Below are 228,603 nucleotides of genomic sequence, written 5' to 3'. Positions count from 1 at the left end.
GGTGGGCACGCCAACTGACGGTTACACGGACATCCGCGGCGACGCTGAGTATGTTCGGCAGGCCGTGGACCGGAGCCTGCAACGGCTGGGCACCGACGTCATCGACCTCTACTACATGCACCGCCGCGACGTCCGCGTCCCCATCGAGGAAACCGTGGGCGCCATGGCCGAGCTGGTCAAGCAGGGCAAGGTCAGGCATCTGGGCCTGTCCGAAGTGACGGCGCAGGAACTGCAGGACGCGGCAGCGGTCCACCCGATCGCGGCGGTCCAGAGCGAGTGGTCCATCTGGAGCCGGGACGTGGAACGCCATGTTGTTCCCGCCGCCGCAGCCCTGGGCGTGGGCTTTGTCCCCTACTCCCCGCTGGGCCGGGGCTTCCTCACCGGAACCGTTGACACCGCAAGCCTGGGCGAGAAGGACTTCCGGCGGAACATCCCCCGCTTTGCCCCGGACGCCGCAAGCGCCAACCAGGCGGTGGTGGACGCCGTCCGGTCCGTGGCGGACCAACTCGGCGCCACCCCCGCGCAGGTGGCCCTTGCCTGGCTGCCCGCCCAGGGAAAGCTGCTCGGCCTGCCGGTCGTTCCCATTCCCGGCACCCGCAAGGCCGAACGGATCGACGAAAACCTTGGCGCGCTTGCCTTGGACCTGACCCCGGCGCACCTGGAGGCGCTCGACGCAGCGTCCGACGCCGTCGTCGGCTCCCGTTCCGCGGACCCCAAATGGGTGTCCGAGGGCCGGGAATAACCGCCTTCTTTGAGAGCCCGCATACCCTGACCTGACCGCCACCCCAAGGAGCCCCATGCCTGCCATCGTCCATTTCGAAGTACAGATTGACCCCGCGCACCGCGACGACGCCGCCAAGTACCTGTCCGAGACCCTTGCGGCCACCCGCGCCTGGCCTGGCAACCAAGGCATTGAAGCGCTGGTGGATGACGCCGACCCCTGCCACATCCTGGTGGTGGAAACCTGGGCCACCGCCCAGGACCATGCCGACTACGCTGCCTGGCGGACCACGCCGGAAGGCAAGAGCACCCTGCACGAGATCCTGGCCGCGCCGCCGTCCAAGCAGGTCTACTCCACCACCCTGCCGCTGGAGCTGTAGCCCGTGCCTGACTCACTTCGGTACGACCTGCCGGCCCTGACCATCCGCAGCATCTCCGTCAGCGCAATGGACAACAATGTGTACCTCCTGACGGCCAAGGAGAGCGGTGCACAGCTGTTGATCGACGCCGCGGACGACCTGCCTGCCATCCGGCAGCTGCTGGCGGACGGGGCAGCGGACGCGTCGGCAGCGCCGCACGTGGCGCTGATCGCCACGACGCACCAGCACTGGGACCACGTCCGCGCGCTGAAGGAGCTGGTGGAAGCAACGGGGGCGCCGACAGCAGCCGGGGCGGACGACGCCGACGCGCTGCCGGTTGCGGTGGACCGGCGGCTTGGGCACGGGGACAAGGTGGCCGTGGACGGCTTTGAGGTCACGGCCATCCACCTGCGGGGGCACACTCCGGGCTCGATCGCGTTTGTCTACGAGGATCCGGACGGGCCTGCGCACATTTTCTCCGGTGACTCGCTGTTCCCGGGCGGGGTGGGCAACACGCAGAAGGACCCCGGAAGGTTCAACCAGCTCCTGTCCGACGTCACGGAGCGGCTCTTCGGCGCCTACCCGGACACTGCCGTCGTGCATCCCGGACATGGCAAGCCCACCACCCTGGGTGCCGAGCGGCCGCACCTGGAGGAGTGGCGCGCCCGCGGCTGGTAGGCGGTTAAACGCATCGAGTGCTCCGTAGTTGTCGTTATGATGCGTCTAAACGACAACTACGGAGCACTCGATGTTGGGGCCGTTGGGGGCCGGTGGGTGGGCCCACGCCGGCAGGGTTCCCTGGCCGAGCTTGCGAGGCGAGGGGGCCGGTGGGTGGGCCCACGCCGGCAGGGTTCCCTGGCCGAGCTTGCGAGGCGAGGGGGCCGGTGGGTGGGCCCACGCCGGCAGGGTTCCCTGGCCGAGCTTGCGAGGCGAGGGGGCCGGTGGGTGGGCCCACGCCGGCAGGGTTCCCTGGCCGAGCTTGCGAGGCGAGGGGGCCGGTGGGTGGGCCCACGCCGGCAGGGTTCCCTGGCCGAGCTTGCGAGGCGAGGGGGCCGGTGGGGATTAGCGGCTGCGGCGTTCGTTCGACGCCGGGGCGGACGCGCGGCGGGGGCCGCTGCGGGCGGGACGGCCCGAACCGCCGTTGCCGGAGGCGCCGCTGCCCGAACCGTAAGACCCACCGGAGGTTCCGCCGGTGTTGGAGGACCAGACGGCCTTGCTGCCGCCGGCTGCTCCTGCACCCGCAGAGCGCTGGCCCGATGCCCCTGCTGCTGCGCGCTGGCCGGTTGCGGGGCGTCCACTGCGCTGGCCGCCGCCGGAGGCCGGGCGTCCGCCGGAGGCGGGGCGGCCGGTGCCGCCGCGGGGGGCGGCACTGCGGGTGATCCGGGAATCACCGCGGCCCTCAGCTGCACGTCCGTCCGAACCGCGGCCGGCGGATGAGCGGCCACCTGCTGCGGGGACATCGTTGCGGTGGGTGCCGGCAGCGGTGCCGCGGCCGCGGGCGTTGCGGCGGGCAGCGGCTGCTGCCACGGCGCGGTCCTCGTTCTGCTCTGCATTGCGGTCGAAGGCTGCGCGGGCTTCCGTGCGTCCTTCGAAGGCGACAGCCCGGCGCTCGGCGCGGGGAACATCGGTGCGGGCAGGCTCGGCCGAAACCTTGCCGCGTCCACCACGTCCGCCGCGGCCACCGGCAGACGGTGCAGCCTGGCGGCGTGCACGCTTGCGCTCGGCGTTGGCACCCGTCGAGGTGCCGCCACCCTGCCTGGGGGCCTTGGCGGCCATCAGTGCGGCGCGGGTGCGGGGGTCCACCTTGTCGGCGATTTCGCCCACCAGGTCAGCCACGATCGGGGAGTTGGCGGAGACGCGCTCAAAGTTCACGTCAACGCCGGCAGCCTTCATGAGCTTCTTCACGTCGGCCTGCTGCTCGGGCAGCGTCAGGGTGACAACGGTGCCGTCCGATCCGGCACGCGCGGTGCGGCCGGAGCGGTGCAGGTATGCCTTGTGCTCGGTGGGCGGGTCCACGTGGATAACCAGTTCGACGTCGTCGACGTGCACACCTCGGGCGGCGACGTCGGTGGCCACCAGGACGCGGACGTCACCGTTGGAGAATTCGGCGAGGTTGCGGTCACGGGCGTTCTGCGACAGGTTGCCGTGCAGGTCCACGGCGGGGATCCCGGCATCGGTCAGGGTCTTGGCCAGCTTGCGGGCGTGGTGCTTGGTCCGCATGAACAGGACGCGCCGGCCGGCGCCGGAGGCGAGCTCCACGATCAGCTGCTTCTTGACGGTCTGGTCGTTGACCACCAGGACGTGGTGCTCCATGGTGGTCACCGCGGCCTGCGGATCGTCCACGGAGTGGGTGAGCGGGTTGGACAGGTAGCGCTGGACGATCTTGTCCACGCCGTTGTCCAGGGTGGCAGAGAAGAGCAGGCGCTGGCCCTGGCTGGGGGTCATGTCCATGAGCTTCTTGACCACGGGGAGGAAGCCGAGGTCGGCCATGTGGTCAGCCTCGTCCAGGACGGTGATCTCCACGGCCTCGAGGGTGAGGATGCGCTGGCGGATCAGGTCCTCCAGGCGGCCGGGGCAGGCGATGACGATGTCGACGCCGGCCCGCAGCGCCTTCTCCTGGCGCGCCTGGGAGATGCCGCCGTAAATCACGGTGGTGTTCAGGCCGGCGGCCTTGGCCAGCGGCTCGATGGTGGCGTTGATCTGGGTTGCCAGTTCACGGGTGGGTGCCAGGACCAGGCCCATGGGGCGGCCGGGCTTGCGGAAGTACTTGGCTTCCCGCTCAGCGAGTCGTGCTACAAGCGGGATGGCGAAAGCAATGGTCTTACCGGATCCTGTCCGGCCGCGGCCCAGGACGTCGCGACCGGACAGCGTGTCCGGAAGGGTCTTGACCTGGATGGGGAACGGTTCAACGATTCCCTGGGCGGAGAGGGTGTCTGCAAGGGCCTTGGGAGTACCGAGGGCAGCAAAAGTAGTCATGTAGTTTTTTACGGTCTTTCTGGCGGTATCCGGGCGGATATCGGCCCCCGATGCCGGTTGGACCAGGGGTTTCGCCGAAGAAAAGTCAGGTGATCAAACCGGGCGCTGTAAATAGGACAGCCGGCCGGGACCAAATGGAACGCGTTCATCGACGCAGGATGTGCCTCTCACATGAAGAAAGCCCACTCCCTGGAAAAGGATCTCCAGTCAGGAGCAGGCGGCATCACTGCACATCAAGTTCCTCCAGTCTAGCATCCCGCGGCCCATCCCCCGTCCCGGGCGTTGCCTTCGAGTCCATGGCGGGGCAGTGTTGAGGCATGAGCGAACAGCCGGGGCAGCGCCAGGACAGGCACCAGAGTGAGGCACGCCAACACCACGCGGACGACGGCGGCGGGGCGCCGGAGGGGGTTGGCGGCGGCATCGATCCCGCTGCGGTCTGGGACGAGCGGTACAGCAGCAGGGCACGGCTTTGGAGCGGGAAGCCGAACCCGCAGCTGGTCCGCGAGGCCGGCGGCCTGCGCCCGGGAAAGGCGCTGGAACTGGGATGCGGCGAAGGCGCGGACGCCATCTGGCTTGCCCAGCAAGGCTGGTCCGTGACCGCCGTCGACGTTTCCGCTGTTGCCCTGGAGCGGGCGCATTCCCACGAGCTGGCCGAACTGGCCCGGGAAAGCGTGCGCGCGTCCAACGGGGACATCGGCAGCCGGATCAGCTGGCAACTGGCGGACCTGACGCAGTGGCAACCGGGTACTTCCTATGACCTGGTGACCTCCCAGTTCCTGCACTCCCAGGAACTGGACTGGCGGGTCCCGCTGCGCACGGCCGCCGCAGCCGTCAAGCCCGGCGGAACCCTGCTGGTGGTGGGCCACCACCCGGACCGGCTGCCGCCCTGGGGCAACGACCACCACAACCACCGGGAGATGTTCTACACCGGTGACGACCTGGTCCGTGAACTGGGGCTAGACGGGTCCGGATGGCAGATCGAGGTCCTCACCAGCCGGGAGCGGCCGGCGACCGGGCCGGACGGGCAGGAAGCGACCATTGCGGACGTCGTCCTGCGCGCCACCCGCCTGCCCCTAGTCCGGTAACGTCCTCCTGGCGGTGACCCGCGGTGCTACCAGCGTCGCAGCGACGCCAATGGCGGCAGTGAAGGCGAAGACGCCTGCGAAGGACTGGACCGCCGTCGTAAAGGCCGCGAAGACAATCCCGGTGGTGGCCAGCGACAACGCCCCGCCGAGGGAGTCCGAGATGGACATGGCGGAGCTGTTGAAGCCTTCGTTCTCCTTGGTGGACAACGCCAGGGTCATCACGCTCAGGCGCGGGTAGAGCAGGCCCATGCCGCCGCCGGCCAGGACCCAGCCGGCGATGGCGACGGCGGCCGGCCAGTGCAGCGCGGTGGTGGCCAGGGCCAGGAGAACAGCTGCCAGAACCATGAGCGATCCCACCTGGACGGCGCGCAGGTCCGGCAGCCTGGCACCCAGCCGGCCCTGCACGGCGGCGGCACCGGCCCAGGCCAGCGCACCACCGGTGAGGGTCAGGCCGGCCAGGGTGGGCGGGAACGCGTACCGGTCGATCAGGAGGTACGGCAGGTAGACCTCCGCGCCGAAGAACGATGCCGACGCCAGCCCCCGCGCCAGGATCACGCTGGGCAGTCCGTGGCGGGCGGTGAGGGTCCCGGCGGGCACCAGCGGCCGGACCGCCACGAGGGCCAGGACGACGGCGGCGCACGCCAGGAGCGCCGCGGCGGCGGGAAAGGCGGGGATGCGGACGTCCGCGGAGAGGTTCAGGCCCAGCACGGCGAGCGCGGCCAGCGCCGCCCACGCCAGGCGGCCAAGGGCCCACGGCGGGACAGTTTCCTTCGGGCGGCCAGCCTTCTCCAACCCGTCCGCGGCGCCCGGTTCATCGGTTTCCCGCAGTACCGGCGCGATCATCGCCAGCGCGGGAATGACCAGGCCCACCACGCCCAGGAACACCCAGTGCCAGCTGAAGACCTGGGCCACGACGCCGGCTGCGAAGGGCCCCACCAGCGACGGGATCACCCAGGCGGCGGAGAACGCAGCGAAGATTTTGGGGTGCAGGGGCCCGGGAAAGAACCGCGCCACCAGCACGTACAGCGCCACGGTGAGGGCGCCGCCGCCGAGCCCCTGGACCAGACGGCCGGCCACCAGCATGGGCATGGAAACCGAGGTGCCGGCGATCAGGAGTCCGGCCACGAACAGTGCCACGGAGGCGTACAGCGGCATGGCCGGGCCGCGGCGGTCAGACCAGTTCCCGGCCCCCACCATCCCGATCACGCCGGTGGCCATTGGCCCCGCGAAGGCCAGGGCGTAGAGGCTTGCGCCGTTCAGCTCCCGGCTGACCAGGGGCATGATGGTGGTCACGGCCAGGGATTCGAACGCGGCCAGGAACACCAGGGCGCAGGTGCCCAGGGTTACCCAGAAATACGGGGGCCGGAAGATCCCGGTAGCGGGGTGGGCGGCCGGAAGGGTGGAGTCCCGCACAGCGTTTCCTAGCCCACGTACCGGTTCCGGCCGGACCGGTAGCCGAAGACCGCCGCGAGAAGGCCCACCACCATGAACAGGACTCCGGCGGGAACGAAGGACCCGGTGGCCTGGTGCAGCTGGCCCACCATCAGCGTCCCTGTGGAGCCCACCCCGTAGCCGACGCCCTGCATCATGCCGGAAAGGTGGGCGGCGGTGTGCCCGTCGCGGGTGCGGAGCATGATCAAGGTCAGCGCGCAGGCAGTGAGGCTGCCCTGCCCCAGCCCGAGCAGCCCGGCCCACACCCAGATCAGATCCAGCGGGCCCAGGATGCTCAGCACAAATCCGCCGCCGGTCATCAGGGCGACCACCGTGTTGATGGCGCGCTGGTCCCGGAAACGCGCCGCCAGGGCCGGCGCGAACAGGGAACCCAACATCTGCAGCACGATGCATACGGCAACGATGAGGCCCGCCGTCGCCCCGTCCACACCCCGTTCGCGAAGGATGGGTGCCAACCAGGCGAAACCGCTGAAGGACATCATGGCCTGCAGCACCATGAAGATGGTTACCTGCCAGGCAACGGAGGAGCGCCACACGTTCACCCCGTCCCGGACCGCCTGGTGCCGGACACTCCCCTGCCGGACAGCGACGGGAAGGAACAGGAGAAGGACGACGGCGGCAGGCAGCGCCCAGACCCACAGTGCCTTGGTCCACTCCCCCGTTGCCGTGTAGACCGGGTAGGTAAAGCCGGCACCGAGCGCGGCGGAGGCGCAGATGGCGGTGGTGTAGAGGCCGCCCATGAGTCCCAGCCGGTGCGGGAAGTCGCGCTTGACCAGGCCCGGCAGAAGCACGTTGCATAGCGCGATGGCGGCGCCGCAGGCTGCGGTGCCGACCAGGAGGGCAGGCAGGTGGCCGGCACCTGGGCCGGAACCGGTGCCCACCGGCCGCAGCAGCAGCCCCGCGGTCAACAGCGCCATGGCGCCCAGCAGCACCCGCTCCGCACCGAACCGGCGGGCCAGGACCGGGGCGAGCGGCGCGAACACACCCAGCAGCGTGACGGGCACTGTGGTGAGCACCACTATGGACCAGCCGGGCAGTGCTGCCTGGGAGGTCACCTCCGGGAGGACCGCGGAAAGGCTGGAAAAGACGCTGCGCAGGTTCAGGCCGATCAGGACAAGGCACACGCCGAGGTAGGCAAGGGCACGGCGGCTGCCCACCCGGGTTGGTTCCGCAGGCGGCAGTTCATCGATTTCGGCATCCACCAGGGTGCCGGGTTCCACCAGGCTGCTGCCGGTCCGGGACCGTCCCGGTCCGTCCCCGGAGGAGGGTCCCCGCCGCCGCTTCCCTGCTTCGGCATTCGTTGCGTCCGTCATGCGCCCATTCTTGCAGGAGTGGTCCGCCGGTCTGCGGGAGAGCGCGGCCGGGAAGTTTTCCACATACGGCGCAAAGCACCTTCCGGCGCCCTCTTGCAGCTTCGTACGTTGTAAGCAGCCGCGGCCCGGCAGAGGGCCGCACTAATCAACGGGAGCACCATGGAAACCACACCGCCACCGGAATCACGCCCCGCGCCGCCGCAAACCATTTCCAAGAGCGCATTTCCGGCCGGGACCAGCCCACCTCCTGTCCTTCAGGGGCACCCTGGCCACCCCCCGGGCGTGCCCGGCAACAACCCACCTGGCAACAACGTGCCCGGCAACGAAGGCCCCGGGAACAAAGGAACAAACAGCCTGGTCCTGGCGATCCTTGCCCCTGCAAGCATGATCCTCACCGCACCTGCTTCCGTGTTCGCCATGTTGATGACGTACTCGGATGACGGCTCCTCGAGCAGGCGATGGGTGACTCCCCTGGTGCTGTTCAGCCTGCCTGTCCTGTTTGCGTCGCTGGCGCTGAGGCTGGCACTGCCTGCCCTCAAGGGGTCTCCGCGGAAATCAGGCAACTGGACTGCGGCGGCCGTTGCCCTCTGTATCTGCGGCCTGGTCTTCGCCCTGGCGCTGGGTCCGGCGCTGGACAACCTGGGGCTGTTCTGACCCCTCCGGTCCCCGGCCCGTACCGCGGCGCTATTCTGGAAGGGATGAGCGAATCCCCTGAAAACCCCCAGCAGCCGCATGTTCCCAGGCCTGTCACACCCGGCACCCAGGCCTCCTTCGGCACTTACGGCGGCCGTCCTGTCAGCTTCGTGCGCCGCGGCACTCGGCTGCAGGGCCGGCGGCAGGCCGCCTGGGCCGAACACGCCGAACGGTGGGCCGTCAACGTGCCACGGCACGTGGCCAACACCTCGGTCCACCCCGACTACACCTTCGACGCCGCGGCGGAGTTCGGGCGTGAGGCCCCGCTCATCGTCGAGATCGGTTCGGGCCTTGGCGACGCCATCTGCCATGCGGCGGAACAGAATCCCGACACCAATTTCCTGGCCGTGGAGGTCTACACCCCGGGGCTGGCCAACACCATCATCAAGATCAACAGCCGCGGCCTGGACAATGTCCGCGTGGTGGAGGCCAATGCCCCGGAGGTACTGGCCACCATGCTGCCCGAAGGCTCGGTCAGCGAACTTTGGGTCTTCTTCCCCGATCCCTGGCACAAATCGCGGCACCACAAGCGCCGCCTCATCCAGCCCGAGTTTGCCGGGCTGGCAGCACGGGCGCTGAAGCCTGGCGGCCTGTTCCGGATCGCCACCGACTGGTCCAACTATGCGGTCCACGTCCGGGACGTCTTGGCGGGCTCACCGGACTTCGAAAACCTCCACACCGGCGAGCGCCGCGGACCCGAAAGCCCGTTGACCCAGGTGTGGCAGTCCGGCGTTGAATCGGTGGTGGGCGGCGCCCCCGTCCGTGAGGGACGTGCACCGGTGAGCACGGAGCACACCGGCCCCAACGAAGGCGTGGATGAAACGGGCGGCTGGGCACCCCGCTTCGAGGGCAGGATCCGGACCAGCTTCGAGGCGAAGGCCCACGAGGCGGGCCGGCTCATCTTCGATCTCTGCTACCGCCGCCGCTGAACCGTGCCTCTGACGCGTGCCGCTGACTGGCGCCGCGCGGCGGTCAGGCCACGCTGATCGAGGCAACAATCTCCTTCAGCATCCCCAGCCGGGGTTCCGCCTGCGGGTTCAGGTAGGGCCAGATGACCACCACACCAATGAACCGTCCGCTTTCCCACACACCCACTGTGGCTGCCACCTTGGGCGGGCCGTCGTCGTCGCCATATCCAACAACCACCGCATACGCGGCCTTGCCGGGCAGGTTCAGCTCACCCTCCGCCAGGAGGGTGCCGCCGCGTTCCTCGAGGTAGAAGCCTGACATCAGGTGGGCCCAGCCGTTGGCCTGCGGCGCATCCTGCACCGAAGTGTCGTCCTTGATCACGGTCACCAGGACCCCGCCCAGCAGGCCGTACTGCTCGCTGTTGGGCCCGGCCGTGGAGTCGTCCAGGACCTGGGTGTGCTCGGGGAAGTCTGCGGTGAAGCCCAGCGGGGATTCGATGTGCACTGACATTGGTTTCAGAGCCTCTCGAGCTTGGTGTCGTTGGGGACTTTATAGTACGTGGACACGTTGCTGGTGGCTTGGTTCTCGGTCTTGACCTCCACCTCGCCCACCTTGACGTCGAACCCTGCCTCGTTCGTTGCGGTCACCACGGAATTCACCTGCACGGTGGCCGAGCCGGCCTCGTACAGCCGGGCTGCGTCGCGGGCGGCGCCGGCCTCATTGCCCAGGGCGATGTTGCGCAAATAGCTGTCGATGACGGGCCGGTTTTCCGGTGAGTAGTCCACAGCAATCTTCACCGTGCCCTGGATTCCGGCCGTCACCGTGGAATCGAACTTCGCGGCCTCGGACTTCACCCCCGAGGTCACGCCCTGGGCCACGGTGCCGTCCATGGACACGGAGACGGAATCGATGTTGTTGCCCTTGTCCAGGTTGACCTGCAGCCCGCCCTTGCCGGAGGCTTCGAACACGCGGCCGTCCAGGTTGAGCTTGCCCTGCGCGGAGATCTCCCCGCTGGCAGTGGAGGTCCCGTCCGTCAGGTTCCGCTCGTAGGCAAGGTCAAGCTTGGCCCCGCCGGATGCTGTCCCGGACTCGGCCGAGGCATCGAGCGAGAACGTTCCCTTGGCTTTGTCCGTCTGCCCGGTGGAACCGTTGTCCTCCGCGGCATCGTTAATGGTGTCCAGGATGTATCCGGGCGGGTTGCCGGCCACGTCCTTGATCTCGCCGATGCTGTCCGGCGGAAGGTCTTGGTACATCTGTTTGCGGGCTGCCATGGCTTCCTCCACGCTGGCGAAGGTGTACTCGCGGGAGACCTCCCCCGTCAGCGTCGCTCCTGCGGTTCCAGTGGTGTCATTGACGCCCAGGCCCATGTTTCCGTACACCTTCATGGTGGCGGAGCCGTCAGCGTTCTCCACCACTTCGGTCCCCACCTCGGCGCCGCCATGAACCCAGGCGACCCGGGCCTCGATGGAGGCCTTGCCCGTCTCCGAGTAAACCGGGATGTCCGCCTTGGCCAGTTCCTGCAGGTGCTGCTTGGCCAGCTGCTGTGCGGCCGCGGGAATGCCGCCATCCATGCGCATCAGGTCCTCGGCGAACGGACCGTCGCTGCCTTCACCCTCAATCAGGTATTTCCGGTCGGCATCGGAGAGGCCGGCCCACCATTTTGCCTGCTCGTCCGGGCTGGCATCAACCATCCGGTCCAGCCCGGACTCCAGCTCCCGGCGGTGTTCAGCGGCTGCCCTGGCTGCCTCGGCCTTTTCCTTGAGCCACTCCCTGGCCTGGGCGGCCAGCGAGGCCAGCCGGTCCCAGCTGCTGCTGCCGGAACCGCCGGCGCCGGCGGTGGACGCTTTTTCCTGCTCATCGGCATGCTTCAGCAGGATTTTTGAGTTCTCCCGCAGGCTCGCCACCACTTTGTCCAGGCTGGGCCGGTGGCTGCTGCTCCACTCCTGGCGGAAGCGTTCCCCGTCCCGGCCCTTCCACGGCGCCGACTGGATCTGGCTGTGCAGCGAACCGGCCCGGCTGCTGAGCAGCGACGCTGCCTGGTCCGCCGCTTTGGCCAACGCCCGCAACTGGCTGACGTCTGCGCCGTAAAAAGTCATGGTTTCCCCCGGGAAAGAGTGCGATGGCTGTCAATCACTGGTGCTTATGGTTGCACAGCTGCCGGAACCCGGCGATGGGGATCCCTCCCCATCGCCGGCATCCGGTACCACCGTGGCTTTCGTGCCAGTTCCTCAAAGCACCGCCGGCCGGCTGTTCGGGATCCCTCCGACGTGCGACGATTGCGCTGTAAGAAGGGCACGCACAGCAGCGCACAACGCGCCTGTCCGAAGGAACAACAATTAAAGAAGAACTGAAACAGGCCGTGGACAAGGCCGAGGACGTCACCAATTCACGCGTCCTTGAGGTCTTTGCCCGGTCCGGATTCGCGGCCAGCGGCATCCTGCACCTGCTGGTGGGTGCCATTTCCATCCGCCTGGCCATGGGCGGCACGGGCCACGCCGATTTCAGTGGCGCGGTGGCGGAGCTGGCCACCATGCCCGTTGGGCCCTTCCTGCTGTGGGGCAGCTTCGCGGCGTGCGCGGCACTCTCGCTCTGGCAGGCGGGCGATGCCATCTTCGACTTCAACCACCAGGCCACAAAGAAGAAGATCAAAAACAAGGCCAAGGCCGCGCTGCAGGCGATCGTCTACGCCGTCCTGGCCCTGACCCTGTGGCATTTCGCCATGGGCACCGGCTCGGGTGACGACAACCGGAAGGCCGCCAGCGACTTCACCATCTCCATGATGGAGGCCCCGGGCGGGGTTGCGCTGCTCGTCCTGATCGGACTGGCAGTGGCAGTCACGGGCGTGGTGTACGGCATCCGCGGACCGAAGAAATCGTTCGAGAAGCAGTTGCGGATGCCTGCCCCCGGCCCGGCCAGGAAAGCGGTAACAGCCCTGGGAGTGGCGGGCTACCTGGCCAAGGGAACGGTGCTGCTGCTGGCCGGGCTGCTCATCGCCATCGCCACCCTCAAGGAGCACCCGGAGGATTCCACCGGCCTGGATGGCGGCCTGCGGGCGCTCCGTGACCAGCCGCTGGGACCCTGGCTCCTGGCTGCGGTGGGAGCCGGGCTGGTCTGCTACGGCGCGTACATGATCATGCGTGCGCGGCTGGCCAAAATGACCAGGTAGCCGCCGGCGGCGTGGTTAGGTTGAGCCATGCCCCAGGTACGTGCCGAACGTGTGATCCGCATCGACCCGGAGACGGCTTTTGCCTTCTCCCAGACCACCGGGGACTTCCGGCTCAAGTGGGACCCCTTCATTTCCGCCCAGGGCTTCCTTGACGGGGCGCAGGCGCCGGGAAAAGGCGTCCGCACCCGCACCAGGTCGCGGCTTGGCCTGCGCATGGTGAGCCAGTACGTCTCGTACGCGCCGCCACGCAACGTGGGCATGACCATGGTGTCCGGGCCATGGTTCTTCGCCAACTTTGGCGGTGGGTGGCGTTTCAGCCCGGACGACGCCGGCACCCGGGCAGTCTGGAAATACACCTTTGCATGCCGCCCGGCTGTGCTGCGGCCCGTCATGGAGCGGATCGGCAGCTGGCTGCTGGGCTACGAGATCGAACGGCGGATCGAGGCCTTCGCCCGCGCCTGTGAGGACGAGACCCTGGTGGCGGAGTTCAGGGCGCTCAACCCCTAAGGGACGGTGATGACCGCCACGGAGCGCTGGGTGCCGTCGCGCAGTTCCACGCTGGAGATGCTCCCCAGCTGGAGGGGCGTGGCCCCGGTGACCTTGACCTTTCCGCTGGGGGTGGCCGTCCAGGCGCAGGCCCGGTCCTCTCCGCCGGCACGGTCGCGCACCCACAGGGATAGGGTCCCTTCCGCGGGCAGGCTGCTGCCGCTCACCGCAAGCTCGGTTCCCCACGTCTTCCGGGCCATGTCGATGTTGACCTGCAGCCCTCCTCCTGAGGCCACCGAGTAGGTGGCGTCTGGCTGAGGCGGCCTGGCCAGCAGGGGGCCAGCCGCCAGTCCCACGGCCAGGCACGCAGCGGCAAGGGCCCCTGCCAGCGCCGCCCACCGCCGTCGCACTGTCCTGCGCCGGCGGGCCAGTTCGTCAAAAAGGCGCCCCGGGACACTGGCGTCCGGGGCGTCGCTGCCGCCGGGAACGGCGGTCAGCGCCACGGCGTCGGGCACGGGAAGGGAGTCCAGGAGCATGGGTACCTTTTCCAGCTCCGCCAGTTCCTTCCGGCAGGCACCGCAGTCCTGGAGATGCGCCTCGAAGAGGGTGAGGTCGGCGGGATCGAGACCGCCCAGGATGTAGGCCCCCAGCAGGTGGTGCGCGTTGGTGTTCACCGTTCCACCCCCATTTCATCCAGGATGGTGCGCAGTGCACGAAGCGCGTAGAACGCGCGGGACTTGACCGTTCCGCTGGGGATATTGAGCTGGACTGCTGCCTCATTGACCGTGAACCGGCGGTAATGCAGTGCCACCAGGACATCCCGGTGTTCCTTGCTCAGCCGCAGCAGTGCTTCCTCCATCAGGACCCGGTTGAGCATCCCGTCAACCCGGCCCATCACCTCTGCGGGATCGGTCAGGCTGTCCTCCAGCGCCTCGGGCGGGCGGCGCTGGCTCCGGCGGTAGTTGTCGATCATGATGTTCCTGGCCGTGCGGTACAGATAACTGCGGAAGCTGCCGTTGATGTCCGGGGCGTGCTGCCAGACGCGAAGCACGGTTTCCTGCACCACGTCCTCGGCCAGCTGCGGATCCCGCGTGGCGCTGAGCACGAACCGGCGCAGCGCACTCCCGTGTTCACGGTAGATGGCCTCCACCACGTCGTCATCGAGCGGCATGCCACTCCTCCCGTCCCCGGTCCTGCACACAGCGTGGAACGCCAACCGCATCCTGCGCTCCCGGCTGTTACGACGTCCGGAAGCAGGAAACGGTTCAATCGCGGAGTTCCACAGCGCACCTGTGAACCATTCTTTACCGGGAAGCGTCGTAGGGGTTAGCGTCCGGTGATTCGACGCCGGGTGCCTGCTCGAAGCATCAGCAATTACACCAACCGGGAAAGTCCAGCCAAGGAGCACACCATGAAACACCATGTCGGGCCAGGCCTTGCCATCCTGGCCCTGGCGGCGGCCCTCTCCGCCTGCGGCACCAGCACAGGCACCACCCCTGCGGGCACCAGCGCGGCGCCGGGTGCCGCCAGCACCGCCTCCGGCAGTGCGTCCGGCGCGGCTTCTTCGGCCAGCACCGCCTCAGCCCCCGCGTCATCAACGCAGCCAGGCGCCGCGGTCGACGTTAAAACGGCGTCCTCGTCCGCAGGCAACATTGTGGTGGATGCGAAGGGAATGAGCCTCTACTTCTTCACCAAGGACACCAAGGACTCCGGCACCAGCGCCTGCACCGGCTCCTGCCTGGTCCAATGGCCCCCGTTGACCACCACGTCGGGGTCACCCGCGGCCGATGGCGTGACCGGGAAGCTGGGGACCATCAACACCCCCGACGGGAAGAAGCAGGTGACACTGAACGGCATGCCCCTCTACTACTACGTCAAGGACACCAAGCCCGGGGACGTCCTGGGCCAGGGCGTCGGGGGCGTCTGGTACCTGTCGGACCCGTCCGGTGCGATGATCAAGCCGGCCGGCCAGGGCTACTAGGCCTGGCAGCCGCCCGCCCTACTTCAGGGGAACGTCCGGCACTTTGCCGGGGAGCGGGACTTCCGTGGGGACTGGAACGGGCAGTTTGGAGCCTTGTTCCAGGCCCTTCCTGACGTCCTCCGGAACATTGGCGGGCAGTGACGGTTCGGCGGGTGCCTCCGCCGGTTTCCGGGCGGCAGCATCATGGCTGGGAGTGTTGTCCGGCCGGGCAGGAGTGGCCGACGGCGCCGCTCCGGCGGGTGCCGAAGCCGGAGCCGGTGCCGGCGGGACGGCGTCCGGGCCGCCGGTTGCCGTCGGCTGCGGCACCGCGGGCCGGGGCGCAGGCACCTGCGGGGCGTCGGAGCGCGCCGGCGCCGCACTGGATCCAGTCACGAACGAGGTGACGGCGTGGTTCAGCTGGCTGAAGGATTCGCGGAATCCCTGGTCGGAGGCGGCGGCAACAGCGCCGCCGGCCGCGAGCGACGCGGCCACCGACAAGGTGGTGAGCGTGATGCGGCGCCTGGCCTTCCGGCGTGCGGCGAGTTCATCGGCCGGCCGGCCGGTGGGAAGCGCGGCGGTGGCAGCGGGTTCGACGGCGGGAAGCACTGCGGTGGACGTCCCTGCCATCAACGCCGCGACTTCGGCGGAAGGCTCAGGGGTCTCTGCTGCCAGGGCGCCCAGGTTGACCAGGGCGTGACGGAGCTGGCCGTCGTCGTCCATGCCTGCCTCGAGCAGGAGCTGGTCGATGGCCCCTTCGTTGCGGGATCCTGCGGTGTCACTCATGATTCGCCTGGTTTCTTTTGAGTGTTTGGGCCTTGAGGTTCTGCAGGGCGCGGCGCTGGAGCTGCTTGATGGCTCCGGCGCTCTTGCCCATGATGGCGGCCACCTGGTCGATGGACAGGTCCGCCACGACGCGCAGGGCCAGGACCTCCTGGTGTTCGTCGCTGAGGCCTTCGAGCATCGCGGCGGCGCCCCCGGTCAGTTCCACGGCATGGTCCTCCGCGGACGGGGAGGTGCGGCCGTCCTGCTGGGGGTCGTACGGTGTCAGCTGCGGCCTGCGCTCCAGCCGGCGGTAGTGGTCCACCATCCGGGCATGGGCGATGGAAAAGATGAGGGACTTCGCGCCCGCCAGGCCCCCGGTGAGGGTGCCGATCCTGGGATAGAAGGCCAGGAAGACATCCTGGGTGACGGCTTCGGGATCATCCAGTCCCCGTGCCCTGAGATAGCCCTGCACGGGGCCCGCGAAGGTTCGATAGGCAGCGGCGAACAACGCGGCCGGATCCGTTCCGGCTGCGTCGTCGAATATGTCGATCTCTTCTTGGGCCAAAGTGTCTAGCACCAGCGGCTCCTCCATCCCGGGATCCGGCCTGCGCCTTGTCCCGGTCTCCGGTGCGGACTGTCAGTCCCCGCGGTCTTCCAGCTGCCTCGTTGCATGCCTGGCAGGGGTGCGCCTCCACTGGTGTGCGCCCCCGGCCGGCTGCCTGGACTGCGGCCGCAGCCGGGGCGGCGGCCGCAGTCCAGACTAGCCAATATGCCTTAGCGGGTGGAAACCGACGGTGCGTGCACGGTGTTGCCGCCGGCGGCGGGAACGGCAGGAACGGCAGGAACGGTGGTTTCGCCGTCGACGCCCGGGACGGCCGGAACGGCAGGAACGGCGGGAACGGACGGAACCTCAGGCTTTTCAACCTCAACGGCAGCCGAACCCTTGGTTTCGGCGCCGGCCTTGGCAGCGGCATCGGCCTTGGCCAGAACGTCGGTGCAGTAGCTCTCGATGTTCGCGTCACCCTGGGCTGCGATGGACAGCGAGGAGAACGCCTTGGAGGAAGCGTTCACGCCGCCGTGGGTGTAGGCGGTGCAGAGGCCCAGGGCTGCCGGACCGGCGGCGTCAACAGCGGTGTTGGCTGCTGCGGAAGCCGTTGCGTCGGCGGTGACCTCTTCGTCGGAGGCGTCAGCGGCGGCGGAAGCGGAGCCGGAGGCCTTGGCGGCGGCATCGGCGGTCTCCAGGGCGCCGGCCACAGCTTCAGTGGCCGTGGGGGCGGGGGTGGCCTGCGCGTCAGCGGCTGCTTCGGCCGCCAGCTTGGGGGCAGGAGCGCCGAAGAGTTCGTGGGCGGTCTGCTGGGCCTGGGTGGGAAGGACGCCCGAGACGGCTGCGGCGCCGGTTCCTCCTACGGCCAGGGTTCCGGCGGCCAGGACTCCGGCGGCGACTTTGCTGGTGGCAAGAACGGTGAACACAGACATCTAACTTCTCCAAACCTAGACAACTCATCAGAGTGGGTCCGCCGTGCGGACCCATCACGGACTACATCGCCTGCCGTTGCGGAAAGGTTACGGGCGGCTGGAATTTTCCTTTTCCGCGCCCAAATCGCCGGAAACCCTTCGGGATCGCCGGTCCGTTCCGGCTATTTCGCAGCGCTCCGGCGTTCCCCGGAAGCAGCGGCTCCGGCAGCGGTGCCGGCGCGGGTTGAGGGCAGCTGGGAGGGCACCCGGCATGGGCCTGCCGCCGGGCGAACTAAGATGGATCAGATAACCACCCACCGGACCCGGCCCCGCCGTGACCTGCCGAAAGTAGCGCGTACATGCCATCCCAACCGGACGAAAGTGCGGAACTGGCAATACAGACACCCGCCATCAACGACCGCTCGCTGGCGGCGGGCTTGGCGTATGCCATGGCCAGCAGGGTCTCGGGCATATCGTTCGACGGCGGCACGGGGCTCATGCTGGGAAAGGTCCGGGGTGGCGCGGAGGTTCCTTATTCCACCACGGCCAAGCTGGTCCGGAAGGGCGGCGGCTGGAGCTGCACGGTGGGCGTGTGCAGCTGCCCGGTCCGCAAGGACTGCAAGCACGTGGCGGCCCTGCTCTTCGCGGCGGAGGACAACCCGGCCATCCGGGTGCAGCTGCTGTCGCCGTCCACCTCCACGCAGGTGTCCCGCGCCCCTTCGGCGGCGCTCTCCGACTGGGAGCAGGCCCTCAGCCCGCTGATCTCCCAGCCAGGTTCCGCCCCGTCCACCAGCGGGGTTCCCCTGGCCCTGCAGTTCGAGGTGGAGGAACCGCCGCCGCATTTCTCCTACACCGGCCGCCGGGACCCGGTGCGCGGCGTGCGGCAGCTCAAGGTGCGGCCCGTGATCATGGGGGCCAAGGGCAAGTGGATCCGCGGCGACGTTTCCTGGAATACCCTGAGCTACCTGAACTTCCGGCGCGAATCGAACCAGGCGCATGTGGAATGGCTGCAGGAGTTCCTTGCCGGCCACTCCTCCTCCGCCAGCCGGATGCACAACTCCGCGGGTTTGTGGCTGAGCCTGAACTCCTATGCGGGCAGGAACCTGTGGGGCCTGCTGTCCGATGCCACGAAGATCGGGCTTGCCCTGGTCCACTCGCGCGGCACCGAACCGGTCCGGATCGCCGAAGCCCCTGCCGCCGTCGGGCTTTCCCTGAGCCGGTACGGCACCCCGGTGGCCGACGCTGCGGATGCCGGCACCCCCGCCACAGCAGAGGCGTCCGACGGCGGCCTGGAGCTTTCGCCCACCATCACCGTGGAGGGGGCTGAGGTTGATCCGGCGTCCGTGGGCACCATCGGCCGGCCCGCGCACGGCCTGTTCTTTACCTCCGGCGAAGCAGCCCTGCCCGGCGTTCCCGACCCCAACGGCACCATCACCCTGGCACCCCTGGAAAACGGGCTGAGCGAAGAGCTGCTGGCGTTCGTCACCGCAGCCAGCACCCTGCACATTCCTGCCAGGGACGAGTCAAAGTTCCTCACCGGCTTCTACCCGAAGCTGAAGCAGACGGCCCGGGTCACGGCGCGCGACGAGTCCGTGGAACTGCCCGAACTGGCCGTCCCCACGCTGTCGCTGCTGGCCAACTACGGGGCGGACCACCGGGTGCGGCTGCACTGGGAGTGGCACTACAAGACCGGCAAGCTGGTCACCGCGCAGCCGTTGTGGCGGCACCCCGGCGATGCCGGCTACCGCGACGACACAGCGGAATCCCGCATCCTGGAGGGCATTGGCCGGCCGTGGGACGTGGTGCCGGCCCTGGGCGAATCCGCCACCGGCGGCTGGGGCACCCCCCGGCTGGCCGCCTCTGCCGAACTGAGCGGCCTGGACACGCTGGCGTTCACGGAGGAAGTGCTGCCCCGGCTGCGCGAAGCCCGGGACGTGGACGTGGAGACGGTGGGCGAGATCGCCGACTACCGCGAGGCCGAGGAGGCACCGGTGGTGTCCATCTCCACCAAGGCCACCGAACAGCGCGACTGGTTCGACCTGGGCATCCAGATTTCCCTGGAAGGCCAGCCCGTTTCCTTCGCCGCCGTGTTCTCCGCGCTCGCCGCCGGACAGACCAAGATGCTCCTGCCCAGCGGCGCCTACTTCTCCCTGGACCTGCCGGAGCTTCACCAGTTGCGGGCCCTGATCGAGGAAGCCAGGTCCCTTCAGGACAACAAGGACGCGCCGCTGCAGATCAGCCGGTTCCAGGCCGGGCTGTGGGACGAGCTGGCGCAGCTGGGGATCGTTGACGAACAGGCTGCGGCCTGGCGGTCCGCGGTGGGCGGCCTCCTGGAGGGCGGCACGGACGGGCTGCCGCTGCCGGCCTCCCTCAACGCAGAACTGCGCCCCTACCAGCTGGAGGGCTACAACTGGCTCAGCTTCCTGTACAAGCACGGGCTGGGCGGGATCCTGGCCGACGACATGGGCCTGGGCAAGACCGTGCAGGCACTGGCGCTCATGTGCGCGGCGAAGGAACTGGCTCTTGAAGCCGCGGCGGCACTGGAAAGGTCCGACGACGGTGCTGCCGCCACCAGTGTTGTGGACGGCGCAAACCAGCCCGCCGCCGTCGCGCCCTTCCTGGTGGTGGCGCCCACCAGCGTGGTGGGCAACTGGGCGGCCGAAGCCGCGCGCTTTGCTCCTGGCCTTACCGTCCGCACGGTTGGCGAGACCTTTGCCAAGAGCGGGCGGGAGGTAGCGGATTCGCTCGGCGGGGCCGACATCGTCATCACCTCCTATGCCCTGTTCCGCATCGATTACGAGTCCTATGCCTCCCGTACCTGGTCCGGGCTGGTGCTGGATGAGGCGCAGTTCGTGAAGAACCACCAGTCCAAGGCGTACCAGTGCGCGCGGAAGCTGCCGGCGGCGTTCAAGCTGGCCATCACCGGTACTCCGCTGGAAAACAACCTCATGGAATTCTGGGCGCTGACGTCCATCGTGGCTCCGGGCCTGTTTTCCAGCCCCAAGCGCTTCGCCGAGTACTACCAGAAGCCGGTGGAGAAGAACGGCGACAAGGGGCAGCTGCAGAAGCTCCGACGCCGGGTCCGGCCGCTGATGATACGGCGCACCAAGGACCAGGTGATCAAGGACCTGCCGCCCAAGCAGGAGCAGGTCCTCGAGGTGGTGCTGAACCCGCGGCACCAGAAGGTGTACCAGACGCACCTGCAGCGGGAGCGGCAGAAGATCCTGGGGCTGATCGAGGACGTCAACAAGAACCGGTTCACCATTTTCCAGTCGCTGACGCTGCTGCGGCAGCTGAGCCTGGACGTGTCCCTGGTGGATCCGGCACTGTCCGCCGTGCGGTCCAGCAAACTGGATGTTCTATTCGAGCAGCTCGAGGACCTGGTGGCCGAGGGGCACCGCGCCCTGATCTTCAGCCAGTTCACCGGGTTCCTGGGCAAGGTCCGGGAGCGGCTGGACGAGGAGGACATCGAGTACTGCTACCTCGACGGCAGCACCCGCAACCGCGCCGACGTGGTCAGCGAATTCAAGAACGGCAGCGCGCCGGTGTTCCTGATCTCGCTGAAGGCCGGCGGGTTCGGACTTAACCTCACGGAGGCCGACTACGTGTTCCTGCTTGATCCGTGGTGGAACCCGGCGTCCGAGGCGCAGGCCGTGGACCGCACGCACCGGATTGGGCAGGCCCGGAACGTCATGGTGTACCGGCTGGTGGCCAAGGACACCATCGAGGAAAAGGTCATGGCGCTGAAGACCCGGAAGTCCCAGCTGTTCGCGGACGTCATGGAAGGCGACGCCCTGGCCGGTGGCGCCATCACGGCCGAGGACCTGGCAGGGCTGTTCAAGGAGTAGGCCTCCCCCGGTTTGGACCTATGCTGGTCTCCAACACGAAACTACAACGTTGGAGAAGAGATGACGCAGCAGCACGCCGCCGGTGAGGTCCTTGCATCTTCAGCCCTGGCCTTGGCTCCCCTGCGCCCCGACGCCTTCACCGTCCCCTACCGCGATCCCGTATGGGACGGCCCCACCGACCCCATCCTCGTTGCCGACCACCTCAAGGGTGAGTGGGTCCTGTTCTACACCCAGCGCCGCGCCACCGCTCCGGGATTGACGGGGGTCGAATGGGTGCACGGAACCGGCATCGGCGTCGCCAGGTCTTCCGACGGCGGCGCCACCTGGCGCTACCAAGGCACCGCTGAGGGACTCATCCCGCCGGGAACGGAACTGCCCGCAACCCTCTGGGCGCCCGACGTCGTCCGCATTGGAGACCGTTGGATCATGTATCTCACGGTCCTGGGCGGCCGGCGGACGGACTGGACCGGCACGGCGGAAATCGTCCAGTTCGCCAGCCATGACCTGGAAACGTGGGAGTACCTTGGCCGCACCAACCTGGACTCAGCGCGGGTGATCGATGCCGCCGTTGCCCGCTGCGGGGACGGCCGCTACCGGCTCTGGTACAAGGACGAGTCCCGGGATTCGAACACGTACTGCGCGGTCAGTGACACCCCGGACGATCCATCGTCCTGGAAGCTGGAAGGCGTCGCCATCCCGGGGCGGCCGCACGAAGGGCCCAAGGTCTTCCGGCTCGGCGGCTGGTACTGGATGATCGTGGACGAGTGGCGCGGCCAGGCCGTTTACCGCTCCCCCGATGCAACCGGCAACTGGGTCCGGCAGGAGCACCTTGGCGGGCTGATCCTTACGGCGCCGGAGAGCGTGGACGGAAGGGCCGTCGTCGGGCGCCATGCTGACGTGGTGCCCCTTCCGGACAGGGGGCCCCGGTAAAATGTCCGACGGCGGTACGCAGCGTGCGCTGCTGGTGTACTTCACCCATCCTTACTGGGGCGGTGAGGACATCGACATGATGGCGCCGGACCCGCGCACCCGCCTCAGCCACGTGCGGGCCGCGGTACTGGAAGTGGTCGGTGGAAACCTGGTCTGCACGGAACAGTAGCCACTCCAATGACGGACACAACGAAGGGCCAAACCCCGGAACTATAAGCCGGCTGGTGCCGGCACCGGTCCGAGGTTTGGCCCTGATTCGTGAGCTGGGGCTAGACCCGCTGCGGCGAGCCCAGTTCCACCGGATCCTCGTCCGTCAGGTACGCCAGCTCGGAGTGGGCTGCGAGGTCGATGCCGCGCAGTTCGTCCTCGGGCTTGATGCGCAGGCCGATGGTCTTGTCCAGGATCTTTGCCAGGACCCAGGTGATGCCGAAGGAGTAGACCAGCACCGTGATGGTGGCCAGGGCCTGGACCCCCAGCAGTTCGAAACCGCCGCCGTAGAAGAGGCCGGTAATGGCGTTGGGTGCCGCGTCCGTGGCGAAGAGGCCGATCAGCAGGGTGCCCAGGATGCCGCCCACGAGGTGGACGCCGACGACGTCGAGGGAATCGTCGAAGCCGAGCCGGAACTTCAGTTCGATGGCCAGGGAGCAGACAGCCCCGGCGATGGCACCGATGGCCACAGCGCCCAGCGGGCTGACGGCACCACAGGCGGGCGTGATGGCCACGAGTGCGGAGATCAGGCCGGATGCGGCGCCCATGCTGGTGGCTGCGCCGTGGCGGACCCGCTCCACCAGGGCCCATGCGAGCAGGCCGGCGGACGCTGCTACTGCAGTGTTCAGGAAGACCACCGACGCCGACTGGCCGGCGGAGAGTGCGGAACCGGCGTTGAAGCCGAACCAGCCAACCCACAGCAGGCCTGCGCCCACCAGGACCAGCGGCCGGCTGTGCGGCTTGGCGTGTTCCACCTTGGGCCAGCCGGAGCTCTTGCCCAGGACCAGGGCAAGGGCAAGGGCGGCCGCGCCGGCATTCATGTGGACCGCGGTGCCGCCGGCGAAGTCAATGGCCTTGATGCCGTTGGCGATCCAGCCGCCCATGGCGCTGCCGTCCGCGGAATCGAATGCGAACACCCAGTGCGCAATGGGGAAGTAGACAACGGTGGCCCAGATGCCGGCGAACAGCATCCAGGCGCCGAACTTCATCCGCCCGGCCGCGGCACCGGCAACCAGGGCCGTGGTGACGCAGGCGAAGAACAGCTGGAACGCGGCGAACAGGATGACCGGGATGGATGCCGAATCATCGGCCGCCAGCAGCTGGCCCATGCCGGGAAACTCGGTGACGTCACCGATCAGCCCCAGCCCCCCAACAGAGTTGCCGAACGCCATCGAATACCCGAACAGGGCCCACAGGACGGCCACCAGACTGGCGCCGCCGAAGCACATCATCATCATGTTCAGAATCCGGCGCGACCCCACCATGCCCCCGTAAAACAGGGCCAGGGCGGGGATCATCATGCAAACCAGCGCCGAGCTGGCCAAAATCCAAGCGACATTTCCCGAATCCATGGGAAACCCCTTTCAAGATGCGAAGAGAGAACGGTAGGTTGCCGTCAGAGCCGCTCCGTGGGAGGGACGTGGACGGAGGGGCCACGTTCAGCGGAGGGGCGGCTGGTGCCGTCTGGTTCCAACTGTATGGCCGCTGTTTTGGGGTGGGTTTCCGGTGTGTTAAATGATCGTTTCGGTCATCCGCCACCGAGTTTCAGGCGTCCCACTGCACCAAGGTGCAGGAGTGCGTCACGCACGGCATGCTTTGAGGGAGCGGACGACGGCGGGAGGCCGGATTTTCGCGGCACCGGCACCAAAGGTGGGTCGAAAGCATGCGCTGCGTGACGCCGTCGACCGGCTGCTCCATATTGCCGGACGGAAGCGACGGCTAGGCTGAAAGCCATTGGGCGGAAGGTTGCTTCGACCGGTACCGGCCACTGTCAAAACCCGGCACGAAAGGAAGCACCCCTTTGAACAACCAGCAGCCCATCGACCGGCAGGCAGCCACACCCGGAGACGAACCGCGGGAACTGCGGGTTGGCGTGGTCGGCATAGGCTGGGCCGGCCAACAGCACCTGAAAGCCTATTCGGAGCTGGACGGGGTCCGCATCGTGTCGCTGGCGGGAATGGAACAGGAACTCCGCGACTCCCTGCAGGCCGAGTACGCCATTCCCAACGGCTTTCCCGGGTGGGAAGAGATGCTGGACCACGGCGGCCTCGACGCGATCAGCGTGGCAGTGCCCACCTTCCTGCACGCCCCCATCGCCGTCGCGGCCCTGGAACGGGGCATCCATGTGCTGAGCGAGAAGCCCATCGCGCGCAACGCCGTCGAGGGCAAGGCCATGGTGGACGCAGCCCGCAAGGCCGGACGCGTCCTGGACGTGGCCTTCAACCACCGCCGCCGCGGCGACATCCAGGCGCTCAAGGAAGTGATCGATGCCGGCGGGCTGGGCAGGCCCTATTACGCCAAGGCGTCCTGGCTGCGCCGCTCCGGCATCCCCACCCTGGGCAGCTGGTTCACGAATCCGGAGCTCGCCGGCGGCGGACCGCTGGCGGACATTGGCGTGCACGCGTTGGACTACGCCCTGCACCTCCTCGGCGAACCGAAGGTGGTGGCGGTCTCCGCCGCGACGCACTCGGAGCTGGGCCCCCAGGGCAGGGGCGGCGGAAGCCGGTATTCTGCCCAGGCCACCAGCCATGCGTTCGAGGTGGAGGACTTCGCGTCAGCGTTCCTCCGGCTTGAAGGCGGCGGGACGCTGCTCCTCGAGGCCGGCTGGGCCACCTACCGGGAAACGGACGACCTGCTCGACTTCACCGTCTACGGCACCGACGGCGGCGCAGAACTGAAGGTGAAGGGCGCACCGTTCCCGCCGGTAGGCCAGCTAAGGGTCTTCACGGACAAGGAGGGCGAATCCGCCGATTACGTGCCGACCGTGCTGCCGGGCCGGGCGCATGACGCAGTGGTGGAAGACTTCGTAACGGCGGTGCGCGGCGGCGAAGCAGTGTGGGCCGGGCACGACGGCTCCCTGGCCCTGTACCGTGCACAAATCATTGACGCGTGCTACCAGTCCGCGCTGGAGCAGAGGGAGGTTCGACTCTAATGAACGGCAAACTGAGGATCCGGGTGTGGAACGAGGGCGTCCACGAGGCCATCAACGAGCCCTCCCACATCGGGGAGATCTATCCTGACGGCATCCACGGCGCCATCGCCGCGGGCCTTCGCTCCTACCTTCCGGATGCAGACATCACGACGGCGGTCCTGGACACCGACGACGAACACGGCCTTGACGAGGAGGTGCTCGCTGAAACGGACGTCCTGCTGTGGTGGGGCCATATGGCCCATGCCGAGGTGAGCGAGGCCGTCGTCGAACGCGTCCACCGGCACGTGCTCGGCGGAATGGGCCTGATCGTGCTCCATTCCGGACACTTCGCGAAGATCTTCACCAAGCTCCTGGGCACCAGCTGCTCGCTGGCCTGGCGCAATGACGGCGAGCGCGAGCTGGTGTGGACCGTCAAGCCATCGCACCCCATCGCCGAGGGCGTGGACAGCCCCATCGTCATCCCCGAGCAGGAGATGTACGGGGAACTGTTCGACATCCCGGACCCGGACGACCTGATCTTCATCAGCTCGTTCGCGGGCGGGGAGGTGTTCCGCTCCGGCGTCACCTTCACCCGCGGCAAGGGCCGCATTTTCTACTTCAGCCCCGGCGACCAGGAGTACCCGGTGTACCACCACCCGCAGATCCAGCGGGTGCTGGCCAACGGCGTGAAGTGGGCCGCGCAGCCGGGGCTGCACCGTTCAGCCCCTGAAGTGACCAACCCTGCCCGGGAGTGGTTCGAGGAGTAAATGCGTCATTGACATCGGGTCCCGCCGGGAGCACATTGGGATCGTCGCGCACGCGGTTCGGCAGGTTCTGGACGGGCACACCCTCCCTGGCGGACCATCTCCCGGCGCCGCCCAGCCCGCCGGATGAATTAGCAACCACTCCTTACCGGGAGCCAGAAATGCCTGCAGTAACGGTCACGAACCTCGAAGCCAAATCCTTCAACGAACCTGACGAGAAGCGCCGCCCACCCAAGACCGAGGTTGATGTGGTCAACATTGGCGGCGCAACCCTGGGCCGGTTCACTTTCGAACCCGGCTGGCGCTGGTCTGAAACCGTCAAGACCGTTGTCAAGACGGACAGCTGCCAGAACAACCACCTGGGATTCTGCACCTCCGGCACCCTGACGGTGCAGCTCAACGACGGAACGCAGCAGACCATCCATGCCGGCGACGCCTATTCCATCCCGGCCGGGCACGACGCCTGGGTGGAAAACGACGAAACATTCGTCGGCTATGAGGTCATGAGTGCAGCCGAGTACGCCAAGCCCGCCTGATTACGTGGAAGACCAAGGCGAACCAGCAGGAAGGGAGGCCCGCCAGGACCTCCCTTTCCTGTGCCGGCAGCCCTACGGTTGAGGGGAATACAACGATCGGAGAGCAATGAAAGTCACCGTCATCGGCGGCAGCGGCCACATCGGTTCGTTCCTGGTCCCGCGGCTGGTCCGCGCCGGCCACGAGGTCACCACCATCAGCCGCGGCACCAGCAAGCCCTACATCGACTCGCCGGAATGGCGGCAGGTCCACCAGGTCACTGCAGACCGGCAGGCGGAAGACCGGGACGGCACATTCGGGGACCGGGTGGCCGGGCTGAAGCCGGACGCGGTGGTGGACCTGGTCTGCTTCACCCTCGAATCTGCGGCGTCACTGGTGCACCGCCTGCGCGGCGAGGTGGGGCACCTGCTGCACTGCGGCTCCATCTGGCGCTACGGGCAAAGCCTGAAGCTGCCCATCCGGGAAGGTTCTGATTCAGCGGCCGAGCCCTTTGGAGAGTACGGCGTCCAGAAGAACCGGATCGCGGTGATGCTGCAGGAGGAGACCGCCAGCGGCGGCCTGGCAACCACCTCGCTGCATCCCGGCCACATCGTCGGACCGGGATGGTACCCCATCGGCCCGCTCGGAAACCTGGACCCCGCCGTCTGGCAGGCACTCTCCGCCGGCCAGCCCCTTCGGATCCCCGGCACCGGCGCGGAACTGATGCACCACGTGCACGCCGATGACGTCGCCCAGGCTTTCGAAAAGGCCATTGAGCAGCGCGAGGCGGCCGCCGGCGAGGACTTCAACATCGTCGCTCCAACGGCGCTCACGGTCCGCGGCTATGCCGACATCGCGGCCGCCTGGTTCGGGCACGCCGCCGTCCTGGAGACGGTCAGCTGGGACCGTTTCCGCGAAAACACCTCCCGCGAGTACGCCGACTCCAGCTGGGGACACCTTTACCGCAGCCACTGCTTCAGCCTTGAGAAGGCCGCGTCCGTGCTGGGCTACGCGCCGCGGTACGAACCGGAGCAGGCCGTCTTCGAATCCATCCAGTGGCTGGTGGAGCAGGGCCGGCTGCACGTCGCCCGCCCCCTGGGAGTCCCCGCTGGTTGAGGCTGCCTAGGCATGCACCCGCCGGAGCCGTGACACCAGCGAGGCGGCCAGCAGGGCAGTAACCAGTTCCAGCGCGATCACCAGCAGCAGTTCCGAGGCGCCGTTTGCATGGGCAATGGACGACGGCGGCTGCGCACCATGCGCGTGTCCGGCACCGCCACCGCCAAGCAGCAGGAACCCGTGGAGGGCAGCCATGGCCACCGCGGCAACGGTGACCTGGTGCAGGGCGCCCAAGCGGCTGTACCGCCAGATGTGTACCGCGCAGGGTAGGCAGACGGCGGCAAGCGCCAGCATGAGCACGCTCAGCCAAACACCGTGGCGGCCGGCCGCGGCCAGCCACAGGTGCGCAGCGCAGCCTGCGGCGGTGACCACGGCGACCAGCCGGGAATGCAGGACCGGACCCTTGGCACCGGGCCGTCCTGCCGCCGTCGTACTCCGTGCCCCGGCGGCGACCAGACTAGTGGCAGGAGCCACCGCTGCCGCCCTCGGTGTGGCAGGCCGCGACCTGCTTGTTGGGATTGGCCGGAACATCCAGGACGGGGCTGCGGTCGAAGAAGCCCTCGGGGCGGAGCTTGAAGCCCACAGTGTCCACCGGCATGATGGGCCAGTCCTCCACCCGCGGGAAGTGGGTCAGGCCAAAGGTGTGCCACACCACGATGTCCTGGCCGTCGATGTCCCGGTCCTGCGCCACGTAGGCCGGCAGGCCCGCTCCCCCGGCATGCTGGTTCACGAAGTCGCCCGTGGGGTAGCGCTCGTCCTCGGCGTGGCGGGTCACCCAGAGGTCTTTCGTGGCGAACGCAGCGCGGCGCGCAATGGACGAGTCCGGGTCCGCGAGCAGCGTGGGCTGGTTGGAGGAATGCAGCTTGTAGCCCACGGGCTCGCCCAGCCGGTTGCGGGATTCGGGGTTGGAGATGATCCAGGTCCGGCCGGCCCGGGCGTCGGCTTCCCTGACGCCTTCCGATTCGCGGGAAAGCAGCGTGCGCTTGCGGGAGAAGGCGTTGCCGCGCTCATTGCCGGGACCCATCGCCTGGCGGACCACCTCCTCTTCCTCCACCCGGTTGGTGAACCCGTCGACGGCCATGTCCAGCCGGGCGCTGAAGAGGTGCTGGTGGAACGGGGCGCCCAAGCCGGGGGCCAGCTGCGAGATGTTCTCCGAGCCGCCCTCCGGAAAGGCTGATGTAAAGACGATTCCGGTGGCCTTGGCCTCGAATTCGATGGTGCCATCCAGGTAGAGGTACCAGTAGAAGCCGTAATCGTAGTTGCCGATGGTGGTGAAGAAGGAGATGACCAGGCGGCGGTTGCGGCGGGTGTAGGTAACGCCGCTCCACAGATCCGAGTGCTTGGACAGAATGCTCCAGTCCTCCTCGTGCATGCAGATCCCGTTGCGGATTTCCCGGGGGTTGCCGAACGCGTCGGAAATGACCGGGCTGAGGTACGTGATGTCGCCCAGGCAGTCGCAGCCCAGTTCCAGTGAGTTGGCGTACTGGCCCACCAGGTATTCGCCGGTGTCGAAGTAGTTCTGCCAGGACCGGATGGGTGACGGGTCACCGTAGGGGACCACCATTTCGGCGATCGAGGCGCGGTTGATGATGGGCCGCACCCGGTCCCCGTCGCGGAAGCCGAGGTTGTGCAGGACCACGCCTTCGCGGACATCGAAACCGACGTCCACGCTCCACTTTTCCCACTCCACATGGTTGCCGCCCGTCACGGTGAAGCTGGGCCCCTCCGGCTGGGTGATGCTGATGGGTTTCTGGGTGGTCCGCAGCGGCCCGGTCAGTTCCGGGTCCGTGTAGTTGCCGTGCTCGGCCGGGATGGGCATAACGCCCAGGTCGATCACCTGGGTGACCTCCTTGCTGACCACGTCCACGTAGGCCACCAATCCGTCCACGGGGTGCGCCCACGCGCTGTCTTCCGGGAACTCCTGCACGAACGCCAGCCCACGCAGGATCCGCCGGCCCTTCTCTTCTGCATATTCGAAGACACCGGCGGAGAGCGGGGCAACCCGGACCTTTTCGACGGCGAGTCCGCGGTCCGCGAGCGCCTTGAGCCAGCGGCCATCGGTGGCCAGGAGGGCTTCCACTACCTCGAATTCCTCCTCCAGCACCGGCAGTTCGCCCGTCACCGCTGTATCCAGTTCGACGGCGGAGTCCACCCTTCGGTGCGTGACGGAGACAAGGACATCGTGCGGGGCCGCGCCGGAGACGTCGTGGATGAACACCCGGAAACGGCGGTCCGCCGCCTCCGGATCCGAGCCGCGGGGCGGATCCTGCAGGCCCAGGTAGGCAATCCGGTGCTGCGGGCCCAGGCGCCCTGCCTCCTGCAGGATGGACCGCACCTGCAGGATTTCGGCTTCGGTTGCCAGCCCGAAGGCGGAGGCAGTTTCAGTTGGAGCAAGCGTCATGGGTGAACCTTTGTCCGGACCGTTTCCGGTCACTGGGATTTATTTTCTATAGTTGTAGAGAATAAACGTACGTAACATGGCTCACAAGAGTCAGGACCAAAATATTTTCCGGGGAGTGGCCGCGGTGCCAAAGATTGTTGACCATGACGAGCGGCGCCTGGAACTGGTGGATGCCACCTGGCGGATCATTGCGCGGCAGGGACTGGAAGGCGCCACCATGCGTGAGATCGCCATGGAAGCTGGCTTTGCCAACGGAGCCCTGAAGCCCTACTTCCCCACCAAGGACACGTTGCTGGAGTTCGCCTTCGGCCACGTCTTCAACCGCACCAATCAGCGCATCGCCGAGGTCACCAGGGGCAAGTCCGGCCTGGCAGCCCTGCGGGCCTTTTGCCTTGAAGTACTCCCCTTGGACGAGGAACGCATCAACGAGGCACGGATCGTCATCCCGTTCTGGCAGAGGGCGGTGAATGACGTCCAGAAGGCCGGGATCCACCAGCGTTCGATGGACGAATGGCTGGCCGCCATCCGCCGCTTCCTGCAGGAGGCGAGGGACAGCGGAGACGTGACAGCCGCCGTCGACAACCATGTCCTGGCCGGCCAACTGTTGAACATGTTGCTGGGTGCGCAGATAGAAGCGGCGCTTGCGCCGGAAGGCCGCACCGACTTCGGCCACGCGGCGCAGCTGGAGGGGTACCTGGCACTGCTGGGCAAAAATCCTGCCGGCAAATAAGCGCCCTACTCGAAAGTATGCTTACTATTGAGGGGTCAGGTTCTGGTTCACGCCGGAGCGAGCACGAACTGTTAGGAGCATCTCCATGGGTTTGGATGACAAGATCGGCAACGCAGCAGAGAAGCTCGGCGGCAAGGGCAAGGAAGCTGCCGGAAACGCCACGGGCGATGAGAGCCTGAAGGCCGAAGGCCAGACGGACCAGTCGAAGTCGGACCTCAAGCAGGCCGGCGAGCACGTCAAGGACGCCTTCAAGAAGGACTAGTCGACGCTCGCATAATGGGTGCAGCTCCAGCCGGAGTTGCACCCATTGTCGTATTCAGGGCCGCTGCTCCCCCGCGTTGCCGGCCTGCACATTGCCGTGCATGTCCCGCAGTTCCTGCAGCAACCTCAGTTGTTCGGCGTTGATGTTCATGAGCATCTCGATGTGCGCCGCGGCGCGAACGTCCGTTTCGTAGTCATGCTGCGCCATGGCCGAGGCGATGGCGTCCTGGCGCTTGGCCGCGATCAACAGGATAGCCCCCTGCAGCCCGGCCAGCATGGACAGGAAAAGGTTCAGGAGGATGTAGGGATAGGGATCCCACGCACTGGCGGCGAGGACGTAGCTGTTCAGCGCAGCCCACGCTGCCATGAACGCCAGGAAGATGCCCACGAAGGGCCAGCTGCCCATCCCGTTCCGGAGGGTGTCCGCGGCCCTCTCACCGGGAGTGAGGCCTTCCTGGTGCCGCCGGTGCCAGTTGCTTCTGATGTCCGTCATGGCCCCAGACTATGTCCTGGGTGAGGAGCCGCGCGGCTAGTGGATAAGCCCTGACACGAGGTTGATGGTGGTGGCCAGCACGATCGCGCCAAGAAGGTAGGACAGCAGGGCCTGCCGCAGCACGGTGGCACGGATGGCGTTGGTCTTGAGGTTGGTGTCGGATACCTGGAAGGTCATCCCCACGGTAAAGGCCAGGTAGGCAAAATCCGCGTACCTGGGAGGGCTCTCCTCGTTGAAGTCGATGCCGGCCCCATTCCGGTAGTAAATGGCGGCATACCTCAGGGTGAACAGGGTGTGGACCAGGAACCAGGACAGGGCAATGCTGCCCAGGGCCATGGCCACGGTTGCGTCCTTGCTGTAGCCCTGGGCATTGGAAGCATCCGCCAGGATCAGCCCCACGCCCGCAAAACTGGCCACCGTGGCCGTGAGGACCAGCGCGTCCGAAGAGACCCGGCCCGGATCCTCCCGCAATGCGTGCGCAGCGGTAGCCGCGGGGCCGAGACGCCCAATGACGAGCCAGACCCACAGCAGGTACGTAACCGACGCCGCGGCCCAGCCAAGTGCCGGCGCGTAGGCCCAGTTGCCCAGGAAACCCCACCAGCAGGGCGGCAGCCAGGCCGACGCCGGCCATCACCAGCAGGCGGAGCCGTGATTGGTGCGCGGGGGAATCGAAGTTCCGGCCGGGGCCCGAGGGGACGGCCTGCATGGGATTCATGGCCAGATCATGGCACGCCCGTCTTGGGCTTTGCTGGAAGAGAGGACTTCTTATTTTCGACAACCGTTGAAAAAAGACGGTCGGGGGACTAACCTGAACTCACTGTGTCCCATGACACATCGGGGGGATCGTCGAGTTGCATTCCGTTACGAGGAAAATCCATGCCAGCAACAGCTCCAACCCGGGCATCGTCCCGGCAGGCACCCCAGGACCTCACCTCCAGGGTGGCCGGTTCCTTCGACCACTGGAAGCACCTGGTGGCCGAATCCTTCGTGCCCCTCACGGCACGGACCAATGACGTGGAGGGCTTCCAGGGACGGATGCGTTCGCGCGTGCTGGACCGGATGTCCATCGTCGAAGTCACCGCCACTTCGCATGAGGTGCACCGCACGCCGGCCTTGATCGCCCAGGCCCACGAGCGCTACTTCAAGCTGAACCTGCAGCTGGAAGGAACCGGCCTGCTGGTCCAGGACAACAGGGAAGCCGTGCTCCAGCCCGGGGACCTGGCCATCTACGACACCAACCGGCCTTACACCCTGGCGTTTGAGGACCAGACCCGGATCATGGTGCTCATGTTCCCCTGCGACGCCCTGTCGCTGCCTGCGGATTATGTGGGCCAGCTTGCCGCGGTGCGGATGGGCAGCGGGGGCCTCAGCGGGATTGTGGGCCAGTTCATCCGGGAGCTGTCGGCAAACCTGGATGTCCTGAACGGCCCCAGCGGATCCAGGCTCGCCACCAACGCACTGGACCTGGTATCCACCATGCTGCATGCGGAAATGGACATTTCGCCGGACAGGATGAAGCCACAGGCACTCCTGGCTGTATCGATCCGCGAGTATATCGAGGCCAACCTGTCCGATCCGCTGCTGTCGCCGGCAGGCATCGCCGCCGCCCATTTCATCTCCACGCGGCACCTGCACAACGTCTTCCACGAGTCAGGCAGCACCGTTGCCGGCTTCATCCGGAGCCAGCGACTGGACGGTGCCCGCCGCGACCTGCGCGATCCGCTGCATGCCGGAAAGTCCGTAGGGGCCGTGGCCGCCGCCTGGGGATTCCTGGACGCCGCCCACTTCAGCCGGACGTTCCGCGACGCTTTTGGCGTCTCCCCCACCCAGTGGCGCCGCGCGGGCTAAATCAGGCCCTGCGCCAGCATGGCATCTGCCACCTTGACGAAACCGCCGATGTTGGCGCCGAGCACATAGTTGCCCGGCTCGCCGTATTCCTCGGCTGTTGCCGCGCACCGGTGGTGGATGCCCACCATGATGTCCGTCAGCCGCGCCTCGGTGTGTTCGAAGGTCCAGGAGTCCCGGCTGGCGTTTTGCTGCATCTCCAAGGCCGAGGTGGCCACCCCTCCCGCGTTCGCCGCCTTGCCGGGCCCGAACAGCACCCCCGCTTGCTGGAACACCGAGACGGCGTCGCGCGTGCAGGGCATGTTGGCACCTTCACCGACGGCCACCAGGCCGCCGCGGACCAGCCGGGCGGCAGCACCGCCGTCGAGCTCATTCTGCGTGGCACACGGCAGGGCCACGGAAGCATCCACGTCCCAGACCGAGCCGCCGTCCACGTACGCAACGCCGCCCCGCCGTTCGGCGTAGTCCTTCAAGCGCGCCCGCTGCACCTCTTTCACCTCGCGGAGCAGGGCAACGTCGATGCCCGCCTCGTCCACGACGTAGCCGGAGGAATCCGAGCAAGCCACCACGGTGGCGCCGAGTGCCTGCGCCTTGGCGATGGCGTTGATGGCCACATTCCCGGAGCCGGACACCACCACGCGCTGGCCGTCAAAAGACGTCCCCCGGGTCCGCAGCATCTGCTCGGTGAAGATCACGGTGCCGAATCCTGTCGCTTCGGGCCGCACCAGGGACCCGCCCCAGGAGATGCCCTTGCCTGTGAGGACCCCGGATTCGTATCGGTTGGTGATCCGCTTGTACTGGCCAAAGAGGTAGCCGATCTCGCGTCCGCCCACGCCGATGTCGCCGGCGGGGACGTCGGTGTATTCACCGATGTGGCGGTAAAGCTCGGTCATGAAGGACTGGCAGAACCGCATGACCTCCGCGTCACTGCGCCCGCGGGGATCGAAGTCCGCACCGCCCTTGCCGCCGCCGATGGGCATGCCGGTCAGGGCATTCTTGAAGATCTGCTCGAAACCGAGGAACTTGACGATGCCCAGGTACACGGACGGGTGGAAGCGGAGGCCGCCCTTGTAGGGCCCCAGGGCGGAGTTGAACTCCACCCGGAAGCCGCGGTTGATCCGCACCCGGCCGGAGTCGTCGGTCCATGGGACCCGGAAGATGATCTGGCGCTCCGGCTCGCAGAGCCGCTCCAGGATGGCGGCTTCAAGGAATTCGGGGTGGCGGTCATGCACGGGGCCGAGGCTTTCGAAGACCTCAACCACCGCCTGGTGGAATTCCACTTCGCCGGGGTTCCGCGCCAGGACGGTGTCCCTAATGGCTTCCAGCCGTGCATCCATAAATTCGTTCCTCACCGTGGAGCCGGGGTGGGAGCGGGCGCCAGGCAGGCAACGTCGCCCCCGTTAGGTTTACACTTCAACCTATCCGATTGCGACTGGGCGCCGTTAGCCCGCTGCTACCGCGTGCACTAATCTCCGTATTGTGACAGTTATTTTCCGCTTTGTGAGATTAACCCCGCCGGTACGTACAGTCGGGACGCCCTGATGCCGTACGCCTGCCTCCTCCTCTCCGGCGCCGCGCTGCTGGTCAACGGCCTCGCCACCCTTGGGCACCTTCCCCGCCGCGACGCCGCTGTGTTCAGCCTGGTGGTCGGAGGCACCCAGCTGGCGCTCGGCGTCGTCCATGTCTCCACAGCCGGGAACGCCCCGGCGGCGCTCCTGACGGCGGCGGGCATGTTCCTGTTCGGGGTGACGTACCTGTACTCAGGGCTGGACCTGCTGCTGGCACTCGGTGGCCGCGGCCTGGGCTGGTTCTGCGGGATGGTGGCCTTCTGCGGGGTGCTGCTGGCAGCCGCCTGGCTGGGCCCGGACCCGCTGCTGGCGGTTCTGTGGCTGTGCTGGTCGGTGCTGTGGGCGCTGTTGTTTGCCGGCATGGCCCTCGGCGCAGCGCGGCTCGAACCGTTCACGGGCTGGGCGTTGGTACTGACCAGCCAGGCGTCGGCCACGGTTCCGGCCGTTCTTGGCCTGGCCGGGCTCTGGCCCCATTCCCCCACCGCGGCGGCGCTGGCCGCCCTGTTCCTGGCCGCCCTATTCCTGGCCGCCCTGTTCATGGCGGCACGGACACTGGCCCGGCGCGGAGGCAATGTTCCGAGCCGGGCCCGTGCCCAAGGGACCCTGCCTGCTAGGTGAGCGCGTGGCCCAGGGTGGCAACGTGATGGCGGCGCTGGATTGCCGACTCCACCAGCACGCCGGCCAGGAAGACCACGGGGACTGCCACCAGGAGGGCCACGGCGGTCTCCGCGCTGCCGCCAATGAGGGCCGTGAAGTTGCTGACCACCAGGTAGAGGACCCAGGCCAGCAGGATCACAGCCAGGATGGGGGCCACCCGGGTTTGCCAGAGGAGCGCACCCGCACGTTCCCGCCGGAAGAATGCGACGACGGCCGCCGAGCACAGCATGTACAGCACCAGCAGCGCCGCCACGGCCAGGCCGCTGAACCAGGAGAACAGGGTCAGCACCGGATCCAGCGCCAGGATGGCGAAGGGCACCACCAGCACGACGGCGGTGGCGGACTGCACCCAGGCAGCCACCGCAGGTGCCCGGTGCCGGTTGGTCCGGGCGAGGACGGCGGGCATGGAACCGCGCAGCGCCAGGGAGTGCAGGTAGCGGTTGATGCCGTTGTGAAACGCGATGATCCCGGCGAGCAGCGAGGTGACCAGGAGGATCCCGGCCACGATGCCGGCCCAGGGGCCGAACAGTTCCACCAGCGGACCCATGACGAAGGAGGTGGCGTCCCCTGATTCCAGCGCGGCGCCGGCGGCACCCATCACCTGCGAGGGCCCGTAGTAGCTGACCAGCATCCAGGAGATGAAGGCGAAGAACACCGAGATCACGCCGACGGAGAGGTAGGTTGCCCGGGCCACGGTACGGTGCGGATCCTTGGCTTCGGCGGAGTAGATGGCCGTCGATTCGAACCCGAACATGGAGGCCACCGCGAACATGATGGCAACACCGGGAGCTCCTGCGCCGATGGCTTCCGGGGAGAAGGACGCGGCAACGCTGATGCCCTCCGGGCCGCCGCCGTGGAACAGCACGGTGAACCCGAACATCAGGAGGATGGCCACCTCGAGGCCCACCAGGACGGCCAGGACGCGGGCGCCGAGTTCGATGTTGAGGGAGCCCAGCACCTGGACCCCGGCCATGGTGGCCAGGGACAGCAGCCACCAGGGAAGCTCGAGTCCGGCAGAAGCCAGGAGCCCGGAGAAGGCTGCACCGTAGAGGCCGTACATGGCGGCCTGGACGGTGCTGTAGGCCAGCAGGGCCAGCCACGCCGCGCCGGCGCCGGTCCTCCTGCCGAACGCTGCCGTCACATAGGCATAAAAGGCGCCGTTGGCCTGGATCTTCCGGCTCATGGCCACAAAGCCCACGGCGAAGATCACGATGACGATGCCGACAATCAGGTAGGCGCCCGGGGCTCCGGCGCCGTTGCCCAGCGCTGCCGCGAGCGGTGCCGCGCCCACGATCCCTGTCAGGGGCGCCTGGGCGGACAGGACGAAGAACAGGATGCCCAGCACGCCGATGCTGCCGGCGCGGAGGGCCGTGGAATGCTCCTTGGCCGGAGCGTCAGTGGTCCGGGTCTCGGAATTCGAAATACTCATTGGATCCTTCTTAACGGTCATGAGCTCGGGAAAATTGCTGTGGGATCCAGCTTGGCAGCGGCCCGCGCTGCCGCTTTGTCCACCAGCGATCAGTTGTTGTGTGTCAGCGCAGTGCCGGTGCGGCCCGCAATATTCGACGCCGCCGCCGATGCGGCTTCCATGCCGCTCTCGATGGCGCCGTCAATGAAGCCGCCCCATCCATTGGCAATGTCCGAACCGGCAAAGAGCACGTTTCCGTGCCCCGCCTGGAGTGCTGCCAGGTGGTTGGCCAGGAAGCCTGTCCGGTGCATCGGCCATGTTTCCCCCGCCAATGGATCGGCCACCCAGTCATGTGTGGCCACGTCCCGCACCTCGGCGTCGGGCACCAGCCTTGCCAGCTGCGCCTGCACTGCCGCGGCATCCGCGGCGTCGATCTTCGAAGCGTCCGGGCCGAAGCCAACGACGATCGTGTCGCCGTCGAGCACGTATTCCGCTTGGAAGAAATTCAGCGGCCAGTCCGCGTTCCCCAAGGCTACGAAGGGTGCATGTTCTCCCCGGAGCCGGATCCACACCTTAACACCCCTGGATACCTGCCCGCCGTTTGCTCCTTCTGCCTGGGCCGGGGTCAGCGGTGGCTCGAAGTCGACGGCGCCCAGGACATGGAGCGGGACGGTGACGATTGCAGTCCTGGCGGTAATAGTCCGGCCGTCAGCGCTGCGGACGGTGACCGTGCCGCCGTCGTCGCTGATCCGTGACACCACGAAACCGAAGTCGACGGCGGTCCGCGCGTCCCGGAGGATGGCCTCGGCCAGTGCCGCGGTGCCGCCCTGGATCTTGTACGTGGCGCAGGCTTCAAAGTTGACCGCCCAGTCACCGTTGGTCAGGGCCACCCAGCGCAGGGCCTGGGTCAGTGCGGCGTCGTCCAGGGGCCCGTTGAAGTTCAGGGCCCAGAAGGACTCGAGGATGTCCCGTGCGGCACCGGCGGGGAACTGCTCCCGGATGCGGTCCTGGACGGATACGTGGTCGATGCCTTTGAAGTCATCGTTAGCCAAGGGGGTGAAGGGTTGGGGGAAGTAGCGGCGTGACTCCTTGACCAACTCGCTGTTGTAGCTGCCAATCAGGTCCAGAAGCTCGCCGGGGGCACCTTCCCGGCGGCCGCCGTCGGCCCACCAAAAGGCACACTGCGGCTCCGGGCTTGCTACAGTGCCGATGCCATACCGCTTCAGCTCAGCCCAGACGTACGGCTGGGTCCAGTGCACCCACGTTCCGCCGATCTCCAGGTCCCGGCCCAGCCGGTGGTCCAGCCAGGTCCTGCCGCCGATGCGGTCCCGGGCTTCCACAATGTGCGCCTTCAACCCCTGCCCGGTGAGCTCCCGGGCAGCGGTGAGGCCGGCAAATCCAGCACCCACCACCACGACGTCCAGGGTGGTGTTCGTTGACGTGCTGTGTTCCTGATCCATGGGCCGCACTTAGCTGTAGACGAAAAATTCGACGGTGGGTGCCAGCACGGCCCAACGGGTGCGGGCGCCTTTGTTGAAGGACGCCGCGCCCCCGGCCGTGAGTTCATACACGTCGCCGCCTTCCACCTCGATGCGGAGGTGGCCGTCGATGATGTGGATGGTTTCGTCGGCTTCGATGACCAGGTCGAAGGGCTCGGGGGCCTCCGTGGGATCGACGTGCCAGTAACCGCAGGCGAGGGCCGGCCGGCCGCCCTCGCCAAAGCGGCGGATCCATTGGACCTGGCCCAGCTCGAAGGGCTCGTTCTTGCCGGGGTCGAGGAACGACGACGTAGTGAAGGCGGGAGTTGTTGCCATGGTTTGCTCCAGGGGGAAGGGCCGGCGGCTGCCGGAAATCAGTGTTAGCGACGCTGATGCTGTGACTGGCATCACGGCGTGGAAGCAATCTAAGCAATTGCTTAGTTTTAAGTCAAGAGGCGGCGCTGGTTCTGTTGACGCTGGCTAGAATCGTCGTCATGACGCCTTCCGCCACCCGCAGTGCTTCCCCCTCCAAATACGGCACAGGCCGCGAAGCATTGCTCCGGGCCGTCGTGGACGTGGTGGCGCAGAAGGGCCTGCGCGGAATGACGTACCGTGCCGTCGCCGAGGCAGCGGGCGTGAACAACAGCCTGGTGGCTCATCATTTCGGGTCCAGGGATGCACTGATTGCCGCGGCACTGCAGTGGGCTTCCGAGCAGTCCATCGCCGCGTCCCGGCTGCGCGAAGCGGCGGAGCAGGAAGGCTCATTCACCGAGGCGCTGTTGGAACTCCTGCTTGAAGATCCGGGGCTGCAGGCGTTCCAATACGAGATGATCCTGGAAGCACGGCGGCGGCCCGAACTGGCCGGACCCGTGGCCCAGCTGTACGAGAGCTACGTCGACGCCTTGACCGAGGGGCTCCAGGCTTTTGGCGTCCAGGGCGAGGTGCGTGTGGTTGCCCGCTCGCTCTTCGCCGCCCTGGATGGACTTGTGCTGCAGTACCTGGCGGGTGTGGGACGGGACGAGATTGCTGCAGCCCTTGAGGAGGTGCACCAGGTGGTGCTCCTCCGGCGCGGAACCTAGCGCCACCCATTGGGCGGGCACAACAAAGCGCGGCCGGCCGCCCCGGACGGGGCAGCCAGCCGCGCTGGCAGTATTTAGTTGGATCCGCTTACCGAAGCACCACGGTACGGTTGCCCTGCAGGATGACCCGGCCCTCGCAGTGCCACTTGACGGCGTTGGAGAGGGCTTTGCATTCGGTGTCGCGGCCGGCGGCCACCAGGTCCTCCGGCCCGTACGTGTGGTCCACCTCCACCACCTGCTGGGCGATGATCGGCCCCTCGTCCAGCTCTGCGTTGACGTAGTGTGCCGTGGCGCCCACGGTCTTGACACCGCGCGCGTAGGCCTGGTGGTAGGGCTTGGCACCCTTGAAGCTGGGCAGGAACGAGTGGTGGATGTTGATGGCCCGTCCGTCCAGCTGCCGGGTCAGGTCGTCGCTGAGTACCTGCATGTAGCGGGCCAGCACCACCAGTTCCACGTCCAGCCCGTCCACCAGTTCCAGAAGTTTCGCCTCGGCCTCGGGCTTGGTGCCGGCCGTGACCGGAATGTGGTGGAACGGAATCCCGTGCCACTCCACCAGGGCCTGGTGGTCCCGGTGATTGGACACCACCGCCACCACGTCAATGGGCAGTTCGCCGATCCGGGCCCGGAACAGCAGGTCGTTGAGGCAGTGCCCGAATTTGGACACCATGATCAGCACCTTGCGCTTGGAGCCCTGGCGTTCCAGCTGCCACCGCATGCCGAACTTCCCGGCAACGGGGGCAAACGAGGACCGCAGGAGCTCCAGCGTGGATTCGTCCCCCTCGGAGACGAAGTGCACGCGCATGAAGAAGTGGCCCTCGGAGCGCTCGCCGAACTGCTTGTTGTCGATGATGTCGCAGCCGTGTTCCAACAGGAAGCCGGAGACGGCGTGCACGATGCCGGGCCCTTCCGGGCAGTCAAGGGTCAGGACGTGCTCCACGGTGGTGGGCGCTTTGGTTGCGGGGAGATGGGTTTCAGTAACAGTCATGGCTCAGCACTCGATTACATTCACGGCGAGGCCTCCTCGGGAGGTTTCCTTGTACTTGGTTTTCATGTCGGCTCCGGTGTCGCGCATGGTCTTGATGGCCTTGTCCAGCGAGACCTTGTGGCTGCCGTCCCCGTGCAGGGCCAGCCGGGCCGCGTTGATCGCCTTCACGCTGGCGATCGCGTTCCGTTCGATGCACGGGATCTGCACCAGGCCGCCCACGGGATCGCAGGTCAAGCCCAGGTTGTGCTCGATCCCCACCTCCGCGGCGTTCTCCACCTGCGCGGGCGTTCCGCCGAGCACTTCGCAGAGCCCGGCCGCCGCCATGGAACAGGCGGAGCCCACCTCACCCTGGCAGCCCACTTCGGCGCCGGAGATGGAGGCGTTCGTTTTGAAGAGGATTCCGACGGCGGCCGCCGCCAGCAGGAAGCGGACCACGCCGTCGTCGTCCGCTCCCGGAACAAACTTGATGTAGTAGTGCAGCACGGCCGGCACGATCCCGGCCGCCCCGTTGGTGGGCGCGGTGACGATCCGGCCGCCCGCGGCGTTTTCCTCGTTCACGGCGAGCGCGAACAGGTTGACCCATTCCATCGCCAGCAGCGGGTCCGCTGGAGCCTGGACGGGCGACGGCGCTGCTGCCGCGGCTTCGGCGCTTGCCGCCGAGGCCGTCAGGGTGCGGAACAGTGACGGCGCCCGTCGGGTGACGTTCAGGCCGCCCGGGAGGATGCCTTCGGCGTTGCAGCCGTTCTCCACGCATTCGCGCATGACCGCCCACAGGCCCAGCAGTTTCTCCCGCAGTTCCGCTTCGCTGTGCCAGGTGAGCTCGTTGGCCAGCATGACGTCGGAGATGGACATGCCCTCCCGGCCGCAGATCTGCAGCAGCTCGTCGGCGGTGGAGAACGGGTAGGGCAGGACAGTGTCGTCCGGCACCACCTTGTCAGCGCCCGCCGCGTCCCCGTCCACCACGAAGCCGCCCCCAATGGAATAGAAGCTCCGTTCGCTCACTACGGCTCCGGTGTGGTCAAGCGCGCGGAAGGTCATGCCGTTGGGGTGCGCGGGGAGGGACTTGCGCCGGTGGAGCACCACGTCCTCTTCCCAGTTGAAATCCACCCGGTGGGAGCCGGCGATATGCAGCTCGGCGTTCAGCGCGGCGGCCGCCACCTGGTCGTCCGCGGTGAAGGTGTTCACCGTTTCGGGTTCCAGGCCCTGCAGCCCCAGGACCACTGCCTTGTCCGAGCCGTGGCCGCGTCCGGTGGCGCCCAGGGAACCGAAAAGTTCCGACTGGACGCGCACCGTGGAGGCCAGCTGCCCGTCGCCTTTCAGCCCGTCCGCGAAGAGCTTTGCCGCCCGCATCGGGCCCACCGTGTGTGACGATGAGGGCCCGATGCCGACGGAAAACAGGTCCAGGACGCTCAGCGCCATCAGGGGACCTCGGGTGAGGCGTACTCCCGCATGGCGTCCAGCAGCCACCGGCCCAGGAACTCGGCGAAGGATGCCCGGGGGAAGATCCGGAAGGAATCCTCACCGGTCTTCCACAGGATGGCGGGGATGTTGGCGATCTCGGTGGAGAAGGCGGTGCCGGCCTTGAACACCCTGGGGTGCAGGTCCAGCGAGCAGCCTTTTTCCAGGACGCCGCGGGCCCGGGGGCCGCTCAGTTCGAACGTGGTCCGGTTGGCGGAAAGGTCCACCACCTGGCCCGCGTCGCCGCCCAGGGCGTCCCGGAGTGCGGGGATCAGGCCGCCGCCCAGGGACTCGTGCGCCTCGGTGGGTGCCACCACCAGGAATTCGCCCGGCCCCAGCCAGAGGACGGAGGTGTCACCGTTGCCGGCCACGGCACCGGATGAGGCGGGAAGGCCGCCGGTGACCGCGGCGAGGCGGTTAGCAGTGTCCGATCCAGCCGTGGCCCGGAGCCCCACCATGGTGAGGAAGGGCAGCTCGGAAAGCTCAACGGTGCCGGCAAGGGAGCCGGCTGCGAACGCTTCGGCGAGCTGTTTGGCAGGGCTGACTCGGGCTTCGAGGTTCTTGTCTGCGGCGGTCTTTGCGGCGGTGGGGGATGCTGCTGTTTCAGCCATCTTTACGGGTCCCTTCAGGGTCAAAAAGCACTGTTTCTGCAACAACCACGTCAACCAGCTGGTCGCCGGCGGCGGCCACCAGGGTTTCGCCGATGCGGTTGCGGCCGTTCTTGATCAGGGCCAGGCCGAAGGACCTGCCCAGGGCTGCACTGTGGTAGCTGGAGGTGACGAAGCCTTCCATCGGCACCGGCCCGTAGGCGGGGTTCGTGGAGCGGCCCTTTTCCACCAGCTGGGTGCCTTCGGGGAGCCGGAGCGTGCCGTCGACGGGCAGGACGCTGACCAGGTGCTTGCGGTCCTCGCGCTGGGCGTCGGCGCGGGCGTAGGAGCGCTTGCCGATGAAGTCCTTGGCCTTGGAGACGATCCACTCCATGCCCGCGTCCTGCGGGGTGACGGTGCCGTCCGTGTCCTGCCCGACGATCGGGTAGCCCTTTTCGGCGCGGAGCACGTGCATGGTTTCCGTGCCGTAGGGGGTGATGTTGAATTCGGCGCCGGCGGCAGCCACGGCTTCCCAGGTGTTCAGTCCGTACCAGGCCGGGATGTTGATTTCGTAGGCCAGCTCACCGGAGAACGAGATCCGGCAAATCCGGGCGCGGACGCCGGAGGCCAAGGTGGTTTCGCGGAAGGTCATGAACGGGAACGCCTCCGCATCCAGCCCGCCGTTGGCTGCCAGTTCCGGGGCAACCTTGGCGATGACCTCGCGGGACTTGGGCCCGACGACGGCAATGGTGCTCCACTGCTCCGTCACCGAGGTGCACTGCACGTCCAGCTCCGGCCACTCGGTCTGGAGCCATTCCTCCAGCCAGTCCAGGACCTTCGCGGCACCGCCGGTGGTGGTGGTCATGAAGTAGGTGTCGTCGTCCACGCGGAGGGTCACGCCGTCGTCGAAAATCATCCCGTCCGGCGTGCACATGACGCCGTAGCGCGCCGAACCCGGGGCGAGCTTCTTGAACGCGTTGGTGTAGACCCGGTTCAGGAACTCCCCCGCGTCCTTTCCGCGGATCTCGATCTTGCCGAGAGTGGTGGCGTCCATGAAACCCACGGACTCGCGGACGGCGGCGCATTCGCGCAGCACGGCAGCGTCCATGTCCTCCCCGTCCTGCGGGTAGAACCAGGGGCGCTTCCACTGTCCAACGTCCTCGAACAGGGCGCCCTTGGCCACGTGCCAGGGATGGATCGAGGTGATGCGGGCGGGGTCGAACAGCTCCCCGCGCTGGCGTCCGGCCAGCGCCGCGAAGGCCACCGGGGTGAACGGTGCACGGTAGGTGGTGGTGCCGATGTCCCCGATGCCGCGGGACGCCTCGCCGGCCGTGCGGAGTGCGGCCGCAATGACGCCGATCGCGTTGACGCCGGAGGTCTTGCCCTGGTCGTTGGCGGTGCTGATGGAGGTGTACCGCTTGATGTGCTCCACGGAGCGCATGCCGGCCCCGGTGGAACGCAGCACGTCGGCCACGGACTGGTCGCGCTGGAAGTCCACGAAGTGGTGGTGCCAGTCCTCCGGGGTACCGTTCTCCCCCGGCACCAGCCACAGCTGGCGGGTGGGGGCGGCTGCCTTCGGTGCGGCGAGCGGGGAAGGCTCGACGGCGGACGCGAAGCCCGCGGCGATGGCGGCTTTTGCGCCGGCGGAGATTCCCTCGGCAAGGCAGTCGGCGGTGGCGAAGGAGCCGCGGCCGGAGCCGATGGTCTGCTGGTTGGGAACTTCGGTGCTGGGCACGAAGGCCGCCAGTTCGTCGTCCCAGCGCAGCTTGCCCTGCCGCTGGGAGTGCAGGTGGACCAGCGGGCTCCAGCCGCCGGACACAGCCAGCAGGTCGCAGCCGATCTGCTCGACGCCCGAGGTGATTTCGCCGTCGTCGTTAATGCTGCGGACGGTGACACCGTCCAGCCGGCCTGCGGCATCGGCGGAGGTGTTGGCCACGGCGCTGCCGATCAGCACCCGGATCCCGGATTCGACGGCGGCAGTTGCCGCGGTGGTCAGCGCAGGACGGGCGTCCACCACGGCGGCAACCTTGACGCCTGCGGCAGCGAGGTCAGCTGCCACGGCGTAGGCGCTGTCGTTGGTGGTGCTGATGACCACGCGCTTTCCGGCGGCCACTGCGTAGCGGTTGAGGTACGTGCGGACGGCCGAGGCCAGCATGATCCCGGGGCGGTCGTTGTTCTCGAACACCAGGGGACGTTCGTGGGCGCCGGGGGCCAGGACCACCTGGTTGGCACGGATGTGCCAAATCCGCTGGCGGGACACGCCGGGGGCGGCGGGGGTGGTGAGGTGGTCGGTGCGGTTCTGGACGGCGATGACGTAGTTGGCGTCGTAGGCGCCGAAGGCGGTGGTGCGGTTCAGGACGGTTGATTCCGCGCCGGACACGAGTTCCGCTTCAACGTCAGCCACCCACTCCAGGGCCGGCTTGCCCTCGATGGTCTCGGCCAGGCCGGGAACGGTGGAGCCGGAGAGCAGGGAACCGCCGAGTTCGGGCTGGTCGTCCAGGAGCATGACCCGGGCACCGGTGCGGACGGCTTCGCGGGCCGCGGCAAGGCCGGCGGGGCCGCCGCCGATCACCAGGACGTCGGTGTGGACGTATTTCTTGTCGTACTCGGCGCGGTCATCCTCCGGGTCCAGCTTGCCCAGGCCGTTGAGCAGGGTGGCCTGCAGCCCGTCCACCAGTGAGACGGTGGTGGCGGGAAGCATGGATTCGGCCACGTGGCCGGGGAACCGGGCCTCCACGCGGACCAGGGCGTTGGCTTCCTCCACGCCGGCGGACATGATGCCGCGGGGCCGGTCCTCGTAGAGGGAGTTGCCGGCGGCGATGCGGCCGTTGGCCAGCAGGGCCGAGGCCAGGGTGTCACCGGGGTGGCCGGTGAACTCATCGCCGTCGAGAGTGAATCGCCAGGAGATGGTGCGGTCGATGCGGCCGCCGGTTGCCAGGCGGGCGTTCTGGGAAGTCACTTGGTCGCTCCTTCCGGGGCGGTGCGGGGGCTGAGGGGGGTGGTGCTCGCCGGGCCGGTGCTTGCGGTGCCGGTGTCGGCGGCCGCGGGAACTGGTGCGGCTGGCCGCGGCACTCCCATCGGGTAGACGGCCTGGATGTCATAGGTCACGGTGTCGCGGAGCATGTTGAACCACTGGCGGCAGCCGGTGCTGTGGACCCAGCGCTCGGCGAAGATGCCCTTGGGGTTCTCGCGGTAGAAGAGGTAGCGGGACCATTCGGTGTCGCTCAGCTCGTTCGGGTTCTCCGGGTACGGCACGTGGGCCTGGCCACCGTAGTGGAATTCGGTTTCGTCCCGCGGGCCGCAGTTGGGGCATGGGATCAGCAGCATATGCGTTAGTCCTTTTCTGGTGGCGGCGGCTAGTGGGCCACGGCGGCGGCGCCGTGTTCGTCGATCAGGGCGCCGGTCTCGAAGCGCTCCAGCGAGAACGGCTTGTTCAGCGCGTGCGGGGCGCCGGTGGCGATGGTGTGCGCGAAGGTCAGGCCGGCGGCAGGGGTGCCCTTGAACCCGCCGGTTCCCCAGCCGCAGTTCACGAACATGTTCTCCACCGGGGTCAGGCCCACGATCGGGGAGGCGTCCAGGGTGGTGTCCACGATCCCGCCCCAGGTCCGGAGCACGTGGGCCCGGGCGAAGATGGGGAAGAGCTCGACGGCGGCCGCCATCTGCTGCTCGATCACGTGGAAGGAGCCGCGCTGGCCGTAGCCGTTGTAGGAGTCGACGCCGGCGCCCATGACCAGTTCGCCCTTGTGGGCCTGGGAGACGTAGACGTGGACGTGGTTGGACATGACCACCGTGGGGTGGACGGGCTCATGCAGTTCGGACACCAGGGCCTGCAGCGGGTGGGACTGGATGGGGAGCTGGAAGCCGGCCATCTCGGCCAGGACTGAGCTGTGGCCCGCGGCGCAGAGGCCCACCTTTTCGGTGTTGATGGTGCCGCGGTTGGTCTTGACACCCACCACGCGGTCACCGTCCTTGAGGAAGCCGGTCACCTCGCAGTTCTGGATGATGTCCACGCCCATTTCGTCGCACTTGCGGGCGAAGGCCCAGGCCACGTGGTCGTGCTTCGCGATGCCGGCGCGCGGCTGGTAGGTGGCGCCCATGACGGGGTAGCGGATGTTGTCGCGGATGTTCAGGATGGGGCACAGTTCCTTGACCTGCTGCGGGTCCAGCCATTCCGCGTCCACGCCGTTGAGCTTGTTGGCGCCCACGCGGCGGATGCTTTCGCGGACGTCGCCCAGGGTGTGGGCCAGGTTCATCACGCCGCGCTGGCTGAACAGGAAGTCGTATTCGAGTTCCTCCGGCAGGATCTCCCAGAGCTTGAGGGCGTGCTCGTAGATGGCCGCGCTCTCGTCCCAGAGGTAGTTGGAGCGGATGATGGTGGTGTTGCGGGCCATGTTTCCACCGGCCAGCCAGCCCTTTTCGAGAACCGCGATGTTGGTCATTCCGTGGTTCTTGGCCAGGAAGTAGGCGGTGGCCAGGCCATGCCCGCCGCCGCCCACGATCACGGCGTCATAAGAGGACTTGGGTTCCGGGTTCCGCCAGAGGAAGTCCGGGTGCTCGGGGAGGAGATCTGCGCTCACTGGGCTGCTCCAATCAGGTCTGCTTCAGCTTCGGCCAGGCCGGCGTCGGCGGAGAGGTGCGGGTAAAGGGGGAACTGGCCGGCCAGGGCCGTCACGCGGTTGCGGAGTTCGACGGCGGTGTCCCCGGGCAGGGTGCCCGTGCCGGCTGAGGCGATCAGCGCCGTCGCGATAATGTCTGCAACCTCGGTGAACTCGGCGGCGCCGAAGCCGCGGGCGGCGAGGGCCGGAGTGCCGATCCGAAGGCCGGAGGAGACCATCGGCGGGCGGGGATCGAACGGTACGGCGTTGCGGTTGACGGTGATGCCGATCCGGTGGAGGGCATCCTCGCCCTGCTGGCCGTCGAGTTCGGAGTGGCGAAGGTCCACCAGGACCAGGTGGACGTCGGTGCCACCGTTCACCACGGAGATGCCGGCGGCCTGGACGTCTTCCTGGAGGAGTCGCTCAGCCAGCAGCTTGGCGCCCTGCAGGACGCGTTCCTGGCGTTCCTTGAATTCAGGGGCTGCGGCGAGCTTGAAGGCCACAGCCTTGGCCGCGATGACATGCTCCAGCGGACCGCCCTGCTGGCCGGGGAACACTGCGCTGTTGATCTTCTTGGCGTATTCCTCCTTGGCCAGGATGACGCCGCCGCGGGGTCCGCCCAGGGTCTTGTGGGTGGTGGTGGTGACCACGTCCGCGTACGGGACGGGGTTGGGGTGCAGGCCCGCGGCGACGAGGCCGGCGAAGTGGGCCATGTCCACCATGAGGTAGGCGCCCACGAGGTCGGCGATGCGGCGGAATTCGGCGAAGTCCAGCTGGCGGGAGTAGGCGGACCAGCCGGCCACGATCAGCTTGGGCTTGTGTTCCAGGGCCAGGGCTTCCACCTCGGCCATGTCCACGCGGAGGTCGGATTCGCGGACGTGGTACGGAACCACGTTGTAGAGCTTGCCGGAGAAGTTGATCTTCATGCCGTGGGTGAGGTGGCCGCCGTGGGCCAGCGAGAGGCCGAGGATGGTGTCGCCCGGGTTCAGCAGCGCGAACATGGCGGCGGCGTTGGCCTGCGCGCCGGAGTGCGGCTGCACGTTGGCGAACTCGGCGCCGAACAGCGCCTTCACGCGGTCAATGGCGAGCTGCTCGATCACATCGACGTGCTCGCAGCCGCCGTAGTAGCGCTTGCCCGGGTAGCCCTCGGCGTACTTATTGGTCAGCACCGAGCCCTGGGCTTCCATCACGGAGGACGGAGCGAAGTTCTCCGAGGCAATCATTTCCAGGGTGGACTGCTGGCGGTGCAGTTCCTGTGCCACAGCGGCGGCGACGTCGGCGTCGACAGTGGCGAGCGAGGCGTTCAGTACGTCCTGCATTGTTCTCCTTTTGGGCCCTTCGGAGTTACTGATCCATAACTGATCTGTAACTGATATATTAGAACTGACGCAATAGTATGTTGTAGATCACGTGGCAGTCAATAGCTACCTTGGGAGAGCCCGGATGAGCGTAATGACAGAAAACCAGCTGGCCGGAGAAGGCGAGCTTTCGCTGGCCGAGCAGGCCTACCGGCACCTACGGGACCGGCTGATCATGCTCGACATCCGGCCCGGCGAGGCGATCAACGACGGCAGGCTCGCCGCCGAACTCGGGATCGGCCGCACGCCGGTCCGTGAAGCGCTGAAGCGCCTGGAAGGCGACCACCTCGTGGTGTCGTACCCCCGCCGCGGAACGTTCGCCACCGTCGTCGACATCACTGAACTTGCGGACGTGTCGGAGCTGCGCGAGTCGCTGGAACCGTTGGCCGCGCGCCGGGCCGCCAAGCTGGCCACCCCTGCCCTCCGCAAGGAAATCAGGGACACCGCGGCGGCTATTGCGGACATGGGCGACGAGGACGATCCCTATGACCTCATGCGGTACGACATCAAGGTCCACCGACTGATCTACCGGGCCGCCGCCAACACGCACCTTGAGGACGTCCTGATCCGGTACGACAACCTGGCCACCCGCATCTGGTGCATGGTGCTGGAAAAGGTGCCGTCCGTGGCGGCGCACATCGCCGAGCACGTGGAACTGCTGGAAGCAGTGGCCGACGGCGATTCGGAGCGCGCGGGCAAGCTCGCCCTTGAGCACGTAACCAGCTTCGAACAGGCCATCCGCAGCGTGCTGTAGGCCCCAACCGGGCCGTGGGGTCAGGAAGGGACGGCACGCGGGATGAACGCCGAAGGCTCGCGCCTGATCCTAATCAATGCCGACTCGATGGCACCCTTGACTACAGCCTCCGCCCCGAGGGTGCTTGCCACGAGCTCTGGAAGCGGCAAACCGGAGTCCATGGGCAGCAGGCTGCGGGCATGCTCCAGGACAGGTTCGATGGCCCGTGAGATCGCGCCGGCGATGACGACGCGTTCAATATCGAGAAGACTGGAAAGCACTGCCGCGATCCGCGCCAGGCGCACGCCGAGCCGGGCAATGATTTCCTGGGCAAACGGGTCTCCTCCGCGGGCAGCCTGGAAGACATCCTCCGCATTGATGTCCCCCTCTGGTATTTGCCGCAGCGTCGTGGCGCCGTCGTAGGAATGGACGCCCGCACGCGCCCACTTCCGCGCAAGCGCTCCGAACCCGTCCCAGCCTCCCTCATCAGGCACGAACTTGCTGCCGAGCGCATCCAGGAACCGCATCTCGCCGGCACCGCCCTGCCGGCCGCGCAGCAGGCGCCCATCGACAATCAGGCCGGCACCAAACCGCTCTCCCGACAGCAATGTGGCCACGTTGGCTGACGGCTCGTTTGCCTGCTCGGCGACTGCGGCGAGATTGGCATCGTTCTCGATGATGACCTTGCCCCAAAGGTGCCCGCCGAATCCGGAATTCATCAACTGCCAGAATTCCCCCTCCTCTGGAGACTGGCCGTTCGCGTCGATCGGAGCCGGCACGCCGACGGCCGTCAGCAGGACATCATCCGGGGTGCGTGAAACATCCTCAAGCGTCAGGCGGATCAGTTCCCGTGCGCTCGCGACCCGGCCCGAGCGTCCCAGCATGTGCGAATCAATGCCCTGGCGGCGCTTGCCCAGCTCGCGTCCGCGCAAGTCGGCAACGATGGCTGTGTAGTAGCCCTCCCCGGCGTCCAGGCCCACCACCACACCGGCAGCTTCGCGCAACTGGTACCGCCGCGCAGGCCTGCCCTTGAGCCTGCCGGCGTCCGCGCTCCCGTCGTTGAATTCCTCCAGCCAGCCGGCGTCAACCAGGCCGTCACAAACCCCAAGCACTGTGGCACGCGTCAGCCCGGTTGCCGCCATGGCCGCCGCCGCCGTGAACACCTGTTCCTGCAGGGCAAAGCGCAACAGCGCCTCCGAGTTGATCTGGCGTAACAGTTGGGTCGAGCTCGCCGTAATTCCGTCCACCCCTTGACGATAGACCCTTCGTCCCCCATCCTCATTTAGGACCTAAATATAAGATCCATATAAATTCGCCGAGAGCCCATGAGGAGCCGATGTTGCCACCTTTGCCGCCCGCCGGGAGACGACTCTCCCGGCGTACTTTCCTTACTGCTGCCGGAGGTGCTCTCACCGCTTTCGGACTGGCCGGCTGCGCCCCGGCCGGAACTGCACCGACCATCACGTTCCACCAGTCAAAGCCGGAGGCAGTTCCGTACTTCCGGGATCTGGCCGTGAAGTTCACCGCCTCCCAGGACCGGGTCCGCGTCCTGCACGACATGGCCACGAATCTCTCTGCCAGCTTCGTCCGCAGCAGTCCCCCGGATCTCGGATGCCTCAACTACAACCTGGAGATGGCCCGGTTCATGGAGCGCGGGGCGCTCTCTGATCTTTCCGACCTCCCGGCAGCGGCTTCGATCCGGGAGGACGTCCTCGACCTCACCAACTGGTACCCAAGCTATCCGGGCCGCACGAGTGTGATCCCCTATTCGGTCATGGCGGCCTCCGTGATCTACAACCGCCGCATCTTCGAAGAGAATGGGCTGGCCGTCCCTGGAACCTGGGATGAACTGATCGAGGTATGCGAGCGGCTCAAGGCAGCCGGCATCACGCCGATCTACGGCACTTTCCGTGATCCCTGGACCGTGGCGCAGGGTTTGTTCGACTACACAGTGGGCGGAATGATCAACGTGCGTGACTTCTATAAGTCAATGCACGCCGCTGGCGCGAATGTGGGACCGGATTCGGAAGTGTCGTTCCAGAAGACGCTGCTTGAGCCGGTGAAGCGCATGGTCGAGCTGACCAAGTACGTCAATCCCGATGCCGCGAGCCGCGGTTACGGAGACGGCAATACCGCCATGGCGCAGGGCCAGGCCGCCATGTACTTCCAGGGACCGTGGGCCTTCGGGGAGATCGAGAAGGCCGGCAAGGACCTGGATCTCGGAACCTTCCCGCTGCCCATGACCGGTGACCCCGCCGATCTGAAGGTCCGGGTCAACATCGACCTCTCGCTCTGGGTACCTGAGGTGGCCAACGGGCAGCAGGGAGCCCGCGACTTTCTTCAATACCTCATGCAGCCGGAGATCCAGAACCCTTACAACGCCAAATTCCTGGGTTTCGGCACCACCAAAGATGCACCGCCGGTAACCGACCCCCGCATCGTTGAGATGCAGAAGTACTACGACGAAGGCCGCTTCTACATGGGTGCCTCGCAGTTCATTCCGAACTCCATCCCGGCTGCGAACTACATCCAGTCGATCATTGGCGGCGCCGACGCCGAGGGCACGCTGCGCAGGATGGACGCCGACTGGGCGCGCCTGGCGTTCCGGGCATAAGCAAACTTTTCGATTCACAGCATGAAACGAGGACCATCCATGTCATCAATGACGAGACCTTCCATCAGGGCGGAGGTGACGCCACCACCGGCAACCACAGCGGCAAGGGCAGGCAGGAGCCGCGTCGATCCGCTCTACTACCTCTTCCTGTTGCCCTCCCTGGTGATCTTCACGCTCGCCGTCACGCTGCCTGCCGTGCTCGGGTTCATCTACAGCTTCACGAACTCCGTGGGCTTCGGTGACTTCGAGTTCATCGGCGTCCGGAACTTCATCGCGGTGTTCCGCGATGAAGGCGTCCTGGGCGCTTACGGCTTCACACTCACCTTTTCGCTCGTCACGGTCACCGTCGTGAACGCCGTGGCCTTCCTCCTGGCCCTGGGCCTCACGTCCCGCGTACGGTTCCGCGCTGCGCTTCGCACTGTATTCGTCATCCCGATGGTGATCTCAGGCATCGTCATCGCCTTCGTTTTCCAGTACCTCTTCTCGAACTCGCTGCCCCTGTTCGGCCAAAGCACCGGCATAGAGCCGCTGGCCACCAGCCTCCTGGCCAACCCCAACCTCGCATGGCTTGCGATCGTCTTCGTCACGGCCTGGCAGTCCATTCCGAGTGCCATGCTGATCTACATCGCGGGGCTCCTCACGGTCCCTCCCGAGGTTTACGAGGCGAGTTCCATCGACGGGGCATCGCCCTGGCAGAACCTGCGGCACATCACCCTGCCGCTCATTGCCGGATATGCCGTGATCAATACGGTCCTCGGCTTCAAGAACTACCTCAACGCCTACGACATCATCATCGGCCTTACCGACGGCGGTCCAGGCGTCGCCACTCGAAGCGTCGCCATGTCGATCTTCCGCGGCTTCGAAGGCGGCGACTATGCCTACCAGATGGCCAATGCCGTGATCTTTTTCCTCATCAGCATCGTCATCGCACTCATCCAGCTTCGCTTCACCCGTGGCAAAGGAGGGATCGCAGCATGAGCAGCGCACCCAGCACCATTCCGGCAACATCGGTAACGGCCGGGAAGGGACAGCAGGTCCCTGCCGGCCCGGAACGTACCCAGTGGCCCGCCACCATCATCCTCATCGTTTGCACGCTCAGTGTGCTCGTCCCGCTGTATGTCACCATCAGCATGGCATTCAAAACCACTGGCCAAGCCGTGGACGGCAACGCCTTCTCACTGCCAAGCCCGCTGACCTTCGACAGCTTTGCGCAGGCGTGGACGCTCACGAACTTCCCCCGCGGCTTCGGGATTTCCGTGTTCGTGTCAGTAATCGCCGTTGCCGGCGAAATCATCGTTTCGGCCCTGGCGGCCTACGCCATCGTCCGCAACTGGGACCGGCGGCTCTTCCGCTGGTCCTTCTTCTACCTGCTGGCGGCGATGTTCATCCCGTTCCCGGTGGTGGCGCTGCCGCAGATCCAGCTCACCGGCCTCGTCGGCCTCGATAACCCACTGGGCGTGGCCATCCTGCACATCGTTTTTGCCCTGGCATTCAACACCATGCTGTTCACTGCTTTCCTGCGCTCGATCCCTTTGGAGTTGGAGGAAAGCATGCGAATGGACGGCGCCGGAACCTGGCAGGTGTTTTGGAAGCTCATCTTCCCCCTGATCGGACCCATGAGCGCAACTGTGGGCATCTTCGCCTTCATCGCCTCATGGAACGACTTCATGATGCCCTCACTCATCATTTCCGACCCGGAACTGCAGACCATCCCGGTGCTGCAAAAGATCTTCCAGACGCAGTTCAGCAACAGCTACAACGTTGCCTTCGCCTCTTATCTGATGGCCATGGCCCCGGCCATCATCGTCTACCTGTTTACCCAGCGCTGGGTGATGTCCGGCCTCACCCAGGGCGCAGTCAAGTGAGTCCGGCACCGGGACAGGCATTCACGGAACCGAAGGAACCAGCCATCCCCGCCATCGCCGAACCCTCGGCCGGACCGGATTGCCTGATCGGAATCGACATCGGCGGAACATGGATCAAAGGGGCCATCGTCAACCTGGGCAATGGCACCCCTGTCGGCAGGGTCCACCGCCTGAGGACACCTGCCGGCGGCAGGGTTGACGAGGTGGCAGAAACACTGGACCAGCTCGTCCACGAGCTCGAAGACGAAAGCCCGGGGCACGGGGACGGCCCTGTCGGCATCGCTGTTCCCTCGATAATCCAGCGCGGAGTTGCCAGGTCCGCAGCGAACATGGATGAAGGCTGGATCGGGCTCGATGTCCAGTCCTACCTTCGGTCACGGCTTGGCCGGCCTGTTTGCGTGGTGAACGACGCTGATGCCGCCGGCATGGCAGAGGTCCGTTACGGCGCGGGCAGGCGTAACCACGGCGTTGTCCTGGTCCTGACCCTGGGGACAGGCATCGGATCGGCGCTCATCGTCGACGGCAGGCTGGTGCCCAACGTCGAGCTGGGCCATCTGGAGGTGGGCGGCCGCAAGGCAGAATCCCGGGCATCGGCCGTGGTCCGCGAAACTGAAGGCCTCAGCTGGCCGGAGTATGCCGGCAGGCTGCAACGGTACCTGGCCCACGTGGAGTTCCTCTTCTCGCCCGACCTGATCATCATTGGCGGCGGAATTTCGGCCTGCAGCAATGAGTACATCCCGCCCCTCGCGCTGCGCACCCCGGTCCTTCCCGCCGGCTTGGAGAACTCCGCAGGCGTCGTGGGCGCCGCCCTGCAGGCCTACGCTTCGGCGGTGGACGTGGGCGGCGAAAGTGACGTGCGATACTTCGGTACAGATGCCGCCGGATGGGCCGGCAGCGGGCGGAAGGGGCTGTTGCATGCAGGAAACCGTTAATGAGGACGAAGAGGCGCGCCAGGCAGTGCTCGCAACACTGACACGGGAGCGGGACCTCGGCCTCAAGGCGGATCCGGATTTTGACCGGCGGCTTGAGGAGCACTTCCCCACGCTTCGTAGTCTGTTCCACTCGCTCTACGGGGCCCGGCAGGACTGGCTGGAGCAGCTGTCCGCGCTGGTGGTCCAGTGTGCACGGTCGTGGCAGGAGCGCTCCCCGGAGCTGAAGGCCCTGGACGCCGAACGCGAGGAGACACCGGACTGGTTCCAGTCCAACGGCATGCTGGGCGGCGTCTGCTACGTGGACCGCTACGCCGAAAGCCTGGAAGGAGTGCGCAGCCGCATTCCCTACTTCAAGGAACTGGGCCTCACCTACCTGCACCTGATGCCGCTGTTCCTGGCGCCCGAACCGCACTCGGACGGCGGCTACGCCGTGTCGAGCTACCGGGAGGTCAACCCGAAACTGGGCACCATGGAGCAGCTGCGCTCCCTCGCGGCGGAAATGCGCGCCAACGGGATCAGCCTGGTGGTGGACTTCATCTTCAACCACACCTCGGACGAACATGGGTGGGCGCGGAAGGCTGCGGCGGGCGATCCGGAGTACAGCGATTACTACTGGATCTTCCCTGACCGGACCATGCCGGACGCCTTCGAGGCGGACGTGCGCGAAATTTTCCCCGAGAACCACGCCGGATCCTTCATCCAGATGGACGACGGCCGGTGGGTCTGGGCCACGTTCCACACCTACCAGTGGGACCTGAACTACTCCAATCCGGAGGTCTTCCGGGCCATGGCGGCCGAGATGCTGTTCCTGGCCAACCAGGGCGTGGACATCCTGCGCATGGATGCGGTGGCCTTCATCTGGAAGCAGCTGGGCACCCCCTGCGAGAACCTTCCCCAGGCCCACACGCTGCTCCGCGCCTTCAACGCGGTCTGCCGGCTGGCAGCACCGTCACTGCTGTTCAAGTCCGAGGCCATCGTGCACCCGGACGAGGTGGCGCTGTACATCGACCCCGCAGAGTGCCAGCTTTCCTACAATCCCCTGCAGATGGCCCTGATCTGGGAGTCGCTGGCCACCCGGGACGTTTCCCTCTTGTCCCAGGCGTTGGAACGCCGGCACAACATCCCGGACGGCACGGCCTGGGTGAACTACGTCCGCAGCCATGACGATATCGGCTGGACCTTCGCCGATGAGGACGCGGCAGAACTGGGCATCAACGGCTTTGACCACCGCCGTTTCCTGAACTCCTTCTACGTCAACCGGTTCCCCGGCAGCTTCGCCCGCGGCGTCCCCTTCCAGGACAACCCCAAGACGGGTGACTGCCGGATTTCAGGCACGACGGCGTCCCTGTGCGGCATGGAGGTGGACCCGGCTGAGGCGGTGGAACGGATCCTCCTGGCCCATTCGGTGCCGTTCAGCACCGGCGGCATCCCGCTGCTGTACCTGGGCGACGAAGTGGGCCAGGTCAACGACTACTCCTACGCGTCCGAGCCTGGCCACGAGGAGGACAGCCGATGGGTGCACCGGCCGCACTTCCCCGCCGAACAGTACGCACGCCGCGACGATCCCACCACCCCGGAAGGCGCGGTCTACGCCGGACTGAAACGGATGATCGAGGTCCGGGCCGGCACCCCGGAACTGGCCGGAACCACGCTGGTGGATTTCCGCACGAACAACCGCTCGGTGCTCGCCTACCAGCGCCCGGGCGATATCGAAGGCGCCGGCACTGTCCTTGCCCTCGCCAACTTCGGCGACTCAGCCCAGACCCTCCCTGCGGAAACCTTCGCCGGTTTCGCTGCCGCCGCCGTCGACCTTCTCTCCGAAGCCACCCTGCAGCTGGACGACGGCGTCACCCTCCTCCCCCGGCAGTACCTCTGGCTGCGCGTCACCCCCGCCTAACCCGCGCCTCCCCAACTAGGTAGCAGCAGGTGTCGGTTTCGGGGCCCAAAACAGCATCTGCTGCTACTCAGTTGGGCGGGCGGGGGCGGGACATGAAACCATACGGATCATGGCCTCCAAGATTGCGTACCAGGGTGAGCCCGGCGCCAACTCCAATATCGCGTGTCAGCAGATGTTCCCGGACATGGAAAGCGTGCCGTGCGCCAGCTTCGAGGATGCCTTTGAGCTGGTCACTACCGGCGAAGCCGATCTGGCCATGATCCCCATCGAGAACTCCATCGCCGGCCGGGTGGCGGACATCCACATCCTGCTGCCGCAGTCCAACCTGCAGATCGTGGGCGAGTACTTCCTGCCCATCCACTTCGAGCTGCTGGGAATCCCGGGCAGCACCATCGAGGGCGCCACCGAGGTGCACAGCCACATCCATGCCCTGGGCCAGTGCCGGAAGCTGATCCGCGAACATGGCCTGAAGCCGGTCATCGCCGGCGACACCGCCGGATCGGCCCGGGAAGTGGCCGAGTGGAACGACCCCCGCAAGCTCTCCCTGGCTCCCCCGCTGGCCGCCCAGATCTATGGCCTTGACGTCCTGGCCTCACGCGTGGAGGACGACCCCTCCAACACCACCCGCTTCGTGGTCCTGGCCCGGGAAACAGCGCTGCCGGCCAGGGACGAACTTCCCGGGCCGGCGGTCACCAGCTTCGTTTTCCGCGTCCGCAACGTCCCCTCCGCCCTGTACAAAGCGCTGGGCGGGTTCGCCACGAACGGCGTGAACATGACCCGCCTGGAGAGCTACATGGTGGGCAACGAGTTTGCGGCCACCATGTTCATGGCCGACGTCGAAGGCCACCCCGAGGACCTGCCGCTGAGGCTGGCCCTCGAGGAACTGGACTTCTTCACCACCGAAGTGCGGATCCTCGGCGTGTACCCCGCGGCAGAGTACAGAACGGCTGACTACCGGGCGGCAGCCACCGCCTGACGCGGCTGCGCGGGTGCCGCCTTGGCGAGGGGCTTGAGCAGCGGCCCGAAGAACGCACCGAGCTCCGCCGTTGCCGTCAACGGCAGGACGTTGGCCACGTACTGGTCCGGCCGGACCACCACCACGGCGCCGGCACGGTCGATGCCGCGCAGCTCGAAGATGTCCGCAGTGGGATCCGTTGCATACACCTTTTCGTAGTCCGTGAGCTTGAACGGGCCCACCTGCGGCTTGAACACGGCAGGAACGGCGTTGATGTCGACGGCGGTGTGCGGCTGCTGGTAGATGACCTTCAGGTCGAACCACGCGTCCGGGTCGGCACCGGCAGGCGTGGCAGCCAGCGGAGATTCGGGTGCGTTAACAAACCATTCGGCAAGCTTGTCCGTGGTGGAGTCCGTGCCGGGCAGGGCCTGGTCCGCGAAGACGTAGATCCGCCACCGGCCGTCAGCCGTGGCGTGGTGGCCCAGGTGGATGGGGTTGGTGTCACCCACGCGGACGGCGGGTGCGGACTTGAACCGCTTGCCCACGGGGAAGCCGGTGGCAAGGCCCTGGTGGTCCGCCGATCCGATAATCAGGGACGGCGCGTACTGGGTCATGAAACCTGCGGGGAACTCGGCGGTCTGCACATAGAAGTCCTCGAGGTCGGAGGGGTGCTCGAACTCCTCCGGCTTCTTGGCCATCATGGTGGACCACTCCTTGTCGAAGTCGATCAGGTTCTTGGCCACCACCTGCCGCTCCTCCGAGTAGGTGGCCAGCAGGCTTTCCGGGCTCCGGCCCTCCAGCACGTGCCCCAGCTTCCACGCGATGTTGAACCCGTCCTGCATGGACACGTTCATCCCCTGCCCGGCCTTGGCGCTGTGGGTGTGGCAGGCGTCGCCGGTGATGAACACGCGCGGGGTGCGGGTGCCGCGCTCCGCCGGCAGGACGTCGTCGAACCTGTCCGTGAGGCGGTGGCCCACCTCGTACACGCTGTGCCATGCCACGTTCCGTACATCCAGGGTGTACGGGTGCAGGATCTCGTTGGCCTTGGTAATGATCTGCTCGATGCTGGTGTTGCGGACGTCGTGGTGGGTGGCAGGATCCACTTCGCCCAGGTCCACGTACATGCGGAACAGGTAGCCACCTTCCCGCGGAATCAGCAGGATGCTGCCCTTTTCGGCCTGGATGGCGCATTTGGTGCGGATGTCGGGGAAGTCGGTGACGGCCAGGACGTCCATGACGCCCCAGGCATGGTTGGCCTGGTCTCCCGCCAGCGTGCAGCCGATGGCCGTACGCACTTTGCTCCGGGCTCCGTCGGCCCCCACCACGTACTTTGCACGGACCGTGCGCTCCTGGCCCTCGTTGGGTCCGGCGGTGTGGAGCAGCGTCACGGTGACCGGGTAGTCGCCCTCGGTGCCGACCGTGAGGCCCTGGAAGTCATAGCCGTAGTCGGGCCTGAGGCGGGTGGGCGAGTTGGCGGCAAACTCGGCAAAGTAGTCCAGCACCCGCGCCTGGTTGACGATCAGGTGCGGGAACTCGCTGATCCCCGTCTCGTCATCCACGGCACGGGCGGCGCGGATGATGTTCGCGTGGTTTGCGGGGTCCGGCTTCCAAAACGCCATCTCCGTGATGCGGTAGGCCTCGGCGATGATCCGCTCAGCGAATCCGAAGGCCTGGAAGGTTTCGACGCTGCGCGCCTGGATCCCGTCAGCCTGGCCGATAGCGAGGCGGCCCGGACGGCGGTCAATGATCCGGGTGGAGACATTCGGGAACATGGACAGCTGCGCGGCGGCGAGCATCCCGGCGGGGCCGGTGCCGACGATGAGCACGTCCACTTCCTCCGGGAGCTCCTCGGGGCGGTTAAGGCCGACGCCGTCCGCCGGCTGGACGCGCGGGTCACCGGATACATATCCGTGGTGGTGGAACTGCACGGGCTTTCCTCACTTCTTCGTGGATGAGTCGCAAAGTATGTTCTATATCAGAACAAGAGATTCGATAATCGAAAACTATAAACTTGGTTTCCACTGTACGCCGGATGTGACGGGGACGACAAGTGGCTTACGAAGTGCCGTGAGACCGCCGGAAAACCAGGGGTTGACGGAAGCCGGAAATCTATGGATAGTGATCGTATACGATTTCGTACCTGATGAGGAGACGCATTGGAGCAGGTCAACGGCGACACACTGGCAGCAGCACGCAAGGTGATCGCAGTGCACATCAACTACCCCAGCCGGGCTGCCCAGCGCGGCCGCACTCCGGCGCAGCCGTCCTACTTCCTCAAGCCTTCCAGCTCACTTGCGCTCAGCGGAAGCCACCTCGAGCGCCCGGCCGGCTGCGAACTGCTCGGCTACGAAGGCGAGATCGCGCTCATCATCGGCAAGGCCGCGCGCCGGGTTGGCATCGACGATGCCTGGAGCCACGTTGCCGCCGTCACGGCCAGCAATGACCTCGGCGTGTACGACCTGCGCTGGGCGGACAAGGGCTCCAACCTCCGGTCCAAAGGCGGCGACGGGTTCACCCCCGTGGGCCCGGCACTGATTCCGGCAGACGCCGTCGACCCTTCCCAGCTCCGGATCCGCACCTGGCACAACGGGGACCTGGTCCAGGACGACACCACCGGGGACCTGCTCTTCCCGTTCGCCCGGCTCGTCGCGGACCTGTCCCAGCTGCTCACGCTCGAGGAAGGTGACATCATCCTCACCGGCACCCCGGCCGGTGCCTCCGTGGCCAAACCCGGCGACGTTCTGGAGGTTGAAGTGGGCACCCTGCACGGCAACCTCACCACCGGCCGGCTGGTCACCACCGTTGAGCAAGGCACGACGGCGTTCGCTGACTTTGGTGCCCAGCCCAAGGTCGATGACCTGCAGCGGGAGGAGGCCTACGGGTCCCGCGAAGCTGCTGGGCTCCCCGCGCCCAAGCCCGCCCTCTCCGCCGAGTTGAAGGCGAAGCTGGAAAGCGTCGCCACGGCCACCCTGTCCTCGCAAATGCGCAAGCGCGGCCTTAATAACGTCAGCATCGACGGGCTGCAGGCCACCCGGCCGGACCGCCGCGTGGTGGGTTTGGCCCGGACCCTGCGCTACGTGCCCAACCGCGAAGACCTGTTCAAGACGCACGGCGGCGGTTTCAACGCCCAAAAGCGTGCCATCGACTCCGTCAACGAGGGCGAAATCCTGGTCATGGAAGCCCGCGGTGAGAAGGGCACCGGCACCGTGGGTGACATCCTGGCCCTGCGCGCCCAGGTCCGCGGCGCCGCTGCCATCATCACCGACGGCGGCGTCCGCGACTACACCGCGGTGGCCGGCCTGGAGATGCCCACCTACTACGCCAACCCGCACCCCGCCGTGCTGGGCCGCCGCCACATCCCCTGGGACACGGACATCACCATCGCCTGCGGAGGTGCCACCGTCCAGCCCGGCGACATCATCGTGGCCGACTCCGACGGCATCCTGGTGATCCCGCCGGCCATCGCCGAAGAACTCGTCGATGACTGCATCCAGCAGGAAAAGGAAGAAACCTTCATCTTCGAGATGGTCAAGCAGGGCAACAGCGTGGACGGCCTCTACCCGATGAACGCCGAATGGCAGGCGAAATACAAGGAATGGGCTGGCAATAATGACTGAGACCATGCCTGACCTCTCTGAGGCCACTCCCGGCAGCAAGTCGGAACAGGCGTACCAGGCCGTCAAGGCACGCATCGTGGAGGGCACCTACACTCCCGGTTACCGCCTGGTCCTGGGCGCCATCGCCAAGGACCTCGGCTTCAGCGTGGTGCCGGTCAGGGAAGCGATCCGCAGGCTGGAAGCCGAAGGCCTGGTGACGTTCGAGCGCAACGTCGGCGCCACCGTGGCGGGCATCGACCCCACCGAATACCTCTACACCATGCAGACCCTCAGCATCGTGGAGGGTGCCGCTACAGCGCTCTCCGCACCGCTGATCGACAGCCAGTCCATCGCCCGGGCCCGGGCGGTGAACCAGGAGATGCGCGAGTGCCTGGAGCACTTCGACCCGGTGCGCTTCACCCAGCTCAACCAGGACTTCCACAGCGTCCTGTTCGAGCACTGCCCCAACCCGCACATCCTGGACCTTGTCCACCGCGGCTGGAATCGGCTGGCCGCGCTCCGCTCTTCCACCTTCCGCTTCGTCCCCGGCAGGGCCCGCGACTCCGTGGAGGAACACGAAAACCTGCTCCACCTTATCGAGACCGGCGCGGATGCAGACGACATCGAGAAAGCGGCCCGCCGGCACCGCACCGCAACCCTGGACGCTTACCTCGCCCAAACCAACTAGTACGCAAAGACCACTTGTACGGACAGAACCCAGTTAGGACTTCAACGATGACGACCTCGGTAGAAACCACCAAGCACTATGTTCCGGATGACCTGCCCACCCACATCCAGCACTACATTAACGGCCAGTTCGTGGACTCCGTCTCCGGCAGGACCTTCGATGTCCTGGACCCGGTCTCCAACCGGAACTACGCCACCGCCGCGGCCGGCCAAAAAGAGGACATCGACCTCGCCGTCGCCGCCGCCCGCGAAGCGTTCGTGAACGGCCCCTGGCCCAGGATGAAGCCCCGCGAACGTGCCCGGGTGCTGAACAAAATCGCCGACGCCGTCGAGGCCCAGGAAGCCCGGCTCGCTGAACTGGAAACCTTCGACACCGGCCTGCCCATCACCCAGGCCAAGGGCCAGGCCCTCAGGGCGGCTGAGAACTTCCGGTTCTTCGCGGACCTGATCGTTGCCCAGTTCGATGACGCCATGAAGGTCCCGGGCTCGCAGATCAACTACGTGAACCGCAAGCCCATCGGCGTCGCCGGCCTGATCACGCCGTGGAACACCCCGTTCATGCTGGAGTCCTGGAAGCTCGCCCCGGCCCTGGCCACCGGCAACACCGTGGTCCTCAAGCCCGCCGAGTTCACCCCGCTCTCCGCCTCGCTCTGGGCCACCATTTTCAAGGATGCCGGCCTGCCCGACGGCGTTTTCAACCTGGTCAACGGCCTGGGCGAGGAAGCCGGCGACGCGCTGGTCAAGCACCCGGACGTTCCGCTGATCTCCTTCACGGGCGAGACCACCACGGGCCAGACGATCTTCCGCAACGCGGCCGCCAACCTCAAGGGCCTGTCCATGGAGCTCGGCGGCAAGTCGCCCTGCGTGGTGTTCGCCGACGCCGACCTCGACGCCGCGATCGACTCCGCACTCTTCGGTGTCTTCTCCCTCAACGGCGAGCGCTGCACCGCCGGCTCCCGCATCCTCGTTGAACGCGCCATCTATGACGAGTTCTGCGAAAAGTACGCCGCCCGGGCCAAGAGCATCGTGGTGGGTGACCCGCACGATCCGAAGACCGAAGTGGGCGCCCTGGTCCACCCGGAACACTACGAAAAGGTCGCATCCTACGTGGAGATCGGCAAGTCCGAAGGCCGGCTCCTGGCCGGCGGCGGACGGCCGGAAGGCCTCCCTGAAGGCAACTACATCGCACCCACGGTGTTTGCCGACGTCGCCCCCGACGCCCGGATCTTCCAGGAGGAGATCTTCGGGCCCGTCGTTGCCATCACCCCGTTCGAGAACGACGACGAAGCCCTCGCCCTGGCCAACAACACCAAGTACGGCCTGGCCGCCTACATCTGGACCCAGAACCTGACCCGGGCGCACAACTTCTCGCAGAATGTGGAGGCCGGCATGGTGTGGCTGAACAGCCACAACGTCCGCGACCTCCGGACCCCGTTCGGCGGCGTCAAAGCCTCCGGCCTGGGCCATGAGGGCGGCTACCGCTCCATCGACTTCTACACCGACCAGCAGGCCGTGCACATCACGCTCGGCAGCGTCCACACCCCCAAGTTCGGCAGCATCGAAGACTCCGCCGCCAACGAGGGCTAACCCCTTACTTCCTGAAGAACCTGCTCAAAGAAGAGAGACCATCATGACCAACTTCGTTCCCACCCCCACCGTCCCAGCACCGGACATTGTCCGCTGCGCCTACATGGAGATCGTGGTCACCGACCTCGCCAGGTCCCGCGAGTTCTACGTGGACGTCCTGGGCCTGCACGTCACCGAGGAAGACGAGAACAACATCTACCTCCGCTCCCTGGAGGAGTTCATCCACCACAACCTGGTCCTCCGCAAGGGCCCGGTCGCTGCCGTCGCGGCCTTCGCCTACCGCGTGAAGTCCCCCGCCGAGGTGGACGCCGCCGAGGCCTACTACCGCGAGCTGGGCTGCCGGGTGGAGCGCCGCAAGGAAGGCTTCACCAAGGGCATCGGCGACTCCGTCCGCGTGGAGGACCCGCTGGGCTTCCCCTACGAGTTCTTCTACGACGTGGAGCACGTGGAGCGCCTCACCCAGCGCTACGACCTCTACTCCGCCGGCGAACTGGTCCGCCTGGACCACTTCAACCAGGTCACCCCCGACGTCCCCAAGGGCCGCAAGTACCTGGAAGACCTGGGCTTCCGCGTCTCCGAGGACATCAAGGATGCCGACGGCGTCACGTACGCCGCGTGGATGCACCGCAAGCAGACCGTGCACGACACCGCCCTTACCGGCGGCAACGGCCCGCGCATGCACCACGTCGCGTTCGCCACCCACGAGAAGCACAACATCATCCAGATCTGCGACAAGATGGGCGCCCTGCGCATCAGCGACCGGATCGAACGCGGCCCCGGCCGGCACGGCGTGTCCAACGCGTTCTACCTCTACATCCTGGACCCGGACGGCCACAGGATCGAGATCTACACCCAGGACTACTACACCGGCGACCCCGACAACCCCACCATCACCTGGGACGTCCACGACAACCAGCGCCGCGACTGGTGGGGCAACCCCGTGGTCCCGTCCTGGTACACCGAGGCCTCCCTGGTCCTGGACCTGGACGGCAATCCGCAGCCGGTCATCGTCCGTGAGGAAAAGTCCGAGATGGCGGTGACGGTTGGCGCCGACGGCTTTTCCTACACCCGCAAGGAAGGCTCCGCCGAAGGCGACCGGACCGGCTTCAAACTGGGAGTGCAGGTCTAGGAGATGCTGGAGCCGAAGACGATTGAGGCCATCGCGGACGAGCTGGTGGAGGCCGGCCGCACCCGCACCCCCGTCCCCCGCCTGACCACCCGCTACCCAGACATGACCGTGGAGGACTCCTACGCCGTGCAGCAGCTGTGGCGGCGCCGGAACGAGGACGCCGGCCGGACCCTGGTGGGGCGCAAGATCGGCCTCACGTCCAAGGCCATGCAGGCCGCCACAGGCATCACCGAACCGGATTACGGTGCCATCTTTGACGACATGGTGCTGGAGACCGGCTGCTCCGTGGAGTGGGACCGGTACACGCATCCGCGGGTGGAGGTGGAACTCGCCTTCGTCCTGAAGGACGGGCTCAAGGGCCCCGGCGTGACCATCTTCGATGTCCTGAAGGCCACCGACTACGTGGTTCCGGCCCTGGAGATCCTGGATTCCAGGATCGAGATGGAGGGCCGGACCATCGTGGACACCATCTCGGACAACGCGGCCATGGGCGCCATGGTGATCGGCGGCAATCCCGTGAAGCCGGACGCCGTGGACCTCCGCTGGGTCTCCGCCATCCTGTACAAGAACCAGACCGTGGAGGAGACCGGCGTGGCAGCCGGAGTCCTGGACCACCCTGCCAACGGGGTGCACTGGCTGGCCAACAAGATCGCCGCCCACGGGGACTCGCTGAAGGCCGGCGACATCATCCTGGCCGGATCCTTCACCCGTCCCATGTGGGTGTACAAAGGCGATACTGTCCACGCAGACTACGGACCCCTGGGGAGCGTCACATGCCGTTTCGAGTAGAGGACACCTTCCGGTCCGCCCTGGCTGCCCAAAAGGGTGAAGCAGGCCGGCCGCTGGCCGGAATGTGGGTGTGCTCCGGGAGCCCGCTGATCGCCGAGCTCTGCGCAGGGTCCGGCCTGGACTGGCTCCTGGTGGATGCCGAACACAGCCCCAACGGGCTCGAATCCATCCTGGCCCAACTCCAGGCCATCCACGGCTACCCAGTCCATACCGTGGTCCGGCCGCCGGTCAACGACACCGTGGTGATCAAGCAGTACCTGGACCTGGGCGTGCAGAACCTGTTGATCCCCATGGTGAACTCCGTGGCGGAAGCCGAGGCTGCGGTTGCGGCCACCCGCTACCCGCCGCAGGGCGTCCGCGGCGTCGGCTCGGCCTTGGCCCGCGCCGCCCGGTGGAACCGCGTCCCCGATTACCTGGCCCGGGCCAATGAGACCATTAGCGTCACCGTCCAAATCGAGTCGACGGCGGCCGTCGAGGCAGTGGAGGACATCCTCAAGGTCGACGGCGTGGACGCCATCTTCGTCGGCCCGTCCGACCTCGCAGCCTCCATGGGCCTGCTGGGACAGCAGGAACACCCCGAGGTGCGCGCCGCCGTCGAACACTGCCTGTCCGCTGCCAAGGCGGCCGGCAAGCCTGCAGGCGTCAATGCCTTCGCCCCGGACACCGCCCGGCATTATCTGGACAACGGCGCCGGCTTCATCCTGGTGGGCGCCGACGTCGCCCTCCTGGCCCGCGGCTCCGAAGCCCTCGCCGCGCAATACATCCCGCAGGCCGACGGCGGCACAACCGCCAGCTACTGACCTTCCCCTTCCCAAAGGACTTCTTCCATGACAGTTACTTCTGCGCTTTCCCCTGCCATTTCACCGGAGCGTGAAGCATCGTTGCTGGCTTCCGTGCCCACCGGCCTGCTGATCGGAGGGCAATGGCGGGAGGCGTCCGACGGCGGCACGTTCGATGTGCACGACCCCGCCACCGGAGAGGTGCTCGCCACCCTCGCCTCCGCCACGAGCGATGACGCTGTTGCGGCGTTGGACGCCGCCGACGCCGTCCAGGCCTCCTGGGCCATGACTGCACCCCGCGTGCGGGCGGAGATCCTGCGCCGGGCCTTCGACCTGGTCACCGAACGGGCCGAGGATTTCGCGCTGCTGATGACCCTGGAAATGGGCAAGCCGCTGGCCGAAGCCCGGGGCGAGGTCACCTACGGTGCCGAGTTCCTTCGCTGGTTCGCCGAGGAAACCGTCCGGGACTACGGCCGCTACCTCACCACCCCGGAGGGCAGGAACAAGATCCTGGTCCAGCACAAGCCGGTGGGACCGTGCCTGCTGATCACCCCCTGGAACTTCCCGCTGGCGATGGCCACCCGCAAGGTCGCCCCCGCCGTCGCCGCCGGCTGCACCATGGTCCTGAAACCCGCCAAGCTCACCCCGCTCACGGCCCAGTACTTCGCGCAGACCATGCTCGACGCCGGCCTGCCCGCGGGCGTCCTGAACGTCGTCGCATCCTCATCCGCCTCCGGGATCTCAGGGCCCCTGCTGAAGGACTCCCGGCTGCGGAAGGTTTCCTTCACCGGCTCCACCCCAGTGGGCAAACGCCTGATGGCAGACGCCGCCCAGAACGTCCTGCGCACCTCCATGGAACTCGGCGGAAACGCACCGTTCATCGTGTTCGAAGACGCCGACCTCGATGCCGCCGTCGAAGGCGCAATGGCTGCGAAGATGCGGAACATGGGCGAGGCCTGCACCGCCGCCAACCGGTTCCTGGTCCACGAATCCGTCGCCTCCGAATTCACCGCCAAGTTCGCAGCCGCAATGGGCGCCCTGGCCACCGGCCGCGGCACCGACCCGGCCACCCAAGTCGGCCCGCTCATCGACGCCGGCGCAAGGGACGACGTCCACGCCCTGGTGTCTGCCGCCGTCGACGCCGGAGCCACCGCCGTCACCGGCGGAACCCCCGTGGGCGGGCCCGGCTACTTCTACCAGCCCACCGTCCTGGCCAACGTCCCCAACGACGCCGGGATCCTGGGCCAGGAGATCTTCGGACCCGTCGCCCCGGTCACCACGTTTACTACCGAGGCAGACGCCATCCGGCTCGCCAACAACACCGAGTACGGCCTTGCCTCCTACCTCTACAGCCGGGACTTCAACCGCCTGCTCCGGGTGGCGGAACAGATCGAGTTCGGCATGGTCGGCTTCAACGCCGGCGTCATCTCCAACGCCGCAGCGCCCTTCGGCGGCGTCAAGCACTCCGGCCTGGGCCGCGAAGGCGGAACCGAAGGCATCGCCGAATACACCACCACCCAATACATCGGCATCGCCGACCCCTACGCCGGCTGACAGATTGGCCGGACTGGCCCAGTTTGAGCCGCAGGACCCCGGAAACACCGGGGTCCTGCGGTGTTTGATGCCCCAAAACCGGGCCAGTTTGGCACGGCGTTCGCTCCCGGACAAGGGCTCTGCGCACAAACACAAGAGCCCGGGGCAGGCCGGCACCCAGACTGGGGAGTAACCCGCTACGCCGACCGGCTGGCGTCCTTGCTACTCGAAGTGGAGTATCCCTTGGAAACCTACGATGCACTCCTCGCGTCCATTTCCCCCGCGGCCGGCACCGGCCGGACCATCTTTGACCCCGCTACGGGTGAGGCTGTGGGCGAAGCACCCGTCCACGGCCTTGAATACCTTGAGTCTGCCGTCGCAGCTGCCGTCGCCGCCCAGCCCGCCTGGGCTGCCCTGGGCCACGACGCCCGGTCCGCCGCGCTCCTGAAGGCAGCCGACGCCGTCGAACGCTCCGCAGAGGAACTGGCCCAGCTGCTCTCCCGTGAGCAGGGAAAACCCCTGAACGGCCCCAATGCCCGTTTCGAAGTGGGTGCCTGCGTCGCCTGGCTCCGCGCCACCGCCGGCCTGCCGCTGGAGCCCGAAACCATCGTGGACGACGGCGAAACCCGCGCCGAACTGCACTACCGGCCCATCGGCGTCGTGGGGGCGATCGGACCGTGGAACTGGCCCATGATGATCGCCGTCTGGCAGCTGGCCCCGGCCTTACGCATGGGCAACGCCGTGGTGGTCAAGCCGTCCGGCAACACCCCCCTGAGCGTCCTGGCACTGGTCAAGGTCCTCAACGAGGAACTCCCCGAGGGCATCCTGTCCGTGGTTTCCTGCGGCCGGGAGGTCGGCGCCCGGCTCACCGACCATCCCGCGATCGGCAAGATCATGTTCACAGGTTCCACCGCCGGCGGCCGGGCCATCATCAAGTCCTCCGCCGACACCGTCAAGCGGCTCACCCTGGAACTGGGCGGCAACGACGCCGGCATCGTCCTGCCCGACGCCGATCCGAAAGCCATCGCCACGGACATCTTCTGGGGCGCATTCCTCAACACCGGCCAGACCTGCGCAGCGCTCAAGCGCCTCTACGTCCACGATGACATCTACGACGCCGTCTGCGAGGAGCTCGTGGCGGTCGCCCGGCAGATGCCCATGGGCAACGGCCTGGACGAGGACAACGTGCTGGGTCCGCTGCAGAACAAGGCACAGTACGACGTCGTGGCGAACCTCGTGGAGGCGGCCAAGGCTTCCGGGGCGCGCGTCCTGCTGGGCGGGAACCCGGATACCAGCCAGCCTGGTTTCTTCTACCCCACAACCCTGGTGGCGGACATCGACAACGGCAACCCGCTGGTAGCCGAGGAACAGTTCGGCCCCGCCCTGCCGATCATCCGCTACAGCAGCATCGACGAAGCGGTGGAGAAGGCCAATGGGCTCGACGTGGGGCTGGGCGCCTCGGTGTGGTCCCCCAACCTGGCTGCAGCCCGCGAGGTCGCGGCCCGTATCCAGGCCGGCACGGTCTGGATCAACCGGCACGGCGCCGTGGACCCGCGCATCCCCTTCGGCGGGGCCAAGCAGTCCGGCTACGGCGTCGAATTCGGCGTCGAAGGCCTCAAGGCCCTGGGCGTACCGCAGGTCATCAACGGCTGAGTCGTTACCCCATGGCCGGGGCGGTGGACGTCCTGCCGGCGAACTGCCGGCGGGCCCACCGGGCGAGCTTCTTGCCCTTGCCCTTCCACCAGTTGTCCTCGTCCTGGTTGTGGTGGAACCGGAAGACAATGGCAACCAGGACAAACATGCCCATCACCACGTCCACCCAGGAGGACACCACCAGGGCGATGAAGACGGTCATGGCATTGGCCACGATCGACGGGATTGCCAGGGTACGGAAGACGGTACTGGCCACGTAGCGCCGGTGCGACCGCGGGACGGACAACTCACGGACCATGTCGAAACACACGCAGACCACAACAATGGTCTGCCCGATGGCCAGCAGGATCTGCCCCGGCATGGAACTGCTGAACGCGGCCACGGATTCCATTCCCGGGCTCATGGCCGGATCCTGATTGAAGCTTTGCTGAGATCTGTAAACACGGAAAAACCCCCAGAACTTGCAGAACCACCGCCGCTGATCCGGCGATGGTTCCATTCAAGTTCCAGGGGGCTTTTCCGTCACGAGTAGCGGGTACTCATATTCGTGATGGCTTGCCGGGAATCGGTACTTATTGCCCGAGCGCCCGCGGCCGCCACAGCATGACCGCCTGGGACCGGGGCCGGGGGCGCTGGCCGCGGGCCAGGCTCACCACGTCGCCCGCCGCACCGGCCGCGAAGATGCGCGAATCCACAGAGCGCGGCCGCCGCGCGAGTTCCTCGGTAAGTTCGGCGATCCGGCTTTGGAGGGCTGCCACCTGGTTTTCGAGTTCCAGGATGCGCTTGATCCCCTCCAGTGACACGCCTTCCTGGGACAGCCGCTGCACTTCCCGCAGCATGTTCACGTCACGCTGCGAGTAGCGCCGGGACTTTCCAGGGGCACGGCTGGGTTTGACGATCCCCAGCCTGTCGTACTGCCTCAGCGTCTGCGGGTGCATGTCCGCCAGCTCGGCCGCCACCGAAATCACGAAGATCGGCTGGTCAGCATTGATGTCCACGCCTCACCTCCGTGCCTAGAGCCGGGCCTTGGCTGCGAGGCCCTCGCGAACATCCGCCGACGACGTTGCCTCGGCGAACGCCTTGACCGCAGCCTCGGCTTCCTTGTTGAGGTTCTTGGGAACCGCGACGTCGATGGTCACCAGCAGGTCGCCGGTGGCCTTGGAGGTCTTGACGCCTTTGCCCTTCACCCGGAGGGTGCGGCCGGACGGCGTGCCCGCCGGAACACGCACCTTGACCTTGTCGCCGTCGATCGTGGGCACCTCGATGTCCGCGCCCAAAGCAGCCTCCGGGAAGGTGACGGGGACGTGGATCCGGAGGTTGTCGCCGTCGCGCGTGTAGAACTGGTGCGGCTGGACAGCGACGGTCACTACCAGGTCACCGTTACCGGCAGCACCGGGCTGGCCCTTGCCGCGCACACGGACCTTCTGGCCGTCCTTGATGCCGGCGGGAACCCGGACATCGATCACTTCGCCGCTGGGTTCACGCAGGCCGATGGTGGTGCCGCGGATGGAGCCGGCGAAGGAAATGCTGGTGGAAGCGGTCCGGTCGGCACCCTTCTGCGGGGTGCGCTGGAACCCGGGGGCTCCGCCGAAGCCGCCAAAGAGGTCCGCGAACTCGGGCGGAATGCCGCCCGCGGAGGGGTTGAACCCGCCGGCGTGGCGTCCGGTGTTGCCGGTGAACAGTCCGCCGAACATGTCCTCGAAGCCGCCGTTCGTGGCACCTGCGCCGCCCGGGGCAAACCGTGCCCCGCTGCCCATGGCCCGGATGGCGTCATACTGCTGGCGCTCGTCCGGGTCCGAAAGCACCGAATAAGCCTCGGAGATGTCCTTGAACTTCTTCTCGGAAGCAGAGTTCCCCGCATTCGTATCAGGGTGGTGCTGCCGCGCAAGCTTCCGGTAGGCCTTCTTGATGTCGGCATCGGAAGCGTCCTTGGCAACACCAAGGATCTTGTAAAAGTCCTTGTCCACCCAATCCTGGCTAGCCAATGGCGTTTCCTTTCAAGAATCTGTGCCGAGATGACAGTTCGCGCCAATGTTCCGTGGAATCACTGCCGCGAACTGTCATCTCGATGGGGGTAATGCTACGCAGGGACAGCGACGATGACCTGGGCTGCGCGGAGGACCCGGTCGCCTGACTTGTAGCCTGAGCGGAGGACTTGGCTGACGGTGTCAACCTCGATGTCCTCGCCGGGCTGCTGGATCAGGGCCTCGTGGATCGTGGGATCGAACTCCACGCCGGTCTCATCGATGCGGACCAGGCCGTAGGTCTTCAGCGCGTTCTCCAGTTTGGTGGCGATCGCGGCGAAGGGACCGTCGGTGAGGTCGCCGTGCTGCCGGGCGGCGTCGACGTCGTCCAGGACCGGGAGCAGGGAGTTCAGGACGCCGATGACGGCCATTTCCCCTGCCACGGCGCGGTCGCGTTCAACGCGCTTGCGGTAGTTGACGTACTCAGCCTGGAGGCGGAGCAGGTCGTTGCGCAGCTCGGCTGCCTCGGCGTTGCCGGCAGACCCTGCGGGCGCACCCTGGGCCACGGATTCCTCGGCCGGCACGTCCACGCCGTTGAGAATCTCCTCGGCCTGGGCCAGCGCGTCGCCGTCGGAATCTGCTGCCCCGGCCTGGGAACCGGCCCCGGGGGCGGACTGGCCGCCCTCCGGGTGCCGGGCCTGCCCGGTCACCGGGTCAACCTTGCGGTTGTCCCGGATGACCGGCTCCTGGCCGTTGCCCTGCGTGTTCTGCTGGCTTGCGGATGTGTTGTGCTCTTCCTCGTTACCGTGGTGCGGCATGGGTTACTTCTTCGCTTCGTCTTCGTCGATGATCTCGGCGTCGACGATGTCTTCGTCGGAGGAACCTGCCGAAGCACCTGCGGCACCTTCAGCACCTGCAGCGCCTGCGCCGTCCGGTGAACCGGGCTGGGCGTAGATGGCTTCGCCGAGCTTGGTCTGGGAAGCCTGCAGCTTCTCGAACGCGGACTTCACGGCTGCGTCGTCGGTGCCTTCGAGGGCCTTCTTGAGGCTGTCGACATCGCCCTGGACCTCGGTCTTGACCTCTTCGGGAAGCTTGTCCGCGTTGTCGGCGATCAGCTTGTCCACGGAGTAGGCGAGCTGCTCGGCGGTGTTGCGGGTGTCGGTTGCCTCGCGGCGGGCCTTGTCCTCGGCTGCGTGCTCCTCGGCGTCACGGACCATGCGGTCAATGTCTTCCTTGGAGAGGCTGGAGCCACCGGTGATGGTCATGGACTGTTCCTTGCCGGTGCCCTTGTCCTTCGCGGAGACGTGGACGATGCCGTTGGCGTCGATGTCGAAGGTGACCTCGATCTGCGGGATGCCGCGCGGGGCCGGGGCGATGCCGGTCAGCTCGAATGTGCCCAGCGGCTTGTTGTCGCGGGTGAACTCGCGCTCGCCCTGGAAGACCTGGATGGCCACGGACGGCTGGTTGTCATCCGCCGTGGTGAAGGTCTCGGACCGCTTGGTGGGGATGGCGGTGTTGCGCTCGATCAGGTGCGTCATCACGCCACCCTTGGTTTCAATGCCGAGGGACAGCGGGGTGACGTCGATCAGGAGGACGTCCTTGCGCTCACCCTTCAGCACACCGGCCTGCAGGGCTGCACCAACGGCCACAACCTCATCCGGGTTCACGCCCTTGTTCGGCTCCTTGCCGCCGGCGAGTTCCTTGACCAGGTCGTACACGGCGGGCATACGGGTGGAGCCACCAACGAGGACGATGTGGTTGATGTCGGAGAGCTTGATGCCGGCTTCCTTGATCACATCGTGGAACGGCTTCTTGGTGCGCTCCAGCAGGTCCTTGGTGAGGTCCTGGAACTTGGCGCGGGTCAGCTGCTCGTCCAGGTGGACCGGGCCGTCGGGGGTGACGGACAGGTACTGGAGCGAGACGTTGGTGCTGGTGGAGGAGGAGAGTTCCTTCTTGGCCTGCTCAGCGGCTTCGCGGAGGCGCTGCAGGGCGATCTTGTCCTTGGACAGGTCGATGCCCTTGACCTTGAGCTGGTTCAGCAGGTAGTCAACGACGCGCTGGTCCCAGTCGTCGCCGCCCAGGCGGTTGTCACCGGCGGTGGCGCGGACCTGGATGGTGGAGAAGTTGTCTTCGTCCTTGCCGACTTCCAGCAGGGAGACGTCGAAGGTACCGCCACCAAGGTCGAAGACCAGGATGAGTTCGTCTTCCTTGCCCTTGTCCAGGCCGTAGGCCAGGGCTGCGGCGGTGGGCTCGTTGACGATGCGCAGGACGTTCAGGCCTGCGATTTCGCCGGCTTCCTTGGTGGCCTGGCGCTCGGCGTCGTTGAAGTAGGCCGGGACGGTGATGACGGCGTCGGTGACCTTTTCACCCAGGTAGGACTCGGCGTCGTTCTTCAGCTTCATGAGGATACGGGCGGAGATTTCCTGCGGGGTGTACTTCTTGGCGTCGATGTCCACCTTCCAGTCGGTGCCCATGTGGCGCTTGACCGATGCGATGGTGCGCTCGATGTTGTTGACGGCCTGGCGCTTGGCGATCTCGCCAACCAGGACCTCGCCGGACTTGGAGAATGCAACGACCGACGGCGTGGTGCGGCCACCCTCAGCGTTGGCAATAACGGTGGGCTCGCCACCTTCGAGAACGGAGACGACGGAGTTGGTGGTTCCGAGGTCAATACCTACTGCACGTGACATGTGTTGCTTCCTTCTTTCCTTGGAAACTGGTTGGCGCCCTAAGCATTGAGCGTTCTGCACTCAACTCTACTCAGGGCGCCAACGATGTCAATCCAAAGTTGAGTGTGGTCCGCTCAACTCTGGAGGCCATGTCAGGCATTTAGTTCGATATTCCTTGAATTTCCGGGCTTCCTCGCGCAGGATTACGACGGCGACCCAGGGTTTCGCTTTAGGAGAACGTTCCGCCGGGCTGCTTAGCGCTCCGTATCCCGGTCGCCGTGGAGCGGGCCGCGCTCTTCCGCCGTCGTTTGGACCTGGCGATCGGTAAGTCCTTCACGGATGGACTCCTCCGTGCGGCGGCCCGCAGTGCCGGCATCGCCGTAGTCGCCTTCCTCGTACTCGCCGTCAGCAACGTCGCGTTCAGCTACGTCGCGTTCGGCAACGTCGCGTTCGGGCTCGTTGACCGCGCCGGCATCGCCGTAGTCACCGTCCACGTACTGCCCGCCGTCCTCCACGCCCGAAGCATGGGTTCCAGCTGTTCCGGCAGCGCCGTAATCGCCCTCCGGATATTGCTCACCCAACTCCCCGGCCGGCCTTTCCACGGCCCCGGCGTCGCCGTAGTCGCCGTCCACGTACTGCCCGCCCTCGCCTTCCAGTCCGGGGGCGCTGCTGCCCTTGCGGGGTTCCTCGGCTGCAATTTCAGGGTTCTCAGTCATGGTGCATCTCTCCTTCGAGGCTCCGCGTCCATGCGGGCGCACTGGCAGTCTATCGACGGCCCGGGCGCATCAACAGGGCTTCGCCAGCACTTATCGGGAGGCCCCAACCGGCAGGCCGGCGACGCCTGCCAGCACGGCGAGGTGATGGTCGAAGAGCTCCGCGGGAGCCCTGAACGTGTCCGGCCCGTACTGGTTGAACACCTCGAAGCTGACCGCACCGGAGAGGGAACCCCACACCAGGACACCCCGCGCCACGAGCTCGTCCGGGAGGTCCAGGCCGTATTCCGAGCGGATGGCGGTCAGGTCGGCGGCCAGGGTTGGCGGCAGTTGCGGGGAGCCTTCGGCCGGAAGCGACAACTGGCCAGCCCGGGAAGCCGCGTCCAAGATACTGATGAGGCTGACGATGACCCTCGTGCCGGGACCCGTGGTGCGCTCGGCAGGGGCGCTGTAGCCGGGAACGGGGCTGCCGAAAAGGAGCGCGTAGCTGGCGGGCTCGCGCACGGCCCATTCCCGGACAGCCCTGCCCAGCGCCAGGAAGCGGGCACCATGGTCACCTTCCGGAGCCTGGGCGACGGCCGCGTCCACTTCGTCCCCGAGCTCGCCGAAGGCGTCGATCAGCAACAGGGTCAGCAGCTCGTCGCGGCTCTCCACGTAACGGTAGACGGCGGAGGACACCACCCCCAGGTCCCTCGCCACTGCGCGCAGGGAGAGCGCGGCCGCACCGTGCGTGGCCAGGTGCCGGCGGCCCAGGCGGACGATGTCCGCCACGGTTTGCGTCCTTGCCCGCTGCCGGGGCGTGAGCGGGCGGTCAAGGCCGGCGGCTGTTTCCTGAGCTTCAGTCACCGATCCAGCATGCCACAACCGAGAGCGCCAGAATCGAAAGAGAGCACCGCTCTTGACTTCACCAAGGCGCAGCCCCATGCTGTTCCTGAGAGCAGTGCTCTCAGAAAACTGGAACGAGGAGGACAAGTGGCACATGCGTATGTAGTGACGGGAGCTGGACCGGTGGGGTGGACGGTGGCCGAACAGCTGGCAGACCGGGGGCGGCAGGTGCGCGTCCTTACCCGCTCGGGCAGCGGACCCCGGCACCCGCTGATTGAGCGGGTTGCCGGGGATGCAAAGGACCCGGACATCCTGCGCACTGCCTTTGCAGGCGCCAAGGCCGTCTTCCACTGTATCCACGGGTCGGCCTACACCGCCTCGGCATGGCAGGCGGAACTGCCCGCCGCCGAGAAGGCAGTCCTGGCCGCCGCGCAGGAAGCAGGCGCCGTCGTCGTATTCCCCGAAAGCCTCTACTCCTACTCGGAGCCGGACCGCGTGATGACGGAAGACAGTCCCCGCATGGCTGCCGGCGGCAAGCGCGGCGTGCGGACTGAACTGCTTCGGGCCCGTGCGGCCGCAGCCGCTCCTGCCCTGAGCGTGGTGGCGGGCGACTTCTTTGGGCCCCGCGTCCGGATGGCACACGGCGGCGAGCGCATGGTGGTGCCGATCCTGGCAGGGAAGAATGTCAGCGTCATCGGCAGCTCCCGCCAGCCGCACTCGTTCACGTACGTCCCGGACCTGGCCAGGGCAATGATCGCCGCGGCAGACAGGCCCTCCGCCTGGAACACCGTGTGGCACGCACCCACAGGCCCGGCGCTCACCCAGACGGAACTGGCCCATGCCTTCGCCGCAGCGGCGGGACGAACAGCTCCCAAAGTGCGTGTCCTGCCCGGCTGGACGCTCCGCGCGGCAGGCCTTGTCTCAGCCGATGCCCGCGAACTGGCCGAGATGCTGTACCAGTTCGAGCGGCCGTTCATCATGGACTCGGCCGCGTCGCAGGCAGCCCTCGACGTCAGCCCCACCCCGCTGGAAACGGCTGCTGCCGCCACCGTGGACTGGTGGCGGCAGCAGGGGTAGTGCTTGATGCGTACGGGTGGTGGAGGTGCCGGGGTTAGCGGCTGGGAACCTCTTCCAGGGGTTCGACGCCGGGTTCCCGCGGCCGTACAGGGCTCGGGCCGTCCGTGCGTCCCAGCTTGCTGGGCCACCAGATCTTCGGTCCGATGTCGTAGGCCAGGGCCGGCACCAGCAGCGAGCGCACCAGGACGGTGTCCAGCAGCACGCCGAACGCCACAATGAACGCCAGCTGGACCAGGAACATGATGGGAATGACGCCCAGCGCCGCGAACGTGGCGGCGAGCACCACGCCTGCGGAGGTGATGACACCGCCGGTCACCACCAGGCCGCGGAGAATGCCGGGCCGGGTGCCGTGCTTGAGGGATTCCTCCCGGACCCGGCTCATCAGGAAGATGTTGTAGTCCACGCCCAGGGCCACCAGGAACACGAAGCCGAACAGCGGCACTGTGGCATCGGCGCCGGGGAAGCCAAAGATGTTGTTGAAGACGAAGGCCGACACGCCAAGCGCCGCCGCGTAGGAAAGCACCACGGAGAGCACCAGCAGGACCGGCGCCACGATGGAGCGCAGCAGCAGCATCAGGATGAAGAGGATCACCACCAGGACCACGGGGATGATGACCACCAGGTCATGCTGGGCGGTGGTGTTGGTGTCGAGTGCGGTGGCGGTGACGCCGCCCACCAGGGCCCCGGGGTCAACGGCCTTCACCCCGGCGCGAAGGGCCTGGACGGTTTCCTCCGCTTCCAGCGAGTCGGCAGCGTCATTGAGGGTGGCGTTGATGATCACCCTTCCCTCCCGGATGTCCGGGGCGCTGGGAGCGCCGGGGGCTCCGGTGATGGGCACACTGCCCGGGCCCAGCAGGTAAGCCTCGCCCACGCCGTCGTCCGCTTTCACGCGGTCCAGCACCTCGGCTGCCTTGGCCTGGTCGGCAATGACGACGGCGGGGCTGCCGCTGCCGGCGTCGAAGTGGCGGGCCAGCGCGTCCTGGCCGTCAACGGCGTTGGAGGCGGTGAGGATGACGTCGGTCTGCGGCACACCGTTGGCCTTCAGCTGGAACAGGCCACCTGCCGCAACCAGCAGCAGGAGAACCGAGGCCACCCAGACGGTCCTGGGCCGCCGTGCCACCAGCGAACCGGTGGCACGCCACAGCCCCTTCTGGCCTTCCAGGCCCGTGACCAGCTCGGGTTCACGCTGGTCTGCGGGGAGGAGTTTGGGGCGGAACGGCCAGAAGGCGGCACGGCCCAGCAGTGCCATCAGCGCTGGAAGCAGGGTCAGCGCGGCGAACAGGGCACAGAGGATGCCTGCGGCAGCCACTGGGCCCAGGGCCTTGTTCGAGTTCAGGTCGGAGAAGAGCAGGCACAGCAGTGCAATGATCACGGTGGCGCCGGAGGCCAGGATGGGCTCGAAGGAGGCCTTCCATGCGGTGAGGACGGCGGCCGTGCGGTTGGTGGTGTGGGTGAGCGCTTCCCGGAAGCGAGCCACGAACAGCAGGGCGTAGTCCGTGGCCGCGCCGATCACCAGGATGGAGAGGATGCCCTGGCTTTGGCCGTTGAGCTGGATCCAGCCGGCCTTGGCCATGCCGAACACCAGCAGGATTGCCGCGCAAAGGGCAAACACGGATGTCAGCAGCACCATGATGGGCAGCAGGAGGGACCGGTAGACAATGAGGAGGATCACGAACACGGCGGACAGGGCAACCAGCAGGAGGATGCCGTCAATGCCGCCGAAGGCTGCGGTGAGGTCGGCTGCGAGGCCGGCTGGGCCCGTCACGAAGGTCTGCGCGCCCTCCGGTGCTGCTTCCGTCACCGTTTCGCGGAGTTCCTTGACCGCGTCCTTGACCTCAATGGAGGACCCGACCGGGACCACGAACTGGACTGCCTTGGCGTCCTTGGATGGAATCGGGCCGATCACCGTACTGCCCAGCTTGAGCTCTTCAAGGCTGGCCTTGAGCCTGGCCAGTTCCCCCAGCTGCGCGGGAGTGAAAGCCTCGTTCTTCTCGATGACGATGATGCCCGGAACCTCGTCCGAGTCACGGAACTTTGCCTGCCAGTCCTGGGCCTCGGTGGCCTCGGCGCTGGCGGGCAGGAACGACGCCTGGTCGTTGGAGGACACCTCCTCCAGCCGGCCGAATGTGGGGCCGCCAACCCCGGCCACTCCCAGCCAGGTCAGCACCAGGACGGCAGGGACCAGCCAGCGCAGCCAGAAAGGGACTCGCTCGTTGGCAACTTTTGTGCGGTTCATGGCGCCTTCCATCAATACGCGGGTGGAGTAGTATTTGTTCCAGCATAGATTATCTCCATGATAGACATAAGTGGCCGCCAAGCTTTTTTCAGCTGCTGAAGACGTAAGCGGGACCTGCAGTAATATCCGTCAGTACGGCCGGACGGAAACGTTCGCGTGGAACAAGGAATGCAGGGAGGTGGACATGGCAGGGAAAACTTCGCCTGAAGCGGCCCCGGGTCCGCTCGCCGGCGCGCCCGAAGGTCCCCCTCACCCGCTGCTGCGCCTTCTGCAGGAGTTCACCATGGAGGCCAACCGCTACGTGGATGTTGCCGGCGGCCGGAAGGACATGCACCGCACTGACATGAATGCCCTGGCCGTCATCATGCGCCACACGGCCGCCGGCAGCGTGGTAACGCCCGGGGTCCTGCGCAAGGAGCTGAACCTGAGTTCCCCGGCCACCACCGCCCTGATCGACCGACTGGACAAGTCGGGGCACATCGTGCGCGAACGGAACAGCGCGGACCGGCGGCAGGTCCAGCTGAAGATGACTCCCAAGGCGTTCCGGGAGGGCGGGGCCGTCTTCGCTCCCCTGGCGCAGCATATGGGCAGCGCCATGGCCGCCTTCTCGGAAGAGGAGCTGGAAACCGTCACGCGCTTCATGACGGCGATGGTGGAAGCCACGGTGGCGGCCCGCGGCGAATCCGGCCCTGCTTAGACTGCGCTGCCGCGGAGGAAGGGCCGTTTTGGGTTTGCCAAAACGGCCCTTCCTGTTTGCCTCCGGGGAAAGTGGCTGCGGGTTATGGTGCCTTGGGCCGAAGCGCCACCAGCCAGCCGGCCCATTCGCGGGCTGCGCTGAAGTTCCACGTCTTCGCCCCACTGGCTCCAGCGGCGGCCTGGATACCATCGGCGACCTCGAAGCGGCGTGCCCCCGCTTCCACTGCCTGTGACATTCCCGCCGGGGAAGTGAGTGTCACGGAGCTGGAGTTGACGCTCATGCATCCGACGAGCATGGCGTTCGCGGCCGTGGTAGTCACCGCGGGGATGGTTCCCGAGGAGGCTGCCGCGCCGGATCCCGTGGTGGCGGCGGCGTCGGGTCCTGAGGTGCCGGTATATCTCGCGATGCCTCCCCCGCTGGTCGTCGAAGAGGTGGTCCATGCGTAATCCGCCGGCTCAGACGCCGTGGCCACCTTGTAGTAGCCGTAGACCTTGGGATTCGCGATATTGGTCACCGACGCCAGCACGGTCCACCCGGCGGGCACACCTGCCGCGGCAATGGTGCCTCCAGTGAGGGACACGCAGCCCACCAGCAGGTCACCCTGCGCCACGTTGGCCGGCTTGGGGATCCTGAGGGTGGTGGTTGCCGTGGTGTTCACGGCCTGACTGACCGACTGGCGGACGATGGCGCTGCCGCCGCCACCCGGGTCGCCGGAGGTGACGCTCCAGGCCTGTGTGGCTGCGGTACCGTCCGTGTTGCCGGCGGCGTCGGTGGCCCAGACATTGAAGCTGTGGGATGCGATTGACAGTCCGGAGTACGTCTGGGGCGAGGTACAGGCGGCACGCGCGGCGCCGTCCAGGCTGCACTGGAAGGTTGAATTGGCTTCACTCGAGGTGAATGCGAAGGACGCACTGGTGGACGTCGACGTCGCAGGCGGACCCGAGGTGATGGTTGTCTCGGGCGGCGTGGTGTCCCCCGGCGGAGGCGGGGTGGATGTCCCGGCCCCGATCTTGCGTGGGTCGTAGGCCGGATCGACGAGCAGAGCCGGCGAATAGGCGGCCGCGATGGACTGCCAGGGCACCGCCTTAAAATTCTGGCGGACCTCGTTTGAAGTGTCCTGGGTGACGAAGAAGCCCTGGGGGAAGGGGACCACCGACGCCAAAATTGGTGACGTCTATCCCGTCCATGCCGGTGACAGCATCGATCCCGTTGCCTGCCGGAATGGCGAAGGCGCCCAGTGGCCGGTTGTCATCCCGGGTATAGACGTGGAACCGGTTGGAGCCCTGGCTCGCGGCCAGCAGGTACCCGGTGCCCCCGCTCCCGTAGTAAATGCTGATGCCCTTGATGTCCTGGACGATTTCACCGCCGTTCTCGGTGGTGCTGACAACCCTTGTCCCTGCGGTCGCGTCGCCGGGTTCGGCCCCGTAACGCCAGATTCCGCCGATGTCCTCCTGCGCAATATAGAGCCGTTTCATCTCATCATCGGCCACCAGGCCCTCGGTGTGGGCGGGACCGCTCACCGTCCAACTGCGCACGAGCTTGCCGGTGACGGATCCCGTGGAGCCGTCAAGTTCCCACTGCTCCACCTTGCCGACATCCGTAACATACGCGTAGTACTTGCCGGTGTCCGGGGAATGGTAGAAGGAGAACCCACGGGGCGTCGTGATGCTGGAGGTGGGCAAGAAGCTGCCGGCCTTCGTCAGCGAGCCGTCAGAACCATTGACTTTGTAGAAGTCCAGGCTCCGTTCCCGGTTCGAGACACCGACCAAGCCGACGCGGCTGTTGCCGAGAGGGAAGTTGTAGCGGACGTCCACATTGTTCATGCGCCCGTCGGGGTAGTAGAACAACTGCCGTCCGGACAGGTCGTAAACGACGAGACCGTGTCCGTCCCTGCTCTTGTCCGTGCCGATGATGGTGCTCTTCGACGGGTCGGTGGGATGGATCCAGATGGCGGCGTCGTCGGCCGCATCCGGCGTTCCCGGTATTGGAGCCGTTTCAACGGTCGCGGGCACCTGCGCCACGGCCGCGTTTGCCGGCTGGGCGCCGAGTCCCACGAGCAGCCCGGAGAGTAAACCTCCCACCGTCATTACCGCAGCAAACCTCGATTTGAGTGTCACGTCTGGCCTCCCAAAGCATGTTGCCGCAACCAACCGGCGGCAATGACGGTGTAGTGGAACGTCCAGCGAGGTCAGGTGCCCGCCGCCGGCTGGAGGGCTCATCGTATTCCCGGCCGCGGGCAGGGGGGTACGGGGATCACACCCATAGCTGCGGGCCCGCCTTCGGGGTTCGCTGCAGGACGCGGACCTTGGAGTCCACTCGTCCCATCGTGGTTGGGGGTAGCGTTTGGTTATGAGTGCGCAGCAGCCTGAAGACGACGTTTACACGCACGGCCACCACGAATCCGTGGTCCGCGCCCATGCCGCCAGGACCGCCGAAAATTCCGCGGCGTTCGTCCTTCCGCACCTCACTCCCGGCTCGACACTGCTGGACGTCGGCTGCGGCCCCGGCACCATCACCTGCGACTTTGCCGCCTTGGTGAGTCCCGGGAAGGTTACAGGCCTGGACCGCTCGCCGGACATCATCGCCCAGGCGCAGGCCCTCGCCGTCGAGCGGGAAGTACCCAACGTGGAATTCGTTGCCGGCAACATCTACGATCTCGACTTTGCGGACGAAACGTTCGACGTCGTCCACGCCCACCAGGTGCTCCAGCACCTGACCGACCCCGTTGAGGCGCTGCGTGAAATGCGGCGCGTCGCCAAGCCCGGCGGCATCGTGGCAGTGCGCGACGCCGACTTCCACGGCATGAGCTGGTACCCCGCCATCCCCGAGCTTGACGAGTGGATGGACCTCTACCAGCGCATTGCACGCCGGAACGGAGCAGAGCCCGACGCCGGGCGGCGATTGGTCAGCTGGGCTCAGGCCGCGGGATTCACCGACGTTGCCCCCAGCAGCAGCAACTGGCTTTATGCCACGGCCCAGCAGCGCCGCTGGCTGGCGCGCGTCTGGGGTGAGCGGGTGCTGCACTCGGCCTTCGCGGAACAGGCGCTGGAGTACGGGTTCGCGAACCCGGCCGACCTTGCCCGGATTTCTGCCGGCTGGCACCGCTGGGGCTCCACCGACGACGGCTGGTTCCTGATCCCGAACGGGGAGGTCATCGCCAGGGCGTAGTTCCTGGTTGTCCACATAGCGGCATAGGGCGGGGTTTGCGCCAGAGCCGAACGAATATCGTCGGTCCATGGATTACTACGGTGACAACGAATACTGGGCTGAGCCTTACACGGTTGAGGCTGACCAACTAGACTTGGTCAATGTGGGGCAGTACAACGTTCAAGAGGCAAAAACGCGTTTGTCCGAATTGTTGAACCAGGTGGAGAACGGCGAGGACGTGGTAATCGCCAAGGCCGGGAGGCCCGTTGCCAGGCTGGTAAAAATTGAGCGCCCGCAGAAACGGGAGCTGGGCTTCCTGGGCCCCCTGCATGTTCCGGACGAGTTCTACGCCCCCTGGAGCGATGGGGACATGGGGGCAATGGACTAATGCGGCTCCTGCTGGACACCCACGTCTTCCTGTGGGCAGTCGCCGAACCCAAACGGCTCTCGGGCAAGGCCCGGAATTCCATCAGCAAACTGGACAACCAGGTTTACGTCTCGGCGGTGACCGCCTACGAACTGTCCTACAAGCACCGCCAAGGCAAGCTGCCATCGGGCACGGCGATCATCACAAGCTTTGGGCGGCAGGTTGCCCACCTCTACGCTTCCGAACTGGCTGTCTCTTCACCCCATGCGCTGGCAGCGGGACAACTGGACTGGGACCACAAGGATCCGTTCGACCGGATGATTGCCGCCCAGGCAATGGTGGAGGGACTTACGCTGGTCACCGCCGATGAGGACCTCCAAGCGTTTGGGCCGGTGGCAACCCTCTGGTAGCAGGGGCACTAAACTTGGTTGGTGCAATTCTCTCTCTGGCTGGCCCTGGCGGGCGCAGGCGCCCTGATCAGCTTCACCCCCGGTGCCGGGGCCATCAACACCATGAGCAACTCGCTGAACGCGGGCTTCCGCCGGTCGATCTGGGGAATCCTGGGCCAGCAGGCAGCGCTGGTGGTGCACGTGCTGATCGTGGCCCTGGGTGTTGGCGTCCTGGTGGCCAGTTCACCCCTTGCCTTCAACGTGATCCGCTATGCCGGCGCCGCCTACCTGGTGTACCTGGGCATCCGCCAGTTCCTGAGCAAGCCCACGGCGGCCCAGGAGCAGGCCGCCACCCTCCGCAACGAACCCGCCTGGTCCATCTTCCGGCGCGGGTTCTGGGTCAACCTCCTGAACCCGAAGGCGATCGTGTTCTTCCTCGCCTTCACCCCCCAGTTCATCCGGCCCGATCAACCGCTGTTCACCCAGTACGCCGTGCTGACGGCCACCATTGTTGCCATCGACATCCTGGTGATGTGGTTCTTCTTTGCGGCAGCCGCGAGGTCATTCCAACGGTTCACCAACACAGAGCGTGGCCAAAGGGTCCTCAGCAGGGTGTTCGGCGTGCTGTTCGTGGCCGTGGGTATCCTGCTGGCCCTGATCCACTGAAAGAGGCGCTTCCCAAAGAGGGCACCAACGTGACCCGTACCCATTCCGGGGTTAGTAATGCATCTTTACAAAGCCGTAAACCATTGTGAACACGCGGCTAGCCAAGAGTGATCGGAAGCGCGCATGCTTAGGGGCATGAACTCAGCGTCGAGCGCATATCGCGTCATCACCGTCTGCACGGGCAACATCTGCCGGTCCCCCATGGCCGAGCTTATGCTCAAGGCAGCGCTTGAACGCGAGGGCCTTGACCGCCTGGTGGAGGTGGATTCGGCAGGCATTACCGGTTACGAGGCAGGCCGCGCCATCGATCCCCGCGCCGCCCGCCGGCTCGCCGCAACCCAACTCACCTCCGAAGACCACGTGGCCCGGGAGTGGGAGCCCGGCTGGTTCCGCGAGCGCGACCTGATCCTGGCCCTGGACATCGACCACTACGCCTGGCTCAGCGAGGCGGCGCCGGACCAGGAATCCCTGGACAAGATCCGGATGCTCCGCAGTTTCGATCCCAGCATGGCGGAGCGCGACCGGCTGGACCAGGGCATCGAGGACCCCTGGTACGGCGGTCATGCGGATTTCGACGCCGTCTGGCACCAGATCCACGCGGCCCTGCCGGGACTCGTACAGCACATCAAGTCCGCAGTCCTGCAAAACACCCAGCTTCAGCCGCACTAGCCGCAGCGAAACCAATCGGTGCAGGCCCCAAGCGAACGCCCCGCTGAAAACGGTACGCTCTAGTCCATGAGCCCAGCCCCCGTCATTATCGCCGTCGACGGGCGCTCCGGCGCAGGGAAGACCACCCTCGCCGTCGAGCTGGCGGCCCGGCTCCGCGCCCACCACAAGGTCTCGCTGTTCCACCTTGAGGACATTTACCCTGGCTGGGACGGCCTGGCTGCCGGCGTCGAACGTTATGTCTCCACAGTCCTCACCCCGCTGAGCCGAGGCCAGGCAGCGTCGTGGACCAGCTGGGACTGGGAGAACCACTACGACGGCGACACCCGGGTGACGCTTCCGGCGGAGATCGTCATTGTGGAGGGGGTAGGGGCCGCCGCGGAAGCGGCCCGTCCCATGCTGGACGCCGTGATCTGGACGGAATCCCCTGACGATGACCGGCGGACCCGGGCACTGGACCGCGACGGTGCAACGTATGAACCGTACTGGGACCTGTGGGCCGCCCAGGAGGAGGAATGGCTGGGCCGCGATAACGTGCCCGGCCACGCGGACCTTCGCGTCCGGAACCTCGCCGATGGCGCAGCCCCGACGGAAATTTTGCAGCTGCTCCCCTGCCTCCCCGCCCTGGCTCCGGTCCTCGCCCCCGAACTGTCGGCCCGCCGCGGCCTCCGTCTTCGGGCCGAACGCATGGAGGCCGTCCCGGATGCACCGGCCCTGTTCCATTCACTGTATGGCCGCTCCGGCAATGCCGTGTGGCTGGACTCCTCCAACGCGGGCACGGAACCTGGCGCTGCGGATCCCGCGCAGCGGACTGCCGCCGCGCGCAGCCGGTTCAGCATCATGGCTGACGACGGTGGCACGTTCGGGCAGTGCGTCACGCACCGAGGGGGCGTGAGCCGGATCAGCGCAGGCTCGTCCACCGCCAGCGTTCCCGGCCCCTTTTTCCGCTGGCTGGACACGGTCTGGGGCCGCCGCGCGGTGCGGACCCCGGAGGGCTACCCCGGCGAATTCACCCTTGGCTGGCTGGGCTGCCTGGGGTACGAACTCAAACGTGAAACCGGCGGCGCCGACCTTTCCGCACCCACCCCGGACGCCGCTTTGATCTTCGCTGGCAGGGCTGTGGTCCTGGACCATGCCGAGGGTACCACCTGGATCCTGGCGCTCGAGGCACCGGACGCGGACGAGTGGCTGGCGCATGCCCGGTCCGCCGTGGAAGCCGCGGTGGAGCGGACGGCGCAAGCCGGCGGCAGCCCCGGCGTCGCACCCCCTGCCCCGCCCACTTTCCGCAGCCGGGACACGGGCGTGCGGTACCGGGAGAAGATCACCGCCGCCCAGTATCAGATCGCCCAGGGAAATACCTACGAGGTGTGCCTGACCACCACGCTCGAAGCCAGGATCCCGGCCGGCTCCCTGGATCCGTGGGCCACGTACCTGGCGCTCCGCCGCAGGAACCCGGCTCCCTTCGCGAGCTACCTCCGGCTGGGAGACCTTGCCGTGGCCAGCACCTCGCCGGAGCGGTTCCTCAAGATAGGGTCCGACGGCGGCATGCGCGCCGAGCCGATCAAGGGCACCCGCCGCCGGGCTGCGGACCCGCAGGAGGACAGCCGGCTGCGCACGGACCTGGCCACTTCCTTGAAGGACCGGGCCGAGAACATCATGATCGTGGACCTGCTGCGCAACGACCTCAGCCACTTTGCCATCCCAGGCTCCGTCACGGTCAGCCGGCTCTGCGCCATCGAGAGCTACGCCACCGTCCACCAGATGGTCAGCACCATCGACGCGCACCTCCTCCCCGGGGCGCCGCGGGCAGAGGCGGTGGCAGCCTGCTTCCCTGCCGGCTCCATGACCGGCGCCCCCAAGATCAGCACCATGGCCATCCTCGACCAGCTGGAGGCAGGGGCCAGGGGCCTCTATTCGGGAACCATCGGCTACTTCTCGCTGAACGCGGCGGCGGACCTCGCCGTCGCCATCCGGACCCTGGTGATCAGTGCGGCCGGCGACGGAACCGCGGAACTCTCACTGGGCGTCGGCGGTGCCATCACCTCTGATTCCGATCCCGACGACGAGTATGAAGAGATCCGGACCAAGGCCTACGGGGTCCTTTCCACGCTGGGTGCGGAGTTTCCGGACGACTGAGAGGTTTCACCACTCCCGGGAAAACGGTTTAGGAGGACGCCGCCGCGGGTAGGGAGCTGAGCGTCAGCTGAACCGCTCAAGCAATGCGGCGGGATACCCAAGCGCCCACACGAGTGAGGTTTGCCGCGTGACGGACCCGTCTCATCCCCACAACACCAGCAAGCAGGCACCGCGAAGCGTCAAGTACATTCTCATGCTTGGCGCCCTGGCCGCCCTTCCGGCGATCACCACGGACATGTACCTGCCCTCGCTGCCTGCTGTGGAAGCCGATCTCCACACCACCCAGACCGCCGCCCAACTGACACTGTCCGGAACCCTTGTGGGGGCCGGTGTCGGCCAGCTGGTGATCGGCCCGTTCTCGGACCGGTTCGGCCGAAGGCTGCCCCTGGTCATCGGGATCTCGCTGCACGTGGCCATCTCGCTGCTGTGCTCCCTGACGCCGAACATCGAAACCCTGACCGGGCTGCGCGTACTTCAGGGCTTCTTCAACGCGGCCGCCGCCGTGGTGGCGCTCGCCGTCATCCGCGACCGCTTCGTTGGTTCCGCCGCTGCCCAGCTGCTCTCCCGGCTGATGCTGGTGATTGGCGTGGCGCCGCTCCTGGCGCCTACTGTGGGCCAGGCGATCGCCGGCGCCTGGAACTGGCGGGCTGTCTTCTACGCCCTGGCGCTGATCGGGGTGGTCCTGGTGGCAATCGTCTGGCGGTTCATGCCGGAGACGCTGCCGGAGGACAGCCGCAGTCCGGGCAATCCCAGGCATGTGGCAAACGCGTACTGGTCGCTGCTGCGGGACAGACATTTCATGGCGCTTGCCGTTATTCCCGGGCTGGGGCTGGCCCTGATCATGAGCTACGTGGTGGGGTCCCCCTTTGTCTTCCAGAACGAATACGGCCTCACCGCCCAGCAGTTCGCCCTGGTCTTTGCCCTTAACGGCGCCGCGCTGGTCCTATCCGCGCAGCTCAACGCCGCCCTGGTCCGGAAGTTCCCACCGGTCCGCCTCCTGCGCACCGCCCTCCTGGTCCAGTTGTGCCTTGCCCTGGTGCTGCTCGTGGTGGTGGCCACGGGTGCCGGTGGCGCGTTTGGCCTGGTGGCCGCCCTGTGGCTGGTCCTGTCGGCCCAGGGAATGGTCCCGGCAAACGCCTCTGTTTTGGCCCTGCACAATTACGGCCATATGGCGGGAACGGCGGCTGCGGTCATCGGCGCCCTGCAGTCGGGGGTGGCCGGCCTGGTGAGTCCCCTGGTGGGGGTCCTGGGCGGAAATTCGCTGTCGATGGCCGGCGTTATGATCGGCAGCTGCGCCCTGGCGGTGATGGTGCTTGCCCTGGGGACTCCCGCCTACCGGAAGGGCGGCTGGGCGGAGCATGCCGGGCGCGACGACGGCCAGCGGGTCAGCGCGGACGAATAGTTGGCTGCGGGGCCGGCTTCTTGCACCGTGCCTATTGAACCGTGGCCGTCAGCCGGGCCACGTTGTCCACATACCGTGCAGCGAGCGGCCTGTTGAGCCAGTCCGCCAGCTTCAGCTCGTGGGAAATGTCCCGGTAGGTGTCCTCCACCGCCCGCATCTTGTTCACGATGTCCTCGCCCAAAAGCATCACCGACACCTCCAGGTTCAGCGAGAACGACCGCATGTCCATGTTGCTGGAGCCCAGGACGGCCACTTCGTCGTCGATGGTGAAATGCTTGGCGTGCAGCACGAACGGCGCTTTGTACAGGTAGATCCGCACGCCGGCTTCGAGGAGCGCCTCATAGTAGGACCGCTGCGCGTGGTGGACCAGGAACTGGTCGCCCTTCTCGGACACGAACAGCTCCACGTCCACGCCGCGCTGCGCCGCGGTGGTGATGGCGTAGAGCAGTGAATCGTCGGGAACGAAGTAGGGGCTGCAAATGGAGATCCGGTGCTGCGCGGAGTAGATGAGCGTGTTGAAGAGCCGGAGGTTGTTTTCGGTGATGAACCCGGGGCCGCTGGGCACCACCTGGGCCGTAACGTTGCCGGGTTCGGGGTTCGACGGGAGCTGCAGCTGGTGCTCCAGGGACTCGTCGGTCTCGGTCAGCCAGTCAGTGGCAAAGACGACGTTCAGGGTGGTCACGATGGGGCCGCGGAGGCACGCCATCAGTTCCACCCATTCGCGGCCCGCCTTGCGGTGCCGCGGGTTGTTATAGGAAGGCTCGATCAGGTTCTGCGAGCCCGTGAACGCGACTTCGCCGTCCACCACCAGGATCTTGCGGTGGTTCCGCAGGTCCGGCCGGCGCCACTGGCCGTGGATGGGCAGCAGCGGCAGCATCCGCTTCCACTGGATCTTGCCGGCCTTGAGGCGCTTGAGCAGCTTCCGGTAGCCCTTGATGCGCAGCGTTCCGATGTGGTCGAAGAGGAGCCGCACTTCCACGCCGCGTTCGGCGGCCTCCTCAAGGGCGGTGAGCAGGTCGTTGGTGACATGGTCAGAGCTCATGATGTAGAACTCCGCATTGACGAATTTCTTCGCCTTCCGGACGGCGTTCGTCATGTCCAGGATGGAGTCCGGGTAGCCGGGGATGAGCTCGACGGAATTGTTGTCCACCATGGGCAGCGAACCCAGGGTGCGGTTGAGCTCAGCGGCGGACTTCACCCACTCCGGGCCCGGATAGTCGCTTTCGGCATCCGCGAGGGCGGTGATGCCGGCCCGCACCCGCTCATTGACTTGCTGCTGCTGCGCGCGGCGGCGGCTGGAGAGCTGGAAGTTGCCGAACAGCAGGAACAGCACAATGCCCACGAACGGGATGAAGAAGATCCCCAGCAGCCAGGCCATGGCGGTGGTGGGCCGCCTGTTGCCGGGGATGATGCCCAGCGCCAGGACCCTGATGACAAGGTCCGCGAAGCCCAGGAGCACTACAACCCATGTCGGCGCGGTGCCGGCAAGCGAAAAAGGCCACAACACGTCAATAACTCCCGGGGAAATTGGGCTCCCGGAGGACGGTTTCCGCCCGGGGCACTCTGCCCAGCTTATCCGCGGCACCGCACTAAGCTGGTGCCATGAGCTCTCCAGCCCCCGTGGTTCTCGTTTTCCTTGACCCTGCCTACCCCGACGGCAGGGAGGCCGATGCCTCCAAGCCCCAGCTGCTGGTCACGGACCTTGGCGTCACGCGCGGCGACGGCGTCTTCGAAACCATGCTGGCAGTCGGCGGGACGGTACGGAAAATGCAGGCGCACCTGGATCGGCTTGCCGGATCTGCAACTGCGCTGGACCTGGACATCCCGGACCAGGACGCATGGCGGCGTGCCATTGCGGCTGCCGTGGCCCGGCATCGGTCGGAGAACGCGCCGGCAGACCCTTCGGCAGATGAACTGGTGGTCAAACTGGTGGTGACCCGCGGCGTGGAGGGCGCGCCCACCCCCACCGCCTGGGTCCAGGCCTCGCCGGCCGGTACTGCCGGCCGCCGGCAGCGGGAAACGGGCATCGACGTCATCCTCCTTGACCGGGGCTACGACAGTGACGTGGCCGAACGGGCGCCCTGGCTGCTCCTGGGGGCCAAGACGCTCTCCTACGCCGTCAACATGGCGGCGCTGCGCCACGCGCACAAGCAGGGCGCCGACGACGTCATTTTCACGTCATCTGATGGTCGCGTCCTGGAAGGGCCCACGTCCACGGTGCTGCTGGCGCATGTGGAAAAGTCCGACGACGGCACAACAGTCAAGCGCCTCATCACGCCGCAGCTGGACAGCGGCATCCTGCCCGGAACCTCCCAGGGTGCGCTCTTCGCTGCAGCCAAGGCGGCAGGCTGGGAACTGGGCTATGGCCCGCTGGAGCCCCGGGACCTCCTGGACGCGGACGCGGTCTGGCTGATCTCCAGCGTCCGGCTGCTGGCACCCGTGAACCGGATCGATGGCAAGGAGATCGGCACCCCGTCTGTCCAAAAGGAACTGACCACTGAATTGAACGGGCTCTTCGCCGGGATCCACTAGGCCCCGACAGGCCGCGGCCGGCCCTTTTCCCCTCCTTGCATCACCCGTAAGGTGTGCACCATGGACTCGCAAAAGCTGCCGATCGAAAATCTGTCCTTTGACGACTGCTGGGATCTCCTTGCCAATGACATCGTGGGCAGGCTGGCCATTGTGGTGGACGGACATCCGGAGATCTTTCCCGTGAATTACGTTGTCCACCTGCGCAGCATCGTGTTCCGCACGGCACCCGGGTCCAAGCTCTGGGGCGCCAGGATGGAGCGGCCCGCCGCACTGGAAATCGACGGCTATGATCCCGCCACCGAACTGGCCTGGAGCGTGGTGGTGCGGGGCGATACCGAGATCGTCGAGGACCAGGCCGTCAAGGATGCCGTGGACGGCCTGGGCCTGGAGCCCTGGCAGCCGGGCGAAAAGGCAAACTACGTCAGGCTGAACGCCAAGGCACTGACCGGACGCAGGTTCCAGGTGAACCGGCCGGACGTCTGGAACACCCGCGCGCAGGACCGGCGCCGGGCGTCATTCGAATAGCGCCGCTGCCATAACCCGCGCCTTTGGCGCGGACGCTGCTGTCACGCGCTGGAACCTGCCACCTGCCGCGAGAGCTGCGTTTCCAGCCCGGACAGCAGGATGGTGAGTCCCTGGTCAAGCTCCCTGGCGCCGTCGTACTCTGCCAATGCCGGCGCCAGGGCACGGAGCCGGGGGAATTCCTTTGCGGGCAGGCGGTGGAGCCCCAGGCGCAGCAGTACTTCGTTCTCTTCCGGGTCCACCACGTACTCCTGCAGTTCGTTCAGGATGTGCCCGTAGAGGAAGCCGTAGTAGGCGCGGTAGACATGGAGCGCATCCGCCGGTTCGAATCCTGCCGCCGCGAGCAGGGTCAGGATCTGTTCCAGCGGCCGCAGCGTGCCCAGCGGGCGCAGCCCCAGCGGCGTGGACAGGGGCCGGGTCACCAGCAGGGGGACAACGTTGGGATGCTCGAGCGCCAGCATCCGCAGGTCATGGGCAATGTTCCGCAGCTGGGCTTTCCAGTCCGGGTCCTCGGGATGCACCGGGAGCTGGTCAAGGACCAGCTCCGAAACCCCGTCCAGGAGCGCGGCCCGGTTCTCGGCGTAGCGGTAGAGGCTCATGGGGTCCCGGCCAAGCTCCTGCCCCAGGCGCCGCATGGTCAACGCGTCCAGCCCTTCTGCATCAACCAGTTCGAGGGCCTTGGCCAGCACGGTTTCCCTGCTCAACCTTGCCTTGACAGGTGTGCGGCCTGAAGCACGCGGGGCATCCATGGCGTTGTCCTAGCTGTGGAGGTGGTGTCCCGAATAAATCGAGACGGTTGCATCACTTGTAGTCTACTAGTACAGTCTACATCGTAGACAGGCGCTGACAACGCTGAGGCCCACTGCATTTCAGGGGGACTCAACCTATAAATCCGATGGCCACGTGCAGGACATTGGGTTTTGCTGCTGTAGCCGAACGGCGGCGCCGAGCACTTAGCGAAGGGGAGCCATCATGGCACATTCGCAGTTCGATCTCTTTCTCAACGAAGCCACCTACCCCGACCACGCCTCAGGTTCCAGCCTGGACCGTGACCGCCTCTACGGGCTGTACACCAGCTGGTGCTTCATCAACCAGCAGTCGCCCGGCACCGAGGACAGCTTCTGGTCAGCCATGAAGCACCGGATTTCGCCCCGCCGCAACGGCCTTCGCATGAAGGGTCCTGCCGCTGCCGACTACATCCTTACCAGCTACCCCGGACTGGTCTGAGCCCTCCCGGTTTTAGCACAAGGCCACCGGACAACCAGTGGTACCTGATTAAATGCTGTGGCACACCGTGCCGCAGCATTTTTCATGCCCGCCCTGGCTGGAAACAGGGCGGCAGCCCGGGCTGGCCCGGCGCTAGGTAGGGATGATCCGGAACAGGAACCTGGTGCGGACCATCACCCAGAGCAGCGCCAGGACCACGGCGTAGGCGGCGGTGTTCAGGAAGATGCTTTGCTGCTGCAGCGCCGGAATATTGGCCACGACGGCGATCAGCACCACGTGCATGATGAACACGTAAAGCGTGGCCCGGCCCAGCGGAACCAGGAACCAGCCCAGGAGCCGCTCCACCGGTTTCCAGTAGGCGCTGAGGAACGCGTAGGACGCCACCACCAGGACCAGGACGTTGAGCAGGCGGCCCGGGGCCAGGTATGTGCGGGAGAAGAAGGCGTCGTACATGGCCCGGTAGGAGGCGTCCGGCAGGAGCGCCAGGCGGACATCGTAGCTGTTGGCCAGGTACGGGTTGCCCCAGGACAGGAAGGCCAGCGCGAATGCGGCCGCGGTGCACGCAACTACCGCCCAAGTGTGCCGGGACAGCCACGCCGTGATGCTGCGCCGGTGGTAACCCGCAACCAGCCCGAGCACGAACAGCACCTGCCACACCAGCAGCGGGAAGGAGTCCTCGAACTGCGAGGGCAGGATCCGGAACCGGGTCACGGCCCCCACCGCATATACGCTGAGCGTCGCAACCAGCACCCAGATGGCCTTGCCGCGGTTCAGCGCCGCGAGGATCAGCGGACTGGCCAGCAAAAGCACCACATAGAGCCCCATGACATTGAACTGCCAGGGCCCGAACTGCAGCAGCACGATGGCCGGGAGCACCTGGGGCGGGACGGGGAACTGGAACAGCGATGACATGCCGGCGTACAGGTCATAGGTCCGGCCGGATCCGGTATGCCCGGCTCCACCGGTTCCCTGGTCAACGAATGTGGTCAGGGCCTCGGTATGGAAGAACGGGAGCAGGGACAGGAGGAAGACGCCGATCAGAACAGCCAGTGCCGTCAGGTAGAGCTTGCCGGCGCGGCGCGTGGTGAGGTCCACTACCCGTCCGAAGTCCTCCTTGGCCTTGGGCCCGTACACCATGCCCACCACCAGGCCGGAGAACAGGACGAACAGTTCCGCGCCGGACACGAAGCCCACGGCCTCCTGGGTGAGCAGCTGGAACAGCGAGGCCATGCCCAGGTGGTTCACCACCACAAAGACGATGGCCACTCCGCGCAGCAGATCCACGCGCGAATCCCGGGTGGAGGGATCCCGGTAGCTCCAGGCCGTGGCAGCGTCGATCCGGCGGGGAATCTGCCACAGGGCCGCCAGGAGGATCACCATGGCGGCAGCGACAGACCAGGCGGCGGCCCCCGGGAGGGTGTTGGCCCTGACGTACGTGCTTCCTGAGGCCACGTCGGAGACGGGACCGGTAACGATTGGTGCTGCCTTCAGTCTCTCCAGGGCCGCTTTGGCGATCTCCGGCTGTCCCGTAAGCAGCCAGCTGATGCTTGCCACGCCGGTATCCCTGGTGCTGGTGCGCTCGTCCCAGACCACGGCGGCAGTCCCGGCAAAACCGGAGGACGTGGCAGTTGTTACCACCTGGTCCCACCAGCCGGTTTTGATCTCCGCCTCGGACGCCCCGCCCGAGGCCGGGCTGTAGAAGGCCGCGGTCTGAAGCAGGAAGGGCTTCCTGTGCCCTTCCGAATAGGTGCCGTAGAAGTTCTCATTGCCGGAATCCGTCAGCATCTCCTGGAGTTCGCCGGCCCGCGGCGCGGTGTTGACGGCGGCACCTCCGGCGGTGTCATCGTGATAAGCAGCCAGCCCCACCCAGTCCACGGCGTCATCGCCCGGGTAGTACGGCGCGTAGGCGCTGTCGCTTCCGTCCCAGGCCCCGTCACCGTTCGTGTCCAGGAGGGTAAAGCCCTCGCTTCCCGGCTGCGGCGCATCCCGGTTGCGGTCGAAGGGGTAGTCCTTGCCCAGGTAAGGCGCCCACACCATGGCGGCCGGGCCGCCGTCGTACTTCCTGAACGCTGCCGCAACCGCCTGGAAGGCCTCACGGTAGGCGGCAGGCTGTTGGCCCCAGGACACCCAGCTTGAGTTCATGTCCGGGGCAAACCGGATCAGCAGCTGCCCCTTGAAGCCGGCGGCGAGGCCGCGCACCTGCTTGGCGAACGCTTCTGCCTCGGGTGCGCCGAGCTGATCCAGCGGCACCGATGGCTTTACCGTGAGCAGGGCGTGGGTGCCTTCGGCTCCGGCCTGCTGAAGGAAGCCATCGATGTCATTCCGTTCGGAATCGCGGTACGGAATGGTGATGTCGTGGCCGAAGACGGCCGGGCGGGCGCCCAGCCTGCCGCTGAAGCCTGCGGCGGTGTCCTCGCCCCATTCGAGCACGGCACCAAGCCAGGGCTTTCCCTTCTCCGGTGCAGCCTCCGCCGCATGCGACGGAGCAGCGGCCAGCAGGACCATGAGCCCAATGAGGGCCGCGGCCAGAAACGCGCAGATCGGGTGCCGATGGTTCCGGCGGGTTGCGGCGTGGTGGTGCGATGTGACTGCACGCATGGTGAGAAGCCCCCCGGTACTCATTGCCCTGATGACGCCGGCGGCGCCCCGGTAAGAACTTTATCGGCCCGGCGGCTGCTGACAGCGCGCGGCAGGCGGCCCACCTGCGGTGATGTCCGCCGTCGGACCGTCCCCGGGCGCTGCAACTTCCCTCGGCGCAGCTCAATTACGGAACATGACGACGGCGGCCGTGCGGCCCGGCGCGGCAGGTGTTACGTTTTTGGGGAGTAATGAGTACCGGTGTGAAGCCCTGACTGGCCGGTCGGCAACCCTCCCTTTCGCGGCGGGGTGCCTCAGGTGAGTACTCGGCATATCGACCGATTCGAGCTGCAAGCGTGAAAGAAGGAGATCCGTCGTGTCCGACGCACCCGCCCCTGACGAAAAATTGTCCTACCGCCTGATCACAGGCCCGGACGACCGCTCCTTCTGCGAACGGATCTCGGCTGCGCTGGCTGACGGTTACGTCCTGCACGGCAGCCCGGCAGCCACCTTCAACGGCAGCAGTGTCATCGTGGCGCAGGCAGTGGTCCTTCCGGCAGCAATCGCCTCCGCCGACGCAGCGGTGGCCACCGCGGTGGATCAGCTGGACGCAGACTTTGAGGGCGAGTTCGACGGCGAGGGCCACGCATGAGCTACGCGGGAGATCTCACGCCCCAGGAAGCATGGGCAAAGCTGGAGCAGGGAGCCATCCTGGTGGACGTCCGCACCGAGGGCGAATGGGCCCACATCGGCATCCCGGACACCAAGGCCACGGACAACGATCCCCTCTTCATCCAGTGGACCTTCCCCGGCGGCATCCCCAACCCAGACTTCGTGAAGGACCTCAAGGAGCAGGCGCCGGAGGACCCGTCCGCTGAACTGGTGTTCCTGTGCCGGTCCGGCGCCCGTTCGGTTGCCGCTGCCACCGCCGCCACACAGGCCGGTTTCACCTCCTACAACGTGCTGGAGGGCTTTGAAGGCGAGCCGGACCGCTACGGTGAGCGCACCGTCAACGGCTGGAAGAACCGCGGCCTGCCCACCAACCTCGGAAAGAACTAAGTGAGCTTCAATCAAGACGCCCCGGGATGGAGCCCTGACACCCAGGCTGTCCGCGGCGGGCTGGACCGCACCAACTTCCAGGAAACGTCCGAGGCCATCTTCCTGAACTCCGGCTTCGTCTACGAATCCGCTGCAGCAGCTGAACGGGCCTTCACCGGCGAGGACGAGCGCTTTGTCTATTCGCGCTACGGCAACCCTTCCGTGGCCACGTTCCAGGAGCGGCTGCGCCTGCTGGAAGGCACCGAAGCGTGCTTTGCGACGGCGTCGGGCATGTCCGCGGTGTTCACCGCCCTGGGTGCCCTGCTGGCTGCCGGGGACCGGGTGGTGGCCGCCCGTTCGCTCTTCGGGTCCTGCTTTGTGATCCTGAACGAGATCCTCCCGCGGTGGGGCGTGGAGACCGTCTTCGTGGATGGTCCGGACCTGGACCAGTGGCGCGAGGCCCTCTCCCAGCCCACTACCGCCGTCTTCTTCGAATCCCCGTCCAACCCCATGCAGGAGATCGTGGACATCGCCGCGGTCAGCGAGCTTGCGCACGCCGCCGGGGCCACCGTGGTGGCGGACAACGTCTTTGCCACTCCCCTGCTGCAGCGCTGCGGCGACCTGGGCGCGGACGTGATCGTCTACTCGGGAACTAAGCACATCGACGGCCAGGGCAGGGTGATGGGCGGCGCCATCCTGGGCACGAAGGAGTTCATCGACGGCCCGGTGAAGCAGCTGATGCGCCACACCGGGCCGGCACTCTCCGCGTTCAACGCCTGGGTTCTCACTAAGGGCCTGGAGACCATGAGCCTGCGGGTAAGCCATTCCGCTGCCACCGCCCTGCGGCTCGCGGAGTGGCTGGAGGAACAGCCCGCCGTGAGCTGGGTGAAGTATCCGCTGCTCAAATCCCACCCTCAGTATGAGCTGGCCGCAAGGCAGATGAGCGCCGGCGGTACCGTCCTCACCCTTGAGCTCGCCTCCACCGGCGGGCGCTCCGGCAAGGAAGCGGCCTTCGCGCTGCTGGACGGGCTGCGGATCATTGACATCTCCAACAACCTCGGCGATTCCAAGTCCCTGATCACGCACCCTGCCACCACCACGCACCGCGCCATGGGGCCGGAGGGACGTGCCGCCATTGGCCTCACTGACGGTGTGGTCCGGCTTTCCGTGGGCCTTGAGGATGTTGACGATTTGATCGGCGACCTGGAACAGGCCCTGAAGCAGGTCTAGCCGGGCCGGGAATGGTCCGTCCCGATTTCCAGCTGGACCTGCACACTGTCACCGTCCTTGAGGTGCGCCTTGTCCCTGATTTCCTTTTTGACGGGGAGCAGGTAGGACGCGCTTTTGCTGTCGCGGAACAGCGACGTCTGCCACGCGTGGCCGTCCACCTTGGCCTGCACTTTAATGGAGCCGAATGCCTTGCTGGCCCCTGCCGTTAGAGCGCGGATGTCATCCGCCACCTCTGGCGGCAGGGTCAGGAAGTGCCAGCCGGCTTCGCCTGGGTACAGCCGGAGTTCGGTTTTGAAGGAATACGACGGCGTCACGCGCCGAGTATGGCACGCCGCCCCCGCACGTGCCACAGATTTCGCCGCTGCAGCTATGAGACGGGCACAAGTTTCAGGGCCTTTCCAGACGGCGGGCTTCGCGCCCTCATATTGTCAGACCCCCGTTGGAAGATGCTCTTATGGGAATCAGCAGCGGTGGCGGGGTGGTTTTGGAGGGCGTTCATGCCTCCGTTGCCGCCCTCGACGCGCTTGCTGCTGAGGATAATTTCCTGGCCGCCGGGGTTGGTGCTGACGTAGACGTTTTGCAGCGGCGGTACGAGCTCCGGCTGGAACGGCTGGAGGTGGTGAAGCGGCTGGAGGCGCAGCTCGCCGCGGTCAAGGCACGCGATGCTGCGGAGTGCGTTGGGTTCCAGCACGCGATGCTTGCCCCGGACGCGCCGGTGCACGAACGCACCTACGTAGAGATGTCAGCGGTGGAGGAGATCGCCGGGGTCCTGACCATCAGTTCCGGAGCGGCCGGGGCGTTCGTGGAGCAGTCCCGGCAGGTGTGTTCCCTGCCGCCGCTGATGGACGCGCTGTCTGCGGGTGCCTTGTCCTGGCAGCACGCGAAAGTTGTAGCGGACGAGACCGAAGGCCTCACCCCGGACAGTGCCGCCGCATTAGTAGCCCACTTCTTCAGCCCCGATGCCCCCAACCCGGCCCGCGGCGCGGCGCCCGGCCAACTGGTGCCGTCCCGGTTCCGGGTGAGGGTCCGCGGCTGGCGGGAACGCCACCACCCCGAAAGCCTGCAGAAGCGCCACGCGAAGGGTGTGGCGGACCGGCGGATGGAATACACTCCGGACCGGGACGGCATGGCCTGGATCTCCCTCCGCCTCCCCGGCGACACCGCGTGCGCCATCTGGAACCGCACCACCGCCACCGCCCGCGGCCTCCAAGGCCCCAACGAACCCCGCACCCTCACCCAGCTCCGCCCCGACATCGCAGCATCCCTGCTCCTCGGCACCGGAACCACTGCGGGCCAGGCCAACGGAAGCACCGCCACCGCTGACACCGCCGCGGGCTCCGGAAGCGCGCCGGGTGCAGGCAGCCCGACCGGCTCGGCGGGCCTCACCCAGATAGGCAAGGTCCCCACCCCGCGGGCCGACGTGCTGGTCATGGTGCCGGTGTTCTCCCTGCTCAGTGTCACGGACGAACCCGCAGAACTGGACGGCCTGGGCCCGATCCCGGCATCGATGGCACGCAAACTCGTCGCGGACGGGGCGGAGTCGTTCTACCGGGTCCTGGTCGACCCCCGGGACGGGGCGCCCTTGGAGATCGGCCGCACCCGCTACCGGCTCACGGAAACCATCAAACAGTGGATCCGGATGCGCGACGGTAAATGCACTTTCCCCGGCTGCAGCAATCGCACCCCGGACAACGACACCGACCACCTCACCGCCTGGGAACACGGTGGCAGAACAGACGTCCGGAACCTGGGACAACTCTGCCCCAAACATCACCGGCTCAAGCACGCCCGGCCCTGGATCCCCGATCCGGCCACCCGAAACGAACCACCGGGCTGGACCTCACCAACAGGCCGCCACTACAACCCCGAACACCCCGACCCCGAACCAACCCACTGGCCACCTGGAACCCTGCCGGGGCAACGAAGCATCCTGGAGGAAGCACTTATTGAGCTCCTGGCTATGTAGGAGCTGGCGAAGGGATACGGCCTGCGGCTTCTGCCGGCTGTCCCTCAGGACTGGCGGACGCGCAGCAATTCGGGCGTGGCCTCCACATCTGCAAGATCCAGGGCATCGCGCATTGTGACGTGGACGGCCTGCCGGACCACCGCGCCGAAGCCCATGTCCTCCGGAGGCGGGCCTGCCAAGGCCTTTTCCCGGGCGCGGCGCTGCTCGGCGGCTCCTGTTCCGCGGGCGATGATGTCCTCCACGCCCTGCCGGGCCAGGGCCAGCTCGCCCTGTTCAGCCAGGACGGGAGCCAGGTAGTCCACCAGGGAGCGCACCACGTCCGCGGCCGGCGCGGGTCGGAAGTTGCCGAAATCCAGGAGTTCACCACTGAGGCCGGCGCTGCTGGCCTGCCAGGAGGCCATCCGTAAAAGGACAGTGGGAACCGGCGCGGGGTCCACGCCGTCCCGCCATTCCCTGCTGGCGGATTCCACGAGCGCCCGGACCAGCACGGCAATGAGCGCGGCGTCCTCGGCACGAAGGCAGACATCCGCCACGCGGACCTCCACCGTGGGATGGTTGCGGGAAAGCCGCGCGTCGAAATACAGCATGCCCTCATCGAGCATGACGCCGCTCTCCAGCAGCCGGGTTACCACGCGCCGGTACGCAGCGTAGGTGCCATAAATACCGGCAGGTCCTGCCGTGGGCCATCGGTTCCAGGCCTGCGTGCGGTAGCTTTCGAAGCCGGTGGGAACGCCGTTCCAGAAGGGCGAATTGGCGCTTAGGGCCGTCAGCACTGCCAGCTTGTCCCGGATCCGGTCCAAAACCGCCACGCCCTCTTCAGGCGATTCGATAAAGGTGTGCACGTGGAAACCGCAGGTCAACTGTTCCTGGGCGGTGAGGCCAAAGCGCTCCAGCATCCTTGCGTAGCGCGGGTCAGGAGTGGTGTGGGTGGTGGACGCCATCGGCGAGGTGGCGAGTGCCGCCACCCGGGCGCCGTGTCTCCTGGCGGACTGATCAGCCAGGGAGCGGCCAGCGCGGATCTGTTCGAGCAGGCTCCGGTATTCCAGGCACGGCCGGGTCTGCGTCTCGATCTGCTCAAGCTTCAGCTCGGCACTCAAACCCATCTCGTCGTCGTAATCCGCCTGCTTTCCCGTGTGGTGGACCTCCGGGTCCACGGGAAGATCGTCGGCTGCAACGTGGTGGTTGGCCAGGAGGGCGTCGGCCAAGGCAAGGGGCTCCCCGGACTCCGGATCAACGATCAGGAGTTCTTCCTCCACGCCAAAAGTACGCATACCAACATTCTGCGATACTTGCCCGGCATTGAAAGGCCACCAGCGGTTCATGACGAACCGTGAATCCTAGTCCTGGAAGTACTCCACCTTGGCGCCGATGGTGTTCAGGCGCTCGGCCAGGTCCTCGTAGCCACGCTCGATCACGTAGATGTTCCGCAGCTCGGACACGCCCCGCGCGGCGAGCATAGCCAGCAGCAGGCAGGCGGCCGGACGCAGCGCAGGCGGGCAGCCCACCTCGGCGGCGCGCCACTTGGTGGGCCCGTTGACGTAGATCCGGTGCGGATCCAGGAGCTGCACCTGCGCCCCAAGCCGGTTCAGCTCCGTCAGGTAGATCGCCCGGTTCTCGTACACCCAGTCATGGATCATCGTCTGGCCCTGCGCGTTCGCGGCGATGACCGCGAAGAACGGCAGGTTGTCGATGTTCAGCCCGGGGAACGGCATGGGGTGGATCTTGTCCTCCGGGGCACGCAGCATGGAGGGCTTGGTGGTGACATCCACCAGCCTGGTGCGGCCGTTGCGTGCCATGTACTCACCGGAGATTTCCAGCTCCTGCCCCATTTGGCCCAAGGTGGCCAACTCAATCTCCATGAATTCGATGGGCACCCGGCGCACCGTGACCTCGGAGTTGGTGACGATGCCGGCAGTGATGAGGCTCATGGCCTCGATAGGGTCCTCGGACGGGAAGTACTCAATCTCGGCGTCGATTTCGGGCCGGCCGGTGATCTTCAGGGTGGTGGTGCCCACGCCCTCGATGGTGACGCCGAGCATCTGCAGGTAGAAGCACAGATCCTGCACCATGTAGTTGGGGCTCGCATTCCGGATCACGGTGGTACCGGGCCGGTGCGCCGCAGCCATGATGGCGTTCTCGGTAACGGTGTCCCCGCGTTCGGTAAGGACGAAGGAGCGGTCGCGGGTATCGGCAGGAGGCGCCTGGACGGTGTAGAAACCTGAAGTGGCCTCCACCGAAAGGCCAAACTGGCGCAATGCCTGCATGTGCGGTTCCACGGTGCGGGTGCCAAGGTCGCAGCCGCCGGCGTACGGCAGCCGGTACTCCCGCGACTCATCCAGGAGTGGACCCAGCAGCATGATGACGCTGCGGGTCCTGCGGGCCGCGTCAACGTCCATCGCATCCAGGTCCAGGACGGCGGGACGGCGCAGGCGCAGGTCGGTGTCGTTGAGCCAGGTGCACTCCACGCCGATGCTGGTCAACACTTCGACGATGCGGTTAACTTCCTCGATCCGGGCCAGCCGGCGGAGCACGGTGGTGCCGCGGTTGATCAGGCTGGCGCAGAGCAGGGCCACGCCGGCATTCTTGCTGCTGTTGACGTCCACGGCGCCGGACAGCGTGTGGCCGCCCTCTACGCGGAGATGCGTCATTTGCGGTTTGCCGACGTTGACAATGCTGCGGTCGAAGATGGTTTCCAGCCTCTGGATCATCTTCAGGCTCAGGTTCTGCTTGCCCTGTTCCATCCGGGCGACGGCGCTTTGGCTGGTGCCGAGTTCGGCGGCCAGCTGGCCCTGGGTCCAGCCCTTCTCGGTGCGGGCGTCCCTCAACATGGCGGCAACGTGCTCAGCGGTTTCCTGCGTCATAACCAAAAATATATCATAAATGAGTTATCACAGCCGCTGTCCCGCCTCGAGCGGTGCCAACGGAAAGCCTTTACCCGTTACATGCGATACACATCACCAGTAGGGTAACCGCCAACCTCAGCTGCCCAGCCACACCATGTTCCATGTTCCGGCAGCCAGCGCCGCAAATAGGGCAAGTCCGGCCACCAGGACACCGCCGGCTACCACCCCAAGATCCAGCGTGCTGAACGTGGATTCCCGGGCCCAGGTCCGTTGGCCACCGCCGAAACCCCGGGCTTCCATGGTCACGGCGAGCCGGGACGCGCGGCGGACGGCCTGTACCAGAAGCCCAAAGCTCTGCCCCAGGGTCGCTTTCACGCGCTGGCCCAGGCTGCCGCGGGAACCCACACCGCGTGCACGGCGCGCCATCCCGATGGTCTGCCACTCCTCGGCCATCAGCCCCACCAGGCGCATCGCGGCGAGCGTTCCCAGGACGAACCGGTGCGGCAGTCGTGCCTTCTGCGCCAGCGCGTCCGCAAGGTCGGTGGGGTCCGTGCAGCTCATCAGCAGCACCGCCGGAAGGGCGATGGCAAAGCCGCGCAGCATGAAGCCGACGCCCAGCTGCAGGGAACCTTCGCTCATGGTCCAGATGCCGGCGTCGAGCAGGATCCTGCCGCTGTCCGGCGCCAGGATGGACGTGCTCCAGCCGCCCACGGCGGCGGCAATGATCAGGGGCCAGCCGCGCTGCCACAGCAGGGACAGGGTGAGCCCGGCCAGGGGGAACAGCAGGAGCTCGAAAACCAGGGCCACGGATGCCGACACCCAGTCGATGGACAGCGCCAGGACCGCGGTGATGAGCAGGACGGCCGCGAACTTGCTTAGTGGATTGGCGCGGGCCAGGAGGGCATGGTTGCCGGCAAGGGTGAGTTGCTGCCTCATGGTGCCACCGCTTCCGCCGCAGCCATCCGCAGTTCGGTCCCGCCCAATGCTTCGGTGAACTCGGCGTCATGCGTCACGGAGACCACCGCGGTGCCGGCATCCAAAAGTTCGGACAGGAATGAGGCCAGCTCGGCCCAGGTGTTGGCGTCCTGCCCGAACGTGGGCTCGTCCAGGACCAGGACCTGTGGGCTGGCGGCAAGGACGGTGGCTACGGACAGCCGCCGTTTCTCGCCGCCGGAGAGCGTATAGGGGTTGGCGTCCACCAGGTGGGTGAGCCGCAGCCGTTCCAGCAGTTCGTCCACCCGGTCCTCGCCGTGGCCCAGGTGCCGGGGGCCGAACAGCAGCTCATCCAGCACCTTGCCGGTCACGAACTGGTGCTCCGGCTCCTGGAACACCGTCCCCACGCGCGAAATCAATTGCTCGGCCTTCCACCGGTACGGGTCAATGCCGGCCCCGCGGCTGAGGTCCAGGGTGGCTGACACTTTTCCGGAGACCGGCTCCAGCAGCCCGGCCAGGGTCAGCGCGAACGTGGACTTGCCGGCACCGTTGGGACCTGTAACGGCGAGCGCCTGCCCGGCCCGGACCTGCGCGGCCAGGCCTTCCTGGACCGGTACCGGCGGGATCTTCCGGAAGCCCTTGCGGCGGGGACGTTCGCGGGAAACACCCAGCTGTTCGGCGGCCAGCAGCAGGTTTCCCGTGCCCGGCGCCGGGACAAGGGCGCGGGCGCGGGTTGCCGGCACGTAGCCGGGGACCCACACACCGGCTGCGGCGAGCATGGCCCGCGCCTCCGTGAGCACCCGGTCCGGCGGCCCATCCAGGAGCACGGCAGGATTGGCGCCGGAGCCCGGCTGCAGGACCACGATCCGGTCCACCAGGTCCTTCCACACGGAAACCCGGTGTTCCACCACCACCAGTGTGGCCCCGGTCTTGTCCAGGCAGCGCGCCACGGCGTCGCGGACTTCCAGCACGCCGTCCGGGTCCAGGTTGGCGGTTGGCTCATCCAGCAGGATCAGGCCCGGGCGCATGGCCAGGATCCCGGCCAGCGCCAGGCGCTGCTTTTGCCCGCCGGACAGGGCCGACGTCGGGTGGTCCAGCGGGAGGTGGGAGAGTCCGACGTCGGCAAGCGCCTCGTGCACCCGCGCCCAGATGTCCTCCCGCGGCACCGCAAGGTTCTCGGCACCGAAGGCGGCGTCGTCCCCCACGCGCGACAGGACCACCTGCGTCTCGGGGTCCTGCTGCATGAGTCCGGCACGCCCGCGCTGGGCGCGGGGCACGGCGCCGTCAACCAGCAGCGAACCCGACTCGTCGGCATCCCCCGCCTCGCCGCCGTCGTCGTTAATGTCCCCCAGCACCCCGGCGAGCGCATGCAGGAGCGTGGACTTGCCGGCGCCCGAGGGGCCGAGCAGGAGCACCCGCTCCCCCGGGCTGATGTCCAGGTCAAGGGCATGGACGGCGGGCTTTGCCCTGCCGGCATGCCGCCAGCCCCAGCCGCGGGCGGTGACAGCGGCAGGGCGGACCGCCGTGCCCTGGGCCATTGCCATCAGGAGAAGACAGGCTCCGTGGCAGCCTTGCGCGAGGCGAAGGAGCTCAGCACTCCTGTACGTGCCAGGCCGCGCGTGGCCACCCAGGACAGGGCACCGGCAATGACTGCTCCGGAAATCATGCAGAAGACGATGTAGGCCAGCTTGTCACCGCCGGAGTAGGCGATGTTCCAGCCCCACGGCGCAAAGGAGTCGTTCAGGCCGCAGAAGAGGCCTGCTGCCGCACCTGCCAGCAGGGATACGGGCAGGTTGAACTTGCGGTAGACGAAGATGGCGAAGATGATTTCCGCACCGAGGCCCTGGACGAAGCCGGAGAAGAGGACCGAGGCGCCGTACTGGGAGCCCATGAGGAGTTCCCCGGTGGCGGCCACGGTCTCGCAGAACAGTGCGGCCCCCGGCTTGCGGATGATCAGCATGCCCAGCACGCCCGGAATCATCCATCCGCCGGCGATGATGCCGGTCAGGGGCGGGTAGGCGGCGTTCATCGGCACGGACACTGCCGCCGCACCTTGGGACCAGGCCCAGAAAATAACGCCGCCGGCGATGGCCACCAGCGCGGCGACGACGATGTCCACGACGCGCCAGGACTTACTGGTGGTCTTCTTGATTGCTGCAGTGCTCATTGGAATCCTCCTGGGAAACAGGAGGGGAAAGTGGACCCGGCTGATGGCCCGATGCCGTGCAGCCGCGACACTTTGAGAACTCGACTCCCTTGCGCCGGTACTAACCGGATCAGGTTCGAGGGTCTGCGGCTGTCCGCACTCTCAGCGCCCACCTGCGGTGCCCGGCGGATGCCAGGATGCCCGACGGCGGCGCTCCCCTGTCGTTTGTAGTGTTGCTTTTTGTTGGGTAAGGCTTTTGATTGCCCTTCCGGGCGTGGTCAAGTTTACACCGGGCGGGGGTAGATTGAAGGCCATGAGCGCCATTCCACCGGATGTGACCGGGTTCGATCCTGATTCCCCCGACGCCCAGCCTGAGGGGTCGGTGGAGGCACTGGTTGCCCGGGTCGAGGCGGAGGTCCGGGAGCTCCACTTCCCCGGCTTTTCGGCGGATGACGCGCTGAACCTGGGCCTGCTCCTGGTGGAACTGGGCAAGGAGCGGTCGCTTCCCATCGCGATCGACATCACCAAGGGTGAGCAGGTCCTGTTCCACGTCGCGCTTCCCGGCGCCACTCCTGACAACGGGCACTGGATCCGGGCCAAGCAGCGCACTGCCGCCCGGTACGAGGTGCCGTCCCTTTTGGTGGGGCTGCGGGGCCGGCTGGGCGGCGGCCGGATCGAGGACAACGCCTGGTTCGACCAGTCCCGGTACGCAGCCCACGGCGGCTCCTTTCCCATTTATGTCACCGGCGTGGGCGCGGTGGCCACAGTCACGGTCTCCGGATTGCCGCAGCTCCAGGACCATGACCTGGTGGTGGAGGCGCTGCGGGACATCCTGGGGTCGGCCCTGTCTGACTGAACGCTGTCTGACTGACCGCTGTCCGGCTTGCTGCTGGGGGACCAGCGAACCTGCCTATAGACAAAGACTGCTTAGCTTTTATTAGTAATCATGCTTACTATATTGTTCCCCCGGGTTTCGAGGAGGACAGGGCATGGCAGTCACCATGGGCGGTCCCGCGTTCGTTCCCGTCACCAGCGCCGCAGACCAAGGAGCACCATGAGAATCCCGGAAACCAGAGGCCCCCTCAGCAGCGCCCTGTTCGAGGTCCTGGCGCAGGCTCCGGACTCCTCCGGGACGGAACTGGACGCCCTGTACCGCCTGGCGGCAGGGCAGGTGTCCGGCACCGCTGACATTATTGGCGACGAGGACATCCAGCTGGCCCTCTTCTGCCTCTACGAACTCCATTACTCCGGGCTGGACGGCGTCTCCGACCACTGGGAGTGGGAGCCCGCGCTAATCAAGGTCCGGCAGCTGCTCGAGGAACCGTTTGAGGTTGCCCTCCGCGCCGCCGCACAGCAGGCCGCTGGAACGCTCGAACTGCCCGCAGGCGGTCCAATGACAAGTGACCAGGTGGCCGATGTCCTGTTCGGCCTCGCCGGCATGGACACCGGCCCCAGCGTCTCCCGCTACGTCGCCCGGAAGGCAACCCTGGAGCAGCTCAGGGAGTTCCTGGTCCATAAATCCATGTACCAGCTGAAGGAAGCCGACCCTCACACGTGGGCCATCCCGCGCCTCAGCGGACGGCCCAAAGCGGCCCTGGTGGAAATCCAGGCGGACGAATACGGCGGCGGCCGCCCCGAGCGGATGCACAGCGCGCTGTTCGCCCGGACCATGCGCGGCCTGGGCCTCGATGACAGCTACGGCGCCTACGTCGATGCCGTTCCCGCCGTCTCCCTCGCATCGGTAAACCTCATGTCCCTTTGCGGACTGAACCGGCGGCTCCGCGGCGCCATCACCGGCCACCTGGCAATCTACGAAATGACCTCCTCCCAGCCCAACCGGTTCTACGGCAACGGTTTCCGGCGGCACGGCTTCGGCGCGGACGTCACGCACTACTTCGACGAGCACGTGGAGGCCGACGCCGTCCACGAGCAGATCGCCGGCCGCGACCTCGCCGGCGGCCTCGTCGAAGCCGAGCCGGAACTCCTGGCGGACGTCCTGTTCGGGGCGACGGCGGTCATGGCCATCGACGGCCGGCTCTCCGCCCACCTCCTGTCCTCGTGGGAAGCCGGGACATCATCGCTGCGGGCGGCCGTGCCGGCGGCAGCATGACGGCCGGCCCGACAGTGTCCCAGGGCCGGCGCGCCTGCTTGGCCGGGGCGGAGTACATCCTTCCCCTGCGCTGGAGTGAGGACTCCGGCTTGGCTGACCTTTCGGACTACCTCCGGCGCCTCGTGGCCTGGATCCCGGTCACCGTGGTGGACGGCTCCGCCCCCAGCCTCTTCGAACGCCACCGCGCGGCGTTCCCCGCCGCGGTGCGCCACCTCTGCCCGGACCCCGATGGTTCCCCGGACCAGAACGCTTTCCCGGACCGCCCCGGCGTCGGGTGCGGCGCCCACAACGGAAAGGTGGCCGGCGTGATGACGGGAGTGCGCGCCTCCAGGGCGGAGTTCCTTGTCATTGCCGACGACGACGTCCGCTACACGCGCGAGGCCCTCGCCGCCGTCGTCCATCACCTCGGATCGGCCCACGTGGTGCGGCCGCAGAACTACTTCGACCCCTCCCCGTGGCACGCCTGGTGGGACACGGCCAGGACGCTGCTCAACCGCGCCTGGTCCGCCGACTATCCCGGAACGCTGGGAGTCCGCCGCAGTGCGCTCGTGGCCACCGGCGGCTATGCGGGAGTCCTGTTCGAAAACCTGGAGCTCATCCGCACCATCAGGGCCGCGGGCGGAACGGAACGGATCCTGCCCGGCCTGTTCGTGGCCCGGCAGCCGCCAACTGCCCGGCACTTCCTGCGCCAACGCATACGGCAGGCGTACGACGATTTTGCCCAGCCGCGGCGGCTTGCCGCCGAACTTGCCCTGCTCCCGGCCGTCCTCGGGGCAGCACTTCTTCCTGCCCGGGCAAGGCGGACCGCCCTCCTGGGGCTGGCCGGGGCGGCCATCGCCTGGGCGGAAATTGGACGACGCCGGAACAACGGGACCGCCGTCTTTCCCGCCCCGGCAGCCTGGTTTGCGCCGCTCTGGGCACTGGAGCGGGCCGTCTGCGTCTGGCTGGCAGCCGCCTCCAGGCTGGCGGGCGGGATCCCCTACGCGGGCAGCAGGATCAGCACGGCGGCGCACTCGGAGGCAGAACTCCGGCGGCGCCATGCCGGAAAGCTCGGCCGGGCACCCGGCAACCAGGAAGCAACGATGAAAGCGGTGCAGGGATGAACCCCGGACAGCATGGAACAGAAGTCCACATGGACCAGGAAGCAGCCAGCTCCATCGTGGTGTGCCCGGACGGGCCCCTGATTATCAGGGGCGAGTTTGAGATCGTCACCCCGTCCGGGGACGCCGTGCCCCGCGACCGGAAGACCGTTGCCTTGTGCCGCTGCGGGGCCTCGGCCATCAAGCCGTACTGCGACGGCACGCACAAGATGATCAAGTTCCGCACCGAGCCGCCCGCCGGTTAGTCCAACAGGCTGTTAGTCCAATAAGCCGCCTGCAGCACGCCACGCCCTTGCCCGGACCGGCACGGGGGTACGGCTAGGCTGGAGGCAGTCCGTTTTCCGCCCGCAAGGAGTAATAGGAATGAACCTTTTCATCAAGCTGCTCGGGACCGGGGTGAGCCTGGGTGCAGGCCTGGTCGGTACCAAGCTCGTCAACACCATCTGGGAAAAGACCACCGGGCAGAAGGCCCCCACCGGCAAGAACGAGGACGTCCCCACCAGCCTGCGTTCGGCATTGACCTTCGCGCTGATCTCCGCGTCGGTGAGCGCCATCATCCAGGTCCTGGCCAACCGCGGCACCCAGCGTGCCATCACCAGGTTCGCCAAGACGCAGGACATCGTCTAGCGTCAAGCGCTACCGGCCGCCGTCGGGGCTGTCCTTCCGGGCAGCCTCGGCGGCGGCTTTTTGCACCACAGCCTCCAGCTCGTCGGCCGTGAGCAGTTCCCGGTGCAGGTGCTTGGTGCGGTACCCGGCGCGGCCCACCATGTGCGCGGACACCGGAACGGTGAGCAGCTGGAAGATCCAGGCCACCGCCAGGACCGGCCACACCCACCACGTCCGCATCTGCAGCCCAATGGCCGCCAGCAGCAGGAACAGGCCCAGGACCTGCGGTTTGGTGGCCGCGTGCATGCGGCTCAGCAGGTCCGGGAAGCGGAGCAGGCCAATGGCCGCACCCAGGGACAGGAGTGCCCCCGCCACCATGAACACGGCGGACACGGTGTCGATCCAGCCGTCGGGACCGGACAGGTCAGGATTCATCAGGCTTCACCCTTCGGTCCGCCACGAAACGGGCCACGGTCACGGATCCGATGAAACCGATGATGGAAATGGCCACCACCAGCATGAGGTTGTTCAGGTGCCGGTTCACGGCCATGTCGATGCACAGGGCCCCGGCCAGGATGGCCAGCAGCACATCGGCCGCCAGCACCCGGTCCAACAGCGACGGGCCACGGGAGATCCGCAGGATGGCGCCGGCCGCGGCAAGCGAGAAGATGACGGCTGTAACAGCCAGGACAACGTGCATCATGCGGCGGCCTCCATTCGGACGGCTTCGAGTTCCTCAGGGCTGCCCATGATGCGGATCAGGCCGGCTTCGATGGACCGCACTTCGTTCCGCAGGCCCTCCACGTCCTCCTCGGAGGTGATGTTGAGCGCGTGCAGGTACAGGGTGGATGTGGAGCGGTCCACCTCCACCACCAGGGAACCCGGGATCAGGGAGATCACGTGGCCGGTGGCGGTGACGATCAGGTCCTGGTGGCTGCGCAGCTTCACCGCGACGACGGCGTTGGTCACCTTGGGGCCGCGGACGGTGGCCAGGTACAGGACCTGGGCGCTGGCCACCGCCACCTTGCCCACGAACGCCAGCGCAAAGGGCACGGCGTGGAGGATATTGAAGCGGCCGCTGAGCTCCACCGGCGGAAGGTAGAAGAGCCGGGCCACGCCCACTGCCAGCAGGGCCCCGAACAGGAGGTTTCCGGGGCTGAAATCCTGCCACAGGGCGCCCCAGACAATCACCAGCCAGACCAGGAGAGGCAGCTCCTGGCGCAGGGAAATGCGTTTGCGGCTCATCGCACTCCTCCCACGGCAGGTGTGGCCGGGATGGGAACATCACTGCCCAGGACCGCCTGGATGTACGGGGTCCGGTCCAGCATGTCCCGCGCGGCCCGGTCCGAAAGCCCGAACAGCGGCCCGGCAAAGACGGTCAGGGCAACGCCGAGCACCACCAGGCCCAGGGTAGAGCCCACCATGGTGCGCGGCAGGAGCGTCACGGTGCTGCTGAGCTTGGCACCCGGTCCGGCCACCCTGGCCGCCGGGTGGGCAAGCAGCACCGGATCCGGATGTTCCGCGTCCGTGGGCCGGCGCCAGAACGCACGGTTCCACACCCGGGCGATGGCCAGCAGCGTCAGGAGGCTGGTCACCACGCCGCCGATCACCAGCGCGTAGGCCAGCGGAGTACCCAGCTCGATGCCCGCCTGCATCAGCCCCACCTTGCCCAGGAACCCCGAGAACGGAGGGATGCCGGCCAGGTTCATGCCGGGGACAAAGAAGAGCAGCGCCAGCAGGGGCGACAGTTTGGCCAGGCCGCCCAGCCGGTCCACGGACGAGCTGCCGCCGCGCCGCTCGATCAGGCCCGTGACCAGGAAGAGGCTGGTCTGGATGGTGATGTGGTGGGCCACATAGAACACTGCAGCGGCCAGCCCGGCAACGGAGGACATGGCCAGCCCGAACACCATGTAGCCGATATGGCTGACCAGGGTGAACGACAGGAGCCGCTTGATGTCGCTTTGGGCCAGGGCGCCCAGGATGCCCACCACCATGGTCAGCAGCGCGGCCACCATCAAAGGGGTGTTCAGGGTGTCCCCCGGGAACAGCAGGGTTTCGGTCCGGACCATGGCGTACACGCCCACCTTGGTGAGCAGCCCCGCGAACACTGCGGTGACGGGTGCCGGCGCCGTGGGGTAGGAGTCAGGGAGCCAGAAGGACAGCGGGAAGACGGCAGCCTTGATGCCGAACGCCACGAGCAGCATGACGTGCAGCATGGTCTTGGTGCCCTGGTCCAGTTCGCCCAGCTTGATGGCCAGGTCCGCCATGTTGACCGTTCCGGTGGCTCCGTAGACCATGGCGATGGAGATCAGGAACAGCACCGAGGACACCACGGACACCACCACGTAGGTGACGCCCGCCCGGATGCGCGGGCCGGTGCCGCCCAGGGTCATCAGCACGTAGCTGGCGGTCAGCAGGATCTCGAAGCCGACGTAAAGGTTGAACAGGTCCCCGGACAGGAACGCGTTGGACACCCCGGCCACCAGGATCAGGTAGGTGGGGTGGAAGATCGAGACCGGCGCGTCGTGGTCACCGTCGGCCATGCCCTGCCCCGTGGCGTACACCAGCACGGCCAGGCTGATCGCGGAGGACACCACTAGCATCAGGGATGAGAACTGGTCCACCACCATGACGATCCCCCACGGCGGCAGCCAGCCGCCGATGGTCACCGCTGCGGTCCCGCCGTTCCACGCCGACGCCAGCAGGAGGCATTCCAGGGCCAGGGTCAGCGAGAGCAGGGCGATGCTGACCGTGCGCTGGGCCCGGGTGTGCCGGATCAGCAGGAAGGTCAGGGCGGCGCCCAGGATGGGAAGTACGACGGCGAGCGGGGCAAAGCTTGCGATGTTCACTTTCCGCCTCCTTCCGGGCTGGCGTCGATGTTGAGTGAGCCGGGCTTTTCCTCCGCGGCGGCATGTTCGGCGGGCATCTCCCGGCCGCCGGCCACGACGGTGGCCACCGGCTGGCCCGTTTCCGGGCCCCCATTCCCGCCGGACGTTGCGTGGTTTGAGACGTCCCGGCCGTCCGATCCCAGCATGGTGAGCGGGAACTCGGAGGTTTCCGCCGGCACTTCCGCGTCATCCTCGGCGTCGAAGCTGGGGGTTGCCGCCACGCGGCGGTCTTCCAGGTCGTCCTGGATGTCGTCCTGCCGCGCCAGCACCCAGGTGCGGTAGATGATGCCAAGCATGAACGCCGTGACGGCGAAGGAGATGACGATCGAGGTCAGGATCAGGGCCTGCGGCAGCGGATCGTTGTAGTCCTGTGCGGGCGTGTCCTTGGCGAACAACGGCGCCAGGCCCGCGTATCCCCCGGTGGCCAGGATCAGGAGGTTGGTGGCGTTGGCCAGGAGCATCAGCCCCAGCAGCACCCGGGTGAGGCTGCGTTCCAGGATCAGGTAGATGCCGCAGGCATACAGGGCGCCCATGACGATCAGCAGGGTCAGGTTGACGCTCATGCGTGGCCCTTTGCGGTGGTCTCGGCGGGCACGGTGTGGGCCGGCATGGTCTGGGCCGGGACGGTGTCCGGCTCCAGCGGCGGTTCAGGATCGCGTTCCGCTTCCAGTTCCGGCTGTACCGGACGGTCCTCCTCCGGCTCGTCCGGGTGCGCGGCCGCGGCGGACCGCTCCTCCATGTGCTCGTCGATCTCGGCGCCGAGGCTGCGGAGCACGTCAAGCACCAGGCCCACCACCACGATGTACACGCCGATGTCGAAGATGGTGGAGGTGACGAATTTGATGTCGCCGAAGACGGGCAGCCACACCTGGATGATGGCGGACTGGAACACCTGCCCGCCCAGCAGCAGGGGCACCACCCCGGACACGGCAGCCAGGGCCAGGCCCGTGCCCAGCAGCGCACCGGCGCTCAGCGGCGCGGCCTCCCGCAGTTCGAACCGTCCGCCCGCCAGGTAGCGGATGGTCAGCGCCAGCCCGGCGGTAAGGCCGCCGGCGAAACCGCCGCCCGGCAGGTTGTGCCCGGCCAGCAGCAGGTAGAGCGAGAAGATGATCATCGAGTGGAAGATCAGCCGGGTGACCACTTCGAAGATGATGGAGCGCCGTTCGGGGGCGAGGGTCCGGCCGGCCACGATCCATGGATCGCGGGCGGCGGCTGCGAACTTCCGGCTGATGGCCAGGGCCGCGCCGTCGCGGGAGCCGGGATCCACGCCGTGGTGCCGCCCCACCGTGCCTTCGGCAACGGAGGCGGAGGTCTGGAGGCGGTCGCCGCGGCCGCGGATGAAGATCAGGCTGGCCACGCCGGTGGCGGCGAGCGCCAGGACGCTGATCTCGCCGAAGGTGTCCCAGGCGCGGATGTCCACCAGGGTCACGTTGACCACGTTGAGGCCACCGCCGCCCTCGTAGGCAAGCTGCGGGAACTGCAGTGACACCGGAATGGCGGTCCGGGCGCCCATCGCGAAGATCGCCGCAAACACCATGGTCACGCCGAATCCCAGGCCGATGATGACCCGCACCACCCGGTATTTGCCGCCCGTGCGGTCCCGCAGTTCGGGCGGCAGGCTGCGCATGGCCAGGACGAACGCCACCAGGATGATGGTTTCCACCAGCATCTGGGTCAAAGCCAGGTCCGGTGCGCCCTGCAGGGCGAACACCAGCGCGATGCCGTAGCCGGTCACGGACACCATCAGCACGGCAAGGAATCGTTTGTTCGCCCTGACGGCGGCCAGGGCGCCGATCACGATGCCCACGCCCGCCACGAGCTGAAGCGGGGAGTTCGGGTCCACTAGGTAGACGTCCCGCGGCAGGGCGTTGCCGCCCAGGAGGATGGCCGTCAGCGGCAGGACGAACGCCACGCTGAGGATCACCGCAAGGTAGAAATACAGTGAACCGCGCTGGGTCCGGCCTGTAATCCACACCGCAACGTCGTCCAGGGCGCCGATGGTCAGCTGGTAGCCGCGGTCGCCGTCCACCCAGGCCGGAACCAGGGACTGGACACGGGCCACCGCGTTGCGGCCAAAGTACATCGCCGCACCCAGCACGAAGGTGACCGCCGTCAGCCCAAGGGCCGGGGTCAGCCCGTGCCACAACGCAAGGTGGCCCGCCTGCTCGGCCGGAGTGCCGGCGTCGGGCGCTGTGGAAGCGAACAATGCCGCGTACGGCTGGATCCAGGCGTCCACCGGCACCGGCCAGAGCCCGTAGGCGATGGTCAGGACGCTGAGGACCGCAGGCGCGGCGAGGAAGGAGGGCGTAATCGCTTTGAAAGGGGTGGGGTCGACGCCGGGCTTGGCGGCGAACGCACCCCACATGAAGCGGGCGCTGTAGGCGAAGGTCAGGATGGATCCCACCACCAGCCCGGCCAGGACCACCATGCCCCACGGTCCGGAGTGCGGGTCCGCAGCATGGTGGACGAACGCTTCCAGCACGGATTCCTTGGCGACGAAGCCGCCCAGCAGCGGAACGCCCGCCATGGAGGCGGCGCCGATACCGGCCACGATGCCCAGCGCACGGGAGGAACGGAAGACGCCGGACAGTTTACGTACGTCGCGGGTCCCGGACTGGTGGTCGATGATGCCCACCACCAGGAAGAGGGTGGCCTTGAACAGGCCGTGGGCCAGCAGCATGGCCAAGCCCGCCAGCGCGGCGTCGGGCGTGCCCAGGCCCACCACCATGGTGAGGAAGCCCAGCTGGCTGACGGTGCCGTACGCCAGGATCAGCTTGATGTCGGTCTGCCGCAGTGCCCGGTACCCGCCCACCAGCATGGTGGCCAGGCCCAGCCCCAGGACCACAGGCTGCCAGTACGCTGTCTCCGAGAACCCCGGGGCGAGCCGCGCCACCAGGTAAATGCCTGCCTTCACCATCGCCGCGGCATGCAGGTAGGCGCTGACAGGAGTGGGCGCAGCCATGGCGCCGGGGAGCCAGAAGTGGAACGGCACCAGCGCGGACTTTGTGATGGCACCCACCAGGATCAGGACGACGGCGGCGCCCACCATGCTGCCGGACGTCCCGGAAACCAGCGCGGGGGCCTGTTCCAGGATTCCGGAGATACGGTACGTGCCGGCGGCGTAGCCCAGCATGATCAGGCCCACCAGCATGGCCAGGCCGCCGGCGGTGGTGACCATCAGTGCCTGGAGGGCGGAACGGCGGGCGGCCAGCCGGGTCCGGGCAAAGCCGATCAGCAGGTAGGAAAGAATGGTGGTCAGTTCCCAGAAGATGAACAGCAGCAGCAGGTCATCCGCCACCACCAGCCCGAACATGGCACCGGCGAACGCCAGCAGTTGGGCGCCAAACCCGCCCAGGTCCTGGTCTTCCCTTTTGAAGTACCTGGCGCAGTAGACCAGCACCAGGGCGCCGACGCCGAGCACCAGCAGGGACATGACCCACGCCAGCGCGTCCATGCGGAAGGCGAATTCCAGGTGGAGGCTGGGGATCCAGTCGAAGGCTTCGGTGACGGCCCCGGACCCTGAGTAGATGGGGTTGTGCTGGAACAACAGCCAGCCGAAGGAAACCCCCGGAACAGCGGCCAGCGCGTAGAAGGCGTTGCGGCCCCACAGCCTGAAGAGGAAGGGCGCGAGGACAGCCACCGAAAAGTGCACGGCAAGGACTGTGATCACTGTATTCTCCGCAACGTCAGGAATTCGATTGTCAAAAGTTGGAGCAGGCGGCAAAAAGTAAGGTCCGGGAGGGTTCAGTTTACCAAGGGCCGTCAGGTATCCTGCCTCTTCCATGGCTCAAGGGCAGGCGGAATCCCCGCCACCACGGGCCCGTCGTCCCAAGGGTGTTCGCCACAGGCGGATACGATGCATCCTATGAACAGCGCCAGCGCTCCGGGAGCAATGCAGCCCGCCTCGGAACTCGAAACCGGACCCGGGAAATCCAGCAAGGGCCGGGTGCTGGCCTGGGCTTCCTGGGACTGGGGCTCGGCGGCCTTCAACGCCGTGATGACCACATTCGTGTTCACCGTCTACCTGACGTCCAACGCTTTCGGCGGCGAGGACAACGCTTCGGCGGTCCTGGGCGCGGCACTGGCCGTTGCCGGGTTTGCCATCGCGCTGCTGGCGCCGGTCACCGGCCAGCGCTCCGATGCGGGCGGCCGGCGGAAGCTGTGGCTGGGGGTGAACTCGGCCGCCGTCGCCATCCTTACGGCCCTGTGCTTCTTCGTGTTTCCGCACCCGGAATTCCTGCTCCTGGGGGTATCGCTGATCGCGCTGGGCAACGTGTTCTTCGAATTCGCCGGCGTCAACTACAACGCCATGCTGGCCCAGGTCTCCACGCCGCACAACATCGGAAAAGTCAGCGGCTTCGGCTGGGGCGCGGGCTACCTCGGCGGCATCGTGGCCCTCCTGATCGTCCTGCAGCTGTTCGTGCAGCCGGCCTTCGACTGGTTCGGCGCGTCCACCCAGGACAGCCTCAACATCCGGCTGGTGGCCGTCTTCTCCGCCCTGTGGTTCCTCGTCTTCGCCCTCCCGGTCCTGTTTGCCGTCCCCGAGCTGCCCCGGTCCGCCCAGGCCGCCCGGCTCGGGTTCTTCGCCAGCTACGGACTGTTGTTCCGGCGGATCAAGGCGATCTACGCCACCAGCCCGCACACCATCTACTTCCTGCTGGCCAGTGCCGTGTTCCGCGACGGCCTCGCCGCCGTCTTCACGTTTGGCGGCATCATCGCAGCCGGCACTTTCGGCTTTGCCCTCTCCCAGGTCATCTTCTTCGCCATCTTCGGGAACGTGGTGGCGGCAGTGGGTGCGATGATCGGTGGCTTCCTCGATGACAAGGTTGGCCCCAAAGCCGTGATCACCGGTTCCCTGGTGGGGCTGCTGATCGCCGGAACGGCCATCCTGGCCCTGGGTAACGGGAACTATGTCTTCTTCGGCATGCAATGGGCCGGCAGCACCACATTCTGGGTGTTCGGGCTCTTCCTCTGCCTGTTCGTCGGGCCTGCCCAATCCGCGTCCCGCGCCTACCTGGCCCGGCTCGCGCCGCATGGCGAATCCGGCGAACTGTTTGGCCTTTATGCCACCACGGGCCGCGCCGTCAGCTTCCTGGCCCCGGCCCTGTTCACGCTCTGCATCACGGTGGCAACGCCGCTGGTGCCCGCCGGGCAGGCACAGCGGTGGGGCATCCTCGGCATCATGGTGGTCCTTCTGGCCGGGCTCCTGGTGCTGCTGCCGGTGAAGTCCCCGGAGAAGGCACCCATCGCGGTGGTCCCCGCCAGCTGAAAACACCCTCCGGGTCCTCTGCCAAGGCCCGGCCAAGGGTTGCCAGGCAGACTAGGCTGGACGTATGAACGTGGACGAAACCAACCTTCCCGGCCTGGGCCGCAGGAAGGATTTCATGACCGCTTCCGGACGCCGCATCGGCGTCGTCGAGCGGCGGGAAGGCCAGACGGAACTGATCGTTTCCACCTGGGACGATCCCGATACCTGCCAGGCTTCCATTCCGCTCACCAGTGATGAAGCCGCCACACTTGGCAACCTCCTGGGCGGCACGCACCTGGCCATGAAGCTCACGGAGGAACACAAAGACGTTCCGGGCATCGTCACCCGGCAGTTCTCCATTGCCGCGGATTCCCCGTTCCAGAACCAGCCCATGGGCAAGGCGTGCATCCGCACCCGGTGCGGCGTATCCATCGTGGCCATCATGCGCGAAGGCGAGGTGCTGCCTTCGCCCGGGCCCGACGTCGTGCTGCACCCCGGTGACCTGCTCGTGGCGGTTGGCACCCAGGAAGGCCTCGACTCAGCGGCCGATATCCTGCGCCACGGTTAGTTCGCATGGACCCGTTGGCCCTGACCCTCATTGAACTGGGGGCCGTTGTGTTCTGCCTGGGCCTGCTGGCCAGGCTGGCCGGACGGATCGGAATGTCGCCCATCCCGCTCTACCTGCTGGGCGGGCTGGCTTTTGGCGCCGGCGGGATCGTCAAGCTCGAAGGCATGCATGAGTTCGCACATCTCTCCGGCGAGATCGGCGTCATCCTGCTGCTGCTTATGCTCGGACTGGAATATACCGCGTCCGAGCTTTTCACCGGCCTGCGCCGGTCCTGGCAGGCCGGCGTCCTGGACCTGGTCCTGAATTTCCTGCCAGGCGCCGGGCTTGCCCTGCTCCTGGGCTGGGGCGGCGTGGGGGCCATGGTGATGGGCGGCGTCACGTACATTTCCTCGTCAGGCATCGCCGCCAAGGTCATTACCGACCTCGGGCGGCTTGGTAACCGCGAGACTCCGGTGGTCCTGTCCATCCTGGTCTTCGAGGACCTGGCCATGGCCGTCTACCTGCCCATCCTCACTGCCACGCTCGCGGGCGTGAGCTTCCTGGGCGGGCTCACCACGGTGGGAATCGCCCTGGCCGTGGTCAGCCTGGTGCTCATGGTGGCGCTGCGGCACGGACACCACGTCTCCAAGGCCGTGCACAGCGAGAACTCCGAGGTCTTCCTGCTCAACGTCCTCGGGGCCGCCCTGCTGGTGGCGGGGGCCGCGTCAGCCATGCAGGTTTCAGCCGCGGTGGGGGCCTTCATGCTGGGCATCGCCATCTCGGGCGCCACGGCCCACAACGCCACCCGGATCCTTGAGCCGCTGCGGGACCTGTTTGCCGCCATCTTCTTCGTGGCCTTCGGGCTCAACACCGACCCCTCATCCATTCCCCCGGTCCTCGGCTGGGCCCTGGTCCTGGCGGCAGCCACCACGGCCACCAAAATGGCCACCGGGATCTGGGCCGCCAAGCGCGCCGGCATCGCCAGGCCTGGCCGGTTCCGCGCAGGCGCCGCGCTCGTTGCCCGCGGCGAATTCTCCATCGTGATCGCCGGCCTGGCCGTTGCTTCGGGAGTGGTCCCGCATGAGCTCGCGGCGTTGGCCACAGCGTACGTGCTGCTGATGGCGGTACTGGGCCCGCTTGCCGCGCGCTACGTGGAAGCGCTGGCCAGGCCGTTCCTCCGCAGGCCGGCCGTCGCCCCACAGCTCTAGGCACACCAGCGCTCCGGGCTGCTGTGGCCTGACTGCGTACTGCTCTGGCTAAATGCTGGTGCGGTGGAAGTTCAGGTGGCTGCGGCTGGCGGTAGGACCGCGCTGGCCCTGGTACCGGTTGCCGTACTCGCCCTGGCCGTAGGGGTACTCCGCAGCCGAGCTCAGCCGAAAGAAGCAGAGCTGCCCGATCTTCATGCCCGGCCACAGCTTGATGGGCAGGGTGGCCATGTTGGACAGCTCGAGGGTGACGTGGCCGGAAAAGCCGGGGTCGATAAAGCCGGCGGTGGAGTGCGTCAGCAGGCCGAGCCTACCGAGTGATGATTTGCCTTCCAGGCGGGCCGCGATGTCATCCGGCAGCGTCACGGTTTCATAGGTGGAACCCAGGACGAACTCCCCCGGGTGCAGGATGAAGGCTTCGTCCTGCTCCACTTCCACCAGCCGCGTCAGCTCAGGCTGCTCCTGCGCCGGATCAATGTGTGCGTACTTGTGGTTGTCGAACAACCGGAAGAATTTGTCGATCCGGACATCCACGGACGACGGCTGGACCATCGCGGGATCAAACGGTTCCAGCACGATCCGCTGGGAATCAATTTCGGCACGAATGTCGCGGTCAGAGATCAGCACCGTCCCAAATTACCGTATCGGTTATCCACAGCCACATTTCCCCGTTGTTGCTGTGGCCTTGTGGGGCTAATGTTGCGAATGATAGCCGCCGGAATGGTCTCCCGGAGGCGTAACAGAGCTGGGGATGTTTGTGAATAAATTTGTGGCGCCCTCTTTTATTGGCGTGCTCTGCGCGTGGGCACTGGTCTCTTCGTCAGTTGCGGTGCCTCCCGCGCCGCTGCAGTTGGGCCAGGCAGGAGCAGCGGGCATCTCCCTGGCGGCTCCCATCGTGCACGACGCCGGGACATCCGCCCAGAGGGACGGCACCGCCGGGAGCCTCACCCCCGCCGTGGACCCGGACATCCGGGTCGCTTCACCCCTGCCGAATGTCATCGCCGCGCCCACTGCAACTTCCGCGCCCACTGCAACCGCCGGCACAGCTTCACCTTCCACGGCTGAGCCCGCGGCCGCCACGGAATCGGCACCGGCGCCGGTGCCCTCCGTCGTTTCGCCGGAGCCGGCCCCCCAAACAGTTTCGCTCCCCCCACTGTGGGCGCCGGACCAGGAACTGGCTTCGCCTCCCGCCACCAGGCTGGCGTCCCCGGAATCCGCCACCGCGCTTCCCTCCACGGAGGCACTGGTCCCGGACTCCAACGCAGCGGCCATCCTTACCGTGTTCACCAGGATCAACGAGTACCGGGTGGCCAACGGCCTGAACAAGGTCAAGTACCATCCCACGGTGGCCGGCCTGTCGCAGGAATGGTCGAACAACATCGCCAGCCGCGAGGTAATCGAGCACCGGGCAAGCTTCTGGACCGATCCCCGCGCCCTCAGCCCCAATAACGGCGCCGGCGAGGTCATCGCCATCCGTACCGACCGCGACGCCGCCCAGCTGGTGGAATGGTGGAAGGGATCGCCCGGCCACAACGCCATGCTCCTGGACCCGCGTTTCAACGTGATGGGTGCTGGAATCTCCTACACCAACTCCACCTACCAGATCTGGGGCGTGGTGAACTTCTTCGGCTACACCACGCTGCCGGCGGGCACCCTCGATTCCCCGGGCGGCGCAGGATCCGGCGGCGCCTTCCCGGCACCGCCGCCAAGCCTGTGCGACGCCCCGGTCAAACACATGCCGCCCACCCTCAACCTCACCGCCGCGGCGATCACCGGCCCGGCAGACCTCGTCTCGGTTGACTCCGCCGGGCAGCTGCTGGACAGGGCATCCACCGGGCCCCGCACCTATGCCGCGGCCAAGGTGATCGGTTCGGGCTTCAGCGGAGCCAAGGAAGTCTTCGTCACCGACTGGGACCGTGACGGCACATATGACGTCCTGACCCAGTGGACCGGCGGTGACCTGACACTGCACCGCGGCAACTCCGGCGGCGGGTTCCAGGCCGCCATCACTCTCGGCAGGGGCGGATGGAACACGCTGACCCTGGCGGTTGGCGGCTGGTGCGCCAACAACCGGATGCCCCAGATCCTGGCCCTGGACGGCGCCGGGAACCTGTTCCTCTACGCCAACAAGGGCACGGGTGATATCGCGGAGCGTGCCACCGTTGCCGCCGGCGTCTACGCTTCCCGCCTCGCCATGGTGGACTACGACGCCGATGGCTTCCAGGACCTGCTGGGACTGAAGGGCGACGGAAGCGTGCAGCTCTACCGCGGGTGGGGCACCACCGCCCTCCGCGCGGAGGCGCGGCCTACCGTGGCCACCGGCTGGACGGATGTCACCGGAATCAAGGCGCTGCGCAATGTCACCGGGCTGAACTCCACGGGTATAGCACTCCGCCGGGCCAACGATGCCGTGCAGTACTGGGACCTGACCGGGGGAAGCCTGGCCTCGGCGTCGGCCATTGCCGGGCCCTGGACCGGGCAGCGGCTGGCCCAGTAAGCCGGGGATGCCGGCGGCGCTTAGATGACCGGTTGAAGTTCCAGCACGTGCTTCAGCCGGTCCAGTTGGGCCACATCCGCGCTGACCCGGCGCTGCAGCATTCCGTTCAGGAATCCAAACCTGCTGAGGAAACCGAAGCGGCCCTCGCGTTTGGCTTCCATGGCGAACCGGACCCGCGTCCCGGCGTCCTCGGTGCTCAGGTAGTAACCGCCCCAGCGGGTGGCAGGCCCGGAAACAACATGGAACTGGATTTCTGCACCTGGCCGGACATTGGTGACTTCCAGGTCCGCGGGGATGCTCAGGCCGGAGCGCCCGGCCACCATTTTGCGGTAGACGGCACCGGCGGCTTCGGCCGGGCCCTGCACGAGCTTTACGCTGCGGACATCGTTCCGCCAGGCGGGGAGATTGGTGGCGTCAAGGAGGTACTGGTAGACGGCCATGGCGTCGCGCTCTATGAGGACCTCGTATTCTGCGATTGCCATGAAGATATTTCCTGTGGTTGACGTCGGCTGCCGCAATAGCTGCCTCCCCCAATGCGGCCGCTACCCGGATCAGGTTAGCCAGCGCTCAACGGCCAAACCTAGCCGGCAGCGCCGACGTTATTGAAGAGTTACTGGATGACGTTATGCGTGCCGGGACACGGTACCCGCCGCCTGCCGGGTTGGCGGGGAGCCCCGAGATCTGCGCTAAGCTAAGTTCTGCCCCGCGCGAGTGGCGGCACTGCGGCTGTAGCTCAATGGTAGAGCGCTAGCTTCCCAAGCTTGATACGCGGGTTCGATTCCCGTCAGCCGCTCTCATCTCCCGCTTCCCATAAAGGGCAGCCTCCCCCGGAGCCCATTAGGTGCACGGGTGTAGTGTCGGTAGCCAGGAACCTTTTCGGTTCCGCTACAGGAGCAATCATGGCTGATAAGTCCCCGCGTCAAACGGCATCAAAAAAGTCCGGAAAGTCCATCAAGGAAAAGCGCGCAGACAAGAAGGCCGCCGCGGCGCCGGCCAGCTCCCTGGACACCACGTCCAGCAAGGCCGCTAAAAAGAAGTGAGCGGCCAACAGACCCAGCTGCGCCTGGGCGTCCTGGCCTCGACGCGGAAACCGGACGAGCGCCGTGTTCCCATCCACCCGCTGCACTTCGAGCGGATTGAACCCGGACTGCGGCAGCGCATCATCCTGGAGCAGGGCTATGGCGAACGCTTCGGCGTCCCGGACAGCCACCTCTCACCTTTGGTGGGACGAATGGCGGCCAGGGAAGAGCTGTTGGCCGCGGCCGACGTCGTGCTCCTGCCCAAACCCCAGCCGGAAGACCTTGCCGACATGCGCGACGGGCAGGTCCTCTGGGGGTGGCCGCACTGCGTCCAGGACCGGGCCATCACCCAGCTCGCCATCGACAAGAAGCTCACCCTCATCGCATTCGAGGCGATGAACCACTGGGCCAGCGACGGCGGGTTCGGCCTGCACGTGTTCCACAAGAACAACGAGCTCGCTGGATACTGCTCAGTCCTGCATGCGCTGGCACTGACCGGCTCCACGGGAGACTACGGACGCCGCCTGAGCGCCGTCGTGATCGGCTTTGGTGCCACGGCGCGCGGTGCCGTGACGGCTCTGAATGCGCACGGCATCCACGACGTCCAGGTGCTCACCAACCGCGGCGTGGCCGCGGTGGGCGCACCCATCCATTCGGTGAACATCGTGCAGTTTGACCACGACGCCGAGGCCCCCTTCCTGAGCCAGGTCATCACGGAGCGTGGCCGGGTTCCCCTGGCGCCGTTCCTGGCCGAGAGCGACATCGTGGTCAACTGCACCCTGCAGGACCCGAACAATCCCCTGACGTACCTGCGGACAGAGGACCTCACGGCGTTCCGCCCGGGCAGCCTCATCATCGATGTCTCCTGCGACGACGGCATGGGATTCAGCTGGGCCCGGTCCACCACGTTCGCCGATCCCATGTTCACGGTGGGTGAGCACATCAACTACTACGCGGTGGACCACAGCCCCTCCTACCTCTGGAACTCTTCCAGCTGGGAGATCAGCCAGGCCCTGCAGCCGTTCCTCGAAACCGTGATGGCCGGCCCGGCCGCGTGGGAAGGCAACGACACCATTGCGCGGGCCATCGAGATCCGTGACGGTGTCATCCGCAATGACGCCGTCCTCCAGTTCCAGGAGCGGGGCCCGGAGTATCCGCACCGGCCGCTCCACCTGGCAACCCTCTAGGCACCGCAAGCACGGCGCCTGGGCACCTGGCTACCTGGGCACCAGCTGCCCAGGCTGCCAGAGCCGCTAGGCTCCTGCCCGGCTGACGATCCTGACCGGCTGGCCGCCCTTCAGATCCATCCGGAGCTTCAATCCGCCCTTCCGCGCCAGGATGACGCCCACCGTCAGGGCCGCCAGCGCGGGAACGCCGCCGGAGACCAGCAGCGCAACGTGGGGATCGGCATGTTCGGCGATCCAGCCCAGCATGGGGCCGCCCAGGGCCTGGCCGCCGATCAGCACCATGATGTACAGGCTCATCACCCGCCCGCGGATGCCCATGTTGGAACTGACCTGCACCAGCTGGTTGGAGCCGGTGAGGAACATCAGGCACCAAAAACCAGACAGCACCATGACGGCGCCAAACCACACCATGGACGGGGCCAGAACTGCAAGGCAGAGCATCAGGCCGTACATTCCGGCGCAGAACACCACGGACCGCAGGCGGAGCTGCCGACGGCGGGTGGACGCCACGGCGCCGGACAACGCGCCCAGTGCCACCAGGGCATTGAGGAGCCCGTACCCGCCGGCGCCGACCTTGAAGACGTGGTCCGCGAAGGCGGCCAGAAGCACCGGCAGGCTCATGGCGAAGACAGAGATGAAGCCGGCCATGAGCCACGGCCAGTAGATGGTGGGCTTGCTCAAGGCATAGCGCAGCCCCTCGCGGAGCATGCCCTTGGTCTTGGGCGCGGGGGCGCTGACATACAGCTGGTCCTTGCGCAGGATCAGGAGCATCACCACGGTGGAGCAGCAGGCCACCGCGTTGGCGGCAAAGGCCCAGCCGGCCCCCACGGCGGTGAGGAGCAGCCCGGCAAGCGCAGGGCCGATCAGGCCGCCCAGCTGGAAGGTGGTGGAGTTGACGCTGATGGCATTCCGCAAATACCGGGGGCCAACGAGCTCGTTCACGAACACCTGGCGGGCCGGCTGGTCAAGGACTGTCACCAGGCCCAGGACCAGCGCGATGGCGTAGACATGCCACACCATGATGGCGCCGGTCAGGGCCAGGGTGGCCAGTGTTGCGGCCAGGATGGCGGCCATGCCCTGGCAAAGGATGAGAATCTTCCGCTTGGCGAACCGGTCAGCGATCATGCCACCCCATGGCCCCAGCAGCAGCGAGGGCAGGAACTGCAGCGCCACGGTAATGCCCACAGCGGTCACGGATCCCGAGAGCTGCAGCACCAGCCAGTCCTGGGCGATCCGCTGCATCCAGATGGCGATGACGGCGATGAAGTGGCCGGCGGCGAAGATCCGGAAGTTGGGCACTTTCAGGGAGATGAAGGTGTGCTTCCAGGGGAGCCGCTCCGCGACGACGGGAAGTGGCTGGGTCTGGCTGTCCGGCGGCGCTGAGCCCGCCGCGTCGATGACTGGCTGGGAGACGGAGGCCGACGAAGGCGGTGGGGGTGCCACAGGAGTGTCCTCAAAATTGCGGGCGGTCTGGGATGCCCTTAACGCTAGGCTGGCGGAGCGGATTATGGAGGCGTATGGTCCCTATAACTCGTATTGCAAAACGCAATGACCTATCAGAGCGGAAGGCCGGGGAGCCAACCATGTTCGAGCCAGCCCAGCTGCGTTCCTTCCTCGCGGTGGCGGACACCCTCAGCTTCACCAAGGCCGCCGAGCGGCTGGGGCTGGCGCAGCCCACCATCAGCCAGCACATCCGCAAGCTCGAAGCGGCAGCCAAGCGCAGCCTGATCACCCGGGACACCCGGGACGTCCGGCTCACCGACAACGGCGATGCGATGGCAGGCTTTGCCCGGAACATACTGTCCGCGCATGACGCCGCCGCCCGCTACTTCTCCGGCTCCGCGATGCGGGGACGGCTGCGGTTCGGCACCGCGGATGACCTCGCCATCACCGGGCTGCCCCGGATCCTGCGAGAATTCCGGCAGATCTACCCCCAGATCAACCTGGAACTGGACTGTGGGGCAGAGCGATCAGCTGTACCGCAAGCTCAACGCCGGCCAGCTGGACCTGGTGTTCGTGAAATGGGTGGCCGGGGCCAAGGACGGCACCGTGGTCCAGCATGACTCGTTCTCCTGGGTGGGGCTGGAGCAGACAGTGCTGGAGCCGGGGACGCCTGTGCCCCTGATCGCCTACCCGGCTCCCAGCCTCAGCAGGAAACTGGCCATCGATGCGCTGGAAGCCAACGGCAGGACCTGGCGGATCACCTGCACCACCCGCCAGATCAGCGGCGTGCTCGCCGCGGTTCGCGCCGGCATCGGCGTGGCCGTCATGCCCACGTCGCTGGTGCCCGAGGATCTGAAGATCATCACCCGGCGCTTCGACCTTCCCGCCGTCGGGGACGTCGACTTCACCCTGATCCGCAACCCGCTGGCGAACGCCGAAGTCATCGATGCCCTCACCCAATCGATCGTGGGCCGGACCATTAACCGCCAAACTTAACCCCCCGCCGTCGCAATTTCCAGCATTTAGGGGAGTTAGGGGGCCCGTGTCCATTGATAGGGGAAGTGGCATCCCCTATGCTGATCTCCAAGGTCAAGCAGCAGGCCAGTTCACCCAAAACAAGTGCGCATCCGCATGCCGGAACGCCGCCCTTGGGACAGGCAGCCAATGACGACAGCCAGGAACACCCATCTCAGTTCTGCGCACGCGCGCCCGCACTCCACAGCACGGCCGTCCACCCGCCAGAACACCCTCGGAACCGGACACGCCTCCGTAGACTCCGGATACGTGGGAAAACCCACCTGCGACAAATGCCGTACCGATGAATTCGTCTACCTTGAGTCGTACATTCCGCCCACGTACCGCCGTGACGGAACAGTGGCCACACTGGGCGAAGTGGCCTACACCTGCACCCGCTGTGAGGAATTCTCAGCCCACAGCGTCCCCGTTACCTGGACGCCGCCCGGCTGGTATCTGGGCTAAAACCACCTGGTCTCCGGGCTGAAGCGATAAGGCCGGGCAACCACCATCAGGTGGCTGCCCGGCCTTTTTAGCGCCGGGAACTTATCCCGGACGGCTCAATCCCGTACTGATCAGATTAGCGCGTCCGACAGGTGGTTCGGGGTGCCGAACCGGTGTGCGGTGATGCTGACGGCCTGTTCGTGCAGGAACGGCAGCAGTTCCACGCGTCCTGCCTCGGTGACGGCGTGGGCGTAGATGGCCAGGTCGGGCCTTCCGCCTGTGGCCTCGGCCAGCGCCGAGGCGTCGCCGCCGATCAGTCGGATGCGGGCTCCGGACAGCTTGCCCGCGGAGGCGAGGTGTCCCGCCGACGCCAGCCAGCCGGCGTCGGACTCCACCGTCACTTCGATGTCCTGTGCGGTGAGCACGGAGCGCAGCTGGGCGGGAAGTTCAACGGCGGAGGACACGGTGAGTGCGGATCCCGCCACAACACCGGCGGCCACAGTCCGGACGAGGTGGGCCAGCGGTTCGCCTTCGGACAGCCGGATGGTGACCGGCAGGCTGCGGTAGCGGAAAATATTGCGCTCGGCGCTCAGCCCGGAAACGTCCTTTGCCGTGCCGAACTCCCCAGCCCAGGCTTCCGCGTCGGAGGCCAGCGCACGCTGGACCGACTCAAGCTCAGTCGGCTGCAGGGCGGAGCTCGCCGCGTTGAGGATGCGGCTGACGGCCGGGTGCGTGACCGGGGCCGTGGCGGTGCTGGCCGCGGGGGTCCAGTCGCCCAGGCCGGCCAGGTAGTTGGGGCCGCCCGCCTTGGTGCCGGCGCCGACGGCGGACTTCTTCCAGCCGCCGAACGGCTGGCGCTGCACGATGGCGCCGGTGATGCCGCGGTTCACGTAGAGGTTGCCGGCCTGGATGCCGTCCAGCCAGATGCCCAGTTCCTCGGAGTTGAGGGAGTGCAGGCCGGCAGTGAGGCCGTACTCAATCTGGTTCTGGATGGCGATGGCCTCTTCCAGCGTGTCCGCGGTCATGACGCCCAGGACCGGCCCGAAGAACTCGGTCAAGTGGAAGTAGGAACCGCGCTTGACCCCATAGCGCACGCCCGGGCTCCAGAGACGGCCGGTGTCGTCCAGCTTCTTCGGTTCCACCGCCCAGTTCTCGCCGTCACCCAGGGTGGTGAGGGCGTTGAGGAGCTTGCCGTTGGCGGGCTCAATGATGGGCCCCATCTGGCTGGTGGGATCCTCCGGGTAGCCCACCTTCAGCGAGGTGACGGCGTCGATGAGCTGGTTGTGGAACCGCTTGGACTTGGCCACGGAACCCACCAGGATCACCAGTGAGGCCGCGGAGCACTTCTGGCCGGCGTGGCCGAACGCGGAGTAGGCCACGTCCTTCGCCGCCAGGTCCAGGTCGGCGCTGGGGGTCACAATGATGGCGTTCTTGCCGCTGGTTTCGGCCAGCAGCGGCAGGTCCTTGCGGAAGGACCGGAACAGTTCGGCGGTCTCGTAGCCGCCGGTGAGGATCACGCGGTCCACCGCCGGGTGGCTGATCAGCTGCTTGCCGAGCTCCCGCTCCCCCAGCTGCACCATGGTCAGCACGCCCTTGGGCACGCCGGCTTCCCACAGCGCCTCCACCATGACGGCGCCGCTGCGTGCGGCCTGCTTGGCGGGCTTGATCACGACGGCGGAGCCGGCGGCGAGTGCCGCAAGGGTGGACCCTGCCGGGATGGCCACCGGGAAGTTCCATGGCGGGGTGACAACGGTGAGCTTGGCTGGAACGAACGTGGCGCCGTCGACCTCGTCCAGCTTCCGGGCGGACTCCGCGTAGTAGTGGGCGAAGTCCACTGCTTCGCTGACTTCCGGATCGCCCTGGTCAATCGTCTTGCCGGTCTCGCTGGCCATGACCTCCAGGAGGTCGGCCCTGCGGGCTTCCAGGATCTCGCCGGCCCTGTGCAGGATTTCGGCACGCTCGGCGCCGGACATGGCACCCCAGGCCTTGCCCTTGTCCAGGGCATTGGCGATGGCGGAGTTGAGGGTTTCTTCGTCGTTAATGAACGCGGGCCTTCACCGAGGCGTTGCCCAGCGTCGACGTCGCGACGCGTTCCAGGATGGCGCGTCCCCAGGTGCGGTTGGCCGGCAGCGCGGGATCGGTGTCCGCGGTGTTCCGGAAACCGTTGTGCGGCATGGCCTCCGGGGGAAGGTTCCGGTCCTGGCGGCGGTTGGGCAGCGGAACGCTGTTATCCAGGGCTTCAAGGGAGGCGAGGAAGCGCTGCTTCTCGCGCTCGAACAGGCCTTCATTCTCGCTAAGTTCGAACACGGCGGACATGAAGTTGTCCTGGCTGGCCCCCTCTTCAAGGCGGCGGATCAGGTAGGCGATGGCGACGTCGAACTCGGACGGGTGCACCACGGGGGTGTAGAGCAGGAGGGAGCCCACGTCCTTCTTGACGGCCTCCGCCTGGCCTTGCGCCATGCCCAGCAGCATCTCGAACTCGATGCCGGATTCCACGCCGCGCTGCTTGGCCAGGAGCCAGGCGAAGGCGATGTCGAACAGGTTGTGGCCGGCAACGCCGATGCGGATGTTCTTGATCCGCTCAGGGTGCAGTGAGTAGTTGATGACGCTCTTGTAGCTGGTGTCCGAGTCCTGCTTGGAGCCCCAGGTGGCCAGCGGCCAGTCATGCAGCGAGGACTCCACCTGCTCCATGGGCAGGTTGGCGCCCTTGACCACGCGGACCTTGATGCCTGCGCCGCCGTTGGCACGGCGTTCAGCGGCCCAGTCCTGCAGGCGGATCATGGCGGACAGGGCATCCGGAAGGTAGGCCTGGAGCACGATACCGGCCTCAAGGTCTTTGAACTCGGGCTTGTCCAGGATCCTGGTGAAGACCGCGATGGTCATGTCCAGGTCCTTGTACTCCTCCATGTCCAGGTTGATGAACTTGGCTTTCTTACCCGGACCGGCGAAGGAGTTGGCACGCTGGAAGAGCGGGGTGAGCTTTTCGACGACGTGTTCCACGGCTTCGTCGAAGGCCCAGGCCGAGTGCGGGGCAACGGTGGAGGAGACCTTGATGGAGACGTAGTCGACGTCGGGGCGGGCCAGCAGGGTGTGGGTGCCTTCGAGCCGGCGGGAGGCCTCGTGCTCACCCAGGACTGCCTCGCCCAGGAGGTTGACGTTGAGCTTGATGCCGTCCTTGCGGATCTTGGCGATGGCCGGGCCCAGTTTGGCGTCGGTGGCGTCAACGATCAGGTGTCCCACCATCTCGCGGAGCACCTTGCGGGCGATGGGGATGACCACCTGCGGCATCACCGGGGCCATGGTGCCGCCGAGTGCTACGGCGCTGCGCATGTACCAGGGCAGGAAGGCCGGAACCTTCGGGGCCAGGGCGGCCAGGTTGCGGGCTGCCACGTTCAGGTCCTCGGGGCGGACCACGCCGTCCACGAAGCCAACGGTGAATTCCAGGCCGTTGGGGTCCTTCAGGACGCCGGCGAGCTGCTGGGCGGAGGCGTCCACCGGGACCTTGGCGGCCTCGGTGAGCCAGCGCCGGACCAGGGCCACTGCGTCATTGGCGAGGGTCTTTGCCTGGGGGACGTCGACGTCAACGGTCTGCTGTGCGGTACCGGCGGAAACTGCTGGTTCCATTGCAACGTGGGTCATGGTTTTTCCCGATCTTTCTGGCTTTGGGAGGAGGTCTTTCCACCAGTATGAGCTTCCGCTCACATAAGATAAAGCGATCTTTTCCAACCAATACAGGTTAGGAAAACTGATCTATTTTTCGGGTCTGCCAGGCTCCGTTAAACACGAAGCGGCAAGCCCGGCCCCTCCCGTTGCTCCATCACTTTTGGTTCCTAAAACGGTGGCGGATTCAAGTGGTGGTCGCAACACGTCCTATGCGGCTGATTCTTCCAGAATTTGCTGGAGGACTTGTGCGGGTGTCTTCCAGCCGAGGGTTTTGCGTAGGCGGCCGTTGAGTCCGGCGGCGGCGTAGTCGAGGTCTTCGGGCGTGACTTTGGTGAGGTCCATGCCTTTGGGGAAGTACTGGCGCAGGAGTCCGTTGGTGTTCTCATTCGTGCCGCGTTGCCAGGGTGAGTGGGGGTCGCAGAAGTAGACGTCCGCTCCGGTGGCGATCCTGACGCGTTCATGAATGCCGACCATCTCCGCGCCCTGGTCCCAGGTCAGGGACCGGCGCAGCTGAGCCGGCAGCGTAGGCAGGGTTTCCTCGATAGCGGCCAGTACCTGCTCGCCGGTGTGCCCGTTGGGCAGGTGCAGGAGCATCACGAAGCGGCTGCTGCGTTCCACGAGTGTTCCGATCGCCCCGGTGCCGGGGGTACCGATGATCAGATCGCCCTCCCAGTGTCCGGGAACAGCCCGGTCATCGGCCTCCGCGGGGCGTTCGCTGATCAGTAACTCTTTCGGGACCCGGGGCTTTCGGTTCCCGGCCCGCCGGTTCGGTTGGCGCACGGCCCGGCCCGTCCGCAGGGCAGCGGTGAGCTCGGCCTTCAGCCCGCCGCGGCCTTGGATATAGATGCACTGATAGATCGTCTCGGGGCTGATGCGCATGCTTTCATCATCGGGGAAATCGATCCGCAGCCGGGCGCTGATCTGTTCGGGGGATAACCGTTCCCGGGCCGTCAGCATCCCGGCAACGTAGAGTGCCAAGGCCTCGTTAACGGCCAGCTTCCGGGTCTTGGGCCTGCGTGCCAGCTTCTGCGCCCGATTCTGCGCCGAGGACGCCAGATAAGGGCGTTGGCCACCGTTGCGGATGTTGCGGCCCAGTTCCCTGCTGATCGACGAGGGGCTCCGGCCCAAACGCCGGCCGATCTCACGCACCCCACACCCGGCCGCCCGCCAGACCGCAATCAGCTCGCGTTCACGGAAGGACAAGTACCGCCGGCAGGCAGGCCTAATTGCAGGATTCACCCCACCATGCTGACGGACGATCACCCGGGCCGCTGACGGAGAAAGACCGGCAGCCTCCGCGGCCAACTCATCAGACGCTCCAGAAGACCTCGCCTCCCAGAAAACCCGAACCACCTCACGCAACACCTCAGGCCGACCAAAACCCATGACAACACCCCAATCACTCAGGTGTTGCAACGACCCCTTGAACCAGCCGGTTGTTTAGGGACCAAAAGTGATAGAGCAACCGGTATTAAGGGGCCGGGCTTGCCGCGCGCTCCGGGGAAACGCCGCCAAAAGTGAGCGGGCGTCGGGAGGGAGGGTTATGCCAGGGGGCGGTGCAGTTCCGCGAGTTCCTGGTGCCGGGGGCTGTTGGGGTTCATCAGGGAGTGCTTACGGCCGTAGCCGAAGTAGATGACCAGGCCAATGACCAGCCACACCCCGAACCGCAGCCAGGTTTCCCAGTGCAGCTGCAGCATCAGGAAGGCCGAGGCCAGGACACCGAAGGCCGGGACCACGGGCATCAGCGGCAGGCGGAACGTGCGCGGCGCGTCGGGGCGCTTGTAGCGGAAGATGATCACGGACAGGCAGACGACGACGAACGCGGCCAGGATGCCGATGTTGGTCAGGTCCGCGACTGCCTTGATGGGGAAGACACCTGCCAGGAAGGCGGAGGCGATGCCGCCGATCCAGGTGACGCGCTGCGGGGTGCCGTGCCGGTCGGTCTTGGAGAACCAGCCGGGAAGCAGGCCGTCACGGCTCATGGAGAACCAGACGCGGGTGACGCCCAGCAGGAAGGTGAGCATCACGGTGAGGATGGAGAGCACGGCGAACACGGAGATGATGGTTGCGATGACGGGCAGGCCAACCGAGGTGAAGGCGGAGGCGAAGCCTGCCTTGGGGTCGATGTCCTTGTAGTTCTGCATGCCGGTGAGGACAAGCGTGGCGGCAACGTAGAGCAGCATGGCGATGATGAGCGAGAGCACGATGGCCTTGGGCATGTGCTTCTTGCCGTCCTTGGCTTCCTCGGCCGCGGTGCTCATTGCGTCGTAACCGAAGACTGCGAAGAAGACCGTGGCGGAGCCGGCAACTACTGGGCCGAAGCCGCTGGGCATGAACGGGTTGTAGTTGTTGGTGTCGATGTAGAACACGCCGAGGCCGATGATGAAGAGGATCAGGATCACCTTGATGGCCACGGCGACGAGCTCAAACCGGCCGAAGGCCTTGGTGCCGCGGGAGAGGATCCAGGTCACCAGCAGGCAGACCAAAATGGCGGGGATGTTGACGATGCCGCCCTTGCCCTCGTCCGCGGTGGAGGTCATCCAGGTGGGCAAATGGATGCCGATGCCGGACAGGAAGGCGTCCAGGTAGCCGGAGATGCCGATGGCCACCACGGCCACAATGGCGATGTATTCCAGCAGCAGGTCCCAGCCGATAAACCAGCCGATCACCTCGCCAAGCGCCACGTAGCCGTAGGTGTAGGCAGAGCCGGCGCGCGGGATCATGCCCGCGAACTCTGCGTAGGACAGGGCTGCGGCCGCTGAGGCCAGGCCTGCAATAAGGAAGGAAATCAATACCGCGGGCCCCACCCCGGGTGTGCTTTCGCTGCCGGCGGCCACCAGTCCAGCAAGGGAAAAGATGCCGACGCCGATAATTCCGCCAACGCCGATGGCGGTGAGCTGCCACAGCCCAAGGGACTTGAACAGTCCGCTGTGCTTGTTTTCTTCTTCGATGTCATCGATGGGCTTACGCCGCATGATCGATTGGCTCAAATCTTTACTGCTCATCAGGGACTCCTGCTCGGGGGTGCGACCCCGCCGCGGCACGCCAAGGAAACTGGCTGTGACGGGGGTAACTCGGTTTCAACAGTATGCGTGCGCGGTTGCGTTAGATAAAGTGGCTACTTCTAACCTATATTCGTTAGTTTCAGTTAGGAATCCGCCATGCTTGACGTTCGCAGGCTCCGGCTGCTCCGGGAGTTAAGCATCCGGGGGACGCTGGCCGAGGTGGCTGAGGCACTGCAGTACAGCCCGTCGTCGGTATCGCAGCAGCTGGCCCTCCTGGAGAAGGAGGTGGGCGTGGAACTGCTCCGGAAGACGGGGCGGCGGGTGCAGCTGACGCCCCAGGCCGAGGTGCTGGTGGCGCACACGGCACAGCTGCTCGAAACCATGGAGCAGGCGGAGGCGGACCTGGCCGCGTCCCTGACCACCGTCACCGGAACGGTGCGGATCGCCGTGTTCCAGTCCGCGGCGCTGGCCCTGATGCCGGACACCCTCACCCGCATGGCCGCCACCTATCCCGAAGTCCGGATCGAAATGATCCAGCGTGAGCCCGAGACGGCGCTGCATGAGACGTGGGCCCGCGACTTCGACCTGGTGATTGCCGAGCAGTATCCCGGGCACGCTGCGCCGCGCTACCCCGAGCTGGACCGGGTCAAGCTGACCACCGACGCCATCCGGCTTGCCGTTCCCCCGGCGTCCGACGACGGTCCCGCCATCCGTTCGCTGGCGGACACGGCGGAGCTCGCCTGGGTCATGGAACCTAGGGGTGCGGCGTCGCGCCACTGGGCGGAGCAGGCATGCCGCAGCGCCGGCTTCGAGCCGGACGTGCGCTTTGAAACCGCCGACCTGCAGGCCCAGGCCAGACTGATCGAGTCCGGCAATGCCGTGGCCCTGATGCCGGACCTGGTGTGGACCGGCCGCGGCACAACGGCCCAGCTGCTGGAGCTTCCCGGCACGCCGCACCGCACCATCTTCACCTCGGTCCGCCGCTCCAGCGCCCAGCGCCCCGCCATCCTGGCCGCCCGGGAGACCCTCGCTGCGGCCGCCGCCGCAGTGGCAAGGGACGACGCCGGGTGACCGGCCGCCGTCGTACGCGTCCCAACCTGCGCCGTCACGCAGCACTTCGCTGTGCAGGCGCGCCCCCTGCGCACGGAGGTCCAGCGTCGCTGGGCAGGCGTGCACGTGAAAGGCGTTGTGTTTCCTGCGTCACTGCAGGTAAAGGGCCGCAGGTCTAGACTGGAGCCGTTATGAATCGAACAATGTTCAAGTCCAAAATCCACCGGGCCACCGTCACGCACGCCGACCTGCATTATGTAGGGTCGGTCACCGTGGACCTTGACCTGCTCGAGGCCGCCGACATCCTGCCCGGCGAGCTGGTGTCCATCGTGGACGTCACCAACGGCGCCCGGCTTGAGACCTACACCATCGCCGGTGAGCGCGGTTCCGGCGTGATCGGCATTAACGGTGCAGCGGCGCACCTCATGCACGAGAACGACATTGTCATCCTCATTACCTACGCGCAGATGACCAGTGAAGAGGCCAAGGAGTATGAGCCCCGCGTGGTCCACGTGGACGCAAACAACCGGATCATCCAGCTGGGCAACGATCCCGCAGAGGGCCTCACTCCCGGCATGATGCGCCCCCCTTTCGCGCTTAACAACGCCACCCTGTAACCGGAGCGTGCGTCCCGGTCCTGACCTCCGCTGTGCCCAAAAGGCTGATCCTTGCTAGGGGTGCTGGCGGGGTTCTTCGTGGTCTGGTGCATCATCCTGGTGGGATGGTTCGTGGGCCGGCGGAGAATCCTCGGCGATAACGCCCGCCCTGTACTCAGCGGCCTGACATTCTTCGTCGCCAGCCCCGCACTGCTTTTCGAAACCCTCAGCAAGGCCCGCCTGCAGGAAGTGTTCGCCGAGCCGCTGCTGGTCACGGCGGTGGGTGCGATCGTAACGGCCGCCATCTTCTTTGCCCTCGCCAGGTTCTGGCTGAAGCGGGCCTTCCCTGAATCGCTGATGTCCGCCATGTCCGCATCCTTGGCAAACTCGGCGAACCTTGGTATTCCCATTGCGGTATATGTCCTGGGTGACGCCAGCTATGTGGCGCCGTTGCTGATCTTCCAGCTGGCGTTCTTCACGCCGATGTTCCTGATGATCCTGGACTCGTGTACCAGCTCGCACCGCACCACCGCCCTGGGGTTTTTCCTGATGATCCTGCGGAACCCCATGATCGTCGGCTCAGGCCTGGGGCTGTTGGTGGCCGGCACCGGCTTCCAGGTTCCGGCGCTGGTCATGGAGCCCATCCACCTTATTGGCGGTGCCGCGATCCCTGCCATGCTGATCGCGTTCGGCATGAGCCTGAACGGCACACGCCCACTGCAGGCTTCCGCGGGCCGGCGCGTGGACACGCTGCTGGCGAGCGGCTTCAAGCTGGCGGTTCAGCCGGCCCTTGCCTATGTCTTCGCGCGCTTCGCGCTGGGGATGGACGGGCACGCACTGTTTGCGGTGGTGGTCACGTCGGCCCTGCCCACCGCCCAGAACGTTTTCGTGGCCGCCAGCCGTTACCAGACCGGGCTTACCGTGGCCAAGGACACCGTGCTGATCACCACCGTGGTGGCAGTACCGGCGATGATCGGCGTCGCGCTCTTGCTGGCGTAAGGCTGCTTTACAACGTGACCACAACCGCAGCTTGGAGGGCTGATGAACACTGTTCTTGACACCGTGGTGATCGGCGGCGGCGCCATGGGCTCTGCGGCCGCATGGGCCTTGTCGCGCCGGGGCCGGCAGGTGACGCTGGTGGAGCAGTTCGGTCCCGGCCACAAGATTGGGGCGTCCCACGGGGCAACCCGGAACCTGAACCCCGGCTACCACCGGCCGGAGTACGTGGCGATGCTCGCCGAGGGGCTTGCCCTGTGGGACGAACTGGAGCAGGAAAGCGGTACGCAACTGCTGGCGCGCACCGGAATCGTCAACCACGGCCCGGGCGGGGACCTTCGGAAGGTTTCCGAAGCCCTGACCGCTGCCGGGATCCGCGCCGAATTCCTGGACCCGGCGGAGGCGCATGAACGGTGGCGCGGCATCCGCTTCGACCAGCAGGTCCTGCATATGCCCGACGGCGGCCAGCTCAACCCGGAGGCGGCGCTGCCGGCTTTCCAGCGGCTGGCCGCCGCCCGGGGCGCGGAGATCAGGCACCACACCAAGGTGGTGGACTTCGAGGTGTTCGACGACGGCGTGCGGCTGACGCTGGAATCGGCTGCGGGCACCGAGGTGGTCACGGCAGCGCAGGCGGTAGTGACGGCGGGCGGCTGGACGGAGAGGCTGCTGGAGATGGCTTCCGGCAGGGGTTCAGACCGGGAGGCTGCCGCGATCCGGATTCCCCGGCTCAGGGTCACGCAGGAGCAGCCGGCGCATTTCCGGGTGGCGGACGCCGGCGCAGTGTGGCCCGGCTTCAACCACTACCCGGGCCAGGACTACCGGGGCTGGTACTCCCCCGTCTACGGCATGCAGACCCCGGGCGAGGGCATCAAGGCCGGCTGGCACGGGGTGGGTCCCGTGGTGGATCCGGACCACCGCGATTTCCGGCCCGAACCGACCCAGCTCGCAGCCCTGCAGGATTACGCGCGGCAGTGGCTGCCGGGAGTGGACCCCGATGACCTGGAGGCCATCAGCTGCACCTACACCACCACGCCTGACGAGGACTTCATCCTGGACCGGGTGGGGCCCATGGTGATCGGCGCCGGTTTCTCCGGGCACGGCTTCAAGTTCACGCCGGTGGTGGGACGGATCCTGGCCGATCTTGCCACGGGGACCCGGCCCGCGCCGTCGATCTTCCGCGCGTCCCGCCAGGCACCCTAACCGGCACGGCCCTCCGGGCTGGGCACGGATTCCTCCACGGGTTCCGCCGAATCCGCCGCAGGTTCCCCAGTTTCCGCCGCCGGTTCCGCCGTTTCCGCCTTGACCGCGGGCATGGCCAGCACTGCCGCGACGGTCAGCAGTCCGGCCACCAGCGCTGCCAGGAACACCGCCCCGGACGCGGAGATTACGGTGGCGGGGTCTCCTTCGCCGCCGCTGCTGCCGCCGTAGATGGAGTTGGCCACGGCACCGAACACGGCCACGCCCAGGGCACTGCCGATGGAGCGGGCAAACATGTTGGTGCTGGTCACCACGCCGCGCTCGTGCCAGGGCACGCTGGACTGGGCGGCGATCAGGGTGGGGGTGGCCAGCAGGCCCAGGCCGAGCCCGACGACGAAGCAGCTGATGGCGATCAGCGCCACGTTGGGTGCGGCCGCGGTCAGTGACAGGATCAGCAGGCCCACCACGGAGATGGCGATGCCGATCAGGGCGGTGGACTTGAAGCCGATCCGCAGGTAGAACTTGCCGGCCTGCGAGGCGCTGAGCGGCCAGCCGAGGGTCAGGGCCGCAAGGGCCAGGCCTGCCACCAGGGGTGAGGAGGACAGTGCCCCTTCAAGGAAGGTGGGCACGTAGGAGGTCAGGCCGATCATCACCGTGCCAACCCCGAAGGACACCAGCGCGGTGGTGCCCAGCAGGCGCCGCGAAACCACCCAGGAGGGCAGGATGGGTTCGGCCGCCCGCCGCTCCACCAGGAGGAACGCGGCCAGCAGGACTGCGCCCACCGCGAAGACGCCAATGCTGACGGGCGAGTTCCATGCCCAGGCCTGGCCGCCCTGGAGTGCGCCGAGAATGAGCAGGCCAAGCGAGCCGGCCAGGAGCACGGCGCCGGCGTAGTCCACCTTGTGCTTTGCCCGTTCCACGTTTTCGTGGAGGGTGCGCACCAGCATCCAGCCGGCCAGCAGGCAGAGCGGGACGTTGACCAGGAAGATTCCGCGCCAGATGCCCAGCGCAGAGAATACGCCGCCCAGGCTGGGGCCCACTACCGAGGAAACAGCCCACACGCTGGCCAGGTAGCCCTGGACCTTGGCGCGCTCCTGGAGGGTATAGATGTCGCCCGCGATGGTGATGGACACCGGCAGCACCGCGCCGGCACCCAGTCCCTGCAGGGCGCGGAAGGCAATCAGGGAGGGCATGCTCCAGGCCAGCCCGCAGAGCACGGAGCCCAGCAGGAACAGGCCGATGCCGGTCAGGATGATGGGCTTGCGGCCCGCCATGTCCGAGAGCTTGCCGTAGATGGGCACGGTCACGGCCTGTGCCAGCAGGTAGGCGGAAAAGAGCCAGGGGAAGGATGAGAAGCCGCCCACGTCACGGACGATCGACGGCACGGCCGTGGCCACGATGGTGGAGTCGATGGCCACGAGTCCGGTGGACAGCATGAGGGCGATGAGGATGGGCCCGCGGTCGGACCGGAAGCCTACGCCTTCCTTTGCGTTCGCTTGTGCCTTCGCCATCTCAGACCCGGACCAGTCCGGCGGCCTCGGCCAGCAGCTCGACGGACCGCAGCCGCTCCTGGGTTCCCGGGCTCTGGTGCGCCACGATGAGTTCGTCGGCGTCGGCGTGCTTTCCGAAGCTGTCCAGGTAGTCGATGACCGCGTCGGGCGTCCCCACCGCGGAGTACGTCATCATCTGTGCCATGTGGCGTCCCTGCGGCGAGTCGAGGATCATGTCCGCCTCGTCGTCGGTGAATTCGCGGGTGCCCCCGCCGAAGAAAAGGGAGACGCGGGCACGCTTGGTGGCCTGCAACATGTCCTGCGCCTCGGCGGCGGAATCAGCGGCGATCACGTTAACGCCGGCGATCACATGCGGGGCGTCCAGCTGGGCGGAGGGCTTGAACTCGCGACGGTAGATTGCCACGGCCTCCTGCAGTGCGGCCGGGGCAAAGTGTGATGCAAAGGCGTAGGGCAGGCCCAGCTGCGCAGCCAGGCGGGCACCGAACAGTGACGAGCCCAGGATGTACAGCGGCACGTTGGTCCCCTTGCCCGGGGTGGCCTCGACGCCCTGAATGCGGGTGGGGCCGGTCAGGTAGCCCTGCAGTTCAAGGACATCCTGCGGGAAGCTGTCGGCGGACATGGGGTCCCGGCGCAGCGCGCGCATGGTGTTCTGGTCGCTGCCCGGTGCTCGGCCCAAGCCCAGGTCGATCCGGCCGGGGTGCAGGGTTTCCAGGGTGCCGAACTGCTCGGCGATGGTCAGCGGGGAGTGGTTGGGCAGCATGACGCCACCGGCCCCGAGCCGGATGCTTTCGGTGTGCGCGGCAACGTGGGCGATCAGCACGCTGGTGGCGGAGGAGGCGATGGAGGACATGTTGTGGTGCTCCGCGTACCAGACCCGCCGGTATCCCAGCTTCTCGGCGCTCTGCGCCATGGCCACACTGCCCGCGAAGCTCTCCGCCGCCGTCTGGCCTTTGCCGATGGTTGCCAGGTCAAGGATGGAGAGGGGAAGAGTCACGTCAGGTGCCGGCCTTTCAAAAAAGTTTCGTAGGGCGCGCCGGCCGGATTACGGCGGGCACTTGAGGCATAACGACGGCGGCGCCCGGCTTATTTCTGTGATGGGCGGAATACTCAGCACACTGATGAGGTTGCCGCCCCTATGAGCCATGATTCAACGAAGCAGCTGGAACTGTCCGCAACGATTGACCTCAAGGATCTGGGAACCGTGCACCGGCTCGGTTTTGGTGCCATGCGCATCGTCGGTGACGGTGTCTGGGGTGAGCCCGCAGACCGGCAGGCCGCCCTGGCCGTGGTGCGCCGCGCCGTCGAACTCGGCGTGGATTTCATCGACACCGCCGATTCCTATGGCCCCAACATCAGCGAGGAAATCATCGCCGAGGCCCTCCACCCCTACAAGGATGGGCTGAAGATCGCCACCAAGGTGGGCTTCACCCGCACCGGGCCCAACAAGTGGGTTCCGGTTGGCCGGCCGGAATACCTGCGCCAGCAGACCGAACTGAGCCTGCGCAAGCTAAAGGTGGACACGCTGGACCTGCTGCAGCTGCACCGGATCGATCCCAAGGTGGACGCCGAGGAGCAGTTCGGAGTGCTGCGCGAGTTGCAGGACGAAGGAAAGGTCCGCGCCCTGGGCCTGTCCCAGGTGAGCGTGGCGGAACTCGAAGCCGCTGGCAAGCACTTCACCGTGTCCACCGTCCAGAACCGGTACAACCTGACGGACCGCAGCTCCGAAGACGTGCTGCGCTACTCGGAGGAAAACGGCATCGGCTTCATTCCGTGGGCACCGATTTCCGCCGGCGAGCTGGCCCAGCCGGGAGGCCCACTGGACGAAGCCGCCAAGCGCTTGGGCGCCACCACTTCCCAGGTGGCCCTGGCCTGGCTGCTGCGCCGCTCCCCCGTCATGATGCCCATTCCGGGCACCGGCTCCGTACAGCACCTTGAAGAGAACATGGCTGCTGCGGACATCACGCTCGACGACGACACGTACGCCGAGCTTGAAGCAGCCGGCAAGTAAAGACTTAGAGACAGGAGCTACAGCATGGCAAACATTCTGATGGTTGTATCGGCCGCCGATTCCCTCACCATGAAGGACGGCAGCCAACACCCCACGGGCTACTGGGCGGAGGAACTGGTGGTGTCCCACCAGACCCTGACCGAGGCCGGCAACACGGTGCACATCGCAACTCCCGGCGGGAAGAAGCCCACCGTGGATCAGGTTAGCCTGGTTGCCGAGTCCGCAGGCGGCGAGGAACGCGCGCAGGGCTTCCGGGACTACCTGGAAAAGATCGACGGCGAGCTGGCGCACCCGCTGGTCCTTGCCGACGTCGACGTTGCCGCCTATGACGCCGTGGTGATGCCCGGCGGCCACGGCCCCATGGCCGACCTCTACAAGGACGCCGACCTGGGCCGCCTGCTGGTGGCCGCGAACAGGGACGGCAAGGTCATTGCTCCGTTCTGCCACGGCCCGGCGGGCCTGCTGAGTGCAACGGACGACGACGGCACTTTCGCTTTCGAGGGCCGGCGCCTGACCGTCTTCACCAACGAGGAGGAGCTGGGTGGCGGGACTGGCGAGAACACCCCGTGGCTGGTTGAGGACGCGCTCAAGGAGAAGGGCGCCGTGATCGAGAACTCTGCCGCCTGGTCCTCCAACGTGGTCCGCGACGACAACCTCATCACGGGACAGAACCCGCAGTCCAGCGAGGATGTGGCCAAGGAAGTCCTGGCTGCACTCAGCTGAGTAAGGCCGGATTTTTAGCAACAGCAGAGGGGACCAGTTCGCAATGAACTGGTCCCCTCCTTGCGGCGCGCGTCATTGGGCGCCGGTCTCATGAGGTCAGGCGCAGCCACCGTTAGCAATGGTCGGATCGATGGCCGTGATCTGGTCCTGCACCTTTGCCAGCTGAAGCTGGAGGTTGCCCACCACGGTCCTCTGCGCCTCCACGGCGTCCTTTTTAGCGCCCTTCTGGGCTTGCAGTTCCCGGAGCTTTGTCTGTGCTGCCGTGAGCTGTCCGTCGAGGGTTGTCAGCTGCGACTGCAAGGACGAGAGGTTTGCCTCCGCGGCGCTGATTTCTCCGTTGAGCTTGTCGAGCAGGGCCAGCAGCGGGCTCACTTGGTTCTGCAGGCCCAGGATCTCGCCTTCTTTCGTAGTGATCTGACCGTTCAGGATCTTGAGTTGCGCTACGAGGCTGTCGCTAATTTGGTTTAGTGAGCTAATTTCAGTTGTCTTTTCGGAAACTGCTTTGTTGGCATCGTCGACGGCCTTCTGGAGCGCGGGGAGCTGCTCCTGTAGTCCTGCCAGCTCTGTCGTCTTGGCACCCACGGCAGCAGCTGCATCTTCCTGCGCTTTTTGCGCTTCGGCCAAGGCAGGCCGGAGAGCTTCGAGGACCTCTCGCTGCTCCGTGATCTTTGCCTGGGCTTCGGAGACATTCCCTGCCAGTACCGGCAGTGCCGCTTCGAGATCTGCCACCACCTTCTCCTGGGCGGCTACTTCGTCCGCCGCCGACGTAGCAGCGCTTTGAAGGGCTGAAAGCCCATTCTGCAGGGTGGTCAGCTCCGCTTGCTTGGTAGCCACCGCGCCATTCGCCTGGTTGACCGCATCCTGCAGCCCAGTCACTTGGCCCTTGAGGGTAGCAATCTCGGCTTCCTTAGAAGCGACTGCGGCGTTTGCAGCGGTCAGCACGTCCTGGAGGGGCTTAGCCTTCAATTGCAGGGCATTGCTTTCCTGCTGCTTTGCCAGCAACTGGTCGTTGAGGCTGTTGACCTGGCTCTGCAATTTTGTCAGGTCACCCTGGAGCGCGGAGATGCTGGCGTTCTTGTCGCTGATTTGGGCGTCAACGGTTTTCAGGTCGGCTTGGGCCTTGTCGCGCAGCGCGATCAGGTCGCGCTTCTTCTGCGAGTTGCCGTTGATGTCATCGATCTGTTTGTTCAGGTCTGCGATCTGCTTTGTCAGGGCGTCTTTTTGCGCCGTGAGCGTGGCCAGTTCGTTCTGGGCGTTGGTAATCTCGGCCTGCTTTGCCGTAACCGCAGCTTTTGCGGCGGCAATTTTGCCCTGCAGAACGGTGATTTCGGCGTTGACGGCGGCGATCTTGTCGGCGTTATCGGTAACGGCTTTGGCCGCTGCCGCAGCAGCGGTTTGGAGGGTCCCCAGGTCTGCCTGGGCTGTTTTGATCTCGGCATTCTTGGCGTCGAGGGCTTCCTTGGCCGCGGAGGCTGTGGAGTTCAGGGCCGAGAGCTGGGTCTCGGCAGCAGAGATCTGTTCCTTCTTTGCCGTGAAAGCGGCGTCCGCGGCGGCGGCGTCCCGTTGCAGCCCGGATAGCGTCTGACTCGCGGCGTCGACCAGAGCCTGCTGGGCCTCCAGTTCTGCTGTCGCGGTGGTTCCTGCTGCCTGAAGTACCTTCAGCTGGTTTTCGGCGTCCGTGACTGCCTGCCCGGCCGCGGTAACGGCGTCGGCGGCCTTCGCTGCCTTGGTATTCAGAGCAGCGAGGTCGATTTGGGCCTGCTGAATTTCGGCGTTCTTGGCAGCAACGGCGGAGGCTGCCTGGTCCGCTGCCTGCTCCAGCGGAACAAGGTCTGCCTTGGCATCCTCAAGGGACTGGGTATTCGCGTCCTGCTGTGCCTTAAGGTCAGCAAGCGTGCTCTTCAGTTTCGCGGATTCAGACTGCGCCGTTGCCAGTTCCTCCTGCAGCGGCGCCAGCTCGCTTGCAGCCTTTGCCTGCTGGCTCTGCAGGGCGGCGAGGTCAGCTTCCGCAGCGGTCACGGCAGCGCCCAGATCACCCTGCCTAGAGAGCAGCCCGTCCACCTCGGCCTGCGCAGCGTCGATGTCATTGGCAAGTTGCGTCTCCTGGGCCGTAAGGCTGTCCAGTTCCTGCTGTGCTGCCGCAACCTGGGCGGTGAGAGAATCTTTGGAGGTTTGGAGCTTGGCGTTGTCAGTCTGCAGCGCAGCGATCGCATCGGCGTTCTTCTTGGCGGCGGCCTTGAGGAGGTTCTCCTGGACAGCACCGCGGTGCGCCAGCTGGTTCACCACACCGTTGCACATCCCTGTGGTGGGCGTCGTCGCGGCAACGGCAGGCTGGACCAGTACCATGCTGGTGGCAAGCAGGCCGGGCAGGACTACGGCGGCAGCAAGACGCCGGGAAAGTCGGGACTTGGATGGGGAAGTGTGCATGCGAGCTCCTGAAAAGACCAATGAAACGGCCCACTCTGGCCGCTTGATGGCTCAACCGTAAGTTCCGGCACCCAGGGAGAACACGCGTAATCACCACTTGTCTTTTTCGCCCGAGTACTCGTTTTCTCATGAATCCGTGACAGGCCGCCACTTGCAGATCCACTGTCGTTTTCAAAAGCCAGCTGCACAAACTTCCTCTGAAAGCCAAGGTTTGTGCAGGCGACTCGTGACCGCGGGGTGTCCGGCAGTGATCCTACGTAATGACATAGCAACGGTCTCTATGCCCGTCTTTCCACTCCCTCAGGACGCGCCTGTTAGCGTGTTCAGTTGTGGAACCACTTGAACCTGAGCGCCGTGTCATCGAGGTCGCAGAGGCCTTAGCGCGAACCCTCGGGGATAGCGTCAACCACACCGTCGCCGCGGCCGCGATGGATATTGACGGGAACATCCATCAGGCAGTGAACGTCTACCACTTCAGCGGCGGCCCGTGCGCCGAACTGGTCGCCCTGGGCGTTGCGGCAAGCGCAGGGGCGAAACAACTGCTCACGATTGCAGCGGCTGGCGACAGGGGGCGCGGTCTTATCCCCCCGTGCGGACGATGCCGGCAGGTGCTCCTTGATCACCATCCCGACATACTGGTCGCAGTGCCGGCAGAATCCGGTCCGGTTGTCCGGCCCGTTCGCAAACTCCTGCCTGACACCTACTTCTTCCCAGATGCCAATGGGCGACGAATTGTTCGATTCAACAAGCGGTATCACGACGCCGTGATGTCAGGCGAGAAGACTACGACCATCCGCTGGGATGACCCGATCGCGGTGGGACCTGCGACATTCGTCTTCGAGGACCACCCTGATTTTGCCCACGCGGAGGGCGAGATCCTCTCAGTGGAACGGATCCGTTTGATCGACCTCGACGCCGATCACGCTGCCGGCCTCCAGTCGCACTACCCCTCCATGCCCCAAGATGCCGAGCTGGCGCATGTCACCTTTCGACTCAGCCCGTCCTAGTGCCTGGGCGGCCGGGTGCCCCTCTCCAGCATTCATGTGGCTATGCAGCGAGGATGATTTGGGGAGGCTCGTCAGAAGGCCCCTCGAACAAAGCCTTCTTGGAGGTACCCACCTGATGTACCGAGTACCTCCTTTGCGAGAGCTACGAGATTCTGTGGGTCGCGTTTCGGGCCTCTCGCCCATGCCAGCAGGCGTACGGCCAAGTCATGGTCACTCTGGGCAAGCCTGCGAATGACCCATTTACCGGCGCCGAGCCAGTTCCCGTTCTCGAGGAGCAACAGACCGGCCGCCTCACGGAGGACCTCTGCAGTCAGTATGAAATTTTCCGCCGCCGACTCACTGCCTTCGAGGTCGTCTACAAGAGCGCTGAGGTTGTAGCGACGGGAATCTCGTTCTTGGTCTGTAAGCGGTTCAGGCCCTCGGGCTAGCTCAGCTTGAGCTCCGGCCTGCCAAGCAGCACCGCTTCCGTCGTCCGTAAGAAGCAGGCCACTCGCGCATAACGCTGCTATCACCGGTCGACGATCCTGGGCTTCCTTGCGGTACCAGAACTAGGGCTCTCCGGTGTGTGTACGAAGATTTCTACCAGCCAGCTCCGGTATCGGGTGGTCTGGGCGTAGTTGGAGTGACCGTTCGGATACAGCAGTGCGATGTCGAGATCCGAGGTCGAAGTTGCTGTTCCGGCCGCGGCGCTTCCGCCGAGAATCGAGGCACATGCCTTAGGGTGGTTTTCCTCCACGAAGGCTTGGGCGACGTTCCAGATGCTTTTTTGGTCCACATATCCAGAGTCATCGGCGAGAGGTATGTCCATAGCTCCAGTGTTTCAGCCCGAACGCATTATGACCGTCGAGAAGGAGCAAACCAGCATGGACTGGATCTTTCCCGTGGAGCATCCTTCAACAGCGAGCGGTTACTCGGTATAGCCGCTTGCTTGGCGCAGGTCGACGGTTAGAGCTCGGGAATTGTTTATCTGTCCAACCGCCTCAGGCTTGCTCGGAATCTGTCCCCAGGGGCGGACGAGGCCGTCTCCTTGATATCGAGGAATGAGGTGAACATGCAGGTGAAGCACGTCCTGCCATGCCGCCTCGCCGCTGCTCTGAATCAGGGTCAGTCCTTGGGGATTCAGCTGTCGCTTGAGGATGCTGGCAACGCTCCAGACGCCTCGCATTGGGGCTGAAAATTCATCACCTCCCACATCGAACACGTTGACCGCGTGTATGCGTGGCACGACCAAGGTGTGCCCTCGAGTCGCTGGGGCGGTATCAAGAAAAGCCACGACGTCATTGTCGGCAAAGAAAATTTGGTCCCCCGGATCGCGCTTCACGATGCCGCAGAACAGACAATCGTCCCGGCCGGATTCTTGAACTTCTGGTCCCATGCTCCATGTGTACACGACTGGAACGTGTGCCGTTAGCCGATCCGCCGACAGCCGCCATCCTGGCTCGGATAGCCCCGTTTCCGGGGTGCCCGGATTCTAGTATGACCCGCCGGTGAAGTTGCCCCTTAGACGTGCCCTGAGCCATCAATGCCAGCAGATGTGCAGAGGACTTCTGACATCTGTGCAGTCAGCTTCTGAAATCGACATCCACCGGCCCCGGCCCGGCCCAAATGTGACCGCCGCGGTCCTCGGGTTAACCGCCGTTACTCCCTGTATCCCAGGGTTTCGGGCGCTTTGATTCCCGTTCCGGGGCTGCCGGATAGTTGCTGCAACGCGCACCTTCCGTTGCATCCCCGCCACCCTTCCAAGGAGGAACCATGGCCTTCAAACCCAAGCCGGCCGCCGTCGTCGCCCTGGCCGTCTCAGCCCTGCTGGGACTGGCTGCCTGCTCAAATCCCGGCGCCTCGGCGGCGACAGCACCGTCGTCGTCCGCCACCAACTCCAGCGGCAAGACCTTCAACCTGTCCCCTCAGCAGGACCGCTTCAAGGTGACCAAGGATGACGCCGCAGCAGCCCTGGTGCCGGAGGCCATCAAAGCGGACGGCAAGCTCACGGTGGTGACCACCGGCGGCACGGCGCCGCTCAGCCTGTTCGCCACGGACAACAAGACGCTCATTGGCAGCGAGGTGGACATCGCGTACGCGGTGGGCGGGGCGCTGGGGCTCGACGTGGAGGTCCTGCCCGTGGCGTGGGCCGACTGGCCGCTGGGCATCGAGTCGTCCAAGTACGAGGCCGTCCTCTCCAACGTGACCGTCACCGAGGCGCGGAAGGAAAAGTTCGATTTCGCCAGCTACCGCAACGACCTGCTGGGCTTCTACGCCAAGAGCGGCTCCAGCATCGGGGAGATCAAGGAAGCCAAGGACGTGGCCGGCCGGAAAATCATCGTGGGCTCCGGCACGAACCAGGAAGCCATTTTGGTGCGCTGGGACGAGGAGAACAAGAAGAACGGTTTGGCGCCGGTCGAGTTCCAGTATTACGACGACGACTCGGCCTCGAGCCTGGCCCTTCAGTCAGGCCGTGCGGACCTGACGTTCGGACCCAACGCGGCTGCCGCCTACAAGGCGGCGCAGGACGGGAAGACGAAGCAGGTGGGCACGCTGAACGGCGGCTGGCCCCTGACCGCGCAGATCGCGTTTACCACCAAGAAGGGCAACGGCCTGGCGGTCGCCGCCCAGGCCGCGCTGAACCACCTGATCGACGACGGCACCTATGCCAAGATCCTGGACCGCTGGGGCCTCTCCTCCGAGGCCATCCAGAAGTCCGAACTGAACCCGGCGGGCCTGCCCAAGAAGTAGGCGGCCTGCCGACGAAGGAATCCCCACCGGGTGTGCGCTGGTTGAAGTGCGCCCGGTGGGGATTCTTCTGTGTCAGCGCGGGTCCGGCTCCACTACCCACGCCAACCGGTGCAGGAACGTGGCGGTCCTGCTCCGGACCGCCGTCCAGACGAGGGCCAGCAGCGAAGGCCTGGCAATGATTTGCGGGGCATTGGGCTGAGCGCTCCGGCCTCTGCCGACAGCACCTACAAATAGCAGGGCCATGAGACTTGCGCTTTCCATCGATCTCCAAAGCTGTAAGACAAAATCCTGATGCACAAGCAAGGTGCCCCGCCAACGACGGCTTCAAACACCAAATCAATAGCAGGCTGCCCGGTCCCGCCGGAAGTGCGCTCCCGGCCGGTTAGGCAATAGTCTGGCCAGATGGGGACCAGTGCCGTGAACTCCGGCGAACAGACCGACAGACAGACCCGCATTCTCGAAGCGGCGATGGATCTGCTGTCCCGGCACGGCATTTCCGGTGTCAGCATGCGGGCCGTGGCACGGGAAGCCGGCGTGGCCCTGGGCCTGGTCAACTACTACTACGACGACAAGACCACACTGATCCGGGCAGCCCTGCGCCGGGTGGATGAGCATGACCTTCTGCTCGTGGCCCCGGACCCGTCGTCGCCCCCGGATGAACAGCTGCGCAAGGCCCTCCGGCGCGTGGCCGCCACCGACCTGCTGACCACCCGCTACCTGTCCCTGCGCCTGCACCTCTGGGCCCTTGCCCAGGCGGACGAGGACTACGCGCAGATCAACGCCGCGGCCTTCGACCGGTACATCGACGGGCTCGCAGCGCTGGTGTCCAGCGCCAAACCCGAGCTGCCCTGGGAGGCATGCAGGGAGCGGGCGGCGGACATCGTGGTCATCCAGAACGGCATGTGGCTGACGGCGCTGCTCGGCGTGGACAAGGCCTCCATCCAGAGAAGCATCGAGCGCACGGAGCAGATCGCTTTCGCCTGAAACAGCTGCCGCAGGGCAACGGTAGCGCCATCAAAGTCATTGAACAAGTGTTCAAGAAATGTATTGAACACTCGTTCAACGTGCGTTACTGTCCTTCCTATGACTTACGCCACACCGGTTCGGGATGCAGCCCCAACCGAAGAAACTGAGACAGCTTCCTCCCTGTTCATCAACGGCGTTTGGGAGCCGGCGGCATCCGGCGCTGTGCGCCGGATCCACAACCCGGCAGACGGCGAGCTCGTGGCCACGGTCTCCGAGGCCGGCCGCGAAGACGCCGAACGCGCCATTGCAGCGGCCCGCGCGGCCTTCGACTCCGGCGTCTGGTCCTCCGTCCCGGCCCCCGAGCGCGGGTCCTTCCTCCTGAAGGTCGCGGCGGGGCTTCGCGAACGCCGTGAAAAGTTCGCCCGGGCCGAGTCCCTGGACACCGGCAAGCGGATGATCGAAAGCCGCATCGACATGGACGACATCGCCGCCTGCTTTGAATACTTTGGCAGGCTGGCCGGGCAGCAGGCCGGCCGGATGGTGGACGCCGGGGACCCCGGGGTCGTGAGCAGGATCGTCTACGAACCCGTCGGCGTCTGCGGCCTGATCACGCCGTGGAACTACCCCCTGCTTCAGGCGGCGTGGAAGATCGCCCCCGCTCTGGCCGCCGGGTGCACCTTCGTCCTCAAGCCTTCCGAGCTGACGCCGTCCACCAGCATCCTGGCCATGCAGCTGCTGCAGGACCTCGGCCTGCCGGACGGGGTGGCCAACCTCGTCACGGGCCCCGGCGCCCAGGCGGGCGCACCGCTCTCGGAACATCCCGACGTCGACCTCGTCTCCTTCACCGGCGGACTGGAAACCGGGAAGCGCATCGCCGCTGCCGCCGCCGGCACCGTCAAGAAGGTGGCGCTGGAGCTGGGCGGCAAGAACCCCAATGTGGTGTTCGCCGACGCTGACTTCGATGCCGCCGTGGACAATGCCCTCAACGGCGCCTTCGTCCATTCCGGCCAGGTCTGCTCGGCGGGCGCCCGGCTGCTGGTGGAGGAATCCATCGCCGAACGCTTCGTGGCCGAGCTGGTCCGCCGCGCTGAGGCAATCCGGCTCGGCGGCCCCTTCGACGACGCCGCCGAAACCGGCCCGCTGATCTCCGCCGCCCACCGCGACAAGGTCCACGCCTACGTCCAGCGCGGGATCCAGGAAGGCGCGCGGCTCCGCACCGGCGGCGCGGCACCTTCCGGGGCGAAGTACGACGCCGGGTTCTACTACCAGCCCACCATCCTGGACCAGGTGCAGCGCGGCATGTCCGTGGTCACCGACGAGGCGTTCGGCCCCGTGGTGACCGTGGAAACCTTCCGCACCGAGGACGAGGCCGTGGCCACCGCCAACGACACCATCTACGGGCTCGCCGGGGCGGTGTGGACCCAGGACGCCGGGAAGGCCCAGCGCGTGGCATCCCGGCTGCGGCACGGCACCATCTGGATCAACGACTACCACCCCTACCTCCCGCAGGCCGAGTGGGGCGGCTTCGGCCAGTCCGGCGTGGGCCGCGAGCTGGGGCCCACCGGCCTGGCGGAGTACCAGGAAGCAAAGCACATCTACCAGAACACCAACCCCCAGGTGACCGGCTGGTTCGCTGACCACGGCAAGGAGAACTAGATGCACTTCGACAACATCGAGGACCTCAGCGGGCGCTCGTTCGATTACCTGGTCATCGGCGGCGGATCCGCCGGCGCGGCAGTGGCCGCACGCTTGAGCGAGGACCCGGACGTCACCGTGGCCCTGGTGGAGGCAGGCCCGGATGACCGCAACATCCCGGAAATCCTGCAGCTGGACCGCTGGATGGAGCTGCTGGAGTCCGGCTACGACTGGGACTACCCGGTGGAACCGCAGGAAAACGGCAACTCCTTCATGCGCCACGCCCGCGCCAAGGTCATGGGCGGCTGCTCCAGCCACAACTCCTGCATCGCCTTCTGGGCACCGCGGGAGGACCTGGACGAGTGGGAGTCCAAGTACGGAGCCGCCGGCTGGAATGCCGACGCTGCCTGGCCGCTGTACAAGCGGCTGGAAACCAACGAGGACGCCGGCCCGGACGCACCGCACCACGGGGACTCCGGCCCCGTGCACCTGATGAACGTGCCCCCGGCGGATCCTGCCGGCGTCGCGCTTCTGGACGCCTGCGAACAGGCCGGGATTCCCCGCGCCAGGTTCAACACCGGCAAAACGGTGGTCAACGGCGCCAATTTCTTCCAGATAAACCGCCGGGCGGACGGCACGCGCGCCTCCAGCTCCGTGTCCTACATCCACCCGATCATGGAACGCGAAAACTTCACCCTGCTGACCGGCCTCCGCGCCCGCCAGCTGGTGTTCGACGCGGACAAGCGCTGCACCGGCGTGGACGTAGTGGACTCGGCGTTCGGCCGCACCCACCGGCTCACCGCGCGGCAGGAGGTGGTCCTGTCCACCGGCGCCATCGACTCCCCCAAGCTGCTCATGCTGTCCGGGATCGGCCCGGCCGCCCACCTGGCCCGGCACGGCATCGAGGTCCTGGTGGACTCTCCCGGCGTGGGCGAGCACCTGCAGGACCACCCCGAAGGCGTGGTCCAGTTCGAGGCCAAACAGCCCATGGTGCAGACCTCAACGCAGTGGTGGGAGATCGGGATCTTCACGCCCACCGAAGACGGCCTGGACCGCCCCGACCTGATGATGCACTACGGCTCCGTCCCGTTCGACATGAACACCCTGCGGCACGGCTACCCCACCACGGAGAACGGCTTCAGCCTTACCCCGAACGTCACCCACGCCCGCTCCCGCGGCACCGTCCGGCTGCGCAGCCGCGACTTCCGCGACAAGCCCATGGTGGACCCCCGCTACTTCACGGACCCCGAAGGCCATGACATGCGCGTCATGGTGGCCGGCATCCGGAAGGCCCGCGAAATCGCCGCCCAGCCCGCCATGGCGGAATGGACCGGCCGCGAACTCTCGCCCGGCGTCGACGCGCAGACGGACGAGGAACTCCAGGACTACATCCGCAAGACCCACAACACCGTCTACCACCCGGTAGGCACCGTCCGCATGGGCCCGGCCGACGACGACATGTCGCCGCTGGACCCCCAACTGCGGGTCAAGGGCGTCACCGGCCTCCGCGTCGCCGATGCGTCCGTCATGCCCGAACACATCACCGTCAACCCCAACATCACCGTCATGATGATCGGCGAGCGCTGCGCCGATCTGATCCATGCCGACCACCTTCGCGCCGACCAGCCAGGAGAAACGTCGACGGCGGAACTTGAGCTCAGCGCGTCGCTCGCCTGAGCGGCAGTACCCCGGGCCCACCAGGCCTCCCCCAAGAACAACCACCGCCCGCAACCCCAGCGGGCAAACCCGGCCGCGTCCACAAGACGGCGTCAGGCCACACCCTCCCCCGACCTTCCCCTCATCACAGGTCGGCCGGTCCCCATCGTGCTTTTCTGATCTAGGAGTCCATATTGGAACCCAGCAAGAGTATTGATTCAAGCGGCATGGACGAATTCGGCTACACCCAGACCCTCGACCGGAGCATCGGCAAGTTTGCCAGCTTCGCCGCAGGCGTCAGCTACATCTCCATCCTCACCGGTGTTTTCCAACTGTTCTACTTTGGTTTTTCCATGGCCGGCCCGGCATACGCCTGGTCCTGGCCCCTCGTCTTCGCCGGCCAGCTGATGGTGGCGCTGTGTTTTGCCGAACTGGCCGGCCGCTACCCCGTGGCCGGGTCCGTATACAACTGGGCCAAACGGCTCGCATCCGGGACCACCGCCTGGCTGGCCGGCTGGCTGCTGATGCTGTCCAGCATCATGGCGCTGGGAGCCGTGGCTCTGGCCCTGCAGCTGACGCTGCCGCAGCTCTGGTCCGGCTTCCAGTTCGTTGGTGACGGCACCGGCCCCTATGACTTCGCCATGAACGGCGTGGTGCTGGCCACCATCATGATCACCATCTCCACCCTCATCAACGCGTTCGGCGTGAAGCTCATGACCCGGATCAACAGCATCGGCGTCTTCGTGGAACTGATCGCGGCCGTGCTGCTCATCCTCGCACTGGGCTGGCACGTGGTGCGGGGGCCCGAGGTCTTCTTCGACACCACGGGCTTCGGGGAAGGCAATGACCTGGGCTTCTTCGGCGTCTTCCTCATCGGTGCCATGGCTTCCGGCTACGTGATGTACGGCTTTGACACCGCCAGCTCCCTGGGCGAGGAAACGAAGGATCCCAAGCGCACGGCGCCCAAGGCCATCCTGCGGGCCGTCACGGCCTCGTTCGTCCTGGGCGGCCTGATCCTGCTGTTCGGCATCCTGGCCGCACCTGACCTGACCGACCCCAAGGTGGGATCTGCCGACGGCGGCCTGCAGCACATCGTGCTCTCCGTCCTTGGCGGGCCTTTCGGCAAGGCTTTCCTGCTGTGCATCGTGGTGGCCGTGGTGGTCTGCACGCTGGCGGTCCACGCGGCAGCCATCCGCATGGTGTTTGCCATGGCCCGGGACAACAACCTGCCGTTCAGCCGTCAGCTCGGCAAGGTGGACCCTGTCCGCAGGACCCCCACCGTCGCGGCCATCGTGGTGGGCGTCCTGGCCGTCGTCCCGCTGCTCATCAACGTCATGCAGCCGGCCATCTTCACCATCCTGTCCAGCATCAGCATCGTGCTGATCTACCTGTCCTACCTCCTGGTCACGGTTCCCATGCTGCGCAACCGCTTCCTGAAGAAGTGGCCCCTGGCGCACGACGGCTCCGAACCCGGTTTCAGCATGGGCAAGTGGGGGCTTCCCGTAAACATCCTGGCGGTCCTGTGGGGCGGTGCCATGACCCTGAACCTGATCTGGCCCCGCCCCGAGATCTACAACTCGGTGCCGCCTTTTGAGTGGTACCTGCAGTGGGGCGGCGTGATGTTCGTAGCCGCCGTGGTCATAGGCGGGACCCTGCTCTACCGCCTCAAGATCCGCCACCAGACGGGGGTGCTGGCCGAGCACGCCGCGGCCGTCGCCGCCCACCCGTCGTCAGGTGCCGGACGGCACCAGGCAACTCACGACGTCCGGCAGGATGCTCTGGCGGCCGAAGGGGCCCTGGCAACAGAATCCGCATAACACCGCACGCAACAAGGGCCGACGGCGGCACTCACCCGAGTGCCGCCGTCGGCCTTTTGGGGTCTGAAGACACTGTTCCAAGCACAACGCTCACCGGCCCAGGCGTGCCAGCTCCTCCCCCATCCCCTGCGCAAACACATCGCCTGGGACATTCGAGGCATCGAAGTGGATGCCGCAACACAGGTTGCCGGCGTAGGAGACGGCAGCGACACCGAGCCGCACGTTGCCGGCAAGCACCGCAACCGGCCAGAGCGCGGTGACCGGAGCCCCCGCGAGGAGAAAGGCTCCTTTCGGACCCGGCACGTTGGTGACGAACCCGCCCACCAGATGCTGCCTTCTGGCGAGGCGGTCCATGACGCGCGCGCCGATCGGGCCGCGCATGAACTCCAGGGTGCCCTGGTCCCTCGCCCGCAGCTTCTCGTCACGCGTCTGGGCTGCGATGAGCCGCAAGCGCTCATCCGGGTCCGGCTCGCCGAGTGGCAGCCGCCAGCATGACTCCCACCTGGTTCCCGGCAGTCCCGCGGCGCCGCAGAGCCACCGGTTCCGAGACGGGCAACCAAGCCGGAACCGGTTCACCGGCCGCCAACAAAGCCGCCCGGAACCCAGCCGCGGACGCAGCGAGCAGTGCATCGTTGACGGTGGCACCCCGCGGGCGCGCCGCCGTCTCAAGGGCTTCGATTTCTGTCCGCAGGAAAGCGACGCCATGGTGGGCGCTACGCTCACCGAGCAACACCGTGCGACCCACGCCGTGGCCCCATAAAGTTTTGCGGATGCGGCTAATCCCCGTACCAAGGCGACGAAGTGTGCTGCGCGGATCGTTCCGGGGATGCTGTCGGGAAGCCTCCGCCAGCCCGCGCATAGACGGCTGGTTTGATGGGCTCACCAGCGGTTCGCCGGGATCGAAAAGCCGCTGCACGATGACCGCCGCCGTCATCCCGTCGGCCACCGCGTGATGGATCCGCAGCACGACGCCGAGACCTCCGGCTGTGGCACCCGGTACCACCAGGATCTCCCACAACGGACGGTCCCCTGCCAGCGGCTGCCCCATAAGTTCGGCGCACCTGTCCTGAAGTCCTGTGAGGCCATCCACGGGCTCTACGGCGCGGATGTGGTGTTCGAGGTCGGGAATGGTTTCATTCCAGTAGTGTCGGCGGCCTGCCCGGGCGGCGATTTTGCGGAGCGCCGGCAGCTGCGCAATCCGTTCACGGAGGACCGCCCTCAGCGCTGTGATGTCCGCTGTGCCGTCCGGAGCCAGGAAGCCGCCGGGTGCGAGCAGCGCAGCGACGAGGAACACGTTGACCTGGCCGGCGTGGTCGAGCACCAGGTTCGCCTCATCAGCAGGGGCCAGCCGTTGGGTCGCTGGGCGCATGTCTCGAGAGTAGCCGTGAAACAGCCGGACTGTCAGTGGTCTGATGGAGACCTGGCGTCATACAAGGGGACGGCCTCCTGCTCCGGGCGGGCAACGCCCTACCCTTGACAGGTGACTTTGACTAAGATTCGTACCGCCGCCGCAGGCTCGCTCGCCGCCGCCGGTCTCCTGATTGCCCTCGCCGGCTGTTCCACGCCGGCCGCCAACCAGCCCAGTGCCTCCGCCTCCCCGGCATCCGCTTCATCCGGCGCTGCATCCAGCACTGCCTCATCCAGCGCCGCAAGCGAGCCCTGCGCGGGCGTGAAGGTCGTCGTCGATTCGGGCGCCCTGAAGCAGGCTGCCGCTAGCACCTCCACCTGCGTGTCCGTGGACGGACCCACCGTGGCATCCAAGGTGCTCGACGAGGCAAAGATCAAGACCGAGGGCACCACGCAGTACCCCAACGAAATCGTGTGCCGCGCGAACGGTGTGCCCGCCGCCGACTTCGACATCAAGCACAAGGACGGTACCTACCGCGAGGAATGCAAGGGCATGCCCGCCGCCTTCGCCTACTGGGGCCTGTGGGTCAAGCCCGCCTCCGGTGAATGGGCCTACGCCCAGGATGGCCTGGGCACCTTGAAGGTGAACCCCGGTGAGAGCCTGGAACTGCTCTTCACGGTCGACGGCGAGCCGGCCGCCCCCGCGGCATGACCTTCCGGCCCGCGCCGTTGCGCGCAGCGGCAGTCCTCGCCGCTGTGTTCATCGCGGCGCGGGTCGTCTACCGCGTCCTTTTCAACGGGGCAGGCACCGGGAGCCCCATCCTGCTCGACTTGCCGCCGCTGCGGCTTCCCGCCCCCTATGCCCATGTGGTGTTCCTCGGCCCGGTCACCGGGCCCGGGCTGTGGGCGGCAGTCCTGTCCGCCCTGCCCATTGCTGCAACGATCCTCGGCTTCGGCCTGCTCAACGCCTGGGTGGATGTGTCCCGCGGCTTCGTCCGGCTGGCCCGCGGCGGCCCCCTGCAGGGCGTGGCCCGGATGCTGGTGGTGGCGTGGGCGGCGCTTCCGGCATTGGCCGAGGCCGTGGCCTCCGTGCGCCTCGCTTTCCGCTTGCGGGGCGAGCGTTTTGGGCCCCGCGCCCTGGTGCCCGTGCTGGAGCGCACCCTGGAGCACGCCGGCCGGGTCGCCGCGGCCTTGGAGCTGCGCGGCTTTGGGAGCCGTGGGGCGCAGACGCAAGAGTTCGACGGCGGCGCACCGCTTGTGGTCCGGGACGCCCGGTTCCGGATTGGGGACACCTGCATCAACGCCGACGCGTTTGCGCCCCCGGGTGGCTCGGTCACCGTGGTCACCGGGCCGACAGGCTCCGGCAAGTCCACCGTCCTGCGGGGCATCGCGGGCCTGCTCTCCCACGTTGACGGTGGAGAGGTTTCCGGGACTGTGTGCGTGGGCGGACTGGACCGTGCTGCTGCGCCGCCGCGTGATACGGCCCGCCTTGTCGGCGTCGTCCTCCAGAACCCCCGCGCCGCCTTCGCCACCTCCCTTGTCCGCGACGAAATTGGCCTGGCCCTTGAGCTGCGTGGCGCGCCCGCTGCCGCCACGAGGGCGCGGGTGGTTGAGGTGGCGGAGCGCATCGGGGTGTCCGGGCTGCTGGACCGGAACGTCAGCACCCTCTCGGCCGGTGAGTCGACGCTCGTAGCCATTGCCGCCGCCGTCGTGGATTCTCCTGCCCTGCTCCTGGCCGACGAACCCCTGGCAGACCTTGACGCCACCGCACGCGCACGCGTCATCACCGTGCTCAATGCCCTGGCCCGCGAGGAGGGGGCCTGCGTCATCGTGGCGGAGCACCGGGCCGAAGCACTCGCCCCCATTGCCGGTGCGTGGTGGACCATCGACGGCAAGGCCCTGGTACCGGGTGCTGCCCCGTCCGCGGCTCCTGCCCATCCCGAAGCCGGTCCCGCCCGGGAGGTGCCGGACTCCGCGCCGGTGCTCACCGCGGAAAACCTCGGGGTGCACCGCAAGGGCAAGCCGCTGGTGCGCGACGCGTCCCTGGCCCTGCACCGCGGCGAAGTGGTGGCCCTGGTAGGGCCAAACGGTGCCGGGAAGTCGTCCTTCCTGGTGGCACTGGCCCTGGGCGACGGAGCTGTTGAAGGCAAGGTTGACGGCGGCAGGGTTGCCCTAGTGCCGGACGCCTCGGACGACCTCTTCACCAGGGATACCGTTTCCGGCGAGCTCCGCGCGGCCGAGCGACGCCTGGCGCGGGGAAGAAGCAGCCAGGCGCCCGCACCCGGTTTCGCAGCGTCACGCCTGGCCCGGCTGCGGGGAGGCGTTCAGATTCCCATTGGCCACGAACATCCCCGGGACCTCTCTGCCGGCGAGCGCAGGATCCTTGCCATCGCGCTGCAGACCATGGACCGCCCGCAGGTCCTGCTGATCGATGAGCCCACCCGCGGCCTGGACCCCGCAGCGCGGGCAGCAGTCTCGGCGGCGCTGCGGGCAGCGGCGGACGACGGCGCAGCAGTGCTGATCGCCACCCACGACCTCGAGTTCGCCCGCGGCCTGGGCGCCCGGATCCTGCCGATGCGGGACGGTGTAGCGCCGGCCGCCGAGCCAGTCATTAGCCCCGAGCCGTTTGTCCTCCCACCCCGCGCGGCAGCAACGAGGGCTCAGCCTGCCACCCTCAACGAGCAGGCTGACCCCCGGGATACCATGAACCCCCGCCGCCTCCGAATGCCGCGAGCGCTCGAACTGGCAGTCCTGGCCGCCGCAAACCTGCTGGCCTTCGCGGCGTTCTGCTGGCCGCTGCTCGCCGCGGCCCTCCCCCAGGACGCCACGGCTGCCCTGCCCTATGCGGCGTTGGCCATCGCACCCGTGGCGGCGGTCGCCGTCGTGGTGTCCCTGGACGGATCGGTGCGGTCGGCTCATACCGTGGCGCTGCTCGGCGTGCTGGCCGCCGTCGGTTCCGCTGTCCGGGTGGCGAGTACCGGCGTCGGGGGTGTGGAGGCCGTCTTTATCCTGCTGATCCTGGCCGGCCGGGCGTTCGGTGCGCGTTTCGGCCTGCTTCTCGGCGCGGCCACCATTGCCGTCTCCAGCGTGCTGTGGGGCGGCGTTGGGCCGTGGACGCCGTTCCAGATCTTTGCGTGTGCATGGGTGGGCGCGGGGGCCGGACTGCTCCCCCGCCGGGTGCGTGGCAGGGCGGAACTGTGGATGCTGGCCGGCTACGGCGTGGTGGCGTCGTACCTGTTCGGGCTGCTGACCAACCTGTGGTTCTGGCCCTTCGCCGTGGGGGCCGGGACCGGCATCTCCTACGTGCCGGGCGCTCCGCTGGCCACCAACCTCAGCAGCTTCCTGCTCTATTCGCTGCTGACCTCGACGGCGGGCTGGGACACCCTGCGCGCCGCCACCACGATGATCGGAATCGCCGTGGTGGGCCGGGCCATCCTCGCCGCGTTGCGGCGGGTGAAGCCGGTCTCCAGCACTGGCGGGCAGGCCTTGAAGGCCCAGTCCACCCACGTCAGGGACCCGCTGCAACTCAGGGCCTGAGAACCCCGCCTAAACATTTAGGCATCGATCGGCCGGATTTGCATCATCAGCCCGAAGAGGTCCGGGAGACCGTGCTCTTCACTGATTTGACCATTGGTGAATCGATAGATGTTCATTGCCTGCGTTTGGACCGGTTTGCCTGTTGCAGGTACGCCGAGGAAGTCTTCTTGGTGTGTGCCACGCAGGACGAATCGTGCCGCTACCGTGTTTCCCTCAATAATGGTTTCCTCCAGGGACCACTGGACGTCGGGAAACGCTTGTCGCATTATCCCGATGATCTTGAGGTAGCCGCTTGGACCCTGCACCGGCTCTGGCAGGAAGGGCACATGGAACGTTGCCGACGGTGAGATGATCTCACCACCAATCCTTTCGTCGGCTGAATTGATGAATTCGACGAAACGATCCATGCGTTCACGGAGTTCTTCAGTCATTTACTTGCTTCCTTCACGTCTTAGTGGCTGTCGGTACGCCGCTGGATAGCGACGAGTAGAGGATGACCTCGGATTCCCCCAAGCGCGTCAGGCCGGTTTCTCTGCCGCCGCCAAGCGGCTGGCATTTCGTAGCCGGCTCAGCAGGTCGACGAGTTCATCTGTGTTCTCCTGGCTAAGCACAGGATTCAGCCGCAGAGTCAGCTCGGCTTCAACAGTCTTCCTGGCCCGTTCCAGCAGCATTCGACCATCGGCCGTCAACTCGATGAGGGAGGACCTGCGATCGAGTGGGTTATTCCTCCGACGGCAATGTCCGGCCTTTTCAATCCGGTCAATGAGTTTGCTCGTGCCTCCGACGGTAATCGCAAGAGCCGAGGCAACATCGAAAACCCGGCACGCACCTAGGCGATCGATGACCGCCATCGGTTCAAACCTGCTCATCGGGAGGCCGTGCTCCTTGCGGAGACTGCCATCGAGCGCGTCCCACAACTCAGTTTCCAATCGAGTCAGTTCGCTGAAAAGAGGGTACAGAGGCGAGGTTCCGATGCCCTTGTTCATAACAGAGAGTTTACTACTTTGTTTCCATGGAATCTAATTCTCAGGAATCTACTCCTGCGATGACACTTTTGACTCCGCCCAAGACGGCAGTGGAACTGCAATGACCATCCGTGAGAGCCAGCGGCCGATCATGCATCTATTCCGCAGGGTTATCTTCAAAATCTCGCGCTTTTGTTGCACCTCTTGTGACCCTAGTCTCATCACTACAAGCTCTTCGATCATGAGAGGCATGAAGGGCTGTCCCATACCCGTGAAGGGTGCTTCGGTGGCCTGAAACCTGGGGAGGTATCCCTATCGAAGCACCGCTCTCGGGCAATGGGGCAGCGCCTGCAACGTTGCAGGACCAGTGCAAGGCCATCCAAATGGAGGGCCCGGCACCAACTACCCCTACCAAAAGGAGTGTCCATGTCAGGAAACAGAGCCGTTGCCTACAAAGAACCCGGCGTCGTCGAAATCATCACCACCGACTACCCCACGTTCGAACTCAAGGATGGGCCTGGCGTCAATCCTGCCAATGTGGGCCGAAAAGTACCCCACGGCGCCATCCTGCGCACGGTGACCACCAATATCTGCGGCTCGGACCAGCACATGGTCAGGGGCCGGACCACGGCCCCTAAGGACCTCGTCCTTGGACATGAAATCACCGGCGAAGTGGTGGAGGTCGGTCCGGACGTTGAGTTCATCAAGGTGGGAGACATTGTCTCCGTACCTTTCAACATCTCCTGTGGCCGTTGCCGGAACTGCAAGGAGCGCAAGACGGGCATCTGCCTGAACGTCAACCCGGACCGCCCGGGCAGCGCCTATGGTTATGTGGATATGGGCGGCTGGGTGGGCGGCCAAGCCGAATACGTGCTGGTCCCCTATGCCGACTGGAATCTGCTCAGGTTCCCGGACCGTGACCAGGCCCTGGAAAAGATCATGGACCTGACAATGCTTTCCGATATCTTCCCCACAGGCTTTCACGGCGCCGTTACCGCCGGAGTGGGCGTCGGATCCACCGTCTACATCGCCGGCGCCGGCCCGGTGGGCCTCGCGGCCGCCGTCGGCGCGCAGTTGCTCGGTGCAGCCGTCGTGATCGTTGGTGACATGAATGAAGACCGCCTGGCTCAAGCCCGTTCCTTCGGCTGCGAAACGGTGAACGTCACCAAGGGCGGTCCGAAGGACCAGATCGAGCAAATCCTTGGCGTCCCCGAGGTGGATTGCGGCGTTGACGCCGTGGGGTTCGAAGCCCGCGGCCATGGCAAGGACGCCTCCCACGAGGCCCCCGCCACCGTGCTGAACTCACTCATGGATATCACCGCCGCAGGCGGCGCCCTTGGCATTCCCGGCCTGTATGTCACCGGCGACCCTGGTGGAATTGACGAGGCCGCAAAGCACGGCTCCCTGTCGCTGTCCCTCGGCACCGGATGGGCAAAGTCCCTGTCGTTTACCACCGGACAGTGCCCCGTCATGTCGTACAACCGCCAGCTGATGATGGCCATCCTGCACGATAAGGTCCAGATCGCCAAGGCAGTAAACGCCACAGCGATCCCCCTTGAGGATGCACCGCGCGGTTACGCCGAATTCGACGCCGGTTCGGCAACGAAGTTCGTGCTGAATCCGAACGGATACGTCGCGGCGTAGAACCACAGCAACCCGCCCGGTGGCACGGGCTTCAGGGCCCGTGCCACCGGCGCGCATCCACTCTCCAAAAATCAGCAAAGGCAATGAGATGACCCTTCTTACCGACCAAGAATCAATCCTCCGCCTTAGCAGCAACGGGCAGGAGCATGTCGACATCCGGCTCGAAGCATCGAGTCCGGTGACCGTTCGGCTGCAGCTTGATGGTGGCTGCAATTGCCAGAACGGTACTGAAAATCGCCCGGGTTCGTACGTTGACAGCGACTTCGGCGTCCGCTGACAGTGGCTGCACAGGCCATCCGGCATCAGCCCTAAGGCCTAAGCCGTAAGCCCTAAGCCCTAAGCCCTAAGCCCCGGATCAGGTTCCAATTCCCAGGTGTGCTCCGCCTGCCACATCGAGGGATACGCCGGTGATGTAGCGGTTGTCGGGGTCGGCAAGGAAAAGGATGGCACGGGCGACTTCGTCTGGTTCGGCGAACCGGCGCATTGGAAGCTGGGCAGCGCGCTTGGCCCGGTTCGCGGCTGCATCCGGGCCGGAGTCGTTGGCGAATTGTGCCCACATGGGAGTGTTTACGGGGCCGGGCGCGATGGCGTTGACCGAGATGCCGTTCGGGCCGAGCAGTTCGGCGAACGACCACATGATGTGCAACACGGCGAGTTTGCTTGCGTTGTAGGGCAAGTAGTTGAGGCGGGCTTCTTTGGCTGCAACGGAGGAGAGGATCACGATGGCGCCGGCCGTTCCGGTTCCAATCATTGATTGCGCGGTTTCGCGGACCATGGTGAAGGTTCCGGAACCGTTGATCCGCATGATGGAGTCGAATTCTTCGGTCGTTGTTTTCATGATGTCCGGCGTGGCACCCAGGACTCCAGCTGCGTGGACGAGAGCGTCGATTCGCCCGAACTTGGTGGTGACGTCCGCGACGACTGTGGCGCATTGTTCTTCGGAGGTGATGTCGAGCGGGAAGAAGCCGGCGAGTTCCTGGCCCTCCTTTGGGCCGCGGTCGGCACCTATGACGAGTGCCCCTTCGGCTGTGAGTGCCTCGACGACTGCATTACCGATTCCGCCGCTTGATCCGGTCACCAGAACGACTTGGTCTTTGAGGCTCATCTGGTTTCTCCGCTTATCTGTCGCTGCCCTGCGGCTGGCTGGTGGGCTGCTCGTTTCATCTTTCCAGCTCCTTACTTGAGGTTTTATGGGGGTGAGCCGTCACTCCGGGCGCGGGCCAGGGTGGTGCACCTGCCCGTGCTGCCTAGCTGTTGCCGCTAACGGCGTGGCTTGCCCATTGCCGGCCTTCTTGTTCTTGTGTGGGCAGTCCGGAGGCGGCGAGGACCTGGTCAAGCAGCCGCTGCGTGTGGACGGCTTCGCGACCGGAGGTCAGTGGCTGTTCCCTGTCGGCGACCCGGTCCAGGAAGTGGTGGACGGCGGCGGAGAATCCGAGTGTGTCGGTCGCCGTTGCCCAGCCGTACGCCTCAGAGCTGAGCTCCCGTGAGGTTGTGACTCCCTTGACGGTGGTCGAGACGGTCTCCGGTGCCCTGACTTCCACGGTCTTGCCATCGCCGTAGGCGTCGAGTTTCTCATTCCAGGCACCTGCTGTCCGGGCAGCCACCAGCACTCCAGTGTTGCCGGTGCTGAAGCGAATCATGGCTGCGACGCCGTCTTCTTCCCAGGGGTCATCACCGGCTGCGTGCGCGGCAACGTCCACGGGTTCGCCGCCGCAGTACCAGCGGAGCAGGTCAACCATGTGGATGGCGTTCTCGAACGTTGCACGGTATTCGGATCCGGGCCGGTTCTTCTGCGCGACGCAGAAGGTGGCGCCTTTTGTGCCGAACAGCTCACGGCCGGCGGCATAGACGGGTGCGTAGCGGCGGTTGAAATCCACCATCAGGATGCGGCCGCGCTCGTCGGCCAGGTCCGCCAAACGTTCTGCTTCCTCGGTTGCCGGGGCAAGAGGTTTTTCGCAAAACACATCGACGTCGTTGTTGAGGCACAACTGGACCGCGTGCGCGTGTTCGGACCGGGGTGTGAGAACGAAGACGGCATCCAGGTCCTGCGCGTCCAGCATGTCCTCCACTGACCGGTAGGCGGCGCCGAACCCCCAGCGCCGTACCAGGTTGCCCGGGTCCTCGCGGCGGGATACCAGGGCTGCGAGCTCGACATCATCGCGCTGGACAAGTGTGGGTAGCTGGGCGATGGTGGCGATATTTCCTGCGCCGATGACGCCGACGCGGAGGCGCTGCCCGGTCATCGGGCATTCTCCATTTCAGCCAGATCAGTGAGCATTCCGCGCAGTGCGGTCACGGATTCCCGGAATCCGTCCTCGGGGGTGGGGAGGTCTTGCGGGTGCCAGCGGTACTCATACTCGATACTCAGCAGGTCATCGTAGCCGTGGCGCAGCAGCGCAGCGAGGATCTGGGGCCAGGGAAGAACGCCGGTGCCGATGACCCTTGATCGGACGGCGCGCTCGGACGCGTCGACGCGGGCTGTCTCCGTGGCACGGAAGGCTGCGTTCGGATCGGTGAACACGAGGTCCTTCACGTGCACGTGACCGATCAGGTCGCCCTGGACGGCAAAGGCTTCCTCGAACGTCTCGTCATGGGTGAAGGTGAGGTTGGCCTGGTCGTAGAGAACACGAACGGCCGGGTGGGCAACCTCCCGGACGAGCGCAGCGGTTTCTGCCGCGGTCTGGGTCATGGTGCCGAAGTGGTTCTCCACACACAGCCGCACGCCAGCCTGTTCAGCCTCGGGTGCCAGGGTCTGCAGGGCCTCCCGCAGTTTCGCCCATCGCCGGTCACGATCGGTGTCACCCGGATGCCACGCTCCCGCGTACACACGCACCCGGTCGGCGCCCAGCAGGTGGGCGGTCTCGATTGCGCCGCGGAATTCGTCAACTCCCCCGCGCCACTGACTCTCGTCAAGGGAGTTGATGGCCGTGGTGTAGGGCGTGAGGCCAAGAATCGGAAGGCCCTCGCCGTCTGCTGCCGTCAGTGCCTCCATGGCGGCGCGCCGGTCCCCCAGCGGCAACCCTGAGGTGTAGCCGTCCTGGTAGATGATTTCGGCGGCATCAAGCCCTGCGTCCCGGAAGAGCTTTAGCGCTTGGGGAACCGTATGGCGCGGAGTGCCTAGTGTGTGACCTGCAAGCCTCATTGTTGATTGTCCTTCCTGGAAGTGTGTTGTGTTGCCGTCCAGTCCGCTGGACCGACGAGCCTGGGTGGGGATGCGACGCGGGATCGGTCGACGATCTCCATCAGCAGGCCCCAAGGGGTGATGAAGTAGGTCCAGCGGTTGCCGGCTACCCGCGGGCTGTCGCCGGCGACTTCTTTGCGCTCCCCGAGCACGCGGACGCCCGGGGTTTCCTGCAGTACGGCGATCGCTTCGTCAACGTCGTCCACGACGAAGCACAGGTGGTGTCCGCCCGCGTCGCAATGCCGTGGCGGGGTCTCGCGCCGCTTAGCGCTGCTCCATTCGAACAGCTCAATGTTCAGGTTCGGGGGCAGGCGGAGCATGGCGAGCGTGAGTTTCGCATCTGCCGGGACGTCGAAGTTTGTGGGCATGAATTCCTCGTCAGGCCCACGTTCGGAGCGGTACAGTTCCTCGGCCCCGAGCACGTCGACGAAGAACCGGATACCCTCCTCGAGGTAGGGGACGGTCAAGCCGATGTGGTCCGTATGCCGGAGCCCCGGCAAACGCCGCAGTGTGCCTGCTGTGGCATCGTTCCTTTGCGCGGTCATTTGCGCGGTCCTGCGGTGGAGGCACGGACAAGAAGCTCAGGTTCGAGGACGATGTGGTCCACGGAACCGTCCGCGTTCTGCTTCTCGGCCAGCTCAATGGCGAGGTGTCCCATGTCGGAGATGGGCTGCCGGATGGTGGTCAGGGCCGGGTTGAAACGGGCCCCCAAAGCCAGGCCGTCGAAACCGATGACCGACACGTCCTCGGGTACACGCACGCCGCTTCGACCGAGGGCCGAGATGACCGCAAAGGCCACCATGTCATTCGCCGCGATGATGGCCGTCGGCGGATTCTCCATCTCGAGGAAATGCTCTGCCCCACGCGTACCCGCATCCAGATCCGACCCGCTGTCCAGCACAACAGGTGCACTGCCGCTCTCGGCAGACAGCTCCAGATACGCGTCCATCCGGTCCTGGGCGGTGTGCGTACCGGCGATGCCGGAAACATAGCCAATGGAAGTGTGCCCCAGAGAATGCAGATGATCCAGCGCCAACATGATTCCGCGGCGGCTGTCAACGGTGACCGTCGGAACTGCATCGTCGCCTTCAACCCGGTCGATCACGACCACCTTATGGCCGAAATCGAAGCGCTTCAGCGCCTCGGTATCGACCTTCGTGGAGGGCGCGACGATGCCGAAGGGGGCATACATGGCCTGCATGGCGACGAAGTATCCCTCAGTTTTGGCGGGGTCCCCATTGGTGACGCAGAGCAGCAGCTGGTAGCCGCGCTCATCCGCCGCCTGCGTCATCGTCTTGGCCAGTTCTGCAAAGAACGGGTTGGTGATGTCAGGGACGATCAGAGGGATGAAGGTGCTGGTCTTTCGGCGGAGTGCCTGGGCAAGTGGACTCATCGTATAGCCAAGTCCCTCGGCGACCCGGAGGATGTGCTCGCGGGTTTCGCTTTTCACCGCTTCCGGCCGGGAGAATGCCCGGGAAACCGTTGAGCGGTGGACGCCGGCCGCCTTCGCGACAACGTCAATACTTAGGTCAGCCATCTTCTTTTCCTCCGCGCTGGTCGTCATACGCCTGCCAGATCGGGCGCATCACATCTTCGAGCTGGGCCAATGTTGGCAGCCCCTTGAATCCATCTTCCAGTGTCTGAGCGACACGGCGCACGAACGGATCATAGAGAGGGTCACTGTCCACGTCGATCACGGCAGACTCGGTTGTCCCGTCCAACGCTGTGAACGTGGCCGAACCGTCCGAGTTGACGGAGGCGAATCCCGCCCTGCCCGCCGACGTGTAACTGCAGTAACGCTTCAACGGTGAACCCGGGAAGGCGTACCCCACTTCCACAATGGCTTCAGACCCGCTCGGGGTGGTGATGATGAGGCTGGCATGGTCCTCGACGGCCCCGCCGTGCAGCGCCGTGGAGAGCCGTGATTCGACACTCGCCGCTGACTCGTCACAGGCCTGCAGGAACAGGTCGACGAAATGGGGTCCAAGGTTTGCCAGGCACCCTCCCCCTGCGGTGGCAGGGTCCAGCATCCAAGAGTTGCCGTTAGCCAGGTAACGGGAAGGCGGACCGGCAATGAAGGAGATCCTCTGGTACGTTGGCCGGCCAGCCTTGGCCAGCCAACGGTCCGTCGGACCACCCCGCTGGACCAGCGGGACGGTGACCGGGACGCCGGCTGCATCAGCAGCCTTGCGCACCTGCGAAAGTTCCGCCAGGGACGTTCCCAGCGGCTTCTCCACCACAATCGGAATGCCACGCTCGATCAGGGCAAGACACTTTTCGGCCATTCCATCGTGCGGGCCGAAAACATAGGCGAGCCCCAGCTCCGGCAGATCGATCAGGCTCCGCCAGTCCGCATCAACGGGAGCGGCCCAAGTCTTTGCCAGTCCCTGAACGAGTGACCCGTTCTCGTCACTGATGCCGACGACTTGGTGTTCTTCGCCGATTGCCCGGGCATACAGCGGAACGTGCCAGTGTGAAGCACCAAGAATGATCGTGCGTGTTTTACTCACCCTGACAGCTCCTTTGCTAAGTATGGGTCTTGCTGTCCGACGCAACATGAGATCGATTGCTGAGATCGGTTGCAATAACAGTATGGATGGTGGGAAAGTTTGTCAACGACGTTCAACAGTGGCCCAGGCAACAACTCGCTTGGGCCCCAAGAAAGGCACACATGTACAAGAAACTCCGTACCCTGCAGACCATCAACGAACTCGGCGCCGTGCTCATCGTCCGCCTGGAGAACGCGGAAGTGGCAGAACGCGTTGCGGAAGCTGCCATTGCCGGAGGCTTCCGCGCCATTGAAATCACGCTTTCGATTCCGGGCGCCGTCGAGGTAATCCGCCGGCTCTCCGCCAGGCATGGGGCCAATGGAGTGGCGATCGGCGCCGGAACGGTGTTGGACGAGCACTCGGCCTACGAGTGCATCCGCGCCGGAGCTGAATTCCTGGTCAGTCCCCAGCTGAATCCGGCAATGATCCGGACAGCAAACCGGTACCAGATACCGACCATCAGCGGAGCCTACACACCGACCGAACTTGTTAACTCCGCCGAGGCGGGCGCCGACATCCTCAAGCTCTTCCCCACCGAGGCCGGCGGCATCCCCTACGCCAAATCCGTGCTCGCCCCGCTTGCTCACCTGCCGATCATGCCGGCAGGCGGGGTAACCGTGCAGAACGTAGGCGAATGGTTTGCGGCGGGCGTAGCAGGTGTCGCCGTCGGCAGCTACGTGACAAAAGCATGGCAGCCCGACGGCGACTTTACCCGCGTCACCAAAGCCGCCGAGGAGTTCCTGTCAGCAGTGGCAGAGGCCCGACGATGACGATCCCCACCGTCTTTATTGTTATTGGCCCGGCCGGCTCCGGGAAAACGACGGTCGCGCAGAAAACAGCAAAAGAACACAACGCGGCATACCTGGACAAGGACCGCGTATGCGGACGCTTCGTCGAGTTCGCGCTGAAGGCAACCGGACACGACCCCACCGACCGGGAATCCAACGACTACTACCGCGACAACCTGCTTCCCCTCGAGTACGAAACACTCATGGACGTCGCCGGGGCGAACCTGCGCCTGGGGCGCTCCGTCGTGCTCGATGCCCCTTTCGGAGCCTACTTCGACGAACCGGATTTTCTGACGCGCGCGGCAGAAAAGTTCCATTGGCCACCTTCTGAAACCACGGTGGTGCGGGTGAGGGTTCCCGAGGACCTTCTGCGGGACCGGATCACCCGCCGCGGCCTGGAACGGGACCAGTGGAAACTTTCCCACTGGGATGAGTACTGGTCCATCTACGGGTGTTTGGAATGCGCGTGGTCCGGAGTGCGGTACCTGGACTTCAACAACGAGACACCCCTTCCGGCAGAGGGGTAATCGCTCCACCGCTGCACCCACTGCCGCAAAGCGGTTGCCCCTCCTAGAGGGGCCACACCGGAATCTGCGACGCGGCTCACAAAAAAACGTTGACAAGTCTGTTCTGTCGTCCGTAATCTGATTGCAACCGATCTCAGCAACCGATCTCAGCAACCGATCTTATTGGTTTTGCTGATCCGCCAAGGCGGTAACGGCAGCTGCAGCCGGAGCATTGATCGCCCCGGCTCAACCCCTAACCCCTCCTCAGCAAACGTGAAAGTATGGAGAGTTCAATGAAGACCTCAAAAGATGCGCTCGGCAGCTCGGGCCCTTCGGAATTTCCGGAAGTGCCGGAGCCACGTAGGCGCTCCGTCAACATGGTGGCAGGCACGATCGGCCATTTCGTGGAGTGGTACGACTGGTACATCTACGGGCTGCTGGCAGCAGTATTCTCATCGCAGATTTTCCCCGGCGACTCCCCATTCGCGTCCCTGGTCGCAGCACTGCTGACGTACGCAATCGGGTTTGTCGTCCGCCCGCTCAGCGGGATCATCATTTCACCACTGGCCGACCGTTTCGGCCGCAGGCTCGTCCTAACGCTCTCCATCTCCGGAATGGCGCTCGGCGCTTTGATCATCGGTCTCACGCCGTCATTTGCGACGATCGGGTACGCGGCGCCAGTTCTTTTCCTGGTTGCACGCATCCTTCAAGGCATCTCGGCCGGCAGTGAGCAGCAGAGCGCTATCGCCTTCATGGTCGAACACGCTCCCGCGAACCGTCGTGGCCTGTTTGGCTCGTTCTCCAATATGGCAAGCGGCCTGGCGACCCTCGCCGCGACCGGTGCCGCCGCGATCGTGACCTCCTCTTTTGCTCCCGCCGACCTCGCCGCCTGGGGTTGGCGCATCCCGTTCCTCATAGGCGGTGTCCTTGGCGTAGTCGGGCTTATCCTGCGGGCTCGCTCTGATGAGACCCCTGAGTTTGAGGCGACTGCCCTTGTCGACCAAAAGTCCGCGGCGGCGCGCCTGATGGACCTGCTGCGCGAACACCCGAAGGCTCTGCTGCAGGCAGCCGCGCTGTCTGCTCCGGCCGTGGCCTACTACACCTGGGCCACCTTCCTTCCCACCTATGCCAAGCTGACCACCGGCCGGGACCTGTCCTCCACTCTTGCCGGGAGCGTTATCGGGCTGGCCTTGCTCGTGGTCATCGTGCCGGTCTGCGGATACCTTTCCGACCGGCTCGGCCGACGCAAGATCTTCCCGATCATCGGTGCCATCGGCATGATCGTGCTCTTCTACCCACTGCTTCTGCTGCTGAACCAGCCAGGCTTCGGCGTGTACGTTCTGGTCTCAGCGTCGGGATGGGTGGTTCTTGGAATCTGGCAGTCGGTCTATCCGACAATCCAGGCCGAGCTGTTCCCGGCCTCTGTCCGGGTCTCCGGAATCGGCTTTGCACACCAGATCGTGATCGCCGTCTTCGGAGGCACCGCACCACTGATTGCCGCTGCATTCGTCGGCGCCGGACAGCCCATGTTCGTCGCGTACTACATGATCGCCATTGTCGCCCTCTCCCTCATCGCCTACTTCACGCTTCCGGAAACTGGCAGCAAGGGCCCGCGTGCCACCGTCGCCCCGGCAGACCGCGAAGTGCTGGAGGGAGAGCACCTGCTCTTCGAGACTCCACACGGCGGGATCCAGGCGCACAATTCCAAGCCATAGGCGTCCTTCTGGTGCCCTCGTAACCCTGCAGCGCCCCCGCACTTCGGGGATCGCCCTCGACCAAGACCTGGTCGAGGGCGATCCCATGCCCGGCCAAAGACCGGCTTCACCTCACACCTTGAAGTACTTCGCCTCAGGGTGGTGGAAAACGAATGCGTCGGTGGACTGTTCGGGGTGCAGCATCAGCTCGTCGCTGAGGACCACACCCATCCGCTCCGGCTTCAGCAACTCCGTCACCTTGCGGCGGTCCTCCATGTCGGGGCAGGCGGGGTAGCCCAGCGAGAACCGCGCACCGCGGTAGTCGAGCTTGAAATACCCTGCCGTGTCCTTCGGCTCCTCGGCCGCGAAGCCCAGCTCCTTCCGGATCCGCGCATGCCAGAACTCGGCGAGCGCCTCGGTGAGCTGCATGACCAGGCCGTTGAGCTCGTAGTAGTCGCGGTACTGGTTGGCCGCGAACATCTTGGACGTGAACTCTTCGATCTTCGAACCGGCGGTGACCAGCTGCACCGGCAGCACATCAATCTGTCCCGATTCGCGCGGCTTCACGAAGTCCGCCAGGCACAGGTGCCGGTCGCGGCGCTGTCGCGGGAAGTCGAACCGCAGGCGGTCGGTGCCGATCGGACCGCCTGAACCACCATCGGGGGCGAGCAGGCCCGCCTGGCCCAGGACGCCGTCGTGATCCTCGCCGTGGTGGAGGACCACCACCTGCTCCCCCTCGGAAACCACCGGGAAGTAGCCGTAGGCGACGGACGCGTCCAGCATCCCCTCGCCCAGGATGCGGTCCAGCCAGTACCGCAGGCGCGGCCGGCCCTCGCGTTCCACCAGTTCCTCGTAGGAGGCGCCGTCCTCGCCGCGGCCGGGCTTCAGCCCCCACTGGCCCATGAAGGTGGCGCGCTCGTCGAGGAACGCGGAGTAGTCGTGGAGCGAGACGCCGCGGACGATGCGCGTGCCCCAGAACGGCGGCACGGGCACGGGGTTGTCGGTGGCGACGTCGGACCGGCCGGGCATGGCCTCCGGCTCGGTCACCGTGAACTTCGCACCCCCCTTGTGGATGCGCTTCTTCAAAGGCGGCAGGCCGACGTCGTCCGGCGACTCGCCGCGGGCAACGCGCACCAGCGGTTCCATGAGGGAAAGGCCCTCGAAGGCGTCCTTGGCGTACCGGACCACGCCGTCGAACTGCTCCGCCAGGTCCTGCTCCACGTAGGCGCGGGTCAGGGCGGCACCGCCCAGGATCACGGGCCACTTCTTGGCCAGGCCGCGGGACTGCAGCTCAGCGAGGTTTTCCTTCATCACCACGGTGGACTTCACCAGCAGGCCGGACATGCCGATCACGTCCGCGTTGTGCTCCTCGGCGGCGGCGATGATCTCGGCGATGCCCTGCTTGATGCCGATGTTGATGACCTTGTAGCCGTTGTTGGTGAGGATGATGTCCACCAGGTTCTTGCCGATGTCATGCACGTCGCCGCGCACGGTGGCGATCACCATGGTGCCCTTGCCGGAGGAATCGGACTTCTCCATGTGCGGCTCGAGCAGGGCCACGGCGTTCTTCATGACCTCGGCGGACTGCAGCACGAACGGCAGCTGCATCTCGCCGGCGCCGAAGCGCTCACCCACCACCTTCATGCCCTCGAGCAGGTGGTCGTTGATGATGCCCAGCGGGCTCATGCCCTCGCTGCGGGCCAAGTCCAGGTCCGCTTCGAGGCCCTTACCTTCGCCGTCGATGATGCGCCGCTCAAGGCGTGCGCCCGTGGGCAGCGCGGCGAGTTCGGCGGCGCGCTGGTCCTTGAGGGCAGCAGTGTCGACGCCGGCGAACATGTCCAGCATGCTGGCCAGGGGGTCGTACGTGACGTTGCCGTCGGCGTCGTATTCGCGGCGGTCCCAGACGAGGTCCAGCGCCACTTTGCGCTGCTCTTCAGGGAGTGAGGCGAGCGGGACGATCTTGGCGGCGTCGATGATGCCGCTGGTCAGGCCGGCCTGGACGGCCTCGTGCAGGAACACGGAGTTCAGGACGACGCGCGCTGCCGGGTTCAGGCCGAAGGAGACGTTCGAGACGCCGAGCGTGGTGTTGATGCCGGGGTATTTCGTGGTGATCTGGCGGATGGCCTCGATGGTTTCGATGCCGTCGCGGCGGGTTTCCTCCTGGCCGGTGGCGACGGGGAAGGTGAGGCAGTCGACGATGATGTCCTCGACGCGCATGCCCCATTCGCCCACCAAGGCGTCGACGAGGCGGGAGGCGATGGCCACCTTGCCCTCGGTGGTGCGGGCCTGGCCCTGTTCGTCGATGGTCAGGGCGATCACGGCGGTGCCGTGTTCCTTGACCAGAGGCATGATGCGGGCGAAGCGGCTGTTGGGGCCGTCGCCGTCCTCGTAGTTGACGGAGTTGACCACCGGGCGGCCGCCGATGAGTTCCAGGCCGGCCTGCAGGACGGGCGGCTCGGTGGAGTCGATGACCAGCGGGAGAGTGGAGGCGGACGCGAAGCGGCTCACCACCTCTTTGATGTCCGCGACGCCGTCGCGGCCCACGTAGTCGATGCAGACGTCCAGCAGGTGGGCGCCGACGCGGATCTGTTCGCGGGCGATGTCCACGCAGTCGTCCCAGCGCTCTTCGAGCATCGCCTGGCGGAACGCCTTGGAACCGTTGGCGTTGGTGCGCTCACCGATGGCCAGGTACGCGGACTCCTGGTCGAAGTTCACGTGCTGGTAAAGGGAGGCGACGCCGGCTTCGCGTTCTTCGGGGAGGCGGGCGGGGGCGTTTTGTGCCGTGGTGGCCACGGCCTTGGTGCGGAAGGGAGCAAGACGTTCGACGACGGCGGCCATGTGTTCCGGCGTCGTACCGCAGCAGCCGCCCACCAGGCCCAGGCCGAATTCGCGCACGAACTGTTCGTGCGCCGTGGCGAGTTCGGTGGGTGAGAGCGGGTAGTGCGCGCCGTTGGCGCCGAGGACGGGCAGGCCGGCGTTGGGCATGCAGGCGATGGCGACCGAGGATTGCTTGGAGAGGTGGCGGAGGTGCTCGCTCATCTCGTCCGGGCCGGTGGCGCAGTTCAGGCCGATGGCGTCGACGCCGAGCGGCTCGAGTGCGGTGAGTGCGGCGCCGATTTCGGAGCCCATGAGCATGGTTCCGGTGGTTTCGACCGTTACCTCGACGAAGATGGGGAGCCGGATGCCACGGTCCACGATGGCCTGCTTGCAGCCGTTGACGGCGGCTTTGGTCTGCAGGAGGTCCTGGCTGGTTTCGATGAGGAAGGCGTCTGCGCCGCCGTCGATGAGGCCTTGGGCCTGGAGGGCGAAGGTCTGCTTGAGGTAGTCGTAGCTGGTGTGGCCCAGGCTGGGGAGCTTGGTGCCGGGGCCCATGGAGCCGAGGACCCAGCGCATGCGTCCGTCTGTTTCTTCTGCGGCTTCCGCGCGTTCGCGGGCGATCTTGGCGCCTTTTCTTGCCAGCTCCTCGATGCGGTCGTCGATGCCGTAGTCGGACAGGTTGGACCAGTTGGCGCCGAAGGTGTTGGTTTCGACGGCGTCGATGCCGGTGGCGAAGTAGGCGTCGTGGATGTCCGCGATGACGTCCGGGCGGGTGTCGTTGAGGATCTCGTTGCAGCCCTCGAGGTTCTGGAAGTCCGTGTCCAGCTGCAGGTCCCGGCCCTGGAGCATGGTGCCCATGGCGCCGTCGGCAATGACGACGCGGTGGTTCACGCCGTCCAGCAGCTCCTGCGAGCGGGCCGGGCGGGGGACGGACTCAGTATCCAGTGCAAAACGGGGCATCTAATCAGGTTACGTGCGGGGGCCGGAACGTTGCGCTGTGTGTCCGTGTACTACGAAGGCAGTTGGGTTGGTGGGCAGTTGGGTCAGTCCGCGCCCTGGTCCTAGCGGGCGAATGTCCGATCCGAGAATACGAGGTCCTTGCATTGGCGGGAATCAAGTCGGCAACTTTAGGTCGAGCACCAGAGCCATCCGTGGTCGTCATCAACGTGTGCAGGGCGAGCAATCCTGCCAACTCCAGTAATTTTCCTTCACTCCTTGGACGTTATGTAGGGTGGCTCATGAAAGAGGCGTACGCACACCGGCATTACTCGTCGCGCAGAAAAAAATGATTGAAGTGCATACCGAGCGAAAGGGAAGTGTTCCACTGTTCGCTAATGAATTGCACGAACGTTAACGGCAAGACTGAGCAATTTGTTACTACTGATGCTAGGAGTCCCAATGGCTGGCTACAACAAGCCGAAGACAAAGCTTCATCGTGAGTTTCTATACCTAAACCACGAAACTGTCATCAACTCCCTATCGGCGGTAGAAGCTGGGAAGATTGACGAAATAATCCAAAAGGCTTCCGAGGCCCGTGAAGGTGGGCTGGAAGGGACAATTGGTTATGGACCGCTCAAGGCGTCGGGCGGAAAAAAGAAGTCCGCCGACATTCACGAGGAGATGGTCAGAACACGCACGATTTTTTCGTCCTTCGATGCTTGGTACAAGTATCTTCACGCAGCCGGGGCATTCGGCACGCTTGATAACTGGGATGAAGAGATCCGTGAGGAGATCGGAATTGGGGACACTGTCGAATTCACGGCCCGCGTCTCCCTAGCACCCTTGCACCGCGTCTTTTCTACCTTTATTGCCTTCTCAAATGAGGCCGGTAACCCTGACTCGGCACTAAAGCGTCCAACAGCCGAAATCGCGAACCTTAAAAAGACAGCGAGAATGATGGCCGGATGGATGCGTGGAAAGAGTGAAACACGCATGCAACTTGTACAGATTGCGCCCTTCGGAATTCAACATCCTCGGATTATGGCTGGCCTAGATGAAGCATTCTTGATCGCTGGGGCTCAAGGGATCGAGGGCGAGTTCACCGTCATTGGGCAGATAGAGGCCCTGCTCGAAGAGGATGAGAACTACCTGGCAATAAGGGTTATACGCGACAGCCCCCCTACGGCCTTGGAAGCCGACGTTTTGACCAAGGGCATGAAGAACATGATTGAACCTGCGAAGGCTCTGGGAGTTGAGATGTCGGAGGAGGATTTCCTCTTCAACGCGCCGACAGTAATTCTTCACCCGATCGCGATTTTCCGCTAGCCGGAAGGCGGTGCGTCAGAGGCTCGCCCCCTTCCTTGAGTAGGAATAAAATCCAAGGCTGCATAAAGCTACGTTTCGTCGTCGACCAGTGACTGTGGCAATCGCCTTTTCCTGACTGTGGCACGGCGTTTGCACTCAGGAGGTCACCACAGGTCGGCAAGTATGGCCCAGAAACGCTCATCATTGTCAGCCCTCGCAGCCTTGACGCCCGTTCAAGGCACGATGCATAAGTTCGTTTGGCCATCAAGAACGAAATGATCAGGTCCCCAAACTCTGAGCGCGAGGCCATCGAGGAGCAAGCGAAGCAGGCCAAAATTGAATCGAAACGAGCCGACCTACAGACAAGAGTGGCTTGAGCTCGAACGGGCTGAGAACATGCGTCGTCATGATGCCGCTGGCATGGCTTCAAGACATGCAGCAAGAATCCATGTGGCATTTCTCGGTTTCAGCGCTGCCGTTCTACTCGCTTCGGTGCTTACGCTATTGCTACCCCCAACCCTCCCCTCATTCCCGCTTGGCTGAGAACAATCAGCCCACTGTGCCTTATTCTTGCCACGATTGGGGGATTCATCACTCTGTTTTTCGGGGCTAGCGTCAGGGTTCTGCGGAGCTATTGCGACAGGCGGTTGCGGCGAAGCTGGAAAAGACTTACTTGCGACGGGCAGGTCTGGAACAGCTTGAGCGATCTCCTTGAGAGCCGCAGGTAGCGTGCGGGTCCGCAAGGCGCCGTCGGTGAAGGCGCCTGCGGCGAAACGCGTCGATGGCTCGTCCAGTCCGGCCAGTTGGATGAGCCAATCGCCGAATCTGGTCCACCCTGCCCTGCAGGCCGTTCCTGCTCATTCCTGACCGCCATTTTGAAGCTTGGTCAGGTCGCGCGGCTGCATAAGGTGCCCTAAAACGCCAAAGCTAGTTGCTACCTGGAGGCTGGCGATAGTCGAAGAGCTGGCCGCCGAAGTCAAACGAGAAATCGGCGACGCCAAATTGCATGCCTTCTGACAGATCGAGAACCTGTATGCCGTTGCTCGTCGTAATGAAAGCGCTTGCCTCGTTACCGATCTTTGGTCCTAAGGCGAAGAGCTCTTGGTGCTCGGCACGATGCCCCTCAGTCATCGCTCTTTGGAACTCTTGAGGAACATAAACAAAGCTGTCACCGATGAACCCCAAGGCCGAGTGAATGTTGGCCTCGTTCAAGACGCGGGCAACCCTAGGCGTAAGACCAGGAGTCGCCGTAATCAAGACGACCGAACCGAGGTGGAGAAGGTGGAACCAGTGCACTTCACTGTCGTTCGTAGACGCGCTCACTGCTCGATACAGGTCGGACTGAACAGTCACTAAGTGTTCTTTCGTCCAAACGACATAAGTTGAGTAACCATCAGGGATGAGGGTTCCTTGTCGTATGGCTTGGCGATGGCTAGGCGGTATCTGCAGCTTTGGATGGAGCTCACTCGAAAGGGCGGCGAAAACGACCGCCCAGTGGGCGATTTTGCGGAACTCGTGGGGAGATGGAGCATATTCTCCACTTACGAGTCGGCTAAAAGCAGTCTCAGCGGCGAGCTCAATGTTATTCATCCAGTTGTTGTTGCAGTCTTCGCACAGAGAGGTGACCTTGGTTTCGCGTATATCGCCGCCGTGCTTGATGGCTCGAACGATACCCGGATGGCTAACGCTGGAATCAGATAGAAACACGCCCCCAGTCGCGTCCTCGATGGTTTTGCGGAAACCCTTCTGAAAGAGGTGAGCACGTGTGAGCGGTTTGTCCGCAAAGCAGTAAAAGCACTCCGCCATTGATGTCCCATTCCCTCCACCGCTGCGGTTCCTATGGTGCGAGTGGCAATTGCGTGTTCGGACTAGTTTGATAGGTCGCCATCATAGAACATCCACCCCAAAGCTGGCCCCAGCTTGCCCGCCATATCGGTCAGGATCTGGACGTAGTCCTCGTGGTCGAAGCTGAAGGGCAGCGCGAACGCCACCTCATCCACTTCCTGGAAGCCTGCGTGCGCGTACAGCTGCTCGGCGATCTCCTCGCTGCTGCCAATCAGATCCCGGGCGAACATCATGCCCCTCGGCCCCTGCGGAGCAGCTGTCCGTGGAGTGCGTTCGTCCACATACCGCTGATACTTCTCCCGCTGCGAGGCAGTCGCCGAGTCAGTAGGGATCACGACCAGGCCCTGCGAAACCCGCGCCCCAGCATGTCCGGCGGCAGCAGCCGCTTCGCGGTACGCCCGGATCTGCGACTGCTGGACCAGGGCGAAGTCCGGCTCCTGGTCCTTGTCCGGAAAGATCACGCTGCTGGACAGCAGGTTGAAGCCGTTCGAACCGGCCCAGACAGCTGACTTAGTGCTGCCCGCCCCGTACCAAAGGCGGTCCCGCAGGCCGGGCGAGTGCGGTTCCACGCGGTTGGAGAACTCCTCCACCACCCCTTGCTTGCCGGAGAATTCCCGCACCGGCTCCCCTGCCACCAACCGCGCAAACCGCTCCACGCGGGCGTAGCTGAAGTCCTCCGCGTCCGCGGTATCCGGGTACAGCTCGTGCTTCACCGTGTCGTACTGCATCGGTTCGCCCACGCTCACCCCGGGATTGATGCGCCCTCCGGCGAGCAGGTCCACGGTGGCCAGGTCCTCCGCCAGGCGCAACGGATTCTCCCAGCCCAACGGGGTCACCGCGGTGCCCAGCTCGATCCGCGAGGTGCGCTGGCTGGCAGCGGCCATCACCGCCACCGGGGAAGAGATTCCGAACTGCAGGTGCCGGTGACGCAGCCAGGCACTGTCGAACCCCAGCCGCTCCCCCAGCTCAATGATCTGCAGCGTGGACTCGTGGCCCGCGGCCGGATTGGCCGGATCGAAAAGGCCAATGGTCAGGAACCCCAGCTTGCGCAGGGGACGTGTGGGATGCGGCATCGGCTTCCTTCAAAGCGGCGGACGTGGCTGGTTTCAGACTAGGCGGAAGCCCCTTAATTGAACCAGCAATCATTGACGCACATGACGGCATTGTGGTTAGGCTCGCCTCGAGCAGGCGACGGCGCCGCCACGGGAGGAAGATATGTCATTGCAGGAAATCGAGTTCACGTCCGCCAACGGCCGCGACACCATCCAGGCGTGGGTCTACGAACCAATCGGTGCACCCAAGGCGATCGTGCAGCTGATCCACGGGCTGGGCGAGCACTCCCGCCGCTACCTCCACCTCATCTCCACCCTGGTGGACGCGGGGTTCATTGTGGTGGCAGGCGACCACTCCGGGCACGGGCGCACGGCAATGCAGCAGGGCACCTGGGGTGACGCCGGCGAGGATGCCGCCAGCGTAGTGGTTGCGGATGAGGTCACCCTCCGGGCCAAGGCCCGGGAAGCACTCCCCCAGCTCCCGTACGTGGTGTTCGGCCACAGCTGGGGATCGATGATCGCCCGGGGCATGGCCGTCAATCCTGATGCACAGCTTTCCGGCCTGATCCTCTGCGGAATCGCCGCCCAAATGCGGGGCATCGAGACAATGATCAACCGGCCCGAACTCGCCCGGCTTGCCGCCGGCGAGTGCGGCGCCGATCCCGCGCCCGAGGAACTGGTGGGCCAGTTGTTCGACGGTTTCCTGGGCCGCGTTGGTGAAGGTGCCGGCCCCACCGCCTGGGTGGCGCTGGACGTTGACGTCGTTGCCGACCACGGCAGGGACCCGTTCAACAACTTCGGCGCACCCCTGAGCGCGCGGTTTCTGCAGGGCTTTGTGGACCTCTACGACCAGGTCAACTCCGACGACTGGTACAAACAGCTCCCCGCGGACCTTCCCGTCCTGATCCTCGCTGGCGACCAGGACCCCGTGACCAACTACGGCGAAGGGGCCTACCATGTGGCAAACCGCCTGGCTGATTCGGGCCACGCGGACGTCCGCACCCGCGTCTTCCCCGGCGTTCGCCACGAGGTGCACAACGAGCCCACCACCCGCGCCGAAACGGAGCGCGAGACGGTCGAGTTCATCCAGCGGGTCTCGCACGAACGGCAGGCATCCCCCGCACCGTCAGCTATAGCCTGACGGTCCCAGAGGAAAGCACCTCGTAAGGAAGGGTCGACGACGGCACCCGCCTCGCCGCCGTCGTCGTCCCTTTCAGCGAAGCCGGCCAGCGGCGGCCGGCTCCGTGGGCTGCTAGGCGGCGTCCTCTGCGATGTCCTCCGCCCATAAGTCCGGGTTGTCCTCCTGGAACGCACGCATCATCTCCACGCACCGAGGATCATCCAGGACCACCACCTCAACACCGCGTGAGCGCAAAAGGTCGAACTCGCCGTCGAACGTGCGCGCCTCCCCCACCACCACCCGGGGGATCTTGAACTGGATGATGGTTCCCGTGCACATGGCACACGGGGCCAGCGTGGTGTAGAGCGTGGTGTCCCGGTAGCTCTTCTGCCGGCCGGCCGCGCGAAGGGCAGACATCTCCCCGTGTGCTATGGGGTCGCCGTTCTGGACGCGTTCGTTGTGGCCGCTCGCGATGACCACGCCGTCACGGGCCAGTGCTGCCCCAATCGGGATGCCACCCTCTTTGAGGCTCTTTTGGGCGGCCTGGTACGCGGCTTCGAAGGCAGGGTCCAAGGCCGCTGGTGTAGCGGCAGTCGCCTGAGATTCGTCAATCATGCGGCCATTCTCGCACGCGGCCGCTTAGGTCAAATGGCGGGTTCCTTTGTCACGTGTGGTGTAACGAGAAAACACCACACATCAAGCAAATGGAAAAAGGGTAGGCCACCTCGTTGACATCACCTTTGTTGGAGCGACATGCTCAAACTCTGAATCATGTCTAGGCCTGTCGGGCTTAACAAGGACCCCCGCCACTTACGCGGATTGAAGTGGTGAGCCGGTATCTCCGTAACCACATATCCATCGCTCGGGTGGTGCACATGCTCGGACACAGAAAGCCATCCTTACTGGTATTCCTGGCGGCCACTGCCCTCTTTGCAGGTGGTTGCAGCTCATCGCCCACGCAAGGTGGGGAAGTAACGTCCGCTCCGGTAGTTACTGCCACCCCGGACGTAACGTCCGCTCCGGTACTTACTGCCACCCCGGAAGTAACAACCAGCATCGCGGAGCCGGCACCCTCGGCTCAAGAACCCAGTACTGGGGCTACAGAACCATTCCCCACTTTTGAGCAGAGTGAACAAGCCAGTACCAGGAGCCCGCAGGCAAGCGCGGAAGGGAGACCCATCAAGGCTACTGTCCAGGCCACCGCGACAGATGAGGCCTTTCCGGAGGACGACAAGTCCAGTGAGGGAGTGCCCGAATTCTCCTCCGATTCGTGCCTGCAGTCAGAAGCCCAAGGCTGCCTGGGGACAGTGGATGAGGCTCCGCTGGGGGCAGCACCACCACAAAGTGAAGTAACAGGAACGGTTTACCCCTATACCGTGACGAGTTACGTGGAGTGGATTATTACTAAGCTGCATACGATGTGGACCGAGTGGTTTGTCCAAAATGATTTCGAGGCCCCGCAGGTTTACTACAGAATTATCCAGCAGGATGAAACGCCTTATGTGATGTCATGCCCCGGGGGTCCGGCCTCAGTACCGCATGACTATCCCAATGCCTTTTACTGCTCGTCCGATCCGTATGTCGATCTGAGAGGTACAACCGAGGACGGATTGATCATTCTCCCGGTAACAGCCCTGCAGCGCATGTGGACCGGTGAGGTGCTGGGCCGAACGAGCAAGCAAGCCGGGGATTTTGCTGCTGCGATCATCGTCGCCCACGAATACGGGCACAGCGTGCAGGACGAACTGGCCATCCAGTGGGAGAAGTACTATCCCGGGGAAGTACTTGAGTTCACGGGCTCCAACAAAGAAGCGATCGCCGACTGCTTCGCTGGGGTCTGGATGAATACCGCCTACTATGACGGAACTCTCGAACCCGGAGATTTTGAGGAGGGTGTGGCGGCTCTCAACGCAGTCGGGGCAACCCAGCCGGGATCATCACACCCCACTTCAACGCAGAGGGAAGCCGCCTTGAAGTTGGGCTACAACAGCGGAGATCCGATGCAGTGCGTCGACGGTTACTGGAAGTAGCCGCCACCACGGATTCACCGGAGCCCAAACAGAGGTTCAGCCTTACGTCTGGAGATTCACACCAACGCTGATCGCTCCAGCAGTTTCCGGATCCGCTCCACCGTTGTGTCGATGCCTCCCGTTGACTCGATCATCACACCTGATTCGTCGTCCTGCAGCTCCTCCAGGGTTTCCAGCTGGGAGGTGAGCAGGGACGCCGGCATGAAGTGTCCGGGGCGCTGCGTGAGCCGGTCCTGCAGTGCGGTCCTGCCGGCCTGCAGCAGGATGAACGTGGTGGCAGGCGCAGCTGTCCGGATGGCATCCCGGTAGCTGCGCTTCAAGGCTGAGCAGGCAACAATGGTTGCGTTGTCGCTGGCGGACAGCTGGGTACCCACGAGGTGCAGCCACGGCCACCGGTCCTCATCGGTGAGGGGGACGCCTGAGGCCATCTTCTTGACGTTGGCTTCAGGATGCAGGGTGTCGCCGTCAATGAACTGGGCGCCGAGCTGGGTGGCGAGCGCTTGGCCCACCGAGGATTTCCCTGCACCGGAGACGCCCATCACCACGATGCTCTGGGGCATTACAGGGCGCCTTGGTGTTCGGTACCGGCGGGGATGGGGGTCAGGCGGGTGACCTCGACGGGTTCTGCCAGGAGTCCTTCGAGTGAGGCGTTGAGCCGCTTGACGGCGTCGCCGGCGCCGTGTGCGTCCAGCAGCTCGGCGCTCTCCCATTTCTCGATCATGATGATCTGGCCGTTCGGCGCGTCATGGATGGCGTACAGGAGGCATCCGGGTTCTTCGTGGACCTCGGCGATGGCGGGCTTGAGGGCCGCGACAACCTGGTCGCGGGCGCCGTCGTTGGGCGTGAAGACTGCTGTGACGACGATGGTCATGATGGTTCCTTTGCTCGATTACTGGTGATGCTCAAGTAGATGCCTGTATGGTCCAGGTCCCCGAGTCCCTCGGTGACCATTGTTTCGAATGCTGATTTCAGCGTATTGGCAACGGGCAGCGCGAGTCCGGCATCTGCGGCCGCGTCCGTGACAAACCGCAGGTCTTTGAGCTGGTTCTTGGCCGAACCGCCGCCGTCGAAGTCCCCGGTGATCCAGCGGCCGCCCTTCTGTTGCAGCACCTCGGAGTTGGCCAGACCGCCCTTGAGGACCGCCTGCACCTTTTCAAGATCCAAACCTGATGCCTTTGCCAGCGCCATCGACTCGGACAGGGCGGTAACCGTCGCCGCCACCACGATCTGGTTGCAGGCCTTCACGACGGCACCGGCCCCGGCCTCCCCGAACCACATGATCGTGGAGCTGTATAGCCCGAACAGCGGTGTGAGCCGCTGGACCACGCCCTGGGGCCCGCCGGCCATAATGCTCAGGCGCCCCTGCTCTGCCCCGATAGTCCCGCCGCTGAGCGGTGCGTCAACGACCACCACCCCGTATCGGGACTTGCAGCGGGCGGCAAAGGCGGCGACCGCCGTGGGCGACACGGTGCCGTGGATGACCAGGACGGGTTCACTCACGCCTGCCCGCGCCCACCCGGCGAGCAGGCCGTCGTCGCCCTCCAGGAGTGCTTCCACCTGGGGCAGGTCCGGCAGCACGGTGAGGACAACATCCGCTGCGGCGTCGGCCGGCCGCGGGGCTACTGTCCCGCCGTCGATGGCTTCGGCTTTACTGACCGTGCGGTTCCACAGGGTCAGGGGCACCCCGCCGTCGATGATGTTCCGGGCAATCGGGGCTCCCATGGGGCCGGTGCCGAGCAGGGAGACGGAGACGCCGGGATCGAGGGGTGAGGACGGTTGGGTTTCTGTCATGGATTAGAAGGGGATCAGGCCGGCGAGGGCGGGAAGGAAGGTGCTGAACCAGGGCACGGCGGCGAGGACGAGGAGGCCGACGAACACGGCCACCAGGTACGGCCAGAAGTGCTTGAGGCTGTTTTCCACGGTTTCCCGGGCGGTGGCGCAGGCGACGTAGAAGCCAACCCCTGCGGGCGGGGCGAAGGAGCCGATGCCCATGGAGATGATGAGGACCATGGCGTACTGCACGGGGTTGACGCCGAAGTCGGTGGCGATCGGCAGCAGCAGCGGGGCGAAGATGAGTACCGCGGGCAGGCCTTCGAGCAGCTGGCCCATGATGATCAGCAGCACCACGGTGAAAAGCATGAACAGGATGGGGGAGTCACCCAGCCCGGACATCAGGTCGTGGATCTGCTGCGAGACGCCCGCCAGGGCGAGGGTCTGGGCCAGGGGCGACGCCGCGGCGATGATGAACAGCACCATGCCCGCCGTCGTGGTTGTTTCGCGCAGGGTGTCACCGAGCAGGCGCCGGCTGCCGCGGCGGTAGGCGGCGGCGAGCACGAAGGCGTAGGCGACGGCGACCGAGGAAACTTCCGTGGGGGTGGCGAATCCGCTGAGGATCCCGACCACCATGCCCACGGGGAGCAGGAGCGTGGGCAGGGCGAAGAAGGTGGCTGAGCCCCGGGCCCGCCACGTGGCCTTGGCGCTGGGCACCCCGCCCTGCTTGCGCGCCCTCAGGAACACCATTGCCATGACCACCAGGGCGAGGAAGGCTGCCGGCACGAAGCCTGCGAGGAACAGGGTGGTAGTTGAGATGGTGGTGATGGAGCCCAGGATGAGCAGGACGATGCTGGGCGGGATGGTCTCACCCATGATGGCCGACGCCGACAGCACGGCCACCACTTCGCCCCGCGGGTATTTGCGCTCTTCGAGCATGCCGCGCATGGTGGTGCCAACGGCTGCGACGTCGGCGACTTTGGAGCCGGAGATGCCGGAGAAGATGTACATGGTGACCACCACCACCTGCAGCAGCCCGCCGCGAAGGTGGCCGATCAGCGCATCGACGAGCTTGGCCAGCGGCAGGGTGAGGCCGGCCGAGTTCATGACCGTGCCGGCCAGGATGAAGAACGGGATGGCCAGCAGGACGAATCCCTTGGCTCCGGATGCCATGCCGATGGGGATCGCGCTCACGTCGGAGATGCCGCCCAGGTACAGGTAGATTCCTGAGGCCAGGGCCAGGACAAACGCAATGGGCAGGCCCAGGAACAGCAGGGCAAACAGGGCCACGAGGACCACCAGAAGCAGGACGTTCGGGGAGGCGTAGTAGAACAGCGGCGGGGAGACAAGGACGACGACGACCAGGGCCGCCGCTATTCCGGCACCAACCAGGGCGGGTCGCCAGGCCTCGCGCCGGAGTTTGACCAGGGCAAACCAGGCGATGAGGACCATGCCCACCGTGAAGGGCATATTGACCCAAAAAACGGGGAGTTGCAGGATGGGTGTCTTCTCCTCGATCTGCTGAACGAGGGTGGGCACGAACAGCGCAAGCGCGCCGGCGCTCATGACAAAGACGAGCCAGTCCACAAGCGCTGCGAGGTACGGCTTCCATGTTGCGGGCAGGCGCATGATGAGCGCCTGGACGGACATGTGTGCGCCCTTCGGATAGGCGATGGCGCCACCGATGAAGGCAATGGTCAGCAGGGCGATCTCGGACACCTCCTGTGTCCAAAGAACTGAATCCCCGGTGATGACGCGGACGGTGATGTTCAGGAGGATCACCACGAGCTCCGCGAGAATCGCCGCTCCCACAATCCATTCGAGGGTCTTGTCGAGCCATGCAGCACCGCTCCAGCCGGAGGGCACGTGGTCGTGATGGAGGATTTCCTCCGCTTCGAGGGGAAGGACTTCCTCGTAGTCCTGGGGAGCAACGGTGGGTTTCATGGTTTTCCAGACTGTCGACATTGAGAGCGGGATTCTTTATGGGGAGTGGAGGGTCAGTGCGGGTGAGAGCCCTGCAGTGGGCTCCCACCCGTCCTAGTTATTTCTTGCCGGCGAAGGCGATGGCCTGGTCGAAGAATTCCTTGCCGATGAGCTTGGAGAACTCCGGGTAGAGGCTTTGGGAAGCGGCCTTGAACTCGGCGAGTCCCGACGCGCTGAGCTCGTTGGCCTTCATGCCCTTGGCTGCCAGTTCATCCAGTTGCTTCTTGGACTGTTCCTCGTCATAACCTGTTTTGAAGGTTGCCGTTTCCTCGGAAGCGGTGGTGAGGGCCTTCTTCTGGTCATCCGTCAGTGAATCCCACTTCTTTGATGACAGGGCCAGCACCCAGGCGTCGTTGATGTGGTTGGTCATGGAGACGTATTTCTGCACCTCGGAGAACTTGTTCGTCCACGGAACCTCAATCGGGTTTTCCTGGCCGTCGATGGTTCCGGTCTGCAGGCCGGTGAAGACTTCCGAGAAGGCCATGGTGGTGGGGCTTGCGCCCAGCTTGCCGAAGAAGTCGGTCCACAAGGTGTTGCCCGGCACGCGGATCTTCAGCCCCTTCAGGTCCGAAGGCTGTTCGATCGGGCGCACGGAGTTGGTGATCTCCCGGCCGGTCCGGGTCAGGAAGGAGAGCGCCACGGTGTCCTTCGCCGCCAGCTTCTCCTTCAGGACCTTTCCAGGTTCCCCGGCGAGGAACTTTGCCTCTTCCTTGGTGTCCGCGAAGAGGTACGGGATGCTGATGCCGTTCATCTCCGGCACCACCGAGGCGTAGACGGAGGTGGACAGAATGAGTCCGTCAAGCGATCCGCCTTGCAGCCGCGTCACGGCGGCATTCTGGTCACCGCTGAAGCTCGTGCCGTTGGGCACCACGGTGACCTGGACGGAACCGTTGGAGGTCTTCTTGACCTGGTCGGCGAAGTGCTGGGCGGTAACGCCGACAGAAGACGTCAGCGGATCGGGGATGGAGAGCTGGATCTTGGCCACCGGGCCGCTTTGGCCGGCTGGAGCTCCGCCTGCACAGCCGGTCAGCAGCGCTGCTGCCAGGCTGGTTGCCAGTACCCCGGTGATGGCGCGGGTCTTGAGGTTCATTCGATGCCTTTCTTCATTGGAAGGATGCGGTGCTGCGCGGCAGACACGGCGGTCTGCTGTTGCAGCGGGTGTGGCTTGAAGCCAGGGGAACTCGTTCAGGAGACGGTGACGGGGGTGGCGATCAGCGCTTCCGTTTCGCGGCGGAGCTCCAGTGCCTGCGACAGGGAGTCATCAATGATGACATCGTCCCAACCAACGATGGCCCCCTTGGGCACATCGTTGCGCAGCTCCACGTGGTGGGCCAGGGCGACGGGGAGGGCTCCGGTTGCCACCGAGTGCTTGGCCGAAACCAGCTTGCCCCAGACGGTGAAGCCGCCTTCGCCGTCAAGGAATTCTCCGGCCTTGAGGTCTTTCTTGGCGGTGGCCACCACGTCGCCGTAGAAACCGACCGGCCCGCCGGTGGGGATGCCGCGAAGGGCTGCGTTGGCGATGGACATGTTCAGTTCGAGGCCCACGTAGTGGTACGGGCGGTACAGGGCGGCGTACTGGCCGGTGGGGTCCGGGTGCCAGGGGTATTCGTTGAAGCAGCCGGAAACATAGTCGTTGGTCGCCTTGACCACGACGAAGACGCCTTCCTGGGTGTTGTAAGGGATCCAGCTGCCGTCGCGGTTGACGCTGGACATGACGTCCACGCTTCCTTCGTGGGCGAGGGAACCACCGACGGCGGCCGGGCGGCAGATGGTGGCGATCTCTTCAACGTTGCCGGGGGTGAAGCTCAGGCCGGAATCGGAGGGGGCGAGGCCGGCGCCGTTGGCCACCGCTGCCATTTCGATGGCGGCCTTGGTCCCGTCCCGGAACGAGGTGTGCATGTAGGGGTTGAGCTGGCCGGAGTCCGTCAGTTCCTTGGAGAACTCCCAGTTTTCCCAGACGTTGTCCGGGTTCATCTCGTGGTAGTGCTCCAGGTATTTGGCACCCTTGCCGGCGCAGACCACGTCAAAGCCGCTGGTGCGGGCCCAGTCGACAAGTTCCATGATGAGGGCTGGCTGGTCCCCGTAGGCCATGGAGTAGACAACGCCTGCTTCCTCGGCACGCTTGGCCAGGGCGGGGCCGGCAAGGGCATCAGCCTCGACGGTGACCATGATGATGTGCTTCTTGGTTTCGATCGCCTTCAGGGCGTGTTTGATGCCGATGATCGGGTTGCCGGTGGCCTCGACGATGACGTCGATGTCGACGTCGAACAGTTCGTCGGCGTTGGCAACGATGGCCGTGGAGCGGTCCTTCAGCGCCGTAGCGATATCCGGAGCCACCTGGGAGGCAGGCCAATCCACCAGCTCGAAGGCCCCCTGGGCCCGCTTGACGTTGATGTCCGCGATGGCGACGACGTGGATGCCGGGAATGTTGTTGGCCTGCGCCAAGTACATGGTCCCGTAGCGGCCGGCGCCGATCAGCCCGACGCGGATGGGACGGGACTGCTGCTCACGGTCGCTGAGGAGTTTATGAAGGTTCACGGGATCTCTCTAACGGTGCTTGGCGAAAGAAAGCACCTCCGGCAGGCCGGACGGCACAACTTCTTTGTCGCATTTTGTAAGGAAAACTTTCCGGAGTGGAACCGGTTCCACTTTTGTACCAGCCGCTGATAAGCTGTGTCAACGATCACCTTCCTGGCCGGGCGTAATGAAGCGAACGGGCAGGAAGGAATGGCGTAAGTAATGACAATTGGGGGTCTTGTGTCTCAAGGAGGAGCGGTGCGCAAAGCGCCTACTATTCGCGATGTAGCGGCGGCTGCGGGAGTGTCGGTCTCTGTGGTCTCACGGGTCCTGAATCCCGATTCCGGCCCCGTGGCACCTGTGAAAAGGCAGGAGGTCCTGAGGGTCATTGATGAATTGGGTTACCGGCCCAGGGCGGCCGCGCGTGAACTCAGCGCGGGGCATGCCCTCACCATCGGCCTGGTGGTCACCGATCTCTCCAACCCGTTTTTCGCCCGCCTGGCGGACAGGATTGTGTGGGAGGCACGCAGCCATGGTGTCCAGGTGGTGTTGATGACCACGCAGGAGGATCCGCACCTGGAGGCGGACTCCCTGGACACGTTGCTGGACCGCTCCGTGAGTGGCGTCATTGCCACTCCTACCGGGGGCAACATCGAAAAGTGGCGGCGCCTGCGGGACCTCGGCGTCAACGTGGTCTTCATTGACCGCGCCATCGAAGAGCTCGAAGATGTGGACGTTGTCAGCATTGAAAACTTCGACTCCGCGGAACGCTCCACCGAGCACCTCATCAACCTGGGCCATACCCGGATCGGGCTGATTACCGGCCCGCTCACCACCTCCACCGGAAGTGCCAGGCTGAATGGCTACAAGGCCGCGCACCAGAACGCATCCCTGCCCGTAGACCCCACGCTGATACGTGACGTGCCTTTCCGTGGGGACGCCGGCGGCGGCGCCGTCGGATCACTGCTTGCGATGCGTCAGCCGCCAACCGCGCTTATCGTTGCCAACACGGCACAGGTGCAAAGTTCAGTCCGCAGGCTGGTTCAAATGGGCATCGACATTCCCGATGAGCTATCCCTCATCGTCTTTGACGACAATCCCTGGACCGAGCTGACCACTCCCCCACTGAGCGTCATCCGCCAGCCGCTGGACATGCTTGCCGTCCACGCCATCGAGCTGGTGCTCGGGCGGATGCACGGGAAGCTGCCGGACGGGGCGCGCCGCATCGAGGTCAAAGCCGACTACCTGCCGCGCAACAGCTGCGCGCCCCTCATCCTGTCAGGCGCCCACTGAAAACGCCCATCCGGCTGAACGCTCAGCACTGGCCGTTCCCTTCTTGCAGCCGTGTCAGGTCGGACTATGCCGGCAAGAAGAGCCCGGGCTGAGGGTAGGTTAGCCAGGCCGTTTGGTGGCTTTCAAGCATCCTGCCTGGGTCATCGCGTGAAGGGCTTGAAGTTGGCGGGGTGCAAGTCGTATCTCGTAGCCGGAATCCTTGTCTATGAGGGTTCTTTCCTCTAACCCGTCCTGGGCAAGCCAGGCTATTGCGCCGTCTGCTGTAGCGGCCTCGATCCGGCCGTACCGGTAGAGTGCGCCGTCGAGTCGGACTTCAACTTCTGCCCCTGCTAACTTTGCCCATTCGTGGAAGGGGTAGGAAGCCAAGGGACCAACGTGTGGAATGTGCGTCATGACTGTTGGACCCTGGATTCGGATCCCAATACTTCCCTGGGAGGGCTGCTGCCGTTGATTCTTTGCCTGATTTGTCGGGTACCGCCTTTCATGCGGTCGTGATGCCTGGTGCGGGGCGCCCCTGTCAGGGCATCACCATAGAATTGGGGCATGGCAGCAGACAATTTGCAGGGGCCGCCGCCGCTTCTGGTTCTGGCGAAGATAAGTGACATTCTGGATTCCTTTTCGCTTGCGCGTCCTGAATTGACGCTGGCTCAGATTCGGGAGTCAACCGGCCTTCCCACCTCCACAGTTCAGCGGCTGGTGGGCAACCTCGTGGCTCATGGCTTCCTCGACAGGGTCGATGACAGGTACAGGGTCGGTGTGAAGATGTCATTCTGGGCAGCGCCCGCATCCCATGGGGTCGAGCTCATAGAGATCATCAAGCCGGTCCTTCAGGAGCTCCGGGACAGGTTGGGCGAGACCGTCTGCTTTTTCCAGACCTCCATGGATTACAGGGTGTGTGTGGCCATGGCGGAAACCCGCCATATGCTTCGCCGCGACATGGCCGTGGGCAGAATTCTGCCCTTGCACGCCGGATCGGCTGGCAGGGTTCTACTGGCATGGGACGCTGAGGTTGCCGACAGGGTTTTGTCTGCCCGGTTGGATCAGCTCACGGAAAGCACCATCACCGACACAGGGTCCCTCAAGGCGGCGATTAAGCAGACGCGTGCTGACGGGTACGCGCTCACTACCGGTGAACGCGAGTCCGGGGCGAGTGGGTTGTCAGCACCGGTGTTCAACCCACAGGCGGACCTTGTTGGGGCACTGACCATCATGGGTCCCACGCTGCGGATGCCGTTGGAGGTGTGCGAGCAATGGGTCGATGATCTGCTGGAGGCGGCAGAACGGATCACCCGGATGATCGGTGGGCGCCTGCCGTCCGCCGACGCCCGTCCGCAGGCCTTGAAGGTCAGCTCGGCATAACCCACTGGAATGCCGCTGCTTTGGAGCGGGCACCCAGTGCTGACTTGGACCTGTTGTCCTCCTGCAGTTCGCCGGTGATTGATTCGCCCAGCCGGACGAGGTCAGCGAAGTTCTGCGGGTTCAGCCAATCCGGGCGGAGGCCGAAGAGCAAGTCCTCCGTGGACGTATTCCCGGATGCGCCGGGGGCAAACGGGCAGCCGCCCAGGCCCCCGAGCGCCCCGTCGATGGTGGTGGCGCCGGCGTCAAGTGCCGCTATCGCGTTGGCGACCCCCATCCCCCAGGTGTCGTGTCCATGAAAAACCACACCCAGGTCAGGGACGGCGGCGGTGACCTTGCCTATCAGGGCGCTCACTTGATCTGGCACCGCATGTCCCAGGGTGTCACAGATGACGACGTCGCTGACGCCGTTAGCCCTCGGATCTTCCACGAGCTTCAGTACCCGGTCAGGGCTGATGTCACCTTCAAAGGGACAGGTGAAGGAAGTGGCCAGGCACAACTGGAGGGTGGTGCCTGCTTCACGGGCATAATCCAGCGCCTCGGGCAGAGCTGCCATGCTCGCCTCAGTCGAGCGGCCGATGTTGGCTTGGTTATGGGCGTCCGAGACGCTGAGGCAGTACTGCATGTTCACGGCTCCCGCGGCGGCCGCCTTCTGAACGTGACGGGGTGTGGCTACCCAGATCCAGCATTTCTGGAGTTCTTCGGCGGTCAGGGCGCCGATGAGTTCCAGGGTGTTGGCCATCGGTGGCACCAGGTCCGGCCGGGCCATTGACCCGATTTCAATGGCGGGCACCCCTGCCGCGAGCAGGGCGCGGACGATGCCAGCTTTCCGTTCGGTGGAGAGCATCCCGCCCGTGAGCTGCAGACCGTCCCGAAGGGTCACGTCCCTGAGCTGAAAATCATTCCTGGTGTTCATACCGTTTCCATTTCCATTTTGGCCATCAGGCATTCCGCCTGCTCCGCGGTCTTTCCAAGTACCCGTTCCAGCACATCCCTGGTGTCCGCGCCAAGGTCCGGGCCGAGGTTCCTGATGGGCAATGATGCTCCCCCGATGACGGGGATGATGCCGGGGAACCCGACGTTGGAGAGCGTTTCATTCCCCGTGGAGACATCGAATCTCTGGATCATGTTCCTCGCCGCGTACTGGTCATCGGCGACGATGTCCGCAGCGGTGTAAATGGGACCAGCCGGCACACCTGCAGAGTCGAGGACAGCAAGGGCTTCCTTGGTCGTCTGGTTCTTAGCCCACTGACCGATGGCGGCATCGAGTTCATCGCGCCGCTCCCATCGGTCCGCGTTTGTCTGCAGCCCAGCGTCACTGCCCAAGTCCGGGCGGCCGATGACATCCATGTAGCGCTTGAAAATGGCGTCGCCGTTGCCAGCGACGACGATACTTCCGTCAAGGCACAGGTACGCGTTCGACGGGGCAATTCCTTCCATCCGGCCCCCGGTCCGCTGGCGATTGATGCCGAAGGCAGTGTGGTCAGGAATCAGTGACTCGGTGACCGAGAGCATGGCTTCGTTCAGGGCGACATCCATCATGCGGTGGTTCAGAGGAATTGGGGTCTTTCCGCGTTTGACCTCGCGTTCGAACAGTGACATGACCGAGCCAAAGGCTGCGTAAAGCCCGGCGATGGTATCGCCGATGGAAACCCCCACCCGGACAGGAGGACGGTCCGGGTCGCCGACAAGTTCGCGGAAGCCTCCGAACGCCTCGGCGACAGCGGCGAACCCCGGACGGGCCGCCATGGGCCCCGTCTGTCCGAACGCCGAAATCCGCGTCAGGATCAGGTCAGGGTTCGCTTCGTTCAGCACTTCCGGTCCCAAGCCCCACTTCTCCAGCGTGCCGGGACGGAAGTTTTCCAGCACAATGTCCGATGCCGCTGCCAGTTCCAGGACCAGCTGGCGTCCTTCCTCGGTCCGCAGGTCGATCACAACTGATTTCTTGTTCCGGTTGATCGTCCGGTAAAGCATCGAGGTATCCCCCGCGTAAAGCCGCCAATTCCGAAGCTCATCGCCGGTACGGGGCCGTTCAACCTTGATGACTTCCGCTCCGAAATCGGCCAGCATCCGCCCTGCTGTGGGCGCGGCAATGTAGTTGCCCAGTTCCAGGACCCGAACACCCTGGAGCGGGGCCACGGCGGTGTTGATCGTCATTATCGTGTGTTCCTTCTTAGATGAAGATGCTGAGTACGAGGGTGAAGCCGAGGGCGACCACGGATGCCACGGAGACGCCCAAGGTGCAGCTCTTCAATGTTCCACGGGTCGTTTGTCCAAGCATGGATTGCAGCAGCCAGAACGTGTTGGACGTGACGTGGACAATGAAGAGCGAGCCTGCGCCGGCGGCCAGTGCCAGCAGGACGGGATTAATTCCCAACGCCGGGGCGATCGGGGCGAGCAATCCGGCTGCCGTAATGGCCGAAATCGATACTGAACCGACAGCAATATGGAGCACTGCAGCTATGGCCCACACGACCAGGAGCGGGGCGAACGAAGATGCAGTGAAGTACTTCCCCAGGATTTCTCCCATTCCGCTCGTCGCGACCATTGCAGCGAGAGAGCCGCCGGCCCCGGTCAGGATCAGGATCTGCCCGGATTCCTTGAAGCCGTTGGCGACAGCGGCCTCGACCCGCTTGGTGCCGATGGTCAGTCGTGCCACCAGGCTGGTTCCCAGGAGGCCGATCAGCAGGGCCACCACCGGTGTCGACAGGAAACCGGTGATCTCCGTGGTGATGCCAGCCATCTTGAGAAAGGCGCCGGATGCGATCAGCACCAGGGAAAGGAGCATGGGACCGAACATGACCAGGAGGCCCAGCTCGCGGGACTTCTTGGATGCCGGAGTGCGCACGTCATGGGGCAGCAGGCCAACTCTGCTCGAAGGTGACCCGCCTCCGGTGCCGGTGCTCTGGAGGGAGTGAGAATTTTCGGGCTGAGCTGCCTGACCGTGCTCATGCAGGTGGGTATGGGTGTGGACAACCATGCCGTCGGTGTCTTCCAATACCGGCGATTCCGCAACAGCCTGTTCTTCGTCAGTCTCTGTCTTCCAGAGGCCGCGGTGGATGAAGAAGTTCATGATGATGATCGACACGACGATCGTGGGAATGATGACCAGAAGGCCGAAGATGAGCATTTCGCCCAGCGGCACCTGGAGGAGACCGGCCAGCGCAACGGTGGCGACACCGGGCACCATGAGCACAATGCCGCATTCCAAGCTGATGGCCATGGCCGTCGCTATTTTCGCGGTACCGTACTTGCCCAGCTTCGGAGCGATCCTGCGTGCCAGCGGCGCGCTCATCACCAACAGGACATCAAGGAAAATCGACTGCAATAGTGTGCCGATAGTCAGGCCGAGAGCATAGGGCACCCCTTTCGGGCCAAAGACATGAAGCAGTTTGTCAACAAGCTTGGAGATGGCCCCCATCTCATTGAGGATCGCGCCCATCAGAACGCCCCAGGCAATGAGCAGTCCGACCTTGGTCATGATGTCGCCGAACCCGGTCATCAAGGTCTTCGTAGTGTCGGCAGCCCCCAGGCCGGTAAGGAGCCCCAAGACGGCCGCGCCGATAACCAGCGACATTGCCGGGTTGAGGCGGAGTCGAAGGATCATTACGACGATGCCAACGATCACCGCCCCAGTGATGCTAAGTGTTTGCCAATCTTCCATGAGAAATCCTCCATTGGATCCACGCAGGCTGTAAGAACGTAAGGTGAGTCACACGCCTATAATATGAGCATGAACTCATATTGTGAGTCAAGGCGTTCTCTGAGTACTACGGGCCCCAACGACTGCCTGCCTAGGATGTTGAGCCACTTTCTATGGCGAGCACCGTTTCAGTCGATGTAACTGGAGGTGGGAGATAGTTGCCCAGCAGTATCGCGCGTCGAGACGGGCTGCCGGAACTGGAAGTTGCCCAGCGACCACAAAGGAGGTGTGGCGGGGGTTTGTGCACGTTTTGACTGTTCAGGAAGCTGTTGCGACCGCACTAGGAACAGCTTGAAACTTTTGGCTGCCTAGGGTCGCTCAGGCCGCAGTGCCGAGCTGTTTTAGGAGATGGCGGACGCCCGTCGTTCCGCTTGAAGTCGGGGGTGGGGATTTGAAGTTCGGGGAAGAGTTACAGGACCTTGGCTTGCATCGAGGTCAAAGCCGACTACCTGCCGCGCAACAGCTGCGCACCCCTCATCCTGTCAAACGCCCACTGAGTTCCGGGTCGGGGAGGTGTTCGTTGCGCGGTTCCGGTCCAGGATCAGCGCGAGGGCGATTCCGAACATCCAGACGTCCTTTGCCAGCGCGGTGCCTTGCTGGCTCGGCCGGATCCCGTCCTCCAGGGTCATCTCGGGAATCCTTCGATACATGGTCAGGAGGGATCCGGAGAAGAGTCCCAGGCCCAGCCCGGCCAGGCGGCTCGGCACGAACGGCGCCAGGAGCGTTGCGCCCAGTGTCATCTCGGCGTAGCTGAGCAGCTTTCCAAACGTTTCGGGCTCCATCCAGGCCAGCTGCGGGTACACCTTGGCCCCCATGCCCTGCATTTGGGCGGCGCTGTCCTTGTCCAGGTTCCGCTTGCTGTAGCCGGCGTTAAGAATGAATGCTCCGGTGGCCAAGCGGAGGGGAATATGGCTCAGTTTCATCATTAAAGTTTAGTCCTGCACCTCCGGCCTGGCCTAGGAACTACACCCACTGCTCCCACACCGTCAGCTGCAGCCTGACGGTCCCAAACGAAGCACCCCCGAAAGGGTCGACGACGGCACCCGCCTCGCCGCCGTCGTCGTCCCTTCCAGCAAACCCGGCTCTTTCGGCGAAACCAGCCCACTGCATCAGGCCCCGACCGCCTCGGCAGCCGTGTCCGCAGTCCGCACGGGCGTCTCCAGCCCCAAGTGCTCGCGCAGCGTGTTGCCGCGGTATTCAGTGGGGTACACGCCACGTTCCTGCAGCTCGGGCACCAGGTGATTCACGATGTCGTCCAGGCCGGTGGGGATCAGCCACGGCGAAATGTTGAACCCGTCCACAGCCCCCACCCGGGCGTACTCGGCCAGCTGGTCCGCCACAGCCGTGTAGGAGCCGGTGAAAGTGGCATCGATCCGCGCGGTCTTCGAGGTGACGAACTGCCGGATGGACAGCCCCTTGTCCTTGGCCTCGGCCCGCCACTGGTCTGCCAGCTGCCGCGCTTTGGCACCGTGGAAACCGCTGCCGCGGGTTTCGGACGTTTCCTCCACCACGGGGTCGATCTCCGGCAGCGGCCCGTCCGGATCGTACGCGGACAGCTCGCGGCCCCAGAACTGCTCCAGGTAGGCGACGGCCTGCTGCGGGCCGATCTGCAGGCTGCGCACCCATTCCTTCTTTTCCGCCGCCTCGGCATCAGTGGGGGCCAGGATGAACTCGCTGGCCGGCATGATCTGCACGGCATTCGCGCCGCGGCCCGCCGCCAATGAACGCTCCACCAGGTCCTTCCGGAACTCCACGGCATCGTCGAACTTGGGGTGCGCGGAGAAGATCACGTCCGCCTGTCGGGCCGCGAAATTGCGGCCCTCCGGCGAGTCGCCGGCCTGGAACAGCACCGGCCGGTACTGGGCGCTGCGCGGCAGGCGCGGTGTCACGTCCACCGTGTAGTGCTGGCCCTCATGGAGCACCCGCCGGGCAGGACCGGCCAGGGTCTCCCACGAGTCCCAGATCCGCTTGGCCGTCTCCACGAAGACTTCCGCATGCTTGTAGCGGTCGGCGTGGTCCAGGTAGCCGCCGCGGCGGAAGTTGGCGCCGGTCCAGGCGTTGTCCGTGGTCACGATGTTCCATGCGGCACGCCCACCCGAGATCAGGTCCAGCGACGCGAGCCGGTGGGCCAGGTCTGCGGGATCGTTGTAGGTGGTGTTCTGGGTGGCCACCAGCCCGATGTTCGTGGTGACGGAGGCGAGTGCGGCGAGCATGGTCTGCGCGTCCGGCCGACCCACCACGTCCAGCGCATGCGGCCGGCCCAGGTGCTCCCGGAGGCGGAGCCCCTCCCCGAGGAAGAACGCGGCAAACAGTCCCCGCTCGGCGGTCTGGGCGATCCACCGGAAGGATTCGAAGTCCGTCTGCGAGCCTGATTCCGCCGCCTTCCAGATGGTGCCGGAGTTGACGCCCTGGAAGAAGACACCGAACTGGATCTGGCCGGACGGTTTGAATTCGGACGGCACAAAGGCGTCGGATTTAGCACGGCTGTGCTGTGTCATGGTTTTCCCCTTATTTTCCGGCGCCGGCGGGCGCCGTGAAGGCGGGTGCGGCAGCAGTGGTTGCATAGCGGCTGGCCGGGCGCGGAAGCCCCAGCAGGTCGCGGAAGGTGCCGTCCTGCACAACCGGACGGAGAACGCCGCGGCGGCGCAGTTCCGGCAGGACCAGGCGGGCCAGCTCTTCCAGGTCAACAAGGAGCGACGCCGGATGCAGGCGCACGCCGTCGGCTTCAGTCAGAAGGTCCGCCAGGAAGTCGGTGAGACCGGCTGCCGGCCCGGTGTAGACGGCACGGCCGGAATCAGAGCCAGCCCAACGCGCGGCCGCAGCCTGCCCGCGGGCGTCCAGGACGACGTCGAGCTCGGTGATCACTGAAACAGACGCACCCACCCGGGCGCGCACCTCGCCGACCTCGGCCGCCAGCAGTTCCGCGGTGGGCGCGGACACCAACACGGCGTCCACTGCGTCCGCCGAAACCTCGCCAATCAGCGACGCGTGAACCAGCACCGGCAGCTGACCCTGCAGCGGCCGCGGAATAATGGACGGCCCCTTCACGGAATACACAGGACCGGCAAACCCGGCCGGCGTCTCAAAATCGGCGTAATGCAGCTTATCCACGTCGATGTACCGGCCGGTGGCCACATCGCGGATCACGGCGTCGTCCTCCCAGGAGTCCCACAGCCGCCGGGAGACCTCGATGGATGCGGCAGCTTCCTGGCCCAAGGCGTCACCGGTCACGGAAGCCCGTCCGACGGCGGCAGCAGCCTCGGGCGATTCGGCCGCCGTCACGATCCACCCGGCCCGGCCGCCGGACACGTAGTCCAGGCTGGCCAGTTGGGTGGAGACGTGGAACGGCTCCGTGTAGACGGTGTCCACCTCAGGGACCAGGGCGATGGTGCGCGTGACGGGTCCGGCGAAGGCCGCCCGCTGCAGCGCGTTGGCCCGGCCGGGAGCGGGCACGTCGGTGAACGTGGCGGCGTGGAAGCCGGCGGACTCCGCTGCCAGCACGGCCCGGGTGATGTCCGCGCCGTCCCAGCCGGCGCCGTCGAGCTCAATGGCAAGGAAGCCCTGCGTGTGTGAAGAGGTGCTCACTGCTGGTCCTGACGCTCGTAGGGAATCTTCTCGCCGGCCTCGATGGCCACGGGCAGCCGGTTCTCGGCCGGCGGCAGCGGGCAGGTGGCCAGGTCCGTATAAGCGCACGGCAGGTTCACCGCCCGGTTGAAGTCCAGCAGCACCGAACCGTCCTCGTCGGGCACCACCGAGAGCGACCGGTTGGCCGCGTACGTGGTCTTGCCGGAAGTCTGGTCCGTAAACAACACGGACAGCGAGCCGGGGGCGTGGCCGTTGAACGCGGTCAGCGCCAGCTCCCGGCCGGCCAGCTTGAAGCGGATCTCGCCCGGTGCCTCGTAGACATGCTGGATGCCTTCGACGGCGGCACCCACCGTGGTGGGCCGTGGCGCCTCGAAGGGCACAAACGTCCCGCGCACGGCGTAGGCCGCATCCGGCGAGTAGGCCGGGGTGCCCTGGTACGCCTGCAGGAGCGGGTTCTCCGGATGGCGGGGCCGCACGGTGTATTCGCCGCCGCGCTTGGCCAGCTCAATAACGCTGTCCCCGGACACCAGGTTGATGCCGCCGCGTTCCTTGATCGGGCCGAGCTCAACGGCATCACCGGACGCAGTGTTCAGTTCCCTGCCGTCCAGTTGCAGGCTCTCGCCCGGCTCCAAAACCACGCGGACGACGTCGGCCTCCACACTCCACGTGCCCGGCGCACCGTCCAGCCGCGCGGGTTCGCTGCCCAGCCAGTGCAGGTGGGTCACCGCCAGGAAACCGTGCGGGTGGGCCCGGTGCTGCTCGTGGGCGGCGTGCCATTCCTGCCAGTCGGCGTCGAAGGACTCGAGGGCGGTGTCAGTGTGTATTGCGTTCATGATGCCTTCCCTGACGGCGCAGCAGACGAGGTGGCCTGCGTGGCCGCGAAGTTTTCCTCGGTGATGGTCTTGGATTCCGGCAGGGCTTCCTCGGACAGGCTCCAGCGTTCCAGGACCTTTCCGTAGGAGCCGTCCTTGATGACGGAGTTGAGGGCCTCGGAAATCACCGGGGCCAGGCCGTTGCCGCGCAGGGTCGTGGCGGCCACCAGGGTTTCGGACGGCCAACCGGCGTTGACCTTGCCCACCACTTTGAGGTCGTCCCGGGTGTTCTCGCGGTACACGGTGGACGGATAGGGGGCGATGTTCAGGTCCGTGCGGCCGGAGGACAGCGCCAGGATGGTGTCGGCGTCGGACGAGTAGTACTGCAGCGTGGCCGGTGCCTTGCCCTTGGACTCGAGTTCCTTGTTCCAGGCCAGCAGGATCTTCTCCTGGTTGGTCCCGGACCCCACGGACACTTTCAGGCCGGAGATGTCGTCCGCGCCCTTGATGTCATACGTGGCCGATTTCTTCGCCTCAAAACCCATGTACGCGGCGCGGTAGCTGGCGAAGTCGAACAACTTCACCCGGTCCTTGTTCACGCCCACGTTGGAGAACACGGCCTCGAAGTCGCCGGACTGGGTCTTCAGCGGCCAGTTCTCCCAGGACGTGACCTGGACGTCCAGCTCCAGGCCCAACTTGTCCGCCACCAGCTGGGCGATGTCCAGCGTCGGAGCCGATCGGGGTCTTGTCATCCGTGGCGTGGAAGGACAGCGGGATGGAGCCGGCCGTGGTGGCCACGGTCAGCTTGCCGTCCTTGCCGATCAGCGCGGGGACCTTGGCGGCGAGCGCCGCATCCTTCTCACCCCGGATCCGCTGCTGGTCCGGCGAGGTGTTGTAAACGACGCCGTTGCGGCCCGCCGTCGACTGCGCACCTCCGGTGGGGTTGCCGGCAGCTGATGCACCGGGGTCGGCGCACCCGGCGAGCGCGGCGGTGCCGAGGAGGACGACGGCGGGAAGCACGGCGAGTGCGCGGCTGCGGCGCGGGCCGCGGGTTGGGATAGCCATGGGGTGGTCCTTAGATGTTGAAGGCCGGTTCCAGCACCTTGGAGAAGAAGCTCCGGGTGCGCGGTTCCTGGGGGTTGCTGAAAAGGTCCTTGGGGGTGCCCTGTTCCACGATCTGGCCCTGGTCCATGAACACCACGGTGTCCGCCACGTCGCGGGCGAAGCCCATCTCGTGCGTGACGATGATCAGCGTGGTGCCGGACGTAGCGAGTTCGCGGATCACGTCCAGCACCTCGTTGACCAGCTCGGGGTCAAGGGCGGAGGTGGGTTCGTCGAACAGCAGGATCTTGGGGTCCAGGGCCAGGGCGCGGGCGATGGCGACGCGCTGCTGCTGGCCGCCGGAGAGCTGGCGCGGGTAGGCGTCCGCCCGGTCCTTGAGGCCCACGCGGTCCAGGAGTTCCAGGCCGCGGCGGCGGGCTTCCTCCTTTGAACGGCGCGCCTTGCCGGGCTGGAGGGCAACGACGGGTGCTTCGGCCACGTTTTCCAGTGCGGTGAGATGCGGGAACAGGTTGAAGTTCTGGAACACCATGCCGATTTCGGTCCGCTGCTTCAGGATCTCCTTCTCGCGCAGCTCGTGCAGCCGGTCGCCGCGGATTTCATACCCCACCAGCTGCCCGTCGATGGTGATGTGCCCGCCGTCCACCTTTTCCAGGTGGTTGATGGTGCGCAGGAGGGTGGACTTGCCGGAGCCGGAGGGGCCAACGATCACGGCCACACCACCCGGCTCAACAGTCAGGCTGACGCCTTTGAGGACTTCGGTGGCGCCGAAGGACTTGCGCACGCCGGTGATTTCCACCAAGCCGCGGGTGACTGTCGGAGCTGAAAGGGTTGCAGTCATCAGAAGTTCCTCCGGTTGGGGACCGCCGCGTGGGTGGCGAAGAATTTACGGGCCTTCTGCAGGGGCGTCAGCGGCAGGTTCCGCACCGCGCCCTTGGAGTAGTGCCGTTCGATGTAGTACTGGAAGACGCTCAGCACGGAAGTGATCACGATGTACCAGAGCGTGGCCACCAAAAGCAGCGGCAGGACCTGCTGCGTGCGGTTGTAGATGACCTGGACCGTGTAGAACAGCTCGGAGTAGGCCAGGACGTAGACGATCGAGGTGCCCTTGACCAGGCCGATGATCTCGTTGAACGCCGTGGGCAGGATGGCCCGCATGGCCTGCGGCAGCACGATCCTGGTGGAGCGGCGCCAGGCCGGGATGCCCAGCGCGGCCGCGGCCTCCAGCTGGCCCTGGTCCACGGACAGGATGCCGCCGCGGATGATCTCGGCCGAGTACGCGGCCTGGTTCAGGGTCAGTCCCAGCACTGCTGCCGCAAACTGGCTGATCAGTGTGGTGGTCTGCACCTCGAAGAACCGGACATCGGTGAACGGGATGCCCAGGCTGATCTTCTCGTACAGGTAGCCCAGGTTGTACCAAAGGAGCATCTGGACCAGCAGCGGCGTGGACCGGAAGATCCAGGAGAACGTCCAGGACACCGAGACCAGCAACGGCGACGCGGAGAGCCGCATCAGCGCCAGGATGAAACCGAGCACGAACCCCAGGACTCCCGAAATCGCCGTCAGCTTCAGGGTCTCCACCAGGCCGTTGACCACGGACTGGGCGGTGAACCACTGCGCCACCACGCCCCACTCCCAGCGCGGGTTGGTGGCCAGGGACCACGCCACGGCAAGGACACCAAGCGCGACGACGGCAGTCCCCACCCAGCGCCACGGATGCCTGGCTGCCACCACCCGGTAGGACGAGTAGTCCGCCGGGATCCGCTGCCCGGGAGCAGCTCCGTCTGGTGGCGCTGCCGGCGGCACTGCGGGTGGCACTGCCTCAGCCTGGTCCGGCTGCGGCTGGACCGGTTGCGGCTGCTTTGACTGCGCCACCCTGGTTGCTGAACTCACGGGGCCACCTCACTTCTCATTCCTGGACTGAAGCCGGTTGCCCGGCGTCGGGGCGGCTGGCCCCGGTTGCTGGCTGCAAATCTAGGACCGGCCGGAACGGACCAGCAAGGCGGCGGGTTGCAATACTTCACGGGGCTTCGCACAGCGTCATGAGTCGGTTTTTTGCGTCTTTTAACCCGCTGTGACGCGGGGTTAACGGCCGTGACCAGGCGCTCGACCGCCGTCGTCACGGCTGCCTAGCATGGGCACTCCGACGGCCAGTCCCACGCCGTCCCTGCACACCAAGCACCCGTCAGGAGAGCCCATGCCAGCCACCATCCCGGCCATCGTCTTCATCGGCGGCGGCCCGCGCACGGCAGGTGTGCTGGAACGGATCGCCGCCAACCGGCCGGAGGTCTTCGCCGGGCCGCTGCAGGTCCATGTGGTGGAGCCGCACATCCCGGGGTCCGGCCGCATCTGGCGGTACGACCAGGACCCGGGGCTCCTCCTGAACTCGATGGCCGCGGACATCACCATGTTCACGGACGGGTCGGTGGACTGCGAGGGGCCCGCCGTACCGGGACCTGGGCTGGCCGAGTGGGCCGCCGGCGTCCTGGACGCCTCCATCATCGATGTTCCGGACTTCCCGCAGCCGCTGTGGGACCAGCTGCGGGCCTTGACCGGCACCAGCTTTCCCACCCGCCAGCTGCAGAGCCAGTACCTGGAATGGTTCTTCCGCCGCACCGCCAGGTCCCTTGGCCGCAGCGTGATGGTCCACCGGAGCACCGCCGTCGGCATAACCGAGCTGCCATCCGGGGGCCATGAGGTTGTACTGGCCAACGGCCGCACCCTGCACGCGGACATCGTGGTGACCGCCCTGGGCCACACAGACTCCCGCCCGGACGCCGTCTCCGCCGGCTTCACGGACTTCGCCGCCCGGCACGGCGGGTACCACGCGGCACCCAGCTACACCACCGACGTCGACTACTCCCCCATCGCGCCCGGGCAGGACGTGATCGTGGCCGGGATGGGCCTGGCATTCGTTGACCTGCTGGTCCTCCTCATGGAAGGACGCGGCGGCAGATTCCAGGAGACGTCCGACGGCGGGCTGCGCTACCTTCCGTCCGGACGGGAACCGGTGCTGTGGGCAGGGTCGCGGCGGGGCGTGCCGTACCACTCCAAGATCTCCGCGGCCCTGCGCGGGCAGGTGCCGGGGCCGCTGCAGTTCTTCACCAAAGCCGCGGTGGACACCTTGCTGCAGCAGCACGGCGAGCTGGACTTCCGCGAGCACCTCTGGCCCCTGATCGCCAAGGAGGCCGGGCACTACTACTACCGGGAGCTGCTGACCGGGAGCCGGGAACGCGCCGCCATGGGCTGGGACGGGTTTTCCGCTGCCTATGCCGGACTGGACTGGTACAGCGCTGAGCGTGCGGATCTGGTTGCCGCTGCCGTCCCGGATTCCAGCCTGCACCTGGACCTGGAGCGGCTGGACCGTCCCTTCGAGGGCCGCCGCTTTGCCAGCCACCAGGACGTGCAGGAAGCCGTGGCCCATTACATCGAGAATGACCTGGCGCTCCGGGACAGCCCGGACCACCCCGAGACCCTTGCGCTGTTCCTGGCCCTGCTGCACGTATACATGGAGGTGGGGCGGGTGGTCCCGCCCGAGCGGCTGAACGCCCGCTCGCAGCAGGTCATCCACGGCTGGTGGCACGGCTTCTTCAGCTTCGTGGACTCCGGCCCGCCGCCCCACCGGCTCCGCCAGATGCTCGCCCTCCACCGGGCGGGCCTGCTGCAGTTCCTGGGCCCGGGCCTGCAGGTTTCCGCTGACGAAACCACCGGGCTCTTTGTTGCTTCCTCCACGCAGTCGGAGGTGACAGTCACGGCCGCGGCCCTGATTGAGGCGCGCCTGCCGTCCACGTCGGTGGCCCGCTCGCTTAACCCCGTGCTCGCCTCGCTGTACGGGAGCGGCCTGGGCAGCGAGCAGCAGCTGCTGACCTCGGACGGCATCCACTCCACCGGAAAACTCCTGGTCTCCCCGCAGCACCAGCTGGTGGGGGCCGACGGAAAGCCCCGGCCTGCCCTCTTTGGCATCGGCCCTGGAACGTCCGGTTGGGGCGCAGGCGCCTTTGCCCGGCCCAACACCAACGCTGCACCGTTCCGTGAGAACGATGCCCTGGCCCGGACCATCCTCGCCGCTGCCCGGGACCTGGCCCACACGCCTACCCCTCTAACTTCAGACTCAGTAACTTCAGAACCAGCAACTCCAGAACCAGCCGCCGTCGGAAAGAACTGAAACATGACCGCAGGACCGCACCTTCGTCCCAGGCCGCTTGATCCCGCCAGCCTGGTGGTCCTCAGCCTGCCCATGCACGATCCGCGGGTCCGGCCACTCCTGGACGAGCTCGCCGTCGAATACGACACCCGCTACGGGGACCTGTTCGGCCGCTCCGCTGCGGCCGAGGAACTGAACCGCTACCCGGCGGCGGAATTCGAGGAACCGCACGGAGCCCTCCTGGTGGTGCAGGAGGAAGGCGAGTCGATCGCCGGCGGCGCGTTCCGCCGTTACGACGAAACCACCGCCGAACTGAAACGGATCTGGACGCACTCTGCGCACCGCCGTCGTGGTTTGGCCCGGCTGGTGCTGGCCGAGCTGGAAACCCTGGCTGCCACCCGCGGCTACACCAGGCTGTACCTCACCACCGGCCCGCGGCAGCCCGAAGCCAGGCACCTCTATCTCAGCACCGGCTATGAGGCGCAGTTCGATCTCGACGCCGACCCCGAAACCATCGGGCCGCTGGCCTTCACCAAGGAACTGGCCACCGCGCCGAAGGACTGACCACTGCTCCGGCCGGGTACCGCCCGATCCGGGGCCGCCGCCGCTAAGCTGGCGCCATGGCCACCAAAACCACAGCAGAGAAGCTTGCCACCATCCAGAAGGGCTACACGCTGGAAGGCTCCACGATTGAGCTGGGCGCCGCCATCGTCGACGGCGAGCTCCACAAGGACGCGCCGGTGCGGCTGCCGCTGGCCATGATGAACCGGCACGGCCTGGTGGCGGGTGCCACCGGTACGGGCAAGACCGTCACCCTGCACATGATGGCCGAGCAGCTGTCCACCGCCGGCGTCCCCGTCTTCCTGGCCGACATCAAAGGCGACCTCTCCGGCCTGGCGACTGCCGCCGTCGGCAGTGACAAACTCACCGCCCGCACCCAAAGCATCGGCCAGCCGTGGCAGGGCAGGACGTTCCCCGTGGAGTTCCTGGCGCTGGGCGGTGACGGCAACGGCGTCCCGGTCCGCGCCACGGTGACCTCGTTCGGGCCCATCCTGCTCTCGCGCATCATGGAACTGAACGACACGCAGGAATCGAGCCTGCAGCTGGTGTTCTACTTCGCGGACAAGAACGGCCTGGAGCTGATCGACCTCAAGGACCTCCGAGCCGTCATCCAGTTCCTCACCTCGGACGAAGGCAAGGACCAGCTCGAGGAACTTGGCGGCCTGTCCAAAGCGACCGCGGGCGTGATCCTGCGCGAGATCGTGACCCTGGAGGCGCAGGGGCTGGAGAAGTTCTTCGGCGAGCCGGAGTTCGATACCGCCGAGCTGCTGCGCACCGCCCCGGACGGCCGCGGCGTGGTCACCTGCCTGGAGCTGCCCACCCTGCAGACCAAGCCCATGCTGTTCTCCACCTTCCTGATGTGGCTGCTGGCTGACTTGTTCGAGGACCTGCCCGAGGCCGGGGACCTGGACAAGCCCAAGCTGGTGTTCTTCCTGGATGAGGCCCACCTGCTGTTCAACGGCGCATCCAAGGCTTTCCTGGAGGCGATCACCACCACCGTCCGGCTGATCCGGTCCAAGGGCGTGGGCATCTTCTTCGTCACCCAGACGCCCAAGGATGTCCCCGCGGACGTCCTGGGCCAGCTGGCCAACCGCGTGCAGCATGCCCTGCGCGCCTTCACCCCCGAGGACGCCAAGGCGCTCAAGGCCACGGTGTCCACCTTTCCGCTCAGCGACTATGACCTCGAAGAGACCCTGACGTCCGCAGGCATCGGCGAGGCCGTCATCACCGTCATGAACGAAAAAGGTGCACCCACGCCGGTGGCCCTCACCCGGCTCCGCGCTCCCGAGTCGCTCATGGGTCCCAGCGACGAGGCCCTTGTCCGCAGCACGGTGGCAGGCTCCGCCCTGCTGGGCAAATACGGAACCGCAGTGGACAACCCGTCCGCGTACGAGAAGCTCAGCGGCAAGGCTGCTGCGCCCACCGGCCCGGCGGCTGGGTCTCCTGCCGGCGCGCCTGAGTCGCCCGGCGCGTACGACGTGGATGCCGAAGCCCGGCGGATCGAGGAGGAGATCCTGGGCCGGCCCAGCAGCAGGCCTGCGCCGGCCCCGGCACCGGTGGATCCGGAACCCCAGTACGGCGGGCCGGATTACGGCGAGCCGGCGTCCAAGCCTCGGGCAAAGGCCCCGCGTGCACCCCGGACACGTCAGCCGCGGGAGCCGCAGCCGCAGCCCGGCGGCATGATGGGTGACCTTGGCGGAGTACTCGGCGGGGCCTTGGGCGGCGGGCTGAAGAGCATGGCGCGGTCCATGGGCACGCAACTGGGGCGCGAACTGCTCCGCGGAGTGTTTGGCACGTCCTCCCGGCGCCGCCGCCGCTGACGCTGCCGCTCCTGGCCCCTGCCGCCCCACCCCGCACTTCATCTCTCTGCACCGGGGGGTGTCCCGGGACCTGCCCAAGGTTCCCGTTGACGCTGTTCCGGCGGCCCGCCGTCGGGCGTTAACCCGCCGTTGCCGGGCAGATTAGGGGGACCCCAACTTTAGTGTGTGTCCGCACTGCCGTTACTGTAAGGAACGTGCAGATGAGTCAAGCGTTGGTGAGGATCGCGGCCGGATGGCTGCTGGGCCTCATGCTTGCCGTCGCCGCAGCCGTCGTGGCCATCAACGTGGTGAACAATACCGTGGCCAGTCCCCAACAGCCGGTCAGGGAGTATCTGGATGCCCTGAAAAGCGGTGACGGGGGGCGTGCGCTGGGGCTCCTGAAGGCCGCCGTTCCGCCGAGCAACGCCGCCATGCTCGATGGCCCCGGGTTGCAGACGTCAGCTTCCCGCGTCGCCAATGTGGCCATCGGCGACCCCGAGGAACGCCCGAACAACCAGGTGATGGTACCGCTCGAGTACACCATTGACGGCAGCCGCCTGCACACGGAATTCCTGCTGCAGAAGACCGGCACCGAGTGGCTGTTCTTCAACACCTGGGCGTTCGTCCCGTCCCGGCTGCCCACCGTCGACATCACTGTGGTCAACGGCAGCGAAGCCACTGTCAACGGCGTCCCGGTCAACATGCCCAACGGCCGCAACTCCTTCGCCGTGTTCTACCCCGGTGAGTACGAGGCCTCCCTCGACGGACAGTACTTCTCGGCACCGGCCACCCGCGCCACCGTCACTTCCAAGGACACCCCGGTGGCGCCGCTGAACCTGCTGACCCAGGCCACGGACAAGCTGAAGAACGATGTTGCGGCCAAGATCCGGGAATTCCTGGACACCTGCGCGGCGGAGGCCGTCAAGGAACAGAAGCTCCAGCCGGACTGCCCCTTCTACTACACCAGCAACAACAGGGTCCAGGACGGCAGCATCAAGTGGACCGTGACCGAATACCCCGGTGTATCGGTGGAGCCGTTCGACGGCCGCTGGGTGGTGGCACCCCTGGACGGCAAGGCCAAGGTGGAGGCGCTCCAGCAGAACTCGTTCACCGGGGCCTGGTACCCCCTGGACCAGGAGGTGGACTTCAGCTTCACCACCCGCCTGGACGTCACCGGCGACACCGTCAAGGTCACCCCGATGCTGAGCTTCTAGCCCCTGCTGCCAGTCCGCGTCACGCCAGGCACGCTTTCAGCGGTGCAGCATGCCGCCGCCCTTGATTTTCCAGGGTTCCGGCAACTCGGATGGCGTGAAAACCCGCTCCGGGTGACGCCTCCGGGCAGCTACCGCCGCCGTTTCAGGACGGCAAGCACCTGCTCCACCATCTCCTGCGGCCGGAACACCACGTCGGCGTAGTAGTAGCGGAGTGCCGTGTAACCCTGCAGGACCGACTCATTGTTCCGGCGATGGTCCTTTTGAACCTGTTTCCACTCCGCGTGATGCCTCCCGTCCAGTTCCACCACCAGCCAGCCGTCCAGCAGCAGATCCACATACCCCACCCGCTCCAGGTACACCTGCGGCTGCACCTGGATCCCTGCCTTACGGAAGTATGTCCGCGCCAAGGTCTCGAGGAGCGAATCCGCCCCACTGTCCACCCAGTCCAGGACCGCCCTGGCCCTTCCGTTCCGATGTCCCGGTAAGCGCTGGCGCAGGAAATCCACAGTCATGTCGCCGCGGGCTACGGCGCACTCCACCATCACCAACGACTCCGCGAACGGCAGGCATCGCAGCGCATGAATCAGCACATCTGCCAGGGCGGCCACCGGTTGAAGCGGGGAAGGCGGCAGGAGAAGTCCGCCGTGGTGGACGGCCTCGCCACAGACAGCGTCCTGGCGGCGATGGTAAACGTGCCACCTTCCGTCAGAGGGCAGCGACCAAAGGCTGTAAGAAGCCGCGGCGCTGGAACACGTCAGCAGCTCCCGGTTCCGCAGCACGGCAACCAAGTCCGGAGGCGCCGTCGGAAGCGCATAAAGCCCTCGGTCCGGTTGCAGCACCCCGGCCCGCACCGCGCGGCGAAGCGCGGCGTCATCCACTCCCAATCTTGCCAAGGCAGGCCTCCGCGCGGCTCCACCGCAGACTTCCAAGGCTTTGAGGGCATCCATGCGCCCATGCTGCCCGGCTCCAAAAGGTGACTGACAGCCTGGTTCGGGCCTATGTGGACAGCAGAGAACTCAGCTCGCGTCACGCCAAGCACGCTTTCAGTGCCCTCGGACACCGAAAACCCCGGAATTCCGCGGTTGCCGTCACGCCGGAAACGCGAAAGGCTGCTTCCCGTGACGCAGGGTCACAAGGAAGCAGCCTCTCAGCACAGCGGCCGGCCGGGTCAGTCCATGCCGCGCAGGTCCAGGACCAGTTCGGTGTCGCCGTCGGCCTGCAGGACCACGGGGATCCCCCAGTCCTGCTGGTACAGGTGGCAGGCGGCGTGGTCCGGGATCTCGCCGTCCTCGGTTTCGGGGCCGTCGCAGGCCGCGGCCCGGGCGGTAATGTGCAGCACACCCTCGGGCACGTCCGGGGACAGCTCCAGGCTGCGCAGCAGTCCCACGGAGGTCCCACCGCCGGACACCAGCAGCTCCGGCGGGGTGGAGGAGATCTTCAGCTGGGTGGGGTCGCCCCAGCGGTCATCGAGCTTCTGCCCGGTGGGCGCGGTGAAGCGGACGGTGAGATCCAGCGGTCCGGGAGCCACGGGGCTCTTGGGCCGGTGGGTCTGGGACGCGCCCTCATCCACCTGCTGCGCTTCCTTGGGGATGGGAACGTAGACCAGCTGGTGCTTGTTCGCCTCCACCACCACCAGCAGCGGCTCGGAGCCGGCTGACTGTGTGTGGTCAACAATGACGTCCGAGGGCTCTGCCAGGCCGCGGGCCAGGGTGGACACCGTGCCGGACGCGGGATCGTAGCGGCGCACCGCCCCGTTGTAGGTGTCCGCGATCGCCACGGAGCCGTCCGGCAGGACGGTCACTCCGAGCGGGTGCTGCAGGCGCGCCTCGGCGGCGCGGCCGTCGCGGAAGCCGAAATCGAACAGTCCCTTGCCCACCGCAGACTCCACGGTGATAGTGCCGCCATCGGCGATGACCAGCTTGCGCAGGGCGGAGGTTTCGGAGTCCGCCACCCAGATGTTGCCGTCGGCATCCTCGGCCAGGCCGGACGACTGGGCGAACCAGGCCTCATGGGCGGGCCCGTCGAGCAGGCCTTCCAGCCCGTTGCCGGCAATGATGGCCACCGCGCCCGTAATGGGATCGAAGCTGAAAATCTGGTGGGTGCCGGCCATCGCCACCACCACCGCGTTCAGCTTGCGAGACCACACCACGTCCCACGGCGAGCTCAGGGCAACCTCCAGCGGATCGCTGCCCAGGGCACCGCTGAACCCAGCGCCTTCCTCGTCCACGCGTGCCGGGCCGGTTTCCAGCAGGCGCTGAATGCCGTTGCCGGCCAGGGTGGAGGCCTTTCCGTCCGTGAGAGAGAGTCCCCGGAGGCGGTGGTTGACCGAGTCGGCTATGACGACGTCGTATCCCGCCTTGGCTGCCACATCTTCCGGGAGCAGGACCAGGCCCTGGGGTTCGTTGAACTGGGCACTGGCGGTGTCCCCCGCGGCAGGACCATCGGCATAGCCCTTGATGCCGGAACCGAAGGTGGCCAGGACGGTCTGGAAGTCGGTGCCCAGCTCCACCAGCCGGTGGTGGCCGGTGTCGGTGACCAGCCAGGAACCCTTCCCGGCACCGTTGGAGGCTGCTGCACCTGCGGATGTGCCGTCGTCGGACGTTCCAGCCGATGCCGCGGAACCTCGGCCCTCCGGCAGGAACAAAGCCTTGCCGGGGAAGCGGAGGGTGCCGGAGGTCGCCTCCGGCGCCACGTACGGGCCGGAGCCGCGGTGCAGGGTGCCCTTGGCCTCGTGTTCCGCGATGAGCTCGGGGATCAGCACGGCGAGCCCGTCCGCGTGGCCCTCGCCGGAGAGGTGCGCCACGATGTAGCCCTCGGGGTCGATGACCACCAGGGTGGGCCAAGCGCGGGCGGTGTAGGCCTTCCAGGTGTCCAGCTCCGGATCGTCCAGCACGGGGTGGTGGATCTCGTACCGCTCCACGGCCGCGGCCAGCGCCACCGGATCGGCTTCGTGCTCGAACTTGGGCGAGTGGACCCCCACGGTGACCAGGACGTCCGAGTACTGCTCTTCCAGCGGGCGCAGCTCATCCAGGACGTGCAGGCAGTTGATGCAGCAGAAGGTCCAGAAATCGAGCAGCACGATCTTGCCGCGCAGGGCCTCGAGGTCCAGGCTTTTGCCGCCGGTGTTCAACCAGTTGCGGCCCACCAGTTCGGAGGCCCGGACCCGGGCATGCGTGCGTACGGTTTCGCTCATCAGCGTCCTTCCAGCTTGTTGCGTTCAGCCAGCTTGGCGTCGCGTTCGGCCAATTTGGCAAACATATCGTTGTAAGCGGTCAGATCGGCGTCATTATTCCTGTCCGCCGCCCGGTCCACCCGTTTGGTCTCCCGCTGGTCGGACCTGGACCACATGATGGCGACGCCGATCGCCACCAACAGCGTGGGCACCTCGCCGATGCCCCAGGCCACCGCTCCGCCGGTCTGCTGGTCAACGAGGGCCGACGGTCCCCACGCGCGGCCAAGGTTGCCAAAGTAGTCCGCGGCCAGCAGCCCGGTGCCGCCCATGATGGAGACGCCGAAGAAAGCGTGGAAGCCCATGGTGGCCAGCAGCAGGAGCAGCCGCATGGGGTAGGGCGCACGGAGCGGCAGGGGGTCGGTGCCGATCATGCTCAGCACGAAGATGTATCCGGTGAGCAGGAAGTGCAGGTTCATCAGTTCGTGGCCCACATGCTCGCGCATGGCGAAGCCGAACAGGTCCGAGTAGTAGAAGAGCACGATCGAGCCGGCGAAGTTCGCGGCCGCGAACAGCGGGTGGGTGACCAGCTGCGAGAACTTCGAGTGCACGAAGACCAGGAGCCATTCCCGCATGCCGCGTGAGCCGTCGCCGCGGGCGGGCAGCGCGCGCAGGGCAAGGGTCACCGGGGCGCCCAGCACCAGGAAGATCGGGGCAACCATGGTCAGGGCCATGTGGTCCACCATGTGCGCAGAGAACAGGACGCGGCCATAGACCGACGGCGGCCCGGACGTGATGTAGGTCAGGACCACCAGGCCGATGACCCAGTTCAGGGACCGGAACCACTGCCAGGAGTCGCCGCGGCGGCGGACCTTGGCCACGCCCAGGAAGTAGGTCACCAGGCCGAAGAGGGCCACGCCCACCCAGAGCCAGTCCAGGCGCCATTCGGTCAGCCAGCGTTCGGGCGTCAGTTCCGGGGGCAGGTCGTAGCCGCTGAGGATGAAGGCGGGCGAGGCATTGGGCGCCGGTTCGGTGGGCTGGGGCGGAGCAGAGCGGCCCAGGGCCACGGCGATGCCGGAGGTGGCACCCATGATCAGCAGTTCGGCCAGCACCAGCTGCCAGAGGACCCGTCGTGAAGACAGGGTGGAGCCCTTGCGGCCCAGCTGTGGGATGACCCACTGGCGGTGCATGAAGCCGATGCCGCCCAGCACTACCGCAGCTGCGCTCTTGGCCAGGATCAGCTGTCCGTAGGCGGAGCCGAAGAGATCGGCCCAGCTGGTGACCCGGATGCTCGCGTTGATAATGCCCGAGGCGAAGACCAGCACGAATGCGAACCCGGCCAGGGCGGAGAACCGCCGGAGCGTGGGTTCGGTGATGTCCGTGGCTGCCCCGGCCTTGGTCCCAGTGAGGATCCCGGACAGCAGGGCCAGGATGATGATGCCGCCCACCCAGGTGCTCACGCCCACCAGGTGCAGGCCGAGCGAGTTGATGGCGCCCTCATGGTCCGAAGAGCTGGATGAGTGGCCGATCAGGGCCGTGGGGACCAGGCCGATGAGGGCCAGGATGAGGGTCAGGGCCAGGCCGCCCAGGGACCGGACGCCGAACATCGCCGTGGTCACCACTGCCGCGATGATGATGACGGCAAGCCAGGCCCGGCCCGTTTCGATGTCCGTCATGAAGTACACCAGGGCCTGGGTGAACGCCGGGTCGCCGGACAGCCCCTGCCCCGCAACATCGGCGTAGGTGAGCACCAGGACTGAGATGGCGGACAGGGTCCACACGGCACCTGCGACGGCGGCCACAGCGAGGACGCGGGTGAAGGCGGGATGTTCTGGGGCAACGCTGCCTGGCGCTTCCCGGTCACGGCCACGGGCGTTAAGGCCTTTGGGAAGAATGCCGACGGCGAAGATCAGGCCACCGACGACCGTCGCCAGCGAGACGTTATGGACAGCCTTGCTGATGGGCAGGCCCCAACGCACCAGTGCGCCGGGATCGGCCACGCTGCGGGCCGCCGCAGCGCCGGAAAAGACCAGTGCTGCTGCGAGGCCCAGGAAGAGTGCTGCCAGGCCTGCAAGCTGCCAGGGTACCGGAATCCCCCGGCTTCCGGCGTCCCGGACCGCAGCTCCCTTGCCAGGATCGGACTGGGGCGCGGTGGAACGTGGTTTTGCGGCAGAAGACACCATTCCATTGTCCGCTACGCCTGCCCGGGCCGCGAATCCGGGAGCGGGCTGTTAAAGCGAAGGAGCGGCAACCCAGGGGGTTGCCGCTCCTCGTTCCAGCCGGCTGCGTGCCGGACGGGACAAGCCTTACTTCTTGGAGACTGCAGCCTTCAGCTTGGAGCCGGCGGTCAGCTTAACGCTGTGGCCTGCTGCAATCTGGATGGTTTCGCCGGTCTGCGGGTTGCGGCCGGTGCGGGCTGCACGGTCGGTGCGCTCCACGGCGAGCCAGCCCGGGATGGTGATCTTCTCGCCCGCGGCGACAGAAGTCTCGAAAACCTCGAACAGTGCATCGAGGACGGAGTTGACGGCAGCCTGGCTGGTGCCGGCCTTGCCTGCTACCTCTGCAACAAGTTCACTACGGTTCTTAGCCATTTATGTCCTCCTGGACGATTCTGATTCTGAAGCCTGCACGCGGCATGCGTACAAGCCACTGTCCGAAAACTTACCAGCTTGGGCGCTTCCGGTCCGCAAATTCCGCGTGTTTCCGCGAGTTTTTGAGGTTAATCACCGGTTCCCGGGGCCATTTTCAGCCGTTGGCGGAAGCCTTTGAGCTTCCCGGCGGGTTTGCCCGGGTGGTCCTACAGGTCCTGGGTTGTTAAATGTGGGAGGCCCCAACCGTGTGCTGGTTGGGGCCTCGACCTAATGTGTGTCCGGCGGTGACCTACTCTCCCACACCCTCCCGGGTGCAGTACCATCGGCGCTGTGGGTCTTAGCTTCCGGGTTCGGAATGGGACCGGGCGTTTCCCCCACGCTATGACCGCCGTAACCCTTTGTCCGCACACCTTGGTGGGTGTGGGAAAACTGTGTGGTTACAACATTGTGGTGTTGTTATTCAATTGTGTTGGTTCCTGCCAAAACCCTGGTGTTGGGGGTTGTTGGTTGGGAACCACATAGTGGACGCAAGCAGAGTGTGTATGTATCTGTGTGGTGTAAGTTGTTGGCCTATTAGTACCGGTCAGCTTCACGAGTCGTTAGTCCTCGCTTCCACATCCGGCCTATCAACCCAGTGGTCTGGCTGGGGGCCTCTCACACATAAATGTGTATGGAAATCTCATCTTGAAGCGAGCTTCCCGCTTAGATGCTTTCAGCGGTTATCCCATCCGAACGTAGCTAATCAGCGGTGCACTTGGCAGTACAACTGACACACCAGAGGTTCGTCCGTCCCGGTCCTCTCGTACTAAGGACAGCCCTTCTCAAATTTCCTGCGCGCGCAGCGGATAGGGACCGAACTGTCTCACGACGTTCTAAACCCAGCTCGCGTACCGCTTTAATGGGCGAACAGCCCAACCCTTGGGACCTACTCCAGCCCCAGGATGCGACGAGCCGACATCGAGGTGCCAAACCATGCCGTCGATATGGACTCTTGGGCAAGATCAGCCTGTTATCCCCGAGGTACCTTTTATCCGTTGAGCGACGGCCATTCCACAATGTACCGCCGGATCACTAGTCCCGACTTTCGTCCCTGCTCGAGATGTCTCTCTCACAGTCAAGCTCCCTTGTGCACTTACACTCGACACCTGATTGCCAACCAGGCTGAGGGAACCTTTGGGCGCCTCCGTTACTTTTTAGGAGGCAACCGCCCCAGTTAAACTACCCATCAGGCACTGTCCCTGACCCGGATTACGGGCCGAAGTTAGATGTCCAAAGTGACCAGAGTGGTATTTCAACGATGACTCCACCCGAACTGGCGTCCGGGCTTCAACGTCTCCCACCTATCCTACACAAGCCACTCCGAACACCAATACCAAACTATAGTAAAGGTCTCGGGGTCTTTCCGTCCTGCTGCGCGTAACGAGCATCTTTACTCGTACTGCAATTTCGCCGAGTTTATGGTTGAGACAGCGGGGAAGTCGTTACTCCATTCGTGCAGGTCGGAACTTACCCGACAAGGAATTTCGCTACCTTAGGATGGTTATAGTTACCACCGCCGTTTACTGGGGCTTAAATTCTCAGCTTCGCCTTGCGGCTAACCGGTCCTCTTAACCTTCCAGCACCGGGCAGGAGTCAGTCCGTATACATCGTCTTGCGACTTCGCACGGACCTGTGTTTTTAGTAAACAGTCGCTTCCCCCTGGTCTCTGCGGCCCCGATCCCCTCCAGAACGCAAGGTTCTTTCAAGGTTGGGGCCCCCCTTCTCCCGAAGTTACGGGGGCATTTTGCCGAGTTCCTTAACCATAATTCTCTCGATCGCCTTGGTATTCTCTACCTGATCACCTGTGTCGGTTTGGGGTACGGGCGGCTAAAACCTCGCGTCGATGCTTTTCTCGGCAGCATAGGATCACCAAATCCCCCCAAAAGGGGGTCCCATCAGATCTCAGGCTTCGTGAGTGGCGGATTTGCCTACCACTCGCCCTACATCCTTAGACCGGGACAACCATCGCCCGGCTCGGCTACCTTCCTGCGTCACACCTGTTAATACGCTTGCCTCCCGGGATCAGGTCCTGCGCTCCACCAAAACCCTCACACCACAAGGGTGATCGGGCAGGTATCGGGCAGTTAGTATCCCCCGCTCAGCATGGGCGGTTTTTCGCCGGTACGGGAATATCAACCCGTTGTCCATCGACTACGCCTGTCGGCCTCGCCTTAGGTCCCGACTTACCCAGGGCAGATTAGCTTGACCCTGGAACCCTTGATCATTCGGCGGACGGGTTTCTCACCCGTCTTTCGCTACTCATGCCTGCATTCTCACTCGTGTAGGCTCCACCGCTGGTTTACACCGCGACTTCACCGCCCACACGACGCTCCCCTACCCATCCACACGCCTGAACCACAAGGGCTTAGCTAAAATGTGAATGCCACAACTTCGGCGGTGTACTTGAGCCCCGCTACATTGTCGGCGCGGAATCACTTGACCAGTGAGCTATTACGCACTCTTTTAAGGGTGGCTGCTTCTAAGCCAACCTCCTGGTTGTCTGGGCAACTCCACATCCTTTCCCACTTAGCACACGCTTAGGGGCCTTAGTTGGTGGTCTGGGCTGTTTCCCTCTCGACTATGAAGCTTATCCCCCACAGTCTCACTGCTGCGCTCTCACTTACCGGCATTCGGAGTTTGGCTGACGTCAGTAACCTTGTAGGGCCCATTAGCCATCCAGTAGCTCTACCTCCAGCAAGAAACACGCAACGCTGCACCTAAATGCATTTCGGGGAGAACCAGCTATCACGAAGTTTGATTGGCCTTTCACCCCTACCCACAGCTCATCCCCTCCATTTTCAACTGAAGTGGGTTCGGTCCTCCACGACGTCTTACCGTCGCTTCAACCTGGCCATGGGTAGATCACTTCGCTTCGGGTCTAGATCACGCCACTGCAACGCCCTATTCAGACTCGCTTTCGCTACGGCTGCCCCACACGGGTTAACCTCGCGACGTAACACTAACTCGCAGGCTCATTCTTCAAAAGGCACGCCGTCACAACTACAAAGGCTGCTCCGACGGATTGTAAGCACACGGTTTCAGGTACTGTTTCACTCCCCTCCCGGGGTACTTTTCACCTTTCCCTCACGGTACTGGTCCGCTATCGGTCATTAGGGAGTATTTAGGCTTATCAGGTGGTCCTGACAGATTCGCACGGGATTTCTCGGGCCCCGTACTACTTGGGATACTCTCACAGGCGGTACAAACACATTACGGTTACGGGACTAACACCCTCTCTGGCCGGCCTTTCAAAACCGTTCACCTATGCGCGCACATCACACCCCACCAGCCCGGCAGAACTGGTATGGAAAGTCCCACAACCCCGACCATGCAACGCCCGCCGGCTATCACACATGGAACGGTTTAGCCTGATCCGCGTTCGCTCGCCACTACTAACGGAATCACTATTGTTTTCTCTTCCTGCGGGTACTGAGATGTTTCACTTCCCCGCGTTCCCCCCACGCACCCTATGTGTTCAGGTACGGGTCACCAAGTCACTCGCGCGCTCAGCGGGGTTTCCCCATTCGGACACCCTGGGATCACAGTCCGGTTATCGACTCCCCCAGGCTTATCGCAGATTCCTACGTCCTTCTTCGGCTCCTAATGCCAAGGCATCCACCGTGTGCTCTTAAAAACTTGACCACAAAGATCAAAAACATTTTTCGAGAGAACCACGAAAACCAACCACGCTCCCAACACCCCACAAAGAGGCATCAACAACGCAGCCAGATCCAGGTTCATTATCTTGGAAATTGCTTCTTATACAAGATGCTCGCGTCCACTATGTAGTTCTCAAACAACAACCCCACACCACACACCCCACACACAACCCCCAAAAGGGAGCCAGCATGCGTGAAGGCGTCATGGCAGGGAAACCAGAAACAAACAAACCCACGGGAAACCCCGTGGTCCTGTTGCCTCAGGACCCAACAGTGTGCCAAACACTACCCACCCCGCACCCCACCCACCGTTCCAGAACCATCACTGGCTCGTACTAGGACAAGAAGGAAACAACGCGGCCGCTATTTGCTGATATTCCACCCATGAGCACCCGCCGCAGAACTTGCGTCTGCGCAACGGGCTTTGCTTCCTGACAAACCCACCACACTCATATACATGAGGCAGGGTGTTTGTAGGTGCTCCTTAGAAAGGAGGTGATCCAGCCGCACCTTCCGGTACGGCTACCTTGTTACGACTTAGTCCCAATCGCCAGTCCCACCTTCGACAGCTCCCTCCCACAAGGGGTTAGGCCACCGGCTTCGGGTGTTACCAACTTTCGTGACTTGACGGGCGGTGTGTACAAGGCCCGGGAACGTATTCACCGCAGCGTTGCTGATCTGCGATTACTAGCGACTCCGACTTCATGGGGTCGAGTTGCAGACCCCAATCCGAACTGAGACCGGCTTTTTGGGATTAGCTCCACCTCACAGTATCGCAACCCTTTGTACCGGCCATTGTAGCATGCGTGAAGCCCAAGACATAAGGGGCATGATGATTTGACGTCGTCCCCACCTTCCTCCGAGTTGACCCCGGCAGTCTCCTATGAGTCCCCACCATCACGTGCTGGCAACATAGAACGAGGGTTGCGCTCGTTGCGGGACTTAACCCAACATCTCACGACACGAGCTGACGACAACCATGCACCACCTGTAAACCAGCCCCAAAGGGGAAACCACATTTCTGCGGCGGTCCGGTTCATGTCAAGCCTTGGTAAGGTTCTTCGCGTTGCATCGAATTAATCCGCATGCTCCGCCGCTTGTGCGGGCCCCCGTCAATTCCTTTGAGTTTTAGCCTTGCGGCCGTACTCCCCAGGCGGGGCACTTAATGCGTTAGCTACGGCGCGGAAAACGTGGAATGTCCCCCACACCTAGTGCCCAACGTTTACGGCATGGACTACCAGGGTATCTAATCCTGTTCGCTCCCCATGCTTTCGCTCCTCAGCGTCAGTTAATGCCCAGAGACCTGCCTTCGCCATCGGTGTTCCTCCTGATATCTGCGCATTTCACCGCTACACCAGGAATTCCAGTCTCCCCTACATCACTCTAGTCTGCCCGTACCCACCGCAGATCCGGAGTTGAGCCCCGGACTTTCACGGCAGACGCGACAAACCGCCTACGAGCTCTTTACGCCCAATAATTCCGGATAACGCTTGCGCCCTACGTATTACCGCGGCTGCTGGCACGTAGTTAGCCGGCGCTTCTTCTGCAGGTACCGTCACTCTCGCTTCTTCCCTACTGAAAGAGGTTTACAACCCGAAGGCCGTCATCCCTCACGCGGCGTCGCTGCATCAGGCTTGCGCCCATTGTGCAATATTCCCCACTGCTGCCTCCCGTAGGAGTCTGGGCCGTGTCTCAGTCCCAGTGTGGCCGGTCACCCTCTCAGGCCGGCTACCCGTCGTCGCCTTGGTAGGCCATTACCCCACCAACAAGCTGATAGGCCGCGAGTCCATCCAAAACCACAAAAGCTTTCCACCAACCACCATGCGATAGTCGGTCATATCCGGTATTAGACCCAGTTTCCCAGGCTTATCCCAGAGTCAAGGGCAGGTTACTCACGTGTTACTCACCCGTTCGCCACTAATCCAGGAGCAAGCTCCCTTCATCGTTCGACTTGCATGTGTTAAGCACGCCGCCAGCGTTCATCCTGAGCCAGGATCAAACTCTCCGTTGAAGTAAAACAGACACAACCACAACCACCGGAAATAACGGCGGAAACGGCTGCACAAAATTTGAAACCAGCTAAAAACACCAAACCACACCACAGGGGCGGCACGGCTTGGCAAATTCAACCAATTTATAAAAAATCGGTATCAACAAACTTGGCACACTATTGAGTTCTCAAACAACAGACACACCCGGCACCACCCAAACCCTCGTTCAGGATCGCTCCGGAGCAACTTTCCAAACTTACCCGGTTTCATCGAGCTTCGCAAATCAGCGTTTCCGCGATCTTCTTCACTCTGAAACCGGCCCCACCCACGTCCGGCACGCCAAGAAGCGAACCATTTTCAGGCTGTCTGGTAAGGGGTTTGGCCGCTATCTTTCCGCTTCAGCGGCGGCGACTCAGAAAACAATACCCGCACACAACCCCCACCGCAAATCGACCCCTAGGAGGCTCCCGTACCCCCAAAAATTCCGGAATTTCAGGGCTTTTCGGGGTGCCGTCAGGCCGATTTCCCATGCCAGGGCGGGTTTGCTGCTTCTATGGAGTGGCTCACATCTGGCAAGGAGCCAAAGGAGGCTATCCCAGCACCGTCAGGACCACCTCGAAGTCGGCCTGCCGGGGCTTGAGCCGGTATGGCTCCAGAACGCCGGGCCCACAGGCCGCGGTGCCAACACCCCTCATGGCGTGGTCCACGTAGATGTAGCTCCGCCCGTCCGGTACCAGATCCGGCCTGTGCGTGGCGGCATCCAGGGCCTGCATGCTGTAGGGCCGCACCGTCAGGGCAAAGGGTTCGCCGGAAATGCGCAGATCCCTGCCCCCGGTCTGCAGGACAGCAAACCGTACCCCCGACCGGGCTCCCGATTCCTGCGGACGGACATAGTCCACATCCAGTTCGCCGAGGGGAAGTTCAAACCACCCCGTCCGCGCACCCTGGCCCGTATCCGGGTAACTCTGGTGCGGGCCCTGTCCGAACCACTGCACGTTGGAGGTCGGTGAGCCCAGCACCAGCTCCAGTCCGATCCGCGCCCACTCCACCTCGAAGCCGGCGTTGACCCACTCCCCTACCGGCCGGACCTGGGTCCGCAGGGCCAGGGAGCCGGAACTGCTGGTCCACACGTAGTCCACCAGCAGGCCAAACTGCTTGTCCGCTGCGCCCATGCGCGTGCTGACCCGGAGGTGCTCACCGCCGTCGCGCGAGGACTCCGCACGGATGCCCAGCAGCCGGGGGTGCAGCCGGTCGAGTCCCGCATCCTTCCACTGGGTAGCGAGGGGCCGTTCGTCCGGACCTCCCCATTCCCGGCCAAGGTCGTTGTCGGTCGGGGGCCACCAGAGGACCAGGCCGAACTTTTCCACGGGAAGTCCGTCAATGGACGCTGGCATTCCGGTGGCCCGGTTGAACACCGCGGTCCCCAGCCGGAGTTCGTCATCCCCGGCCTCCACCAGGTCCTCGGCCGGCACCTCCGCGCCTGGAGAGGCGACATGGACAGCCTGCCCCCAGGCAACTTCGTGGCCGGCTGCCGCCCAGCCGGTGTCCATGGCCAGAACAGCGCTGACGGTGAGCACCGCCCTCTGGTCCTGCGGCAGTTTCGCCACGTACCCGGCAACCTCCGCCGGCAGCTGAACTGCAGCCGTCGACTGCGCCGCCAGCGGCGCAACAGCCACCGTTCCCTGCAGCCGCGTGCCGCCGTCGTCCTCCACCTTGTACTGAAAGCGGTAGGCAGAGGTATCCGCGAAGTCCTGCCCGTTCCCCACGATGAAACTGTCCCATTTCGCCGAAACGTCGATGTGCAGCGGCTCAATCACCTTCTTGAAATCCAGCAGGCCGGGGCGGGGTTTCCGGTTGGCGTCCACCAGCCCGTCCGTGACGAAGTTGCCGTCGTGCACTTCCTCGCCAAAGTCCCCGCCGTAGGCGAAGTGCTCGCCGCCGCCGGGCGAGGGAACAAGGATCCCGTGCTCCAGCCACTCCCAGACGAAGCCGCCCATCAGCCGCGGATACTTCTCGAAGAGGACCTGGTATTCGCTCATGCCGCCCGGCCCGTTTCCCATCGCGTGGACGTATTCGCACAGCACGAACGGCATGGCACGGCGCCGCGCATCCAGTTCCGCGTCCTCGAGCGGTGGCTCGATGCCCTGCCCGATGAGTGCCGTCTCGGCCTGGCTGGCATACATCCGGGAGTAGACATCCACGTCCGGTGAGGACCAGTCGCCCTCATAGTGGATGGGGCGGGAGGGGTCGCGGTCCTTGGTCCAGCGCGACATCGCCGCAAGGTTCCGGCCGGTGCCCGCCTCATTGCCCAGGGACCACATGATCACCGAAGGATGGTTCTTGTCGCGCTCAACGGTGCGCCGCATCCGGTCCAGCAGGGCCTCCTGCCACTGCGGATCATCGCTGGGGTTCTGTGCCCAGCCGGCGCTGTGGAAGCCATGCGTCTCGAGGTCGCATTCAAGGACCACGTAAAAGCCGAGCTGGTCTGCCAGTGCCAGGAATTCCGGGTGCGGCGGGTAGTGGGAGGTCCGGATGGCATTGATGTTGTGCTGCTTCATCAGGCGCAGCTCCGCCTCCACCACGTCCCGCGGCACCACACGGCCCAGCCTGGGATGGTGCTCGTGTCGGTTCACTCCCCGGAGCAGGATCCGGCGGCCGTTGACCTTGAACTGGGCGTCCTCGATGACAATGCTGCGGAAACCCAGCTGCAGGGCAACAGACTCACCAAGGGTGCTCACCGTTGCGTTGTAGAGTCGCGGGATCTCGGCAGACCATGGCTCCACGGCGGAGATATGGTGTTCCATGCCCGCAGGCAGTTCGAGGCCAAGTTCCGGAACGCGCACGACGGCGTCAATCGCCTTCCCCGCCCGGCTCACCTCCACACGGAGTGTGCCTTCGCCCGTTCCCGGGTCATAGCCGGCGTGGACGAAGACATCATCGATGCCGTCCTGCGGCCGGGCCTGCAGGGTGACGTCCCGGAAGATGCCCGGCAGCCACCACATGTCCTGGTCCTCCACGTAGCTCGCAGCAGAGAACTGGGCCACCCGCACGGCCAGTGTATTGGCTCCTTCCACCAGGATGCCGGAGACGTCGAATTCGTGGGCCAGCCGGCTCCCGCGGGTGGTCCCGAGCTCCACTCCGTTCAGCCACACGGTCCCGGCCGAGTCGATTCCATCGAAGCGCAGCAGGGCCCGCGGAACGAACTCGGGGCCGGCGTCGAAGGTCACCAGGTGGTCACCGATGGGGTTGGCGTCCGGCGCATGGGGCGGTTCCACCGCAAAGGGGAACTGGACGTTGGTGTAGGCAGGCGAGCCGTGCCCGTGCATGTTCCAGCTGGACGGGACGGGCAAGGGGGTGAAGCCGGAGAGGTCCCTTCCGTCCTGCCATCCGTCATTGGGGGCCGTCCGGATTCCCGGGCTCAGGCGGAACCGCCATTCCCCGTTGAGTGAGAGCCGGGGTGCATCCGACTCCAGGTAAGCCCGCGCCGGAAGTGCTCCCCGGCCGGGTCCCAGGGAGGCCAACTCAGCGACATCGGCCGCGGCAAGATCGAGGCTGCGGGAGGAGCTTGCGGCTGTCGGGGCGGACAGGGGGCCGCGGGTTGCGGCGGGGGTGTGGCCTGGCATGGATTTTCCTAGCGGGGAGAATTTGTTGAGGCGGTGCGTGAACGTTCACGTACCAGGGCAAAAGCCTATGCGCTTACTCACGATTTGGGTAGGGGTCAGGCTGATTGCCTAAGGATCAGCTGATGCCGCAGGGTCAGATGGGCCTCGGGACTGCGGTCCGGGATGGCGCCCGTGAGCAAACCATCCAGGAGGCCGACGGCGGCGCGGCCCACTGCGCGCAGGTCCAGGGAGAGGGTGGTCAACTCAGGCGTAACCAGTTCTCCGAGGGGAATCCCGTCCATGCCGATGACGGCACAGTCGCCAGGGACGGATCTGCCTGACTCCTGTAGTGCCTTCAACGCGCCGGCTGCCATCAGGTCGTTGAAGGCCAGAATGCCGTCAGGATGTTCATCCCCCGCGATGAGGAGGGCCACTGCCGACTTTGCCCCCGCGGCGGATGGGTGCGCCTGGAAGCGGGCAAGGTGGATGCTTGTCTCGGCCGCTACGGCAGCTGCAGCCGCGCTCCGGCTGCCGGACGGACCGCCCTGGTCCGAGTCCAGGAAGACAATGCTCCGGCACCCACGGGAAACAAGATGGCTGAGGGCGAGCCGGGCTGCGTGGTGGTAGTCAAAGGAGATCCCGCCGGCGGTATCCGCGTCCGGCGAGTCAAGGGCGACGACGGGGCGCCGGCCCATCAGTGCCTGCGCCTCGTCCGGATGGGGCACAAGGTATCCGATCAATGCATCAACCTGGGGCGCAAGCCGGGCGGCAGCGTCCGCCGCGCTGCCGGTTCCATGCCCGTAGTCATCCACCACCACATTCCAGCCCCGCTCCGTGGCAGCCTCCACCACACTCGACGCGAAGGCGGGGAAGTAAGGGTTGGTGAGGTCCGGGATGGCGAGGCCCACGGAGATCCGCGCACCCTGGACAAGGCCTTTCGCGAAGCGGCTGGGGCTGTAGCCCATCTCAGCAGCGAGTTTCTGGACCCGTTCCCGTGTCCCGGCGCTGATGCCTGCCATGTCATTCATGGCCCGGGTAACGGTCTGGCGTGACACGCCTGCTGCGGCCGCAACGTCCAGGATAGTGGCACGCCGGCCCCTGGCGCTCGGGGTAAGGGGGGTCATAAACCGTAAGTCTAGGCGGTGTTAAATCCGGGTGCTTTGTTAAATGTGGGAGGCCCCAACCATGTGCTGGTTGGGGCCTCGACCTAATGGTTGTCCGGCGGTGACCTACTCTCCCACACCCTCCCGGGTGCAGTACCATCGGCGCTGTGGGTCTTAGCTTCCGGGTTCGGAATGGGACCGGGCGTTTCCCCCACGCTATGACCGCCGTAACCCTTTGTCCGCACACCTTGGTGGGTGTGGGAAAACTGTGTGGTTACAACATTGTGGTGTTGTTATTCAATTGTGTTGGTTCCTGCCAAAACCCTGGTGTTGGGGGTTGTTGGTTGGGAACCACATAGTGGACGCAAGCAGAGTGTGTATGTATCTGTGTGGTGTAAGTTGTTGGCCTATTAGTACCGGTCAGCTTCACGAGTCGTTAGTCCTCGCTTCCACATCCGGCCTATCAACCCAGTGGTCTGGCTGGGGGCCTCTCACACATAAATGTGTATGGAAATCTCATCTTGAAGCGAGCTTCCCGCTTAGATGCTTTCAGCGGTTATCCCATCCGAACGTAGCTAATCAGCGGTGCACTTGGCAGTACAACTGACACACCAGAGGTTCGTCCGTCCCGGTCCTCTCGTACTAAGGACAGCCCTTCTCAAATTTCCTGCGCGCGCAGCGGATAGGGACCGAACTGTCTCACGACGTTCTAAACCCAGCTCGCGTACCGCTTTAATGGGCGAACAGCCCAACCCTTGGGACCTACTCCAGCCCCAGGATGCGACGAGCCGACATCGAGGTGCCAAACCATGCCGTCGATATGGACTCTTGGGCAAGATCAGCCTGTTATCCCCGAGGTACCTTTTATCCGTTGAGCGACGGCCATTCCACAATGTACCGCCGGATCACTAGTCCCGACTTTCGTCCCTGCTCGAGATGTCTCTCTCACAGTCAAGCTCCCTTGTGCACTTACACTCGACACCTGATTGCCAACCAGGCTGAGGGAACCTTTGGGCGCCTCCGTTACTTTTTAGGAGGCAACCGCCCCAGTTAAACTACCCATCAGGCACTGTCCCTGACCCGGATTACGGGCCGAAGTTAGATGTCCAAAGTGACCAGAGTGGTATTTCAACGATGACTCCACCCGAACTGGCGTCCGGGCTTCAACGTCTCCCACCTATCCTACACAAGCCACTCCGAACACCAATACCAAACTATAGTAAAGGTCTCGGGGTCTTTCCGTCCTGCTGCGCGTAACGAGCATCTTTACTCGTACTGCAATTTCGCCGAGTTTATGGTTGAGACAGCGGGGAAGTCGTTACTCCATTCGTGCAGGTCGGAACTTACCCGACAAGGAATTTCGCTACCTTAGGATGGTTATAGTTACCACCGCCGTTTACTGGGGCTTAAATTCTCAGCTTCGCCTTGCGGCTAACCGGTCCTCTTAACCTTCCAGCACCGGGCAGGAGTCAGTCCGTATACATCGTCTTGCGACTTCGCACGGACCTGTGTTTTTAGTAAACAGTCGCTTCCCCCTGGTCTCTGCGGCCCCGATCCCCTCCAGAACGCAAGGTTCTTTCAAGGTTGGGGCCCCCCTTCTCCCGAAGTTACGGGGGCATTTTGCCGAGTTCCTTAACCATAATTCTCTCGATCGCCTTGGTATTCTCTACCTGATCACCTGTGTCGGTTTGGGGTACGGGCGGCTAAAACCTCGCGTCGATGCTTTTCTCGGCAGCATAGGATCACCAAATCCCCCCAAAAGGGGGTCCCATCAGATCTCAGGCTTCGTGAGTGGCGGATTTGCCTACCACTCGCCCTACATCCTTAGACCGGGACAACCATCGCCCGGCTCGGCTACCTTCCTGCGTCACACCTGTTAATACGCTTGCCTCCCGGGATCAGGTCCTGCGCTCCACCAAAACCCTCACACCACAAGGGTGATCGGGCAGGTATCGGGCAGTTAGTATCCCCCGCTCAGCATGGGCGGTTTTTCGCCGGTACGGGAATATCAACCCGTTGTCCATCGACTACGCCTGTCGGCCTCGCCTTAGGTCCCGACTTACCCAGGGCAGATTAGCTTGACCCTGGAACCCTTGATCATTCGGCGGACGGGTTTCTCACCCGTCTTTCGCTACTCATGCCTGCATTCTCACTCGTGTAGGCTCCACCGCTGGTTTACACCGCGACTTCACCGCCCACACGACGCTCCCCTACCCATCCACACGCCTGAACCACAAGGGCTTAGCTAAAATGTGAATGCCACAACTTCGGCGGTGTACTTGAGCCCCGCTACATTGTCGGCGCGGAATCACTTGACCAGTGAGCTATTACGCACTCTTTTAAGGGTGGCTGCTTCTAAGCCAACCTCCTGGTTGTCTGGGCAACTCCACATCCTTTCCCACTTAGCACACGCTTAGGGGCCTTAGTTGGTGGTCTGGGCTGTTTCCCTCTCGACTATGAAGCTTATCCCCCACAGTCTCACTGCTGCGCTCTCACTTACCGGCATTCGGAGTTTGGCTGACGTCAGTAACCTTGTAGGGCCCATTAGCCATCCAGTAGCTCTACCTCCAGCAAGAAACACGCAACGCTGCACCTAAATGCATTTCGGGGAGAACCAGCTATCACGAAGTTTGATTGGCCTTTCACCCCTACCCACAGCTCATCCCCTCCATTTTCAACTGAAGTGGGTTCGGTCCTCCACGACGTCTTACCGTCGCTTCAACCTGGCCATGGGTAGATCACTTCGCTTCGGGTCTAGATCACGCCACTGCAACGCCCTATTCAGACTCGCTTTCGCTACGGCTGCCCCACACGGGTTAACCTCGCGACGTAACACTAACTCGCAGGCTCATTCTTCAAAAGGCACGCCGTCACCAGAATCAGACTGGCTCCGACGGATTGTAAGCACACGGTTTCAGGTACTGTTTCACTCCCCTCCCGGGGTACTTTTCACCTTTCCCTCACGGTACTGGTCCGCTATCGGTCATTAGGGAGTATTTAGGCTTATCAGGTGGTCCTGACAGATTCGCACGGGATTTCTCGGGCCCCGTACTACTTGGGATACTCTCACAGGCGGTACAAACACATTACGGTTACGGGACTAACACCCTCTCTGGCCGGCCTTTCAAAACCGTTCACCTATGCGCGCACATCACACCCCACCAGCCCGGCAGAACTGGTATGGAAAGTCCCACAACCCCGACCATGCAACGCCCGCCGGCTATCACACATGGAACGGTTTAGCCTGATCCGCGTTCGCTCGCCACTACTAACGGAATCACTATTGTTTTCTCTTCCTGCGGGTACTGAGATGTTTCACTTCCCCGCGTTCCCCCCACGCACCCTATGTGTTCAGGTACGGGTCACCAAGTCACTCGCGCGCTCAGCGGGGTTTCCCCATTCGGACACCCTGGGATCACAGTCCGGTTATCGACTCCCCCAGGCTTATCGCAGATTCCTACGTCCTTCTTCGGCTCCTAATGCCAAGGCATCCACCGTGTGCTCTTAAAAACTTGACCACAAAGATCAAAAACTAATTTCGAGAGAACCACGAAAACCAACCACGCTCCCAACACCCCACAAAGAGGCATCAACAACGCAGCCAGATCCAGGTTCATTTATCTTGGAAATTGCTTCTTATACAAGATGCTCGCGTCCACTATGTAGTTCTCAAACAACAACCCCACACCACACACCCCACACACAACCCCCAAAAAAGGGAGCCAGCATGCGTGGAGGCGTCATGGCAGGGAAACCAGAAACAAACAAACCCACGGGAAACCCCGTGGTCCTGTTGCCTCAGGACCCAACAGTGTGCCAAACACTAAACCACCCCGCACCCCACCCACCGTTCCAGAACCATCACTGGTCCGTACTAGGACAAGAAGGAAACAACGCGGCCGCTATTTGCTGATATTCCACCCATGAGCACCCGCCGCAGAACTTGCGTCTGCGCAACGGGCTTTGCTTCCTGACAAACCCACCACACTCACATACATGAGGCAGGGTGTTTGTAGGTGCTCCTTAGAAAGGAGGTGATCCAGCCGCACCTTCCGGTACGGCTACCTTGTTACGACTTAGTCCCAATCGCCAGTCCCACCTTCGACAGCTCCCTCCCACAAGGGGTTAGGCCACCGGCTTCGGGTGTTACCAACTTTCGTGACTTGACGGGCGGTGTGTACAAGGCCCGGGAACGTATTCACCGCAGCGTTGCTGATCTGCGATTACTAGCGACTCCGACTTCATGGGGTCGAGTTGCAGACCCCAATCCGAACTGAGACCGGCTTTTTGGGATTAGCTCCACCTCACAGTATCGCAACCCTTTGTACCGGCCATTGTAGCATGCGTGAAGCCCAAGACATAAGGGGCATGATGATTTGACGTCGTCCCCACCTTCCTCCGAGTTGACCCCGGCAGTCTCCTATGAGTCCCCACCATCACGTGCTGGCAACATAGAACGAGGGTTGCGCTCGTTGCGGGACTTAACCCAACATCTCACGACACGAGCTGACGACAACCATGCACCACCTGTAAACCAGCCCCAAAGGGGAAACCACATTTCTGCGGCGGTCCGGTTCATGTCAAGCCTTGGTAAGGTTCTTCGCGTTGCATCGAATTAATCCGCATGCTCCGCCGCTTGTGCGGGCCCCCGTCAATTCCTTTGAGTTTTAGCCTTGCGGCCGTACTCCCCAGGCGGGGCACTTAATGCGTTAGCTACGGCGCGGAAAACGTGGAATGTCCCCCACACCTAGTGCCCAACGTTTACGGCATGGACTACCAGGGTATCTAATCCTGTTCGCTCCCCATGCTTTCGCTCCTCAGCGTCAGTTAATGCCCAGAGACCTGCCTTCGCCATCGGTGTTCCTCCTGATATCTGCGCATTTCACCGCTACACCAGGAATTCCAGTCTCCCCTACATCACTCTAGTCTGCCCGTACCCACCGCAGATCCGGAGTTGAGCCCCGGACTTTCACGGCAGACGCGACAAACCGCCTACGAGCTCTTTACGCCCAATAATTCCGGATAACGCTTGCGCCCTACGTATTACCGCGGCTGCTGGCACGTAGTTAGCCGGCGCTTCTTCTGCAGGTACCGTCACTTACGCTTCTTCCCTACTGAAAGAGGTTTACAACCCGAAGGCCGTCATCCCTCACGCGGCGTCGCTGCATCAGGCTTGCGCCCATTGTGCAATATTCCCCACTGCTGCCTCCCGTAGGAGTCTGGGCCGTGTCTCAGTCCCAGTGTGGCCGGTCACCCTCTCAGGCCGGCTACCCGTCGTCGCCTTGGTAGGCCATTACCCCACCAACAAGCTGATAGGCCGCGAGTCCATCCAAAACCACAAAAGCTTTCCACCAACCACCATGCGATAGTCGGTCATATCCGGTATTAGACCCAGTTTCCCAGGCTTATCCCAGAGTCAAGGGCAGGTTACTCACGTGTTACTCACCCGTTCGCCACTAATCCAGGAGCAAGCTCCCTTCATCGTTCGACTTGCATGTGTTAAGCACGCCGCCAGCGTTCATCCTGAGCCAGGATCAAACTCTCCGTTGAAGTAAAACAGACACAACCACAACCACCGGAAATAACGGCGGAAACGGCTGCACAAAATTTGAAACCAGCTAAAAACACCAAACCACACCACAGGGGCGGCACGGCTTGGCAAATTCAACCAATTTATAAAAAATCGGTATCAACAAACTTGGCACACTATTGAGTTCTCAAACAACAGACACACCCGGCACCACCCAAACATTCCGTTCAGGATCGCTCCGGAGCAACTTTCCAAACTTACCCG

The 228,603-nt window shown here is 65.5% G+C and carries 192 protein-coding genes, 1 tRNA gene, 6 rRNA genes, 3 pseudogenes and 2 riboswitches (1 of these 204 only partly in view); of the genes and pseudogenes, 94 read left to right on the top strand and 108 right to left on the bottom strand.

Annotated features, from left to right (window positions below):
- The 3 genes from QFZ60_RS01010 to QFZ60_RS01000 all read left to right on the top strand — a co-directional run.
- Window positions 1-742: the 3' portion of an aldo/keto reductase gene (locus tag QFZ60_RS01010; RefSeq protein WP_307087355.1), read on the top strand. Its footprint begins 272 nt before the window's first position; only the last 742 of its 1,014 coding nucleotides appear in the window; its start codon lies off the left edge, out of view; its stop codon occupies window positions 740-742.
- A 55-nt stretch (window positions 743-797) separates the two neighbouring features.
- A complete protein-coding gene (locus tag QFZ60_RS01005; RefSeq protein WP_307087353.1) occupies window positions 798-1,100 on the top strand; it encodes a putative quinol monooxygenase in 303 nt (100 codons plus the stop codon).
- 66 nt (window positions 1,101-1,166) lie between these two features.
- A complete protein-coding gene (locus tag QFZ60_RS01000) occupies window positions 1,167-1,757 on the top strand; it encodes an MBL fold metallo-hydrolase (RefSeq protein ID WP_307093162.1) in 591 nt (196 codons plus the stop codon).
- A 384-nt stretch (window positions 1,758-2,141) separates the two neighbouring features.
- Here the strand turns inward: QFZ60_RS01000 and QFZ60_RS00995 are convergent, their stop codons facing one another.
- A complete protein-coding gene (locus tag QFZ60_RS00995; RefSeq protein WP_142117988.1) occupies window positions 2,142-4,055 on the bottom strand; it encodes a DEAD/DEAH box helicase in 1,914 nt (637 codons plus the stop codon).
- 317 nt (window positions 4,056-4,372) lie between these two features.
- Between QFZ60_RS00995 and QFZ60_RS00990 the strand changes: the two genes are divergently transcribed.
- Entirely contained in the window at window positions 4,373-5,140 is a 768-nt protein-coding gene (locus QFZ60_RS00990; protein WP_307087352.1) for a cyclopropane-fatty-acyl-phospholipid synthase family protein, read from the top strand.
- On the opposite strand, the gene QFZ60_RS00985 is transcribed toward QFZ60_RS00990, so the two are convergent.
- Window positions 5,129-6,553, bottom strand: a complete 1,425-nt coding sequence (locus tag QFZ60_RS00985; RefSeq protein ID WP_307087351.1) for an MFS transporter — start codon at window positions 6,551-6,553, stop codon at window positions 5,129-5,131. The genes QFZ60_RS00990 and QFZ60_RS00985 overlap by 12 nt on opposite strands.
- Before the next feature lie 8 nt (window positions 6,554-6,561).
- Complete coding sequence (locus tag QFZ60_RS00980; protein WP_307087350.1) at window positions 6,562-7,905, bottom strand: MFS transporter; 1,344 nt, start codon at window positions 7,903-7,905, stop codon at window positions 6,562-6,564.
- A 282-nt stretch (window positions 7,906-8,187) separates the two neighbouring features.
- Here QFZ60_RS00980 and QFZ60_RS00975 point away from each other — a divergent pair, with 282 nt between their 5' ends.
- Together QFZ60_RS00975 and trmB are read left to right on the top strand one after the other, a co-directional pair.
- Window positions 8,188-8,559, top strand: coding sequence for a hypothetical protein (locus QFZ60_RS00975; protein WP_307087349.1), 372 nt, complete (start codon window positions 8,188-8,190; stop codon window positions 8,557-8,559).
- Between the two features lie 44 nt (window positions 8,560-8,603).
- The gene (gene trmB, locus QFZ60_RS00970) at window positions 8,604-9,527 is read left to right on the top strand and encodes a tRNA (guanosine(46)-N7)-methyltransferase TrmB (protein ID WP_142117994.1); all 924 of its coding nucleotides are present in this window, start codon (window positions 8,604-8,606) and stop codon (window positions 9,525-9,527) included.
- Window positions 9,528-9,570: 43 nt separating this feature from the next.
- On the opposite strand, the gene QFZ60_RS00965 is transcribed toward trmB, so the two are convergent.
- Window positions 9,571-10,017 (bottom strand): hypothetical protein, encoded by a 447-nt coding sequence (locus QFZ60_RS00965; RefSeq protein ID WP_307087346.1) that lies wholly within the window; start codon window positions 10,015-10,017, stop codon window positions 9,571-9,573.
- Window positions 10,018-10,022: 5 nt separating this feature from the next.
- Window positions 10,023-11,603 (bottom strand): hypothetical protein, encoded by a 1,581-nt coding sequence (locus QFZ60_RS00960; RefSeq protein WP_307087344.1) that lies wholly within the window; start codon window positions 11,601-11,603, stop codon window positions 10,023-10,025.
- Window positions 11,604-11,854: 251 nt separating this feature from the next.
- On the opposite strand from QFZ60_RS00960, the gene QFZ60_RS00955 reads away from it, so the two are divergent.
- The gene (locus QFZ60_RS00955) at window positions 11,855-12,673 is read left to right on the top strand and encodes a DUF1206 domain-containing protein (protein WP_307093161.1); all 819 of its coding nucleotides are present in this window, start codon (window positions 11,855-11,857) and stop codon (window positions 12,671-12,673) included.
- A gap of 27 nt (window positions 12,674-12,700) precedes the next feature.
- Window positions 12,701-13,180 carry an SRPBCC family protein gene (locus QFZ60_RS00950; protein ID WP_307087343.1) on the top strand — a complete coding sequence of 160 codons (480 nt, stop codon included), beginning with the start codon at window positions 12,701-12,703 and terminating at the stop codon, window positions 13,178-13,180.
- Here the strand turns inward: QFZ60_RS00950 and QFZ60_RS00945 are convergent.
- Both QFZ60_RS00945 and QFZ60_RS00940 read right to left on the bottom strand, forming a co-directional pair.
- Window positions 13,177-13,833 carry an anti-sigma factor gene (locus QFZ60_RS00945; RefSeq protein WP_307087341.1) on the bottom strand — a complete coding sequence of 219 codons (657 nt, stop codon included), beginning with the start codon at window positions 13,831-13,833 and terminating at the stop codon, window positions 13,177-13,179. The two genes, QFZ60_RS00950 and QFZ60_RS00945, sit on opposite strands and share 4 nt — an antisense overlap.
- The gene (locus QFZ60_RS00940; RefSeq protein ID WP_307087339.1) at window positions 13,830-14,330 is read right to left on the bottom strand and encodes a sigma-70 family RNA polymerase sigma factor; all 501 of its coding nucleotides are present in this window, start codon (window positions 14,328-14,330) and stop codon (window positions 13,830-13,832) included. The genes QFZ60_RS00945 and QFZ60_RS00940 overlap by 4 nt, the downstream gene beginning before the upstream one ends.
- Before the next feature lie 240 nt (window positions 14,331-14,570).
- On the opposite strand from QFZ60_RS00940, the gene QFZ60_RS00935 reads away from it, so the two are divergent.
- Window positions 14,571-15,140, top strand: a complete 570-nt coding sequence (locus QFZ60_RS00935; RefSeq protein ID WP_307087338.1) for a hypothetical protein — start codon at window positions 14,571-14,573, stop codon at window positions 15,138-15,140.
- A gap of 18 nt (window positions 15,141-15,158) precedes the next feature.
- Here QFZ60_RS00935 and QFZ60_RS00930 read toward each other — a convergent pair whose 3' ends face one another.
- The 3 genes from QFZ60_RS00930 to QFZ60_RS00920 all read right to left on the bottom strand — a co-directional run bounded on the left by QFZ60_RS00930 (window position 15,159) and on the right by QFZ60_RS00920 (window position 17,357).
- Window positions 15,159-15,902: a hypothetical protein gene (locus QFZ60_RS00930; RefSeq protein ID WP_307087336.1), complete on the bottom strand. Its 744-nt coding sequence runs from the start codon at window positions 15,900-15,902 to the stop codon at window positions 15,159-15,161.
- Window positions 15,895-16,473: an RNA polymerase sigma factor gene (locus tag QFZ60_RS00925; protein ID WP_307087334.1), complete on the bottom strand. Its 579-nt coding sequence runs from the start codon at window positions 16,471-16,473 to the stop codon at window positions 15,895-15,897. The genes QFZ60_RS00930 and QFZ60_RS00925 overlap by 8 nt, the downstream gene beginning before the upstream one ends.
- Window positions 16,474-16,655: 182 nt before the next feature.
- A complete protein-coding gene (locus tag QFZ60_RS00920) occupies window positions 16,656-17,357 on the bottom strand; it encodes a protein tyrosine phosphatase (RefSeq protein WP_307087331.1) in 702 nt (233 codons plus the stop codon).
- Window positions 17,358-17,695: 338 nt separating this feature from the next.
- Between QFZ60_RS00920 and QFZ60_RS00915 the strand changes: the two genes are divergently transcribed.
- Genes QFZ60_RS00915 through QFZ60_RS00905 form a run of 3 tightly spaced genes read left to right on the top strand, consistent with a single transcriptional unit; the run spans window position 17,696 to window position 22,283 of the window.
- Complete coding sequence (locus QFZ60_RS00915; RefSeq protein ID WP_307087329.1) at window positions 17,696-21,184, top strand: DEAD/DEAH box helicase; 3,489 nt, start codon at window positions 17,696-17,698, stop codon at window positions 21,182-21,184.
- A gap of 60 nt (window positions 21,185-21,244) precedes the next feature.
- Complete coding sequence (locus tag QFZ60_RS00910) at window positions 21,245-22,114, top strand: family 43 glycosylhydrolase (RefSeq protein ID WP_307087327.1); 870 nt, start codon at window positions 21,245-21,247, stop codon at window positions 22,112-22,114.
- Window position 22,115: 1 nt separating this feature from the next.
- The gene (locus tag QFZ60_RS00905) at window positions 22,116-22,283 is read left to right on the top strand and encodes a hypothetical protein (protein ID WP_307087325.1); all 168 of its coding nucleotides are present in this window, start codon (window positions 22,116-22,118) and stop codon (window positions 22,281-22,283) included.
- Between the two features lie 100 nt (window positions 22,284-22,383).
- Here QFZ60_RS00905 and QFZ60_RS00900 read toward each other — a convergent pair whose 3' ends face one another.
- Entirely contained in the window at window positions 22,384-23,673 is a 1,290-nt protein-coding gene (locus tag QFZ60_RS00900) for an ammonium transporter (protein ID WP_307087323.1), read from the bottom strand.
- Between the two features lie 449 nt (window positions 23,674-24,122).
- Between QFZ60_RS00900 and QFZ60_RS00895 the strand changes: the two genes are divergently transcribed.
- The 4 genes from QFZ60_RS00895 to QFZ60_RS00880 all read left to right on the top strand — a co-directional run bounded on the left by QFZ60_RS00895 (window position 24,123) and on the right by QFZ60_RS00880 (window position 27,625).
- Window positions 24,123-25,253 (top strand): Gfo/Idh/MocA family protein, encoded by a 1,131-nt coding sequence (locus QFZ60_RS00895; protein WP_307087321.1) that lies wholly within the window; start codon window positions 24,123-24,125, stop codon window positions 25,251-25,253.
- Window positions 25,253-25,999 (top strand): ThuA domain-containing protein, encoded by a 747-nt coding sequence (locus tag QFZ60_RS00890; RefSeq protein WP_307087319.1) that lies wholly within the window; start codon window positions 25,253-25,255, stop codon window positions 25,997-25,999. The genes QFZ60_RS00895 and QFZ60_RS00890 overlap by 1 nt, the downstream gene beginning before the upstream one ends.
- A gap of 158 nt (window positions 26,000-26,157) precedes the next feature.
- Window positions 26,158-26,532, top strand: coding sequence for a cupin domain-containing protein (locus QFZ60_RS00885; protein ID WP_307087317.1), 375 nt, complete (start codon window positions 26,158-26,160; stop codon window positions 26,530-26,532).
- Between the two features lie 106 nt (window positions 26,533-26,638).
- Window positions 26,639-27,625, top strand: a complete 987-nt coding sequence (locus QFZ60_RS00880) for an NAD(P)-dependent oxidoreductase (RefSeq protein WP_307087315.1) — start codon at window positions 26,639-26,641, stop codon at window positions 27,623-27,625.
- A gap of 6 nt (window positions 27,626-27,631) precedes the next feature.
- Here QFZ60_RS00880 and QFZ60_RS00875 read toward each other — a convergent pair whose 3' ends face one another.
- Both QFZ60_RS00875 and QFZ60_RS00870 read right to left on the bottom strand, forming a co-directional pair.
- On the bottom strand, window positions 27,632-28,099 hold the full coding sequence (locus QFZ60_RS00875) for a hypothetical protein (RefSeq protein ID WP_307087313.1): 468 nt from the start codon (window positions 28,097-28,099) through the stop codon (window positions 27,632-27,634).
- Window positions 28,083-30,026 (bottom strand): primary-amine oxidase, encoded by a 1,944-nt coding sequence (locus QFZ60_RS00870; RefSeq protein ID WP_307087311.1) that lies wholly within the window; start codon window positions 30,024-30,026, stop codon window positions 28,083-28,085. The genes QFZ60_RS00875 and QFZ60_RS00870 overlap by 17 nt, the downstream gene beginning before the upstream one ends.
- A 76-nt stretch (window positions 30,027-30,102) precedes the next feature.
- Between QFZ60_RS00870 and QFZ60_RS00865 the strand changes: the two genes are divergently transcribed.
- On the top strand, window positions 30,103-30,756 hold the full coding sequence (locus tag QFZ60_RS00865; protein WP_373427652.1) for a TetR/AcrR family transcriptional regulator: 654 nt from the start codon (window positions 30,103-30,105) through the stop codon (window positions 30,754-30,756).
- An 85-nt stretch (window positions 30,757-30,841) separates the two neighbouring features.
- Window positions 30,842-31,018 (top strand): CsbD family protein, encoded by a 177-nt coding sequence (locus tag QFZ60_RS00860; RefSeq protein ID WP_056330981.1) that lies wholly within the window; start codon window positions 30,842-30,844, stop codon window positions 31,016-31,018.
- A gap of 54 nt (window positions 31,019-31,072) precedes the next feature.
- On the opposite strand, the gene QFZ60_RS00855 is transcribed toward QFZ60_RS00860, so the two are convergent.
- Together QFZ60_RS00855 and QFZ60_RS00850 are read right to left on the bottom strand one after the other, a co-directional pair.
- Window positions 31,073-31,510, bottom strand: coding sequence for a DUF1003 domain-containing protein (locus tag QFZ60_RS00855; protein ID WP_307087308.1), 438 nt, complete (start codon window positions 31,508-31,510; stop codon window positions 31,073-31,075).
- Window positions 31,511-31,546: 36 nt separating this feature from the next.
- Window positions 31,547-32,038, bottom strand: a complete 492-nt coding sequence (locus QFZ60_RS00850) for a DUF1345 domain-containing protein (protein ID WP_307093158.1) — start codon at window positions 32,036-32,038, stop codon at window positions 31,547-31,549.
- 348 nt (window positions 32,039-32,386) lie between these two features.
- Here QFZ60_RS00850 and QFZ60_RS00845 point away from each other — a divergent pair, with 348 nt between their 5' ends.
- Entirely contained in the window at window positions 32,387-33,358 is a 972-nt protein-coding gene (locus QFZ60_RS00845; protein ID WP_307087306.1) for a helix-turn-helix domain-containing protein, read from the top strand.
- Here QFZ60_RS00845 and gdhA read toward each other — a convergent pair.
- Window positions 33,355-34,692: an NADP-specific glutamate dehydrogenase gene (gene gdhA, locus QFZ60_RS00840; RefSeq protein WP_307087304.1), complete on the bottom strand. Its 1,338-nt coding sequence runs from the start codon at window positions 34,690-34,692 to the stop codon at window positions 33,355-33,357. The two genes, QFZ60_RS00845 and gdhA, sit on opposite strands and share 4 nt — an antisense overlap.
- A gap of 204 nt (window positions 34,693-34,896) precedes the next feature.
- Here gdhA and QFZ60_RS00835 point away from each other — a divergent pair, with 204 nt between their 5' ends.
- On the top strand, window positions 34,897-35,541 hold the full coding sequence (locus QFZ60_RS00835) for an AmiS/UreI family transporter (protein WP_307087302.1): 645 nt from the start codon (window positions 34,897-34,899) through the stop codon (window positions 35,539-35,541).
- On the opposite strand, the gene QFZ60_RS00830 is transcribed toward QFZ60_RS00835, so the two are convergent.
- The 3 genes from QFZ60_RS00830 to QFZ60_RS00820 all read right to left on the bottom strand — a co-directional run bounded on the left by QFZ60_RS00830 (window position 35,534) and on the right by QFZ60_RS00820 (window position 38,802).
- Complete coding sequence (locus QFZ60_RS00830; RefSeq protein ID WP_307087301.1) at window positions 35,534-37,009, bottom strand: APC family permease; 1,476 nt, start codon at window positions 37,007-37,009, stop codon at window positions 35,534-35,536. The genes QFZ60_RS00835 and QFZ60_RS00830 overlap by 8 nt on opposite strands.
- Before the next feature lie 89 nt (window positions 37,010-37,098).
- The gene (locus QFZ60_RS00825; RefSeq protein WP_307087299.1) at window positions 37,099-38,448 is read right to left on the bottom strand and encodes an NAD(P)/FAD-dependent oxidoreductase; all 1,350 of its coding nucleotides are present in this window, start codon (window positions 38,446-38,448) and stop codon (window positions 37,099-37,101) included.
- Window positions 38,449-38,457: 9 nt separating this feature from the next.
- Entirely contained in the window at window positions 38,458-38,802 is a 345-nt protein-coding gene (locus QFZ60_RS00820; protein WP_307087297.1) for a cupin domain-containing protein, read from the bottom strand.
- A 158-nt stretch (window positions 38,803-38,960) separates the two neighbouring features.
- On the opposite strand from QFZ60_RS00820, the gene QFZ60_RS00815 reads away from it, so the two are divergent.
- The gene (locus QFZ60_RS00815) at window positions 38,961-39,545 is read left to right on the top strand and encodes a TetR/AcrR family transcriptional regulator (protein WP_307087296.1); all 585 of its coding nucleotides are present in this window, start codon (window positions 38,961-38,963) and stop codon (window positions 39,543-39,545) included.
- An 88-nt stretch (window positions 39,546-39,633) separates the two neighbouring features.
- Here QFZ60_RS00815 and purU read toward each other — a convergent pair whose 3' ends face one another.
- From purU to glyA, 7 genes are read right to left on the bottom strand one after another with little or no spacing between them, the layout of a single operon-like run.
- Window positions 39,634-40,530, bottom strand: a complete 897-nt coding sequence (purU, locus tag QFZ60_RS00810; protein ID WP_307087294.1) for a formyltetrahydrofolate deformylase — start codon at window positions 40,528-40,530, stop codon at window positions 39,634-39,636.
- Between the two features lie 3 nt (window positions 40,531-40,533).
- The gene (locus QFZ60_RS00805; protein ID WP_307087292.1) at window positions 40,534-41,949 is read right to left on the bottom strand and encodes an L-serine ammonia-lyase; all 1,416 of its coding nucleotides are present in this window, start codon (window positions 41,947-41,949) and stop codon (window positions 40,534-40,536) included.
- Window positions 41,949-42,599 carry a sarcosine oxidase subunit gamma gene (locus QFZ60_RS00800; RefSeq protein WP_307087291.1) on the bottom strand — a complete coding sequence of 217 codons (651 nt, stop codon included), beginning with the start codon at window positions 42,597-42,599 and terminating at the stop codon, window positions 41,949-41,951. The genes QFZ60_RS00805 and QFZ60_RS00800 overlap by 1 nt, the downstream gene beginning before the upstream one ends.
- A complete protein-coding gene (locus QFZ60_RS00795; RefSeq protein WP_307087290.1) occupies window positions 42,592-45,534 on the bottom strand; it encodes a sarcosine oxidase subunit alpha family protein in 2,943 nt (980 codons plus the stop codon). The genes QFZ60_RS00800 and QFZ60_RS00795 overlap by 8 nt, the downstream gene beginning before the upstream one ends.
- Window positions 45,531-45,902: a sarcosine oxidase subunit delta gene (locus QFZ60_RS00790; RefSeq protein WP_307087288.1), complete on the bottom strand. Its 372-nt coding sequence runs from the start codon at window positions 45,900-45,902 to the stop codon at window positions 45,531-45,533. The genes QFZ60_RS00795 and QFZ60_RS00790 overlap by 4 nt, the downstream gene beginning before the upstream one ends.
- 29 nt (window positions 45,903-45,931) lie before the next feature.
- Window positions 45,932-47,152, bottom strand: coding sequence for a sarcosine oxidase subunit beta family protein (locus QFZ60_RS00785; RefSeq protein WP_307087286.1), 1,221 nt, complete (start codon window positions 47,150-47,152; stop codon window positions 45,932-45,934).
- Window positions 47,149-48,489 carry a serine hydroxymethyltransferase gene (glyA, locus tag QFZ60_RS00780; protein WP_307087284.1) on the bottom strand — a complete coding sequence of 447 codons (1,341 nt, stop codon included), beginning with the start codon at window positions 48,487-48,489 and terminating at the stop codon, window positions 47,149-47,151. Before glyA ends, QFZ60_RS00785 begins: the two co-directional genes overlap by 4 nt.
- A gap of 133 nt (window positions 48,490-48,622) precedes the next feature.
- Between glyA and QFZ60_RS00775 the strand changes: the two genes are divergently transcribed.
- The gene (locus tag QFZ60_RS00775) at window positions 48,623-49,282 is read left to right on the top strand and encodes a GntR family transcriptional regulator (protein WP_307093156.1); all 660 of its coding nucleotides are present in this window, start codon (window positions 48,623-48,625) and stop codon (window positions 49,280-49,282) included.
- A 20-nt stretch (window positions 49,283-49,302) separates the two neighbouring features.
- Here QFZ60_RS00775 and QFZ60_RS00770 read toward each other — a convergent pair whose 3' ends face one another.
- Entirely contained in the window at window positions 49,303-50,508 is a 1,206-nt protein-coding gene (locus QFZ60_RS00770) for an ROK family protein (RefSeq protein WP_307087283.1), read from the bottom strand.
- An 89-nt stretch (window positions 50,509-50,597) separates the two neighbouring features.
- On the opposite strand from QFZ60_RS00770, the gene QFZ60_RS00765 reads away from it, so the two are divergent.
- The 6 genes from QFZ60_RS00765 to QFZ60_RS00740 all read left to right on the top strand — a co-directional run bounded on the left by QFZ60_RS00765 (window position 50,598) and on the right by QFZ60_RS00740 (window position 57,545).
- Window positions 50,598-51,875 (top strand): ABC transporter substrate-binding protein, encoded by a 1,278-nt coding sequence (locus QFZ60_RS00765; protein WP_307087281.1) that lies wholly within the window; start codon window positions 50,598-50,600, stop codon window positions 51,873-51,875.
- 39 nt (window positions 51,876-51,914) lie between these two features.
- Window positions 51,915-52,853 (top strand): carbohydrate ABC transporter permease, encoded by a 939-nt coding sequence (locus tag QFZ60_RS00760; RefSeq protein WP_307087279.1) that lies wholly within the window; start codon window positions 51,915-51,917, stop codon window positions 52,851-52,853.
- Window positions 52,850-53,740, top strand: coding sequence for a carbohydrate ABC transporter permease (locus tag QFZ60_RS00755; RefSeq protein WP_307087277.1), 891 nt, complete (start codon window positions 52,850-52,852; stop codon window positions 53,738-53,740). The genes QFZ60_RS00760 and QFZ60_RS00755 overlap by 4 nt, the downstream gene beginning before the upstream one ends.
- Before the next feature lie 44 nt (window positions 53,741-53,784).
- The gene (ppgK, locus tag QFZ60_RS00750) at window positions 53,785-54,672 is read left to right on the top strand and encodes a polyphosphate--glucose phosphotransferase (protein WP_307093155.1); all 888 of its coding nucleotides are present in this window, start codon (window positions 53,785-53,787) and stop codon (window positions 54,670-54,672) included.
- On the top strand, window positions 54,656-56,569 hold the full coding sequence (locus tag QFZ60_RS00745; RefSeq protein WP_307087274.1) for an amylosucrase: 1,914 nt from the start codon (window positions 54,656-54,658) through the stop codon (window positions 56,567-56,569). The genes ppgK and QFZ60_RS00745 overlap by 17 nt, the downstream gene beginning before the upstream one ends.
- A 109-nt stretch (window positions 56,570-56,678) precedes the next feature.
- Window positions 56,679-57,545 (top strand): prephenate dehydratase, encoded by an 867-nt coding sequence (locus QFZ60_RS00740; protein ID WP_307087272.1) that lies wholly within the window; start codon window positions 56,679-56,681, stop codon window positions 57,543-57,545.
- Here the strand turns inward: QFZ60_RS00740 and QFZ60_RS00735 are convergent.
- On the bottom strand, window positions 57,521-59,452 hold the full coding sequence (locus QFZ60_RS00735) for an FAD-binding monooxygenase (protein WP_307087270.1): 1,932 nt from the start codon (window positions 59,450-59,452) through the stop codon (window positions 57,521-57,523). The two genes, QFZ60_RS00740 and QFZ60_RS00735, sit on opposite strands and share 25 nt — an antisense overlap.
- Before the next feature lie 228 nt (window positions 59,453-59,680).
- Here QFZ60_RS00735 and QFZ60_RS00730 point away from each other — a divergent pair, with 228 nt between their 5' ends.
- The 8 genes from QFZ60_RS00730 to QFZ60_RS00695 all read left to right on the top strand — a co-directional run bounded on the left by QFZ60_RS00730 (window position 59,681) and on the right by QFZ60_RS00695 (window position 69,277).
- Window positions 59,681-61,141: a fumarylacetoacetate hydrolase family protein gene (locus QFZ60_RS00730; protein WP_307087269.1), complete on the top strand. Its 1,461-nt coding sequence runs from the start codon at window positions 59,681-59,683 to the stop codon at window positions 61,139-61,141.
- Window positions 61,134-61,808: a GntR family transcriptional regulator gene (locus QFZ60_RS00725; RefSeq protein WP_307087268.1), complete on the top strand. Its 675-nt coding sequence runs from the start codon at window positions 61,134-61,136 to the stop codon at window positions 61,806-61,808. Before QFZ60_RS00730 ends, QFZ60_RS00725 begins: the two co-directional genes overlap by 8 nt.
- A 47-nt stretch (window positions 61,809-61,855) precedes the next feature.
- Window positions 61,856-63,394, top strand: a complete 1,539-nt coding sequence (gene hpaE / locus QFZ60_RS00720) for a 5-carboxymethyl-2-hydroxymuconate semialdehyde dehydrogenase (protein WP_307087267.1) — start codon at window positions 61,856-61,858, stop codon at window positions 63,392-63,394.
- A gap of 43 nt (window positions 63,395-63,437) precedes the next feature.
- Window positions 63,438-64,523: a 3,4-dihydroxyphenylacetate 2,3-dioxygenase gene (gene hpaD, locus QFZ60_RS00715; protein WP_307087266.1), complete on the top strand. Its 1,086-nt coding sequence runs from the start codon at window positions 63,438-63,440 to the stop codon at window positions 64,521-64,523.
- Between the two features lie 3 nt (window positions 64,524-64,526).
- Window positions 64,527-65,312: a 2-oxo-hept-4-ene-1,7-dioate hydratase gene (gene hpaH, locus QFZ60_RS00710; RefSeq protein WP_307087265.1), complete on the top strand. Its 786-nt coding sequence runs from the start codon at window positions 64,527-64,529 to the stop codon at window positions 65,310-65,312.
- A complete protein-coding gene (locus QFZ60_RS00705) occupies window positions 65,297-66,112 on the top strand; it encodes an HpcH/HpaI aldolase/citrate lyase family protein (protein ID WP_307087264.1) in 816 nt (271 codons plus the stop codon). Before hpaH ends, QFZ60_RS00705 begins: the two co-directional genes overlap by 16 nt.
- Before the next feature lie 27 nt (window positions 66,113-66,139).
- On the top strand, window positions 66,140-67,645 hold the full coding sequence (locus tag QFZ60_RS00700) for an NAD-dependent succinate-semialdehyde dehydrogenase (RefSeq protein WP_307087263.1): 1,506 nt from the start codon (window positions 66,140-66,142) through the stop codon (window positions 67,643-67,645).
- Window positions 67,646-67,867: 222 nt separating this feature from the next.
- Window positions 67,868-69,277 (top strand): aldehyde dehydrogenase family protein, encoded by a 1,410-nt coding sequence (locus QFZ60_RS00695; protein WP_307087262.1) that lies wholly within the window; start codon window positions 67,868-67,870, stop codon window positions 69,275-69,277.
- A gap of 4 nt (window positions 69,278-69,281) precedes the next feature.
- Here the strand turns inward: QFZ60_RS00695 and QFZ60_RS00690 are convergent, their stop codons facing one another.
- From QFZ60_RS00690 to QFZ60_RS00660, 7 genes are all read right to left on the bottom strand, one after another.
- A complete protein-coding gene (locus tag QFZ60_RS00690) occupies window positions 69,282-69,668 on the bottom strand; it encodes a hypothetical protein (RefSeq protein ID WP_307093152.1) in 387 nt (128 codons plus the stop codon).
- A 181-nt stretch (window positions 69,669-69,849) separates the two neighbouring features.
- Window positions 69,850-70,275: a heat shock protein transcriptional repressor HspR gene (locus tag QFZ60_RS00685; RefSeq protein WP_142118135.1), complete on the bottom strand. Its 426-nt coding sequence runs from the start codon at window positions 70,273-70,275 to the stop codon at window positions 69,850-69,852.
- A gap of 15 nt (window positions 70,276-70,290) precedes the next feature.
- Window positions 70,291-71,262: a DnaJ C-terminal domain-containing protein gene (locus QFZ60_RS00680; protein ID WP_200830456.1), complete on the bottom strand. Its 972-nt coding sequence runs from the start codon at window positions 71,260-71,262 to the stop codon at window positions 70,291-70,293.
- Window positions 71,263-71,357: 95 nt separating this feature from the next.
- Complete coding sequence (locus QFZ60_RS00675; RefSeq protein ID WP_307087261.1) at window positions 71,358-72,059, bottom strand: nucleotide exchange factor GrpE; 702 nt, start codon at window positions 72,057-72,059, stop codon at window positions 71,358-71,360.
- A 3-nt stretch (window positions 72,060-72,062) separates the two neighbouring features.
- The gene (dnaK, locus tag QFZ60_RS00670) at window positions 72,063-73,931 is read right to left on the bottom strand and encodes a molecular chaperone DnaK (protein WP_307087260.1); all 1,869 of its coding nucleotides are present in this window, start codon (window positions 73,929-73,931) and stop codon (window positions 72,063-72,065) included.
- A 233-nt stretch (window positions 73,932-74,164) separates the two neighbouring features.
- Window positions 74,165-74,626: a hypothetical protein gene (locus tag QFZ60_RS00665; protein WP_307087259.1), complete on the bottom strand. Its 462-nt coding sequence runs from the start codon at window positions 74,624-74,626 to the stop codon at window positions 74,165-74,167.
- Between the two features lie 90 nt (window positions 74,627-74,716).
- Window positions 74,717-75,469 (bottom strand): TetR/AcrR family transcriptional regulator, encoded by a 753-nt coding sequence (locus QFZ60_RS00660; protein ID WP_307087258.1) that lies wholly within the window; start codon window positions 75,467-75,469, stop codon window positions 74,717-74,719.
- 126 nt (window positions 75,470-75,595) lie between these two features.
- On the opposite strand from QFZ60_RS00660, the gene QFZ60_RS00655 reads away from it, so the two are divergent.
- Window positions 75,596-76,525, top strand: a complete 930-nt coding sequence (locus tag QFZ60_RS00655; protein ID WP_307087257.1) for an NAD-dependent epimerase/dehydratase family protein — start codon at window positions 75,596-75,598, stop codon at window positions 76,523-76,525.
- A 34-nt stretch (window positions 76,526-76,559) separates the two neighbouring features.
- On the opposite strand, the gene QFZ60_RS00650 is transcribed toward QFZ60_RS00655, so the two are convergent.
- Window positions 76,560-78,761, bottom strand: coding sequence for an efflux RND transporter permease subunit (locus QFZ60_RS00650; RefSeq protein ID WP_307087256.1), 2,202 nt, complete (start codon window positions 78,759-78,761; stop codon window positions 76,560-76,562).
- 184 nt (window positions 78,762-78,945) lie between these two features.
- On the opposite strand from QFZ60_RS00650, the gene QFZ60_RS00645 reads away from it, so the two are divergent.
- Window positions 78,946-79,458, top strand: coding sequence for a MarR family winged helix-turn-helix transcriptional regulator (locus QFZ60_RS00645; protein ID WP_307087255.1), 513 nt, complete (start codon window positions 78,946-78,948; stop codon window positions 79,456-79,458).
- 82 nt (window positions 79,459-79,540) lie between these two features.
- Here QFZ60_RS00645 and QFZ60_RS00640 read toward each other — a convergent pair whose 3' ends face one another.
- Both QFZ60_RS00640 and QFZ60_RS00635 read right to left on the bottom strand, forming a co-directional pair.
- Window positions 79,541-80,611 (bottom strand): hypothetical protein, encoded by a 1,071-nt coding sequence (locus tag QFZ60_RS00640; RefSeq protein WP_307087253.1) that lies wholly within the window; start codon window positions 80,609-80,611, stop codon window positions 79,541-79,543.
- Window positions 80,544-81,575: a phytase gene (locus tag QFZ60_RS00635; RefSeq protein WP_307087251.1), complete on the bottom strand. Its 1,032-nt coding sequence runs from the start codon at window positions 81,573-81,575 to the stop codon at window positions 80,544-80,546. Before QFZ60_RS00635 ends, QFZ60_RS00640 begins: the two co-directional genes overlap by 68 nt.
- Window positions 81,576-81,807: 232 nt before the next feature.
- On the opposite strand from QFZ60_RS00635, the gene QFZ60_RS00630 reads away from it, so the two are divergent.
- The 7 genes from QFZ60_RS00630 to QFZ60_RS00600 all read left to right on the top strand — a co-directional run bounded on the left by QFZ60_RS00630 (window position 81,808) and on the right by QFZ60_RS00600 (window position 88,231).
- Window positions 81,808-82,626, top strand: coding sequence for a methyltransferase domain-containing protein (locus QFZ60_RS00630; RefSeq protein WP_307087250.1), 819 nt, complete (start codon window positions 81,808-81,810; stop codon window positions 82,624-82,626).
- A gap of 67 nt (window positions 82,627-82,693) precedes the next feature.
- A complete protein-coding gene (locus QFZ60_RS00625; RefSeq protein ID WP_307087247.1) occupies window positions 82,694-82,993 on the top strand; it encodes a type II toxin-antitoxin system Phd/YefM family antitoxin in 300 nt (99 codons plus the stop codon).
- Window positions 82,993-83,382 (top strand): type II toxin-antitoxin system VapC family toxin, encoded by a 390-nt coding sequence (locus QFZ60_RS00620; RefSeq protein WP_307087246.1) that lies wholly within the window; start codon window positions 82,993-82,995, stop codon window positions 83,380-83,382. The genes QFZ60_RS00625 and QFZ60_RS00620 overlap by 1 nt, the downstream gene beginning before the upstream one ends.
- A 21-nt stretch (window positions 83,383-83,403) precedes the next feature.
- Window positions 83,404-84,027, top strand: a complete 624-nt coding sequence (locus tag QFZ60_RS00615) for a LysE family transporter (RefSeq protein WP_307087244.1) — start codon at window positions 83,404-83,406, stop codon at window positions 84,025-84,027.
- A gap of 135 nt (window positions 84,028-84,162) precedes the next feature.
- A complete protein-coding gene (locus QFZ60_RS00610) occupies window positions 84,163-84,696 on the top strand; it encodes a low molecular weight protein-tyrosine-phosphatase (RefSeq protein ID WP_307087242.1) in 534 nt (177 codons plus the stop codon).
- A 66-nt stretch (window positions 84,697-84,762) separates the two neighbouring features.
- Window positions 84,763-86,829, top strand: a complete 2,067-nt coding sequence (gene pabB / locus QFZ60_RS00605) for an aminodeoxychorismate synthase component I (protein ID WP_307087240.1) — start codon at window positions 84,763-84,765, stop codon at window positions 86,827-86,829.
- A 127-nt stretch (window positions 86,830-86,956) separates the two neighbouring features.
- The gene (locus QFZ60_RS00600) at window positions 86,957-88,231 is read left to right on the top strand and encodes a multidrug effflux MFS transporter (RefSeq protein WP_307087238.1); all 1,275 of its coding nucleotides are present in this window, start codon (window positions 86,957-86,959) and stop codon (window positions 88,229-88,231) included.
- Between the two features lie 31 nt (window positions 88,232-88,262).
- On the opposite strand, the gene cls is transcribed toward QFZ60_RS00600, so the two are convergent.
- Window positions 88,263-89,738: a cardiolipin synthase gene (gene cls / locus QFZ60_RS00595; RefSeq protein WP_373427651.1), complete on the bottom strand. Its 1,476-nt coding sequence runs from the start codon at window positions 89,736-89,738 to the stop codon at window positions 88,263-88,265.
- Window positions 89,739-89,833: 95 nt separating this feature from the next.
- Here cls and QFZ60_RS00590 point away from each other — a divergent pair, with 95 nt between their 5' ends.
- Together QFZ60_RS00590 and QFZ60_RS00585 are read left to right on the top strand one after the other, a co-directional pair.
- Window positions 89,834-90,763 (top strand): aminodeoxychorismate lyase, encoded by a 930-nt coding sequence (locus QFZ60_RS00590; RefSeq protein ID WP_307087236.1) that lies wholly within the window; start codon window positions 89,834-89,836, stop codon window positions 90,761-90,763.
- Between the two features lie 60 nt (window positions 90,764-90,823).
- Window positions 90,824-91,288, top strand: a complete 465-nt coding sequence (locus QFZ60_RS00585; RefSeq protein WP_307087234.1) for a pyridoxamine 5'-phosphate oxidase family protein — start codon at window positions 90,824-90,826, stop codon at window positions 91,286-91,288.
- A 41-nt stretch (window positions 91,289-91,329) separates the two neighbouring features.
- Here the strand turns inward: QFZ60_RS00585 and QFZ60_RS00580 are convergent, their stop codons facing one another.
- The gene (locus tag QFZ60_RS00580; RefSeq protein WP_307087232.1) at window positions 91,330-92,034 is read right to left on the bottom strand and encodes a TetR/AcrR family transcriptional regulator C-terminal domain-containing protein; all 705 of its coding nucleotides are present in this window, start codon (window positions 92,032-92,034) and stop codon (window positions 91,330-91,332) included.
- Between the two features lie 223 nt (window positions 92,035-92,257).
- Here QFZ60_RS00580 and QFZ60_RS00575 point away from each other — a divergent pair, with 223 nt between their 5' ends.
- On the top strand, window positions 92,258-92,512 hold the full coding sequence (locus QFZ60_RS00575; RefSeq protein WP_142118164.1) for a hypothetical protein: 255 nt from the start codon (window positions 92,258-92,260) through the stop codon (window positions 92,510-92,512).
- 132 nt (window positions 92,513-92,644) lie between these two features.
- Here the strand turns inward: QFZ60_RS00575 and opgC are convergent, their stop codons facing one another.
- Window positions 92,645-95,110 carry an OpgC domain-containing protein gene (gene opgC, locus QFZ60_RS00570; RefSeq protein WP_307087230.1) on the bottom strand — a complete coding sequence of 822 codons (2,466 nt, stop codon included), beginning with the start codon at window positions 95,108-95,110 and terminating at the stop codon, window positions 92,645-92,647.
- A gap of 226 nt (window positions 95,111-95,336) precedes the next feature.
- A riboswitch (SAM riboswitch) is annotated at window positions 95,337-95,452 on the top strand.
- A 13-nt stretch (window positions 95,453-95,465) separates the two neighbouring features.
- On the opposite strand from opgC, the gene QFZ60_RS00565 reads away from it, so the two are divergent.
- From QFZ60_RS00565 to QFZ60_RS00555, 3 genes are read left to right on the top strand one after another with little or no spacing between them, the layout of a single operon-like run.
- Window positions 95,466-95,741 (top strand): DUF1737 domain-containing protein, encoded by a 276-nt coding sequence (locus tag QFZ60_RS00565; protein ID WP_307087228.1) that lies wholly within the window; start codon window positions 95,466-95,468, stop codon window positions 95,739-95,741.
- Window positions 95,738-96,148, top strand: a complete 411-nt coding sequence (locus tag QFZ60_RS00560; protein WP_142118170.1) for a rhodanese-like domain-containing protein — start codon at window positions 95,738-95,740, stop codon at window positions 96,146-96,148. The genes QFZ60_RS00565 and QFZ60_RS00560 overlap by 4 nt, the downstream gene beginning before the upstream one ends.
- Window positions 96,149-97,357 carry an O-succinylhomoserine sulfhydrylase gene (locus tag QFZ60_RS00555; RefSeq protein WP_307087227.1) on the top strand — a complete coding sequence of 403 codons (1,209 nt, stop codon included), beginning with the start codon at window positions 96,149-96,151 and terminating at the stop codon, window positions 97,355-97,357.
- On the opposite strand, the gene QFZ60_RS00550 is transcribed toward QFZ60_RS00555, so the two are convergent.
- Entirely contained in the window at window positions 97,354-97,671 is a 318-nt protein-coding gene (locus QFZ60_RS00550; protein ID WP_307087224.1) for a DUF1905 domain-containing protein, read from the bottom strand. The two genes, QFZ60_RS00555 and QFZ60_RS00550, sit on opposite strands and share 4 nt — an antisense overlap.
- Window positions 97,672-97,811: 140 nt before the next feature.
- Between QFZ60_RS00550 and QFZ60_RS00545 the strand changes: the two genes are divergently transcribed.
- Window positions 97,812-99,323, top strand: a complete 1,512-nt coding sequence (locus tag QFZ60_RS00545; protein ID WP_307087220.1) for an HNH endonuclease signature motif containing protein — start codon at window positions 97,812-97,814, stop codon at window positions 99,321-99,323.
- 44 nt (window positions 99,324-99,367) lie between these two features.
- Here QFZ60_RS00545 and QFZ60_RS00540 read toward each other — a convergent pair whose 3' ends face one another.
- From QFZ60_RS00540 to QFZ60_RS00520, 5 genes are all read right to left on the bottom strand, one after another.
- A complete protein-coding gene (locus QFZ60_RS00540; protein ID WP_307087218.1) occupies window positions 99,368-100,594 on the bottom strand; it encodes a glutamate--cysteine ligase in 1,227 nt (408 codons plus the stop codon).
- A 66-nt stretch (window positions 100,595-100,660) separates the two neighbouring features.
- Window positions 100,661-102,184, bottom strand: a complete 1,524-nt coding sequence (locus tag QFZ60_RS00535) for a UDP-N-acetylglucosamine 1-carboxyvinyltransferase (RefSeq protein ID WP_307087217.1) — start codon at window positions 102,182-102,184, stop codon at window positions 100,661-100,663.
- A 117-nt stretch (window positions 102,185-102,301) separates the two neighbouring features.
- On the bottom strand, window positions 102,302-103,102 hold the full coding sequence (locus tag QFZ60_RS00530) for an energy-coupling factor transporter transmembrane protein EcfT (protein WP_142118182.1): 801 nt from the start codon (window positions 103,100-103,102) through the stop codon (window positions 102,302-102,304).
- A complete protein-coding gene (locus tag QFZ60_RS00525) occupies window positions 103,099-104,643 on the bottom strand; it encodes an ABC transporter ATP-binding protein (RefSeq protein ID WP_307087215.1) in 1,545 nt (514 codons plus the stop codon). Before QFZ60_RS00525 ends, QFZ60_RS00530 begins: the two co-directional genes overlap by 4 nt.
- A complete protein-coding gene (locus QFZ60_RS00520; protein ID WP_142029339.1) occupies window positions 104,643-105,266 on the bottom strand; it encodes an ECF transporter S component in 624 nt (207 codons plus the stop codon). Before QFZ60_RS00520 ends, QFZ60_RS00525 begins: the two co-directional genes overlap by 1 nt.
- 68 nt (window positions 105,267-105,334) lie before the next feature.
- A riboswitch (TPP riboswitch) is annotated at window positions 105,335-105,475 on the bottom strand.
- Between the two features lie 83 nt (window positions 105,476-105,558).
- Between QFZ60_RS00520 and QFZ60_RS00515 the strand changes: the two genes are divergently transcribed.
- The 5 genes from QFZ60_RS00515 (at window position 105,559) to QFZ60_RS00495 (ending at window position 109,082) form a co-directional block, all read left to right on the top strand.
- On the top strand, window positions 105,559-106,101 hold the full coding sequence (locus QFZ60_RS00515; protein ID WP_307087212.1) for a heme-degrading domain-containing protein: 543 nt from the start codon (window positions 105,559-105,561) through the stop codon (window positions 106,099-106,101).
- Between the two features lie 198 nt (window positions 106,102-106,299).
- A complete protein-coding gene (locus QFZ60_RS00510; protein ID WP_307087210.1) occupies window positions 106,300-107,355 on the top strand; it encodes an iron-containing redox enzyme family protein in 1,056 nt (351 codons plus the stop codon).
- Window positions 107,304-108,458, top strand: a complete 1,155-nt coding sequence (locus tag QFZ60_RS00505) for a glycosyltransferase family 2 protein (RefSeq protein ID WP_307087208.1) — start codon at window positions 107,304-107,306, stop codon at window positions 108,456-108,458. The genes QFZ60_RS00510 and QFZ60_RS00505 overlap by 52 nt, the downstream gene beginning before the upstream one ends.
- Window positions 108,459-108,487: 29 nt before the next feature.
- On the top strand, window positions 108,488-108,700 hold the full coding sequence (locus QFZ60_RS00500) for a CDGSH iron-sulfur domain-containing protein (protein ID WP_056331533.1): 213 nt from the start codon (window positions 108,488-108,490) through the stop codon (window positions 108,698-108,700).
- Window positions 108,701-108,818: 118 nt separating this feature from the next.
- A complete protein-coding gene (locus QFZ60_RS00495) occupies window positions 108,819-109,082 on the top strand; it encodes a DUF4235 domain-containing protein (RefSeq protein WP_142118189.1) in 264 nt (87 codons plus the stop codon).
- Between the two features lie 9 nt (window positions 109,083-109,091).
- Here QFZ60_RS00495 and mnhG read toward each other — a convergent pair whose 3' ends face one another.
- The 6 genes from mnhG to QFZ60_RS00465 are packed head-to-tail and all read right to left on the bottom strand — an operon-like array spanning window position 109,092 to window position 115,619.
- Entirely contained in the window at window positions 109,092-109,496 is a 405-nt protein-coding gene (mnhG, locus tag QFZ60_RS00490; protein WP_307087203.1) for a monovalent cation/H(+) antiporter subunit G, read from the bottom strand.
- On the bottom strand, window positions 109,486-109,764 hold the full coding sequence (locus QFZ60_RS00485) for a monovalent cation/H+ antiporter complex subunit F (RefSeq protein ID WP_142118193.1): 279 nt from the start codon (window positions 109,762-109,764) through the stop codon (window positions 109,486-109,488). Before QFZ60_RS00485 ends, mnhG begins: the two co-directional genes overlap by 11 nt.
- Window positions 109,761-110,306, bottom strand: coding sequence for a Na+/H+ antiporter subunit E (locus QFZ60_RS00480; protein WP_307087200.1), 546 nt, complete (start codon window positions 110,304-110,306; stop codon window positions 109,761-109,763). Before QFZ60_RS00480 ends, QFZ60_RS00485 begins: the two co-directional genes overlap by 4 nt.
- Window positions 110,303-111,910 carry a Na+/H+ antiporter subunit D gene (locus QFZ60_RS00475; RefSeq protein ID WP_307087198.1) on the bottom strand — a complete coding sequence of 536 codons (1,608 nt, stop codon included), beginning with the start codon at window positions 111,908-111,910 and terminating at the stop codon, window positions 110,303-110,305. Before QFZ60_RS00475 ends, QFZ60_RS00480 begins: the two co-directional genes overlap by 4 nt.
- Window positions 111,907-112,512: a Na(+)/H(+) antiporter subunit C gene (locus QFZ60_RS00470; protein WP_307087196.1), complete on the bottom strand. Its 606-nt coding sequence runs from the start codon at window positions 112,510-112,512 to the stop codon at window positions 111,907-111,909. Before QFZ60_RS00470 ends, QFZ60_RS00475 begins: the two co-directional genes overlap by 4 nt.
- Window positions 112,509-115,619, bottom strand: a complete 3,111-nt coding sequence (locus QFZ60_RS00465) for a Na+/H+ antiporter subunit A (protein WP_307087194.1) — start codon at window positions 115,617-115,619, stop codon at window positions 112,509-112,511. The genes QFZ60_RS00470 and QFZ60_RS00465 overlap by 4 nt, the downstream gene beginning before the upstream one ends.
- A gap of 195 nt (window positions 115,620-115,814) precedes the next feature.
- Between QFZ60_RS00465 and QFZ60_RS00460 the strand changes: the two genes are divergently transcribed.
- From QFZ60_RS00460 to QFZ60_RS00450, 3 genes are all read left to right on the top strand, one after another.
- Complete coding sequence (locus QFZ60_RS00460; RefSeq protein WP_307087192.1) at window positions 115,815-117,218, top strand: MFS transporter; 1,404 nt, start codon at window positions 115,815-115,817, stop codon at window positions 117,216-117,218.
- A 64-nt stretch (window positions 117,219-117,282) separates the two neighbouring features.
- The gene (locus tag QFZ60_RS00455; RefSeq protein WP_056331515.1) at window positions 117,283-117,765 is read left to right on the top strand and encodes a cation:proton antiporter regulatory subunit; all 483 of its coding nucleotides are present in this window, start codon (window positions 117,283-117,285) and stop codon (window positions 117,763-117,765) included.
- A 5-nt stretch (window positions 117,766-117,770) separates the two neighbouring features.
- Window positions 117,771-118,952, top strand: a complete 1,182-nt coding sequence (locus QFZ60_RS00450; RefSeq protein ID WP_056331513.1) for a cation:proton antiporter — start codon at window positions 117,771-117,773, stop codon at window positions 118,950-118,952.
- Window positions 118,953-119,000: 48 nt separating this feature from the next.
- On the opposite strand, the gene dcd is transcribed toward QFZ60_RS00450, so the two are convergent.
- Window positions 119,001-119,576 (bottom strand): dCTP deaminase, encoded by a 576-nt coding sequence (dcd, locus tag QFZ60_RS00445; RefSeq protein WP_018769967.1) that lies wholly within the window; start codon window positions 119,574-119,576, stop codon window positions 119,001-119,003.
- Between the two features lie 124 nt (window positions 119,577-119,700).
- Here dcd and QFZ60_RS00440 point away from each other — a divergent pair, with 124 nt between their 5' ends.
- Window positions 119,701-121,446 carry a CAP domain-containing protein gene (locus tag QFZ60_RS00440; RefSeq protein ID WP_307087190.1) on the top strand — a complete coding sequence of 582 codons (1,746 nt, stop codon included), beginning with the start codon at window positions 119,701-119,703 and terminating at the stop codon, window positions 121,444-121,446.
- A gap of 20 nt (window positions 121,447-121,466) precedes the next feature.
- Here QFZ60_RS00440 and QFZ60_RS00435 read toward each other — a convergent pair whose 3' ends face one another.
- On the bottom strand, window positions 121,467-121,928 hold the full coding sequence (locus QFZ60_RS00435; protein ID WP_307087188.1) for an SRPBCC family protein: 462 nt from the start codon (window positions 121,926-121,928) through the stop codon (window positions 121,467-121,469).
- 240 nt (window positions 121,929-122,168) lie between these two features.
- Here QFZ60_RS00435 and QFZ60_RS00430 point away from each other — a divergent pair.
- The 3 genes from QFZ60_RS00430 (at window position 122,169) to QFZ60_RS00420 (ending at window position 123,652) form a co-directional block, all read left to right on the top strand.
- Window positions 122,169-122,239: transfer RNA gene (locus QFZ60_RS00430), tRNA-Gly, on the top strand.
- Between the two features lie 106 nt (window positions 122,240-122,345).
- Window positions 122,346-122,486 carry a hypothetical protein gene (locus tag QFZ60_RS00425; RefSeq protein ID WP_200830458.1) on the top strand — a complete coding sequence of 47 codons (141 nt, stop codon included), beginning with the start codon at window positions 122,346-122,348 and terminating at the stop codon, window positions 122,484-122,486.
- Window positions 122,483-123,652 (top strand): N(5)-(carboxyethyl)ornithine synthase, encoded by a 1,170-nt coding sequence (locus tag QFZ60_RS00420; RefSeq protein ID WP_307087185.1) that lies wholly within the window; start codon window positions 122,483-122,485, stop codon window positions 123,650-123,652. Before QFZ60_RS00425 ends, QFZ60_RS00420 begins: the two co-directional genes overlap by 4 nt.
- A 66-nt stretch (window positions 123,653-123,718) precedes the next feature.
- Here the strand turns inward: QFZ60_RS00420 and QFZ60_RS00415 are convergent, their stop codons facing one another.
- On the bottom strand, window positions 123,719-125,095 hold the full coding sequence (locus QFZ60_RS00415; RefSeq protein WP_307087184.1) for an MFS transporter: 1,377 nt from the start codon (window positions 125,093-125,095) through the stop codon (window positions 123,719-123,721).
- A 140-nt stretch (window positions 125,096-125,235) separates the two neighbouring features.
- Here QFZ60_RS00415 and QFZ60_RS00410 point away from each other — a divergent pair.
- Together QFZ60_RS00410 and QFZ60_RS00405 are read left to right on the top strand one after the other, a co-directional pair.
- Window positions 125,236-126,091 (top strand): annotated as a pseudogene (locus QFZ60_RS00410) (LysR substrate-binding domain-containing protein).
- Window positions 126,092-126,259: 168 nt separating this feature from the next.
- Window positions 126,260-126,574: a hypothetical protein gene (locus QFZ60_RS00405; protein ID WP_307087182.1), complete on the top strand. Its 315-nt coding sequence runs from the start codon at window positions 126,260-126,262 to the stop codon at window positions 126,572-126,574.
- Between the two features lie 110 nt (window positions 126,575-126,684).
- Here QFZ60_RS00405 and QFZ60_RS00400 read toward each other — a convergent pair.
- From QFZ60_RS00400 to QFZ60_RS00390, 3 genes and pseudogenes are all read right to left on the bottom strand, one after another.
- A pseudogene (locus tag QFZ60_RS00400) lies at window positions 126,685-130,192 on the bottom strand (bifunctional proline dehydrogenase/L-glutamate gamma-semialdehyde dehydrogenase).
- A 231-nt stretch (window positions 130,193-130,423) separates the two neighbouring features.
- Window positions 130,424-131,602: an IS30 family transposase gene (locus tag QFZ60_RS00395; protein WP_307087179.1), complete on the bottom strand. Its 1,179-nt coding sequence runs from the start codon at window positions 131,600-131,602 to the stop codon at window positions 130,424-130,426.
- Between the two features lie 155 nt (window positions 131,603-131,757).
- Complete coding sequence (locus tag QFZ60_RS00390) at window positions 131,758-133,221, bottom strand: amino acid permease (RefSeq protein ID WP_307087177.1); 1,464 nt, start codon at window positions 133,219-133,221, stop codon at window positions 131,758-131,760.
- A gap of 156 nt (window positions 133,222-133,377) precedes the next feature.
- Here QFZ60_RS00390 and QFZ60_RS00385 point away from each other — a divergent pair, with 156 nt between their 5' ends.
- The 4 genes from QFZ60_RS00385 to QFZ60_RS00370 all read left to right on the top strand — a co-directional run bounded on the left by QFZ60_RS00385 (window position 133,378) and on the right by QFZ60_RS00370 (window position 137,063).
- Window positions 133,378-134,292: a LysR substrate-binding domain-containing protein gene (locus QFZ60_RS00385; RefSeq protein ID WP_307087175.1), complete on the top strand. Its 915-nt coding sequence runs from the start codon at window positions 133,378-133,380 to the stop codon at window positions 134,290-134,292.
- 170 nt (window positions 134,293-134,462) lie between these two features.
- On the top strand, window positions 134,463-134,888 hold the full coding sequence (gene panD / locus QFZ60_RS00380) for an aspartate 1-decarboxylase (RefSeq protein ID WP_307087174.1): 426 nt from the start codon (window positions 134,463-134,465) through the stop codon (window positions 134,886-134,888).
- Between the two features lie 51 nt (window positions 134,889-134,939).
- On the top strand, window positions 134,940-135,866 hold the full coding sequence (locus QFZ60_RS00375; RefSeq protein WP_307087172.1) for an AEC family transporter: 927 nt from the start codon (window positions 134,940-134,942) through the stop codon (window positions 135,864-135,866).
- Window positions 135,867-135,908: 42 nt separating this feature from the next.
- A complete protein-coding gene (locus QFZ60_RS00370) occupies window positions 135,909-137,063 on the top strand; it encodes an FAD-dependent oxidoreductase (protein ID WP_307087170.1) in 1,155 nt (384 codons plus the stop codon).
- Here the strand turns inward: QFZ60_RS00370 and QFZ60_RS00365 are convergent.
- Window positions 137,060-138,571 carry an MFS transporter gene (locus QFZ60_RS00365; protein ID WP_307087168.1) on the bottom strand — a complete coding sequence of 504 codons (1,512 nt, stop codon included), beginning with the start codon at window positions 138,569-138,571 and terminating at the stop codon, window positions 137,060-137,062. The genes QFZ60_RS00370 and QFZ60_RS00365 overlap by 4 nt on opposite strands.
- Before the next feature lies 1 nt (window position 138,572).
- Window positions 138,573-139,565 (bottom strand): LLM class flavin-dependent oxidoreductase, encoded by a 993-nt coding sequence (locus tag QFZ60_RS00360; protein ID WP_307087166.1) that lies wholly within the window; start codon window positions 139,563-139,565, stop codon window positions 138,573-138,575.
- 141 nt (window positions 139,566-139,706) lie between these two features.
- Between QFZ60_RS00360 and QFZ60_RS00355 the strand changes: the two genes are divergently transcribed.
- Both QFZ60_RS00355 and QFZ60_RS00350 read left to right on the top strand, forming a co-directional pair.
- Window positions 139,707-140,579, top strand: a complete 873-nt coding sequence (locus tag QFZ60_RS00355; RefSeq protein ID WP_307087164.1) for an aldo/keto reductase — start codon at window positions 139,707-139,709, stop codon at window positions 140,577-140,579.
- A 24-nt stretch (window positions 140,580-140,603) separates the two neighbouring features.
- Window positions 140,604-141,302, top strand: coding sequence for a type 1 glutamine amidotransferase domain-containing protein (locus QFZ60_RS00350; RefSeq protein WP_307087162.1), 699 nt, complete (start codon window positions 140,604-140,606; stop codon window positions 141,300-141,302).
- A 96-nt stretch (window positions 141,303-141,398) separates the two neighbouring features.
- Here QFZ60_RS00350 and QFZ60_RS00345 read toward each other — a convergent pair whose 3' ends face one another.
- Both QFZ60_RS00345 and QFZ60_RS00340 read right to left on the bottom strand, forming a co-directional pair.
- Complete coding sequence (locus QFZ60_RS00345) at window positions 141,399-143,729, bottom strand: chromosome segregation ATPase (RefSeq protein ID WP_307087160.1); 2,331 nt, start codon at window positions 143,727-143,729, stop codon at window positions 141,399-141,401.
- Window positions 143,730-144,106: 377 nt separating this feature from the next.
- On the bottom strand, window positions 144,107-144,355 hold the full coding sequence (locus QFZ60_RS00340) for a hypothetical protein (RefSeq protein ID WP_307087158.1): 249 nt from the start codon (window positions 144,353-144,355) through the stop codon (window positions 144,107-144,109).
- A gap of 18 nt (window positions 144,356-144,373) precedes the next feature.
- Here QFZ60_RS00340 and QFZ60_RS00335 point away from each other — a divergent pair, with 18 nt between their 5' ends.
- Window positions 144,374-144,736, top strand: coding sequence for an ASCH domain-containing protein (locus QFZ60_RS00335; RefSeq protein ID WP_307087156.1), 363 nt, complete (start codon window positions 144,374-144,376; stop codon window positions 144,734-144,736).
- Window positions 144,737-145,244: 508 nt separating this feature from the next.
- Here the strand turns inward: QFZ60_RS00335 and QFZ60_RS00330 are convergent.
- Both QFZ60_RS00330 and QFZ60_RS00325 read right to left on the bottom strand, forming a co-directional pair.
- Complete coding sequence (locus QFZ60_RS00330; protein WP_307087154.1) at window positions 145,245-145,544, bottom strand: nucleotidyltransferase domain-containing protein; 300 nt, start codon at window positions 145,542-145,544, stop codon at window positions 145,245-145,247.
- 99 nt (window positions 145,545-145,643) lie between these two features.
- A complete protein-coding gene (locus tag QFZ60_RS00325; protein WP_307087152.1) occupies window positions 145,644-146,111 on the bottom strand; it encodes an HIT family protein in 468 nt (155 codons plus the stop codon).
- A 377-nt stretch (window positions 146,112-146,488) separates the two neighbouring features.
- Here QFZ60_RS00325 and QFZ60_RS00320 point away from each other — a divergent pair, with 377 nt between their 5' ends.
- The 5 genes from QFZ60_RS00320 to QFZ60_RS00300 all read left to right on the top strand — a co-directional run bounded on the left by QFZ60_RS00320 (window position 146,489) and on the right by QFZ60_RS00300 (window position 153,540).
- Window positions 146,489-147,466 carry an ABC transporter substrate-binding protein gene (locus QFZ60_RS00320; RefSeq protein ID WP_307087150.1) on the top strand — a complete coding sequence of 326 codons (978 nt, stop codon included), beginning with the start codon at window positions 146,489-146,491 and terminating at the stop codon, window positions 147,464-147,466.
- Window positions 147,467-147,868: 402 nt separating this feature from the next.
- The gene (locus QFZ60_RS00315) at window positions 147,869-148,450 is read left to right on the top strand and encodes a TetR/AcrR family transcriptional regulator (RefSeq protein WP_307087148.1); all 582 of its coding nucleotides are present in this window, start codon (window positions 147,869-147,871) and stop codon (window positions 148,448-148,450) included.
- A gap of 99 nt (window positions 148,451-148,549) precedes the next feature.
- Entirely contained in the window at window positions 148,550-150,088 is a 1,539-nt protein-coding gene (locus QFZ60_RS00310) for an aldehyde dehydrogenase family protein (RefSeq protein ID WP_307087146.1), read from the top strand.
- Window positions 150,089-151,744 carry a GMC family oxidoreductase gene (locus QFZ60_RS00305; protein ID WP_307087144.1) on the top strand — a complete coding sequence of 552 codons (1,656 nt, stop codon included), beginning with the start codon at window positions 150,089-150,091 and terminating at the stop codon, window positions 151,742-151,744.
- 206 nt (window positions 151,745-151,950) lie between these two features.
- Window positions 151,951-153,540, top strand: a complete 1,590-nt coding sequence (locus QFZ60_RS00300; RefSeq protein ID WP_307093150.1) for an APC family permease — start codon at window positions 151,951-151,953, stop codon at window positions 153,538-153,540.
- A gap of 90 nt (window positions 153,541-153,630) precedes the next feature.
- Here the strand turns inward: QFZ60_RS00300 and QFZ60_RS00295 are convergent, their stop codons facing one another.
- Entirely contained in the window at window positions 153,631-153,990 is a 360-nt protein-coding gene (locus QFZ60_RS00295; protein ID WP_307087142.1) for a WS/DGAT domain-containing protein, read from the bottom strand.
- Window positions 153,991-153,994: 4 nt separating this feature from the next.
- A complete protein-coding gene (locus QFZ60_RS00290) occupies window positions 153,995-154,909 on the bottom strand; it encodes a wax ester/triacylglycerol synthase domain-containing protein (protein WP_307087140.1) in 915 nt (304 codons plus the stop codon).
- Between the two features lie 111 nt (window positions 154,910-155,020).
- Here QFZ60_RS00290 and QFZ60_RS00285 point away from each other — a divergent pair, with 111 nt between their 5' ends.
- Window positions 155,021-155,599 carry a hypothetical protein gene (locus QFZ60_RS00285; protein ID WP_307087139.1) on the top strand — a complete coding sequence of 193 codons (579 nt, stop codon included), beginning with the start codon at window positions 155,021-155,023 and terminating at the stop codon, window positions 155,597-155,599.
- Window positions 155,596-158,424 (top strand): ATP-binding cassette domain-containing protein, encoded by a 2,829-nt coding sequence (locus QFZ60_RS00280; protein ID WP_307087137.1) that lies wholly within the window; start codon window positions 155,596-155,598, stop codon window positions 158,422-158,424. The genes QFZ60_RS00285 and QFZ60_RS00280 overlap by 4 nt, the downstream gene beginning before the upstream one ends.
- Window positions 158,425-158,441: 17 nt before the next feature.
- Here QFZ60_RS00280 and QFZ60_RS00275 read toward each other — a convergent pair whose 3' ends face one another.
- On the bottom strand, window positions 158,442-158,855 hold the full coding sequence (locus QFZ60_RS00275) for an ester cyclase (RefSeq protein ID WP_307087135.1): 414 nt from the start codon (window positions 158,853-158,855) through the stop codon (window positions 158,442-158,444).
- 87 nt (window positions 158,856-158,942) lie between these two features.
- Window positions 158,943-159,410, bottom strand: a complete 468-nt coding sequence (locus QFZ60_RS00270; protein WP_307087133.1) for a MarR family winged helix-turn-helix transcriptional regulator — start codon at window positions 159,408-159,410, stop codon at window positions 158,943-158,945.
- A gap of 405 nt (window positions 159,411-159,815) precedes the next feature.
- Here QFZ60_RS00270 and fdhA point away from each other — a divergent pair, with 405 nt between their 5' ends.
- Together fdhA and QFZ60_RS00260 are read left to right on the top strand one after the other, a co-directional pair.
- Window positions 159,816-161,033 (top strand): formaldehyde dehydrogenase, glutathione-independent, encoded by a 1,218-nt coding sequence (gene fdhA, locus QFZ60_RS00265; protein ID WP_307087131.1) that lies wholly within the window; start codon window positions 159,816-159,818, stop codon window positions 161,031-161,033.
- An 88-nt stretch (window positions 161,034-161,121) separates the two neighbouring features.
- The gene (locus QFZ60_RS00260) at window positions 161,122-161,310 is read left to right on the top strand and encodes a hypothetical protein (RefSeq protein WP_307087129.1); all 189 of its coding nucleotides are present in this window, start codon (window positions 161,122-161,124) and stop codon (window positions 161,308-161,310) included.
- Between the two features lie 78 nt (window positions 161,311-161,388).
- On the opposite strand, the gene QFZ60_RS00255 is transcribed toward QFZ60_RS00260, so the two are convergent.
- The 6 genes from QFZ60_RS00255 to QFZ60_RS00230 form a co-directional block, all read right to left on the bottom strand.
- A complete protein-coding gene (locus QFZ60_RS00255; RefSeq protein ID WP_307087127.1) occupies window positions 161,389-162,138 on the bottom strand; it encodes an SDR family NAD(P)-dependent oxidoreductase in 750 nt (249 codons plus the stop codon).
- 142 nt (window positions 162,139-162,280) lie between these two features.
- Window positions 162,281-163,276, bottom strand: a complete 996-nt coding sequence (locus QFZ60_RS00250) for a Gfo/Idh/MocA family protein (RefSeq protein WP_307087125.1) — start codon at window positions 163,274-163,276, stop codon at window positions 162,281-162,283.
- Window positions 163,273-164,175, bottom strand: a complete 903-nt coding sequence (locus QFZ60_RS00245) for a sugar phosphate isomerase/epimerase (protein ID WP_307087123.1) — start codon at window positions 164,173-164,175, stop codon at window positions 163,273-163,275. The genes QFZ60_RS00250 and QFZ60_RS00245 overlap by 4 nt, the downstream gene beginning before the upstream one ends.
- Window positions 164,172-164,759, bottom strand: coding sequence for a VOC family protein (locus QFZ60_RS00240; protein ID WP_307087122.1), 588 nt, complete (start codon window positions 164,757-164,759; stop codon window positions 164,172-164,174). The genes QFZ60_RS00245 and QFZ60_RS00240 overlap by 4 nt, the downstream gene beginning before the upstream one ends.
- Window positions 164,756-165,778: a LacI family DNA-binding transcriptional regulator gene (locus QFZ60_RS00235; protein WP_307087121.1), complete on the bottom strand. Its 1,023-nt coding sequence runs from the start codon at window positions 165,776-165,778 to the stop codon at window positions 164,756-164,758. Before QFZ60_RS00235 ends, QFZ60_RS00240 begins: the two co-directional genes overlap by 4 nt.
- Complete coding sequence (locus QFZ60_RS00230) at window positions 165,744-166,724, bottom strand: Gfo/Idh/MocA family protein (RefSeq protein ID WP_307087119.1); 981 nt, start codon at window positions 166,722-166,724, stop codon at window positions 165,744-165,746. Before QFZ60_RS00230 ends, QFZ60_RS00235 begins: the two co-directional genes overlap by 35 nt.
- A 161-nt stretch (window positions 166,725-166,885) precedes the next feature.
- Here QFZ60_RS00230 and QFZ60_RS00225 point away from each other — a divergent pair, with 161 nt between their 5' ends.
- The 3 genes from QFZ60_RS00225 (at window position 166,886) to QFZ60_RS00215 (ending at window position 169,772) form a co-directional block, all read left to right on the top strand.
- The gene (locus QFZ60_RS00225; RefSeq protein WP_307087117.1) at window positions 166,886-167,533 is read left to right on the top strand and encodes a bifunctional 4-hydroxy-2-oxoglutarate aldolase/2-dehydro-3-deoxy-phosphogluconate aldolase; all 648 of its coding nucleotides are present in this window, start codon (window positions 166,886-166,888) and stop codon (window positions 167,531-167,533) included.
- Complete coding sequence (locus QFZ60_RS00220) at window positions 167,530-168,078, top strand: ATP-binding protein (protein ID WP_307087115.1); 549 nt, start codon at window positions 167,530-167,532, stop codon at window positions 168,076-168,078. The genes QFZ60_RS00225 and QFZ60_RS00220 overlap by 4 nt, the downstream gene beginning before the upstream one ends.
- Before the next feature lie 272 nt (window positions 168,079-168,350).
- Window positions 168,351-169,772 (top strand): MFS transporter, encoded by a 1,422-nt coding sequence (locus QFZ60_RS00215; RefSeq protein ID WP_307087113.1) that lies wholly within the window; start codon window positions 168,351-168,353, stop codon window positions 169,770-169,772.
- Window positions 169,773-169,883: 111 nt separating this feature from the next.
- Here QFZ60_RS00215 and metH read toward each other — a convergent pair whose 3' ends face one another.
- A complete protein-coding gene (gene metH, locus QFZ60_RS00210) occupies window positions 169,884-173,528 on the bottom strand; it encodes a methionine synthase (protein WP_307087111.1) in 3,645 nt (1,214 codons plus the stop codon).
- 438 nt (window positions 173,529-173,966) lie between these two features.
- On the opposite strand from metH, the gene QFZ60_RS00205 reads away from it, so the two are divergent.
- Window positions 173,967-174,833 carry a hypothetical protein gene (locus QFZ60_RS00205; RefSeq protein WP_307087109.1) on the top strand — a complete coding sequence of 289 codons (867 nt, stop codon included), beginning with the start codon at window positions 173,967-173,969 and terminating at the stop codon, window positions 174,831-174,833.
- 906 nt (window positions 174,834-175,739) lie between these two features.
- Here the strand turns inward: QFZ60_RS00205 and QFZ60_RS00200 are convergent.
- Together QFZ60_RS00200 and QFZ60_RS00195 are read right to left on the bottom strand one after the other, a co-directional pair.
- Window positions 175,740-176,618, bottom strand: coding sequence for a hypothetical protein (locus tag QFZ60_RS00200; RefSeq protein WP_307087107.1), 879 nt, complete (start codon window positions 176,616-176,618; stop codon window positions 175,740-175,742).
- Window positions 176,619-176,680: 62 nt separating this feature from the next.
- A complete protein-coding gene (locus QFZ60_RS00195) occupies window positions 176,681-177,730 on the bottom strand; it encodes an LLM class flavin-dependent oxidoreductase (protein ID WP_307087105.1) in 1,050 nt (349 codons plus the stop codon).
- Window positions 177,731-177,872: 142 nt separating this feature from the next.
- Here QFZ60_RS00195 and QFZ60_RS00190 point away from each other — a divergent pair, with 142 nt between their 5' ends.
- The gene (locus QFZ60_RS00190) at window positions 177,873-178,850 is read left to right on the top strand and encodes an alpha/beta fold hydrolase (RefSeq protein ID WP_307087103.1); all 978 of its coding nucleotides are present in this window, start codon (window positions 177,873-177,875) and stop codon (window positions 178,848-178,850) included.
- Window positions 178,851-178,961: 111 nt separating this feature from the next.
- Here QFZ60_RS00190 and QFZ60_RS00185 read toward each other — a convergent pair whose 3' ends face one another.
- On the bottom strand, window positions 178,962-179,444 hold the full coding sequence (locus QFZ60_RS00185; RefSeq protein ID WP_307087101.1) for a nucleoside deaminase: 483 nt from the start codon (window positions 179,442-179,444) through the stop codon (window positions 178,962-178,964).
- Window positions 179,445-180,076: 632 nt separating this feature from the next.
- Between QFZ60_RS00185 and QFZ60_RS00180 the strand changes: the two genes are divergently transcribed.
- A complete protein-coding gene (locus tag QFZ60_RS00180; protein ID WP_307087099.1) occupies window positions 180,077-180,859 on the top strand; it encodes a neutral zinc metallopeptidase in 783 nt (260 codons plus the stop codon).
- Between the two features lie 56 nt (window positions 180,860-180,915).
- Here the strand turns inward: QFZ60_RS00180 and QFZ60_RS00175 are convergent, their stop codons facing one another.
- The 6 genes from QFZ60_RS00175 to QFZ60_RS00150 form a co-directional block, all read right to left on the bottom strand.
- The gene (locus QFZ60_RS00175) at window positions 180,916-181,419 is read right to left on the bottom strand and encodes a gluconokinase (RefSeq protein WP_307087097.1); all 504 of its coding nucleotides are present in this window, start codon (window positions 181,417-181,419) and stop codon (window positions 180,916-180,918) included.
- Window positions 181,419-181,730 (bottom strand): putative quinol monooxygenase, encoded by a 312-nt coding sequence (locus tag QFZ60_RS00170; RefSeq protein WP_307087095.1) that lies wholly within the window; start codon window positions 181,728-181,730, stop codon window positions 181,419-181,421. Before QFZ60_RS00170 ends, QFZ60_RS00175 begins: the two co-directional genes overlap by 1 nt.
- Entirely contained in the window at window positions 181,727-182,650 is a 924-nt protein-coding gene (locus QFZ60_RS00165) for an NAD(P)-dependent oxidoreductase (protein WP_307087094.1), read from the bottom strand. Before QFZ60_RS00165 ends, QFZ60_RS00170 begins: the two co-directional genes overlap by 4 nt.
- A 3-nt stretch (window positions 182,651-182,653) precedes the next feature.
- Window positions 182,654-184,594, bottom strand: a complete 1,941-nt coding sequence (locus QFZ60_RS00160; protein ID WP_307087092.1) for a TRAP transporter large permease subunit — start codon at window positions 184,592-184,594, stop codon at window positions 182,654-182,656.
- A gap of 76 nt (window positions 184,595-184,670) precedes the next feature.
- On the bottom strand, window positions 184,671-185,702 hold the full coding sequence (locus QFZ60_RS00155; RefSeq protein ID WP_307087091.1) for a DctP family TRAP transporter solute-binding subunit: 1,032 nt from the start codon (window positions 185,700-185,702) through the stop codon (window positions 184,671-184,673).
- A 95-nt stretch (window positions 185,703-185,797) separates the two neighbouring features.
- Entirely contained in the window at window positions 185,798-187,150 is a 1,353-nt protein-coding gene (locus QFZ60_RS00150; RefSeq protein WP_307087089.1) for an NAD(P)H-dependent oxidoreductase, read from the bottom strand.
- Window positions 187,151-187,387: 237 nt separating this feature from the next.
- On the opposite strand from QFZ60_RS00150, the gene QFZ60_RS00145 reads away from it, so the two are divergent.
- Window positions 187,388-188,422, top strand: a complete 1,035-nt coding sequence (locus QFZ60_RS00145; protein WP_307087087.1) for a LacI family DNA-binding transcriptional regulator — start codon at window positions 187,388-187,390, stop codon at window positions 188,420-188,422.
- 543 nt (window positions 188,423-188,965) lie between these two features.
- On the top strand, window positions 188,966-189,781 hold the full coding sequence (locus QFZ60_RS00140) for an IclR family transcriptional regulator (RefSeq protein ID WP_307087084.1): 816 nt from the start codon (window positions 188,966-188,968) through the stop codon (window positions 189,779-189,781).
- Here QFZ60_RS00140 and QFZ60_RS00135 read toward each other — a convergent pair.
- From QFZ60_RS00135 to QFZ60_RS00085, 11 genes and pseudogenes are all read right to left on the bottom strand, one after another.
- On the bottom strand, window positions 189,768-190,694 hold the full coding sequence (locus QFZ60_RS00135; RefSeq protein WP_307087082.1) for a hydroxymethylglutaryl-CoA lyase: 927 nt from the start codon (window positions 190,692-190,694) through the stop codon (window positions 189,768-189,770). The two genes, QFZ60_RS00140 and QFZ60_RS00135, sit on opposite strands and share 14 nt — an antisense overlap.
- Complete coding sequence (locus QFZ60_RS00130) at window positions 190,691-191,935, bottom strand: CaiB/BaiF CoA-transferase family protein (RefSeq protein WP_307087081.1); 1,245 nt, start codon at window positions 191,933-191,935, stop codon at window positions 190,691-190,693. Before QFZ60_RS00130 ends, QFZ60_RS00135 begins: the two co-directional genes overlap by 4 nt.
- A gap of 16 nt (window positions 191,936-191,951) precedes the next feature.
- Complete coding sequence (locus QFZ60_RS00125; protein ID WP_307087080.1) at window positions 191,952-193,442, bottom strand: GntP family permease; 1,491 nt, start codon at window positions 193,440-193,442, stop codon at window positions 191,952-191,954.
- 521 nt (window positions 193,443-193,963) lie between these two features.
- Complete coding sequence (locus QFZ60_RS00120) at window positions 193,964-194,407, bottom strand: hypothetical protein (RefSeq protein WP_307087079.1); 444 nt, start codon at window positions 194,405-194,407, stop codon at window positions 193,964-193,966.
- A gap of 37 nt (window positions 194,408-194,444) precedes the next feature.
- Window positions 194,445-194,591, bottom strand: coding sequence for a hypothetical protein (locus QFZ60_RS00115; RefSeq protein ID WP_307087078.1), 147 nt, complete (start codon window positions 194,589-194,591; stop codon window positions 194,445-194,447).
- Window positions 194,591-195,979, bottom strand: coding sequence for an NtaA/DmoA family FMN-dependent monooxygenase (locus QFZ60_RS00110; protein ID WP_307087077.1), 1,389 nt, complete (start codon window positions 195,977-195,979; stop codon window positions 194,591-194,593). Before QFZ60_RS00110 ends, QFZ60_RS00115 begins: the two co-directional genes overlap by 1 nt.
- Window positions 195,980-195,989: 10 nt before the next feature.
- A complete protein-coding gene (locus QFZ60_RS00105) occupies window positions 195,990-197,066 on the bottom strand; it encodes an LLM class flavin-dependent oxidoreductase (RefSeq protein ID WP_307087075.1) in 1,077 nt (358 codons plus the stop codon).
- Window positions 197,063-197,899: a DUF1684 domain-containing protein gene (locus tag QFZ60_RS00100; protein WP_307087073.1), complete on the bottom strand. Its 837-nt coding sequence runs from the start codon at window positions 197,897-197,899 to the stop codon at window positions 197,063-197,065. Before QFZ60_RS00100 ends, QFZ60_RS00105 begins: the two co-directional genes overlap by 4 nt.
- Window positions 197,896-198,943, bottom strand: a pseudogene (locus tag QFZ60_RS00095) (transporter substrate-binding domain-containing protein). The gene QFZ60_RS00100 and the pseudogene QFZ60_RS00095 overlap by 4 nt, the downstream one beginning before the upstream one ends.
- Window positions 198,944-198,953: 10 nt before the next feature.
- On the bottom strand, window positions 198,954-199,778 hold the full coding sequence (locus QFZ60_RS00090) for an amino acid ABC transporter ATP-binding protein (protein ID WP_307087071.1): 825 nt from the start codon (window positions 199,776-199,778) through the stop codon (window positions 198,954-198,956).
- On the bottom strand, window positions 199,778-200,830 hold the full coding sequence (locus QFZ60_RS00085; RefSeq protein WP_373427650.1) for an amino acid ABC transporter permease: 1,053 nt from the start codon (window positions 200,828-200,830) through the stop codon (window positions 199,778-199,780). The genes QFZ60_RS00090 and QFZ60_RS00085 overlap by 1 nt, the downstream gene beginning before the upstream one ends.
- A 304-nt stretch (window positions 200,831-201,134) precedes the next feature.
- Between QFZ60_RS00085 and QFZ60_RS00080 the strand changes: the two genes are divergently transcribed.
- From QFZ60_RS00080 to QFZ60_RS00065, 4 genes are all read left to right on the top strand, one after another.
- Entirely contained in the window at window positions 201,135-203,102 is a 1,968-nt protein-coding gene (locus tag QFZ60_RS00080; RefSeq protein WP_307087069.1) for an FAD/NAD(P)-binding domain-containing protein, read from the top strand.
- 3 nt (window positions 203,103-203,105) lie between these two features.
- Window positions 203,106-203,645: a GNAT family N-acetyltransferase gene (locus QFZ60_RS00075; RefSeq protein WP_307087067.1), complete on the top strand. Its 540-nt coding sequence runs from the start codon at window positions 203,106-203,108 to the stop codon at window positions 203,643-203,645.
- Between the two features lie 56 nt (window positions 203,646-203,701).
- Window positions 203,702-205,462: a helicase HerA-like domain-containing protein gene (locus QFZ60_RS00070; RefSeq protein ID WP_307087065.1), complete on the top strand. Its 1,761-nt coding sequence runs from the start codon at window positions 203,702-203,704 to the stop codon at window positions 205,460-205,462.
- 200 nt (window positions 205,463-205,662) lie between these two features.
- Complete coding sequence (locus tag QFZ60_RS00065; RefSeq protein WP_307087063.1) at window positions 205,663-206,655, top strand: hypothetical protein; 993 nt, start codon at window positions 205,663-205,665, stop codon at window positions 206,653-206,655.
- 128 nt (window positions 206,656-206,783) lie between these two features.
- Here the strand turns inward: QFZ60_RS00065 and QFZ60_RS00060 are convergent, their stop codons facing one another.
- The 12 genes from QFZ60_RS00060 to QFZ60_RS00005 all read right to left on the bottom strand — a co-directional run bounded on the left by QFZ60_RS00060 (window position 206,784) and on the right by QFZ60_RS00005 (window position 228,359).
- Window positions 206,784-207,602 (bottom strand): DUF559 domain-containing protein, encoded by an 819-nt coding sequence (locus tag QFZ60_RS00060; protein ID WP_307087061.1) that lies wholly within the window; start codon window positions 207,600-207,602, stop codon window positions 206,784-206,786.
- 221 nt (window positions 207,603-207,823) lie between these two features.
- A complete protein-coding gene (locus tag QFZ60_RS00055) occupies window positions 207,824-209,848 on the bottom strand; it encodes an NHL domain-containing thioredoxin family protein (protein WP_307087060.1) in 2,025 nt (674 codons plus the stop codon).
- Window positions 209,848-212,007: a cytochrome c oxidase assembly protein gene (locus QFZ60_RS00050; RefSeq protein ID WP_307087057.1), complete on the bottom strand. Its 2,160-nt coding sequence runs from the start codon at window positions 212,005-212,007 to the stop codon at window positions 209,848-209,850. Before QFZ60_RS00050 ends, QFZ60_RS00055 begins: the two co-directional genes overlap by 1 nt.
- Before the next feature lie 123 nt (window positions 212,008-212,130).
- Window positions 212,131-212,415: an HU family DNA-binding protein gene (locus QFZ60_RS00045; RefSeq protein ID WP_011693739.1), complete on the bottom strand. Its 285-nt coding sequence runs from the start codon at window positions 212,413-212,415 to the stop codon at window positions 212,131-212,133.
- A 276-nt stretch (window positions 212,416-212,691) separates the two neighbouring features.
- A 5S ribosomal RNA gene (gene rrf, locus QFZ60_RS00040) occupies window positions 212,692-212,808 on the bottom strand.
- Window positions 212,809-212,967: 159 nt separating this feature from the next.
- Window positions 212,968-216,096, bottom strand: a 23S ribosomal RNA gene (locus tag QFZ60_RS00035).
- A gap of 505 nt (window positions 216,097-216,601) precedes the next feature.
- A 16S ribosomal RNA gene (locus QFZ60_RS00030) occupies window positions 216,602-218,124 on the bottom strand.
- Together the 16S, 23S and 5S rRNA genes form the textbook arrangement of a ribosomal RNA operon.
- Window positions 218,125-218,694: 570 nt before the next feature.
- Window positions 218,695-221,727, bottom strand: a complete 3,033-nt coding sequence (locus tag QFZ60_RS00025) for a glycoside hydrolase family 2 TIM barrel-domain containing protein (protein WP_307087055.1) — start codon at window positions 221,725-221,727, stop codon at window positions 218,695-218,697.
- 95 nt (window positions 221,728-221,822) lie between these two features.
- Window positions 221,823-222,830 (bottom strand): LacI family DNA-binding transcriptional regulator, encoded by a 1,008-nt coding sequence (locus tag QFZ60_RS00020; protein ID WP_307087053.1) that lies wholly within the window; start codon window positions 222,828-222,830, stop codon window positions 221,823-221,825.
- A gap of 92 nt (window positions 222,831-222,922) precedes the next feature.
- A 5S ribosomal RNA gene (gene rrf / locus QFZ60_RS00015) occupies window positions 222,923-223,039 on the bottom strand.
- A gap of 159 nt (window positions 223,040-223,198) precedes the next feature.
- A 23S ribosomal RNA gene (locus QFZ60_RS00010) occupies window positions 223,199-226,327 on the bottom strand.
- A 509-nt stretch (window positions 226,328-226,836) separates the two neighbouring features.
- Window positions 226,837-228,359: ribosomal RNA gene (locus tag QFZ60_RS00005) — 16S ribosomal RNA — on the bottom strand.
- Window positions 228,360-228,603: the final 244 nt, after the last annotated feature.

It is taken from the genome of Arthrobacter sp. B2I5 (assembly GCF_030816735.1).
Lineage (GTDB): Bacteria > Actinomycetota > Actinomycetes > Actinomycetales > Micrococcaceae > Arthrobacter.
The sequence above is the reverse complement of the archived record's forward strand: the minus strand, read 5'-3'. Positions and strand labels throughout refer to the sequence as shown.

What these genes read in the sequence shown, in the direction of transcription:
- QFZ60_RS00185 (WP_307087101.1), bottom strand. Translation starts at nt 179,444, where the DNA reads ATGATTGACGAATCTCAGGCGACTGCCGCTACACCAGCGGCCTTGGAC.
- QFZ60_RS00760 (WP_307087279.1), top strand. Translation starts at nt 51,915, where the DNA reads ATGTCATCAATGACGAGACCTTCCATCAGGGCGGAGGTGACGCCACCA.
- QFZ60_RS00560 (WP_142118170.1), top strand. Translation starts at nt 95,738, where the DNA reads ATGAGCTACGCGGGAGATCTCACGCCCCAGGAAGCATGGGCAAAGCTG.
- QFZ60_RS00075 (WP_307087067.1), top strand. Translation starts at nt 203,106, where the DNA reads ATGACCGCAGGACCGCACCTTCGTCCCAGGCCGCTTGATCCCGCCAGC.
- QFZ60_RS00120 (WP_307087079.1), bottom strand. Translation starts at nt 194,407, where the DNA reads ATGATGAAACTGAGCCATATTCCCCTCCGCTTGGCCACCGGAGCATTC.
- QFZ60_RS00160 (WP_307087092.1), bottom strand. Translation starts at nt 184,594, where the DNA reads ATGTCGACAGTCTGGAAAACCATGAAACCCACCGTTGCTCCCCAGGAC.
- QFZ60_RS00170 (WP_307087095.1), bottom strand. Translation starts at nt 181,730, where the DNA reads ATGACCATCGTCGTCACAGCAGTCTTCACGCCCAACGACGGCGCCCGC.
- metH (WP_307087111.1), bottom strand. Translation starts at nt 173,528, where the DNA reads ATGCCCCGTTTTGCACTGGATACTGAGTCCGTCCCCCGCCCGGCCCGC.
- QFZ60_RS00450 (WP_056331513.1), top strand. Translation starts at nt 117,771, where the DNA reads ATGGACCCGTTGGCCCTGACCCTCATTGAACTGGGGGCCGTTGTGTTC.
- trmB (WP_142117994.1), top strand. Translation starts at nt 8,604, where the DNA reads ATGAGCGAATCCCCTGAAAACCCCCAGCAGCCGCATGTTCCCAGGCCT.
- QFZ60_RS00115 (WP_307087078.1), bottom strand. Translation starts at nt 194,591, where the DNA reads ATGCAGTGGGCTGGTTTCGCCGAAAGAGCCGGGTTTGCTGGAAGGGAC.
- QFZ60_RS00370 (WP_307087170.1), top strand. Translation starts at nt 135,909, where the DNA reads ATGAACACTGTTCTTGACACCGTGGTGATCGGCGGCGGCGCCATGGGC.
- QFZ60_RS00245 (WP_307087123.1), bottom strand. Translation starts at nt 164,175, where the DNA reads ATGAGGCTTGCAGGTCACACACTAGGCACTCCGCGCCATACGGTTCCC.
- QFZ60_RS00100 (WP_307087073.1), bottom strand. Translation starts at nt 197,899, where the DNA reads ATGAACGCAATACACACTGACACCGCCCTCGAGTCCTTCGACGCCGAC.
- QFZ60_RS00520 (WP_142029339.1), bottom strand. Translation starts at nt 105,266, where the DNA reads ATGAGCACTGCAGCAATCAAGAAGACCACCAGTAAGTCCTGGCGCGTC.
- panD (WP_307087174.1), top strand. Translation starts at nt 134,463, where the DNA reads ATGAATCGAACAATGTTCAAGTCCAAAATCCACCGGGCCACCGTCACG.
- hpaD (WP_307087266.1), top strand. Translation starts at nt 63,438, where the DNA reads ATGACCAACTTCGTTCCCACCCCCACCGTCCCAGCACCGGACATTGTC.
- QFZ60_RS00690 (WP_307093152.1), bottom strand. Translation starts at nt 69,668, where the DNA reads ATGGAATCCGTGGCCGCGTTCAGCAGTTCCATGCCGGGGCAGATCCTG.
- QFZ60_RS00870 (WP_307087311.1), bottom strand. Translation starts at nt 30,026, where the DNA reads ATGACGCTTGCTCCAACTGAAACTGCCTCCGCCTTCGGGCTGGCAACC.
- QFZ60_RS00700 (WP_307087263.1), top strand. Translation starts at nt 66,140, where the DNA reads ATGACAGTTACTTCTGCGCTTTCCCCTGCCATTTCACCGGAGCGTGAA.
- QFZ60_RS00855 (WP_307087308.1), bottom strand. Translation starts at nt 31,510, where the DNA reads ATGACGGACATCAGAAGCAACTGGCACCGGCGGCACCAGGAAGGCCTC.
- QFZ60_RS00940 (WP_307087339.1), bottom strand. Translation starts at nt 14,330, where the DNA reads ATGCCGCTCGATGACGACGTGGTGGAGGCCATCTACCGTGAACACGGG.
- QFZ60_RS00045 (WP_011693739.1), bottom strand. Translation starts at nt 212,415, where the DNA reads ATGGCTAAGAACCGTAGTGAACTTGTTGCAGAGGTAGCAGGCAAGGCC.
- QFZ60_RS00155 (WP_307087091.1), bottom strand. Translation starts at nt 185,702, where the DNA reads ATGAACCTCAAGACCCGCGCCATCACCGGGGTACTGGCAACCAGCCTG.
- QFZ60_RS00080 (WP_307087069.1), top strand. Translation starts at nt 201,135, where the DNA reads ATGCCAGCCACCATCCCGGCCATCGTCTTCATCGGCGGCGGCCCGCGC.
- QFZ60_RS00725 (WP_307087268.1), top strand. Translation starts at nt 61,134, where the DNA reads ATGACTGAGACCATGCCTGACCTCTCTGAGGCCACTCCCGGCAGCAAG.
- QFZ60_RS00535 (WP_307087217.1), bottom strand. Translation starts at nt 102,184, where the DNA reads ATGACGCAGGAAACCGCTGAGCACGTTGCCGCCATGTTGAGGGACGCC.
- hpaE (WP_307087267.1), top strand. Translation starts at nt 61,856, where the DNA reads ATGACGACCTCGGTAGAAACCACCAAGCACTATGTTCCGGATGACCTG.
- QFZ60_RS00310 (WP_307087146.1), top strand. Translation starts at nt 148,550, where the DNA reads ATGACTTACGCCACACCGGTTCGGGATGCAGCCCCAACCGAAGAAACT.
- QFZ60_RS00510 (WP_307087210.1), top strand. Translation starts at nt 106,300, where the DNA reads ATGAGAATCCCGGAAACCAGAGGCCCCCTCAGCAGCGCCCTGTTCGAG.
- QFZ60_RS00355 (WP_307087164.1), top strand. Translation starts at nt 139,707, where the DNA reads ATGAGCCATGATTCAACGAAGCAGCTGGAACTGTCCGCAACGATTGAC.
- QFZ60_RS00425 (WP_200830458.1), top strand. Translation starts at nt 122,346, where the DNA reads ATGGCTGATAAGTCCCCGCGTCAAACGGCATCAAAAAAGTCCGGAAAG.
- QFZ60_RS00705 (WP_307087264.1), top strand. Translation starts at nt 65,297, where the DNA reads ATGCCGTTTCGAGTAGAGGACACCTTCCGGTCCGCCCTGGCTGCCCAA.
- QFZ60_RS00980 (WP_307087350.1), bottom strand. Translation starts at nt 7,905, where the DNA reads ATGACGGACGCAACGAATGCCGAAGCAGGGAAGCGGCGGCGGGGACCC.
- QFZ60_RS00235 (WP_307087121.1), bottom strand. Translation starts at nt 165,778, where the DNA reads ATGACGACCAGCGCGGAGGAAAAGAAGATGGCTGACCTAAGTATTGAC.
- QFZ60_RS00545 (WP_307087220.1), top strand. Translation starts at nt 97,812, where the DNA reads ATGGGAATCAGCAGCGGTGGCGGGGTGGTTTTGGAGGGCGTTCATGCC.
- QFZ60_RS00195 (WP_307087105.1), bottom strand. Translation starts at nt 177,730, where the DNA reads ATGCCGCATCCCACACGTCCCCTGCGCAAGCTGGGGTTCCTGACCATT.
- QFZ60_RS00480 (WP_307087200.1), bottom strand. Translation starts at nt 110,306, where the DNA reads ATGAGCCGCAAACGCATTTCCCTGCGCCAGGAGCTGCCTCTCCTGGTC.
- QFZ60_RS00745 (WP_307087274.1), top strand. Translation starts at nt 54,656, where the DNA reads ATGCAGGAAACCGTTAATGAGGACGAAGAGGCGCGCCAGGCAGTGCTC.
- pabB (WP_307087240.1), top strand. Translation starts at nt 84,763, where the DNA reads ATGAGCCCAGCCCCCGTCATTATCGCCGTCGACGGGCGCTCCGGCGCA.
- QFZ60_RS00315 (WP_307087148.1), top strand. Translation starts at nt 147,869, where the DNA reads ATGGGGACCAGTGCCGTGAACTCCGGCGAACAGACCGACAGACAGACC.
- QFZ60_RS00585 (WP_307087234.1), top strand. Translation starts at nt 90,824, where the DNA reads ATGGACTCGCAAAAGCTGCCGATCGAAAATCTGTCCTTTGACGACTGC.
- QFZ60_RS00905 (WP_307087325.1), top strand. Translation starts at nt 22,116, where the DNA reads ATGTCCGACGGCGGTACGCAGCGTGCGCTGCTGGTGTACTTCACCCAT.
- QFZ60_RS00540 (WP_307087218.1), bottom strand. Translation starts at nt 100,594, where the DNA reads ATGCGTACTTTTGGCGTGGAGGAAGAACTCCTGATCGTTGATCCGGAG.
- QFZ60_RS00275 (WP_307087135.1), bottom strand. Translation starts at nt 158,855, where the DNA reads ATGACTGAAGAACTCCGTGAACGCATGGATCGTTTCGTCGAATTCATC.
- QFZ60_RS00320 (WP_307087150.1), top strand. Translation starts at nt 146,489, where the DNA reads ATGGCCTTCAAACCCAAGCCGGCCGCCGTCGTCGCCCTGGCCGTCTCA.
- QFZ60_RS00500 (WP_056331533.1), top strand. Translation starts at nt 108,488, where the DNA reads ATGGACCAGGAAGCAGCCAGCTCCATCGTGGTGTGCCCGGACGGGCCC.
- QFZ60_RS00890 (WP_307087319.1), top strand. Translation starts at nt 25,253, where the DNA reads ATGAACGGCAAACTGAGGATCCGGGTGTGGAACGAGGGCGTCCACGAG.
- QFZ60_RS00920 (WP_307087331.1), bottom strand. Translation starts at nt 17,357, where the DNA reads ATGTCTGTGTTCACCGTTCTTGCCACCAGCAAAGTCGCCGCCGGAGTC.
- QFZ60_RS00340 (WP_307087158.1), bottom strand. Translation starts at nt 144,355, where the DNA reads ATGGTGATCAAGGAGCACCTGCCGGCATCGTCCGCACGGGGGGATAAG.
- QFZ60_RS00395 (WP_307087179.1), bottom strand. Translation starts at nt 131,602, where the DNA reads ATGGGTTTTGGTCGGCCTGAGGTGTTGCGTGAGGTGGTTCGGGTTTTC.
- QFZ60_RS00825 (WP_307087299.1), bottom strand. Translation starts at nt 38,448, where the DNA reads ATGGATCAGGAACACAGCACGTCAACGAACACCACCCTGGACGTCGTG.
- QFZ60_RS00280 (WP_307087137.1), top strand. Translation starts at nt 155,596, where the DNA reads ATGACCTTCCGGCCCGCGCCGTTGCGCGCAGCGGCAGTCCTCGCCGCT.
- QFZ60_RS00990 (WP_307087352.1), top strand. Translation starts at nt 4,373, where the DNA reads ATGAGCGAACAGCCGGGGCAGCGCCAGGACAGGCACCAGAGTGAGGCA.
- QFZ60_RS00140 (WP_307087084.1), top strand. Translation starts at nt 188,966, where the DNA reads ATGGCAGCAGACAATTTGCAGGGGCCGCCGCCGCTTCTGGTTCTGGCG.
- QFZ60_RS00590 (WP_307087236.1), top strand. Translation starts at nt 89,834, where the DNA reads ATGAGCTCTCCAGCCCCCGTGGTTCTCGTTTTCCTTGACCCTGCCTAC.
- QFZ60_RS00135 (WP_307087082.1), bottom strand. Translation starts at nt 190,694, where the DNA reads ATGAACACCAGGAATGATTTTCAGCTCAGGGACGTGACCCTTCGGGAC.
- QFZ60_RS00325 (WP_307087152.1), bottom strand. Translation starts at nt 146,111, where the DNA reads ATGGGACCAGAAGTTCAAGAATCCGGCCGGGACGATTGTCTGTTCTGC.
- QFZ60_RS00350 (WP_307087162.1), top strand. Translation starts at nt 140,604, where the DNA reads ATGGCAAACATTCTGATGGTTGTATCGGCCGCCGATTCCCTCACCATG.
- QFZ60_RS00625 (WP_307087247.1), top strand. Translation starts at nt 82,694, where the DNA reads ATGGATTACTACGGTGACAACGAATACTGGGCTGAGCCTTACACGGTT.
- mnhG (WP_307087203.1), bottom strand. Translation starts at nt 109,496, where the DNA reads ATGAATCCTGACCTGTCCGGTCCCGACGGCTGGATCGACACCGTGTCC.
- QFZ60_RS00915 (WP_307087329.1), top strand. Translation starts at nt 17,696, where the DNA reads ATGCCATCCCAACCGGACGAAAGTGCGGAACTGGCAATACAGACACCC.
- QFZ60_RS00665 (WP_307087259.1), bottom strand. Translation starts at nt 74,626, where the DNA reads ATGACTGAGAACCCTGAAATTGCAGCCGAGGAACCCCGCAAGGGCAGC.
- QFZ60_RS00405 (WP_307087182.1), top strand. Translation starts at nt 126,260, where the DNA reads ATGACGACAGCCAGGAACACCCATCTCAGTTCTGCGCACGCGCGCCCG.
- QFZ60_RS00460 (WP_307087192.1), top strand. Translation starts at nt 115,815, where the DNA reads ATGAACAGCGCCAGCGCTCCGGGAGCAATGCAGCCCGCCTCGGAACTC.
- QFZ60_RS00495 (WP_142118189.1), top strand. Translation starts at nt 108,819, where the DNA reads ATGAACCTTTTCATCAAGCTGCTCGGGACCGGGGTGAGCCTGGGTGCA.
- dnaK (WP_307087260.1), bottom strand. Translation starts at nt 73,931, where the DNA reads ATGTCACGTGCAGTAGGTATTGACCTCGGAACCACCAACTCCGTCGTC.
- QFZ60_RS00645 (WP_307087255.1), top strand. Translation starts at nt 78,946, where the DNA reads ATGGCAGGGAAAACTTCGCCTGAAGCGGCCCCGGGTCCGCTCGCCGGC.
- QFZ60_RS00205 (WP_307087109.1), top strand. Translation starts at nt 173,967, where the DNA reads ATGGCTGGCTACAACAAGCCGAAGACAAAGCTTCATCGTGAGTTTCTA.
- QFZ60_RS00610 (WP_307087242.1), top strand. Translation starts at nt 84,163, where the DNA reads ATGAACTCAGCGTCGAGCGCATATCGCGTCATCACCGTCTGCACGGGC.
- QFZ60_RS00805 (WP_307087292.1), bottom strand. Translation starts at nt 41,949, where the DNA reads ATGGCGCTGAGCGTCCTGGACCTGTTTTCCGTCGGCATCGGGCCCTCA.
- QFZ60_RS00385 (WP_307087175.1), top strand. Translation starts at nt 133,378, where the DNA reads ATGCTTGACGTTCGCAGGCTCCGGCTGCTCCGGGAGTTAAGCATCCGG.
- QFZ60_RS00675 (WP_307087261.1), bottom strand. Translation starts at nt 72,059, where the DNA reads ATGCCGCACCACGGTAACGAGGAAGAGCACAACACATCCGCAAGCCAG.
- QFZ60_RS00190 (WP_307087103.1), top strand. Translation starts at nt 177,873, where the DNA reads ATGTCATTGCAGGAAATCGAGTTCACGTCCGCCAACGGCCGCGACACC.
- QFZ60_RS00270 (WP_307087133.1), bottom strand. Translation starts at nt 159,410, where the DNA reads ATGAACAAGGGCATCGGAACCTCGCCTCTGTACCCTCTTTTCAGCGAA.
- QFZ60_RS00200 (WP_307087107.1), bottom strand. Translation starts at nt 176,618, where the DNA reads ATGGCGGAGTGCTTTTACTGCTTTGCGGACAAACCGCTCACACGTGCT.
- QFZ60_RS00130 (WP_307087081.1), bottom strand. Translation starts at nt 191,935, where the DNA reads ATGACGATCAACACCGCCGTGGCCCCGCTCCAGGGTGTTCGGGTCCTG.
- QFZ60_RS01005 (WP_307087353.1), top strand. Translation starts at nt 798, where the DNA reads ATGCCTGCCATCGTCCATTTCGAAGTACAGATTGACCCCGCGCACCGC.
- QFZ60_RS00630 (WP_307087250.1), top strand. Translation starts at nt 81,808, where the DNA reads ATGAGTGCGCAGCAGCCTGAAGACGACGTTTACACGCACGGCCACCAC.
- QFZ60_RS00935 (WP_307087338.1), top strand. Translation starts at nt 14,571, where the DNA reads ATGAAACACCATGTCGGGCCAGGCCTTGCCATCCTGGCCCTGGCGGCG.
- QFZ60_RS00885 (WP_307087317.1), top strand. Translation starts at nt 26,158, where the DNA reads ATGCCTGCAGTAACGGTCACGAACCTCGAAGCCAAATCCTTCAACGAA.
- purU (WP_307087294.1), bottom strand. Translation starts at nt 40,530, where the DNA reads ATGACTGTTACTGAAACCCATCTCCCCGCAACCAAAGCGCCCACCACC.
- QFZ60_RS00765 (WP_307087281.1), top strand. Translation starts at nt 50,598, where the DNA reads ATGTTGCCACCTTTGCCGCCCGCCGGGAGACGACTCTCCCGGCGTACT.
- QFZ60_RS00250 (WP_307087125.1), bottom strand. Translation starts at nt 163,276, where the DNA reads ATGACCGGGCAGCGCCTCCGCGTCGGCGTCATCGGCGCAGGAAATATC.
- QFZ60_RS00800 (WP_307087291.1), bottom strand. Translation starts at nt 42,599, where the DNA reads ATGGCTGAAACAGCAGCATCCCCCACCGCCGCAAAGACCGCCGCAGAC.
- QFZ60_RS00515 (WP_307087212.1), top strand. Translation starts at nt 105,559, where the DNA reads ATGAGCGCCATTCCACCGGATGTGACCGGGTTCGATCCTGATTCCCCC.
- QFZ60_RS00060 (WP_307087061.1), bottom strand. Translation starts at nt 207,602, where the DNA reads ATGGATGCCCTCAAAGCCTTGGAAGTCTGCGGTGGAGCCGCGCGGAGG.
- opgC (WP_307087230.1), bottom strand. Translation starts at nt 95,110, where the DNA reads ATGCGTGCAGTCACATCGCACCACCACGCCGCAACCCGCCGGAACCAT.
- QFZ60_RS00740 (WP_307087272.1), top strand. Translation starts at nt 56,679, where the DNA reads ATGGCCTCCAAGATTGCGTACCAGGGTGAGCCCGGCGCCAACTCCAAT.
- QFZ60_RS00575 (WP_142118164.1), top strand. Translation starts at nt 92,258, where the DNA reads ATGGCACATTCGCAGTTCGATCTCTTTCTCAACGAAGCCACCTACCCC.
- QFZ60_RS00485 (WP_142118193.1), bottom strand. Translation starts at nt 109,764, where the DNA reads ATGATGCACGTTGTCCTGGCTGTTACAGCCGTCATCTTCTCGCTTGCC.
- QFZ60_RS00435 (WP_307087188.1), bottom strand. Translation starts at nt 121,928, where the DNA reads ATGGCAATCGCAGAATACGAGGTCCTCATAGAGCGCGACGCCATGGCC.
- QFZ60_RS00925 (WP_307087334.1), bottom strand. Translation starts at nt 16,473, where the DNA reads ATGGAGGAGCCGCTGGTGCTAGACACTTTGGCCCAAGAAGAGATCGAC.
- QFZ60_RS00830 (WP_307087301.1), bottom strand. Translation starts at nt 37,009, where the DNA reads ATGAGTATTTCGAATTCCGAGACCCGGACCACTGACGCTCCGGCCAAG.
- QFZ60_RS00225 (WP_307087117.1), top strand. Translation starts at nt 166,886, where the DNA reads ATGTACAAGAAACTCCGTACCCTGCAGACCATCAACGAACTCGGCGCC.
- QFZ60_RS00790 (WP_307087288.1), bottom strand. Translation starts at nt 45,902, where the DNA reads ATGCTGCTGATCCCATGCCCCAACTGCGGCCCGCGGGACGAAACCGAA.
- QFZ60_RS00835 (WP_307087302.1), top strand. Translation starts at nt 34,897, where the DNA reads ATGCCGTACGCCTGCCTCCTCCTCTCCGGCGCCGCGCTGCTGGTCAAC.
- QFZ60_RS00365 (WP_307087168.1), bottom strand. Translation starts at nt 138,571, where the DNA reads ATGGCGAAGGCACAAGCGAACGCAAAGGAAGGCGTAGGCTTCCGGTCC.
- QFZ60_RS00390 (WP_307087177.1), bottom strand. Translation starts at nt 133,221, where the DNA reads ATGAGCAGTAAAGATTTGAGCCAATCGATCATGCGGCGTAAGCCCATC.
- QFZ60_RS00175 (WP_307087097.1), bottom strand. Translation starts at nt 181,419, where the DNA reads ATGCCCCAGAGCATCGTGGTGATGGGCGTCTCCGGTGCAGGGAAATCC.
- QFZ60_RS00065 (WP_307087063.1), top strand. Translation starts at nt 205,663, where the DNA reads ATGAGTCAAGCGTTGGTGAGGATCGCGGCCGGATGGCTGCTGGGCCTC.
- QFZ60_RS00260 (WP_307087129.1), top strand. Translation starts at nt 161,122, where the DNA reads ATGACCCTTCTTACCGACCAAGAATCAATCCTCCGCCTTAGCAGCAAC.
- QFZ60_RS00650 (WP_307087256.1), bottom strand. Translation starts at nt 78,761, where the DNA reads ATGAACCGCACAAAAGTTGCCAACGAGCGAGTCCCTTTCTGGCTGCGC.
- QFZ60_RS00900 (WP_307087323.1), bottom strand. Translation starts at nt 23,673, where the DNA reads ATGGATTCGGGAAATGTCGCTTGGATTTTGGCCAGCTCGGCGCTGGTT.
- QFZ60_RS00330 (WP_307087154.1), bottom strand. Translation starts at nt 145,544, where the DNA reads ATGGACATACCTCTCGCCGATGACTCTGGATATGTGGACCAAAAAAGC.
- fdhA (WP_307087131.1), top strand. Translation starts at nt 159,816, where the DNA reads ATGTCAGGAAACAGAGCCGTTGCCTACAAAGAACCCGGCGTCGTCGAA.
- QFZ60_RS00090 (WP_307087071.1), bottom strand. Translation starts at nt 199,778, where the DNA reads ATGACTGCAACCCTTTCAGCTCCGACAGTCACCCGCGGCTTGGTGGAA.
- QFZ60_RS00960 (WP_307087344.1), bottom strand. Translation starts at nt 11,603, where the DNA reads ATGACTTTTTACGGCGCAGACGTCAGCCAGTTGCGGGCGTTGGCCAAA.
- QFZ60_RS00880 (WP_307087315.1), top strand. Translation starts at nt 26,639, where the DNA reads ATGAAAGTCACCGTCATCGGCGGCAGCGGCCACATCGGTTCGTTCCTG.
- QFZ60_RS00455 (WP_056331515.1), top strand. Translation starts at nt 117,283, where the DNA reads ATGAACGTGGACGAAACCAACCTTCCCGGCCTGGGCCGCAGGAAGGAT.
- QFZ60_RS00220 (WP_307087115.1), top strand. Translation starts at nt 167,530, where the DNA reads ATGACGATCCCCACCGTCTTTATTGTTATTGGCCCGGCCGGCTCCGGG.
- QFZ60_RS00055 (WP_307087060.1), bottom strand. Translation starts at nt 209,848, where the DNA reads ATGAGCGAAACCGTACGCACGCATGCCCGGGTCCGGGCCTCCGAACTG.
- QFZ60_RS00020 (WP_307087053.1), bottom strand. Translation starts at nt 222,830, where the DNA reads ATGACCCCCCTTACCCCGAGCGCCAGGGGCCGGCGTGCCACTATCCTG.
- QFZ60_RS00290 (WP_307087140.1), bottom strand. Translation starts at nt 154,909, where the DNA reads ATGCGCCCAGCGACCCAACGGCTGGCCCCTGCTGATGAGGCGAACCTG.
- QFZ60_RS00775 (WP_307093156.1), top strand. Translation starts at nt 48,623, where the DNA reads ATGACAGAAAACCAGCTGGCCGGAGAAGGCGAGCTTTCGCTGGCCGAG.
- QFZ60_RS00950 (WP_307087343.1), top strand. Translation starts at nt 12,701, where the DNA reads ATGCCCCAGGTACGTGCCGAACGTGTGATCCGCATCGACCCGGAGACG.
- QFZ60_RS00300 (WP_307093150.1), top strand. Translation starts at nt 151,951, where the DNA reads ATGGACGAATTCGGCTACACCCAGACCCTCGACCGGAGCATCGGCAAG.
- QFZ60_RS00070 (WP_307087065.1), top strand. Translation starts at nt 203,702, where the DNA reads ATGGCCACCAAAACCACAGCAGAGAAGCTTGCCACCATCCAGAAGGGC.
- QFZ60_RS00345 (WP_307087160.1), bottom strand. Translation starts at nt 143,729, where the DNA reads ATGCACACTTCCCCATCCAAGTCCCGACTTTCCCGGCGTCTTGCTGCC.
- QFZ60_RS00930 (WP_307087336.1), bottom strand. Translation starts at nt 15,902, where the DNA reads ATGAGTGACACCGCAGGATCCCGCAACGAAGGGGCCATCGACCAGCTC.
- hpaH (WP_307087265.1), top strand. Translation starts at nt 64,527, where the DNA reads ATGCTGGAGCCGAAGACGATTGAGGCCATCGCGGACGAGCTGGTGGAG.
- QFZ60_RS00050 (WP_307087057.1), bottom strand. Translation starts at nt 212,007, where the DNA reads ATGGTGTCTTCTGCCGCAAAACCACGTTCCACCGCGCCCCAGTCCGAT.
- QFZ60_RS00440 (WP_307087190.1), top strand. Translation starts at nt 119,701, where the DNA reads ATGTTTGTGAATAAATTTGTGGCGCCCTCTTTTATTGGCGTGCTCTGC.
- QFZ60_RS00580 (WP_307087232.1), bottom strand. Translation starts at nt 92,034, where the DNA reads ATGGATGCCCCGCGTGCTTCAGGCCGCACACCTGTCAAGGCAAGGTTG.
- QFZ60_RS00525 (WP_307087215.1), bottom strand. Translation starts at nt 104,643, where the DNA reads ATGGCAATGGCCCAGGGCACGGCGGTCCGCCCTGCCGCTGTCACCGCC.
- QFZ60_RS00165 (WP_307087094.1), bottom strand. Translation starts at nt 182,650, where the DNA reads ATGACAGAAACCCAACCGTCCTCACCCCTCGATCCCGGCGTCTCCGTC.
- QFZ60_RS01000 (WP_307093162.1), top strand. Translation starts at nt 1,167, where the DNA reads ATGGACAACAATGTGTACCTCCTGACGGCCAAGGAGAGCGGTGCACAG.
- QFZ60_RS00215 (WP_307087113.1), top strand. Translation starts at nt 168,351, where the DNA reads ATGAAGACCTCAAAAGATGCGCTCGGCAGCTCGGGCCCTTCGGAATTT.
- QFZ60_RS00530 (WP_142118182.1), bottom strand. Translation starts at nt 103,102, where the DNA reads ATGAGGCAGCAACTCACCCTTGCCGGCAACCATGCCCTCCTGGCCCGC.
- QFZ60_RS00305 (WP_307087144.1), top strand. Translation starts at nt 150,089, where the DNA reads ATGCACTTCGACAACATCGAGGACCTCAGCGGGCGCTCGTTCGATTAC.
- QFZ60_RS00845 (WP_307087306.1), top strand. Translation starts at nt 32,387, where the DNA reads ATGCCAGCAACAGCTCCAACCCGGGCATCGTCCCGGCAGGCACCCCAG.
- QFZ60_RS00865 (WP_373427652.1), top strand. Translation starts at nt 30,103, where the DNA reads ATGGCTCACAAGAGTCAGGACCAAAATATTTTCCGGGGAGTGGCCGCG.
- QFZ60_RS00240 (WP_307087122.1), bottom strand. Translation starts at nt 164,759, where the DNA reads ATGACCGCGCAAAGGAACGATGCCACAGCAGGCACACTGCGGCGTTTG.
- QFZ60_RS00820 (WP_307087297.1), bottom strand. Translation starts at nt 38,802, where the DNA reads ATGGCAACAACTCCCGCCTTCACTACGTCGTCGTTCCTCGACCCCGGC.
- gdhA (WP_307087304.1), bottom strand. Translation starts at nt 34,692, where the DNA reads ATGGATGCACGGCTGGAAGCCATTAGGGACACCGTCCTGGCGCGGAAC.
- QFZ60_RS00255 (WP_307087127.1), bottom strand. Translation starts at nt 162,138, where the DNA reads ATGAGCCTCAAAGACCAAGTCGTTCTGGTGACCGGATCAAGCGGCGGA.
- QFZ60_RS00995 (WP_142117988.1), bottom strand. Translation starts at nt 4,055, where the DNA reads ATGACTACTTTTGCTGCCCTCGGTACTCCCAAGGCCCTTGCAGACACC.
- QFZ60_RS00025 (WP_307087055.1), bottom strand. Translation starts at nt 221,727, where the DNA reads ATGCCAGGCCACACCCCCGCCGCAACCCGCGGCCCCCTGTCCGCCCCG.
- QFZ60_RS00910 (WP_307087327.1), top strand. Translation starts at nt 21,245, where the DNA reads ATGACGCAGCAGCACGCCGCCGGTGAGGTCCTTGCATCTTCAGCCCTG.
- QFZ60_RS00965 (WP_307087346.1), bottom strand. Translation starts at nt 10,017, where the DNA reads ATGTCAGTGCACATCGAATCCCCGCTGGGCTTCACCGCAGACTTCCCC.
- QFZ60_RS00815 (WP_307087296.1), top strand. Translation starts at nt 38,961, where the DNA reads ATGACGCCTTCCGCCACCCGCAGTGCTTCCCCCTCCAAATACGGCACA.
- QFZ60_RS00620 (WP_307087246.1), top strand. Translation starts at nt 82,993, where the DNA reads ATGCGGCTCCTGCTGGACACCCACGTCTTCCTGTGGGCAGTCGCCGAA.
- QFZ60_RS00110 (WP_307087077.1), bottom strand. Translation starts at nt 195,979, where the DNA reads ATGACACAGCACAGCCGTGCTAAATCCGACGCCTTTGTGCCGTCCGAA.
- glyA (WP_307087284.1), bottom strand. Translation starts at nt 48,489, where the DNA reads ATGCAGGACGTACTGAACGCCTCGCTCGCCACTGTCGACGCCGACGTC.
- QFZ60_RS00860 (WP_056330981.1), top strand. Translation starts at nt 30,842, where the DNA reads ATGGGTTTGGATGACAAGATCGGCAACGCAGCAGAGAAGCTCGGCGGC.
- QFZ60_RS00125 (WP_307087080.1), bottom strand. Translation starts at nt 193,442, where the DNA reads ATGGAAGATTGGCAAACACTTAGCATCACTGGGGCGGTGATCGTTGGC.
- QFZ60_RS00755 (WP_307087277.1), top strand. Translation starts at nt 52,850, where the DNA reads ATGAGCAGCGCACCCAGCACCATTCCGGCAACATCGGTAACGGCCGGG.
- QFZ60_RS00470 (WP_307087196.1), bottom strand. Translation starts at nt 112,512, where the DNA reads ATGAGCGTCAACCTGACCCTGCTGATCGTCATGGGCGCCCTGTATGCC.